General features: G+C 46.1%; 197 protein-coding genes (2 of these 197 only partly in view). 128 read left to right on the top strand and 69 right to left on the bottom strand.

Annotated elements, in window-relative coordinates; all coding sequences use genetic code 11:
* The 3 genes from GO755_RS22095 to GO755_RS22085 form a co-directional block, all read right to left on the bottom strand.
* Positions 1-517, bottom strand: the beginning of a protein-coding gene (locus tag GO755_RS22095; RefSeq protein ID WP_157587460.1) for an ethanolamine ammonia-lyase subunit EutB. 863 nt of this gene lie to the left of the window's left edge; the window shows 517 of its 1,380 coding nt (coding positions 1-517); its start codon is at positions 515-517; its stop codon lies off the left edge, out of view.
* A gap of 124 nt (positions 518-641) precedes the next feature.
* A complete protein-coding gene (eat, locus tag GO755_RS22090) occupies positions 642-1,973 on the bottom strand; it encodes an ethanolamine permease (RefSeq protein ID WP_157587459.1) in 1,332 nt (443 codons plus the stop codon).
* 96 nt (positions 1,974-2,069) lie between these two features.
* The gene (locus GO755_RS22085) at positions 2,070-4,577 is read right to left on the bottom strand and encodes a phosphocholine-specific phospholipase C (protein ID WP_157587458.1); all 2,508 of its coding nucleotides are present in this window, start codon (positions 4,575-4,577) and stop codon (positions 2,070-2,072) included.
* A gap of 218 nt (positions 4,578-4,795) precedes the next feature.
* Between GO755_RS22085 and GO755_RS22080 the strand changes: the two genes are divergently transcribed.
* Complete coding sequence (locus tag GO755_RS22080; protein ID WP_157587457.1) at positions 4,796-5,218, top strand: EamA family transporter; 423 nt, start codon at positions 4,796-4,798, stop codon at positions 5,216-5,218.
* 81 nt (positions 5,219-5,299) lie between these two features.
* Positions 5,300-7,774 (top strand): helix-turn-helix domain-containing protein, encoded by a 2,475-nt coding sequence (locus GO755_RS22075; protein WP_157587456.1) that lies wholly within the window; start codon positions 5,300-5,302, stop codon positions 7,772-7,774.
* 6 nt (positions 7,775-7,780) lie between these two features.
* Here the strand turns inward: GO755_RS22075 and GO755_RS22070 are convergent, their stop codons facing one another.
* From GO755_RS22070 to fabG, 4 genes are all read right to left on the bottom strand, one after another.
* Complete coding sequence (locus tag GO755_RS22070; RefSeq protein WP_157587455.1) at positions 7,781-8,281, bottom strand: DUF6169 family protein; 501 nt, start codon at positions 8,279-8,281, stop codon at positions 7,781-7,783.
* The gene (locus tag GO755_RS40975) at positions 8,256-8,426 is read right to left on the bottom strand and encodes a hypothetical protein (protein WP_198174895.1); all 171 of its coding nucleotides are present in this window, start codon (positions 8,424-8,426) and stop codon (positions 8,256-8,258) included. The genes GO755_RS22070 and GO755_RS40975 overlap by 26 nt, the downstream gene beginning before the upstream one ends.
* Before the next feature lie 111 nt (positions 8,427-8,537).
* A complete protein-coding gene (locus tag GO755_RS22065; RefSeq protein ID WP_157587454.1) occupies positions 8,538-10,661 on the bottom strand; it encodes a vWA domain-containing protein in 2,124 nt (707 codons plus the stop codon).
* Positions 10,662-10,747: 86 nt separating this feature from the next.
* On the bottom strand, positions 10,748-11,494 hold the full coding sequence (gene fabG, locus GO755_RS22060) for a 3-oxoacyl-[acyl-carrier-protein] reductase (protein WP_157587453.1): 747 nt from the start codon (positions 11,492-11,494) through the stop codon (positions 10,748-10,750).
* A 189-nt stretch (positions 11,495-11,683) separates the two neighbouring features.
* Here fabG and GO755_RS22055 point away from each other — a divergent pair, with 189 nt between their 5' ends.
* Positions 11,684-12,433: a phosphatidylinositol-specific phospholipase C/glycerophosphodiester phosphodiesterase family protein gene (locus GO755_RS22055; RefSeq protein ID WP_157587452.1), complete on the top strand. Its 750-nt coding sequence runs from the start codon at positions 11,684-11,686 to the stop codon at positions 12,431-12,433.
* A gap of 126 nt (positions 12,434-12,559) precedes the next feature.
* Positions 12,560-14,314 (top strand): GMC oxidoreductase, encoded by a 1,755-nt coding sequence (locus GO755_RS22050; protein WP_157587451.1) that lies wholly within the window; start codon positions 12,560-12,562, stop codon positions 14,312-14,314.
* Between the two features lie 100 nt (positions 14,315-14,414).
* Here the strand turns inward: GO755_RS22050 and GO755_RS22045 are convergent, their stop codons facing one another.
* Together GO755_RS22045 and GO755_RS22040 are read right to left on the bottom strand one after the other, a co-directional pair.
* On the bottom strand, positions 14,415-16,943 hold the full coding sequence (locus tag GO755_RS22045; RefSeq protein ID WP_157587450.1) for an ATP-dependent Clp protease ATP-binding subunit: 2,529 nt from the start codon (positions 16,941-16,943) through the stop codon (positions 14,415-14,417).
* Between the two features lie 63 nt (positions 16,944-17,006).
* Positions 17,007-17,669 carry a WbqC family protein gene (locus GO755_RS22040; RefSeq protein ID WP_317165937.1) on the bottom strand — a complete coding sequence of 221 codons (663 nt, stop codon included), beginning with the start codon at positions 17,667-17,669 and terminating at the stop codon, positions 17,007-17,009.
* A 113-nt stretch (positions 17,670-17,782) separates the two neighbouring features.
* Here GO755_RS22040 and GO755_RS22035 point away from each other — a divergent pair, with 113 nt between their 5' ends.
* The gene (locus GO755_RS22035) at positions 17,783-18,655 is read left to right on the top strand and encodes a lysophospholipid acyltransferase family protein (RefSeq protein WP_157587449.1); all 873 of its coding nucleotides are present in this window, start codon (positions 17,783-17,785) and stop codon (positions 18,653-18,655) included.
* 152 nt (positions 18,656-18,807) lie between these two features.
* A complete protein-coding gene (locus GO755_RS22030) occupies positions 18,808-19,680 on the top strand; it encodes a lysophospholipid acyltransferase family protein (protein ID WP_157587448.1) in 873 nt (290 codons plus the stop codon).
* Positions 19,681-19,776: 96 nt separating this feature from the next.
* Here GO755_RS22030 and GO755_RS22025 read toward each other — a convergent pair whose 3' ends face one another.
* A complete protein-coding gene (locus GO755_RS22025; RefSeq protein ID WP_157587447.1) occupies positions 19,777-20,151 on the bottom strand; it encodes a hypothetical protein in 375 nt (124 codons plus the stop codon).
* 75 nt (positions 20,152-20,226) lie between these two features.
* Between GO755_RS22025 and GO755_RS22020 the strand changes: the two genes are divergently transcribed.
* The 7 genes from GO755_RS22020 to GO755_RS21990 all read left to right on the top strand — a co-directional run bounded on the left by GO755_RS22020 (position 20,227) and on the right by GO755_RS21990 (position 29,523).
* The gene (locus GO755_RS22020; RefSeq protein WP_157587446.1) at positions 20,227-21,795 is read left to right on the top strand and encodes a toll/interleukin-1 receptor domain-containing protein; all 1,569 of its coding nucleotides are present in this window, start codon (positions 20,227-20,229) and stop codon (positions 21,793-21,795) included.
* A 15-nt stretch (positions 21,796-21,810) separates the two neighbouring features.
* Positions 21,811-23,610, top strand: coding sequence for an nSTAND1 domain-containing NTPase (locus tag GO755_RS22015; RefSeq protein WP_157587445.1), 1,800 nt, complete (start codon positions 21,811-21,813; stop codon positions 23,608-23,610).
* A complete protein-coding gene (locus GO755_RS22010; RefSeq protein ID WP_157587444.1) occupies positions 23,607-26,171 on the top strand; it encodes an eIF2A-related protein in 2,565 nt (854 codons plus the stop codon). Before GO755_RS22015 ends, GO755_RS22010 begins: the two co-directional genes overlap by 4 nt.
* A 115-nt stretch (positions 26,172-26,286) precedes the next feature.
* Entirely contained in the window at positions 26,287-28,302 is a 2,016-nt protein-coding gene (ispG, locus tag GO755_RS22005) for a (E)-4-hydroxy-3-methylbut-2-enyl-diphosphate synthase (protein ID WP_157587443.1), read from the top strand.
* Positions 28,303-28,368: 66 nt separating this feature from the next.
* The gene (locus GO755_RS22000) at positions 28,369-28,557 is read left to right on the top strand and encodes a DUF6728 family protein (protein WP_227687054.1); all 189 of its coding nucleotides are present in this window, start codon (positions 28,369-28,371) and stop codon (positions 28,555-28,557) included.
* Complete coding sequence (locus GO755_RS21995) at positions 28,554-28,904, top strand: MmcQ/YjbR family DNA-binding protein (RefSeq protein WP_157587441.1); 351 nt, start codon at positions 28,554-28,556, stop codon at positions 28,902-28,904. The genes GO755_RS22000 and GO755_RS21995 overlap by 4 nt, the downstream gene beginning before the upstream one ends.
* A gap of 67 nt (positions 28,905-28,971) precedes the next feature.
* Positions 28,972-29,523 (top strand): tetratricopeptide repeat protein, encoded by a 552-nt coding sequence (locus GO755_RS21990; RefSeq protein ID WP_157587440.1) that lies wholly within the window; start codon positions 28,972-28,974, stop codon positions 29,521-29,523.
* A gap of 175 nt (positions 29,524-29,698) precedes the next feature.
* Here GO755_RS21990 and GO755_RS21985 read toward each other — a convergent pair whose 3' ends face one another.
* The 4 genes from GO755_RS21985 to GO755_RS21970 form a co-directional block, all read right to left on the bottom strand.
* On the bottom strand, positions 29,699-30,883 hold the full coding sequence (locus GO755_RS21985; RefSeq protein ID WP_157587439.1) for a thioredoxin family protein: 1,185 nt from the start codon (positions 30,881-30,883) through the stop codon (positions 29,699-29,701).
* 66 nt (positions 30,884-30,949) lie between these two features.
* A complete protein-coding gene (gldC, locus tag GO755_RS21980) occupies positions 30,950-31,300 on the bottom strand; it encodes a gliding motility protein GldC (protein WP_111349042.1) in 351 nt (116 codons plus the stop codon).
* A gap of 77 nt (positions 31,301-31,377) precedes the next feature.
* Positions 31,378-32,103 (bottom strand): response regulator, encoded by a 726-nt coding sequence (locus GO755_RS21975; RefSeq protein ID WP_157587438.1) that lies wholly within the window; start codon positions 32,101-32,103, stop codon positions 31,378-31,380.
* A gap of 2 nt (positions 32,104-32,105) precedes the next feature.
* Complete coding sequence (locus GO755_RS21970) at positions 32,106-33,809, bottom strand: sensor histidine kinase (protein ID WP_198174894.1); 1,704 nt, start codon at positions 33,807-33,809, stop codon at positions 32,106-32,108.
* A 274-nt stretch (positions 33,810-34,083) separates the two neighbouring features.
* Between GO755_RS21970 and GO755_RS21965 the strand changes: the two genes are divergently transcribed.
* From GO755_RS21965 to GO755_RS21940, 6 genes are all read left to right on the top strand, one after another.
* Complete coding sequence (locus tag GO755_RS21965; protein ID WP_157587436.1) at positions 34,084-35,001, top strand: CsgG/HfaB family protein; 918 nt, start codon at positions 34,084-34,086, stop codon at positions 34,999-35,001.
* Positions 35,002-35,012: 11 nt separating this feature from the next.
* Positions 35,013-35,492 carry a hypothetical protein gene (locus tag GO755_RS21960; protein ID WP_157587435.1) on the top strand — a complete coding sequence of 160 codons (480 nt, stop codon included), beginning with the start codon at positions 35,013-35,015 and terminating at the stop codon, positions 35,490-35,492.
* A gap of 14 nt (positions 35,493-35,506) precedes the next feature.
* Positions 35,507-36,415, top strand: a complete 909-nt coding sequence (locus tag GO755_RS21955; RefSeq protein WP_157587434.1) for a DUF6175 family protein — start codon at positions 35,507-35,509, stop codon at positions 36,413-36,415.
* A gap of 25 nt (positions 36,416-36,440) precedes the next feature.
* Entirely contained in the window at positions 36,441-37,391 is a 951-nt protein-coding gene (locus GO755_RS21950; RefSeq protein ID WP_157587433.1) for a hypothetical protein, read from the top strand.
* Between the two features lie 83 nt (positions 37,392-37,474).
* Complete coding sequence (locus GO755_RS21945) at positions 37,475-37,822, top strand: ArsC family reductase (RefSeq protein WP_157587432.1); 348 nt, start codon at positions 37,475-37,477, stop codon at positions 37,820-37,822.
* A gap of 30 nt (positions 37,823-37,852) precedes the next feature.
* Positions 37,853-38,254, top strand: coding sequence for a group III truncated hemoglobin (locus GO755_RS21940; protein WP_157587431.1), 402 nt, complete (start codon positions 37,853-37,855; stop codon positions 38,252-38,254).
* Positions 38,255-38,286: 32 nt separating this feature from the next.
* Here the strand turns inward: GO755_RS21940 and GO755_RS21935 are convergent, their stop codons facing one another.
* Positions 38,287-39,048 (bottom strand): DUF4197 domain-containing protein, encoded by a 762-nt coding sequence (locus GO755_RS21935; RefSeq protein WP_157587430.1) that lies wholly within the window; start codon positions 39,046-39,048, stop codon positions 38,287-38,289.
* A gap of 147 nt (positions 39,049-39,195) precedes the next feature.
* On the opposite strand from GO755_RS21935, the gene GO755_RS21930 reads away from it, so the two are divergent.
* The 3 genes from GO755_RS21930 to GO755_RS21920 all read left to right on the top strand — a co-directional run bounded on the left by GO755_RS21930 (position 39,196) and on the right by GO755_RS21920 (position 42,560).
* Complete coding sequence (locus GO755_RS21930) at positions 39,196-40,449, top strand: competence/damage-inducible protein A (RefSeq protein WP_157587429.1); 1,254 nt, start codon at positions 39,196-39,198, stop codon at positions 40,447-40,449.
* 69 nt (positions 40,450-40,518) lie between these two features.
* On the top strand, positions 40,519-41,928 hold the full coding sequence (locus GO755_RS21925; RefSeq protein ID WP_157587428.1) for a dihydrolipoamide acetyltransferase family protein: 1,410 nt from the start codon (positions 40,519-40,521) through the stop codon (positions 41,926-41,928).
* Between the two features lie 104 nt (positions 41,929-42,032).
* Positions 42,033-42,560, top strand: coding sequence for a 5' nucleotidase, NT5C type (locus GO755_RS21920; RefSeq protein WP_157587427.1), 528 nt, complete (start codon positions 42,033-42,035; stop codon positions 42,558-42,560).
* Positions 42,561-42,655: 95 nt separating this feature from the next.
* Here the strand turns inward: GO755_RS21920 and GO755_RS21915 are convergent, their stop codons facing one another.
* From GO755_RS21915 to GO755_RS21905, 3 genes are all read right to left on the bottom strand, one after another.
* Positions 42,656-43,468 (bottom strand): acyl-CoA desaturase, encoded by an 813-nt coding sequence (locus tag GO755_RS21915; protein WP_317165936.1) that lies wholly within the window; start codon positions 43,466-43,468, stop codon positions 42,656-42,658.
* A gap of 106 nt (positions 43,469-43,574) precedes the next feature.
* Positions 43,575-44,234, bottom strand: a complete 660-nt coding sequence (locus tag GO755_RS21910; RefSeq protein WP_157587426.1) for a DUF4159 domain-containing protein — start codon at positions 44,232-44,234, stop codon at positions 43,575-43,577.
* On the bottom strand, positions 44,231-44,938 hold the full coding sequence (locus GO755_RS21905) for a 16S rRNA (uracil(1498)-N(3))-methyltransferase (RefSeq protein ID WP_157587425.1): 708 nt from the start codon (positions 44,936-44,938) through the stop codon (positions 44,231-44,233). Before GO755_RS21905 ends, GO755_RS21910 begins: the two co-directional genes overlap by 4 nt.
* Positions 44,939-45,022: 84 nt before the next feature.
* On the opposite strand from GO755_RS21905, the gene mtaB reads away from it, so the two are divergent.
* The 3 genes from mtaB to GO755_RS21890 all read left to right on the top strand — a co-directional run bounded on the left by mtaB (position 45,023) and on the right by GO755_RS21890 (position 47,212).
* Entirely contained in the window at positions 45,023-46,351 is a 1,329-nt protein-coding gene (gene mtaB, locus GO755_RS21900) for a tRNA (N(6)-L-threonylcarbamoyladenosine(37)-C(2))-methylthiotransferase MtaB (RefSeq protein ID WP_317165935.1), read from the top strand.
* A 71-nt stretch (positions 46,352-46,422) separates the two neighbouring features.
* A complete protein-coding gene (locus GO755_RS21895) occupies positions 46,423-46,785 on the top strand; it encodes a DUF1304 domain-containing protein (protein ID WP_157587424.1) in 363 nt (120 codons plus the stop codon).
* A 19-nt stretch (positions 46,786-46,804) separates the two neighbouring features.
* Positions 46,805-47,212, top strand: a complete 408-nt coding sequence (locus GO755_RS21890; protein WP_157587423.1) for a DUF6855 family protein — start codon at positions 46,805-46,807, stop codon at positions 47,210-47,212.
* A gap of 236 nt (positions 47,213-47,448) precedes the next feature.
* Here GO755_RS21890 and GO755_RS21885 read toward each other — a convergent pair whose 3' ends face one another.
* The 3 genes from GO755_RS21885 to GO755_RS21875 form a co-directional block, all read right to left on the bottom strand.
* Complete coding sequence (locus GO755_RS21885) at positions 47,449-48,783, bottom strand: ammonium transporter (protein WP_157587422.1); 1,335 nt, start codon at positions 48,781-48,783, stop codon at positions 47,449-47,451.
* Between the two features lie 71 nt (positions 48,784-48,854).
* A complete protein-coding gene (locus GO755_RS21880; RefSeq protein ID WP_157587421.1) occupies positions 48,855-50,024 on the bottom strand; it encodes a porin in 1,170 nt (389 codons plus the stop codon).
* A gap of 353 nt (positions 50,025-50,377) precedes the next feature.
* Positions 50,378-50,728 carry a 4Fe-4S dicluster domain-containing protein gene (locus tag GO755_RS21875; RefSeq protein ID WP_157587420.1) on the bottom strand — a complete coding sequence of 117 codons (351 nt, stop codon included), beginning with the start codon at positions 50,726-50,728 and terminating at the stop codon, positions 50,378-50,380.
* Positions 50,729-50,861: 133 nt separating this feature from the next.
* On the opposite strand from GO755_RS21875, the gene GO755_RS21870 reads away from it, so the two are divergent.
* Positions 50,862-51,896, top strand: a complete 1,035-nt coding sequence (locus GO755_RS21870) for an aldehyde dehydrogenase family protein (protein ID WP_157587419.1) — start codon at positions 50,862-50,864, stop codon at positions 51,894-51,896.
* Between the two features lie 26 nt (positions 51,897-51,922).
* On the opposite strand, the gene GO755_RS21865 is transcribed toward GO755_RS21870, so the two are convergent.
* Positions 51,923-53,635 carry a hypothetical protein gene (locus GO755_RS21865; protein WP_157587418.1) on the bottom strand — a complete coding sequence of 571 codons (1,713 nt, stop codon included), beginning with the start codon at positions 53,633-53,635 and terminating at the stop codon, positions 51,923-51,925.
* Between the two features lie 211 nt (positions 53,636-53,846).
* Here GO755_RS21865 and GO755_RS21860 point away from each other — a divergent pair, with 211 nt between their 5' ends.
* From GO755_RS21860 to GO755_RS21850, 3 genes are all read left to right on the top strand, one after another.
* Entirely contained in the window at positions 53,847-54,056 is a 210-nt protein-coding gene (locus GO755_RS21860; RefSeq protein WP_157587417.1) for a hypothetical protein, read from the top strand.
* A 41-nt stretch (positions 54,057-54,097) separates the two neighbouring features.
* A complete protein-coding gene (locus GO755_RS21855) occupies positions 54,098-55,009 on the top strand; it encodes a hypothetical protein (RefSeq protein ID WP_157587416.1) in 912 nt (303 codons plus the stop codon).
* Positions 55,010-55,089: 80 nt separating this feature from the next.
* Positions 55,090-55,998: a hypothetical protein gene (locus GO755_RS21850; RefSeq protein WP_157587415.1), complete on the top strand. Its 909-nt coding sequence runs from the start codon at positions 55,090-55,092 to the stop codon at positions 55,996-55,998.
* A gap of 97 nt (positions 55,999-56,095) precedes the next feature.
* Here GO755_RS21850 and GO755_RS21845 read toward each other — a convergent pair whose 3' ends face one another.
* Together GO755_RS21845 and GO755_RS21840 are read right to left on the bottom strand one after the other, a co-directional pair.
* On the bottom strand, positions 56,096-56,914 hold the full coding sequence (locus GO755_RS21845) for a glycoside hydrolase family 16 protein (RefSeq protein ID WP_157587414.1): 819 nt from the start codon (positions 56,912-56,914) through the stop codon (positions 56,096-56,098).
* A gap of 20 nt (positions 56,915-56,934) precedes the next feature.
* Positions 56,935-57,810 carry an alpha/beta hydrolase gene (locus GO755_RS21840; RefSeq protein WP_157587413.1) on the bottom strand — a complete coding sequence of 292 codons (876 nt, stop codon included), beginning with the start codon at positions 57,808-57,810 and terminating at the stop codon, positions 56,935-56,937.
* A 147-nt stretch (positions 57,811-57,957) separates the two neighbouring features.
* Between GO755_RS21840 and GO755_RS21835 the strand changes: the two genes are divergently transcribed.
* The 4 genes from GO755_RS21835 (at position 57,958) to GO755_RS21820 (ending at position 62,007) form a co-directional block, all read left to right on the top strand.
* Positions 57,958-58,662 carry an esterase family protein gene (locus tag GO755_RS21835; RefSeq protein WP_317165934.1) on the top strand — a complete coding sequence of 235 codons (705 nt, stop codon included), beginning with the start codon at positions 57,958-57,960 and terminating at the stop codon, positions 58,660-58,662.
* 126 nt (positions 58,663-58,788) lie between these two features.
* A complete protein-coding gene (locus tag GO755_RS21830; RefSeq protein WP_157587412.1) occupies positions 58,789-59,250 on the top strand; it encodes a DinB family protein in 462 nt (153 codons plus the stop codon).
* Positions 59,251-59,629: 379 nt separating this feature from the next.
* On the top strand, positions 59,630-60,715 hold the full coding sequence (locus GO755_RS21825; RefSeq protein WP_157587411.1) for an ATP-grasp domain-containing protein: 1,086 nt from the start codon (positions 59,630-59,632) through the stop codon (positions 60,713-60,715).
* Positions 60,716-60,984: 269 nt separating this feature from the next.
* Positions 60,985-62,007, top strand: a complete 1,023-nt coding sequence (locus tag GO755_RS21820) for a lipase family protein (RefSeq protein WP_227687043.1) — start codon at positions 60,985-60,987, stop codon at positions 62,005-62,007.
* A 6-nt stretch (positions 62,008-62,013) separates the two neighbouring features.
* Here GO755_RS21820 and GO755_RS41875 read toward each other — a convergent pair whose 3' ends face one another.
* Positions 62,014-62,136 (bottom strand): hypothetical protein, encoded by a 123-nt coding sequence (locus GO755_RS41875; RefSeq protein ID WP_262887027.1) that lies wholly within the window; start codon positions 62,134-62,136, stop codon positions 62,014-62,016.
* Positions 62,137-62,351: 215 nt separating this feature from the next.
* On the opposite strand from GO755_RS41875, the gene GO755_RS21815 reads away from it, so the two are divergent.
* From GO755_RS21815 to GO755_RS21725, 19 genes are all read left to right on the top strand, one after another.
* Positions 62,352-64,010 carry a TldD/PmbA family protein gene (locus GO755_RS21815; protein WP_157587409.1) on the top strand — a complete coding sequence of 553 codons (1,659 nt, stop codon included), beginning with the start codon at positions 62,352-62,354 and terminating at the stop codon, positions 64,008-64,010.
* Between the two features lie 89 nt (positions 64,011-64,099).
* On the top strand, positions 64,100-65,434 hold the full coding sequence (locus GO755_RS21810) for a TldD/PmbA family protein (protein ID WP_157587408.1): 1,335 nt from the start codon (positions 64,100-64,102) through the stop codon (positions 65,432-65,434).
* 8 nt (positions 65,435-65,442) lie between these two features.
* A complete protein-coding gene (locus tag GO755_RS21805) occupies positions 65,443-65,844 on the top strand; it encodes a GxxExxY protein (RefSeq protein ID WP_157587407.1) in 402 nt (133 codons plus the stop codon).
* Positions 65,845-65,890: 46 nt separating this feature from the next.
* Complete coding sequence (locus GO755_RS21800; protein WP_157587406.1) at positions 65,891-67,531, top strand: TldD/PmbA family protein; 1,641 nt, start codon at positions 65,891-65,893, stop codon at positions 67,529-67,531.
* 15 nt (positions 67,532-67,546) lie between these two features.
* Positions 67,547-68,908 (top strand): TldD/PmbA family protein, encoded by a 1,362-nt coding sequence (locus tag GO755_RS21795; RefSeq protein WP_157587405.1) that lies wholly within the window; start codon positions 67,547-67,549, stop codon positions 68,906-68,908.
* Between the two features lie 464 nt (positions 68,909-69,372).
* Positions 69,373-71,013, top strand: a complete 1,641-nt coding sequence (locus GO755_RS21790; RefSeq protein ID WP_157587404.1) for a TldD/PmbA family protein — start codon at positions 69,373-69,375, stop codon at positions 71,011-71,013.
* Positions 71,014-71,024: 11 nt separating this feature from the next.
* Complete coding sequence (locus GO755_RS21785) at positions 71,025-72,392, top strand: TldD/PmbA family protein (protein WP_157587403.1); 1,368 nt, start codon at positions 71,025-71,027, stop codon at positions 72,390-72,392.
* 267 nt (positions 72,393-72,659) lie between these two features.
* Entirely contained in the window at positions 72,660-74,300 is a 1,641-nt protein-coding gene (locus GO755_RS21780; RefSeq protein ID WP_157587402.1) for a TldD/PmbA family protein, read from the top strand.
* 76 nt (positions 74,301-74,376) lie between these two features.
* Positions 74,377-75,714: a TldD/PmbA family protein gene (locus GO755_RS21775; protein ID WP_157587401.1), complete on the top strand. Its 1,338-nt coding sequence runs from the start codon at positions 74,377-74,379 to the stop codon at positions 75,712-75,714.
* A gap of 116 nt (positions 75,715-75,830) precedes the next feature.
* Positions 75,831-76,031: a DUF4160 domain-containing protein gene (locus GO755_RS21770; RefSeq protein ID WP_227687051.1), complete on the top strand. Its 201-nt coding sequence runs from the start codon at positions 75,831-75,833 to the stop codon at positions 76,029-76,031.
* Between the two features lie 7 nt (positions 76,032-76,038).
* Positions 76,039-76,278, top strand: coding sequence for a DUF2442 domain-containing protein (locus GO755_RS21765; RefSeq protein ID WP_157587400.1), 240 nt, complete (start codon positions 76,039-76,041; stop codon positions 76,276-76,278).
* A 157-nt stretch (positions 76,279-76,435) separates the two neighbouring features.
* The gene (locus tag GO755_RS21760; protein WP_157587399.1) at positions 76,436-77,107 is read left to right on the top strand and encodes a Uma2 family endonuclease; all 672 of its coding nucleotides are present in this window, start codon (positions 76,436-76,438) and stop codon (positions 77,105-77,107) included.
* Positions 77,108-77,120: 13 nt separating this feature from the next.
* Positions 77,121-77,630 carry a GNAT family N-acetyltransferase gene (locus GO755_RS21755; protein WP_157587398.1) on the top strand — a complete coding sequence of 170 codons (510 nt, stop codon included), beginning with the start codon at positions 77,121-77,123 and terminating at the stop codon, positions 77,628-77,630.
* A gap of 178 nt (positions 77,631-77,808) precedes the next feature.
* Complete coding sequence (locus GO755_RS21750; protein WP_111349998.1) at positions 77,809-78,426, top strand: DUF4159 domain-containing protein; 618 nt, start codon at positions 77,809-77,811, stop codon at positions 78,424-78,426.
* A 108-nt stretch (positions 78,427-78,534) separates the two neighbouring features.
* A complete protein-coding gene (locus GO755_RS21745; protein ID WP_157587397.1) occupies positions 78,535-79,524 on the top strand; it encodes an AAA family ATPase in 990 nt (329 codons plus the stop codon).
* A 4-nt stretch (positions 79,525-79,528) separates the two neighbouring features.
* The gene (locus GO755_RS21740; protein ID WP_157587396.1) at positions 79,529-80,380 is read left to right on the top strand and encodes a DUF58 domain-containing protein; all 852 of its coding nucleotides are present in this window, start codon (positions 79,529-79,531) and stop codon (positions 80,378-80,380) included.
* A gap of 1 nt (position 80,381) precedes the next feature.
* Positions 80,382-81,575 (top strand): BatA domain-containing protein, encoded by a 1,194-nt coding sequence (locus GO755_RS21735; RefSeq protein ID WP_157587395.1) that lies wholly within the window; start codon positions 80,382-80,384, stop codon positions 81,573-81,575.
* Positions 81,572-83,812, top strand: coding sequence for a hypothetical protein (locus tag GO755_RS21730; protein WP_157587394.1), 2,241 nt, complete (start codon positions 81,572-81,574; stop codon positions 83,810-83,812). Before GO755_RS21735 ends, GO755_RS21730 begins: the two co-directional genes overlap by 4 nt.
* Positions 83,813-83,822: 10 nt before the next feature.
* Entirely contained in the window at positions 83,823-85,463 is a 1,641-nt protein-coding gene (locus GO755_RS21725; RefSeq protein WP_157587393.1) for a hypothetical protein, read from the top strand.
* A gap of 98 nt (positions 85,464-85,561) precedes the next feature.
* Here GO755_RS21725 and GO755_RS21720 read toward each other — a convergent pair whose 3' ends face one another.
* From GO755_RS21720 to GO755_RS21705, 4 genes are all read right to left on the bottom strand, one after another.
* On the bottom strand, positions 85,562-85,765 hold the full coding sequence (locus GO755_RS21720; protein WP_157587392.1) for a hypothetical protein: 204 nt from the start codon (positions 85,763-85,765) through the stop codon (positions 85,562-85,564).
* 13 nt (positions 85,766-85,778) lie between these two features.
* A complete protein-coding gene (locus GO755_RS21715; RefSeq protein ID WP_157587391.1) occupies positions 85,779-86,111 on the bottom strand; it encodes a hypothetical protein in 333 nt (110 codons plus the stop codon).
* A 191-nt stretch (positions 86,112-86,302) separates the two neighbouring features.
* Complete coding sequence (locus GO755_RS21710; protein ID WP_157587390.1) at positions 86,303-86,632, bottom strand: hypothetical protein; 330 nt, start codon at positions 86,630-86,632, stop codon at positions 86,303-86,305.
* 4 nt (positions 86,633-86,636) lie between these two features.
* Positions 86,637-87,188, bottom strand: a complete 552-nt coding sequence (locus GO755_RS21705) for an RNA polymerase sigma factor (protein ID WP_157587583.1) — start codon at positions 87,186-87,188, stop codon at positions 86,637-86,639.
* Positions 87,189-87,461: 273 nt separating this feature from the next.
* On the opposite strand from GO755_RS21705, the gene GO755_RS21700 reads away from it, so the two are divergent.
* The 5 genes from GO755_RS21700 (at position 87,462) to GO755_RS21680 (ending at position 92,173) form a co-directional block, all read left to right on the top strand.
* A complete protein-coding gene (locus GO755_RS21700) occupies positions 87,462-87,917 on the top strand; it encodes a hypothetical protein (protein ID WP_157587389.1) in 456 nt (151 codons plus the stop codon).
* A gap of 166 nt (positions 87,918-88,083) precedes the next feature.
* Positions 88,084-89,181, top strand: a complete 1,098-nt coding sequence (locus GO755_RS21695; RefSeq protein WP_157587388.1) for a carboxylate-amine ligase — start codon at positions 88,084-88,086, stop codon at positions 89,179-89,181.
* 48 nt (positions 89,182-89,229) lie between these two features.
* Entirely contained in the window at positions 89,230-90,066 is an 837-nt protein-coding gene (locus GO755_RS21690; RefSeq protein ID WP_157587387.1) for a type 1 glutamine amidotransferase, read from the top strand.
* Positions 90,067-90,084: 18 nt separating this feature from the next.
* Positions 90,085-91,281, top strand: coding sequence for a hypothetical protein (locus GO755_RS21685; RefSeq protein WP_157587386.1), 1,197 nt, complete (start codon positions 90,085-90,087; stop codon positions 91,279-91,281).
* A 103-nt stretch (positions 91,282-91,384) separates the two neighbouring features.
* Positions 91,385-92,173 carry an SDR family NAD(P)-dependent oxidoreductase gene (locus GO755_RS21680; protein ID WP_157587385.1) on the top strand — a complete coding sequence of 263 codons (789 nt, stop codon included), beginning with the start codon at positions 91,385-91,387 and terminating at the stop codon, positions 92,171-92,173.
* A gap of 97 nt (positions 92,174-92,270) precedes the next feature.
* Here the strand turns inward: GO755_RS21680 and GO755_RS21675 are convergent, their stop codons facing one another.
* Complete coding sequence (locus GO755_RS21675) at positions 92,271-93,038, bottom strand: hypothetical protein (protein WP_157587384.1); 768 nt, start codon at positions 93,036-93,038, stop codon at positions 92,271-92,273.
* Positions 93,039-93,145: 107 nt separating this feature from the next.
* Between GO755_RS21675 and GO755_RS21670 the strand changes: the two genes are divergently transcribed.
* Positions 93,146-93,661 carry a DinB family protein gene (locus tag GO755_RS21670; RefSeq protein ID WP_157587383.1) on the top strand — a complete coding sequence of 172 codons (516 nt, stop codon included), beginning with the start codon at positions 93,146-93,148 and terminating at the stop codon, positions 93,659-93,661.
* Positions 93,662-93,768: 107 nt separating this feature from the next.
* A complete protein-coding gene (locus tag GO755_RS21665; RefSeq protein WP_157587382.1) occupies positions 93,769-93,954 on the top strand; it encodes a hypothetical protein in 186 nt (61 codons plus the stop codon).
* 84 nt (positions 93,955-94,038) lie between these two features.
* Here the strand turns inward: GO755_RS21665 and GO755_RS21660 are convergent, their stop codons facing one another.
* Together GO755_RS21660 and tilS are read right to left on the bottom strand one after the other, a co-directional pair.
* Positions 94,039-96,321, bottom strand: a complete 2,283-nt coding sequence (locus tag GO755_RS21660) for an OmpA family protein (protein ID WP_157587381.1) — start codon at positions 96,319-96,321, stop codon at positions 94,039-94,041.
* Between the two features lie 133 nt (positions 96,322-96,454).
* Positions 96,455-97,819 (bottom strand): tRNA lysidine(34) synthetase TilS, encoded by a 1,365-nt coding sequence (tilS, locus tag GO755_RS21655; protein ID WP_157587380.1) that lies wholly within the window; start codon positions 97,817-97,819, stop codon positions 96,455-96,457.
* 32 nt (positions 97,820-97,851) lie between these two features.
* Between tilS and GO755_RS21650 the strand changes: the two genes are divergently transcribed.
* The 10 genes from GO755_RS21650 (at position 97,852) to GO755_RS21605 (ending at position 107,602) form a co-directional block, all read left to right on the top strand.
* On the top strand, positions 97,852-99,690 hold the full coding sequence (locus tag GO755_RS21650; protein ID WP_157587379.1) for an OstA-like protein: 1,839 nt from the start codon (positions 97,852-97,854) through the stop codon (positions 99,688-99,690).
* Positions 99,691-99,785: 95 nt separating this feature from the next.
* A complete protein-coding gene (locus tag GO755_RS21645; protein WP_157587378.1) occupies positions 99,786-100,448 on the top strand; it encodes a T9SS type A sorting domain-containing protein in 663 nt (220 codons plus the stop codon).
* 125 nt (positions 100,449-100,573) lie between these two features.
* Complete coding sequence (locus GO755_RS21640) at positions 100,574-101,467, top strand: outer membrane protein assembly factor BamD (RefSeq protein WP_157587377.1); 894 nt, start codon at positions 100,574-100,576, stop codon at positions 101,465-101,467.
* A gap of 87 nt (positions 101,468-101,554) precedes the next feature.
* The gene (locus GO755_RS21635) at positions 101,555-101,866 is read left to right on the top strand and encodes a DNA-directed RNA polymerase subunit omega (RefSeq protein ID WP_111340528.1); all 312 of its coding nucleotides are present in this window, start codon (positions 101,555-101,557) and stop codon (positions 101,864-101,866) included.
* Positions 101,867-101,996: 130 nt separating this feature from the next.
* On the top strand, positions 101,997-103,238 hold the full coding sequence (gene coaBC, locus GO755_RS21630) for a bifunctional phosphopantothenoylcysteine decarboxylase/phosphopantothenate--cysteine ligase CoaBC (protein WP_157587376.1): 1,242 nt from the start codon (positions 101,997-101,999) through the stop codon (positions 103,236-103,238).
* 80 nt (positions 103,239-103,318) lie between these two features.
* Complete coding sequence (gene porD, locus GO755_RS21625) at positions 103,319-104,221, top strand: type IX secretion system protein PorD (protein ID WP_157587375.1); 903 nt, start codon at positions 103,319-103,321, stop codon at positions 104,219-104,221.
* Positions 104,222-104,341: 120 nt separating this feature from the next.
* Complete coding sequence (gene recN / locus GO755_RS21620; RefSeq protein ID WP_157587374.1) at positions 104,342-106,009, top strand: DNA repair protein RecN; 1,668 nt, start codon at positions 104,342-104,344, stop codon at positions 106,007-106,009.
* 81 nt (positions 106,010-106,090) lie between these two features.
* A complete protein-coding gene (locus GO755_RS21615; RefSeq protein ID WP_157587373.1) occupies positions 106,091-106,549 on the top strand; it encodes a viral A-type inclusion protein in 459 nt (152 codons plus the stop codon).
* Positions 106,515-107,186, top strand: coding sequence for an SCO family protein (locus GO755_RS21610; protein ID WP_394351041.1), 672 nt, complete (start codon positions 106,515-106,517; stop codon positions 107,184-107,186). The genes GO755_RS21615 and GO755_RS21610 overlap by 35 nt, the downstream gene beginning before the upstream one ends.
* Positions 107,183-107,602 carry a c-type cytochrome gene (locus GO755_RS21605; protein ID WP_157587371.1) on the top strand — a complete coding sequence of 140 codons (420 nt, stop codon included), beginning with the start codon at positions 107,183-107,185 and terminating at the stop codon, positions 107,600-107,602. Before GO755_RS21610 ends, GO755_RS21605 begins: the two co-directional genes overlap by 4 nt.
* Positions 107,603-107,609: 7 nt before the next feature.
* Here GO755_RS21605 and lptC read toward each other — a convergent pair whose 3' ends face one another.
* The 3 genes from lptC to GO755_RS21590 form a co-directional block, all read right to left on the bottom strand.
* Entirely contained in the window at positions 107,610-108,071 is a 462-nt protein-coding gene (lptC, locus tag GO755_RS21600) for an LPS export ABC transporter periplasmic protein LptC (protein WP_317165933.1), read from the bottom strand.
* A gap of 152 nt (positions 108,072-108,223) precedes the next feature.
* Positions 108,224-109,537, bottom strand: a complete 1,314-nt coding sequence (locus GO755_RS21595) for an OmpP1/FadL family transporter (RefSeq protein ID WP_227687040.1) — start codon at positions 109,535-109,537, stop codon at positions 108,224-108,226.
* Positions 109,494-110,291, bottom strand: coding sequence for a type III pantothenate kinase (locus GO755_RS21590; RefSeq protein ID WP_157587369.1), 798 nt, complete (start codon positions 110,289-110,291; stop codon positions 109,494-109,496). Before GO755_RS21590 ends, GO755_RS21595 begins: the two co-directional genes overlap by 44 nt.
* Positions 110,292-110,958: 667 nt before the next feature.
* Between GO755_RS21590 and rho the strand changes: the two genes are divergently transcribed.
* From rho to GO755_RS21575, 3 genes are all read left to right on the top strand, one after another.
* Entirely contained in the window at positions 110,959-113,199 is a 2,241-nt protein-coding gene (gene rho / locus GO755_RS21585; RefSeq protein WP_157587368.1) for a transcription termination factor Rho, read from the top strand.
* Positions 113,200-113,342: 143 nt separating this feature from the next.
* Complete coding sequence (locus GO755_RS21580; RefSeq protein ID WP_157587367.1) at positions 113,343-114,224, top strand: sterol desaturase family protein; 882 nt, start codon at positions 113,343-113,345, stop codon at positions 114,222-114,224.
* A gap of 192 nt (positions 114,225-114,416) precedes the next feature.
* On the top strand, positions 114,417-114,722 hold the full coding sequence (locus GO755_RS21575) for a YXWGXW repeat-containing protein (protein ID WP_157587581.1): 306 nt from the start codon (positions 114,417-114,419) through the stop codon (positions 114,720-114,722).
* A gap of 56 nt (positions 114,723-114,778) precedes the next feature.
* On the opposite strand, the gene GO755_RS21570 is transcribed toward GO755_RS21575, so the two are convergent.
* Genes GO755_RS21570 through GO755_RS21560 form a run of 3 tightly spaced genes read right to left on the bottom strand, consistent with a single transcriptional unit; the run spans position 114,779 to position 120,420 of the window.
* Positions 114,779-117,925: an efflux RND transporter permease subunit gene (locus GO755_RS21570; RefSeq protein WP_157587366.1), complete on the bottom strand. Its 3,147-nt coding sequence runs from the start codon at positions 117,923-117,925 to the stop codon at positions 114,779-114,781.
* A gap of 47 nt (positions 117,926-117,972) precedes the next feature.
* Positions 117,973-119,076 carry an efflux RND transporter periplasmic adaptor subunit gene (locus tag GO755_RS21565; protein WP_157587365.1) on the bottom strand — a complete coding sequence of 368 codons (1,104 nt, stop codon included), beginning with the start codon at positions 119,074-119,076 and terminating at the stop codon, positions 117,973-117,975.
* Positions 119,077-119,079: 3 nt separating this feature from the next.
* The gene (locus GO755_RS21560) at positions 119,080-120,420 is read right to left on the bottom strand and encodes a TolC family protein (protein WP_157587364.1); all 1,341 of its coding nucleotides are present in this window, start codon (positions 120,418-120,420) and stop codon (positions 119,080-119,082) included.
* A 370-nt stretch (positions 120,421-120,790) separates the two neighbouring features.
* On the opposite strand from GO755_RS21560, the gene GO755_RS21555 reads away from it, so the two are divergent.
* From GO755_RS21555 to GO755_RS21545, 3 genes are all read left to right on the top strand, one after another.
* Positions 120,791-122,197 (top strand): carbohydrate porin, encoded by a 1,407-nt coding sequence (locus GO755_RS21555; RefSeq protein WP_157587363.1) that lies wholly within the window; start codon positions 120,791-120,793, stop codon positions 122,195-122,197.
* A gap of 120 nt (positions 122,198-122,317) precedes the next feature.
* The gene (locus GO755_RS21550; protein WP_157587362.1) at positions 122,318-123,019 is read left to right on the top strand and encodes a hypothetical protein; all 702 of its coding nucleotides are present in this window, start codon (positions 122,318-122,320) and stop codon (positions 123,017-123,019) included.
* On the top strand, positions 123,016-123,762 hold the full coding sequence (locus GO755_RS21545; RefSeq protein WP_157587361.1) for an ion transporter: 747 nt from the start codon (positions 123,016-123,018) through the stop codon (positions 123,760-123,762). Before GO755_RS21550 ends, GO755_RS21545 begins: the two co-directional genes overlap by 4 nt.
* Positions 123,763-123,765: 3 nt before the next feature.
* On the opposite strand, the gene GO755_RS21540 is transcribed toward GO755_RS21545, so the two are convergent.
* From GO755_RS21540 to GO755_RS21530, 3 genes are all read right to left on the bottom strand, one after another.
* Positions 123,766-124,959, bottom strand: coding sequence for an MFS transporter (locus GO755_RS21540; RefSeq protein ID WP_157587360.1), 1,194 nt, complete (start codon positions 124,957-124,959; stop codon positions 123,766-123,768).
* Between the two features lie 147 nt (positions 124,960-125,106).
* Entirely contained in the window at positions 125,107-126,063 is a 957-nt protein-coding gene (locus GO755_RS21535; RefSeq protein WP_157587359.1) for a polysaccharide deacetylase family protein, read from the bottom strand.
* A gap of 8 nt (positions 126,064-126,071) precedes the next feature.
* Entirely contained in the window at positions 126,072-126,383 is a 312-nt protein-coding gene (locus tag GO755_RS21530) for a GNAT family N-acetyltransferase (protein WP_157587358.1), read from the bottom strand.
* Between the two features lie 91 nt (positions 126,384-126,474).
* Between GO755_RS21530 and GO755_RS21525 the strand changes: the two genes are divergently transcribed.
* Both GO755_RS21525 and GO755_RS21520 read left to right on the top strand, forming a co-directional pair.
* The gene (locus GO755_RS21525) at positions 126,475-127,434 is read left to right on the top strand and encodes a helix-turn-helix transcriptional regulator (protein WP_157587357.1); all 960 of its coding nucleotides are present in this window, start codon (positions 126,475-126,477) and stop codon (positions 127,432-127,434) included.
* 65 nt (positions 127,435-127,499) lie between these two features.
* Positions 127,500-127,931 carry an SRPBCC family protein gene (locus tag GO755_RS21520; RefSeq protein ID WP_157587356.1) on the top strand — a complete coding sequence of 144 codons (432 nt, stop codon included), beginning with the start codon at positions 127,500-127,502 and terminating at the stop codon, positions 127,929-127,931.
* A gap of 149 nt (positions 127,932-128,080) precedes the next feature.
* On the opposite strand, the gene GO755_RS21515 is transcribed toward GO755_RS21520, so the two are convergent.
* Positions 128,081-129,289, bottom strand: coding sequence for an acyl-CoA dehydrogenase family protein (locus GO755_RS21515; protein ID WP_157587355.1), 1,209 nt, complete (start codon positions 129,287-129,289; stop codon positions 128,081-128,083).
* A gap of 123 nt (positions 129,290-129,412) precedes the next feature.
* Here GO755_RS21515 and GO755_RS21510 point away from each other — a divergent pair, with 123 nt between their 5' ends.
* Positions 129,413-129,958: a P-loop NTPase family protein gene (locus tag GO755_RS21510; RefSeq protein ID WP_157587354.1), complete on the top strand. Its 546-nt coding sequence runs from the start codon at positions 129,413-129,415 to the stop codon at positions 129,956-129,958.
* 32 nt (positions 129,959-129,990) lie between these two features.
* Entirely contained in the window at positions 129,991-131,703 is a 1,713-nt protein-coding gene (locus tag GO755_RS21505) for a GMC oxidoreductase (RefSeq protein ID WP_157587353.1), read from the top strand.
* A gap of 42 nt (positions 131,704-131,745) precedes the next feature.
* Here GO755_RS21505 and GO755_RS21500 read toward each other — a convergent pair whose 3' ends face one another.
* Entirely contained in the window at positions 131,746-133,731 is a 1,986-nt protein-coding gene (locus GO755_RS21500; protein ID WP_157587352.1) for a DUF4350 domain-containing protein, read from the bottom strand.
* A gap of 203 nt (positions 133,732-133,934) precedes the next feature.
* On the opposite strand from GO755_RS21500, the gene GO755_RS21495 reads away from it, so the two are divergent.
* Together GO755_RS21495 and GO755_RS21490 are read left to right on the top strand one after the other, a co-directional pair.
* Positions 133,935-135,527, top strand: a complete 1,593-nt coding sequence (locus GO755_RS21495; RefSeq protein ID WP_157587351.1) for an NAD(P)/FAD-dependent oxidoreductase — start codon at positions 133,935-133,937, stop codon at positions 135,525-135,527.
* Between the two features lie 82 nt (positions 135,528-135,609).
* Positions 135,610-136,239 carry an NUDIX hydrolase gene (locus tag GO755_RS21490; RefSeq protein WP_157587350.1) on the top strand — a complete coding sequence of 210 codons (630 nt, stop codon included), beginning with the start codon at positions 135,610-135,612 and terminating at the stop codon, positions 136,237-136,239.
* Here the strand turns inward: GO755_RS21490 and GO755_RS21485 are convergent, their stop codons facing one another.
* Positions 136,240-136,887, bottom strand: coding sequence for a Uma2 family endonuclease (locus tag GO755_RS21485; protein ID WP_157587349.1), 648 nt, complete (start codon positions 136,885-136,887; stop codon positions 136,240-136,242).
* 526 nt (positions 136,888-137,413) lie between these two features.
* On the opposite strand from GO755_RS21485, the gene GO755_RS21480 reads away from it, so the two are divergent.
* The 3 genes from GO755_RS21480 to GO755_RS21470 all read left to right on the top strand — a co-directional run bounded on the left by GO755_RS21480 (position 137,414) and on the right by GO755_RS21470 (position 143,069).
* Complete coding sequence (locus GO755_RS21480) at positions 137,414-138,559, top strand: efflux RND transporter periplasmic adaptor subunit (protein WP_317165932.1); 1,146 nt, start codon at positions 137,414-137,416, stop codon at positions 138,557-138,559.
* Between the two features lie 31 nt (positions 138,560-138,590).
* Positions 138,591-141,701, top strand: coding sequence for an efflux RND transporter permease subunit (locus GO755_RS21475; RefSeq protein ID WP_157587348.1), 3,111 nt, complete (start codon positions 138,591-138,593; stop codon positions 141,699-141,701).
* A 189-nt stretch (positions 141,702-141,890) separates the two neighbouring features.
* Complete coding sequence (locus GO755_RS21470) at positions 141,891-143,069, top strand: glycoside hydrolase family 88 protein (protein WP_157587347.1); 1,179 nt, start codon at positions 141,891-141,893, stop codon at positions 143,067-143,069.
* 67 nt (positions 143,070-143,136) lie between these two features.
* Here GO755_RS21470 and GO755_RS21465 read toward each other — a convergent pair whose 3' ends face one another.
* Positions 143,137-143,841 (bottom strand): SGNH/GDSL hydrolase family protein, encoded by a 705-nt coding sequence (locus tag GO755_RS21465; RefSeq protein WP_157587346.1) that lies wholly within the window; start codon positions 143,839-143,841, stop codon positions 143,137-143,139.
* Between the two features lie 176 nt (positions 143,842-144,017).
* Here GO755_RS21465 and GO755_RS21460 point away from each other — a divergent pair, with 176 nt between their 5' ends.
* Positions 144,018-144,626 carry an RNA polymerase sigma factor gene (locus GO755_RS21460; RefSeq protein ID WP_157587345.1) on the top strand — a complete coding sequence of 203 codons (609 nt, stop codon included), beginning with the start codon at positions 144,018-144,020 and terminating at the stop codon, positions 144,624-144,626.
* On the top strand, positions 144,616-146,370 hold the full coding sequence (locus GO755_RS21455) for a hypothetical protein (RefSeq protein WP_157587344.1): 1,755 nt from the start codon (positions 144,616-144,618) through the stop codon (positions 146,368-146,370). The genes GO755_RS21460 and GO755_RS21455 overlap by 11 nt, the downstream gene beginning before the upstream one ends.
* A 63-nt stretch (positions 146,371-146,433) precedes the next feature.
* Here the strand turns inward: GO755_RS21455 and GO755_RS21450 are convergent, their stop codons facing one another.
* The 4 genes from GO755_RS21450 to GO755_RS21435 all read right to left on the bottom strand — a co-directional run bounded on the left by GO755_RS21450 (position 146,434) and on the right by GO755_RS21435 (position 149,629).
* Positions 146,434-147,750 carry a PQQ-dependent sugar dehydrogenase gene (locus tag GO755_RS21450; RefSeq protein WP_157587343.1) on the bottom strand — a complete coding sequence of 439 codons (1,317 nt, stop codon included), beginning with the start codon at positions 147,748-147,750 and terminating at the stop codon, positions 146,434-146,436.
* Positions 147,751-147,797: 47 nt separating this feature from the next.
* Positions 147,798-148,166 (bottom strand): DUF3471 domain-containing protein, encoded by a 369-nt coding sequence (locus GO755_RS21445; protein ID WP_157587342.1) that lies wholly within the window; start codon positions 148,164-148,166, stop codon positions 147,798-147,800.
* 77 nt (positions 148,167-148,243) lie between these two features.
* Complete coding sequence (locus GO755_RS21440; protein WP_157587341.1) at positions 148,244-148,651, bottom strand: GNAT family N-acetyltransferase; 408 nt, start codon at positions 148,649-148,651, stop codon at positions 148,244-148,246.
* A 15-nt stretch (positions 148,652-148,666) separates the two neighbouring features.
* Positions 148,667-149,629: a threonine ammonia-lyase gene (locus tag GO755_RS21435; protein ID WP_157587340.1), complete on the bottom strand. Its 963-nt coding sequence runs from the start codon at positions 149,627-149,629 to the stop codon at positions 148,667-148,669.
* 120 nt (positions 149,630-149,749) lie between these two features.
* Between GO755_RS21435 and GO755_RS21430 the strand changes: the two genes are divergently transcribed.
* Positions 149,750-150,676, top strand: coding sequence for a sugar phosphate isomerase/epimerase family protein (locus tag GO755_RS21430; protein ID WP_157587339.1), 927 nt, complete (start codon positions 149,750-149,752; stop codon positions 150,674-150,676).
* A gap of 89 nt (positions 150,677-150,765) precedes the next feature.
* Here GO755_RS21430 and folE read toward each other — a convergent pair whose 3' ends face one another.
* Entirely contained in the window at positions 150,766-151,509 is a 744-nt protein-coding gene (gene folE, locus GO755_RS21425) for a GTP cyclohydrolase I FolE (protein WP_157587338.1), read from the bottom strand.
* Positions 151,472-151,933, bottom strand: coding sequence for a 6-pyruvoyl trahydropterin synthase family protein (locus tag GO755_RS21420; protein ID WP_157587337.1), 462 nt, complete (start codon positions 151,931-151,933; stop codon positions 151,472-151,474). Before GO755_RS21420 ends, folE begins: the two co-directional genes overlap by 38 nt.
* A 276-nt stretch (positions 151,934-152,209) precedes the next feature.
* On the opposite strand from GO755_RS21420, the gene GO755_RS21415 reads away from it, so the two are divergent.
* From GO755_RS21415 to GO755_RS21400, 4 genes are all read left to right on the top strand, one after another.
* A complete protein-coding gene (locus tag GO755_RS21415) occupies positions 152,210-153,316 on the top strand; it encodes an MBL fold metallo-hydrolase (protein ID WP_157587336.1) in 1,107 nt (368 codons plus the stop codon).
* Positions 153,317-153,410: 94 nt separating this feature from the next.
* Positions 153,411-154,772: a Gfo/Idh/MocA family protein gene (locus GO755_RS21410; RefSeq protein ID WP_157587335.1), complete on the top strand. Its 1,362-nt coding sequence runs from the start codon at positions 153,411-153,413 to the stop codon at positions 154,770-154,772.
* A gap of 92 nt (positions 154,773-154,864) precedes the next feature.
* The gene (locus GO755_RS21405) at positions 154,865-156,088 is read left to right on the top strand and encodes a sugar MFS transporter (protein ID WP_157587334.1); all 1,224 of its coding nucleotides are present in this window, start codon (positions 154,865-154,867) and stop codon (positions 156,086-156,088) included.
* A gap of 6 nt (positions 156,089-156,094) precedes the next feature.
* On the top strand, positions 156,095-157,165 hold the full coding sequence (locus tag GO755_RS21400; RefSeq protein WP_157587333.1) for a mevalonate kinase family protein: 1,071 nt from the start codon (positions 156,095-156,097) through the stop codon (positions 157,163-157,165).
* Between the two features lie 91 nt (positions 157,166-157,256).
* On the opposite strand, the gene GO755_RS21395 is transcribed toward GO755_RS21400, so the two are convergent.
* Both GO755_RS21395 and rbfA read right to left on the bottom strand, forming a co-directional pair.
* On the bottom strand, positions 157,257-158,468 hold the full coding sequence (locus GO755_RS21395; protein WP_157587332.1) for an ABC transporter permease: 1,212 nt from the start codon (positions 158,466-158,468) through the stop codon (positions 157,257-157,259).
* Between the two features lie 95 nt (positions 158,469-158,563).
* Positions 158,564-158,941 carry a 30S ribosome-binding factor RbfA gene (rbfA, locus tag GO755_RS21390; protein ID WP_157587331.1) on the bottom strand — a complete coding sequence of 126 codons (378 nt, stop codon included), beginning with the start codon at positions 158,939-158,941 and terminating at the stop codon, positions 158,564-158,566.
* 134 nt (positions 158,942-159,075) lie between these two features.
* Here rbfA and GO755_RS21385 point away from each other — a divergent pair, with 134 nt between their 5' ends.
* The 3 genes from GO755_RS21385 to GO755_RS21375 all read left to right on the top strand — a co-directional run bounded on the left by GO755_RS21385 (position 159,076) and on the right by GO755_RS21375 (position 163,314).
* Entirely contained in the window at positions 159,076-160,485 is a 1,410-nt protein-coding gene (locus GO755_RS21385) for a hypothetical protein (protein WP_157587330.1), read from the top strand.
* Between the two features lie 85 nt (positions 160,486-160,570).
* Positions 160,571-161,362 (top strand): queuosine precursor transporter, encoded by a 792-nt coding sequence (locus GO755_RS21380; RefSeq protein ID WP_157587329.1) that lies wholly within the window; start codon positions 160,571-160,573, stop codon positions 161,360-161,362.
* Positions 161,363-161,535: 173 nt separating this feature from the next.
* Complete coding sequence (locus GO755_RS21375; protein WP_157587328.1) at positions 161,536-163,314, top strand: purple acid phosphatase family protein; 1,779 nt, start codon at positions 161,536-161,538, stop codon at positions 163,312-163,314.
* Between the two features lie 106 nt (positions 163,315-163,420).
* On the opposite strand, the gene GO755_RS21370 is transcribed toward GO755_RS21375, so the two are convergent.
* On the bottom strand, positions 163,421-165,295 hold the full coding sequence (locus GO755_RS21370; protein ID WP_157587327.1) for a cytochrome-c peroxidase: 1,875 nt from the start codon (positions 165,293-165,295) through the stop codon (positions 163,421-163,423).
* A gap of 7 nt (positions 165,296-165,302) precedes the next feature.
* Positions 165,303-166,085 (bottom strand): TrmH family RNA methyltransferase, encoded by a 783-nt coding sequence (locus GO755_RS21365; protein ID WP_157587326.1) that lies wholly within the window; start codon positions 166,083-166,085, stop codon positions 165,303-165,305.
* Here GO755_RS21365 and tamL point away from each other — a divergent pair.
* The 7 genes from tamL to secG all read left to right on the top strand — a co-directional run bounded on the left by tamL (position 166,084) and on the right by secG (position 174,132).
* Positions 166,084-168,759, top strand: a complete 2,676-nt coding sequence (tamL, locus tag GO755_RS21360; RefSeq protein WP_317165931.1) for a translocation and assembly module lipoprotein TamL — start codon at positions 166,084-166,086, stop codon at positions 168,757-168,759. The two genes, GO755_RS21365 and tamL, sit on opposite strands and share 2 nt — an antisense overlap.
* 31 nt (positions 168,760-168,790) lie before the next feature.
* The gene (locus GO755_RS21355) at positions 168,791-169,024 is read left to right on the top strand and encodes a hypothetical protein (RefSeq protein WP_157587325.1); all 234 of its coding nucleotides are present in this window, start codon (positions 168,791-168,793) and stop codon (positions 169,022-169,024) included.
* A gap of 200 nt (positions 169,025-169,224) precedes the next feature.
* A complete protein-coding gene (gene miaB / locus GO755_RS21350; RefSeq protein WP_157587324.1) occupies positions 169,225-170,691 on the top strand; it encodes a tRNA (N6-isopentenyl adenosine(37)-C2)-methylthiotransferase MiaB in 1,467 nt (488 codons plus the stop codon).
* 96 nt (positions 170,692-170,787) lie between these two features.
* Positions 170,788-172,146, top strand: coding sequence for a sigma-54 interaction domain-containing protein (locus GO755_RS21345; RefSeq protein ID WP_157587323.1), 1,359 nt, complete (start codon positions 170,788-170,790; stop codon positions 172,144-172,146).
* On the top strand, positions 172,136-172,711 hold the full coding sequence (lptE, locus tag GO755_RS21340; RefSeq protein WP_157587322.1) for an LPS assembly lipoprotein LptE: 576 nt from the start codon (positions 172,136-172,138) through the stop codon (positions 172,709-172,711). The genes GO755_RS21345 and lptE overlap by 11 nt, the downstream gene beginning before the upstream one ends.
* 128 nt (positions 172,712-172,839) lie before the next feature.
* Positions 172,840-173,670, top strand: coding sequence for a J domain-containing protein (locus tag GO755_RS21335; RefSeq protein WP_157587321.1), 831 nt, complete (start codon positions 172,840-172,842; stop codon positions 173,668-173,670).
* Between the two features lie 57 nt (positions 173,671-173,727).
* A complete protein-coding gene (gene secG / locus GO755_RS21330) occupies positions 173,728-174,132 on the top strand; it encodes a preprotein translocase subunit SecG (protein ID WP_157587320.1) in 405 nt (134 codons plus the stop codon).
* A 75-nt stretch (positions 174,133-174,207) separates the two neighbouring features.
* Here the strand turns inward: secG and GO755_RS21325 are convergent, their stop codons facing one another.
* Positions 174,208-174,915, bottom strand: a complete 708-nt coding sequence (locus tag GO755_RS21325) for a hypothetical protein (protein ID WP_157587319.1) — start codon at positions 174,913-174,915, stop codon at positions 174,208-174,210.
* Between the two features lie 251 nt (positions 174,916-175,166).
* Here GO755_RS21325 and GO755_RS21320 point away from each other — a divergent pair, with 251 nt between their 5' ends.
* The 3 genes from GO755_RS21320 (at position 175,167) to GO755_RS21310 (ending at position 177,847) form a co-directional block, all read left to right on the top strand.
* On the top strand, positions 175,167-175,463 hold the full coding sequence (locus tag GO755_RS21320; RefSeq protein ID WP_012925587.1) for a co-chaperone GroES: 297 nt from the start codon (positions 175,167-175,169) through the stop codon (positions 175,461-175,463).
* 102 nt (positions 175,464-175,565) lie between these two features.
* A complete protein-coding gene (gene groL, locus GO755_RS21315; protein ID WP_157587318.1) occupies positions 175,566-177,203 on the top strand; it encodes a chaperonin GroEL in 1,638 nt (545 codons plus the stop codon).
* A 233-nt stretch (positions 177,204-177,436) separates the two neighbouring features.
* Entirely contained in the window at positions 177,437-177,847 is a 411-nt protein-coding gene (locus tag GO755_RS21310; RefSeq protein ID WP_157587317.1) for a DoxX family protein, read from the top strand.
* 352 nt (positions 177,848-178,199) lie between these two features.
* Here GO755_RS21310 and GO755_RS21305 read toward each other — a convergent pair whose 3' ends face one another.
* Together GO755_RS21305 and GO755_RS21300 are read right to left on the bottom strand one after the other, a co-directional pair.
* Positions 178,200-181,931 (bottom strand): RICIN domain-containing protein, encoded by a 3,732-nt coding sequence (locus tag GO755_RS21305; protein WP_157587316.1) that lies wholly within the window; start codon positions 181,929-181,931, stop codon positions 178,200-178,202.
* Positions 181,932-182,025: 94 nt separating this feature from the next.
* On the bottom strand, positions 182,026-182,688 hold the full coding sequence (locus GO755_RS21300; RefSeq protein ID WP_157587315.1) for an ABC transporter ATP-binding protein: 663 nt from the start codon (positions 182,686-182,688) through the stop codon (positions 182,026-182,028).
* A 158-nt stretch (positions 182,689-182,846) separates the two neighbouring features.
* Between GO755_RS21300 and sucC the strand changes: the two genes are divergently transcribed.
* Positions 182,847-184,064, top strand: a complete 1,218-nt coding sequence (gene sucC, locus GO755_RS21295; RefSeq protein ID WP_157587314.1) for an ADP-forming succinate--CoA ligase subunit beta — start codon at positions 182,847-182,849, stop codon at positions 184,062-184,064.
* An 83-nt stretch (positions 184,065-184,147) separates the two neighbouring features.
* Here sucC and GO755_RS21290 read toward each other — a convergent pair whose 3' ends face one another.
* Entirely contained in the window at positions 184,148-184,978 is an 831-nt protein-coding gene (locus GO755_RS21290) for a M48 family metallopeptidase (RefSeq protein WP_157587313.1), read from the bottom strand.
* A 201-nt stretch (positions 184,979-185,179) separates the two neighbouring features.
* Between GO755_RS21290 and GO755_RS21285 the strand changes: the two genes are divergently transcribed.
* The 10 genes from GO755_RS21285 (at position 185,180) to GO755_RS21240 (ending at position 193,547) form a co-directional block, all read left to right on the top strand.
* Positions 185,180-185,791 (top strand): fumarylacetoacetate hydrolase family protein, encoded by a 612-nt coding sequence (locus tag GO755_RS21285; protein WP_157587312.1) that lies wholly within the window; start codon positions 185,180-185,182, stop codon positions 185,789-185,791.
* A gap of 211 nt (positions 185,792-186,002) precedes the next feature.
* Positions 186,003-187,925, top strand: coding sequence for a M23 family metallopeptidase (locus tag GO755_RS21280; protein WP_227687050.1), 1,923 nt, complete (start codon positions 186,003-186,005; stop codon positions 187,923-187,925).
* A gap of 10 nt (positions 187,926-187,935) precedes the next feature.
* On the top strand, positions 187,936-188,385 hold the full coding sequence (bcp, locus tag GO755_RS21275; RefSeq protein ID WP_157587310.1) for a thioredoxin-dependent thiol peroxidase: 450 nt from the start codon (positions 187,936-187,938) through the stop codon (positions 188,383-188,385).
* A 58-nt stretch (positions 188,386-188,443) separates the two neighbouring features.
* Complete coding sequence (locus GO755_RS21270) at positions 188,444-189,301, top strand: transketolase (protein WP_157587309.1); 858 nt, start codon at positions 188,444-188,446, stop codon at positions 189,299-189,301.
* 55 nt (positions 189,302-189,356) lie between these two features.
* Positions 189,357-190,361, top strand: a complete 1,005-nt coding sequence (locus GO755_RS21265; RefSeq protein WP_157587308.1) for an AAA family ATPase — start codon at positions 189,357-189,359, stop codon at positions 190,359-190,361.
* The gene (locus tag GO755_RS21260; RefSeq protein WP_157587307.1) at positions 190,355-190,927 is read left to right on the top strand and encodes a hypothetical protein; all 573 of its coding nucleotides are present in this window, start codon (positions 190,355-190,357) and stop codon (positions 190,925-190,927) included. Before GO755_RS21265 ends, GO755_RS21260 begins: the two co-directional genes overlap by 7 nt.
* Positions 190,928-190,932: 5 nt before the next feature.
* On the top strand, positions 190,933-191,889 hold the full coding sequence (locus tag GO755_RS21255) for a transketolase family protein (RefSeq protein ID WP_157587306.1): 957 nt from the start codon (positions 190,933-190,935) through the stop codon (positions 191,887-191,889).
* Positions 191,890-191,976: 87 nt separating this feature from the next.
* Complete coding sequence (locus tag GO755_RS21250; protein WP_157587305.1) at positions 191,977-192,549, top strand: RNA polymerase sigma factor; 573 nt, start codon at positions 191,977-191,979, stop codon at positions 192,547-192,549.
* Positions 192,550-192,622: 73 nt separating this feature from the next.
* Complete coding sequence (locus GO755_RS21245) at positions 192,623-193,087, top strand: hypothetical protein (RefSeq protein ID WP_157587304.1); 465 nt, start codon at positions 192,623-192,625, stop codon at positions 193,085-193,087.
* Positions 193,088-193,094: 7 nt separating this feature from the next.
* On the top strand, positions 193,095-193,547 hold the full coding sequence (locus tag GO755_RS21240) for a Spy/CpxP family protein refolding chaperone (protein WP_157587303.1): 453 nt from the start codon (positions 193,095-193,097) through the stop codon (positions 193,545-193,547).
* A gap of 128 nt (positions 193,548-193,675) precedes the next feature.
* On the opposite strand, the gene GO755_RS21235 is transcribed toward GO755_RS21240, so the two are convergent.
* The 7 genes from GO755_RS21235 to GO755_RS21205 form a co-directional block, all read right to left on the bottom strand.
* Entirely contained in the window at positions 193,676-194,716 is a 1,041-nt protein-coding gene (locus GO755_RS21235) for a LiaI-LiaF-like domain-containing protein (RefSeq protein ID WP_157587302.1), read from the bottom strand.
* A gap of 95 nt (positions 194,717-194,811) precedes the next feature.
* Positions 194,812-195,282: a PspC domain-containing protein gene (locus GO755_RS21230; RefSeq protein ID WP_157587301.1), complete on the bottom strand. Its 471-nt coding sequence runs from the start codon at positions 195,280-195,282 to the stop codon at positions 194,812-194,814.
* Positions 195,283-195,522: 240 nt separating this feature from the next.
* Positions 195,523-196,152 (bottom strand): phosphoribosylanthranilate isomerase, encoded by a 630-nt coding sequence (gene trpF / locus GO755_RS21225; protein WP_157587300.1) that lies wholly within the window; start codon positions 196,150-196,152, stop codon positions 195,523-195,525.
* Between the two features lie 184 nt (positions 196,153-196,336).
* The gene (locus GO755_RS21220; protein WP_157587299.1) at positions 196,337-197,287 is read right to left on the bottom strand and encodes an ester cyclase; all 951 of its coding nucleotides are present in this window, start codon (positions 197,285-197,287) and stop codon (positions 196,337-196,339) included.
* A 24-nt stretch (positions 197,288-197,311) separates the two neighbouring features.
* Positions 197,312-197,707: a nuclear transport factor 2 family protein gene (locus tag GO755_RS21215; protein WP_198174893.1), complete on the bottom strand. Its 396-nt coding sequence runs from the start codon at positions 197,705-197,707 to the stop codon at positions 197,312-197,314.
* Between the two features lie 256 nt (positions 197,708-197,963).
* Complete coding sequence (locus GO755_RS21210) at positions 197,964-199,292, bottom strand: glycosyltransferase (RefSeq protein ID WP_157587297.1); 1,329 nt, start codon at positions 199,290-199,292, stop codon at positions 197,964-197,966.
* Positions 199,293-199,503: 211 nt separating this feature from the next.
* Positions 199,504-200,493: a c-type cytochrome gene (locus GO755_RS21205; RefSeq protein WP_157587296.1), complete on the bottom strand. Its 990-nt coding sequence runs from the start codon at positions 200,491-200,493 to the stop codon at positions 199,504-199,506.
* Positions 200,494-200,788: 295 nt separating this feature from the next.
* On the opposite strand from GO755_RS21205, the gene GO755_RS21200 reads away from it, so the two are divergent.
* The 8 genes from GO755_RS21200 to GO755_RS21165 all read left to right on the top strand — a co-directional run bounded on the left by GO755_RS21200 (position 200,789) and on the right by GO755_RS21165 (position 217,609).
* A complete protein-coding gene (locus tag GO755_RS21200; RefSeq protein ID WP_157587295.1) occupies positions 200,789-202,867 on the top strand; it encodes a tetratricopeptide repeat-containing sensor histidine kinase in 2,079 nt (692 codons plus the stop codon).
* A 17-nt stretch (positions 202,868-202,884) separates the two neighbouring features.
* The gene (locus GO755_RS21195) at positions 202,885-203,508 is read left to right on the top strand and encodes a response regulator (protein ID WP_157587294.1); all 624 of its coding nucleotides are present in this window, start codon (positions 202,885-202,887) and stop codon (positions 203,506-203,508) included.
* Positions 203,509-203,732: 224 nt separating this feature from the next.
* The gene (locus tag GO755_RS21190; RefSeq protein WP_157587293.1) at positions 203,733-204,071 is read left to right on the top strand and encodes a PadR family transcriptional regulator; all 339 of its coding nucleotides are present in this window, start codon (positions 203,733-203,735) and stop codon (positions 204,069-204,071) included.
* Complete coding sequence (locus GO755_RS21185; RefSeq protein ID WP_157587292.1) at positions 204,068-206,713, top strand: ABC transporter permease; 2,646 nt, start codon at positions 204,068-204,070, stop codon at positions 206,711-206,713. The genes GO755_RS21190 and GO755_RS21185 overlap by 4 nt, the downstream gene beginning before the upstream one ends.
* 82 nt (positions 206,714-206,795) lie before the next feature.
* On the top strand, positions 206,796-209,435 hold the full coding sequence (locus tag GO755_RS21180; protein WP_157587291.1) for an ABC transporter permease: 2,640 nt from the start codon (positions 206,796-206,798) through the stop codon (positions 209,433-209,435).
* A 47-nt stretch (positions 209,436-209,482) separates the two neighbouring features.
* Positions 209,483-212,137 carry an ABC transporter permease gene (locus GO755_RS21175; protein WP_157587290.1) on the top strand — a complete coding sequence of 885 codons (2,655 nt, stop codon included), beginning with the start codon at positions 209,483-209,485 and terminating at the stop codon, positions 212,135-212,137.
* 83 nt (positions 212,138-212,220) lie between these two features.
* Complete coding sequence (locus tag GO755_RS21170) at positions 212,221-214,869, top strand: ABC transporter permease (protein WP_227687038.1); 2,649 nt, start codon at positions 212,221-212,223, stop codon at positions 214,867-214,869.
* A gap of 70 nt (positions 214,870-214,939) precedes the next feature.
* Positions 214,940-217,609, top strand: coding sequence for an ABC transporter permease (locus GO755_RS21165; protein WP_157587289.1), 2,670 nt, complete (start codon positions 214,940-214,942; stop codon positions 217,607-217,609).
* A 66-nt stretch (positions 217,610-217,675) separates the two neighbouring features.
* Here GO755_RS21165 and GO755_RS21160 read toward each other — a convergent pair whose 3' ends face one another.
* The 3 genes from GO755_RS21160 to GO755_RS21150 form a co-directional block, all read right to left on the bottom strand.
* On the bottom strand, positions 217,676-218,530 hold the full coding sequence (locus tag GO755_RS21160) for a sugar phosphate isomerase/epimerase family protein (RefSeq protein ID WP_157587288.1): 855 nt from the start codon (positions 218,528-218,530) through the stop codon (positions 217,676-217,678).
* Between the two features lie 202 nt (positions 218,531-218,732).
* On the bottom strand, positions 218,733-219,707 hold the full coding sequence (locus tag GO755_RS21155) for a pentapeptide repeat-containing protein (protein ID WP_157587287.1): 975 nt from the start codon (positions 219,705-219,707) through the stop codon (positions 218,733-218,735).
* The gene (locus GO755_RS21150; protein ID WP_157587286.1) at positions 219,658-221,355 is read right to left on the bottom strand and encodes a C1 family peptidase; all 1,698 of its coding nucleotides are present in this window, start codon (positions 221,353-221,355) and stop codon (positions 219,658-219,660) included. Before GO755_RS21150 ends, GO755_RS21155 begins: the two co-directional genes overlap by 50 nt.
* Before the next feature lie 419 nt (positions 221,356-221,774).
* Between GO755_RS21150 and GO755_RS21145 the strand changes: the two genes are divergently transcribed.
* The 5 genes from GO755_RS21145 to GO755_RS21125 all read left to right on the top strand — a co-directional run.
* Entirely contained in the window at positions 221,775-222,113 is a 339-nt protein-coding gene (locus tag GO755_RS21145; protein WP_111350129.1) for a PadR family transcriptional regulator, read from the top strand.
* Positions 222,110-224,803, top strand: a complete 2,694-nt coding sequence (locus GO755_RS21140) for a permease prefix domain 2-containing transporter (protein ID WP_198174891.1) — start codon at positions 222,110-222,112, stop codon at positions 224,801-224,803. The genes GO755_RS21145 and GO755_RS21140 overlap by 4 nt, the downstream gene beginning before the upstream one ends.
* Positions 224,804-224,866: 63 nt before the next feature.
* Positions 224,867-227,518, top strand: a complete 2,652-nt coding sequence (locus tag GO755_RS21135; protein ID WP_157587285.1) for an ABC transporter permease — start codon at positions 224,867-224,869, stop codon at positions 227,516-227,518.
* Positions 227,519-227,596: 78 nt separating this feature from the next.
* Complete coding sequence (locus GO755_RS21130) at positions 227,597-230,227, top strand: ABC transporter permease (RefSeq protein WP_227687037.1); 2,631 nt, start codon at positions 227,597-227,599, stop codon at positions 230,225-230,227.
* A gap of 70 nt (positions 230,228-230,297) precedes the next feature.
* Positions 230,298-230,686, top strand: partial view of an ABC transporter permease gene (locus GO755_RS21125; RefSeq protein ID WP_227687036.1) — the start only. The gene runs 2,263 nt beyond the window's last position; only the first 389 of its 2,652 coding nucleotides appear in the window; it begins with the start codon at positions 230,298-230,300; the stop codon falls past the right edge of the window.

The raw sequence follows: 230,686 nt of genomic DNA, 5'->3' as shown, positions 1-230,686 counted from the left end.
CCCCTTTGGCGTCGTCGGTTGGATGATTGGGTTGAAGGCGCACGGATAGATGCCCACGTAAACCAATCGTATTTCTAAACCGGGTTACGACTTCGCATTTTTTAGCCACTAGAATCAAATCCTGATTCCGCATCAATTTCGATACGGCGGCCACCATTTCCGGGGTTAGTCCACGAGCAATTTGTTGAAGTGTGCTTGTATCGGCTTCGTCGCTTAATAGCCAGTCACGCAAGTCACCTATAGTAAAATGGCTGATCCGCGAAAAAGCAGCTTTATCATGTGTATCGATAATTAAGCGCGTAACATCATCGATTTCGTATGGAATAACAACCTCGCTCAGAAACGTAACCAGTGGCACATCGGCCAACGCCATTTGTGCCGCCACACGCTCTTCGTAGCTCTCAGCCGTCAATCCAGCCAACACATCACCCGACCGCAACGGACTTGCTTTAGCAAGCAGTTCTTTCAGATCGTTGAACCGATACGTGAAATTGCCGACGGTGCAGTGATAAGCCATGTTCGATGTTACTATTGATTTACCTCACCCCAACCCCTCTCCTGTTTTCAGGAGAGGGGCTAAATCGGTCGAAAAGCCAAGCGAGAACGGCATTCTCGGGAAAGGCTTCCCCCCTCTCCTGTTTTCAGGGGAGGGGGTGGGGTAAATCCCACTCTTGTTTTATTTTCTGATACCGACCCGATACGTAGAATAAACCCATAATGATCACCAAGCCTCCGAAAAACAATAAGCTTAACCAGCTATAAAAATAGATCATAGCGCCTAATGCCACGAGTGCCAGCAGGAGCGCAATAGCTGGAACGATTGGGTAAAACGGCGCTTTAAACGGTCGTGGCATCATTGGCTGGCTTTGTCGTAGTTTGAATAACGACAGCATACTGATGATATAAACGACCACAGCACCGATTGTTGACAGAACGACCAATTTACTCGTATCCAGTGCAATAAGCGCGACAATACCGAAGATAGCCCCTACGAGGAGTGCCCAATAAGGTACCTGTCTCGTCTTGCTTACTCCAGAAAGCGCATGAGGCAAGTAGCCACTACGTGCTAGCGCGAAAATCTGCCGGGAATAACTGATAATGATGCCATGAAACGACGCAATAAGCCCAAACAGCCCAACACTGGCAAAGAATTTAGTGAGTGGATTCTGCCGCCCGAGTACAATGGCAATCGCTTCGGGCATCGGATAATCGAGGTGATCCAGTTTTTTCCACTCCGTAATGCCGCCCACACTAATCATGACGGTCAAGGCCAGAAAGGCCAGCGTTAATACAGCCGAAATATATCCCTTAGCAATGGCATTGCTCCCCTCTTTCACCTCTTCGGCAACCATGGCAATGCCTTCCAGACAGACGAAAAGCCAAATGGCAAAAGGCAAAGCGGCAAACACACCCGGCCAGCCAAACGGCATAGGATTGTGCATGAACGTGTCTAAGCTGGTGTGCGGGTATACGATGCCGATGAAAAGCAGTAGTTCGCCAATGGCGATGAGGGTCATAATCAGCGAAAACCAGGCTGCTTCTTTTATACCCAATAAGTTGATTATCGTGAAAACTATAAACGAAGCAACTGAGCACCAAACCACCGGCACGGCAGGATACAGAAAGTGGACATAACTGCCCAAAGCCAGCCCAATAGCGGGTGTGGCGAACAGAAACTCAATCAAAGTTGCGTAACCTGCTACCAAAGCGCCTAAGGGTCCAAACGCCTGCAAGGCATAGGCAAATGGACCGCCCGCATTCGGAATAGCCGTAGTAAGTTCAGTAAAGCTGAAAATGAATGTAAAATAGAGTACCGTAATAATGAGCGTCGCAATCAACAGACCAACCGTTCCGGCTACACCCCAGCCATAATTCCAGCCAAAATATTCACCGGATATAACCAGCCCTACCCCTATGGCCCACAGGTGAATGGGTTTCAATGCCTTTTTTAATGCTGGAGGATTTTCTGTCATCTGTTAAACTTAAAGAGCGAGAGAGCGAGAGAGCGAAAGAGCAAAAGAGTGATTGGCATTGGCGCTCTTTCACTCATTCACACTTTCACTCTTTAATCAAACAATCGTCTGGCCCATTAGCGGGTCGCTATAGCCAATTTTACCTGTTTCTACACGTCCAGCGTATCGCTGCTCGAAGGTATCAACTCCGGCAATCTTCACACTGAAGTCATACCAGTTATGGCTATTTTTCAGGTTCATAGCGATGACCTGTTGGGCACCTTTTGTTCCCGATTTGTCCAGTGTTTTCTGCTCCCCTTTTGTATGATAAGCGTTGTCGGTAAGCTGAACAGAATAGGAACGCTGTTGGTCCATGTTTTTGAGCTTCACCAGCACATTGCCCGTGAACTGCTTTTTTGCATCCCGTTCGTACTCGCAGGAAATCTCAATGGCTGGATTAGCTGTCCCTCCTTTGAATTCGCGCAGGAACCCATTAGGACCATAAGCGCGCAAATGATAGGGGGCATTCAATGACCAGGAGTCGCTAAGCTGATCGCCAGCTACAACCGTGTAGGAGCGAATTTTTAAGTCAGTCGGTAAAATCTCATAAACCTGAAAGGGTGCTCCCAGCGCCCGTTTGCCAAAGACTTCGTTTTTAGCCGCTAACGTCAGCATAAATTGCTTACCGTCGGTACGACCGTCGACATACAGCTCGTACGGAAGCGCGTTGGCCAAACGCACACCTTTTTCCTGCGTAGGTATATGATCGGATGCAACCGGGTCCTGGTTGATTTCCCGAATTTCGTCGGCATTGAACGCTTTGTATCCGCTGGGAACCGGCTTGAACTGCGCCTTGTGAATGCTCTCGATAAACGCTTCTTTCGCGACAAACTCGGGTAGTTTTATTTTCTCACCCTGATAGGGTCGGAAAGCTGACGACAGGTCGCCACAAACGGTTCGACGCCAGGCACTAATATTAGGTTCTTCTACTTTCTTCCCCTTTTTATGGCTCAGGAAATTTTCCAGAAACTGAAGCGTAGAAGTATGATCAAACACTTCCGAGCAAACAAAACCTCCCCGGCTCCAGGGCGACGCAATCACCAACGGAACCCGAAAACCCAGCCCAATTGGACCATTTCGTCCTTTGTTGGGGCGTTTATCCTCTTGCTCCTGCGTGACAAATTCCAGGCGAGTATCAATGCTTTTACTAGTTAATCCTGTTGCGGGTTGATCAGGATGGGCTGGTGCAAATGGCGGAACATGGTCGAAGTAGCCATCATTTTCATCGTAAGCCAGAATAAAGATCGTCTTTTTCCAGATATCTGGATTCTGGGTCAGAATATCCATCACCTCCGAAATATACCAGGCTCCGTACCAGGGTGCACCGGGGTGATCAGAGAAATTTTCGGGGGCTACCAACCAGGAAACGGTAGGCAGCTTCTTGTTTTTTACATCCTCGCGGAACTGATGCAAGACATCGCCTTTGGGCACTTCCACCTTGCGTTCGGTGCCGCTATCCTGATACGTTTTTGTGGTCAGTGTGCGGTAATCAGCATCATTGACGTTGGTTGTGAATGCGTTCCTGTGCAAATTCTTTTCTCGCTGCGACAGTTTCTTGTAAGCTTCGGGGGTATAGTTCACCAGATCTGCCTTAATAATTTTCAGCCATTCCTGCTGATTGGCTAAGTCCCGTTTCGTATGTGCGTAATCTTTATCCGTTTCGGGGAGGGCTTTCAGTTTGGCTTCTAGTGCCTGAATGCGCTCGGGAAGAACCTTTTCCTCTTTCTGAATAAAGGGATAATAAGCGGGATGAAACCGAACCTTATACTGCGAAAACCATTCAATAGGGTTATCAGTAAAGTTACTCAGCCATTCATCCTGCTTTCCCTGAAGCCCACTCGGCAGACTGATTTCGTTCTGATAAATCCGCCAGGAAATACCCAGATCCTCTAACCGTTCCGGGAAGGTTGTCCAGCTCACTTCCGAATCATAATCCACATTTTCGTTACGCACGTTAGCCATCGCCTTCGGGTCGCGCGGATCGCGAATCGTACCCGTCCAGAAGTACAATCGGTTGGGCGTAGTACCCGTTAACGATGAACAGAAGTTCTGATCGCAGACAGTGAACGCATCCGCCAACGCATAATAAAACGGTAGATCTTCGCGGTTGTAATAACCCAGCGTTAAGGGCATTTTAGCGTATTCCTTATTTCCTGACTTCTTAGCCTCCAGCCATTTATCTAACTTCCCCCCATTGCGGGCATCGACTTGATTTTCCCAGGAATGCGGCAACGAACTCATCCAGGTAGCTTTCGTGTCTTTCAGGTTCAGTCGAAACGGAGCATACGTTTCATTTGCCTCGTTGGTTTGTAGCCAGACTTTGTTTTTGTTGGGCAAGTCAATAGCTCTGGGGTCGTTAAATCCCCGAACGCCCTGTAGCATTCCGTATGTATGATCGAAGGAGCGATTCTCCTGCATCAGAATCACCACGTGTTCGGCATCCAGATAGGTCGTACCCGGTTGTGGATCAATGGCAAATGCTTTCTGAATCGACTCGGGCAACATACCCGATAAGCCTGTTGAGAGTAAAGCTGCTTTTTTGAGAAAATCCCGTCTAGAATCCATACTAGTCAGTAACTGTTTATCAAGATACGGCTAAAGGTCCAAAAAGTACCCGTTTCCACGTATTCTTTATGTAGTTATTGATAATTTGTTAACAGCGAATTGGCCCTTTACTTGGTTACCGAAAGTACCCAATCCATTAACTCACTCCTTTTTTGTCAGATTATTAAATCATTTCCGCCTACTTGTTGCTTTATAGGCTATACATTATCGTCAACCGTATGTGGATTGTCTTTGCCTTATCAGCCGCTTTAGCAGCCGCTACTGTCGTTACGCTCTCAAAAGCAGGCGTCAAACACGTCGATTCCAGTCTGGCCTTTGCAATTCAGTCGGTACTGATTTTAGTGGTATCGTGGAGTGTTGTTATCACACAGGGGCATTTACCCGATGTAATGCGGATTGAACGACGTGTCTGGATTTATCTGGTAGTTGCGGGGGTTCTTACGTGTTTGTCCTCGCTTCTTTCCTTCCGTGCACTGAAATTAGGCAATGCATCTCAAGTATCGCCATTAACCAATTTTTCACTCGTATTTTCGATTATTCTGGCTTCTGTTTTCCTGAAAGAGAAGCTCAGTTGGCAGGTTATTGCAGGGGCTGTTCTGATGGCTGTCGGAGCGGTAACAATTGCTATGGCGCGAGGGTAAGCAGCATGAGCCAGATGACGTCTGGGATACGAATTCGTCTATAAAACGAGTATCTTTGTTAATTATCTCCTGCGCGTTTTTATGCCCACTCCTGTAAACGAAAAACTTGCCCTTGCCCACAACTTTGTCCTGCACACCAACCAAAATATATTTCTGACGGGAAAAGCCGGAACAGGAAAAACAACTTTTCTTCAACAGATTAAACAACTCAGTGCCAAGCGGCTGGCGGTAGTAGCGCCAACGGGTGTAGCAGCCATCAATGCAGGTGGCGTTACAATTCACTCGCTATTTCAGCTTCCTTTTGGCCCATTAACACCGGGTACCACTCAACGCGAAGGCAAGAAATTCAATAAGGAAAAAATCAATTTACTACGTACGCTTGACCTGCTGGTTATCGACGAAATCAGTATGGTGCGGGCCGATGTATTGGATGGTATTGACGAAGTATTACGGCGGTATCGGTCGAATTCCGGGCCATTTGGTGGCGTTCAGTTATTGCTCATTGGCGATATGCAACAATTGCCACCCGTAATTAAAGACGACGAGTGGGAGTTGCTACAACCGTATTACGATACCGGCTATTTTTTCAGCAGTCGAGCCCTCCGCCAAACGCCCTACGTCTCAATTGAGCTAACTCACATTTATCGGCAATCCGACCAGCGGTTTATTAGCTTACTTAACAGTATACGCGAAAAAACGGTCACTCAGGCCCAGTTGGCAGATCTGAATCAACGCTACGTTCCCGATTTCAACCCCAATGATACGGAAGGCTACATTACCTTGTCGACCCATAACACAACGGCTCAACAAATCAATAGCACGAAATTACAGAGCCTAAAAAAGCCTCTTCGCACCTTTACCGCTACAGTCGAAGGTGATTTCCCAGCTCACGCTTACCCGACTGAAGTTAGCCTTGATCTGAAAGTGGGCGCCCAGGTGATGTTTGTCAAGAATGATATTGCCCGCGAAAAACTCTATTACAATGGTAAAATAGGGCAAATCACGGACATAGACGAGGATGTCATTTATGTGAAGAGTCAGCAGGATGGTGAAGTAATTACGGTGTATCCGGCAGACTGGACCAATATCAAATATACGCTTGACCCAGCGACTAAAGAAATCAAAGGTGAGCCGATCGGTACATTCAAACAGTTTCCGCTCAAACTGGCCTGGGCCATTACGATTCACAAAAGCCAGGGACTAACGTTCGAGAAGGCAATTATCGATGCCTCGGCTGCCTTTGCACACGGGCAGGTGTATGTTGCCCTTAGCCGATGCAAAACCCTTGATGGACTGGTACTTCGATCACCGATTCCGTCGCATAGCATTAAAACCGAGCTTAAACTGGAAGATTTCCATGAGCAGGTTCAACAACAAACCCCGAACGAGCAACATTTATATCAGGCAAAACGAACGAACCAGCAAAACCTGCTTCAGGAATTATTTTCGTTTGAACGAGCCAATTCGCTACTCTACCGATGCCGTCGAACGGTTAATGAACACGCCAGTAGCTTAGATCCAGAGTGCAATCCAGTTATCACTCAACTCACTGATTTACTACGCGATAAAGCCCGCGATGTAACGCAACGTTTTCTGCAACAGCTACCAAGCTATTTTGCCAGCGAGCAGTTGCCCGAGGCTAATCCACAATTGCAGGAACGCGTCCGAAAGGCAGGCACCTATTTCCAGTCACTGCTCAGTACCGAATTACTCCCAATTCTGCACCGCTTCCCCACCGACTGCGACAATAAGAAAGTGCGCGATCTGATGCTGGAATCACTGGACGAATTAGAGAAGGAGCTATTCACTAAGCTACGTAGTTTTGAAACGTGTCGGGAGGGCTTCAATGCCTTAGCCTACCTGCAAGCTCGCAACCACGCCGAGTTGGATTTTCAGCCTGAACGTAAAAAACACGAGCCTCAGGTTGCGGAAAAGGCGACTTCCGAAGGTTCCTCACGTGGTGGACTTTACGGTGCCTTGATGAAGTGGCGGAATGATATGGCGGGTGAACACAACACCTCTGGCTTTATGGTGTTACCCCAGAAAACGATCGTAGAGTTGGCTCGTGTCCGCCCAACTACTGAGGCTGAGCTGTTAGCTGTCAAGGGGTTTGGCAAAACGAAAGTAAGGCAAATTGGCGCGGAGATACTACGCATCGTTCAGGAAAATCCAGTCGGGCGAGCAGCCAGTTCGGCAACACCGAAAGTGAAAGCACCAAAAGAGCCAAAACAACCTAAGGAGCCGAAGGAGTTATCGCCTGCCATCACACTAGCCTTTTTCCAATCTGGCAAGACCATTAGCGAAATCGCTGCTGAGCGTAGCCTGGCCGTTTCAACCGTCGAAAGCCATCTGGTAAAATACGTTGGCTCGGGCGACTTAGCGGTCGATGCATTATTACCCGCTAAAAAAATCGCCAGCATCCGATCGTACCTTGAGAACTATCCTTCCGAAACCCTAAGTGAAGTCCGGCAAGGTTTAGGCAATGACGTTTCCTTTAGTGAAATTCGGTTTGTTCAATACGCCATGCGGGCGGAAGCTGAAGCAAGTGGAGAGTGATAGATTCTATTTCTCAGCCTCTGACAAATTTTTAAATAGCTCAACAAATTGGCTGAAGTGTGGGTGTCTTGTACTTAGAATACCAGAAAGAATGGTATCCCGATCTCCATCCGGGAGATCGGCATCCATCTTGAACAGATCGTCTGGTTTTAAATTTCTGTAATACCAGCTGGTAAATTTTCGAAATCGAGCTTTCTCACGCCCATCCGAACTATCGCAGATATAGACAATCACGTGCTCCAACGAACGGAAGAAATTGTAGAAAATAGCCTTGATTGTATGTTCAGTAAGCGGATCTGATGGGATGCGATCACCCGGTTTGTCCGCCACTGCAATTACCATTTCAAAGGCGTTGACGTGCCCTTCTACGTAATCTATAAACAAGTAAGCAGATGGTACGAACTTAATTTGATAGATAATCTCCTGTCTGGTAGTGAAGAAATACGAATTTTGTTCAGCACCAAAAAATCTAAACTCGTAACTATTTACGGGAAAATCGTCGGGCATTTTTCTTTTTCAGTTCTTCAACAGCGGCCTGAATATCAGGATTACTCCGATAATTTTCCCGTGCTTCCCGCTGTACCTGTTCTTTCACTTCCACAAGTTTGCGGATCTTTTCACGGGCGGTCATTGGTTTTGCTGGTGTTTCCATCGTAGTCATTGTTTATGAGACGAACAAAAGAAGATTAAGTCTCTGCCTTGTGAGCAGAAAACAACGATTTTACCTAAAATAGTTTAGCAACATTTAGCGCGTCAGATAGGCTTAATACCCGCCATAAAACTTCCGCAAGCCCCATTCAATGGCAGCCAGCGTCAGAACTACGAAGAATAACCAGCGCCAGTTGATGAGCTCGTTCATTTCTTCGGTGCTTGTTAGCCGGGCTGGATGCGTTTGGGTAGTTAGCTTCCGAACGAGTTCGTCGGTTTGGTTTGCAGTGAAAAATTGTCCACCAGTTTGCTGGGCTAGTTGCCGAAGCATGCCATGGTCGGCGGTGGTGTTGAGGGCTTCAAGTTGCAAATCGCGTACCACAAACTGCCCCGACGATTGTTCGGCCTTACCATTGACTGTTACGCTAGCTTTGAATCGGTATGCACCTTCGGGCAGACGGCTAATTTCAAACCGACTATTGGCTGCGGTTGGAGTGTAATTGAACGAGCGAGTTATGCCCTTTTCGTCGCTAATTTCGAGCCGAACTGGCTTGTCGTATAGTCGTTCGTAGATATCATTATAGAGCTCCGTCTCGAAAATTACCTTTTCACCCGCTACAAATTCATTACGAATGGGATACACGCGAAGCTTCCGACGATCTTCTTTCACTGAAATCAATTGAATAACCTTCTGAATCAGCTCATCAACCACCTCCTGCTTATCGGTTAGGGCGTATTCTTCGAGTCGCCAGGCCCATAATCCCTCACCGGCCAGAACGGCCGTTTTGCGCGGACTCGTTACGTTCAATGCCAGTAGCGGCTTGGCAGTACGAATACTACCTACCTGCTGCCAAAGCACTACTTCACTACCGGGCTGCAATCGATATTCACCATAAGGCGTCAACAGCGGAGGCAGCTTAGACAGGATGTCGAGTTTGGACGGATCGAAGTTCAATTGTTTAAATTCCTGATTAAAAACACCCGTTACTTTATCGCTCTGGTTGGGCTGGGCCGAAACCTGCATTACCGAGTTTGAGTTGTTAAACGGCCCGAGCGAAGACTGATTACCAAGAATAAACAGCACAGGCGTATTTTTCGACAGGTATTTTTGCGCTAACGCATTGCCGACTCCGCCGTTGTCAGGAATTTGGTGCAAGATAATTAGGTCATACGTCTTTTCCGCTGGTGGAGTTGCCTCGGCGGGTGTTCCGGTCAGGATACGAATATCGAGTTCGTAGTTCTGATTTCGTTCCAGAATATTGCGAATCGCTTTTATATCCGGATGGGGAGCCAATGCCAGCAGAAGTACTTTTTCTTTGCCATCAATGACATCTAAATAGACGTCCTGACGGTTATTGAGTGTACTAAATTCACCCGATTGCGGCAATACTTCTACTACAAAATGTTGAACACCTTTTTGTGTTGCTGTAGCCTGAAATGTCAGTTGGTTGAAGGTATCATTCTTGCCGAAATTGACCGACTGGCGCCCTAATTCTTTTCCATTCTGACGTAGTACAACCGTTGCACTTCGGCCTTGAAATCCGTTACTCACAATTTCAGCCTGTACTGGAAACTGATTACCTAAGTAGGCAATTCGGTTCGCAACAATGCCTTTAAGCTGAATATCTTTTTTCGGAATCGTATCCCCTAAGCCAACTGTTTGTACGGCAAATGGATACTGACCAAACGTAGGCGACATGCCTTGGTTAAAAATCCCATCCGATACTAAAACGACATCTGTCAGATTGCGTCCTTCGTAGTCAGAGCGAATACTCGACAATAAGCCCGACAAGTCCGTTGTGCGCTGGGTAAACGGAATTTGAGTGAGGTCTGCATCGGTAACGCTATCTCCAAACGTTCGTATTGCTACGTCTAATCCCTTGTCGGTCAACTGTTGTCGAAGCGTTTGCAATCCGGTTAACGCCTTGTTGAGTGCTGGCCGACCCGCAGCCGCTACGGATTCTGAATTGTCGACGGTCAGAACCACTTTGGGCTTCTCTGTGAGTGTTCTGAGACTCCGGATAAGGGGGTTCAGGAGCAAAAAGCAGAGGAAACTCACGACAACAAATCGCAACGCAGCCAGCCCATATGTTGTTCGTTTATCGAAACCGCCAACTGTTGCCCCACTCCCAACCAGTCGGGGAAGGGGTTGGTACATGGCAAACGCATATGCTGCTCCAACGAGCAGGCAAACCAAAATCCACCAGGGCGAGGATTGAAAAATAACGTCTGAGCGCATGAAAAAAGGTTGTAAGTCAATAAGCTGTAAGTCGTAAGTATATTGCGTGAGCCATGTACGACTTACGACTTACTAACTTACAACGGTTAAGTTAACATTCCGCCATCTACCTGCAATACCTGGCCGGTAATATAGCGGGAAAGGTCGGAAGCTAAGAAAACAGCGCAATCAGCTACTTCATCGGGTTGGCCTCCACGCTTCATAGGAATCTGCTGTTTCCATTCGTCAAGTGCCTTCTCATTGATTTCGCCTGTCATTTCGGTTTCGATAAAGCCTGGTGCAATAGCATTGGAGCGAATGTTCCGCGAGCCCAACTCTAGCGCAATCGACTTGGTAAACCCAATGATACCTGCCTTTGATGCGGCATAATTCGACTGCCCTGCATTACCCCGAATACCGACTACGGATGTCAGGTTAATGATCGATCCAGACTTTGCCTTCATCATAGGCTTAGTGACTGCTTTCGTCAGGTTAAATACCGACTTTAAATTAACGGTAATAACGGTATCCCATTGTTCTTCGGTCATGCGCATGAGCAATCCGTCCTTTGTGATTCCGGCATTGTTGATGAGCACATCCAGTTTGCCAAAGTCAGCGATTACCTGACTTACGAGCTCCTCGGCAGCCTGATAATTCGACGCATCTGAGCGATAGCCTTTCACCTGTCCGCCAAATACCCGTAGCTCTTCTTCTAATGCCTGTCCTTTTTCAACACTCGACAAATAGGTGAAGGCAACAGCAGCACCTTCCTGCGCAAATTTCTGGGCCATGGCCCGCCCAATTCCGCGCGAAGCTCCGGTAATGAGGGCAACTTTTCCTTTCAGTAAATCCATTTTTAATCACTAATAAGAAATGGATAGTATATAATGAATGAGTTAACTTTTAAGTATCCATTGTTCACTATACATTATCCAATAATGTTTTTGTCAAAATTAGCGGTTTGGTCCGAAACGGCAAGGTAGCTCCTGGTTTTGGTTTAGCGATTAAGCTGCGTTACTTTACCTCAAATTAAGCCATTCATTATGCGCTCCTACATCCTACTCACCTTACTCTGGTTGACGGCCACCGTAACCTTTGCCCAGAAAATTCACGCTCACAATGATTATGCCCAGCCCCGGCCTTTTGTGGATGCGTACGAAAAACGTGCCGACTTTATTGAAGCTGATGTCTGGCTTCTAAATGGCAAACTGGTCGTATCACACGAGAAACCAACCGCCAGTTCTCCAACACTCGATTCGCTCTACCTAAAACCTATTGCTCGGTTGTTTCTACAGAATAAGGAGAAACCAAGCCCCGATCGGGATTATACATTTAGCCTGGTGATCGATGTGAAAGAGAATTTTGCCGAGGTACTTCCCTTGCTGACGACAATGCTTCAGGAAAATCTACCTGTCTTTAACCGGGCGGCAAATGCAAAAGCTGTTCAAGTGATCATCAGCGGTGAGCGCCCCAGAATCCAGAACTATTTCGACTATCCACTACTCCAGTTTGATGGTCGTCCAAGCGAGGTTTACGATGAAGAAACTCTCGGAAGAGTGGCCCTTATCAGTGATAATTTCCGGTCTTACTCCCGCTGGGATGGCACCGGCGACATTCCAGACGCCGACCGTGACAAGCTTAAACGTGTGATTAAACGTGCCCATAGCGATAATAAACCTATCCGGTTTTGGGCTATTCCTGATACGCCCAACGGCTGGAAACAGCTTAAGAAATTAGGCGTCGATATTATCAATACCGATAAAGTCGCGGAGTGCGTTCAAGCCATGCGATGATCCAGGTTAAGAGTTTGTGCAAAGAACAGTTATTACAATAGCCTTTCAGATTGCAAAGCAGTAAACTCAATGGCTTCCTTACTTTAACCAGTATTTAATAACGTTCCTAAGCACTCCCCTTTCTCAATGGACATCCCACAAATTAAAAAGCCCCCCATTACCTACGACGTTGCGATTGTTGGCTCTGGTGCGGGTGGCGGTATGGCCGCTTACATGCTGGCGAAAGCAGGCGCAAAAGTCATTCTCCTCGAAGCAGGCGGCTATTTCGACCCAGCCGATCCTAAGTATATTACGCAACTGAAATGGCCCTGGGAGTCTCCCCGACGTGGCGCAAGCACCGAATTCCGTTCGGGTGGCGATTTTGATGCGGCCTGGGGTGGTTGGGAAATTGATGGCGAGCCCTATTCAGCTAAAGAGGGCACCGAATTTGGCTGGTTCCGCTCCAGAATGCTTGGCGGACGTACCAATCACTGGGGGCGTATCTCCATGCGTTTCGGTCCCGATGATTTCCGGCGTCGTTCACTATCCGGCGTTGGCGACGACTGGCCAATTGGTTACGATGATCTCAAACCCTATTACGATAAAGTAGACCGTCTGATTGGTGTTTTTGGATCAGTTGAAAATTATCCGAATGAACCCGATGGTATTTTCCTACCTCCTCCCAAACCACGTCTCCATGAGTTGATGATTCGAAAAGGGGCCAGAAGCATCGGGATTCCGGTTATTCCATCACGACTGAGTATTCTGACCAAACCGATCAACAAAGACCGGGGTTCCTGTTTTTATTGTCGCCAGTGTAATCGGGGCTGCCAGGCTTATGCCGATTTTTCGGCCTCATCGGTACTCTGTATTCCAGCGGTTAAGACTGGGAATGTAACGCTTGTCAATGGAGCTATGGTTCGTGAAGTACTGACCGACCCACAAACGGGGCTGGCAACAGGCATCAGTTATGTAGATAAGGGTACCTTACAGGAAATAACCGTACGAGCTAAAGCAGTTATGCTCGGAGCCAGTACCTGCGAATCGGCCCGGATACTTCTCAATTCTAAATCCCCTCGATTCCCCAATGGCTTAGCCAATAGCAGTGGTGTAGTGGGAAAATACCTAAACGATTCAACTGGTGCCAGCCGATCAGGTTTTATACCTGCCTTAATGGATCGTAAACGCTACAACGAAGATGGTGTTGGCGGCATGCACGTGTTTACCCCTTGGTGGCTGGACAACAAGAAGTTAGACTTCCCCCGTGGGTACCATATTGAGTACGGTGGTGGTATGGGAATGCCTGGTGCTGGCTATGGCGGAGGAATAGAATCTCAAAACGGTTCGATTCCAGGTCGTGATGGAAAAATGAAACCCGCTGGTGGCTATGGCGCAGGCCTCAAAGACGATTACCGTCGATTCTACGGCGCTTACGTTAGCATGTCGGGACGAGGTGAGCCAGTCCCTCTCGAAAGTAACTATTGCGAAATCGATCCGAACAAAGTAGACAAGTACGGTATTCCGACCCTGCGTTTCCACTATAAATGGTCGGATTACGAAGTGAAGCAAGCTAAACATATGCAGGATACCTTCGAGGAAATCATTCATGCCATGGGTGGTACTCCACTAGGACAAAAACCAGGTCCCAACACAGCGCACGGATACGGGCTAGCTGCTCCCGGACGTATTATACACGAAGTGGGTACAGTCCGTATGGGCAACGACCCACAAAAATCAGCTCTGAACAAATTCCAGCAGGCTCATGATGTGAAAAATCTATTCGTGGTTGACGCTGCTCCATTCGTTTCGCAAGGTGACAAAAATGTAACCTGGACCATTCTGGCAAGTGCCATGCGTACATCTGAGTACCTGATTGATCAGGTAAAGCAGAAGAATATTTAAGTAGCGTGGACAAACTCCTGGTACGCCACCAGTATTACAAATAAGAAAGCGGCCTGACGTTTGAACGTCAGGCCGCTTTCTATTATAAATCAGTTATCTCTTACTCAACCACTGCTTCGGGCTTCTTCACCGTAATTGTCAGTGTTTCACCTTCACCGCTATAGTCAGCCAGAATTACGTCACCTTCTTTTAGTTCTCCTTTCAGGATTTCTTCCGCAACGGGATCTTCGAGGTAACGCTGGATGGCACGGCTCAACGGGCGAGCACCGTATTGAGGATCGTATCCTTTTTCGGCCAGAAAGTCTTTCGCTTTCTCCGTCAGTTCGACTGTATAGCCAAGGTTCGTAACACGACCCAGCAGTTTACCCAACATCAGGTCAATGATTTTGTGGATGTCTTCGCGTTGGAGCGAGTTAAATACAATCACATCATCCAGACGATTCAGGAACTCAGGTGAGAAGGCTTTCCGTAACGCACTTTGAATCGTGCTCTTCATCAGGTCATCCTGCGTTTCAGCATTCTTCTTGGTGGCAAAACCGATACCAGCACCAAAATCTTTCAGATCACGAACCCCAATGTTAGAGGTCATAATGATGATCGTGTTCCGGAAATCTACCCGGCGACCCAGACCATCAGTCAGAATACCATCATCAAGAACCTGTAACAGAATGTTGAACACATCTGGGTGAGCTTTTTCGATTTCATCCAACAGCACGACACTATAAGGCTTCCGGCGAATTTTCTCGGTCAACTGACCGCCTTCTTCGTAACCTACGTAGCCTGGAGGTGCACCAACCAAACGGCTTACACTGAATTTCTCCATGTATTCCGACATATCGATACGAACCAGTGCATCGTCTTTATCGAACAGGTAAGTAGCCAATACTTTAGCAAGTTCGGTTTTACCTACACCTGTTGGGCCGAGGAAGATGAACGAACCGATTGGTTTCTTAGGATCTTTCAGACCAACACGAGTCCGCTGAATGGCTTTCACCAGCTTGTCGATGGCTGACTGCTGACCGATTACGCGGCCTTTCAGTTCATCGCCCATGTTGACAAGTTTCTTGCCTTCATCGTTCGATACGCTCGTAACAGGAATACCTGTCATCATGGCCACAACTTCGGCCACGTTTTCTTCCGTAACCTTGTAACGACGTTTCTTGGTGTCTTCTTCCCAGAGTTGTTTTGCCCGCTCAAGTTGATCGATCAGGCGTTTTTCTTTATCGCGAAGCTGAGCAGCTTCTTCGTATTTCTGGCTTTTAACAACCTGATTTTTCTCTTTCTTAATATTCTCGATTTGCTCTTCGAGTTTGAGAATATCTTCAGGAACGGTGATGTTCGAAATGTGTACGCGAGCACCCACTTCGTCCATAACATCAATCGCTTTATCAGGCAGGAATCGATCCGAGATATACCGTTCCGACAACTTCACCGCAGCCTCAATAGCTTCTTTGGTGTAGTCGACATGGTGGTGATCTTCGTACTTATCCTTGATGTTGTTCAGAATTTCGATGGTTTCATCAATCGATGTAGCATCGACCATAACCATCTGGAAACGACGGGCGAGTGCGCCATCCTTCTCAATATACTGACGATACTCGTCGAGCGTTGTCGCACCAATACATTGAATGTCGCCCCGCGCCAATGCCGGCTTGAACATATTCGATGCATCGAGCGAACCTGACGCACCACCTGCACCCACAATTGTGTGCAACTCGTCAATGAAGAGGATTACTTCCGGCGACTTTTCAAGCTCGTTCATTACCGCTTTCATGCGCTCTTCGAACTGGCCACGGTACTTAGTACCCGCCACGAGCGATGCAAGATCGAGTGTAACTACGCGCTTACCGAACAACACCCGAGATACTTTCTTCTGCACAATGCGCAGAGCCAGTCCTTCAGCGATGGCGGTTTTACCAACCCCTGGCTCACCAATCAGGATTGGGTTGTTTTTCTTCCGGCGGCTCAGAATCTGGGCCACACGTTCAATTTCCTTTTCGCGACCAACAATGGGATCGAGTTTGCCAACTTCAGCTAGTTTAGTCAGGTCTCGGCCAAAGTTATCCAACACAGGTGTCCTTGATTTTTCGGAACCTTTTGGGTCTTTGCCTGAACCGGAACTGCTTCCGCCAAACATGCCACGGTCGTTGTCGTCATCGTCGGTTTCGGGTCCCATCACCGGGCGGGTTCCCGAAGATTGATATTCGAGCATCTCCTTAATGACTTCGTAATTAATATTGAATTTATTGAGAATCTGCGTGGCGACATTGTCTTCATCGCGCAGAATCGACAGTAAGAGGTGCTCCGTACCAATGAGCGGGCTCTTGAAAATCTTAGCTTCCAAATAGGTGATTTTCAACGTCTTTTCCGACTGACGGGTCAGAGGAATATTCGCTAAATTTTTCACGTTGTTGGTGGCCGTCCCTTTCGTGGCCTGTTCAATAGTGACCCGGAGTTCGTCGAGTGAGATACCGAGTTTCTTCAGTAAGCCCACCGCCACACCCTCACCCTCACGAATCATACCCAGCAAGAGGTGTTCTGTGCCGATATAATCGTGGCCTAAGCGTAAGGCTTCTTCCCGACTCAGCGTGATGACTTCCTTGACGCGGTTTGAGAATTTTGCTTCCATTCGTTTTAGGGTCTCCTTAGGTAAGCTACTATACTGGCCTAACGAAGAGTTTTAAGGATTTGTTCACTCCCGAAGGCCAGCCTTCAACACGTCTGAGGCAGACGGTCCCTGGCAGAACAACAGGTCTACAATACTAAGATTTGGTACAAAATCAACGCCAAAATTTTGTGGGTACGCCACAGGCTGATGGAATATATACGTTTCCGGCCCATTTCCCGGATTTAGCATCGAGCGAGCGTCAAATAGGCCGACCGATGCTAGTTTATCGTACCATTCTGTCAGGTTCAAGGCTATCCTCAACTGGAGCAATTTCAGACAAATTGTCAGCAGTTCAACGTTCAAATCGAATAAAAACGTCCATTTTTTTTGATAAATCGGTTCAAAATAGGGCGCGTAGTATTCGAAAAATGGAGCCTTCCCATAAGCAGCCTGTAGGCATCGCCAGTGATGCATCTGCCAGTTCTGGTCATTCGCCACACGAAGATCGCGAATAGGCTGATGGTGGGTTCCTTGCAGTACGGGCACTGTTAAGGCATCAACTTTGTTAGCTGTCCGAACATAGCACCGATTTCGATAACTTTGTTTCTGGTAATGCTCGCATGCTTCAATTTGTACTCCTCCAAACCGCATTAGCCCCGACATATAATCTAAACAGGGCAAATAGTGTAGTTCAACTAATAAACTGGTCGGATGAGACCCTAACGAATGCTTTTCCAATGACTCCACAAGTATCCGTTCACAAATAAAGCAAAAATTCAATACCACCAACTAGTTTTAGCATTTTTTTAATTTCCGACTACAGCAGCGGTTTCGACTTCTGTTCGCTCTACGTTACTTAAATGATCTTTTTTCGATTATTATCACGTTTGCCATTAAAAGTACTTTATGGCATTTCTGATGTATTGCAGTTTCTATTATTCTGGATAATCCGCTACCGAAGACGAGTTATTCTTGAAAATTTAAGACTCTCTTTCCCCGAGAAGTCACCCGCTGAGATTCGTCTGATTATGAAGGAATTTTACCGTAATCTGGCCGACTTATTTGTCGAAACAATCAAGCTACCTACCTTTTCTCCAGCTGAGCTAGAGCAGCATGTTCGGATTATAAATATAGAGTTAGTCCAGGCAAAAATACAGGCAGGCAAGACGGCCATTGCCATGACTTCTCATCAGGGAAACTGGGAATGGTTTCCAGGGCCTTTTGTATTAAAGGGCATCCCCGTCGATAGTGTGTATAAGCCGCTGACCAATCCATTTTTCAATAACCTGATGCATCAAATAAGGTCTAGCTTTGGAGCCATCCCAACCGATATGCATCTATTGCCTCGGCAAATGGTTGCCCGCAAGAATACTCCCCGACTAATTGGCCTCATGTCCGACCAAGTACCTGATGTTCCTGAGCAAGCCTACTGGACTGATTTCCTCCATCGCGATACGCCCTTTTATCCGGGCGCCGAACGGCTGGCCCGTAGCCGGAACCTGGCTGTATTTTATATGGAGCCAGTACGAGTGCGACGGGGCTATTACGAAATTTCGATTCAGTTGATTGCCGAGCCACCCTATACGGATTTACCAGCGGGTACGATTTTGGAGCGCTATCGCGACTGCATTGAGGCCACTATTCGAAAAAATCCCTCCAGCTGGCTCTGGTCGCACAAGCGATGGAAACACTGGCGTGGGAAATACGCCAAAGTAGGTGCGAAACTGGAATAACTCTTTTCAGATACTACGCGTTTTATGTGCTTTTTCGACTAGAAAGCACGCTGTTTCTCAGAATAACAATATGATTTTTGCTAACTAATTTAGTATTTTTTATATTTAGGCCAGTCAATAGTTTTATATCTCCTTCCGTACTGTACGCCTAAATGATATTTTTTCGGCTTTTGTCCCGTTTGCCTTTCAGTGTTCTATATAGCATTTCGGACATTTTATACTTTGTGATTGTCTATGTAGTTCGCTATCGACAACAGGTTGTTCTAGAGAACTTACGACTATCATTCCCAGAGAAATCATCTGCCGAAATCCGTCTGATTTCGAAGAATTTCTACCGTAACCTGACCGATATACTTGTCGAAACAATTAAGCTATCTTCAATTTCTGCCTGTGAATTAAAAAAACGGTTTAAGTATACGAATCCAGAGTTAATAAAGGATTTCCTGACTGTTGGGAAAACGGTAATCTGCACGGGCTCGCATCAGTGCAATTGGGAATGGGTTCCGTCAGCAGCGGTCATTATTGATATCCCAGTCGATAGTGTATATAAACCACTAACTAGTCCAGGCATGGAGAAGCTCATGCAGGAAGTTCGCGCCAGTCACGGGGCAGTACCTACACCAATGAACTTGTTGCCTCGTCAGATGGTCGTTCGGAAAGATATTCCCCGCGTAATTGCACTCGTGGCCGATCAGGTTCCCGATGTACCAGAGCAAGGCTACTGGATGGATTTTTTACACCGCGACACGCCTTTCTATCCCGGCAGCGAACGACTGGCCCGTAGTCGCAACTTACCCGTATTTTTTCTGGAATTGATTCGTACGCGAAGAGGCTATTACGAAGGCACCTTTAAGCTCATAGCCGAGCCTCCTTACACTGACTTGCCACAAGGAGCAATTCTCGAAATCTACAGAGATAAACTACAAGCCAGTATCTGCAAACACCCTTCAGACTGGCTCTGGTCGCATAAACGCTGGAAACACTGGCGGGGAAAGTATGCAAAGGTGTGTGCGAAACTTGAGTAAAAACTGTTCCAGGTTTAATGTTTCAGGTTCCAAGTTGACTCATACAAAAGATGATATGCGTTAACTTGGAACCTGAAACATTAAACCTGGAACATCTTACAGCGAATCCCGACGAGCTTTCTCGGCTCTTGTTGAATCTCGTTTATCTTTCAGTTTACGCGCTTCGGTCGAAATTGCATCCGAGGCATTATCTAATCCTCTATTAACTGCCCGGCCTGTTCGTTGAGCTGTGGTATCAATTGCCTCACCGGCTACTTTTGCTTTGCTCTTAATACCTTGCCCTACTTCCCTGGTCGTTTCACCAGCTGCCTGGCCAGTATTTTTAAGATCATCTTTCAGCCGGGCTTTCCGTTCGGCCTTTTCCTGCTTTCGCATTTCCTTCTTACTCATCGTGGCTGTACTGTCTTGCGCGTAGGCACCAACAGTAAGCATAAAAGCGAGTGCAAATGCACTGAATAGCTTGGTTTTCATAACGTTGTTGAGTTAGTTAACTAGGTTGTATACTGATTTTGACGACGAACCCAGGCAGACGCCAGTTTGAGCGTCATGCTGGTACGTTCAACAGCCTGCCGAGCGTTTTGTTTATTAAATTTGACGCAACGGCCTTATGATCAGCGCCAATGTTTCCGTAGCACAGGATCGTTTTCAAAATTTAGCTACATTACCTCTAAATTCCTGAACCACCGCGCCTTCATGAGTAATTGGGTTGACCAAATAGATTGGGATGAGCTTATAGCAGAAATCTGTCTTGAAAAATGTGTTCTTATTGTAGGCCCTGACCTGATTTCGTTTGAAAACGGTCAGACACTTTTTCAGGTGTTGCGTCAGCAATTAACACATGATGCAAATCTTAAGGATCATGTAGTGGAGAGTCCGCAGTATATTTTTGAGCACGAAGAATTGCTCCAACTTCAAGCAAATAAGAAACCTACCCGGCTATTCACGTTTTACCAGAATTTTTACAACGCCCTTACTGACTTTGATGAGCCGTTCGAAAAAATTGCCCAACTACCATTTCATCTGATTATTTCTTTATTGCCAGACAAACGCTTGCCAAACAAGTTCAAGGAAATGGAGAAGAGTCGGCCATATCAATTTGACTACTATACACCAACAGAGAAACGGGAAGTTCAAGAATTTAATAAGACCAAACCTCTGGTTTATAATATCCTTGGAACAATAGATGACCCTCCTACTTATATTATCACCTTTGATCACCTGTTCAACTACCTACAAGGCATCCTAGGCCCGCATACTCTACCATTAGAACTTGATAAAAGGCTCAAAAAAGCGACAACCTTTTTATTTCTAGGCGTGCATTTTGAAAAGTGGTACATGCAGGTACTTCTGCGGATTTTTACTCCTCAAGCGACAAAGACTAACCCAATTTCCAAGTATTCACTCTTACAGGCAGAACAGGCTAACGACGTCTGTACATTTATTGCCAACCGCCTGGAATTAGAATTTTTAGCCGTTAAGCCAATAGATTTTCTCAATAAACTTTACCAACGTTTTGAAAATCAGCAATCAACTGATGACAAATGTCGGTTGATTCAAAAGCCAGCAAAAGCTACTGTTTTTGTATCCTATAGCCATACTGACAACACTGATCTTAAAGTAGTAACTCAGCTAACTAACGCATTAAAACAGGCAAACATTAAAGTTGTCATAGACGATGAATCAATGCAACCGGGTACTCTCATTAGTCAGTTTATGGAGAGAGTCCAGGATGTTGACAAAGTGGTCGTCATTTTATCAGAAAACAGCTTACAGTCTCCCTATGTAGGTTTTGAGATCATGCACAGTCTCGAAAAGAAGATCAAATTGATACCTTGTTTCTTGGACAAACGATTTCTGGAAGCCGATTTTGTCATGCAGGTGAAAAGCGTGGTACGAATAAAAATTCAGGAAATTAGAGATCAGATTAAAGAAAGACAGGACGCAGATGATTTGGATGGGGCATATGACTTAATGCGACTATTACAACTCTGGCAGAACTTTGGGCGCAATCTGGATGAATTATTCGATGAACTTCAAGGCCGCAAATGCATTTCATTACTACCATCTGACTGGGAGACTGGTGTTCAGCAAGTTATAGCCGCCATTTTATCCTAACTAATGCCATTTGGAATGGAATCGTCAACCATTACGCCCCGCTACCGATACCCAGGTGTGAAACCGTTCACGACTGAGGAACAAGGTTTGTTTTTTGGGCGCGACAAAGACATTGACGATTTATTTAGCCTGATTTTCGTAAAGCAAGTCGTTGTACTAAACAGCAAAAGTGGTTATGGCAAAAGTTCGTTAATCAATGCGGGTATCATTCCTAAGCTGCAAGCGGAAACGCAATTTGTTTACTTCCCAATCCGATTTAACAATTACTCAGAGAAGGAAGATCCAACTGAAGAAGCTATTTCGCCGACAGATACTGTTCGTCTGCTGTTAAAAGCTGGCTCTCCAAGCGTAACTGAGACAGAACTATTTTCACCTTTAGATACGCTCATTAAAGATGAAAATTCATTCTGGTATTGGCTTAAAACGCGCCAGTGGAAAAGCCAGCAAACGCAGTTCATCCTATTTTTTGACCAGTTTGAAGAACTGTTTACTTACAAGAAACCCCAGATTGATGAGTTTTCAGAACAACTAGCCCAGTTGCTTTATCCCTCTATTCCCCTACAGTTCCAGCAGCGGATGGTTGAATTAGATAAGCTGAATTTGCTGGATGATCCCTTGCAGGATTTTTTGTACCAAAGCCCCGATGTCAAAGTTGTAATCTCGATGCGCTCTGACCGTTTATCACTTCTCAACGGTATCACTGATCGACATCCAGCAATTTTGCAAAATTGGTATGAACTTAAGGCACTTAGTCGAACACAGGCGGAAGAAGCTATTATCAAACCCGCCTTAAAAGAAGATATAAGCTACAGTTCTCCAACGTTCACGTATACTTCTGATGCAGTAGAAGCGATTCTGGATAATATAGCCGATCAACAGGACGGAAAAATCGACTCGGCGACCTTGCAAATTCTTTGCCGATATATCGAAAACGAATTGGTTGGCAAACAATCCGATGTGGAAATAAGCCCTAAAAAGTTAGGAGACATTAAGGATATTTTTCAGAAATATTACGAAGGAATTCTGAACCAGTTTACTGAAGATAACCGCTCTAAAGTTCAACGATTAATTGAGGATGAACTTATTGCTGTGGATAGCGACAGTCGAAATTCTCTTTCTGAAGGTTTTATCCATGATCGACTGAAAATTAACCCCGACTTGCTAACTCAACTTGAGGCAAGTTCCTTACTCCGGAAAGAACGTGATGCTAATGGACGATTGCTCTATGAGGTGAGCCATGACACGTTGGTAGGAGCCATAAAGCGAGTAGCAGCAACCCGTTGGGCTGTAGAAGACGAAACTCGAAAAAAGAAACTTGAGCAGGACTTAGCTGACGAACGAACAAGGACTGAAGAATTACAAAAGTTAACAAAGCGAGCGCAGGATAATGAGAAAAAAGCAAAGGCGCGTAGCCAAATAGCCATAGGCGCGGCTATAGTTGCTTTACTTGTAGCGGGTTTAGCCGTGTATTTTTGGCTCCAAGCCCAAAATGAACAGGAACGGGCTGAGCAGGCAGAAAAAACAGCTAATCAAAACGCTCAATCCCTCTCCATAGCCTTAGATCAGGTCAATTTGCAGAAGGTGAATGAATTGCAGGCAATAGGCCAACGCTATGAGGAATACGACGAATATGCCCTGGCGCTTCAGGTTTATCGTAAAGCAGACTCTTTAGTTAGCAACATCCAAAAACCAACGGCTGGTTTACAAATTAACACCCCAGCCGAAGCGATTTCGGACAGCGACTTAGCTGTTTTGAAAAATAGATTAGTTACACGTATCGATTCCTGTCAACAAAAACTTCAAAAGCAGCCATGACACGCTTCTCTGTACTACTCGCCTTTGCTTTTCTGGTGGTCTTATCTGCCGCAGGGCAGGGTTGCCCGTACTATAAGCATCTTATGGATCAGGGAACGCAGTTTCAAAAGGACAAACTGTACGAGAAAGCCTTAAAAAAATATAATGCAGCCAAACTCTGTGCACCGGAGCAGACGAAGTTGATCGACCAAAAGATTACTCAGCTTTTTAGCGATATTGAACAAGAGAAAATTGAGGCTGAAAAGCAGCGAAAAGCAGCCCAACTTGCCCAGAAGGAAACTAAAAAGCAGCAACTTCTCGCTGAAAAAGCAAAGAAAGAAGCAATTAGTCAAAGAGACTCAGCCAGATTAGCCCAATTGAAGGCAGAAAGACAACAAGGTATAGCAGAGAAAGCCACAATAGAAGCACAGCGACAAAGAGATACAGCGCAATCATTATTCTGGGTCTCCGAAAGTGATAAGTTTATTCTAGGCGGAGTGCTACGATCACTTGAAAAGGGTAGCAAATACGTTTTAAGTATTCCTATATACGAACGTATCGCCAGAATATTTAATAAAGGAGATAAGAATCTATTTATTTACAGTATACTGACGCATCAGAGTGCTGTAAATTCGGCCGTTTTCTCACCGGATGGTAACCATATTATGACTGCGTCGTATGATAAAACAGCCAAAGTATGGGACTTAAGGGGAAACAAACTGATCACACTGACACATCAAGACCCTGTCCACTCGGCCAAATTCTCCCCTGATGGCAACCGTATAATAACTGCATCTTATGATAAAACAGCTAAGGTCTGGGATCTGAAAGGAAACCTAGTAGCCACGCTACCGCATCAAGGCCCTGTCAGATCAGCCGCTTTCTCGCCTGATGGCAATCGTATTGTGACCACATCTGACGATGAGACAGTCAAAGTATGGGACTTGGCGGGAAACCTCCGAACCACGCTAACGCATCAAGGCTATGTATATTCGGCTGAATTCTCGCCTGATGGCAACCATATTGTGGTCGCTACACTTAAAACAGCCAAAGTATGGGACTTAAAGGAAAACAAACTGATCACACTGACACATCGAGGCTCTGTCAGTTCGGCCGTTTTCTCACCTGATGGCACCTATATTGTGGTCGCTACAGGTAAAACAGCCAAAGTATGGGACTTAAGGGGAAACAAACTGATCACACTGACACATCAAGACCCTGTCTACTCGGCCAAATTCTCCCCTGATGGCAACCGTATAATAACTGCATCTTATGATAAAACAGCTAAGGTCTGGGATCTGAAAGGGAATCTAATAACCACGCTACCGCATCAAGGCCCTGTCAGATCAGCCGCTTTCTCGCCTGATGGCAATCGTATTGTGACCACATCTGACGATGAAACAGCTCAAGTATGGGACTTGGCGGGAAACCTCCGAACCACGCTAACGCATCAAGGCTCTGTCAGTTCGGCCGTTTTCTCGCCTGATGGCAACCATATTGTAACTGCATCTTATGATAAAACAGCTAGAGTGTGGAACCTAAAGGAGAACCTAATACCTACGCTGACGCATCAAGGCTATGTATACTCGGCCGAATTCTCGCCTGATGGCAACCGTATTGTGACCGCGTCTTATGATAAAACAGCCAAAGTGTGGGACTTGAAGGGAAACTTACTGACTACCCTACCTCATCAGTTCCCTGTCTTCTCGGCCGAATTCTCACCTGATGGCAACCATATTGTGACTGCGTCTACTGATACTAAAATCTGGGATCTGAAAGGAAACCTACTAATCACATTAGCACATCAGAGCTCAGGTAGACATTCCACTTTTTCGCCTGATAGCAACCGTATCGTGACTGCGTCTTCTGATAATACAGCCAAAATCTGGAACCTGAAAGGAATTCTAATGGCTACGCTACCGCATCAAGGCCCAGTCAGATCAGCCGCTTTCTCGCTTGATAGCAACCGTGTTGTGACCACGTCTGACGATAATACAGTCAAAGTCTGGGACCTGAAGGGGAATCTATTAACCACGCTACTACATCTGGGCTATGTCACATCAGCCGCTTTCTCGCCTGATGGCAACCGTATTGTGGTCGCTACAGATAAAACAGCCAAAGCTTGGGATCTAAAGGGGAACTTAGTGATCACAATGACACATCTGGACTATGTCAGATCAGCCCAATTCTCTCCTGATGGCAACTATATTGCGGTCGCTACAGATAAAACAGCCAAAGTCTGGGACTTGAAAGGAAACCTAGTAGCCACGCTACCGCATCAAGGCCCAGTCAGATCAGCCGCTTTCTCGCCTGATGGCAACCGTATTGTAACCACGTCTGACGATAAAACGGCCAAAATCTGGGATCTGAAAGGAAACCTACTAATCACGCTGGCGCATCTGGCTTATGTCAGTTCGGCTGTTTTCTCGCCGGATGGTAACCGTATTGTGACCACGTCTTATGATAACACAGCCAAAATCTGGTACACTGCCGAAGGAGCCCTCAAATGGCTTAAAGAAAACAACGATAAAGTACCCCAACTCACAGAAGAAAATAAAAAGAAATATGGGGTGGAGGATTGAGGTAGTTAAGCGAACATTTATAGGAAACCCAACGTTTTCCAGCTAAACAGGCACGAAACCGGAAAACCGCTTTTTCCGTACCTTTGTGTTGTCAAACGGCTCTGCCGCTCTCTGTATGCTCGATTCGCTGCTTACTCCTTCTTCATCAGCCACATTGGTTGATTCACCCGTTCTCTACACGTCTTCGCTCACTGAGTATATCCGCAGGAAAACCATTACGATCAACATTGGTGATGTGCCGATGGGGTCTGATTATCCAATCCGGGTGCAGTCGATGACGACGATTGACACGATGGATACGCTGGGCTCAGTGGAGCAATCTATTCGGATGATTGAGGCTGGTTGTGAGTATGTTCGCATTACAGCGCCGAGCGTGAAAGAGGCCCAGAATCTGGAGAATATCCGCAAGGAATTACGGGCACGAGGCTACACGACACCCTTAGTAGCCGATATTCACTTTACGCCCAACGCAGCTGAGCTGGCGGCTCGGATCGTGGAAAAAGTCCGCATCAACCCTGGCAACTACGCCGACCGCAAACGCTTTGAATTTATTGACTATACCGATGCCGCCTACGCATCTGAATTGGAGCGAATTCGGGCAAAATTTTTGCCACTGGTTCGTATCTGTAAAGAATACGGTACGGCCATGCGGATCGGCACCAATCACGGTTCCCTCTCGGACCGAATTCTGAGTCGCTATGGCGATACGCCCGTTGGCATGGTGGAGTCGGCACTGGAGTTTTTGCGGATTTGCGAGGATGAGAATTATTATAATATCACTCTCTCCATGAAGTCGAGTAATCCACAGGTGATGGTGCAGGCTTACCGGCTGCTGGTGCAACGTATGGATGAAGAAGGGTTGAAACCCTATCCATTACACCTCGGCGTAACCGAAGCGGGCGAGGCCGAAGATGGGCGTATTAAATCGGCGCTGGGTATTGGTACGCTGCTCGAAGATGGCATTGGTGATACTGTTCGGGTGTCGCTGACGGAAGAGCCAGAACGCGAAGCACCCGTTGCGCAGGCTCTTATTGATCGTTATACCAATCGAGCAGCCGAGAGCAAGGCTATTACTGCGATTAAGTCATACCCAATCAATCCATTCCAATATACTCGCCGGGTTACTCATGAGGTTGTCAATTTCGGTGGTCAGAATGTACCGCGGGTTATTGCCGATTTTAGCCATACACCCGTCTCTGCGCATAACGCACTTCATCCAATTGGGCATTTTTACCTGCCTGAACCCGATAAGTGGCGGATGAATGATCTGGGTGCCGATTATATTTATACGGGCTCGCATCCTGCACAGTTCATGCTTCCCAATGGCCTGAAACAAATTCTGGATTATGCCGTCTGGCAAACCGTTTCAGACAAAGTCAATTCATTCCCTTTATTGACTGCCGATACGTATTTACAGACCCATCTGGAGAAAGGGTTGTTGCACGAACGCCTGAACCTTGTTCAATTAACATTGACAGAGCTTTCTGATGAACTGCTCAATGCGCTTCGACATGATCATACCGTTGTGCTGCTTATCAGCACCGAGAATGCGCATGCCATGCCGGAGTTGCGCAGATTGTTCGTTGAGCTTATCAATCAAAGACTCACAACACCTGTTGTGGTGCAACGCACGTATGCAAACATTCCAACTGAAGATGTTCCACTTTATGCAGCTACCGATGTAGGTGGCTTGCTGATCGATGGTTTAGGCGATGGAATTATGCTGTCCGCATCTGGGCAACCCGAAGCTAGTACTTTGAAGTCCCTCAACAGTCTTTCGTTTGGCATTTTACAGGCGGCACGAACACGGATTACCAAAACGGAATATATCTCGTGTCCGTCGTGTGGTCGGACCCTGTTCGATTTGCAGGAAACGACGGCCCATATCCGCCAACGCACCGATCACCTGAAAGGTGTTAAAATCGGTATCATGGGTTGTATCGTAAATGGTCCTGGCGAAATGGCCGATGCTGACTACGGATACGTAGGTATCGGGCGAGACAAAATAGCCCTGTACCGAGGTCAGCAGGTGATCAAAAAATCGGTTCCTGCCAATCGTGCCGTTGATGAATTGATCGAACTGATTCGTGAAGATGACCGCTGGATTGAGCCAAGTTTAGTGAATGAATAACATAAGACATATTTTTTGTTATCCTTCCTTTCGTCGGAATGACAAAAAGTCCTGAAACATACTCTCGTGAACAAATTCATTGATTACCTGAAGATTGGGCCTGTTTTCGCCTATTTCCTACGCGTATTCCGCAAACCTGATCCAAATCAGCCAACCAGTGTAAACCTCCGCATGATGCATGGCATCAATCGGATTTCGATCATTATGTTTTTGTTTGCGATTATTGTCTATAGCGTTCGTCACTGCGGCCGATGAATACAGAAACCATACGAGACTATTGCATTGCTAAATCAGGCGTTACCGAATCGTTTCCCTTCGGTGGCGATGCACTGGTATTTAAAGTGGGGGGAAAGATGTTTGCTCTACTGTCTACCGAGAGTCGACCAACGACCATTAATTTAAAGTGCGACCCGGAACGGGCTGTTCAACTGCGGGAAGAGCATTCTGCTGTAACACCCGGTTATCACATGAACAAGACGCATTGGAATACGATTACGATTGATGGAAGTGTTCGCACAACAGAGCTTCAGGAATGGATTGACCATTCGTATGAACTGGTCCGAAAAAGTTTACCAAAGGCAATACAAATGGGGTTAAACTAAGTTTTTCAGTTGTTCAAACGCCCTGGAACGCTTAAATTCGCAAAGGTTAGGAAAACCATACGGGGATATGGAAGTTGTAGGATTAGGTCTGCTTTTTGGAATTTATCTGACTATCCGGTATTTCATAGTCGATCATGATACCATTGCCGATAAAGACCGGAAACGATTTAGAAAAGGCATTGATCTGGTTCAAAAACGAAACATTGCCGAAGCTTATCCTTATTTCGACGATGCCGTTCGGCAATTCCCAAAATCGGCCGTTGCTTATGCGTATCGGGGTAAATGCCAGCTTATCCAGGAGAATTATTATTCTGCGATTTACGACTTAACCGAAGCCATTAGTCGGGACAATACCTTAGCCGAATGTTATTTAGATCGCGGCATTGCCCTTTATTATACCAATGAATTTCAACAGGCATTCCGGGAGTTTGATAAAGCCGTCTGGCATTTCCGGGATGAACAGCCCGATGCTTATCGCTGGCGAGCTTTAGCCCGGATTCAACTTCGGCAACTCCCCCAAGCTGAAAATGATCTCCGTCGGGCCGTCTCACTTGGTGACGAAAATTCGTTTCACCTTCTTCTTCAGCCTCCTTTTACAAGACCGATCTTTCAAAAGTAATTTTGGTGCAGGTATCTCCTATTTATCTTCACCAAGATTCATTTACCTATAAAACCTTGCTGACTTACAGCATATTGTGGATGGTCGATATGTCAGTAACGTTATTTTATCAATCAAAAAAGGGGCGTTTCTTGGAAAGAAACGCCCCTTTTTTGATTGATTCTGTCTGCTAATCCTACTTTAATTTCCCAATTTGCTCGGCATTCTTACGTGTGTCAATATGACTTGCCTGGGCCAATTCCATTGATTTTTGTGCTGCCTTCTGGGCATCAGTAATTTTACCACCACGCCGGTAGGCTTCGGCCAATTCATAATATAAATCAGCCTGCTCCTGGGGGCTGGGTTTCAGGGCTAGTCCTTTGTTAAGCCACTTTATCACTGTTGGTACATCACTAGCATCGGGACTGCTTCGATTAAAAAGCCGCGAAATGTATTGGTATTCCAGAACCGTTAATTGATTGGAATTGACTTGATTTTCCATGCGTTCAACAGCCTTAGCAGTCTGATGAGCGCGGAAATACGCATTCACTTCGGGTAGCAACGTTCGATTGGCCACTATTTTAGGATCAAATCCAACTTTAACCAAATCCTCCCGAATCTGTAGAATTCTCGAAATCGGGAACTGTGCTCCCCTCCCACTATAAAGAGAAGACATCAGGATATTTTCAGCAACCATCTGTGCTTCTTTAGCACCATAAGCCTTTCGATAGGTATCCATGTGCGCCAGCATATACTGAAACATAGGATTCTCCGAATCAAGTACAAGTTTTTGTAGAGCCAACCAGTTAGTCTGATTTGCATACGTCGCGGCCGATTGCTGCCTGGCATAGTCATTCATAGCTGCTATGTTCGAAACCGTATCCCTTGTCACACGACTATACATGGCAAAGTCGATCAGAAAATTGGCCGATCGCTCGCCTTGTTGGTAACGCGATTTCATCGTCTGACTACGCGTTTTTGGATCAAGAGCAGTAGTTCCATGACGAATTACCTCATCCGTTGAGTTATTACTCATGGCAAAGTGAACCAGATTCTGCTGCGGATCGAAATACAAAAACAACGGCAGCGAAGGCACAAACAACCGGCGGCTATTTAAAAAAGCCTGCGTAGCTGGCTGATTAACATCTAGCTGTGTGTTGATGAACTTGTCGTTATAAAATTTGCCAACCCGTGCATCGGCTAGTGTAGGCTTAAAACTTTCGCAAACATGGCAGGTAGGCGAGAAAATTTCGATAAATACGGGTTTACCTGACCGCCGTGCCTCTTGGAAGGTTTTCTCAACCGGCGCCGGCTTAAATTGAATACCCGTTTGCGCCAGGGTACTCGTTGCCACAAAAAGCAGCAGCAGAATCTTTTTCATGAATCGTAAAATCATTGATAAACAGGCATCAGCAAATTAACGGCCAATGTGCTGGCTTGGTGTTTATTATTGCTGCTTTTGTTGCTCTTTAATTTCCTCTTCAAGCCGTTTACTGAGCACTCGGCAGGTATTTTCGATATCAGTCGCCATGCGTTTATCACCTGTAGCATTGATGGCCGTATCGGCAATACCGCTCATCATTTCAATCAGGAATCGTTTCATGTCAATAACCTCCATCTCCTTTGTCCAGAGGTCAATTTTGAGAGTACTGTTATGGTAGTGATCCCATAAGGCAATGGCAATGGCACGAGTGTCACTAAGGCCTTCGTTCGGATTGTCGGTAGCTTCCCAGTATATTTTTTCGGGGATATTCTGGTTGTCCAGCTCAACAGAAAAGTGAATGTCTGATTTTTTCATAAGACAAAAATACGTAGTACGGTTGGAAACCCGCATGATTAAGCAACGCAAATCAGCTTAATGAGATTCCGTCAGGTTTATCGAGTTCGTACAACGGCTAGCTTCTTCATCAAATCGCCACGATTTCCTTCTGGAATGTTAATAGGAATTGTATAGTTATGCATAAATAATTGGCTACGTTCCAGACGAGATACATGATCCAGATTAATTAGTAGCGACCGCGATAATCGGTGAAAATTGGCAGTAGAAAAGTATTGCGCCAGATAGCCCAAGTTCATAGCGAGCAGATATGGTTTTTCTTCGCCAGCCATATAAACCTTTACATAAGCGCCTTCAGCCAGCAGGTAGATTACTTTATCTTTATGTATTTTCTCGTACCCTTTATTGATCGGCAATAATAGTGTTTCTGAGGTCTGTAGATTTTTGGTATGCTGATTCATATACGCTAACTCTACCTGAAAAGCGAGTTCGTGCTGACGAAACGGTTTGAGCAAATAAGCAGCGGGCATCGTTTCTCGTGCGCGCTGAAACGTTTGCGCTTCGGAATGGGCCGTCAAGTAGATGATTGGCATCCGGTGATGACTGAGTAATTCACGGGCCGTATCGATTCCATCGGCGGAGGATCTCTCCAGTGAGATGTCAATCATGGCCAGATCTGGCAAATATTTTTTTACAGCGGCAACAGCTTCCTGCGTATTTCGGGCAATGGTTATGATACTGTGACCCGCTTTTTCCAGTGTTTCCTGAATATCGGCAGCCGTTATGGTCTCATCTTCAACAATCAGGATATTCAATGAATTCATAGCTATAATCGATTGAATTTTAGTGTGAATAGTGTACCACCACTATTGGTGAACTGATATGAGCCCCGCAATTGCTCAACCTGCATCTGAATTAGTCGCATTCCAAATGACAGCTGTGATTTAGATGATAAGTCCGTCAGTAACGGTGGGGCAAAGCCAGCGCCGTTATCTGCTACACACAGCTTAATTTGGTTGTTTTTGTGTTGACAGGATATTCGAAAAACAGGATCTGAATGCGAGGGAAAAGCATATTTACAGGCATTTGTGGTTAATTCATTGAGTAACAAACCGAGTGCTAGAGCCCTGTCGGCAGATAACTCAATAAGTTCAATATCATATAGTGGCTGAATATGTATGTTGCCATACGTTTGCAGGACAATATCAACCAGTTCAGGTATGTATTCCTGCAAGTTCACCTGGGCTAACGCATCGCTATCATAAAGTCGTCGGTGTAAAATAGCCATGGTTTCGACTCGCATCTGGCTCTCTCCTACAGCTGTTCTGGCGGTTTCATCATCCAGGCGGTTAGATTGTAAACTGAGCAGACTAGATACTACCTGTAAGTTATTTTTAACCCGGTGATTTTGCTCTTTAACCAATTCAGCATTCTGGCGACTAATCCGCTGATTTTTTCGGTAGAGCCGAAAGAAAACTACGCTCATAGCAGCAGTAACTAGCAACAGAGCAGACATAGCTAACATAGAGCGTTTCTGTGCTAATAGGTTTTCAGCTCGTAATGCCAGTTCTTTTTGCTGGGCTTTCAGCTGAGCTTCTTTCTTTTCAGTCTCATATTCAAGCCCAAGGCGAGTTACAGCCCCATCCCGATCTGTGATATAGTTATTACGTTCCAGCTCGTGTATCTTCTCTGTATGTTCATAAGCCCGCTGCCAGTCACCTATTTGTAGGTAATAGTCTCTATAGCCCTTTTCAAGCCAATCCTGATCAGTCTGCGAGTTCGCAAACGGGCTTTGAGCAAGGAATTGGTCGGTTCTACGAAGCCACTGCCATGCTGGCTTAGGTTTATTCATACTTAAATACATTCCTGCCATCTCGCGCATGATCCGAAACTGCCAGGTTGGCTCCTTTTCTTTTTCCGCCAGATCCAGGGCTTTTTGCAAATAAGAAATACCGTTAGGATCACTCTTTTCGTACCAAAGCCTGTTAGCAATGAGTGACAAACGATTCAACTGAACCAGAAAGTCCTTATGGTCATTTTCGATTAAAGCCTCATCTGCTTTCTGATAATAGTGAGCACTATCAAGTTTAGACTTGGGCCAGCCTAACTTTTTACCACCGTTCGACCAATCGATTACATAAAAATCGGCCATAGCCGAGTAGGCTCGACCAAGTGCCTGAGTAGATCGAATCCTTCTAGCAACCGCTAATGATAACTGAGCATAATGACGCGTTTCCAAATAATGTCTCTGTCGGCTTTCATTCCTACTAAGTCGGAAATAGAGACGGCTCAGATTAAAGGAATCACCACGAGGTTCGAGAATTGCCAACGATTTGAGAAACCAGCGTTGCGATGTTAGGAGGTCGCCAGCAGCCTCATAGGTCTTACCATACAAATAATAGGCTTCTGCTAACATAAGAGAATCTTTACTAGCTACCGCTTTGCGGTGTACAGTATCAGCATAGAGCAATTTATGCTGCTGCAGGGGAAGAATTATGGGCTTCTGCGCAAAGGTCCAACCTGCTACCATATGTGCGACAACAAGTGCAAGTACAATACTTCTAAAGCACTGGACATGTGGACTAAGCATGATGAAAAAGAGGGATTTAGTTGCCTAAAGTAATGGGAAATCAGACCTGTTACAAGCAAAAAAATATCGTCATGATAAACAGGGGTTTCATAAAGAAAAGACCCGGTTTGGTAAAGTTCCTATATCACCCTTTTCAGAAATTATGCAGCTTTAAAATGACTTCTTAGTTTCCGTAACCTACTTTTTCTAATCACACATACATATTGACTTTACTATGAAACTTTTTACAAATCTCGTTTGGCTACTTGTGCTGGCTTTCTACCCAGTTAGTGTAATTCTAGCTCAAGACAATCCCGAAGATCGGCTTGCAGTGGCTGTACTTCCTTTTACCTCTTCTAAAATTGTGAAAGCTGAAGATGTCGAAACTATTTATGGGCAGGTTACTGAAGCATTTGTAAATACCCGCCGATTTACTGTTATAGAGCGCAAAAACCATGCGGCTGTTTTTGCTGAACTGGAACAACAAAAACAGGAAATCTATATGAACAGCACCAATCTTGCTAAACAAGGTATGCAGTTGGGAGCCAACTATTTAGTACTTGGCGATGTGGGCGCAGGTGGCTCTAACAGTGCGGTAGCAATTACACTAAAATTAGTGGATGTAGAAACCAGTGAGATAGTGGCTTCCAAGAACATTTCGAGTGATAACTCTGGTACCAAAAAACTTCTTAGTACGGGTCTAGATGTATTCTCAATTACGAGTGCGTCGAAAAAGGGGTATTACAATAATACAGATGTGGCAGTCAATTCAGCAGGAAAGACAATGGTCAACAATCTGTCAATTAATACACTTGATATTGGCAAGCGTGTTAAAGACTTTATCGTTGAATACTTTCCCCTTAACTCCAAAATCATCAGTATCGAACAACAGAAAGGGGATGAAGCAGAGAAGGTCCTGGTTGCTGTGGGTGAAGGTATGAGCCTCAGAAAAGGGCAAACACTCTATGTTTATGAGCAAACAATGCTCGAAGCTGGTGGCCGAAAGCTGCGCCGAAAAACCGAATTAGGCAAAATTCGCATTGAGTCCATCGAAGGTGCGGTAAGTGTCTGTAAAGTAAGTGACGGAGGCACTGCCATCCTGAAAAAATACGCAGGAAACGGCGTCTATGTCAGCACAAACAAGAGTAAATAATTACCACAATCATGAAAAATGTAATAATTGGCTGCATCCTTCTTGCTGCCGCCATGCTGGCAGGCTGTGCCCGTACACCCGTTAGCAACCAGATTGCATACCTTGGACAGGATACACGCGGCACACTGAAAATGCGTGTAACGGGCTTTGGTAGTAAACAAATTGAAATAGAGCATAATGCCCAGGTGAAGGCATTCGAGCAATTACTTTACGTAGGCTTACCCGATGCTACCAGCGCCGAAATCAAGAATACCGATTTCCGATTGCCAATGGTAGAAAACAAGGCTACCGTTCAAGGAATGCCCTTTCTTCGAAATTTCTTTGAGAATAAAGACTATCGTCGATTCGTAACAGAATTAACGATGCTGGACGACAAGAAACTACGGGCCAGCAATTCCGAACGCACCCTTCCTTTTGCTATTGGCATCAACTACGACGCATTCCGCCGGTTCATGGAACAGAACCAGGTGATCCGAAAATTTGGCTATTAATTCTATCCACACCAATGAAACAATTCTTTCTGCTAATGACTGGTTTGTTACCGCTAGGCGTATTTGCCCAGCAGGTAACGACCAGTAAAGAAACCCCGGCCGAAACCCGACAATTGGTTACCCGGCCCACTATTATGGTGTTCCCTTTCTTTAAAGAGGGTGAAGACATTCGTAAACTTGTGGAATCAGATGTAAACAATCGGGTAGTCATTACGAAAGTGAAAGAAGCCTTCGATAGTCGAGGTTACTCGACGGTTGATTTTTTATCGAAAGTGCGAAACCTTCAAACCAATGATGCCCTAACCAGTGATAAACAGACTGATGTCAAAACGGCTATTATTCAATCGTCGAACACAGATATATGCGTAGAAGTTGAGTATGATTTTGAGAAAGGCTCGTCAGGCAATCGGCTCAAAGTAATCCTGACAGCCTACGAAAGCTCGGCTTCGGCCTCACTAGCCAACAAAATTGGGTTTAGTCGTCGGATGTATTCTGAGGATGTAAGTAAACTAGCCTCCGACGCTGTCGAGACTGTTGTTGCTGACTTTCTAAATGTAATGCAGGAAAAATTCAACGACATTGTCGAAAATGGCAAGTATATGGCGCTGGAATTCAACCTCAATTCTGACTCAGGCGTGAACATGAGTAGCGAAGCGGGAAAAGACAACCTACCCTTATCTGATGTACTGGAAGAGTGGGTTGGTAACAATTCCAAAAGTTACCATATCCAGGGCGTTACAGATGCGAAAGTGTTATTCGACGTAGTGCGGGTTCCGCGCATGGACGCACAAGGCAAGTCATTGACGTCTACCCGCTACGGTCTAGAAATCTTGAAATTCTGCAATAGCCTGGCAGTTGGCAGTAAAAAGTTGAAAGTCGAACGACTGATTAAAGGCAATACCATTTACGTCTCGTTTAAATAACCGGTCAACTTTACGCCTAACTCCAATGATACGTATTGTTTTATTGTTGACGGTGCTATCGGGGCCGTTAACCACAACTTTTGCCCAAACTGAGGGAACGGATACGTTTGGGAAGCTGGCTATATCGGTAGTCACTCCCGATGAACAGCAAGGGTTTAGCTCAGAAAACCTTTCGATGCTCAGCAGCAAACTGCTCGCTCTACTAACCACCAATGATATTGCTTCAAGTAGTATCGAGGATGCCATTATACTGTACCCAGTTGTCAAGATATATAATGAGCGGGAGATTCAGCCAGGTCTACAAAAACTGACTGTGATTGATGGTGAAATGAGCCTGTTTATCATGCAAACGAGCGGCCGGGTTGTCTTTGCCAATATGACGAAGAAAGTACAAGGTAGTGGGCGATCGCACGCACTGGCAATCAATAACATTATTAGTACGATCAAAACCGACGACCCGACTTTCGACGCATTTATCAAAAAAGCTCGCTCTAAGGCAATTTCGTACTACACGCAACGATGTTCGTCGATTCTTGCCCAAGCTGATCAACTGGCTTCGACTGGTAAACAAGAGCAGGCGCTCAGCTTAATTACCAGTATTCCAGCCGAAGTACCCTGTTTTGATCAGGCAAAAAGTAAAGCTATTGCTATTTTCCTAACGTATCAGGCACGTCATTGTAAGGAAGTTATCATGGCCGCAAAAGCCAGATTTGGAACCAATGCCTATCGCGAAGGTTTCGATCAATTAAAAACCGTTGATCCTACTTCTCCCTGTTTCAACGAAGCCACACAGCTCTTTAATCAGAATAGTAAAGAAGTCGACGAGAATACAAAGCGTGAGTGGGAATTGCTCAATAGTATTTATAAAAATGCTTTTGAGCTAGAGAAATATCGCTATAAGGCCATCTCTGAATTGGCAGTACTCTATCTGGCATCAAATCCCCGACACAGTAGCTATGATGTCCTGATCAGATAAGTGATAAATACATGGCAGGCATTTTCGACCAAACAAGAATCAGCGTAAAAGCGGTACTTTCGCCCTCAAAAGCGACCTACTATATGTACACTCTATACGCCATCTCCAACTGCGATACCGTAAAAAAAGCCCGCGCCTGGCTAGCCGAACACGGCGTTGAGTATCAGTTTCATGATTATAAAAAGCAGGGGATTGATCGAAAAACGATTGAGCACTGGCTCACGCAAAAATCGTGGGAGGAATTGGTAAATCGGGCCGGTATGACCTGGAAGCAGTTACCCGAGACTCAAAAGCCAACCAATTCTGAGGAAGCGATTACGTTGATGATTGAAAAACCCTCTGTTATTCGTCGCCCACTGATTGAGGCAAACGGCCAGATTGTCGCATTGGGTTTTAAAGCCGATGCTTACACTGAAACGTTTTCTAACTGACTTGGGGTTCTTCCTGTAAATACTACTGAAATGGTAAGGAGAACACTGGATTCACCGGAAGATATCAAATTTCTGGTGGATTCGTTTTACGAGAAGGTCCAGGCAGATTCCCTCATTGGTCCTATTTTTACCGATGTCGCTCAAGTGGATTGGTCGAAACACTTACCCAAAATGTATGCGTTCTGGGAATCGATCATTCTAGGCAACAATGCTTACGATGGACATCCGTTTCGTCCACACCTGATCGTCAATCAAAAGCATACGCTCACAATCGATCACTTTGAGCGTTGGCTACAGCTATTTTCGGCAACACTTACCGAAAATTTCACTGGTGAGACCGCCGAACAAGTCCGGCAACGCGCTACTCAAATCGCGCTTGTGTGGAATAACAAGCTGGAGTATATTAACAACGACTCCTATATGGAGGACTAACAAGTAGGGCGGGCTTCCACCCGCCCTACATATTACTGCTTCGAGAACACTTTCTTCAACAAATCTGTAACCCGAGCGGCTGGGTTTTCACGAATTTTTTCTTCCTCCTGTGCCACTAAAATAAATAATCCATCTACGGCTTTGCCTGTCGCGTACTCCGTCAGGTTTGGGTTAGCCTTTTGTACAAATGGGATTTTGTTGTAAGTATTTACTAAATCGCTGTAGTATTTGGTTGCGTTATTTTTCTTCAGGGTGCTATCAATGATAGGGGTAAATTCGGTGACCAACTGCTGGCCCGATGTCCGGCGGAGGTATTGTGTAGCGGCATCTTTTTGTCCCTGCAAAATTCCTACTGCATCCTGAATACTCATTGATGTAATGGCCTTAACAAACACAGGCGCGGCTTTCTTAGCCGCATCTTCGGCAGCCCGGTTCATCGATAACTCAAATTGATCAACCTGCTTACCAAGCCCTATCTGCCGCAGTTTAGTGGCTACATTCTGCGCTTCGGGTGGAAATGCGATCTTCAATAACGGGTTCTTAAAATAACCATCCAGTGCCGACGCCTGAGCAGAGCCATTCGTTACACCAACGCGTAGGGCTTCTTTCAAACCAGATGCTATATCGGTGTTTGTCAGACTACCAGACGCGCCCGAAGGCTGGCTAACGGCGTTGATAATTTTACCAAAAATACCACCACCCGTTGACTTCTGACGGGTTGAATCCTGAGCATAGCCAGCTTGGGTTAAGGTTAGGGCCAGCAATGCGGCTGCAAGAACAGTTTTTTTCATCATTGAATTTATCAGGTTACCATTTTATAACGGTCAATCGCGCTAAATCGTTTTTTCGTACTTTTGACCGCTAGCCGAAACGAAGGTTTAACATAAGTCGTTACTCGTTCTAGCTACTTAAGACTGGGTTTTACGATCCACGTAACGCGAATGACCAACATGATCCGTGCCGAAATCATTACCATCGGCGACGAAATTCTTTTCGGGCAAATTACCGACACAAATACGCAGTGGATTGGTACCGAACTCACCAACATTGGCATACGCCCTGTCCGCAAGTCGTCGGTAGGTGATCAAGCCGATGCTATTTTGCAAATTCTGAATGAAGCGCATCAACGTGCTGATGTGATTATCATTACTGGCGGCCTTGGCCCTACCAAAGACGATATTACCAAAAAAACGCTCTGCACGTATTTTGGTGTCGGAATGGTTCGTAACGAAACGGCGTTGGCACTGGTGACAAGCTTTTTCGAGAAGCGAGGTCGTGCTATGACTGACCTCAACCGCGCTCAGGCCGATCTGCCTGCCAACGCCGTTTACATTCAGAACGATTGGGGAACAGCCCCAGGCATGTGGTTCGAGCACGAAGGTCGGGTATACATCTCATTACCGGGTGTGCCGTTTGAGATGAAGCACCTCATGTCCAACCGGTTCCTACCCAAATTGACTGAACATTTTCAAACCCCAATCATCAAACACAAGATGATTCGGACGGTGGGCATTGGGGAGTCATTTCTGGCCGAACGTATCGAAGCCTGGGAAGATGCTCTCCCTGATCATATTAAACTGGCTTACTTGCCTAGTTTCGGCGGTGTAAAACTGCGCCTAACCGCCACTGGCGATGACAATGATTTACTTGATTGGGAGCTAGCCGAGCAAGTACAGAAAGTAATGCCGCTGATTGAAAAAAGTGTATTTGGTTTTGATAACGACGAGCTGGAAGATGTTGTCGGCACACTACTGAAAGAGCGAAATCTCACGCTGGGCGTGGCTGAAAGCTGCACAGGTGGTTATGTTTCTGCTCAGATCACAAAGGTGCCAGGCGCATCAGCTTACTTTTGGGGAAGTATCGTCAGTTATAGTAATGCAGTCAAAGTGACCCAATTAGGCGTTCAACCTGAAACGCTGGATCAGTACGGCGCCGTAAGCGAAGAAACGATTCGCCAAATGGCAGAGGGTGCTCGAAAGGCATTAGGCACGAACGTTGGTATTGCCACAAGCGGCATTGCTGGTCCAGACGGCGGCACGCCCGATAAACCCGTCGGTACCATCTGGATTGCCTGCGCCACCGATCAGCGCACCGTTACCCGGCTTCTAAAACTTGGTCAGTACCGCGACCAGAATATTCAACTCACCACAACGTATTTGCTGAATATGCTGCGGGAAGAACTTTTAAATATATGATGTATGATATATGATGTATAATATCACCGTGTACATCATATATCATACATTATACTTCATACATCAGAAATGGCTCTCATCGATATGATCATGCCCAAAATGGGCGAAAGTATAATGGAATGTACGGTCATTACCTGGCTAAAAAAGCCCGGCGACCGCATTGAAGTTGATGAATCGGTACTGGAAGTGGCGACTGATAAAGTGGATACTGAAGTACCAGCTCCCTGCAATGGTATTCTGAAAGAGCTTCTGGTGAAAGATGGGGATGTAGTAGCCGTTGGCGCACCAATTGCCCGTATTGAAGCAGAGGAGGCAGTTACGAGTGAATCAAAACCCAGCGAAACTGATCCAGATAATGCCGATCAGACACCCAAAGGTATTGGTGATATTGCTAATGTTCCAGCCGAACCAGCACCCATTGAGGTCACCGAATCTGCCCGCGAACTAGAAGCCAGTATTTCGGCAATGAGTAGCCGACCTAGTTCCGTTCCGGTAGGAAGTGCGACTGCTTTTCCTGATCGCTTTTATTCACCTTTAGTATTGAATATCGCGAAAGAGGAAAACATTTCACGGAACGAACTCGACCGAATCCCCGGCTCTGGGGCAGACAATCGCGTCACTAAAAAAGACATTCTGGCTTACGTCATTGACAGGGCCGAAGGACGATTGCAGGGAGCAGGGAGTACGGAGCAGGGGATAAAGAGCACGGGCTCTCAGTCTATACTACCCCCAGCACCGAGCCCCGTGCTCCAGGCTCCTCGCTCTGTAAACGGCCAGGCTGATATTATTCAGATGGATCGAATGCGGAAAATGATTGCGCAACGAATGGTGGAATCAAAGCAGATTTCACCCCACGTTAGCTCATTTGTTGAAGCAGATTTGACACCTGTTGTCGAATGGCGTACGCAGATTAAAGACCGATTCAAGCAACAAACTGGCGAAAATCTGACCTATACGCCTATTCTGGTTGAAGCTATCGTGAAAGCTATTAAGGACTTCCCGATGATTAATATCTCGGTTGATGGTGACCAGATTTTAGTAAAAAAAGCAATTAACATCGGTATGGCAGTAGCCTTGCCAAGCGGCAATCTGATCGTACCAGTCATCCACAATGCCGATCAATACAACCTGACGGGATTGGCAAAAAAAGTAAACGATTTGACTAAGCGAGCACGAGAAAATAAACTCACAGCCGACGATTTGGCAGGTGGGACTTATACGTTCTCCAATATCGGTATGTTTGGCAATCTGATGGGTACGCCTATTATTGTGCAACCCCAGGTAGCCATTATGGCCTTTGGAGCCATTGTGAAAAAACCAGCCGTTATTGAAACGCCACAAGGAGATTTTATCGGTATTCGACAATTAATGTTCCTCTCTCACTCCTATGACCACCGTGTAGTTGATGGATCATTAGGCGGACAATTCGTTCGGCGCGTCGCCGATTACTTAGAACAATTTAAACCGGGATTTAGCTGATTTATGGATAAAACTGATTTTGCTAATGACGTATCCATTTTATTGAAATGCAAAAACAAAATCCAATAAATCCATAAATCAGCTAAATCCCGGTTCAGAAACATATGAAACAACGCATTGCTATTGACATGGACGATGTCATGGCCGACACACACGCCAAATTTATCCGGCTTTATCTGGAAGGCGAAATGCCTCGCTACACGCTTGAGGAATTAAAAGAAAAATCATTTCACGAACTGTTCGATGAGAATGAGTATGATGCCATCTCGAAGCGAGTCTATGAACCAGGTTTCTTTAGCGATATTCCTGTAATGGAAGGAGCGCAGGACGTGATTGCCGACCTTATGCAGAAATACGATATTTTCGTAGCATCAGCAGCCCAGGAATTCCCAAACTCATTACGCGAAAAATGGGATTGGCTACAGGAACATTTTCCGGCTATTTCGTGGCACAACTACATTTTTATGGGCGATAAGAGTGTCCTGAACACAGCCTACCTGATTGACGATATGCCCCGAAATCTTCGTACGTTCCAAGGCGAAGGTCTCCTTTTTGATGCCCTACATAACCGGGATGACAAGCAGTTTCAGCGCGTAAAGTCCTGGCAGGATGTAGCAAAGGTTTTGCTGTAGTTTCTTTTTCTGTCATTCCTCCTCGCGTCGGAATGACAGAAAAAGAAAAAGCTCCGATTATCGGAGCTTTTTTTATGGCTAGAACTAGACGTTGATTATGCCTCAATTTCCTTTTCAACTTCAACCCGGCGGTCGTGTCCAACTTCAAATTGCGCTTTTTTCGCTTCAGCTGATGGTCTTAATCGAACAATATGAAGTTTGTGCAGAATACCAATTAATGGGAAAGTTGGATCAAACTCGAACCATTTAGCTCCGAAATTTGCCGAATTAGGGCGTTTATGGTGGTTATTTTGAAATAACTCACCCATCATAACGACATCCAGAATCAATGAATTTTTCGATTTGTCCTGATTGTCGAAATTTGCGTAACCATACTTATGGCCGCTCCAGTTGATAATAGCACCGTGTACAGGCCCCATCACAAAGTGAACAGGAAGCAGAAAGAAAAATGCCCAGTGCATATCCAGGTAGATAAATGCAAAGACATAGAATATGGTGTACAAAACACCCCAACCAGCCCGCGATACCCACGAATCACCCAGCTTTTCAATAAAATTCCACTCGGGATAATTCCGGTCGAATTGTTTTTCGATGGCCTGCTTGCGGTGTAATACGGCGTTATAAATATCTTTTGTCTTCCACATCATCGTGAATACATTCTTGGTGTGATGCGGAGAGTGAGGGTCTTTTTCAGTATCACTAAAGGCGTGGTGCATCCGATGTAGCACAGCGTAGGCACGTGGGCTCAGGTAGGACGAACCTTGCGATACATAGGTCAATGCATAGAAAAAACGCTCCCAGAATTTGCTCATCGAGAACATTTTGTGGGCCGAATAACGGTGCAGAAAAAATGTTTGGCAGAACAGGGACAAATACCAGTGTCCAAGAAATGCGGCCAGTACAATCACAATCTTAATTAATTAAAAGGTGAACAAGACGAGTCACTAAGAATATTACTACAAAACTAACGAATTTTCGACCGATTTGGCTTTCCTTCCCCAAATAATACTTTAATTAATTTGTAGTCGTCGCATACTGTAACAGATTGGCACCCATACGCAAAGCCTGCTGACGAACAGGTTCAGGGTCGTTATAAACACTCTGATCTTCCCAGCCATTGCCTAAATCGCATTCATAGCTATAAAAACAGATCAACCTCCCCTGATAAATCAGCCCAAAGCCCTGCGGAGCCTTGCCATCGTGTTCGTGTACTTTTGGTAAACCACTCGCAAATTTGAACTTCTGTTGGTAAACCGGATGATTGAATGGAAGCTCGATAAAATTAAGTTCGGGAAAAACCTTCTTCATCTCCCGACGTATAAACTTATCCAAGCCATAGTTATCGTCGATGTGTAGAAAGCCACCAGACATCAGGTAACGACGCATATTCTGCACGTCGGCATCACTAAACGTAATGTTACCGTGGCCCGTCATGTGAACAAAGGGATAACCGAATATATCTGGACTACCAGGCTCAACAATGTCTTCTTCCGGAAAGATATTCATCCGAAGATTGGCATTAGCAAACTTGATGAGATTAGGTAATGAGGTTTTATTGGCATACCAATCACCCCCGCCATTGTATTTCAACTTGGCAATTTTATAGGCGTACTGACCTTTGGCAATGAAAATTGACGAATGGAAAATAAAGAATAAGATAAGAAGCTTTTTCATGCGTTTATAAAGTTCAATAGTTGGCAGGCCGTTAAAGCGGCTGTTTCGGTACGCAGCCGATTGGGACCAAGCGTTACCATCCTAAAACCAGCCGCAACTGCCTGCTGAATTTCCTTTTCTGAAAAATCGCCCTCGGGGCCAATTAACACCGCGTATTGCCCAGCTATAGTTGCCAACTTAGCCAAATGAACAGCAGGTTCATCATCAGGCAAATGAGCAATAAACCGTTGCTTTTCTGATATATTTTTCAGCAGTTCGCCAAATGGAACAGCTTCATCTAATATAGGCAAAAACGATTGTAATGACTGCTTCATGGCAGATACAGCAATCTTTTCTATACGTTCCAGTTTCAAAACCCGGCGTTCTGAATGCTGACCGAAAAAGAAACTTATTCGCTCTATACCCACCTCTACTGCTTTCTCCACAAACCATTCGATACGGTCCAAATTTTTTGTTGGTGCCACACAAATCCGGATTGAGAATGGGCGTGGGAGAGCTGTTTGCGTATTCGTTATCCGAAACAAACAACGTCGGGCATCAGCTTTTGTAATAACGGCTGTATATTGGTTTCCGTGTCCATCGGTAACTGCAATAATCTCACCAATACCCAAACGCAGGGTTTTGATGGCGTGGCGCGAATCATCTTCGCTTAAAAATTCAACAGGATTGGAGTAACCCAGACCGGGTTGATAGAACAAATGCATAGGTAACACAAAAGTAGGCGAATAGAACTATCGGAACCCTACCCGTTATTTTTTTGTAATTTTGCAGGATATTATAAGTTAGCTGTGAAAAAAGTTGCCTTCTATACACTCGGTTGTAAACTGAACTTCTCCGAAACCTCAACCCTGGCTCGCTTAATGGAGCAGCACGGTTATGAACGCGTGGAGTTCAACCAACAACCAGACATCTTCATCATAAACACCTGCTCTGTAACCGACAATGCCGACAAAAAATGCCGGAAAATTGTTCGCGAAGCACAGAAAATTAACCCCGATGGCTACGTGGCTATTCTGGGATGTTATGCCCAGTTGAAGCCCAAAGAGATTTCGGAAATTCCCGGAGTCGATGCCGTTTTGGGCGCTTCCGAGAAATTCCGGTTGCACGAACTCATGTCAACATTTGAGAAAGTGCCAACCGGCCAACCAGCGCAGGTATTCAATTCGCCCATTGAAGAAGCGATCGAATATCATGCTTCTTACTCGCTCAACGACCGGACACGCACGTTTTTGAAAGTTCAGGATGGTTGTGATTATCCTTGCGCCTATTGTACGATTCCGCTCGCACGTGGTAAAAGTCGCTCCGATACAGTCGCTAACGTAGTACGTGCTGCCCGCGAAATCGCAGAACGTGGTGTTAAAGAAATCGTCTTAACGGGTGTAAATATTGGCGATTTTGGGTTGATTGACGGCCAGCGTCAGGAAACATTTTTCGATCTGGTACGAGCATTAGATGAAGTTGAAGGTATCGAGCGGTTCCGGATTTCAAGTATTGAACCCAATTTGCTTACTAATGAGATTATCGAGTTTGTTTCTCAGTCGAAGCGATTTGTACCTCATTTTCATGTGCCTCTACAATCAGGGAGCAACCGGGTGTTGGGTCTGATGCGTCGTCGATATAAACGCGAACTTTATGTCGACCGGGTACAGAAAATCAAATCCTTAATGCCCCATGCCTGTATTGGTGTGGATGTAATTGTCGGGCATCCCGGCGAAACCGATACCGAATTCAAAGAAACCTATCTGTTTTTGAACGAACTACCGGTATCTTATCTGCACGTATTTACGTACTCTGAGCGCCAAAATACACCGGCAATAGGCATTAAGCCTAGTGTGCCAGGACATGTTCGTGCCGAGCGGTCGAAGATGTTACATATTCTGTCCGACAAAAAACGTCGGGCCTTTTACAATTCTCAGATTGGGCGGGATGCCACTGTGCTATTTGAAGAAGATATCGCCAACGGACAGATGCAGGGTTTTACCGAAAACTATGTTCGGGTGGTAGCCCAATACGATCCACTACTGATCAATGAGACGCTACCTGTTCGATTGACTCGTATAAATGCGGAAGGGCTCATGGAAGTTGAGGAGCTCGAAGTGGTGTTGGAGAAACACTAACTCTTTTGCAACTTGGGCCGGTAATGATTACCGGCCTTTTTTTATCTTTCTTATTCTTACCGCTTACTTACATGAAATTAATCGCTGAGATTCTAATTGGTGTTGTGGCAATCGAGCATATTTATATTTTATGGCTGGAGATGTTTGCCTGGACTACCCGAGGGCGCAAAACATTCCGATCACTTGCCCCGGAGCTATTTGAACCAACTAAGGCTCTGGCTGCCAATCAGGGGTTATACAATGGCTTTCTAGCAGCCGGTCTAATATGGTCACTACTGATTAACGATAGCGCCTGGCGTATAAACGTTGCTATATTTTTCCTGGGTTGTGTGATTGTTGCCGGTATATATGGCGCATTGACGGCTCAAAAATCCATCTTCTTTGTTCAGGCGCTGCCCGCCATTTTAGCCTTAGCGGTTACCTTACTGGCTTAAATCCTAAACCAAGCAAACCATGACACAAGGCGACGGAACAAAAGAGAATCCCTGGCAATTAAAAACTCCTCCTGGCACTGCCGATTACACGATGTACAAAGCAGAGAAAGATGGCAACGATATATTAATGTGTACCGTCGGAAAAACTGTTTTACAGTACGATTACCGTTGCCTTACCGATCTTCACACTATGCTCAAAGAGCATGGTGACTGGATGGAACTTGGTGCTGCTGACGAACAAAAGCCAGCCAAAGACGGAACTGTTGAAGCCTGGGGTAGATCGACAGAAAACCCAGTTGGTGGATGGTATGGATTAAAAAAAGGCCTTCGTGGACGTTTTGGGATGTATGTTCCGCCTTTGATGGAAGCACTCGGTCTGGCCGAAGTGGAGCATAATCCCAAAAACAATCGCATGCGGGCGATATAAAGTAAAGCCTATTATAAAATAGGAAACCGCTCCCAGGCGGGAACGGCTCCATGAGTACAACAAAACCACAGATAAAGCTGCCAGACATTAGGCCAGACAGGTGCCTGTGGCTCTGTCGCTGTATAACGTACTATGTATGATCTACTATTATAACTTCTATATATAGGCTATAAGATGTATGATATAGGATGTGTGAACGAAGCCATATACCCTATATCATACATGATACATATAATTTACGCTTCGATGAGGAATTCGTCATGCTGGCTGACATCCAGACCAGACTTCTCGTCTTCTTCTGTTACGCGCAGTGGTAGAATCAAATCCGTTACTTTCAACAAGGCATACGACAAAACGAAGGCGAAAACAGAAACGGCAACCAGAGCGATCATGTGGTTAACAAACAGAGTCGTTTGACCAAATGCCAGACCTTCGTCAACTACCGCTGAGTTAACACCTTTGCTTGCAAAAATACCTGTCATAACCATACCCACCATACCACCAACACCGTGGCAAGGGAATACGTCAAGCGTATCGTCAAGCGTAGATTTAGAGCGTAGGTGAGCAACGTAGTTCGAAATCATAGCACCAACCGTACCAATGAAAATGGCTGTTGGAATCGTTACAAAACCAGCCGCTGGCGTAATAGCTACTAAGCCAACCACAGCACCGATACAGAAACCCAGAGCAGATACTTTCTTGCCTTTAGCAGCATCGAATAGTACCCAAGCCAGACCAGCAGCGGCAGCAGCCGTGTTTGTTGTAGCGAAAGCCGAAGCAGCAAGTGGAGTTGCGCCAACTGCCGAACCAGCGTTGAATCCGAACCAGCCGAACCACAGTAGACCTGTACCTAACAATACAAATGGAATGTTAGCTGGTGGGAAGTAACTAGCTTCGAGGTGCGATTTCCGACGCTTCAGGTACAAAGCACCTGCCAGAGCAGCCCAACCAGCCGACATGTGAACAACTGTTCCACCAGCAAAGTCAAGCACACCTAGTTTGAACAGGATACCATCTGGGTGCCAGGTCATGTGTGCTAATGGTGCATATACGAACAGGCTGAACAGAATCATAAACAGAACGTACGACCGGAAGTTGATACGTTCTGCCATTGAACCCGTTACTAGAGCCGGTGTAATAACAGCAAACTTCAGTTGGAAGAAAGCAAATACAACCAGTGGGATTGAAGCCGCTAATGACCAGGGTTTGCCGTCCAGCACACCTTTGAACATGAAGTGGTCCATTGGGTTACCGATGAAACCGCCAATCGACGATCCAAATGCCAGGCTAAAGCCGACTACTACCCATAAAACACTAATAACGCCCATTGCAACGAAGCTTTGAAGCATCGTTGAGATCACGTTTTTGTTGTTAACCATTCCGCCATAGAAATACGCCAGACCAGGCGTCATTAATAAAACCAGGGCAGTAGCTACAAGCATCCAGGCAGTATCGCCAGAGTTGATGCCTTCCGTCACAATTTGTGTTGGAACGCCATTGAAACCGGGGATTACGCCGAGCACGGCGACAACTCCCAACAGAATAAGAGGAATGTAATTGGGCTTTTGCATGGTAATCGAGGTTTTTTGTTGTACTGAAATAGTTAAAAATTAAATTAGGTTAAGAAAACGAGGTACTTGTATTAGAATTTAAAGATGGCGGCCATACCAAGCGTAGCTTGTGAGGTTGTAAGCGAGCCGTCATTTTTCTCAAATTTGTTGGCCGAGTAGCTATCAATCCGCAATTCGGGTTTGAGCAGTACGTGACCGTCAGCAGCGGTGATATTACCTGTAACCGTAATCGAGTTAACACTGGCGCCATTACCAGCAGCATCTGTCAGTGCGCGAGCTCCATTCTTGTTATCGAACGTTTCGTAACGAACACCTAAGCCAAATTTATCAGTGAACGCGTAGTTAGCATAGCCAGCAACTCCACCCCAGCTCTTCGACGTTACTGGACCGCCTACCCCTTGATAATCACCCTTTTGCGAACCACTGGCTGCATTCAGACCCAGGAAAAACTTTGGTGTAATCTGATACGTTGTCGTCAGATCGAAGAGTTGGTAGTTTGCATCATCAGCCTTTACTGTTGTCGTTCCTGACGTAACATCCTGCGAAGCTTCGTTAGATACAATAGCGTTCAGGTAGACATTCCAGCCCGAAACAGGCGAGAAAAAGAACTGACCGATCAGGCCTTTCTTTTTATTGTTATCAACCAGGTTATCGACGTTGTTCACCAGGCCGACCATTAACGAAGCTTTGTCGCTAAACGCATATTGGGCTTTTAAACCAATGTGATAGAAGGGTCCGTTGTTGAACAGGTTGGAGAGCGAGTAATTGTAGTTAAGCGGAGCATCAATTACTTCGTAACCGATGTGAGTACCAAATTGACCGGCAGTGAACGATAATTTGTCGGTTGCTTTAAAAACGATGTAGGCCTGTTTGATGGCTAAAGCTGTCGAACCTGGCGTACCCAGCAAACCTACATTGTTACCATAGTTACCTAGGTCAGCAAACGTTCCGAACGTCAGATCCATAACAGCATCAACCTTGCTGGCTGAATAAACCGCCTTAGCCTGAATCAAGCCAATACCAAACTGACCGGCCTTTTGATCGAACGCCCGGGCATTACCAACGCCAGAACCATTCAAACCTAAGTTCGATTGGCTTTTTGGGTTGTTGAAGTTGCCGAAATAATAGGTGTCCATGTAACCGGAGAAAGTGAATTTTCCGGGAGTAGCACTAGTAGAATCCTGCGCTTGAGCAGCAAAACCAAGAAACAAACAGTTAATAAGTAAAATTGCTTTTTTCATACTAATAATTTGGCGGGGGAAAGATCCGTTGTATGTTGTATTTCTGAGCAAATGTTGTCATAGAAATTATCCTACGCAAGTTATAGTCCAAAAAAAATACCTGTTTTTGTGTTTTTTAGTCAATTTTATTGAAAATATGCTATTCATTCCATCATAAATACTGAAAATAGCCCAAAATAAAATTTTTTAATTTATTTGGCTTCAGAAGCAATTCGCCAAATATTATTCTTGTAGGAAGTTAACAGATTTCGGCCTCAAAATCGACTGGTTTAGGCCAATAAATGGTATAAAACAACAATGCCCGATCAGTTCACTGATCGGGCATTGCCAGATATTTTTAGTATACTATAGTTTTACGCTTCAGCGTGCAACCACGCCTTCTTCGCCAATAGAGTTTCTTCTTCTTCTACATGCTCAGGGTCGGGCACGCAACAATCTACTGGGCAAACAGCTGCACACTGGGGCTCTTCATGAAAGCCCATACACTCAGTACACTTATCCGATACAATATAATAAAACTCGTTTGAAACCGGGGATTGCGGAGCTTTACCACTCACAATTGTACCATCACCAAAATCGACTTCGGTTAATTCGGTTCCTCCACTCCAAGTCCATTCAACCCCGCCTTCGTAGATGGCCGTGTTAGGGCATTCGGGTTCGCAGGCACCACAGTTGATGCACTCGTCGGTGATCATGATTGCCATGAGCAGTCTGATTTATATATGCTAAAAATGTAACTTTCTAAATTGAACAACAAATATAACTATTTAAAGGTTGACCGCAAACTAATATTTCATTACATTAGTTGATGGTGTATTCCATTTGTTTATCTAATTCATGCTTCAATCAGAACGCTTGCAAACGTTCGTGGCTCTAGGCGACTTTATTCGCTCAGCCAGTGCGCAACCCGAACTTGACGAAATTGCTCAACGGGCTTATCATAAGAACAATTTTTTTACACCCAACAACTCACTGAACGCCTTACGAGCTATTGCGGACCAGTTTCTGCCGGAAGACAGACTTACAGCCTGGATAGGTCAATATCAGGCTATACTCGCTTCTCATCCACATGCTGAGCCCCGTAAAGTGGGCGTTGTTATGGCGGGCAATATCCCCGCTGTTGGATTTCACGATCTACTCTGTGTACTCATGAGTGGCCACAAGCTATTAGCTAAATTGAGCACACAAGATTTTGTACTAATCCACTATTTAATACAAAAATTAAAGGAGATTAATCCAACATTTGACGAGTGGATTGAAGAAGCTGAGCGGTTAAATGCGGCCGATGCTTACATTGCTACTGGCAGTAACAATACAGCTCGTTATTTTGAGTATTACTTTGCTAAAAAACCACATCTTATCCGCAAAAACCGGACATCAGTAGGACTATTGATGGGTGAAGAAAGTGAAGATGAGTTTCTGAAACTCGGCCATGATATTTCCGATTATTATGGTCTGGGATGCCGTAATGTATCGACTTTGCTTGTGCCGGAGGAGTACGACTTTATACCGCTCTTACGAACGCTGGAACCCCAGGCTTCCATTTATCTAAATAATCATAAGTACCAGAATAACTATGATTATAATAAATCCATTTACCTCATTAACGCCGTTCCTCACCTCGACAACGGCTATTTGCTGGTAACGGAAAACCCTGGCCTGGTCTCCCCCATCTCTGTTCTGTATTATCAAACTTACCAGACGCAAGCCGATGTATCAAGCTGGCTTTCTAACCACGCCAGTCAGATTCAGGTGGTAGCTTCAGCAAGAGGCTGGTACCCTGGAAGTGTTGCTTTTGGGCAAACCCAACGTCCTGGTTTAAGTGATTATGCCGATGGCGTAGATACGATGAAATTTCTGGCAACATTATAGAGACCGGCAACCGGTCTCTATAGACATTAATACCGCCAGCTTTTCAAATCGGCCCCTTTAGGAGCTGACTCTTCGATACGCTTCATAATTTTATCTACATACATCGTATTGTAGCGCAGGCGACTAATGTGATTCGGTTGTGTCGGATCGCCATTCCAGCAATGTTCGGCACGGTCGCCATAAGTTACTTCGCTACTGGCAGGAGGGTTTTTAACGCTTTTTAGAAAATCTTCCATTAGATAGACTGCGTTGTTAAGAAAATAATTATCCATATCTCCGCAGTAAATGTGAATCTTACCGGTCACTTTTGGGCCAAGCGTTTTCCAGTCACGCTTCAGAATGTGCATCAGGTCGTAGTGTTCACGCCAATAAGCCGCAACGGTTGGATCAATTTCGCCAGTTAGCTTATTCCAGACACGTTTTGGATACCCATCGGCTCCTACGGGCGAAAAAACAGCCTCCCAAATGTCGAATTGATCCCCGGATCGATTATGTGTGCCAACGACCAATTCGCGATGGTTCGTTTCCTCAACTGTCCATTGCATTTGTCCTAAATAGTTGCGCTGACCAGGCCGGGGTGTGCGTCGAAACGGTCCTTCAGAATAGTACGCGTTTTTGTCTTTGTAGAGATTAAATACAGTGTACGCATCAAAGGCAATTGGATCTGGGCAAGCCGCAAAACAGCCGTTAAATTCGTCAGGATAAAACACCTGTGCAGCCAAAGCCTCCCAGCCACCTGTCGATCCTCCGTAAGTAAATCGCGCCCATCCCTGACCAATCCCCCGAAATCGTTTTTCAATTTCAGGCAATAGTTCATGCATAATCGCATCACCATAAGGACCTAGGTTTTCGGAGTTGACAGCGTACGAATCGTCGTAGTATGGGTTAGCATGCTGTATCTCAATAATGAGCATTCGGGGAAAGTCCTTGCTTGTCCACTTCTTGTAAAAATCATAGGCCTCCTGCGCCACAATTTTCTTATACCCATAAATATGAAACCGCTTGCTATAATCGGTTGTATCCATATTGGCAGGAGGAGGTGTTTCGCTGAAACCCGAAAAATCGGAGGGGAAGTGGCCGTGAAAAATGCAGAGCGGATAACGCGCTTCGGGATGCTCGTCGAATCCGGCCGGAATGAGTACATGGGCTCCCAGAAACATGGGGCGTCCCCAAAACTCAGTCAGAAGCTTACTCTGAATTTTAATATGCTTCACATATTTCGTGTCTTTTGGTTCTGGTATCGGCGGGATTGCCTGATCCATGATCACAGTAATCCCTTGTTTTACTTTAGCTTTTATGCTGATTTTCTGTGGCTTACTAAAAAGATTGCCGGGAGCGATTCGCCAATTTTGGCCTTCTCCTCTATCCATCGCCAACTTTACCGTATGCCCATCTTTACGCTTGAACGTTTCGTATTTGTGTAAAACGGCCTGCACATAATAATCACCCGGAGCCAGATCGTTCAAACTCCGTTTCGGGTAACCAAATACACTGGCATCGATTATAGCAGGTTGACTGGGTTTCAACGCATTCACATCAATGCCAAATAATTGTGCCGTTTCGACGCCGTCACTTACCTGAAAACGAGGTTCAGATTTATTGGTTTTGGCCAGAATGAGCAGTACTCGCCCATCAAGAGCAACCTTACTCTGGGCATCTGGAAAAGAGATGGAGAACGTCGTTTGGGCGTGCGCAATTGCAGCAAACAGCCCAAATAAAAGGAGTAGACAGTATTTCATCAGGAAGTTCAGGTTGATTTACAGATGGTAAGATACTGAATTTGACAATGATCAACGAAAGCTCTACTGGATTTAGAACAAACAAAACTAGCGCCCAGCCACAAACGGCAGGTGCAAATGCTGGCAAATACATCGCCGTTCAATCAAAGGATAAACCTTTGTATCGAACGACGGGTTAATTTACCGCCGTTGTTTTGAAGTTGCACAGACCATGAAAAACTCCATCAGTATACTGTTATTGCTGGGTGTGGTGCTGTCCTGCAAGAAACGTAAACCAGAGTCTACCCCCTTTTCTATTCAGAGTTTCGACCGTATACAGGAGGTAGTTGGCACTATCGTCATGATTCAGGGAATAAGCTTTGGCCTGATCCTCCTAAAACTGTCGTCAAGTTTGAGGTGGAATGGCAATCATGCGGATTAGACTAAAAGTACAGCCCTTTACCTAAGCAAATCTTGATTACTATGAATCGATATGTTCTTGTACTCATTGGCCTACTACTACGGATTTCAGCAACTCAGGCTCAACCGATCGCTGTCTTAAACACGGCCGACCGTTCAGACGAATCTACGACGACAGAGACAGTTCCCCGCACTACTAAAGCCACTGAGGCTCCCTTTTTCCTAAAAGCGTATGGGTTTTACAGCCTGCTGACACCAGGGACAGAGATCAATTACAGTGGGTCGCAAAGTCAAATCAATTTACCCACCACTTACAAGCCAGTCAATACGCATCTGGGGGCTGGTCCACGCGCTGGTATCGGAGTTGGTCTCATAGTCAGTGATTTCATCAACGTTGGAATTGATGCCGATATCCTTTTCGGAACAGCGCTCAAGGTTGACAACAATGTCTTTATAGGCAGCAATAGTTCAGCTAGCTTCTATAATATTTCGACAACCACAACGCTGAAGGTCTTGTCCATTATGCCCAACATCACCTTCAAAGCCCTCTCGCGACCAGCCTACTACATCTACAATCGACTCGGTTTAATAGGAGGAGTTGTGTTGGATTACAAGACTACTAGTAATTTTCTTGAAACCCCTTCTAAAGGAGCAGTCACTACATCTGTAGGCAACACTACTTACTCAAAAAACTCCCTGGCATTGGGATATCAAGCTGCCCTGGGGATTCAGTTTCGGTTGAGTCAATCTATCCGGGGCTTTGCCGAAGTGGTGGCTTACAATCAATCCTTCAAACCCCGAGAACTTCAGGCTTCCACTACCAGTACAAAAAGTGGAGTAACTACTGTTCAGAGTTCCACTACCGAATTTAAAGATCTGGGCGACTATAATAAATCCAACCCATACGAGCAGCCAAGTTTTAATGTAGCGATCAACAGTGTAGGCGTAGGGGCTGGGCTTGTATTCCGGTTTTAGTTACAGCCCAATTAGTCACTCTAATTCTCATTGCCCGTGATAGGTTGTAAATCTTAGATAAACCGTCAAATCTGCCAACCATGAATCGATTCATTATGCTTCTCATCGGCTTGCTTATGCATGCTGTAACGATACAAGCCCAGTCCACCCTTGCGTCAAATTCTCTGAACCAGTCGGACAGATCCGCTGCACCAGAGGGTGCTCCACGCAAGACCAAAGCTGCCGAGTCTCCTTTGTATGTAAAAGTGTATGGATTGTATGGCTTATTAACGCCAGGGGTGCAGATCAATTACAGTCAGTCGCAAAGTCAGACTGGTATTGCATTTCCATTTAAAACAACGAATAAAGGGTTGGGAGCTGGTCCACGCGCTGGTGTTGGAGTTGGCCTGATCGCCAGCGACTTCATCAATGTGGGCATTGATGCCGATATCCTGTTTGGGTCACCGGTAAAGATCACGAACAGTTATAGTGATGGTTCCTATACGTACACAAACTCATCGAGCACAACACTTCAGGTCTTGTCCATTATACCCAACATTACCTTCAAAGCTCTCTCCCGACCAGCCTACTATATTTATAACCGGCTCGGTTTGGTAGGAGGAGTCGTAATGGATTATACAACGGTAGATAACTCGCTTGATCTTCCTAACAATGGGGTCAGCAGTACGTTTTCAACCACCAGTAAATACACAAAAAACTCCTTGGCACTGGGGTACCAAGCTGCCTTGGGGATTCAGTTTCGATTGAGTCAGGCCATTCGGGGTTTTGTCGAAGTGGTGGCTTACAATCAATCCTTCAAGCCAAAAAGACTTGAAGTTACCAGCAACAACGTAGTTGCGGGAAAACCTACCAACAGTGTTGTTATCACAGACTACAAGGATGATGGCACTATAGTAAATTCTACCACTTCCCAACCAAATCAAGCCTTAAGTTTTAACGTAGCCATGAACAGTGTGGCAGTCGGGGCAGGTCTGGTATTTCGGTTTTAATCGCCCTTGTACTATCGCTCCACTTAAAACTTTTCAACTGCGCCTAAACTTCATATTATGGATGCAGTCATTGGCCAGTGGACTCCTCCTTTTTATCTTACTGGTACACCCTTACATAATCGACTTCCATACGCTGCGGCCAGATACTTTCATCAACGCCCTTTTGACCACCCCAGTTGCCCCCAACGGCCATGTTCAGGATCAGGAAAAATGGTTGCTCAAAGGGCCATTGTGCTATTTCGTTGCCTAGAACTGACTTCTGCACAGTATAATATTTTTGGTTATCTACGAAGAAATCGATCTGGTCGGCAGTCCACTCGATTGCGTAGAGGTGAAAGGCACTCGTAACGTCTTTAATAATTATCTGCTGGCCTTTTTGCGTGCCTTTCACATGATTATAGGCTTCTGTATGCACCGTGCCATGAACAACACCTTCATCGAAACCGACGTGCTCCATAATGTCAATTTCACCGCCGAGAGGCCAGCCGGCCGTAGCAACCTTTTCGCCTAACATCCAGATGGCAGGCCACGTACCCCGCCCAGAAGGCAATTTGGCCAACGCTTCAATCCTGCCATGTTCCCACTTAGTTTTTGTCAGCAACCGGGCTGACGTGTAGTTTTTACCCTCATAAGTTTCTTTCCGAGCTTCAATAATGAGTTTACCGTTTTCGATCCGGGCGTTCTCAGGACGTCTTGCCGTATAATATTGTAACTCATTATTTCCCCACCCGTTTCCACCCACGTCGTAGGTCCATTTAGTTGAATCGGGCAAACCGTTTTTAGTAAACTCATCCGACCAGATCAGCCTAGGAGCTACCAGGCTGGCTGTTTTGCTGTCTGGCATGGCAACATCGGGGCTTTTACAGGCAAGCAAAATAGCAATGGCTATAGTTTTCAACAGCAACAGGTTCTTCATGGTGGTTTAGAAAGTAGAGGTTACTTGTTAGCTGGAAACGCCCATGTCAGAAAGTCCGGCATAATCGCACTCCAGGTTTCCTGATTATGTTTCCCGCCGTTGATTTCAACATATCGAATGTCGGATGAATGAGCGCCGTTGGGGTCACGATGATAGCCTTTTTTTACCAACTCATCAATCAGATCGGTCGTATCGTCGATGGAGTCGATAATCCCATTATTGTTACGATCGCTGGTTTCGTCTTCAGTACCCGTTTCAAACCAGAATTTGAGGTGTTTATTATACTTCCCTTTTCGAACCAGATCGTGCATAATTCGATCGGTTTCGTCTCGGTAACCATCTTCCGTACTTTTGCTACGCCACCAGAACGAACCCGAGAATATGCCTGCTTTGGAAAATTGCTCAGGATGATGAAAGACAATATCAAAAGCCGACAAACCGCCCAACGAAAACCCGGCAACTACCGATTGTGCAGGAGTAGCACTTATATGGTACTGTTTTTTGAGGTATGGCAGTAGTTCAGTCAATATAAAATCGGTGTACAAACCTGCCTTACTACCCCGATTCATATAGTCGGCCTGGGCTGCTGTACCGTACTCCTGAATGCGGTCGCCTGCGTGGATGGCAATAAGCACAAACGGCTGAATGACTCGTTTTTGGTAGAGCGAATCCAGAACAGACGTCATTTTCAATCGAGCTAAATCCTGTCCATCGTTGAGGTACAGAATCGGCAGGTGTTCTTGAAGATGCGTTCTGCTGGAAGCCTGATAACCAGGCGGCAATACGATGTCTAAATGAACGATTCGTTTGAGAGGAACGGAGTATAATGAATCATCGTGCCGGACCGTTACGGTGGGTGGTTCGGCGCAGGTTTGAGCTGGTATAAGGTCAGCCATAAGCGCAAGAAATAACAAAATGATAATCTTCACAAACGACAAAGTAGGCATTTTTTTCGATGCACGCCTTTACCTTTTTTGTCGGAGCCAGCTATTTGTTCTATTTTCAACCGAAATTTTCAACGTTCTCATCAACCAACTAGCATCGTGCAGCAAGATTATCGCAAATGGTATTCGCATCACTTGGGTCGTGATATTGAGATGTTGGTTTATGGCAACTGGGGATATCCAGTATTGCTATTTCCAACCTCTATGGGCCATTATTATGAATACAAAGACTTCGGCTTAACCGAAACTGCCCGCTGGTTTGTGGAGACGGGAAAGGTAAAATTGTATTGTATTGACAGCATTGATCGCGATAGCTGGTATGCCAAACACCTGCACCCCGGCACCCGCATCTGGAATCATGTTCTGTATGACCGTTTCCTGCACGAAGAACTGGTTCCGGGTATTCAGCGGGAGTGTAATGTCCAGAAAATAGGCGTCTCCGGTGCCTCGTTCGGAGGTTATCACGCACTGAATTTTGCGTTCCGGCACCCAGAGCAGGTTGGGCATTTGCTTACTATGGGCGCAGCGTTCAACATCCGGTCGTTTTTGAGTGGATATTACGATGATAACGTCTATTTCAACAACCCACCGGATTTCCTCCCCAATGCTCAGAATAATGAGTTCTATCACATGAACATTATACTGGGAACGTCGGAATACGACTTTTGTAAAGAGGATAATTATCAAATGTCGGGGATTCTGAGTCGTAAAGGAATCCGTCATCAATTGGATGTTAGTCCCTGGGGTAATCATGACTGGCCTGTCTGGAAAGACCAGTTTCCAAGGTATTTAAGCAAAATCTAAAATAAGAGTAAATTTTTAAGCATAGAGGCACAGGGAACGTAGAATTGTATTAATCTGACTAGTAGTCTTTTACAGCTCTTCTTTCCCTGTGCCTCTGTGGTTAAAAATTTACTTAAGCACATCAATATGCTTACCGACGCTCTTACTCGCCTTCGCAATCATATTGACGAAGTGCCCTCCCGGCTGGTTAATTTCTCTGAACCTGAATTAACAGATCATCTCCCAGGTAAATGGTCTCGGAAAGAGATACTGGGGCATTTGATTGATTCTGCTATTAATAATCTGAAGCGGTTTACAGATGCCCAGTCTGCTGAGGGTTCTTATCTAATTCAATCGTACAACCAGAACAAACTAGTTGTTGTCAATCAATATCAAAAGCTTCCTCTGGCTCATCTGTTAACACTTTGGAGTAGTCTGAACAGGCAAATTTTAGCTGTTGCCGAAGCCATTCCGACCGATACACTAAACCGATCAATTCAGATTTCACAGGCAATTCAGCCTGCTGATGTGCGGCAGTTGCATACATTAGGTTGGCTTATTGAAGACTATGTTATACACTTAGAGCACCATTTAAAAACATTATTATAAACTTTTATTCAATTTTATATTCTTTGTGTAATTAACTCATAGCAATGAAGTCGTTTACTAATAATCTCACCTTAAACTCAAAGTTATGTTATGCTAACATTTACACTTGTTCGTCCCAACTTCCGTTCCACCTCTAAAGGTTTACATATGTATGTTCAACGTCGTAATAACCAAGGCTTCATTCTGAGTAACTACGTATGTTCGGTATTGTACAATTGACTTTTTTCTGTTCCACAAAAAGCTCCGTAATTGAAAACGGAGCTTTTTGTTTTTCTGGCCTAACAACTGCAACTTGCTCCGGTTAATGAAATACAAACACTTTAAGTTGTGAATACGCAGTTTATCAACATTGCTTTACTCAGCACTTAACTAATTCATTATGAGCAAGAAATCAAAAATAGGAATTCTTTTTGGCCAGGAAAATACATTTCCACAGGCTTTTGTTGATCGAGTCAACGAGAAACAAAGCGCATTTCCGGCTGAATTTGTAAGCATTGACCAAGTGGAACAAAGCGTTCCAACCGATTACGCAGTAATTATCGATCGTATATCGCAGGATGTCCCATTCTACAAGGCATTTCTAAAAAATGCAGCTTTGACTGGTACAGCCGTTGTCAATAACCCGTTCTGGTGGAGTGCCGACGAGAAGTTTTTCAATAATGCACTGGCGGTTCAACTTGGTGTTCCGGTACCTAAAACCATTTTACTGCCTTCAAAAGAGCGTCCAGACGATACCAACCATAATTCGTTTCGCAACCTGAAACACATGGACTGGGATGGTATTTTTCAGCATATTGGCTTCCCTGCCTTTATGAAGCCTCATGCGGGCGGTGGCTGGAAAAGCGTCTATAAAGTCGACAATCCTGATCAGATGTTTAAGGCATATGACGAAACTGGTCAGCTTGTTATGCTATATCAGGAAGCCATCGACTTTACCGATTATTTCCGGTGTTACTGCATTGGCGGCAAAGACGTTCGTATTATGCCCTACGAGCCACGCAACCCGCATCACCTACGTTACGCGGCCCAAATGCAAACTACCGGCGATGCTGGCAAGAAGTTACTAGCCACAATGACCGACTACGTACTGAAATTAAATCACGGCCTCGGTTATGATTTCAATACGGTTGAGTTTGCAGTACGCGACGGTATCCCCATCGCCATTGATTTCTGCAACCCTGCTCCAGATGCTGATATCCATTCGGTTGGACAGGAGAATTTTGACTGGGTAGTCGAAGCTGCTGCCAACATGGCCATCGAACGGGCGAAAAAAGCGCAAAAAGGCAAAGACAACCTGACTTGGGGAACGTTTGTACGTGGATCTGTAATCAATCAGGAACCAGCAGCCACTCCAAAAGAGGCTAAGTCAACAAAAGGCCCTAAAACAGAAGAAGCGCCCAAAGCTGAAAAAGCACCAAAGGCCGAAAAAGTAAAAGAAGAGAAGCCTAAGAAAGCTAAGAAATAGAATTTTGTCACTAATTGGATCGTGCCGTGACTGGTGATGATCAGTCACGGCACGATCATTGGTAATGGGTATGTGCGAAAGATTCTTTCGTAAAACCCGAAATGAGAGTTATGAATAAACCAGTACAGTACCTAATTTATAGTTTGTTTCTATTTTTTTTAGCCTGCCAACCCATACCAGTAGTCAGAAAACCAGTATTAGTTAGTACAAATCAGATTGTTTTCTACGACAATAGCATTCTGAAAAGATTAAGTTCAAGTAATGACTCATTGATTTACCAACCAGCCGACTACCAGGTAAGTATTAATCGAATTTCGTATCAAACCACTCTCTACGATGGAACACCCATTACAGCCTCAGGCATAGTGTACTTGCCCAGTCAACTTACGGAAACAAAAAAAGCCTATCCTTTGCTCAGTTTCCAGCACCCTACTGCTTACTCCAATGCTGAAGCGCCATCGGGCACTAATTTTGCATCACCGAGCTTCTCCTATCCGCTTTACTTCGCTACACACGGGTACATTGTTGCCTGTCCCGACTACATTGGCTACGGAATTACGGACAAGATTCCCCACGATTATGAATACCGCCAGAGTCTAGCCAACGCAACCGTCGATATGCTTCTGGCAACAAAAGAGTTTTTGGCGCAAAAAAGCCTTACCTGGGCAGGTAAAGTTTTTTTAGCTGGTTACTCAGAAGGGGGCTACGCTACATTATCCGCCCAAAAGCTTCTGGAGAACACGTATAGCACCGAATTTCAATTGGCGGGCTCAAGTTGTGGAGCTGGGCCATATGCTATGCCTGCTTTTTTTGATTATCTGACTAAAAAGCAAACAAGCGGAGGGGTTGCCAACTATCTCTATATCTGGGAGGTGCTATCTTATGATCGTATTTACGCCCTCAATAAACCAATCAGCTACTATTTTAAATCGCCTTATGCTGAACAGATTACCCAGTCGATAGATAATGCTCGGTCAATTACAGCTAGCTTCGACCAACTATGTACAGACCAGTTCAAGGCTGATGTATTAAACCCATCCTCTTCGTTTCGAAAAGCACTGAATGACAATGACCTAACCAACTGGTCTACTCAAACGCCTACTCAACTGATTCATAGCCAACAGGATGAAATTATTCCTTTTTTGACTTCCCTACAAACCTATACCGCTATGAAACAGCAGGGTTCGTCAAAATTGAGTTTAGTTGCCCTAGCAACAGGATTTCACGTTCCTACTGAAGTGATATTTATGCGTCGATCGTTAAACTGGTTCGAGCAATTGAAGAATAAATAAGCCTTTCTAAATGCGGTTTGGCGTTTCGGTCTGCGAACGTTTCTTCTCCTCCAGGTCACGAATACTTGCGTGAATTGAAATTAATACGTCCTGAAAAAACTCCTCAAACTGCTGAGTATAAATAGCCATAGTTAAGGTTAAATTTCTTTGTTTCTGCTTTAAACGAATAAACTGCATATGAGCAATTTTACCGAATATTATTGGGAATATTTGTCCTCAATGGGTTCACCATTCGTCACAAAATAAAACTTCTATATTAATCGGTTCGCGTTTTTTAGCCATATTCGTGCTTTTTCTGAGAGTATAGTAAACTCTATCATCAACGACCATCTTCTTTCTTGTACATGCAAAGACGAGATTTTATCCAGTTGTCTGGCTTAGGCATTGGTGGCCTGCTAACAGCTGGTGTGCCCGTATTTGGCAATCCAGTATCGGCCGAATACCTGCTTGAAGCCAGCGGCCGGGGTGTGGGCATCGATAATGCCGCCAAGAAACGCTTAGCCGACATTGCCCTCAATGCAGCCAAAAGTAAGGGCGCAACCTACACCGACGTTCGTATTGGACGGTATCTGCAACAATTCGTTTTTACTCGCGAAACTAAAGTACAGAACATTACCAGCGCCGAATCGTTTGGCGTAGGTATCCGGGTTATTGCGAATGGAACCTGGGGCTTTGCCGCTACTAGCAACGTAACGCCCGACGCCATTGCCAAGTGTGCCGAAACAGCCGTAGCCATTGCTAAAGCGAATGCCAAACTTCAGACAGAACCGGTTGTACTGGCTCCACAGAAGGGAGTTGGTGAAGTAACCTGGAAGACTCCAATCAAGAAAAATGCGTTCGAAATTCCTGTTCAGCAGAAGATTGATTTGCTGATGAATGTGAATGGAGAAGCCATGAAAAACGGGGCTGCTTTCGTTACATCGAACCTATTTTTTATTAACGAGCAAAAGTACTTTGCCTCGACCGATGGCTCCTACATTGATCAGGATGTGCATCGTATCTGGCCGACGTTCACGATCTCGGCCGTCGACCGGGCTGCCGGAAAGTTCAAAACCCGCGATGCGCTCAGCTCTCCCATGGGTATGGGCTACGAGTATTTAGACGGTTTAGATTCCGAAAAAATAAAGGCGCCCAATGGTCTGGTTGGCTACCGAAATTCATACGACATGCTTGAGGACGCGATTCTGGGCGCGAAACAAGCCAAAGAAAAATTAACGGCCAAAACCGTTCAGCCGGGCAAATACGATCTTGTACTAGATCCCAATCACCTCGGCCTAACCATCCACGAATCGGTCGGCCACCCCACCGAACTCGACCGCGTATTGGGCTATGAAGCCAACTACGCCGGAACCAGTTTCGCTACGCTGGATAAATGGAAATCCAAGACGTTCAACTACGGTAGTAAGCTAGTCAACATTGTGGCCGACAAACTGCAAGTAGGTTCGTTGGGGGCCGTTGGTTACGACGACGAAGGTGTTCCCTGCAAGAAGTGGGATTTGATCAAAGACGGCATTCTGGTCAACTATCAGGCCATCCGCGATCAGGCGGCTATTCTGGGCGAGAAAGAATCGAACGGTTGCTGCTATGCCGACAACTGGGATTCAGTACAGTTTCAACGGATGCCGAACGTATCATTACAGCCGGGCTCTGAAAAGCGCTCTGTTTTCGATATGATCAAAGGCGTTGACAAAGGCATTTACATCATCGGTCGAGGCTCGTATTCTATTGACCAACAACGATATAACTTCCAGTTTGGGGGTCAACTCTTTTACGAAATCAAGAACGGTGAAATAGCTGGCATGCTCGACGACGTGGCTTACCAGTCCAACACTCAGGAGTTCTGGAATTCCTGCGCCCAGCTTTGCGACAAAGACGACTACCGTACGTTCGGCTCGTTCTTCGATGGCAAAGGTCAGCCCTCACAGGTTAGTGCCGTTTCGCACGGTAGTGCTACCACTCGCTTCAACGGCGTCAACGTAATCAATACAGGACGGAAAATATAAGTTTTAGCCGATAGTCATTAGCCCCGCCGTTGCGATCAGTAACGACCTATTAACTAATGACTATCGACTGATAACTATCGACTAAAATCATGGCCATCATCTTAACCAAAGAAGAAGCAAAAAAGATAATAGACAAGGTACTCTCCTACTCGAAATCCGACGAGATGAGTGTCAACCTGTCGGGAGGACGCACGGGAAATATTCGGTATGCCCGTAATGCCGTTTCGACCAGCGGAGAGAGTACGAACCTGTCTTTAGGGGTAACATCGGTTTATGGCAAACGCTCAGGTACAGCCACCATCAATGAATTTGATGATGCCTCGCTGGAAAAGACCGTTCGTCGGGCCGAAGAAATTGCCAAACTGGCCCCCGAAAATCCAGAGTACATGCCCATGCTAGGGCCTCAGACGTATCTGAATACGGACCCATACTCCGAAAATACCGCCAAAATGAACCCGGATTACCGGGCGCAGGCTACCTTCGAAAGTCTTGATCCGTGTCGGAAAAAGAACCTGACTGCAGCCGGATACATGGAGGATTCCACCCGGTTCAATGCCATCGGGAATACCAAAGGGTTGTTCGCGTATAATCGGGAGACATCAGTCGAATTTTCGATCACCGTGCGCACAGCCGACGGTTTGGGTTCAGGATACGCGACTCAGGACGTAACCGACGTATCGAAGCTCAGCACGAAAAACATGACCGAAATAGCCATGCAGAAAGCAATGGCATCGTCGAGCGCACGGGCATTGGAGCCAGGCAAATACACGGTTATTCTGGAACCCGCAGCGCTTGTATCGAACGTCGATGCGTCGCTGATGGTCGCGTTAGTTCGGTCGATGGATGCCCGTAATGCCGATGAAGGCAGGAGCTTCCTAAGTAAAAAAGGGGGCGGTACTCGTCTAGGCGAAAAACTCTTCGATGAACGCGTCACCATTTACTCCGATCCGACCAACATGGAAGTACCGAGCGGTGCTTTCAGTGGCGATGGTCGTCCGCAGGAAAAGATAACCTGGATCGAAAAAGGCGTCGTAAAAAACATGCCTTATTCCCGTTACTGGGCTGAAAAGAAAGGCGTTAAGGCAATTCCTCCCGGAGGCAACTTTATTATGGAAGGCGGCACACAATCGCTGGCTGACATGATTAAGAGTACGGAGAAAGGCATTCTCGTTACTCGGCTATGGTACATCCGTCCTGTTGATCCGCAAACGCTGCTCTATACCGGGCTGACCCGCGACGGTACGTTCTATATTGAAAACGGCCAGATCAAGTTTCCGGTCAAGAACTTCCGCTTCAACGAAAGTCCGGTCATCATGCTCAATAACCTCGAAGCCATGGGAAAACCGGTTCGTATTGGAGGCAATTTAGTACCGCCACTGAAAATCAGAGACTTCACCTTCACAAGCTTGTCAGACGCGGTTTAACCACAAAGATGCACGGAGACACCCTAAGATCCACAGAAGATCATTTAGCAACTGTTACAATTGGGAAAGCAATTGAGGTACATCGGGCTTTAGGGCCAGGTTTACTTGAATCGGCTTATCAGGAGTGTCTATGCTATGAACTTCAAGCCTCTGGGCTTTACGTCGAATGGGAAAAACCGATGCCAATTGTGTATAAAGACATTGTATTGGAACATGGCTATCGACTTGACTTATTAGTTGAAGATCAACCCGTTACCGAACTTAAAACTGTAGAAGCATTGAATGACCTTCATGTGGCGCAGCTTCTAACCTATCTTAAATTTGGCAATCACCGTTTAGGCTTACTTATCAATTTTCGCGTCAAGATGCTGCGAGATGGGATCAAACGACTCACAAATTTTTCTCTGTGAATCTTTGTGTCTTCTCTGTGTATCTCTGTGACCAAAATAAAACAACATGAATCGAAGAGATTTTAACCAACTACTAAGCATGGGAGCTGCGGGTATTATGATACCCTCCCTACCCGCTTTTTCCCGTTCAGTTTCTCCCGAAGCCCTGCTGGAACCTGGCCTGGATGTGGCCGTGAAGAAACGCTTAGCCGATGCAGCTCTGAACGCAGCCAAATCAATGGGCGCTACTTATGCCGATGTGCGGATTGGTCGCTATCTAAATCAGTTTGTCCTGACGCGTGAAAACAAAGTACAGGGCATTATCAATTCCGAATCATTTGGCGTTGGTATTCGTGTCATTGTCAACGGTTGCTGGGGTTTTGCTTCTGTAGGCGATGCCCGAAATGAATCCGTTGTCGCGCAGGCAGCCAAAACGGCAGTATCTATTGCGAAAGCAAATGCCCGACTGTTAACTGAACCGGTGCAGTTAGCCCCACAAAAAGGGTACGGTGAAGTAAGCTGGAAAGCCCCCATCAAGCGAAATGCCTTTGAAGTACCCGTTAAGGAAAAAGTCGATTTGTTGCTTTCCTGCAATGCTGCGGCTATGCAGAACGGTGCCAACTTCGTGAATAACGTGTTGTTCCAGGTAAACGAGCAAAAGTATTTTGCCTCAACCGACGGCACCTATGCCGATCAGGACATTCACCGGATTGGGCCGAGTTTCACCGTAACGGCTGTTGATCCTCAGAACGGAAAATTCTCGACCCGCAACTCGTTGAGTTCACCAATGGGTATGGGTTACGACTACCTTCAGGTTAATCCAAGTGACAAGCAAACCGGCGTTACGACCCGATACAATAAGGGCTACGATATGCTGGAAGATATTACTTTAGCCGCGAAACAGGCCAAAGAAAAATTGTCGGCGAAGTCGGTAGAAGCGGGCAAATATGACCTCGTTCTCGATCCTTCACACCTGTGGCTTACGATCCATGAATCGGTTGGTCACCCCCTCGAACTAGACCGGGTACTGGGCTACGAAGCCAATTATGCCGGAACCAGTTTCGCTACCCTGGACAAATGGGAATCAAAAAACTTCAACTACGGCAGTAAAGAAGTAAATCTGGTGGCCGATAAAACGCAGCAATATTCGCTGGGTGCGGTTGGCTGGGATGATGAGGGTGTAAAAACCAAGAAATGGGACCTGGTTAAGGATGGTATTCTGGTAAATTATCAGGCTATCCGTGATCAGGTGCATATCATCGGCGAGAAAGAATCGCAGGGGTGCTGCTATGCCGATAACTGGAGTTCGGTGCAGTTCCAGCGGATGGCCAACGTATCGCTGGAAGCAGGCAAAACACCTTTGTCGGTCGAGAACATGATCAAGGATGTCAAAAAGGGCATTTACATCATCGGTGATGGCTCCTTCTCGATTGATCAGCAACGGTATAACTTCCAGTTCGGCGGTCAGTTGTTCTATGAAATCAAAGATGGTCAGATTGTCGGGATGTTAAAAGATGTCGCCTATCAGGCTAATACACGGGAGTTCTGGAATTCGTGCGTGGCCGTTTGCGACCAGAGCGATTACCGACTAGGCGGTGCGTTCAACGATGGGAAAGGACAACCTTCGCAATCAAGTGCCGTTTCGCACGGCAGTGCAACAGCCCGTTTCAACGGTGTTAATGTGATCAATACAGCCCGAAAAATCTAGTCAGCAACTAAAAAGATGGCCATCTTAACGAAGGAAGAAGCAAAAAAAATAGTCGATAAAGTGCTGGCTTATTCGAAAGCCGACGAAATGAGTGTTAGCCTGAATGGGAATCGTACGGGCAACATTCGGTACGCACGCAACTCGGTTTCGACCAGTGGCGAATCGGACAACCTGTCTCTGGCGGTAACAGCCGTTTATGGTAAGCGTTCTGGAACGGCTACCATAAACGAGTTTGACGATGCCTCGCTGGAAAAGACCGTTCGTCGGGCCGAAGAAATCGCCAAACTTGCTCCCGAAAACCCAGAGTATATGCCCATGTTAGGGCCTCAAACCTATTTGGAGACGGGAACGTATTCAGAAAGTACAGCCAAAATTGATCCGGAATTCCGTGCCAAAGCCGCTTTCGATAGTATCGATCCCTGCAAAAAGAAGAACCTGACGGCAGCTGGATACATGGAAGACACAACTGGCTTTGCATGTATTGGCAACAGCAAGGGCTTATTCGGTTATAATCGGTCTACTGGAGTTGATTTCTCGATTACGGTTCGGACGGCCGATGGTTTGGGTTCAGGCTATGCTAACCCAGATGTAAACGACGTCAGCAAACTCAATACCAAGGCAACTACCGAAATAGCCATGCAAAAAGCGTTGGCATCGGCAAGTGCGCGGGCGCTGGAGCCAGGCAAATACACGGTTATTCTGGAACCAACCGCTTCGGTCGAGTTGCTTCAGAACATGATGCGTAGCATGGATGCCCGTAATGCCGACGAAGGCCGGAGCTTCCTGAGCAAGAAAGGGGGCGGCACCCGTCTCGGCGAAAAACTCTTTGACGAGCGCGTTACGTTCATTTCCGATCCTATGAACGCCGAGTTACCACTCTCGCCATTCGGCGGAGGAGGTGGTGGCGGTGGTCAGGGCCGTTTCGGTGGTGGCGGTGGTGATGGGCTGCCTCAGGAAAAACGGACATGGATCGAGAATGGTGTTGTCAAAAACATGTATTATTCTCGCTACTGGGCTGACAAAAAGGGAGTTAAACCCATCCCTGCTCCGGGTGGTTTTATCATGCTGGGTGGCACCCAATCGCTGGCAGATCTAATCAAAAGCACGGACAAAGGCATTCTGGTGACGCGCTTCTGGTACATCCGGGCCGTTGATCCACAAACACAACTATACACCGGCCTGACTCGTGACGGTACGTTCTACATCGAAAACGGCCAGATCAAATTCCCGATCAAGAATTTCCGTTTCAACGAAAGTCCGGTCATCATGCTAAACAACGTAGAAGCGTTGGGCAAACCAGTTCGGGCGGGTGGCAATTTGATTCCACCGATGAAGATTCGGGACTTTACGTTCACGAGTTTGTCGGATGCCGTATAGGTTTAGCCGATTCAATTGATATAAAAACAAAGGCCGCTATCGAAAGATAACGGCCTTTGTTTTTGGTGTTTTTCTCGGTTGCATCCTCGGTCTGTGTCCTCACAGAACGCTTTGAATAAGACTGTCAAACAGGCGTTTTGTAAGGACACAGACCGAGGATACAACCACAATAAGTAATTATCTATTTATAAATAAGTTACGTCTATTATTACCCTGGAAAACTCCTTAGAATTCGAATCAATACAAATATGTTACATTAATTTTTCGCATTTTATCAATAAACAAATAATTAGTTGACTATATACATTAACTCAAAATTAATTATAAGTTATTCATTTTTTATAGATATTTAATTTCATAATTTAAGTCGATTTTAGAATATACCACAATCTTTCCTCACCTCCATTTAGACTAAAGCTGACTACTCATTTTCGCTTAATTTAACCATATAGGAGGAATACAACTTGAATCGTCGAGACTTTACTCAAACCCTTGGGTTGGGCGCTGCTGGTCTTTTTATGCCCAAAATACCAGCCCTTGCCCGAACTGTCACCGCTGAAGAATTATTGGAGCCCGGCCTTGACATCGCCATTAAGAAACGACTGGCCGATGTCGCCCTGAATGCAGCAACCGCCAAAGGAGCAACCTACGCCGATGTCCGAATTGCCCGCTATCTGAATCAGTACGTCATGACCCGTGAGGACAAGGTGCAGAACATCATCAACACGGAGTCGTTTGGCGTGGGTGTGCGTGTCATTGCCAATGGCTGTTGGGGATTTGCCGCTATGGGCGAAACGCAAAGTGAAGACGACGTGGCCAGAACCGCCGAAAAAGCGGTTGCTTTTGCCAAAGCCCATTCCAGGCTAATGAAAAAACCTGTACAACTTGCCCCACAGAAAGGCTTTGGCGAAGTTTCCTGGAAGACGAAAGTCGAGAAACATTCATTTGAGATACCGGTCAAAGAGAAAACGGATTTGCTCTTGGCTGTTAATGGAGCAGCCATGAGCAATGGTGCCGATTTTGTGAATTCGACCCTGTTCATGATCAATGAACAGAAGTATTTTGCCTCAACCGATGGCTCGTATATCGATCAGGATGTACACCGAATTTGGCCAAACTTCACCGTTACGGCTGTTGATAAATCGAGTGGTCTGATGGCAACCCGAGAGTCTCTGAGTGCGCCGATGGGTCGAAGTTACGACTACCTGCAAACCAATCCCACAGACAAACTAACAGGCGTGACAACCCGGTATAACCAGGGGTACGACATGCTCGAAGACGCGACAGCAGCCGCTAAACAAGCTCGCCTTAAGCTGAAAGCCAAGTCGGTAGAACCAGGCAAATGGGATTTAATACTGGACCCTTCGCACACCTATTTAACGATTCATGAATCGGTAGGGCACGCTACGGAGTTGGATCGGGTATTAGGTTATGAGGCCAATTTGGCCGGTACTTCGTTTGCAACATTCGACAAATGGAAGTCAAAAAACTTCAACTATGGCAGCAAGGAAGTCAACTTCTTCGCTGACAAAACGCAGCCGGGATCGCTGGGCGATGTTGGTTGGGACGACGAAGGCGTGAAAACCAAGAAATGGGATATTATCAAAGACGGCATTCTGGTCAACTATCAGGCCATCCGCGATCAGGTACACATGTTAGGCGAAACCGAGTCGCAGGGATGTTGCTATGCCGATAGCTGGAGTACCGTTCAGTTTCAGCGGATGGCGAATATTTCGTTAGCGCCGGGCAAAGAGCGGCTCACGGTCGATGAGATGATCAAGGATGTTAAGAAAGGGATTTATATTATTGGCGATGGTTCGTATTCCATTGACCAACAGCGGTATAATTTCCAGTTTGGCGGTCAGTTGTTCTACGAAATCAAAGATGGTCAGATTGCCGGTATGCTTCGGGATGTGGCTTATCAGTCCAATACGCAGGAATTCTGGAACTCGTGCGTGAAAGTGTGTGATGAACGTGACTATCGTATGGGGGGCACCTTCTTCGACGGCAAAGGTCAGCCTGCTCAAATCAACTCGGTTTCCCACGGTAGCTCAACAGCTCGGTTTAATGGTGTCAACGTACTCAACACTGGACGAAAAATTTAACCCTCCTCGACATGTCCATCATATCTAAAGAAGAAGCAAAGAAAATTCTGGAAAAAGCGCTGTCTTATTCCAAAGCCGACGAAATGAGTGTTAGTCTGGGCGGAGGCCGTACGAGTAACATTCGGTATGCGCTCAATAGCGTTTCCTCCGGCGGTGAATCAGACAATATGTCGTTGTTGGTTACGGCTGGTATCGGCAAACGGATGGGTTCGGCGACGATCAATGAGTTTAACGATAAGGCGCTTGAACGAACCGTTCGGCGCGCTGAAGAAATTGCCAGACTAGCTCCTGAAAACCCAGAATACATGCCCATGATTGGGCCACAGACGTATCTCGAAACGCCAATGTATTCGGAAAATACGGCCAAGATGGATTCGGAATTTAGGGCTCAGGTTGCTTTCGACAGTGTTGACGCCTGCGAACAAAAGAACCTCAGCGCAGCTGGTTTTATGCAGGATACAACTGGTTTCTCGGCTATCGCCAACAGTAAAGGTCTATTTGGGTACAACAAAGCAACGTCGGTCGATTTCTCAGTTACAGTTCGGACAGCCGATGCAACTGGTTCAGGCTATGTTACCCGCGACTTCAATGACATATCGAAATTGAAAACTCGTTCGGTGACCGGCATTGCTATGCAGAAAGCACTGGCGTCTACTAACGCTCGGGCATTAGAGCCTGGCAAGTACACGGTCATTCTGGAACCCACCGCAATGGGTACGTTATTGCAGAGCATGATGTCGGGTATGGATACTCGTCTGGCTGACGAAGGCCGGAGTTTTCTAAGTAAAAAAGGGGGAGGAACCCGCCTGGGCGAAAAGCTCATTGACGAACGGGTAACCATCTATTCAGACCCAATGAATCTGGAAGCCCCAAGCGAACCCTTTGCTGGTGAAGGCCGAAACCGCACGGGCTCGTTTCTCGGCGGAGGAGGAGCCGTTGGCGACGGTCGTCCGCAAGAGAAAATAACGTGGTTCGAGAATGGCGTCGTGAAAAATATGAGCTATTCCCGTTTCTGGGCCGATAAGAAAGGAGTAAAAGCAACGCCATCACCTACTGGTTTCATCATGGCGGGGGGCAGTCAATCGCTGGCCGATCTGATCAAAAGCACAGATAAGGGCATTTTAGTCACCCGTCTTTGGTACGTTCGTATGGTCGATCCAAAAACGTTGCTGCAAACGGGCCTGACCCGCGATGGAACATTTTACATTGAAAATGGCCAGATCAAGTTTCCCATCAAGAACTTCCGGTTCAACGAAAGTGCAGTCATTGTCCTGAACAACGTTGAAGCATTAGGTACACCGATGCGGGTGGGAGGCAATCTGATTCCGCCAGTAAAAGCCAGGGATTTTACCTTTACGAGCTTATCGGACGCGGTTTAAATTTAAAAGAACGCTAGATTAAAAGGGAGTCATACGAGCAGTATGGCTCCCTTATCGTTTAATTCGGAACGCCGTTTAAATTAGTCTTTTACCTTCCAAAATTTAACGCAAGCTTTTTTTAATGATTTGGCTTTTATTCGCAATTGGTCAACAAACATTGGCTAACAAGTCGATTCCTGTCTTTAAATTCTAAATTTCAGGTATCAACCTGTATATTGGCCTTGCTTTGTTTACGCTTCACTAATCAATAAATAGGAGAACCAAACCTTGAATCGTCGAGATTTCAATCAACTTATGGGCATGGGAGCCGCTGGTATCCTGCTGCCTAACCTTCCTGCCTTCTCGCGTCCTGTCAGTCCTGAAGCCTTACTGGAACCTGGCCTGGATGTGGCCGTGAAGAAACGCCTGGCCGATGCGGCCATGAACGCGGCCAAAAGTAAAGGCGCGAGCTACACCGATGTCCGCATCGGGCGTTACCTGAACCAGTTCGTGATCACCCGCGAAGACAAGGTGCAGAACATTGTGAACACCGAATCCTATGGGGTTGGGGTTCGTGTCATTGCCGACGGTTGCTGGGGATTTGCTGCCGTTGTCGATGCCAAAAGTGAGGCCGACACAGCCCAGGCTGCCGAAAAAGCCGTGGCCATTGCGAAAGCAAATGCCAAACTCATGAAGCAACCCGTTCAACTCGCTGCTCAAAAAGGCTATGGCGAAGTAAGCTGGAAAGCCCCCATTAAGCGAAATGCCTTCGAAGTGCCCATCAAAGAAAAGGTTGATTTACTGTTGTCTGTCAATGATGCCGCGCTGAAAAACGGAGCCAATTACGTAAACTCAGTTCTGTTCATGGTCAACGAACAGAAGTACTTTGCGTCAAGCGATGGCACCTACGCCGACCAGGATATTCATCGGATCTGGCCCATTTTTAACGTTACAGCAATTGATCCAAAATCAGGCAAATTCGAAACCCGGAATGCTCTGAGTGCGCCTATGGGCATGGGCTACGAGTACCTGCAAGCAAATCCTGCCGACAAGGTAACGGGCATAACCACTCGCTACAACAAGGGGTATGACATGCTCGAAGACGTGACCGCAGCCGCTAAACAGGCCCGCGCCAAACACACGGCAAAGTCAGTCGAAGCAGGAAAGTATGATCTTGTACTTGATCCGTCGCATCTCTGGCTCACCATTCACGAATCCGTCGGTCACCCTCTTGAACTTGATCGGGTACTGGGCTACGAAGCCAACTTTGCCGGAACCAGTTTTGCGACGCTGGATAAATGGCAATCGAAAAACTTCAACTATGGTAGCAAGCAGGTAAATCTCATTGCCGACAAAACTCAGGTCGGTTCATTGGGTGCGGTTGGCTATGACGACGAAGGTGTTGCCACCAAAAAATGGGACTTAGTGAAAGATGGTACACTGGTCAACTACCAGGCCATTCGGGATCAGGTGCATATCATAGGCGAGAAAGAATCGCAGGGGTGTTGCTATGCCGATAGTTGGAGTTCGGTGCAGTTTCAGCGCATGGCCAACGTATCACTGGCAGCCGGAAAGACGCCTTTGTCGGTTCAGGATATGATTAAGGATGTCAAAAAAGGCATTTACATTATTGGCGATGGTTCCTTCTCGATTGACCAGCAACGGTATAACTTCCAGTTTGGAGGCCAGTTGTTCTACGAAATCAAGGACGGACAGATTGCAGGCATGCTCAAAGATGTAGCCTATCAATCGAACACGCAGGAATTCTGGAATTCGTGCGTGGCCGTATGTGACGAGAATGATTACCGACTTGGTGGTTCGTTCTTCGATGGCAAAGGTCAGCCCCCGCAATCGAGTGCCGTATCGCACGGTAGCAGCACCGCCCGCTTCAATGGTGTCAATGTGATCAATACAGCACGGAAAATATAGTTCAACGTTTCAGGTTCAAGGTTCCAACTGGATAGTTCCTTTTAACCTTGAATTTGGAACCCGAAACAACATTTTAATGGCAATCATCCTAACCGAAGCAGAAGCGAAAGCACTGCTCACCAAAGTTCTCAGCTACTCGAAAGCCGACGAGTGCGAAGTGAACCTCCTGGGCGAAGAACGGGGCAATCTCCGGTACGCCCGCAACGAAGTCTCGACCAGCGGCTCGCTCATCAATAAAAATTTAGCCGTACAATCGGCTTTCGGCAAGCGAGTTGGTACAGCAACCATCGATGAATTTGACGATGCGTCGCTTGAAAAAGTAGTCCGCCGATCTGAAGAATTAGCAAAACTAGCTCCCGAAAATCCGGAATATGTAGGTATTCTGGGACCACAGCAATACGTAAAATCGAGTGGTTTCTTTGACTCTACGGCTAAAATCACACCCGACACACGGGCTACTGCCGTTGATAAAAGTCTGCAACTCTCGCGGGAGAAAAACTTAACGGCTGCTGGTTTCTTGCAGGATAATTATGGCTATACTGCCATGATGAACTCAAAGGGCCTGTTTGCCTACTACCCCAGCACAAGTGTCAACTTTTCGTTAACCGTCCGCACGCCCGATGGGAAAGGTTCGGGCTACGTGGCGCGTGGGTATAGCGACTTCACCAAATTGGATACAGCGGCTGCCACGCGCATCGCCATCCAAAAAGCGCAAGGTTCTGCCGAAGCGCGAGCCATTGAGCCAGGAAAATACACGGTTATTCTGGAGCCAACAGCCGCCGTCGTGCTGCTCGAAAACATCTACTTCAACATGGATGCACGCTCGGCCGATGAAGGTCGGTCGTATTTCAGCAAGTCAGGTGGTAAATCGCGAATCGGGGACAAGATTGTTGATGAGCGCATCACGATTTACTCCGATCCGACCAACGCCGAACTGCCTGCTTCGCCCTGGTCAGGGGATGGCCGTCCACAGGAAAAAATGATGTGGATTGAAAAAGGAGTGGTAAAAAACCTCTCTTACGAACGTTTTTGGGCGCAGAAGCAGGGCAAAAAAGCCATTCCGTTTCCCAATAACATGATCATGATGGGTGGCAACTCGTCACTAGAAGACATGATCAAGAGTACCCAACGCGGCATTCTCGTCACGAAACTCTGGTACATTCGGGAAGTTGACCCGCAGACGATCCTGCTCACAGGCCTCACCCGCGATGGGACATTCTACATCGAAAACGGTAAGATAAAGCATCCGATCAAGAACTTCCGGTTCAACGAGAGTCCGATCATCATGCTCAATAACCTCGAATCATTAGGCAAACCAGAGCGTGTAGTCAGTACCGAAACAGATCGCAACTACTTGGTGCCCCCGATGAAAATTCGGGAGTTTACGTTTACGAGTTTGTCGGACGCGGTGTAAATTGACACCCCAAGGATTCATTACTTCTGATTTTACGTTATTTTTCCATGCCAGTTATATCCATGTTTTACGGGCTGATTGTCAGTCTCTATTATCTTGACAACAAATAGCATCATCTGCCCCACATTCATGTTCGATATAGTGAAATGGAAGCCGTTTTTGCCATTGAAAGTGGCGAGTTATTAGAAGGGAAATTACCAAAGGGAAAAATTAAGTTAGTCGAAGCTTGGATCGAAATTCATAGGGAAAGTCTCATGGCCGACTGGCAGTTAGCTATCAGCGGTCAGCGGATTTTCCCAATTGATCCATTAAAATAGATTGGTTATGAATCCTCGTGTTACGGGAGTAAGACCTCTTGATGATTACTGCATTGAGTTGCTGTTCGCCAATCAGGAACGTAGACTGTTTGATGTAAAGCCATATCTATCAATTGGTATTTTTCAAGAACTTCAGGATACTGCGTTATTTAATGGGATTAGGGCATTCAATGGAAGTATCGTTTGGCCTAACGATCTTGACTTAGATCCTGATACATTGTATCTGGACAGTCATCCCGTTGATTAATTTAAGGCACTACCGATGAAAATTCGGGAGTTTACGTTTACGAGTTTGTCGGACGAGGTGTAAAACAAGTTCACTATTAATCCAGTGATGGCAGATTAAAGGCCCTTCATCACTGGTTTTTTTTGTAACTTCATAGCTGAATTAGCTTATTGAAAAGATGCTCGAATCCCGCGTTGCCGATCTCTTGGAAGCCCCAGATGCAAAACTGGTTATTGAACGTGCTCAAGCAATCTTGGCGGATGAAGCCCAGCGTCGTCGGGCGTTTCGAGAATGGCTTCGTGATGATATTAAAGCCGAATTCATTAATGGTGAAGTCATTATGCACTCGCCCGTCAAGCGTCGGCATTTGGATGCGACACAAAATCTAACGACTCTACTACGCGTATATGTACATGTGAATGACTTGGGTGCTGTAGATTCCGAGAAGGCACTTATTGGACTTACTCGCAACGATTACGAACCAGACATTTGCTACTGGAACAGCGAAACGGCGAACTCATTTGAGGATGACCAGATGGAGCATCCAGCACCCGATTTAATAGTCGAAATTCTTTCAAAAAGCACAACTGGCCGCGACCGAGGAGTTAAATTTGAAGACTATGCTGCTCATGGGGTCCACGAATATTGGATTATTGACCCTGTTCGGAAGTCTGTCGAGCAATATCAGCTAGACGAACCAACGATGGCTTTTTCTTCCGTTGCCACCTTATATATCAACGACACCCTTACTGCGCTTACAGTGTCTGGGTTCCAGATCCCAGTTCAGGCTATTTTCGACAAGCAAATTAATCTGGAAACCTTACGGATTTTAATGACAAAGTCCTCCTGATTAATTCTCTCCAATGATTTCAATTACCCAAGCCACCGAACAAGATTTACCCCTCATTCGCGACATCGCTTACCAGACCTGGCCCAACACATTCGGAGAGATTTTGTCGCCGAATCAGATTAGCTACATGCTGGAAATGATGTATAGTCTCGGCTCTCTCAACGCGCAGATTAACGAGAAAAAACATGTTTTCCTGCTTGCTAAGGACACCGATAGCGACGAGTACCTCGGTTACGTTTCGTATGAGTTAGATTATACAGGTCAGTCACTCACCAAAATTCACAAGATCTATTTACTTCCCGCCAGCCAGGGAAAAGGCGTTGGTCGTTTATTGATTGATCAGGTTGCGAGCATTGCGATTCGTAACAATAATACCCGGCTTGGCTTAAATGTTAATCGCTACAACAAGGCAATTCAATTCTACGAACGGATGGGATTTTTAGTTGTCGGGAAAGAAGATATTGATATTGGCGATGGCTTCCTTATGGAAGATTTTGTGATGGAAAAACCGCTAAATCCTTAGTTATTTAACGGCAAAACACGTATTTTTAAGCATAAAATGTAGGTTTTGAGCTGTTTATCCACGTTTTACAAACAGCCCCTAAAATGAATATAATATTAACTGCTAATAGTAATATCGACAGATCAGTTAATACCTGACGGTATTTAGGTTAGCCTACTTTCATCATCAACAAACGCGCTTGAAACCTTTTTTTTTCACACGAATCCAATACACCTCGGGCGACTGGGAAACTGATCAGCGAATGCCATCGAACCTGATGCACTCGCTGGTAGAGTACACGACGTTGCCGGTTGATCAGAAAGAAAAAGTGGTGCAATTGAGTAGCCCTGACCTATTCAAAAGCCCGTTTTGCTACCTCAGTGGACACAAGCTGGTTGAATTTTCAGCACAGGAACGCGACCACTTCAAACGCTACGTTCAGAATGGCGGATTTGTCTTTGTAGACGACTGCAATCACGACGTTGATGGCTTATTTGCCAAGTCATTTGAGCAGGAAATGGCCCGTACATTTGGGCCAAAAGCCTTGCAGAAAATACCTAATTCACACCCCATCTATACCTGCTTTTTTAAGTTTCCCGAAGGCCCACCCACAACCTCGTTCGAACTGAATGGCTGGGGCGACGACCTGGTGCACGACTACCTGAAAGCCATTATGATCAACGGACGAATTGGGGTTTTGTACAGCAACAAAGATTACGGCTGCGAGTGGGATTACGACTTCCGAAACAAACGTTTTCTGGCCGAAGACAATACCAAATTTGGCGTCAACATTGTGACGTATGCATTGACAGCCTGAGTTTATATATGATATAGGATGTATTATTTATGATGTACTGGAAATAGAGTCATACATCCTATATACTACATCATACATCTTTTCATACAACCTGATACACATAGCAAGTTGGAATCAACAGACTTAACTCACTACAAAGCGCTGGTGGCAAAACTGCCCCAGTTACGAAAAGAAATTGGAAAGGTCATTGTCGGACAACAGGATGCAATTAGCGAAGTATTGATTTCGCTTCTGGCGGGTGGTCACTGTCTACTCGAAGGCGTTCCTGGCCTGGCCAAGACGCTGATGGTCAAGACAATGTCTGATGCGTTGGCCATGCGTTTTAAACGTATTCAGTTTACACCCGACCTGATGCCCGGCGACATCGTTGGGACAGAAATTCTGGAAGACGATCTCGAATCGGGTCGTAAAGTATTCGTCTTCAACCGAGGCCCGATCTTCGCCAATGTTGTACTGGCCGACGAAATTAACCGGACTCCGCCTAAAACGCAGGCGGCTATGCTCGAAGCAATGCAGGAGTATAAGGTTACCTATGGTGGTACCGATTACCCACTGCCTAAACCATTCCTGATTATCGCCACACAAAACCCGATTGAGCAGGCTGGTACCTACCCTTTACCCGAAGCCCAGTTAGACCGATTCCTGCTCTACATTAAACTCAGCTATCCGTCTGAGCAGGAAGAGTTAAACGTACTAAAAAGTACCACAGGCACTTCGCGCCCTGAACTGAAAACGGTTCTCTCCGATGAAGACATTATTCAGTTGCAAAAACTCACTCGGGAGGTACACATCAGCGAGGAACTGATTTCTTACATTAACAAATTGGTGCGAGCCACACGTCCAGACAGTACGCCATCGTCTTTTGTCAAACAGTGGAGTGAGTGGGGAGCTGGGCCACGGGCTGGACAAGCTCTGGTTTTGTGTTCGAAAGCGCGCGCTGTACTGAACGAGCGGTTCTCAGTCATTCCGGAAGATATTCAGTCGTTGGCCTATCCTATTCTGCGTCACCGCATTGCGCTCAACTTCCGGGCCGAAGCAGAAGGGATCACGACAGATATGGTTATCAAGCAATTGTTAACCGAACTCCGTCTGGCTTAATACCATGCTCATCACCGAACTTATCAAACTCAACAACCTGCAACTGGCCGGAAAACTGGTCAGTGATGAGGTTATGCTGGGTATTCAGACCAGTCGACGGTCGGGTATCGGAACGGAGTTTGAGCAGTACCGGCACTACGCTCCCGGCGACGACCCCAAACGTATCGACTGGAAGATTTTTGCCAAAACGAGTCATTATTTAGTACGCGAATCGGCTACGGAAAGTAACCAGCAAATTAGGTTTCTACTCGATTTGTCGGGCTCAATGAACTATACCGAAGCGGGTGTTAGTCGGTTGCAATACGCAAAGATTCTGCTGGCTTCGCTGGCGTATCTGGCTAATCGGCAAGGCGATCAATTGAGTTTATATTCACTCGACAATGGCACGGTGCGAACACGGGTTCCAGCGGGCAAACAGGCTTTCCAGAAGATTGTCGCCACGCTTGAACTAGCTAAAGCGTCGGGAGCTTGGGAAAACCAAACGGCATCGGTGCCGGAGTTTAGCCGTAAGCAGGCCGAAATGCTTGTGATCGCATCAGACTTCCTGCAAGTTGACGACGAATGGGTAAAGCTGATTCAGCAAGTAGCTGGCCCTCGTCGGGAGATTGTGCTTTTTCAGCTATTGGGTGATCAGGAAGTCGATTTCTCGATTAGTGGTTTTTACCGGTTTCAGGATTTGGAATCAGGTAAAGAAATTGAACTGCAAGCCGACGCCATTCGGGATACCGTTCGCCAACGTGCGACAGAGTACCTGGCGAACCTGGAAGTCAACTTACGGATTCCGCATGTCCGGCTCATCCGTGTTCGCTTAAGTGACCCAATTGCGCTTATTCTAAAACAGTTTTTAACCAGTTAATATGCCCTTTGTTGAGCCACTTTTCTTGTGGGGTGCGCTGGCCGTTATCATTCCGGTCGCCATTCACTTCTGGCACCAGAAGCATGGGAAACCACTGCCCTGGGCGGCTACTCAGTGGCTTGTCGAGAAGCAACAGCAACAAAGCAGAGGTCTCCAGCTCGATAATATTTTACTACTGATTATTCGGTGTTTACTATTGGTTTTGCTGGCTATTTTACTCGCCCAGCCGCTTCTGAACTGGTTCACTAAATCGCCACAAGTTCAGAAGATTCATTTAGTCCAACCCAGTTCTGCTGTTGCTGATAACTTCAAGTTTGAATTAACAGAAGCGATCAAGAAAGGCGAAAAAGTTGTCTGGGCAGATGAACGTCTGGAGAAAATGGATGATAAACCGTATAGTTTTCAAAACTCAGCGCGATTTGATCCATTACAATTGCAAACAGCCATTCATCAACTGGATGCTCAACATAATGAGCTGCATCTGTATATCAGCAATAATCAGGCGTTGGCCAATATCCCGGCCATCACAGTTCCAGCTCATTTTCAGTTGCACACCATAGCCGATTCAGCAAGCCAGCCACGTGCTTATCTGACCTTAAAAGACAGTAAAAAGCTGTTTGTGAACCAAGCGGGTAAACTGACAAGTGGAGCTGCGTTAGATCCATCGTTGAAATTTCAGTCAGAGCCTACGCATTTGGGGCCAATTAAAACGCTGGTTACGTATCGGAACGAGCGGGAACGACAGACCGTTAAAGCCGCTCTTGCAGCCTTGACCGATGTATATGGACTGGATTTGGTGATTGATGAGAAACAAACTCCGAATCAGGTATACGATTGGGTGCTCACCGACCAGTTGCCGACAAAACCATCACCGCAAACGTTGTTTATTGCTTCAGGGGTTATGCAACCTAGTGCACTTTCCAACGTCATTTTTACGAATGAGACACTGACTCCCCAAACATCCGAACGCGTCGAAAATGGGCAATTACCGGAATGGCTGGGCGAGCAATTGTTACGACATTATAACGTAATGATGACCGTACAACCACTGAGTCAAAGCGATCTCAAGACCGTATTTATACCCTCAACCAAACCAACAACAGAGCAACATGCGAGTCTTCAAAACGCACTTCTTCTGTTGTTTATCGTTTTAGTAGTACTCGAACGCTGGCTTGCCTTGACAAAAAACGCATGAACGAACTGAAACGCCTTATCTCGTCGGTCACGTACCAGCTTTATGCCAACGCCCTGTTGCGTTGTCTATTGCTGGCCGCTTCGACCTATTTGCTGACAGTCACGTTTACGGGGCCGTCTAGTTGGCCTATTGTAGCGGGCCTGGTTGGGTTTTGTGCGGGTGCTATCCTCAACAAATTGTATCAGGACAAAAAACCACTCGCCATTCGGCTTATTCACCAGACCGTTGGTGATACAGAATACAGCCTGCCCCTATTGACCAAACCCCAGCTCAATCTGGCCGAACAACTTCAACTCGACCGGCTGAATCAACAAATTCAGCACGTGCAGATACCTGTTGTTGTGCTCTCGAAAGCAGGCATGTATGGTTTGTTTTTGCTAGGAGCACTGGCCGTCTATGTGGGTTTTCCAATGTTGAAAAATGGCCCTAAAGCGGATCCTAAAAAGAGTGGTTTTCTGGCCGCCATTATGCCTGAAAGCAAGCCCGCTCCGCCTTCATTTGAATCGGCAACCCTGCACATTCAGCCGCCTGCTTATACCCGACTTCCAGAAACGAATTCGACCAATTTAAACGCATCGTCTATTGTTGGTTCAAATCTGACATGGCGAGTGGAGTTCAGCCATACACAACAGGTATCGGTGAAGCTAGTCGGTAGTCGTGGACAGGAATTAGCCTTCAAACAGTCAGGAGCTGCGTTTACGTATCAGGATCGACTCATTAGTTCAGGCTTGTATGCCATCAAAGCTTATTGGAAAACTGCCGACAAGCGAGATTCGGTGATTTATCAATCTGATTTTTACCGACTTGAGGCAAAACCTGACCTCGCTCCCAAAATCGAACCAGATTCAAAAGTACTCTACCAGTTCCATTACCTCAAAGACCCGAAAACAATGAATATCGGAGCCAAAATCTCCGACGATTTCAGTATTTCGCAGGCGTTTATTGTGGCCACTGTAGCGCGGGGTTCTGGCGAAAATGTGAAGTTCCGGGAGATGAAATTCCCCCTCAGCCCGACCAACTTTAAGGAGGCTCGGATGACGAAAGCCATTGATCTGAAAGCGCTCAATTTCGCCCCTGGCGATGAACTCTATTATTACTGGGCTGCTTTCGATAATCGGCAACCCGAGCCCAATTTCACGAAGTCGGACACGTATTTCGTCGTCTATAAAGACACAACGAAGGTAGAAGAAAGTGAACTGGCTACCATGGCCGTGAACATTATGCCCGAGTATTTCCGGAGCCAACGGCAGATTATCATTGACACTGAAAAACTGATTGCCACCCGCAAGAAAATAGCCGACAAATCGAATCCGACCCACGCGTTCAAAAGTCAGTCGAACGAGATTGGATTCGATCAAAAAGCCTTACGGTTGCGCTATGGCCAGTTTTTAGGTGAAGAATTTGAGAAATCTATTGGCGGAGGTGAGCCTGCACACAGCGATGCGGCTCCGGTTTCGGGAATGGCGGCCATCGATGCGTACATGCACAAGCACGATGAGGGCGAAGGCGATCACGGAGGGCCAGCTCAGGCGCATCATGACGAAGATGAACACGATCACGGCCATAGTCACGGTGGAGCCGCAGATGATAGCAAAGACCCACTAGCGGCTTTAATGGAACAGTATGTGCACAACCATGACGATGCCGAAACGAACACCTTCCACCAGCAATCGACACGGGCATTGTTGAAAACGGCTCTGGAAAATATGTGGCAGTCGGAGTTGCATTTGCGCTTATACGAACCGGAGAAAGCACTCCCTTATGAACAGGAGGCTCTTAAATTCCTGAAACTGTCGCAGCAAAAAGCCCGGTCGTACGTAAAGAAAACGGGTTTCGATCCTCCGCAAACGAAAGAAAAAGAAACCCGACTCACAGGTGAGTTTAAGAACGTGACAGACGCCTTCAAGCAGGAACGCAGCTACAGTCAGCAACGAATTGAATCACTGGTTGCCAGCGTTCTCGGCTATCTGGATTTACCCAAGCTTGATAACCAACAGCGGCAAACGACTCAGCAACTAAGCAATGCCCTCACCGATCCAGCCGTGAACGGTGGTTTACAAAACTGGTCGGTGCTGGCTACGTTAAAAAAACTGGTTGGTGGCAAGTCGATTTCTGATGTAGAGAAAACGGGACTAAAAACAAAGTTGTATGCGCTAACCGGCGCATCGGAGCGCACGGGCGCGTCGTATGTAAGCGACCGCAAACTGCAACAAGCCTTCTGGCGACATCTTAAGTAGGTTAATACGAATGCACACTACTATCAACTGGACTACCCCAATTTCCTGGCTTATTGCACTAGCCTTGCTGGCATTACTTGTTGTTCAGCTTTGGTTTATTGTACGTAGTGAATCCCTTTCCAGTAGCCGAAAATGGATTCGGGCGGGACTGAATGGCTTGTTATGGGTAGTTTTGGCAGCGTATTTTCTACAAATCCAATGGCCCATTTCCCGACCGACAACACACGCGCTATTGGTTGGTGATGATGTTCCTTCATCAGTTGCCCGTCACCTGAAAGACAGTTTGCATATTCAGGAGAGTTTTACCAGCCGAAACCTCAAAGCGGCCTACGATTCAGTCACGCTGGTTGGGCAACAGTTTCCGACTGAAACATTGACTCAGCTTAGCAACGCCGAATTGCAGTGGATTCCGTACAATCAACCCGATCAACTCGAAGCTATTCACTGGAAAGGAATTGTAAGACAAGGTGAAATGCAGTCGGTAAAGGGTCAGCTTCAATCGTCAAAAAAGCAATCGCTCCGGGTTCGATTTGGCAATAAAACATTAGATAGTGTGGGCGTGCACGAAGGTGTCAACGTATTTGCACTCCAATTTCCAGCATTTGCAAAAGGACACAGTCAGGCAGAATTAGTACTGGGTACGACCACGCTGGATACGCTTCATTTTTTCACCCGGCCAACCGACCCGCTAAAGGTCCAGATTCTGCTCAATAGTCCTGACTTTGAGAGCAAGACGTTAGCCGATTGGCTGGGCAAACAAGGCTACACGGTCACAGTATCAGCCACGCTCTCGAAAGATATCAGCAGCCAGATCAGCATTAACAAATCGGGAAAATCAGCAGCAAAGGCAGTACCAGACCTTATCATTACCGAACCTGTGAATGCGGCTAATACAGTTGTCAAAAAAGCCATTGCCGACGGGAATTCAGTACTGTTCATCAACCTGACAAACCCAGAAACCGATTGCCGAACGATTAATCAGGCATTAGGCAGTCACTGGCAGGTTCGTAAAGTTAACAACGAACCGCTGATTCCGCTTGGTAACGGGTTGAATGCACTCCCCTATCGGTTCGCAGATAGTCCGAATCAGTTTTCTGTTGTAGGTTATCCGATTGCCACTCAACAAACAACCGGACGCGTGGGCGTTAGCCTCCTCAGTGAAACCTACCCCTTGTCACTAAGTGGTGATAGCGTAACATATAACCGGGTGTGGACGGCCGTGCTGGCTCGCTTATCCGAATCAGACAACAATACGGTTCAGATCGATGCACCTGTGTACAGTGCTATTCGGCACTCAATTTCAATTAACAATCCAACCAATCGATTGACTAGTCTTCGTGTAGGACAGGAAACACTCCGCTTAAGCTATTCGCCAGTCAACGACCGCTCGGCGATGGGCACATCCTCATTTAGCAAAGCAGGTTGGCAGCCAGTACAGGATTCACTTGCCTTGTACGTCAATCCTATGAAAAGTAGCGATCCTATCGCTGATCGGGCATTGGTGAGTCGGTTTATGTTAGCTCATTCGTTATCCTCATCCATTGAGGGCAACGCAAATCGAACGACCACCGCTCAACTCCCAAACTGGGCCTGGTTGGTACTTTTACTAATCTGTTTCACAGCCCTTTGGGTAGAGCCAAAACTAGGTTGATATCAACTATATTTTTTTACGCCCCCAATAGAGTCAAGTGTTTATAGAGGTCACTTTGACTATAAACACTTGACCCATCGGGAGCGTAATTACCCTCCTTATCGGGTTTGGCTGGAATCAACTTTATCGGTTGGTTTATCGGCATGTCGACCATCGCAGCCATGATGACTATAGCGAAAGTGGTGGCCATGATAGCCCCAGCCATGTTGTCCATACGAGCGAGGACCGACGAAAGCCATTAGGCTACCGAAGGTGAGGGCTGCCGTGAGGATCACAGCCCAGGGATTTAAGCGTTGTCTCATTAGTTTCGGTTGTTTATACGTTTGTAGACGTTTCATTCGTCGGATTCTCCGCTGCTTTCTGGCTAGTGTAGTCACCGCAACGACCACCCCGCTCGAAACGCTGTTTGAATTGATTATACTCTTCGTCACTCATGTGGCGAATCCGGTCGGCAAAGGCAGGCATATAGCCATATCCTCTTCCTGACCCCCATCCGCTCCTTCTGAAACGTCTACCTCCAAAGAGCCGGAACAAAGCACCGACGATCAGGAAGAAAACCACCAACCGAATCAGGAAGAACGGCATGATGAATAAAGCTAGCCCCAGCAGCAAACCGGCGGCAATTGATCTTACAAGGTTATTGTTCATTGTAGTTGTCTAGTTGATTGTTGTTCTACTAAGGATGACGGATGAGCGGAGAAATTACTTTAATGAAGGTGAAGATTATTTATTTATGACCGCACGTTCTCACTCGGCAAAGCCGAGCGAAAACCTATGCACATAAAAAAACCTCATCAGATAATTTTGATGAGGTTTCTAAATAGATATACTTGAAATAATTACGACCGGTCTTCACCACGCCGTCGCCATTCATTTTTGAATTTTGCTCGATCTTCGTCACTCATCTGGCGCCACTTTTCGCGCCAGGCCGGTCCACCACCATCAAACGAGCGGTTACCAGGTGGGCCCGCTTTAAAGCCTCCCAGCAAGATCCGGCTTAAAATCAATAACCCCATTGCCTGCCAATAAGTCACGGCTTTCACGGGCACAACCGCGACCAATACCCTATTCCAAAGCCAGTACACAACAAACGAAAAGGCAAACAAGGCCATCAGAATGAATAAAGGAAAGAAGAATCGTATCCGCCTTCGGCCAGCGTAATTTCTCATTGTCTTACAGGTTATCGAGTTCGTTGTAAAGGGATTGCAGTCGCTTGCGCAAATGCTGCACAGCATACCGTTTCCGCGAAATTATGGTTTTCAGGTTTTCGCCAGTGTCATCAGCAATTTCCTGCAAGGTGCGATCTTCCAGCTCATTTTGTACAAACACGCTCCGCTGATTTTCGGGTAATTCATCCAAGGCTCGCATCAGTTCATCCCAGAAAATATCCTTAAAAAACTGATCTTCGGGTGTTTGCGCATCGGCCAGTAAAATTTCTCGAAAGCTAACATCGCCCTCCTCGTCTTCAATCATCAAATCAGACAAGGGGTCTTCTTTTTTCTTCCGATACGTATCAGTTATGCGATTACGGGCCACCTGAAACAACCAGCCGCTAATGCTTTCGATTCCATCGAGATCGACCACTTTGCTGAGTTGATACCAGACGTCCTGCAAAATATCTTCCGCATCTTCGTCAGATTTCACCTGCCCACGAATAAAGCGCGACAGTCGATTTCCGTACTGTTTAACTGTCTCAATGATATTTCGCTTAGGCGGGTTAGCCATCCTGATACTCTTGGACTCGCTGTGAGTTGGTGAAAAGGTTGCCATGTAGTCAAAACCGATTGGCATCGCCAGTGAAACCCAGACCAATCCTAATAAGTGCAAAACCACTGGCCCTGATGGGCACTAAATTAATAGAAGGTCGTCAGAATAGATGACCGGTTTTTATTCGAGGTTTTAAAACACCATTACCTTTTCGGTTTGGTAGCTTAATTCCAGAAACAAAGAAGTAATTTGCCTGACCTGCGGCTAGTTTCGCAGTCTAAAATATCGACTATGAAATACATTTCTCTTATCTGTTTTCTTTTTTTAGTGTTTGCCTGCGCTCCTGGCAAAGAGAAGATTTGCGGTAAAATTGACGACAGCATTCGCCATTATCTTGAAAAGTCAAACAAAGATCTGGATATCCATGAGTTAAAAACAACCGACTTCGTTATGGTTGGCGCTGGTCGATTGGACACGCTTAGTAAGGAAAATTACAACCAGAAGATCGCCTATTTTTCAAAGCGATACGCTGCTTCCGGTAATGTGGCAAAAGCTGACCTGGACTCGATGAACTATTACGCTAAATTAGATTCGCTGACGGCCCTACAGATTACAACCCGATGGCAGGACCCTCAAGTTTATTATTACTCAAAAACCTATCTAAGCACAACGATGGGTACTGTAAAGAAGAGCGATACGGTGCACTATGCACTTGACCGAACCTTTAAACTCATTCCTATACTCTAATATTGGACCTGTGCCATTGTATTGCACACATTATCTGCTGATCATTACTGTTCATCGTTGATTAACAAAAAAGCTGCTGCTCATAGTGAGCCAATCGAAAAACTATTATCTTACCTCTTCGTTTCTCAACTTATACGAAACTGCATTTTTCTAACCCACGACACTAATGCCCGTATTCACCCTCGGAATCGAAGAAGAGTTTCAGACAATTGACCCCAATACCGGCGAGTTGCGTTCGCACATGTCGAAGATTGTCGATGGCGGCCAAATAGTTCTCCAGGAACGCGTAAAGGCAGAAATGCACCAGGCGGTGGTTGAGGTAGGTACCAACATCTGCACCAATATTCAGGAGGCACGTCAGGAGGTAACGTACCTCCGTAAGATGATTATTGAGCTGGCCGAAAAGCAAAATCTAAAAATTGCCGCTGCCGGGACCCACCCGTTTTCGGACTGGCAGGAACAGCTCATTACGCCCAACGAACGCTACGACCGGCTCATTGAAGAAATGCGCGATGTCGCCCGCTCGAACCTTATTTTTGGTCTGCACGTCCACGTGGGTATCGAAAGTCGGAATGAGGGCATCCAGATCATGAACGCTGTTCGGTATTTTTTGCCCCATATTTACGCACTCTCCACCAACTCACCCTTCTGGCGGGGGCGTAATACAGGATTCAAATCGTACCGTTCAAAAGTATTCGACAAATTCCCACGTACCGGAATTCCTGATTTCTTCTCCTCGGCCGCTGAATATGATGAGTACATCAACCTGTTGATAAAAACTGGTTGTATCGACAACGGCAAGAAAATCTGGTGGGATATTCGCCTGCATCCCTTCTTCGATACGATTGAGTTCCGCATCTGCGACGTACCGATGCGTATCGATGAAACCATTTGTCTGGCGGCTATTATGCAGGCACTGGTTGCCAAAATCTATAAGTTGCACAAACAAAATCTGAACTTCCGTCCCTACCGGCGCATCCTGATCAACGAAAACAAATGGCGGGCGGCTCGCTATGGTATTGAAGGGAAACTTATTGACTTTGGCAAGCAGGAGGAAGTTCCAACCCACCAGCTCATTCAAGAATTATTAAGTTTTATCGACGATGTTGTCGATGAACTTGGCAGCCGCGAAGAATGCAACTATGTGCTCAAAATCCTCGAAATGGGTACTGGAGCTGACCGCCAACTAGCTGTATTCCAAGAGACCAACGACTTCAAGCGCGTCATGGATTACATCATCGAAGAAACTTCTTTGGGCATCTGACAGTTATTTTTGAACGACTATCATCAACATTAGCCGTAACTACAACCTATGAATCAAGTGAAAATCGCCGTTCTGGACATGAATAACAACCACGCCAATGAGGGTATGCGTTGTATTCTGCAACAGATTCGGAACATGCAGGGGAACACCCAAGATGAACTCAGTTATGACGTATTCGACGTTCGATCAAAAAACGAAATTCCTGATTTAGACTATGACATTTACATTTCATCGGGTGGCCCAGGAAGCCCGTTAGCGTCATCGGACGAATGGGAAGCTCGTTTTTTCGACCTGATCGACCAGATTATCGACTGGAATAAACAGAACGACCGCAAGAAATTTGTCTTTCTTATTTGTCACTCGTTTCAATTGGTGGTACGCCATCTTGACTTAGGTTTATTAAGTCGGCGTCGGTCAACTTCGTTCGGTATTTTCCCAGTCCATAAAACCGACGAAGGCGCAGAAGAGCCTTTGTTTGAGGGATTACCTGATCCATTTTATGCCGTTGATTCGCGGGATTACCAGATCACTGAACCAAATGCTGAACGTTTGGACGAAATGGGAGCTACTATTTTGTGTCTGGAAAAAATTCGCCCCCATGTTCTACTTGATCGGGCGGTGATGGCGATTCGGTTTTCACCCGAAATGATTGGTACTCAATTCCATCCTGAAGCAGATAATCAGGGCATGTTGCGCTATTTCCTACAGGACGAGAAACGTAATCACATTATCTCGAATTTCGGTCAGGAGAAATACAATGACATGGTAGCATATCTGCAAGATCCAGATAAAATCGCACTCACGGAGTCAGTTATTCTACCCGGCTTTTTGACTCAGTCCATTCAGGCATTAGACCTGTCCGAACAGTTTATAGAACAGAATTAACCCTGTCCTAGGAAATTTATGATACAGTCCGTTCGTGAAACTTACAACCAAGCTTTTAGCCCGGAACGATACCGGGCTTTTTTGGATAAAATAAACGCTGATCTACCCGATCAACTCGATTTTCGCGTGGCAGAAACACCCGTTTTTGTCCCGAAAGTACTGACAGACAATATTCTGCAAGCCTGCGACGATATTGTCAGCGTGATTACCCGCGACGATTTCAAGAAGCTGACGGAGAAGGCAATTCCAGCGGGGCAGAACGTACCGAATGAAGATGAGCACACGCAATTTATGGCGGTAGACTTTGCTATCTGCATGGATGAGAAGGGTGAGCTTACACCACAACTCATTGAATTACAAGGATTCCCGTCACTCTACGGGTTTCAGCCATATGTTGCCAATCTGTTCCGTTCGACTTATCCAATTCCCGACAATCTCTCGCATTTATTCAACGTCGAAACGAATGCTGAGTATTTGGAACGGCTTCGGCATATGATTGTAGGAGATTGCCTGCCCGAAGAAGTCATTTTGCTGGAAATCTATCCTGAAAAGCAGAAAACACGCATTGACTTTGTCCTGACAGAGCAAGCATTGGGTGTTGCTCCCGTTTGTTTGACCAAAATTAAAAAGGAAGGTCGGGCGTTGTTCTACGAAAAAGATGGACGACAAACTCGAATTAAGCGCATCTACAACCGACTGATTTTCGACGATTTACAAAATTTCCCTGATCTAAAAAGTGGTTTTCACCTTACCGACGACGTAGATGTGGAGTGGGTGGGTCATCCAAACTGGTTTTTCCGCATCAGCAAATACACGCTTCCCCTGTTAAAAAGCCCATACATCCCCGCTAGTTATTATCTGTCGGATTTGAGCGAGTATCCTGCTGACCTGGAAAACTACGTATTGAAACCATTATTCTCTTTTGCAGGCAGTGGCGTTAAATTACACATTACCACCGCCGATCTCGATGCTATTCCCGCCGATCAACGTGATGGCTATTTGCTCCAGCGGAAAGTCAAATATGAACCGGTTATTCAGTCGCCGGATGGGTTGGTCAAATGCGAGATCCGTATGCTCTTTATCTGGCCCAAAGAAGACGCAGCCCCCACCCTGCTTACAAACCTCAGTCGTCTGAGTCGGGGCGAAATGATTGGGGTTAACTTCAACAAAAATAAAGACTGGGTCGGCGGCTCAGTCTGCTTCTTTGAGAAATAAACGTTTATAGTTAAACACGGAGAAACGGAGGAGTCACGGAGTTCACAGAATTTTTGTTCTCCGTGACTCCTCCGTTTCTCCGTGTTTAAGAATCCTTTTCTACATGGAAACCCAACCGATTACCACTACCGAAAAATCCTTTTTTGACCTTACTGGAAAAGTAGCCATTATCACCGGAGCCAGCAAAGGCATTGGCGAAGATATGGCGCGTGTATTTGCCCGTTTTGGGGCCAAGGTTGTGATTAGCAGCCGTAAGCAGGATGCCTGCGATACCCTTGCTAATGACATTAAGGCACAAGGGGGAGAGGCCACAGGCATTGCCGCCCACGTAGGCGATATGGGCCAACTTCAGCAGCTAGTCGACAAGACTATAGCGACCTACGGTGGCATTGATATTCTGGTCAATAACGCGGCATCAAACCCCGTTTTCGGCCCGTCTCTCGACTGCGACGGCGCGGCTTTCGACAAGATTATGCAGGCCAACGTGAAAGCTCCTTTTGAGTTGAGTAAGCTCTGCTATCCCAGCATGAAAGCCCGTGGAGGTGGTAGCATCATTATGATCAGCAGTATCGCCGGACACACTCCTGACCCTGGTTTAGGTATGTACAGTGTGAGTAAAGCCTCATTGAATATGCTTACCAAAGTGCTGGCTAAAGAGTGGGGTGTTGATGGTATACGTGTAAATGCGATTTGTCCTGGCTTGATCAAAACCAAATTTAGTCAGGCGCTCTGGCAGGATGAAAAAACACTGGCTCGCTTCACTAAACATATTCCCATTGCTCGAATGGGTACAACTGACGAAATCAGCCCACTAGCACTTTTTCTAGCTTCTGATGCGTCGTCCTATAGCACAGGAAGTTTGTTTTACGCCGATGGTGGAACAGTGATTTAAGTAAGACAGGGTACCTTTCTTATAGTACGAATTGGGTCTGAAAAGTCGGCACATGCTCAACCTATTCAGACCCAATTATGCTTTTAAAAGCTGAAACTTAGTAGGCTTCGTATTCATACTCAGTCGTCGCTGTGGTTGTAACGACCTTCGTCAGCAAACCATTTGAGTCATACATATATTGTTTATCACTTGTAACGGCATTATTCATACTGAACATACGGATATCAGGTTCGCCAGTAATTAACCCATAATAAGGATTGGGCTTATCGTCGTATTGAAAAGTTGTCGTGACATTCGCAGATTGGTTTTCGCTTTTTTCTACTTTAACAATGTTGCCTCCGTTATAGGTGTATTGTTCTACCGACTGGCCCAATTTGAATCCGCTACTGTCCCAAAAATCACTTGTTACTTTAACAGGAAACTTAGTGTCCCCATACGCTAGTTGAAACTCTTTAACTAGTGATGGAGAAGTCGGCAGAACGTTAATGAAGTATTCTTTTATTACGCTGATATTACCACTCATATCATACTCATAGGTATAACTTACAATAGGCCTCCATACACTACGATAAGCATACCAAGATTCATGTAAGATTCCCTGTATTCTCCCTTGTGTGTCATAGCTAATGATTGTGGAATCACTAGGTAGCGAAGAATTTCCATAGTAACCTACATAGTTGGCTAAACGGCCATTACCATCATAGTTATACGTATTTGCAGTTCCAGTGGCGTTGGCATCTGCGTATGTTGTTCTAATTTTCTTAATCCGAAAACGTTGGGTTGCTGGAATTTGGTAATCTTTACAGGACGTGAGTGTTACAAAGAATGCCAAAACACTAAACCAAATGCTAAAGTTGAGTCGCATAGGTGTTTAACAAGTGAAACTATTAGACGTTGTTCAGCTATATAGACCGAAGTACGGAAAGGAAAGTCGAAGTAAATAAAATTTGGGTCCTACTTAAACAAGCGCCTATGCAAACCCCAATTGAAACACGTGAAGTCTGGCTACGTGGCCCATTATCTGATGTCCCAGCTCTCGTTCAACCTATAGCGCATGCGCTTTTGCAGGCTCGTGAAGAAGTTAACGCACTGATGCTTGATTTTCCAGAACAGTTACTATGGGAACGGCCAGCCAACGTAGCTTCCGTTGGTTTTCATTTGCAGCACTTGACAGGCGTACTGGATCGTCTCTTCACCTACGCACGACAGGAAGCACTTTCACCTGACCAGTTAGCGGCATTGGCGGCCGAAGGGAAACCTAATGAAACGGTCTCCTCTGTTCAGGAGTTAGTGAATTCGTTTCATGAACAGGTGGAGAAAGCAATTGGTCAGCTTCGAACCACCGACGAACAAACACTGACTGAAGTACGAGGAGTTGGGCGCGCACAGTTACCTTCAACTGTAATTGGCTTGCTCACTCACGCAGCTGAACATACCATGCGCCATGTAGGACAGTTGTCGGTAACAGTGCGCGTGATAACAGTTTAACTGGCTTTTAAGTTATCATTCATCGGCACTTCATACGATGAGTCGACCTTTCATTTAGGAAGCTCGCCAGTCGAGCGAGCTTTTTTACTAAAACCAGTCTTAATCCCATGAAAAAATCACTATTGGCAGCCCTTGCGGTAGCCGCACTTTGCGTAAATATCTCGTTTGCCAGCGCACCTTCACAAGACAAACCAGTTTCTAAGACAACGACCGTGAAGAAAACCACCACCCCAACAACGAAGTCCAAGACCACGACTTCGTCGGTTCATAAGAAGCATGTTAAACAATCATAAGTGGTAAGTTATAAAATAGTAAGTGGCTGACGCGAGAGTATTATGCGTCAGCCACTTACCACTTACTACTTTATAACTTACCACCTACTGCACAGCTAATACCTTAAACTCGGTTCGGCGGTTTTGCTGGTGTTCGCTTTCAGTACAATTCACGCCGTCTACACAGCCGTTCAAAATCTCCGATTCGCCATAGCCTCGTGCTACTAACCGCTTTGCTGGAATACCTCGTGCCACCAAATAGTCCATTGCGGCCCGTGCCCGACTCTCCGACAATCGAATATTATACGTATCAGTAGCGCGGGCATCGGTGTGTGAGCGCAACTCGATCTGCATTTGTGGATACTCTTTTAAAATTGCGAGTACGTGATCGAGTTCTTGTGCAGCATCGGCCCGGATAAAGAACTTGTTCAGGTCATAGTAAATATTCTTGAGCTGGAACACATCTCCTACACCATATAAACCCAGTGAGTCGGTAATGACCTTCGTTTTACGCTTGGTTTTACCATACTGGGCTTTTTTGGTAGCATAGCGATCTTTCTGAGCCGTAATTGTATAAGGTGCGTTCGGTTTCACATCGAATTCATAGCCACCATCAGGGCCGGTGGTTACAGTCTGCTCCGATTTGTCTTTCTCATTACGCAGAGTCACTTTCACACCAGTTGCAGGCTGCTGGTTTACCTCCGTTTTTATAACGCCTTTCACCAATGTGTTCTCCGATTTTTCAAGGTAAATCGACACGTTCATCACTGGTTTGGGCGATTGCGTCAATGTCGAAAAACGAACACTATTCATGGCATAGCCTTCTTTAATTGCTTTGAATTCGTATTCCGTATTGGAGTCGACACATAAATCGGTGCGGCCCTGAACGTTTGTTAAGCGAAGGTCCTGATTGAGGCCGTTCCGCAGAATACGCACATCCGCATTTTCGAGTGGTGTATTTGTTTTCGCATCATACACCAGAATATTCAGTTGCTTACAGGCCCGACGGAACGAGTAAATATCATCGTCGCTTACGCCTTTTTTACGATTACTACTGACGAAACCTGTCGTGCGGTTCTTATCGGTAATAAAACCAAAATCATCTTTTTCGGAGTTGATTGGTGCACCTACATTCTGAACGCCTTTGTACGCAATACCGTCTTTTAGCTCAGCAACGAAGACATCTAGACCTCCTAAACCCTCGTGACCGTCTGAGGAGAAGTATAGGTCATCACCTTCAGACGCATACGGGAACATCTCATTACCTTCAGTATTGATTTCCTTACCCATGTTTACGGGCGTTCCCCACTGGCCATTATTAAACTCGACTACGTAGATATCTGTACCTCCATAACCGCCAGGCATATCTGAGGCAAAATACATCTTCGTATTATCAGCCGAGAAAGCGGGGTGCCCCACGGAGTATTCGTTACTATTGAATGGCACTTCCTGAATATCGACCCATTTACCGTTCTTATTCACGGAAGAATACAATTTTAATTTTTTTACGCCATCTGAGCTTTTACCAGCTTTCCCCTTACTTGTGTTGTTCCGGGTAAAGACGATGAAGTTCTGATCTTTCGTGAAGGTCATTGGTCCTTCATGGTATTTCGTATTGAGCGTGCGACTAAAAATTTCCGCTTTCGACAAAGGTTGGGCATCGGCAGCGGCTTCAGTACCTGTTGTTTTTGCTTCGCTGCCACTACCCACTACCGCCGAATTGACCGAGCGGGCCAGATCTGCTCCAGGAACACGTAATTGGTTCGTATCAGGATGAAAATAGAGATCCAGGAACGGGGTCTGATTCCAATTGAACACCCGTTTTACTACACCAGATTCATCACGGGCCGATACGAAAACAATCCCACCTTTATAGTACATCGGGCTAAAATCGGCTTGCCGTGAGTTAATGGGCAGGTTATATAATCGGTATGAAGACGAATCTTGATAGAATCGACTCATATCCATGTACGAAACCGTAAATCGGCGTCCACGCAAGTCCTGGCCCTGTTTTTCGCCATATTGGCTATACATTTTCTGCGACTCCCGGTATTTACCATTAGCCGCCAAGGACTGTGCATAGTAGAGATAGACTTCACTGTCTAAATCAGTATACGATTTTACCAGTTCGCCATATACCCGCTCAGCATTGCGAGTATCCTGCAACTTTCGGTAGCTATAGCCGAGTTTAATCATAGCGTCGCGGGTTTCGGCGGGATCTTTCTTTTTATCAGCCCGCAGAAACTCCTCATACGCCCGTACTGCGCTTACATAGCTAAGATTATCAAATTGCTTATTTGCCGCTCGTAGCCGTGCACTTTGTGCCTGGGCATTCAGACTCCATAAGGCAAGTCCTGTCAGCAATAGGACCCGTACAATTCGGTTCATGGTATTAGTGAGTTAGTCAAAACTATGGGCTCGACAAAAACCTTACAAATAGAGTGCCAACTTTATAAGGTCGTGTTTATGATAAACCCAAAAGCTATATTTTCACGTTTTATCACCTTAAAAATACAATTTTTCAACTTCTGTTTGGAGGAAAATCCATTGTTGAAGTCAACGAAAATCGCCCAATTCTCTTTGTTTCTGCCTTTACTCGGAAACGATGATCAATTCTCCGACCAATAACCCAGGCAATTTGACCGCCGGAAAGAAGTACAGCCGTTTGCTCCCGCTCAGTCCGGCTTACTTTCAAATCATTCAATAAATCGCTAACCAGTTTATGTCCATTAAGACCTAGTGGCCGGAAACGATCACCCTGCCGCCACGGGCGAATAGTGAGCGGAAACGTCAGCCTATCGGCATCCAGACAAGCAATACTGGAATCAGTTGGTAGGTTAAAATCGCCAGTTTTTTCTATTTCGTCAATAGCAAGTGCAAAAGCCCCTGCAACTGCCACCAATCCATTTGGCCAATCGACCAGCGTAATCTCGTAATCCATCGGTATTGGCAACGGTTCAAGCAATAGGCCTATGCGTTCATGGCTGATCCGATGTGTAGAAGATTCAAACACTTGGCCAACAGACTGATTCAATGATTCAATCATATGCTTTACTTGATCATCGGCAAATCCGAATGGTTTAAGCCATTCCGCCAATTGAAAGGTAAGCTCGGCTAAAGCCTGCAACTTATCGGCTGGTAGCGTTATCTGATTGCCATCCTGCAAAATCGTTTCCTTCCAGGATCGCTTAAGTTCGGCCTGCATGAGTACTTCTGCTGCCCGTAGGCGCTCAATAGTGCGAGGCAATGTTTGCCATAAACCACTATTCAACTCGGTCAATACAGGTACTATATGATGGCGAATTCGATTACGAGCATACTTATCATCACTATTAGAGCTGTCTTCCCGATAAAGCAGCTTCTGCTCTTCTGCATACATTGCCAGTTGAGAGCGGGTAGCAAACAAGAGCGGGCGCACGATACCGTTCTGCTTACTGGCAATGCCATGTAGTCCGGCCAGTCCAGTGCCACGAGTGAGGTTTAGTAACAGCGTTTCCAGCACGTCATTCAGATGATGAGCTGTTGCCACACAAGCGTATTTGTAGTCCTCAAGAAGCTGATCAAACCAGGTATATCGAAGTTCGCGAGCGGCCATTTGAATAGAAATTCCGCGCTCGGCAGCAATGGCAGTTGTATCGAAGTGTGTTAGATGAAACGGAACCCCATAGTGTTCAGCCTTGTTCTGAACAAAAAGGGCATCAGCTTCAGAATCTGCCCCTCGCAGGCCGAAGTTTACGTGGGCTATGGAAAATGGTTGATTAGTACGATAAAACAAGTCAGCCATTACCATTGAGTCAATGCCACCGCTAACAGCTAACAGTAAATGGTCACTGGTGCCGAACAGTTGATTGTCGTTAATAAATGCTAAAAAATTCTGCTCTAACATTCGGTGTCGGCTCAAAGCCGTAGTTTTGTCTCATGATTCGTTTGTTTGCCCGCTTTTTATTCGTTTTTGTCTGGCTTTGTTTATTGGTCACTTCTACCGATGTTCTGGCTCAGGTAGCAGGAACGCCCGTGGCTACAGGGACTGGCGATAAAGTCGAGTTGTTTCACGCTGATAGCTTGGTCGTCCTCAATATACCTGGCCAGGTAGTTCGAAAGTTGCATAACAACGTTCGACTACGACACAAAGGGGTACTTATGTACTGCAATCTCGCCATCCAGAACGTAACAACCAATGTAATCGAAGCGTATGGCAACGTGCGGCTGGTTCAGGGCGACACCATCAACGTACGGGGCGATACTATGTTCTATTATGGCAACACACGTCAGGCAAACATGCGCGGCCATGTTATCATGCACGACCGCAAAATGACCCTAACAACTGCTCAACTCGACTACGACATGTTGTCGGGTATTGCGCACTACCCAGTACCGGGTCGAATAGTTGATAAAGAAAATATACTGACCAGTCGGGAAGGCTATTATGATACCCACACTAAGCTCTTTACGTTTCGTCAGAATGTTCGTTTAGTGAATACCAAAGGTACACTCACTGCCGATTCATTGCTTTATAATTCGCTAACCCGACTGGCAACATTTCAGGGGCCAACGCGCATTAAGAATAAAGACGGGGTTCTGACAGCCATTGCCGGTCAATACAATACGACTACAGGCATTTCGAATTTTCAGCGTCGGGCTACTGTCGAGACGCCTAAATATCGACTCACCGGCGATTCTCTTTATTACGACAACCTATCTGAACTGGGTATTGCCAAAGGCAGTGTTATTATGGTCGCCAAAGATCGTAAAGCCGTCATTACCGGCGATCATGTCCGCTATAATGGTAAAGCGGGTATTTCTCGGGTTACGGGCCATGCTGTCGCTAAAAGTCTAGCAAATGAGGCTACACATGATACGCTCTACCTGCGGGCAGATACGCTCTTTTCGTTCGATAATAAACTAACGAATACGCGTCGTCTGTTAGGACAAAAAAATGTATTTATGTACAAATCGGATATGCAGAGTAAATGTGATTCGCTCATTTACGACATGGCCGATTCGACTATTTATTTTTATAAAAAACCAATTCTCTGGAGTCAGAATAAGTATCAGATGGAGGCTGATTCAATGAAAGTATTGCTCAAAAATAATCGGATTCATACGATGTTTTTAAAAGCAAAATCGTTCGTTATTTCACTTGATACACTTAAAAACTTCAATCAGGTTAAAGGGAGAACCATCACTGCTTTTTTCGCAACAAAGCTTGTCAATCCAGATACGATTTCACTGGCTTCCAATGAAGTACAACCCAGCAAAAAACTGGTTTCTCAACTGAAAAACAGCAGAAATACAGTGGCCTCTGCAACGAATACCCTACCTCCGAGCGTAACTGATAGAAAAAAAGGGACAATGCCATCCGATACAGTTCGGCTTCAGGAGCAAACCACACTTGATCGCGTTATTGTTGATGGAAACGGGCAAAGTATTTATTATGCCCTTAATGAAAAAAATAAAATGATTGGGCTGAATCACGTTGAATGTAGCCGGATGAACATCGAATTTACTAACAACAAAGTCGGTCGAATTCGCTTTTACGGGCATCCGGATTCAAAACTAATTCCGCCTAAAGAAATAACCGGTGAAACGCAGGAGCTGGACGGTTTTCGTTGGCGCGAGGCTGAAAAACCAACTAAAGGACAAGTTTTATGGCTCGAAACTCCTCCGGCAGAGAAGCCTGCAGTGAAAAAACCATTAAAAAATAAGGGCCAAATCAAACCTTTGGCTCAAAAATTGGTTCGAAAAGTTAATAATTAAGCCTTTTAACAATTTTTTAGACAATAGACAGTTGACTTTGTCTTTTAAGCTGAATAGGTTTGTGGTGAATAGGTGTGTACCTGAAGAGGACTTTCATGAAACAATTTATACTTATTGGTGTATTGACGGGCTTGCTAACGGCAACTATCCCGCTTAGAGCGCAGGTCGCTCTCCGGGATACGGATGTCCGGAAAGGAAGTCGACTCGAACTGGGCCGAACGTCGTCGCCACAGAAAACTAGTGCATCTCGTTTACCGTCGCAACGGTTTTCGATTATGCCTAACCCGACTTTATCGGGACTTGATCGGTCAATAACGCTCAATAAAAATTCGGCGATTAACGAACATTACCGGTCATTGTTATTGCCAAATGCGGGATCAAAATCTGCCGCCAAGGCTTCAACTGCGGAAACTTCCGCACCTGCGAGCGATCTTAAGTCTGTACCTCCTCAGGAAGGCAAGGGCGATAACCGTTTGTTTTCTAACGATAAGCTGTGGATTTCTAACGCCTACCCTAATCCAGCCGATGATGTGGCTGAGCTCGATTATCAGTTTACAGGGTCGGGTACAGAAGCAAAGCTAGTACTTTTGAATGTTTTGGGCACACCCGTACCCGGTTACGAGCAGATAGAGTTGGAACGTAATGATCGCAAGGTTCGCATTGTTACTCGCCCCTTGGATACTGGTTATTACCTGTATCAACTCTCAGTCGATGGTAAGAAAGTAGCAACGAAACGTTTGCTTGTTCGCCATCAGTGAGCTTTAGCGCCAATTGTTAAAATAACCTAAACAGCATTAAATTGCCGGTCATTTTCGGCACTACCACAGGCTGCGTCGTCGTTAAATCGGTGTAGCCTGTATTTTTTTTGTATCTTTGCAAACATATGCAACAACGTCATTTTGGTAAGATTCTGCTAGGGATTGGGGTAGTGTTTTTACTGGGTTCGTGTAGCCCTTTCTCTAAATTGCAGAAAAGTGGTAACGATGATGCTAAGTACAAAGGAGCCCTTGCGTATTATAAAAAGGGAGATTGGTATCGGGCAGGTCTCCTGTTCGAAGAACTTATCCCTGTTCTGAAAGGCAGTAATGAATCTGAACTGGCTCAGTTTTATTATGCCTATACGCAGTATCAACAGGCACAGTACTTGCTGAGTGCAACTTTATTCAAGAAGTTTTACGAAACCTTTGCCCGATCAGATTATGCTCAGGAGGCTATGTATATGTATGCCTACTCGCTTTACCGGGACACGCCCTCATTCAATCTTGATCAGTCAAACACATTAACGGCTACCTCTGCACTCCAGGATTTCATCAACGCCTATCCAGACAGCAAGTATCGCGACGATGCCACTAAACAGATTCTGGATCTACGTGGAAAACTGGAGCGCAAAGCCTATGAAAAAGCCAAGCTCTACTACAAAACCAGTGGTTTCAACATTGCTTCTTATAAATCGTCGGTAATCGCGATCAATAACTTTCAGAGAGAGTTTCCGGACTCTCAGTACAATGAAGAATTGGCATTCCTAAAAGTAGATGCTGAATTCAGTCTGGCGCAGAATAGTCTGGAAAACAAGCAAAAGGAACGTTATCAGGAAGCGATAAGTTATCATCAGGCATTTATTGACAAATTTCCTAATAGCAAGTTCCTTAAGCAGTCGGAGAAGATGTACGAAACCAGCCAGAAAGAAATCGAACGACTGGATAAGCAGGAACAGGAACGCGAAAAGGAAAAAGAAAAGCTTAAGAATCCCCCGGCAAAAGTGACAGCCGCAAATTAATACAGTTTACGGTTTGAGATTTTAGGTTGATCTACTTCAACAACACGACCACTGTAAACTATAACCAAATACCGAGAACAAATCATTATGGCAACAAATCAATCCATTATTACCCGTAATAACGATAAGATTGCGGCTCAAACAGGCAACCTATACGAATCGGTTTCGATTATCTCTAAACGTGCCCGGCAGATTGCAACCAAAAACAAAGAAGAGCTAAGCAACAAGCTTTCTGAGTTCGTTTCGGCAGTTGACAACCTCGAAGAGGTGTTTGAAAACCGTGAACAGATCGAGATCTCGAAATTTTATGAGCGCATGCCGAAACCAACTTCTATTGCAACAGATGAGTTTCTGGAAGGGAAAGTTTACTGGCGCTACAACGAAGAACCTCAGCAATAATGCTGCTTTATTCTCTATTCTTATAGCCGCGCGGTAGAATTGCCGTGCGGTTTTTGATGTTTTAATCTATTGGATTTCCCAGCCAATACATATCGGCATCAACCAAAATATGCTTCTATAGCGACTTTTCATGTCAGTTACGGGCAAACGAATTCTGTTGGGTGTAACGGGTAGTATTTCGGCTTATAAGTCGGCACTATTAGTGCGCCTGCTGGTGAAGGCAGGGGCCGAAGTGCGAGTAGTTATGACTGAGTCTGCTAAGGCATTTATTACTCCTCTTACGTTAGCTACTCTATCGAAAAATCCCGTTCTATCAACCTTAGTTACTACAGAATCAGGGCACATAGGCGATGGCAGTTGGAATAATCATGTAGAGCTTGGTTTGTGGGCCGATGCAGTCGTTGTCGCTCCGGCCTCAGCGCATACACTGGCCCGCTGTGCCACAGGTTTATGTACTGATTTATTGTCGGCGGTTTATCTATCAGCCCGTTGTCCGGTATTTTTTGCTCCAGCTATGGATGTCGACATGTACCACCATCCTACAACCGTCGAAAACCTCCGCCGACTTGAATCATTTGGCAACCATATTATTCGGGCTGAACACGGCGAATTAGCCAGCGGTTTAGTAGGTGAAGGGCGCTTGGCTGAACCCGAAACCATTGTGCACTTACTTGATGAGTTCTTTAAGCCGGGGGCTGGGAGCGTGAAGCAAGGAATTCTATCAGGAAAGCAGGTGCTGATAACAGCAGGACCTACGCAGGAACCCATTGACCCTGTTCGGTATATCAGCAATCATTCGACTGGCAAAATGGGCTATGCGATCGCTAATGCCTTTGCAAAGGCTGGGGCAACAGTCAATTTAGTCAGTGGTCCTACAGCTCTACCCCTCCCCGATCCCGCCATTCATCGAATTCAGGTGCGGTCAGCGCAGGAAATGTTCGTGGCTGCACAGGATGCTTTCAATGAAGCCGACATCATTGTATTGAGCGCAGCTGTTGCTGATTATACGCCTGCTCATCCTGCTGATCGAAAAATCAAGAAAAAAGAAGCTGTATTTTCCCTTGAACTCACTAAAACCACCGACATTGCGGCCACACTGGGAAGCCGCAAGCGACCAGACCAATGGATGATGGGTTTCGCGCTTGAAACGGACAATGAATATGAAAATGCAGTAAAGAAACTTCAAACAAAGAATTTAGACTGGATTGTCTTAAATTCACTACGCGATGAAGGGGCTGGTTTTGGGCACGATACGAATAAAATCACCGTTATTGACAAAGGCGGGCAAACACATAAATTTGAGCTAAAATCGAAGGATGAAGTAGCTCAAGATTTAGTGAATTTGATCAAAAAGAAGCTTATGTCTGTATAAATTTATGCCGATGAGCCAGCTTTTATCATTAGCTTATCACCCGCGAAAATCTGCCTAAAAAAGTCACGGCGTTATCAACCATGAAAGCGATATTTTTAGCCATTCTAAGCTGTCTCTGCGTCTTTGCACAGGCGCAGGAACTCAACTGCCAGGTGACCATCAACTCCGACCAGTTATTTGCCCAGCAAAAGACAGATTTTGCCTATGTAAGTCAATTGAAGGGTATCATCACCGAGTTTATGAATAATCGGCGCTGGAGCAATGAGCAATTTGCTGTAAACGAGCGGATTAATTGTTCCATGAATATCAATTTGGTGAAGTCGTTATCGCAAGGTGTTTTTGAAGCAACGGCTCAAATTGTTGTAACACGCCCGGTATATGGTACTAATTACGAGACAACTATTTTCAGTTATGTAGATCGAGCGTTTAACTTTGTCTATTTGCCAACAACGCCGGTTTATTTTCGAGAGAATCAGTTTTCAGACGATCTAACCTCATTATTGGCTTATTATGCCAATGTGATTCTGGCTGTCGATTACGATACATTCAGTAAAGAGGGTGGCAGCCAGTTCATACAGCGAGCCTATACAATTACTAATTTGGCTCAGCAAGGCTCAGCTAATGGAGCCTGGCAAGCTGGGGGTGACCGGCGCAACCGATACTGGCTTGTCGAAAATCTGCAAAATCAGCAACTGATTCCATTTCGAGATGGCCTCTATACATACCATCGCTTAGGATTAGACGTTTTTGCGGCCAATCCAGTACAGGTTCGCAAGCAAATTCTTGATTTATTGACCACCATTCGGACAATTGGCCTACAACTCCCGAATTCAGTATTACTCAATTCGTTTTTTGATGCTAAATCGAAAGAGCTTTACAATATTCTATTTGAAGGAACACCTGCAGAACGCCAAAAAGCCTTTGATTTACTCTCGTATTTAGACCCGGCCAAAACAGAAAATTACCGAAAATTAATCCAGTGAGCGAACAGTAGTAGCCAGCATTCCTATTACTTATAAACAGAGTAACTTTGTATTTAGTAGCTTCACATGGCACTTGTTCACTCGTAAAGGATTCCTGCTCACAGTTAACTGTTTCTGATTTTGCTATCGCATTTACTAATAAAAAACTATGCACTGATCGACGAACTCGAACTCATGCCCGACCGTGAGCTGAACATTATCACGGGCGAAACAGGAGCCGGTAAGTCAATCATGTTGGGGGCCATTGGGTTGCTATTAGGCAATCGGGCCGATACCCGCGTTTTATATAATCCTGAACAGAAATGTGTTATTGAAGGTACATTTGGTGTATCAGGTTATGCTATTGAGCGTATTTTTGACGAAGAAGAGTTAGATTATTCCAATACGTGCATTGTACGTCGCGAGATTAGCGTAAGTGGAAAATCACGAGCATTCGTTAATGATACACCCGTCAATCTGGAAACCCTTCGCCGGGTAACAAGCCAGATGATGGATATTCACTCACAACACGATTCAGTTTTGCTTGGCTCCAATGAATATCAATTGGAAATTGTCGACACCTATGCGCAGAATGATGCTCTTTTAAAAACATATAGATCTGATTATCAAACATATCGAACGAGTAAGGCGGCTTACGACCAATTACAGTCCGAAGCTTCTGCCATGCGTAAAGAGTTCGACTATAACAATTTTCTGTACGAGGAGCTTACCAAAGCACAATTACAACCCGATGAGCAGGAATCGCTCGAACAGGAGTTGACAATTCTGGAAAACGCCGAAGAAATTAAAGAGCGACTGCAATTAGCTTACGAATATTTAGACAATACAGAGCAATCCGTCATTGACTTTTTAAAAGGCGCTGTTAGTAATTTGTCCTATATTAGTAAACTGTCGGACCAATACGAGCAATTGCAGCAACGGGCACAAAGTAGCCTGATTGAATTACGTGATTTAGCCGACGAAATCAGCACCGAACAAGACCAGGTAGAGGTTGATGACATTCGTGCCGAAACCATCCGTGAGCGACTAAATCTACTCTATCAACTTCAGACGAAGCACCAAACAAAAGACGTACAAGGTCTGATTGCGCTTCGGAATGAATTAGGCCAAAAAGTGAGTAAAGTGCTAAATCTGGACGATGCACTTAGTGAGGCCAAAGCGCAGACCACAGCCGCTTATGCGCAACTTCAAACTAGCGCCGAAGCTCTATCGGTCTCCCGACAAACTGTGCTCGTTCCCATCGAGCATGAAATTGGAGCCTTGTTACACGATCTTGGTATGCCCAATGCATCGTTGAAGATTCAGGCAGAAACAGCTAAACCTACACCTACGGGCGTAGATACTATCGCGTTTCTGTTTAGTGCTAACAAAGGCATGAAACCCCAACAGTTGAAAAACGTAGCTTCGGGTGGTGAGTTCTCACGATTAATGATGGCAATAAAATATATTCTGGCTAACAAACGGTCGTTACCAACGATTATTTTCGATGAAATTGATACGGGTGTATCGGGTGAAATTGCCATTAAAATGGGAAATATGATGCGTGATATGGCGCACAGTCACCAGATTATTGCGATCACACATCTCCACCAGATAGCTGGGCAGGGGACTGCTCATTATTTTGTGTATAAGGATCACTCTTCCGATAAGACCGTTAGTCGTATTAAACGACTGACACTAGACGAGCGTATCAACGAGATTGCCCAGATGATTGGGGGTAAGAATCCGTCGGCCAGCGCTCTTAAAAACGCCCGGGAAATCCTGAAACAGCGTGCAACAGTAAAATAAAAATAGATGCATGATGTAGGATATATGATGTATTTGGGGAATCATGCATCATATATCCTACATCATACATAATTCAATCCTATGAACAAAACTACACGTATCATTGCCGTTTTAGTTGCATTTAGTGGGGCTTTCGGGGCTTGTAACTCAGGTGAAGAAGCCGTTAAGGAAGCAGAAAACGGAGTATTTGCTATTCATGACGAGATAATGCCCAAAGTAATGGGGGATCTCGTGAAATTGAAAAAAAAACTACAAAAGCGCATTACCTCTCTCGACAGTCTGAAGGCCAGCGGTTCTGCCGCTGCTACCCTACGAGTTGATGAGGAAAAAGCACAAGCTACTCGTCTAAATCAAGATCTACTCATTGCTGATAGCCTTATGAATGAGTGGATGGCACACTACAATGGAGATACACTTGCCAAACTCTCATCCGACAAAGCCCTAACTTATCTGGCCGCGCAAAAAGATCAAATTACTGATGTCAAGAAAAAAGTTAATACCAGCATTGAACAGGCCAAGCAGTTTTTGGGTAAAAACTAACCATGTGATATTCTTGTCTGGATTAGTTGCCTTCCTATATGGGTGCGGTACTTCTTCGAATGATAAGCTTCCCATTTTGGGGCAGCGGGAAGCTGTTACCAAAGTAGTGAATGGAAAATCGGTGACGGATACTGTCTATCAGTCAATTCCAGATTTCAAGTTTATTAGCCAGTATGGCGACACTGTAACGGCTCATACGCTCGACCATAAAATCTATGTAGCTGATTTCTTTTTTACAAGTTGCCCAACCATTTGCCCCAAAATGAAGGTGCAGTTGAAACGAGTTTACGAGAAATTTAAAGGAAATCCAGACGTGATGTTGTTATCGCACACCATCGATCCTGATCATGATTCGGTAGCGGTACTCAACGAATTTGCGCAAAACCTTGGAGTAACGGGGCGTCAATGGCTATTCGTGACTGGTGATCGCGATAAAATTTACGATCTAGGACAAACTAGCTATATGGTTACGGCACAGGCCGATAGTACTGCTCCCGGAGGTGTTATTCATAGTGGCGCATTTATTTTGGTAGACAAAGACAAACATATCCGGGGTATTTACGATGGCACTACTGAAGCAGGCGTTGACAAACTAATGACTGATATGACTCGACTTCTAGCCGAGAGTAAACCATGATCCGACCTGTCAGTATTTTAGGACCTATTGCGATTCTCATTGGTTTATTATCCTGCCAAAGCGAGGAAGAAATAAAACGACAACGATATATCACAGAGGGCATTCTGGTTTATAAAAACAATTGTGCCAATTGTCATCAACCCAAAGGCGAAGGGCTTGCCAACCTCTATCCACCTATTGCTCATTCAGATTATTTGGCAGATAAAAAAGGCGTCATTTGCTTAATTCGATACGGCCAACAGGGATCAATCCTGGTAAATGGTAAACCATATAATCGCCCTATGCCTCCGCAACCGCAGTTGAGCGACCTGGAAGTTGCCGAGTTAGCTACGTATATCTACAACGAGTGGGGGAACGAAACGAAATTGACGGATGTCAAATCGGTTAAACCTATTTTAGACGCCTGTAAGAAATAGTTACTTACTAAATTCCAGTCTGTACATTAAAAACGCCAGTTACTTTACGAATAGCGTATTTAGTGAAATCCTGATTAGCATCTAAGCCAAGTCCGTAGAGTTTCTCACCTGTGAGCTGACTTAATATTGTTACCTGTTTGTCGGTATATACTTTCTTAGTAACTGGGTTCCAGGTTAGCTCGGGCGTAAGGAGCTTTTCCTGTTTTTGCTTATTGATGACCACTACGTGGCCCATTACAACATATATATCCTTTGCTTTATCGTAGCGACCAGAATCGGAGCGGATGGTTGTAACTTCCTCTCCAGTAAGACCAAAAAACGAAATATTGACGGGCTCCGGGTAACGTCGATTATCGTTGATATACCGAAGCTGCTTCGCCGTTGTTAGTCTAACCTTCAGCAAAGCAGCTTCACTATATAGAAGTTTCACATCATTGATTTCTTCAATTGGCCCGCTATAAGGTTCCACTTTTTTAGCCTGCTTCGGCTCGCCACAGGCTAGAAGAAGGATTGAACAATGGAGAATGAAACATGTAAAATAAACCATCTTTATCGAAACAGTTCTTTTACTTCTTTCTCTGTATTCTACATTGTTCATTCTACATTGTTCATTAAAACACATCAGTCAACCGCTCTCTTAATGAACCACCAGTCATTCAACGAGAAGCCCAATCCTATTTGCACGTAGCGCTCTCGAATCTGGCTGGCAGTTAATACACCCCGCTGGCCAGCCACCAAAGACAATGTTACGTGGTTAACTAAATTGTAGCCTAAGGGCAATGAGATCCCCAAGCTTCCATTAATGTCGTTAATTGTCTGACCACCTATTTTATAAGGCATCTGATTATACTGGAATCCCGCCCGGTATGTGATCAGATCGCGGTAGCGGTTTGATGCGGGTTTGGGTGTATATTCAACACCTCCTGCAACATTCATTGCATCGACCAGGCCGCCCGGCTTATTATCTGCAGTGCGATATTCGCTCCACTTCTGCAATCCAACATCAACCCCTACCAGCAATCCATGATTCAGTTTCTCTAAACTAATACCAAAATGCATTTGCTGTGGTAAGGTTGCTTTGCTATTCGAGTTAAGTCGTAGCGTATCAGGAGCAGTTATCGCCAGGCCCGATAATGACGTTTGCTGATAGATATCTGTTTGCTGGGCTTTAATGCGGGTTTGCGGATCGTACGTAGCTCCCAGATTAAGTATCCATTTATCGTTTAGCTTAGGACGCCAGGCAGCGCCTAATTTAAAGACGATATCACTGTAATTAACACGATTTAAGTGAGTTACAAGCAAATCTGTGCTACCATTCGGATCAAGAATAGCTCTCGAATCAGCTGAATTTGTAACGTTTCCGAATAAAAAAGAGGCTTCGGCACCCACATAAAAATTTCGGGTGACAGTAATACCATTGGCAAATGTTGCTTTATTCAGCCCTCCGCGCCCCGTATAATTATAGACCGCTGTATAAGGTGTTCCAGGTACAGCAATATATTGCCGCGTATTGTAATTAACATACGTATACGGTTTTAGACTTAAAGACATATTCCAGCGGGAATTCGCAGGGAAAGCCAATGCCAGATACCCCAGATTTCCCGCAACATTACTCTGACTCTGTTCCGTATTGCTGATATTCTGACTAAGGCCTGTCGATTGACCAACCAAGCCTACTTCAAAGACGGTATAGCGTCTTCGCTGAGCCAGCAGTGCCGGATTTTGAAGATTCAGATAGAATCCGCTGGCATTACTGATACCCACACCGCCCATGCCCATATTGGTTACATTAGCTGGGCTATATAACTCTCCGATGCCCAGAGACGAATAGGGTGAATTACCTAATCCCTGCGCCAATACTATAGGCGATGTCGCGGCAACAGCCAGCAAACTATGCGTTAACGTCCGGCGTACTCGCTTGTAAATTCTCAACATTATAGCGTAAAATTCGATTCAATCCAGTCAGCACCAATTCGGGCACTGCAAATATCGGCGGTTTAAGACGACTTTCAAAGGCGATAGCATCACCTCCGCACAGGAGTACTGCAATACCCGGCCGTTCGCGACGATATAATTCGACAATTCCATTCAGTTCAAAGGCCATCCCGTTCATCACTCCGCTCTGCATAGCCGACTGTGTATTTTTAGCAGTCAAGTCAGGCCACTCAGGGGGCGTTTTAACAAGAGGCAACCGGGCAGTTTGTTCATGCATCGCCCGAAATCTCATATGTAATCCCGGCGAAATCAGTCCTCCCTGAAACACAGCCTGCTGATCAATTAAATCGGCGGTCAGGCAAGTTCCGAGGTCAAGAATCAGGCAATCCTGATTCGGAAACAACGTCATGGCGCCTACAGCAGCAGCTACCCGGTCGGCACCAAGGGTAGTAGGGGTATCGTATGCCTTACGTATAGGAACAGGAGTTTGGCTATCCAATACCCAGAAATTATTACTTATTCCCATTAACTCAACGCGAATCTCATCCGTTGGTCGACTAGTTGAAGAGACCAGCATATTCACTATTAAGTTACTCTCAAGATCAGCCAACAGCTCATTTAGCGAGGCATAGCGTTCCGTTTTCACTAACTGTGACTCGGCAAACCAGCCTGCTTTCAGGTTGGTATTTCCCCAGTCGATAACCAAATTGGTAGATGTTGTTCCGTAATGGTAATTCGTATCTGTTCGGCTCATGTATGAAAGTGCAACGCTCTTGTAGGGCACAAAATTTAGAATTTATAAAGGTTTTAAGGATTTTTAACGGCAACCTGCTACTGCCTACTTGTCTTAGATCTTTCCGCCTTATCAACAAATTCCTCACAGCGAACCATTTTTATAGAAAGCAACATCTAAACGTGCTAACTGACAAATTGATCGTCGATTAACTACGCTGAACTCATAGGCATTTCGATTAAAATCTTTTTTTATTTAAAAAATGGAAACATTTCCTGGGAAATAACGTTTTCTTGACAATACCGCAACAAGTTATTACCTTTGTTACCATCAGTCCGGTTGGCAGGTAGGGTTTTCAATAAAGAGATAGCCCATAACTACAGCAGATCATCGCAATAGCGAACCGTCATTTTCCAAACGCTTTAATAACCGCCACTTCTGGCCCCACCAGACGGTTATGTTTGGATCAGGCAATCACTCCAAGTTATATTTTTGATTTATTTTTCAATACGTAATTACTTGAATCTGTTGAGGTTAATTTGGTTTATCAATCAATAGCCCCACATTAGACCAGCATGGGTCTCTTAACACGCCTATCAAAACAGCGGTTTCTTAGTTTTAACAATCCTCAACTTACATCCTTACCGCTAAGGCGGTCCTTTCAAGGTTTATCGCTAACCTGACCTCTATGTTCAAGAAAGAAGAATTAGACATGAAGCTTCTCTCCGAGCTTCACCCAATTGCTGAGCAGTTTGGCATTCGTAATATCGCCAAATACACAAAAGAAAAACTGGTTTACGAAATCATAAAACAACAGTCGGAACGCCCAGGCCCTGAAGGGGCCGAAGAGGTGACCCAGGCTGAAGGCCCACCCAAACGCAATGGGCGAAAAAAGACGGTTGCCGTTACTTCAACTCCAACCCAAGAAAGTAAACCCGTTGAGGCTGTGCCTACACCGGCTAGTCCAAACAGCCCCCAGTCACGTCAGCGGATCAAACGCGAACGTACTAGTCCCGAACCGAAAACAAGTACAGCGGCTGAGGAGGCTGAGCCTACTCCGACCCCAATAGCGGATAGCGTTCTTACACCAACGCCTGAAATTAGTCTAGCGCCTACACCTGAACCTATACCTGTCGAAACTGCTGCTGTAGCAGAAACAGCGACACCAACAGACGCTCCTAACGTCCTTCCACAGCCTCGTGAGACCCGCGAATCTGGCCAACGTAACGGTCAATTTAATCAACCTGTTCGGAATCGTGTTGAGAATCGACGCGACAGCGACGAAGGGAACTCCTCTACTGAACGCCCCTTCCGACAAGGTGTTCCCCGAAATGATAGAGATCGTAATGGACGGACGGATCTGAATCAGCAACGGAATATACGTCCAGATGGGCAACGAGATGGCCGGCAACGCTTAGATAACAATCGGGATCGTAATGACAATAATCAGAACTCGAATGGACCACGGGAGCTTCGTGATAATAATCAGCGCCGAGATCAACGGCCACGTACTCAACGTGTTGTAACCGACGAAACAGCCCTGAATTATGGCGGCCAGACCGACGACGAATTTCTGACACCTACTGTTGTTTCGGATGACAATGCAGCCAATATGCAGTCGGTAGCAGAGCCAGTTGTTTCAATAGCAGATCCTGCCGTTGAAACGACGACACCTACAGAAACTCAAGCAGATCAACCAGCACCGACCGAAAATACTCAGGCTCCTCAACCACAACTTAACCAGCCCGCCCGCGAAGCACAGGAATATCAAAACCGAATCCGGCGGCAGTATAATCAACACATCCGGGAGTTCGATGGTATAATCGACAATGAGGGTGTGCTGGAGATTATGCAGGATGGTGGCTATGGTTTTCTGCGCTCAGCAGATTATAACTACCTCGCTAGTCCTGATGATATTTATGTATCGCCTTCACAGATTAAACTGTTTGGCTTGAAAACCGGCGATACAGTACGTGGTGCCATTCGCCCGCCTAAAGAAGGTGAAAAATATTTCGCACTACTACGCGTATCAACAGTGAATGGGAAAACAACGGAAGAAATTCGTGATCGGATTCCATTTGAGTATTTGACTCCTCTTTTCCCGGAAGAGCAACTTCATCTTAGCAACCGTCCCGACAACTATTCGTCGCGGGTGCTGGATTTATTCGCACCTATCGGTAAGGGTCAGCGCGGTATGATCGTCGCTCAACCCAAAACGGGTAAGACAGTACTACTGAAGGAAATCGCCAACGCCATCACGAGAAACCACCCAGAGGTATATCTGATCGTGCTTCTGATTGACGAACGTCCGGAAGAAGTAACTGATATGGCCCGTAGCGTAAATGCAGAGGTCATTTCATCAACCTTTGATGAGCAAGCCGATCGCCACGTAAAGGTGTCGAGTATGGTGCTCGAAAAAGCAAAACGGATGGTCGAATGTGGGCACGATGTAGTAATCCTGCTTGATTCGATTACTCGTCTGGCGCGGGCTTATAATACGGTTGTACCCTCGTCTGGTAAGATCCTGTCGGGTGGTGTTGATGCCAACGCACTCCACCGGCCCAAGCGATTCTTCGGCGCGGCCCGGAACGTAGAGAACGGGGGTTCGCTGACTATTATCGCTACGGCCCTGATCGACACTGGTTCAAAAATGGATGAGGTAATCTTTGAAGAATTCAAAGGAACCGGCAACATGGAACTCCAGCTGGACCGTAAATTAGCGAACAAGCGCGTTTACCCAGCTATCGACGTTATGGCTTCAGGTACACGCAGAGAAGATCTGCTATTGGACAAAGAGACCCTACAACGTGTCTGGATTCTACGTAAGCACATGGCTGATATGAATCCCATGGAAAGTATGGATTTCCTGCTTGGCCACATGAAAGGCACGCGGAATAACGAAGAATTTTTAACTTCAATGAACCGGTAGAACGCATCAATTAAGTTAAACACAGAGGCACAAAGGGCACAGAGTTTTTTAATTCTCTGTGCCCTTTGTGCCTCTGTGTTTAATCTAAGCCATATTGAAATCATATCAGGAATACCGTAACTTGCATAAAAGTCAGAAAAATTATGAGAGATCTGATTCAATATGCCATTCCGGGTTTTATTATTTTGCTAGTTGCCGAGGTTCTGATTACGGCTAAACAACAAAAAGATTATTACGATGCCAAAGACACTGCAAGCAGTTTGTCGATGGGTATTGGCAACGTTATTATTGGATTCGTAGGGAAAGCCATTGTATTTGGGGCTTATTCGCTGGTTTATCAGTTCCGGCTGTTTACCGTGGATATGACCCAGTGGTGGGCGTGGGTTATCCTTTTTTTTGCCGATGATTTTAGCTATTACTGGTTTCACCGGATTAGTCACAGCAGCCGATATTTCTGGGCTTCACACGTAGTACATCACTCGTCCATGAAATACAATCTTGGTACGGCTCTGCGTCAGACCTGGACGGGCAACATCTCAGGCGCATTCATTTTCTGGATTTGGCTCCCCCTGGTTGGTTTCTCGCCAATAGCGATTATGACCATGCAGTCCATTAGTCTGCTCTATCAGTTCTGGATTCATACCGAACTCATCGACAAGTTCCCCAAACCAATTGAATTCATCTTCAACACACCATCCCACCATCGAGTACACCATGGCTCTGATCTGGATTATTTAGACAAGAATCACGCGGGTATTCTGATCATCTGGGATCGAATGTTTGGTACATTTGAATTGGAACGCAACCGGCCAACCTATGGCCTGGTCACCAACGTGAACTCACATAATCCCGTCCGAATTGCTTTTCATGAATGGATAGCGATTGGGCAGGATGTTCGTCGGGCAGGATCGTTTCGGGCTGCGCTGGGCTATATTTTCGGACCTCCCGGTTGGAGCCATGACGGTTCACGGAAAACAACGAAGCAACTTCGGGCGAAGCCAGAAGAAGTTACTGAGCTTACGTAAGCTTTTTTGTTTTCACAAAGAGTCAGATAAGGACTCATCCATTAGTTAGGTTGCGCTCATCATTAAACTTATCGCCAAGTTTTAACTCTAATCTGCATTGTACAGTTATACACCTGTCAACGGCAGCTTGGCGATTTGTTATACGCTTAAGTTGGAGTCTGACAGTGGATTCTACCTTAATTCTAAATCGTTATGAAAACCATCTTAAAAAGTCTGCTTTTCTCCGGTTTATTTATCAGCTCAATTGCCTATACGAACGCGCAGGTTTACGTACGTGTTCGACCTACTCCACCCCGGCCACATGTAGTTATTGCCCGCCCACCCGCACCATCACCCCGCCATGTGTGGGTTGCTGAGCACTGGCAACCTCATCGCCAGAGTTATCGTTGGCAGGGTGGTTACTGGGCAGCTCCTCCCCGACCACGGGCGGTGTGGGTACCAGGACACTGGTCATTACGTCGTCGTGGATATGTCTGGATGCCTGGTTACTGGCGATAAACGAATTGTGTAAACAAAAAATAGGGATAGGTTTGAGTACCTGTCCCTATTTTTTATTAAGGATGATGCGGCATATCGACCGTTTTAGCTTCGTGCCGGGCTAACTCTTTTCGCGCGCGTCGACTGTGAATGAGTTCGTAGGTAACGGGCAGAATCAGTAGCGACAAAACCGTACAGGTCATTAGCCCCCCAATCATAACTGTAGCCAATGGTTTCTGCGTTTCGGAGCCAATGCCGGTTGAAAGTGCTGCGGGTAAAAGCCCTAATGAAGCCATGAGAGCCGTCATCACTACCGGTCGAACCCGCGTCAGTGCCCCTTCCCGAATGGCTTCGCTAATGGGTAGTTTATTATGCAGGTTTTCCTTAAATCGGTTGATCAGAATAACACCGTCCTGCACCGAGACGCCAAACAGGCAGATAAATCCTACACCCGCCGAAATACTAAAGTTGATACCTGTAATCCAAAGTGCCAGCATGCCTCCAATAAGCGCAAACGGTACATTCAGAATAATCAGTGTGGCATCGAGTGCGCTACCGAAGGTAAACAGCAGAATCAGGAAGATAATGGTAATACTGATCGGAACGACAATCGCCAACTGCCGCTCAGCTCGGGTTTGATTTTCAAACTCACCTGCCCAACGCATCTGAAAACCCTGTGGCAGTTTAATCTGCTGGGCAACGCGTTTCTGTGCATCGGCAATCGTGCTACCAAGATCTCGGTCACGAACCGAGAATTTAATAGCAATAAACCGGGCATTGTTTTCGCGATAGACAAACGCCGGTCCTGAGCGTGTGCCAATATCAGCCAGTTCCTTGAGGGGAATTTTACTACCCGAGCGAGTAGGTACCATTAAGTTTTCAACCAATTCAGGCGAATAGCGGAATCGCTCGTCATATCGTACTTTAATATCGAAATGGCGCTCACCTTCGTAAAACTGCGTTACGGTTTTACCCCCGATAGCCGTTTCAATAACCGACTGGGCTACATCGGTCGGGACGTTGTACAGGGCCAGTTTCTGTGGATCAAGTTGAATTCGAAACTCTGGCTGACCCAAATTCCGAAACACACCCAAATCGCTCACACCTGGCACTTTTTTCATAACATCGAACACTTTTGTCGCTTCTTTATCCAGTACGTCCAGGTCCTGACCAACGATTTTGATAGCCATTGAACCTTTAACGCCGGATACGGCTTCTTCTACGTTATCAGAAATAGGCTGTGAAAAGTTGAAGGAAACACCCTTAAAACGCGCTAGTTTTTGCTGCATTTGCTCAATCAACTCATCCTTCGAGATGTCGCGCTTCCACTCTTCTTTCGGGTACAAGTCAACGAAAAATTCGTTGTTGAAAAACCCCGTTGGGTCGGTACCATCGTTTGGGCGTCCAGTTTGTGAAATAACGCCCCTCACCTCAGGAAACTCCTCAAAAATTGCCCGAAACTTACGCGTATAAGCATAGCTTTCGTCCAAAGCAACCGAATAAGGCAAGCTAGCCCGCACGTAAATAGATCCTTCGTTCAGTTGCGGCAGGAACTCTGAACCAATGTGAAATAGGAACAGATAAAGTGAGAACCCCAATGCACCCAGGGCAATAACAATGATCGACAATGGCTGACGGATCGCCCAGTTCAAGGCAGGGACATAGGCTCGTTCCAGACCGCTGACGACTGGATTGTGTCGTTCGCGTACCTGCTTGTTCAGCAACAAACTACACAGCAACGGAATCAGGGTAAGGCTAACAATAAGCGAGCCGGTCAATGCAAAACCGATGGTCCAGGCCAGTGGGCTGAACAATTTCCCTTCTACTTTCTGGAATGTGAAAATTGGGAGTAAAGCGGTAATAATAATAATCTTCGAGGTGAAGATGGATTTGCCTAACTCCGTGGCATTTTGGGCAATCCAGCTTAGTTTCGAGCGACGATTAAACTTCATCATGCCCATTTGTTCAGCGCGGTGAGCGAGCATCACAAACAAGCCTTCGACCATTACAACAGCACCATCAATAATAATCCCAAAGTCCAACGCACCGATACTGAGCAAGTTAGCTGTCATACCTTTCAGACGAAGACAGATAAAGGCAAACAATAGTGCCAGCGGAATAACAATCGCCACAGTGAGTGTTGTACGCCAGTCGGCCAGGAAAATCAGCAGAATGAGCGTGACTAGGAAAATACCCGTCAGTACGTTTTCGCCAACCGTATGCAGGGTGTAATTATTCAGCGTTGTCCGATCGTAGAACGTCTTGATTTTGACGTCTTTGGGCAAAATACTGTTGTTCAGTTCATCGATCTTCGCCTTCAGTGCCGGAATCACGTCGTTCGGGTTTTCGCCCTTACGCATCACCACGATACATTCCACCACGTCATCCTGTTTGTCGCGACCAACGATACCCAATCGGGGCTGGAATCCTTCTTTGACCGTGGCTACATCACGCACTTTAATGGGCACTCCTTTTACGTTGTCGATAATGATACCGGCAACATCTTCGGGGTTAGTTAGCAAGCCAATTCCACGCACTACCAACGATTGATTACCCTGTTTAATAACATCGCCCCCCACGTTGATATTACTTGACTGAATAGCCTGATCGACATCGATTGCCGTGAAACCGTAGTTAGCCAGCAGAATCGGGTTCAGATCGACCTCAATGGTTTTAACCTTGCCACCAAAACTAACCACATCAGCAATACCGGGTACACTCTTAATTTGCCGCTCGATAACCCAATCCTGAATCGTTTTAAGCTCGGTAACATCCTTGGTTTTGCTCTCTAGTGTAAAGCGGTAAATCTCGCCTGTTGGGCCATAAGGCGGCTCGACCTCTGCACTTACGCCGTCGGGAAGGTCAACGCTGGTAATTCGATTAGCGACATTGGTCTGAGCCGTAAAATTGTCAACGCCATCTTCGAAAATCATGGTCACGACCGATAGCCCAAACAAGGATACCGACCGCAATGTACTCTTGCGCGGTACAGAGTTCAGTTCGGTTTCGAGTGGTAATGTGACAAACCGCTCGACTTCTTCGGCTGAACGACCGGGCCACTGCGTGATCACAATGACGTTCGTATTGGTCACATCAGGAAACGTTTCGACGGGTGTATTCAGGAAAGCGACCACGCCACCTACAATGATGATACCGATGCCAAAAAATACGGCAAAGCGATTCGTCAGGGCGAAGGTGATTATACTGCGGATGAATTTATTCATGGAGGTATAGATATGTAGAGACGCAATCCCTTGCGTCTCTATACAGACTAATCCGTTAAATCATTGTATAACAACAAACTACCTTCAGTCACGACTATATCTCCTGGCTTGAGATTCCCTCCTTCTATGAAGGCATAGCGAGTCGTATTTTTTAGCACTTTCACTTCCCGAACGTCGTATTTATCCTTACCTGTCTGCACAATAACATAATAGTGGTCGCGGTCGAAGACAACGGCCTTTTGCGATACGGCCAGCGATTTCGCGCCCTCGGTGGCACTCATATTCGGCAGGTGTACATGAATAGTGGCGAACATATCCGGCTTCAGCAAGCCGTCCTGATTGGGTAATACAATCCGGACTTTCAATACGCGAGCCTGCTCATCGAGCACACTACTAATGTTGCTAATGACGCCTTTGAATGTCTTATCGGGGTAGGCCAATACCTGAAGATCAACAGGTTGTCCTTGTTTAATCTCAGGAATATCCTGCTCGTACACATTGGCCAGCACCCAGATTTGCTGGAGGCTCGAAATGGTATAGAGTGGGTTCTGGTTATCGGATCGTAAGTCCTGACCTGTATTGACGTTTTTCTCAACAATATAACCTGCAATGGGGGCTTTGACGGCAAAATAAGGCTGACCGGTTCCAGACGTACTCCCGCCATAAACGCGCAGAATATTTGACGATTTGCTCAGTTCGTCTTCCGCTTTTTTAACATTGTTTTTGGCCGTCAAGAAATCTGTTTCTGAAGCAAATCCCGATTTATACTGCGCCGATACATTTTTGAGTTGCTGCTGAGCAACTTCCAAATCTGATTTATCAGCCTGGTAATCATTCGTATATGTCGATATATCACCCGACCGAATCAAAGCCAGGTCCTGCCCTTTTTGAACATAAGCCCCTAGCGAAGCCGTCGTTTTTTCAACGTTCCCACTCACCAATGGAAACACCCGCACAACATTATCCTGATCGAAGGTAACCGTGCCGTTTAGCGTCAGCTCATCTTCTGGATTCATCCGCCGAACCGAATCAGTCAAATAACTACTGCTCGAATCGGCACTTGATGTGGGGGCTTTTTCAGTTTCCGTACTTTTATGACCACATGCGGCCACGACCAGCCCGACGGCCACGGTATACAGCACCTTTTTCATAACCTAAAAGAAACGTGTGTTGGTGGTATAATTCAGTAACTGCTGGGTGTTGAACAGATTATTCAGCAGGTTAATGTTATTCAGTTGCGCTTGTTGGTAGGTTCGGATTTTATCCAGGTAATCCAGCAAACCAATTGTACGAGCGTTATAAGCCTTGGTCGCTTCTACTGAGATATTCTGAATCCGATCCAGATAACCATCTGGTCGTGCGGCTAACTCTGCGTAGTACGTGTTGAGCTTATCATAGGCGTTCAGCACATCACTTTGTACAACAACCTGCTGATTTTCCAGGCCGCTCGTCACACTTTTCAGCGTCGTTTCTGCTGATCGGATAGCCCCCTGATTGCGGTTACGAACGGGCAAATCCATTGATAATTGAAAGCCGGTAAAGTTGTTGTACGCATTCCCATATTTTTCAAAAAGCAATCCCGTCGTCAAATCCGGGGTTCGTCGCGCTTTTTCCAGCGCCAGGCTACGTTCGGCATTATTAATCTGCTCCTGCGACAGGCCAACGTCGGGTCGATTTGTCTGGGCAGAGTCAAGCGCTGTTGCCAACACCGGAAGCGTGGTTCTCAGCGGTGGTAACTCGGTGGGTAAAATAAACGATTTAGCCGACTGGCGTAACAACACACGTAGCGTTGCCTGATCATCCGCAATTTGCGTCTGGTAGTTTGCACTATTGGCCTGAAGGTCCCGAATTGCCACTTCCAGTCGGGTTACTTCATAGGGTGCCACTCCCCCCGATTGAAGCGCAATCCGATACGATTGGAGCAATCGTTGTTGTCGAGCTAACTCTTCAGTAAACAACTTCAGCCCCTGGAGGTCATAGTATAAATTAGCGTAGGTCGTATAGAGTTGATAATGAAGCGTTCGCATGATATCTCGAAAGGCCAGACGGGCCAGCGATTTATTGCTCTCGGCCAATGCTACCAACTTACTCCGTTTGCCAGCCAACAAAATCACCTGTTGCAATTGTACGGCATAGTAGCCACTATTATAGATGCCCGCATCTTTATCAGCCTGCGAGGGAGGGCCAAATGGCAGAACCTTATGGGTTTGCGGATTATATAAGTTTCCCTGAAACCACAGGTTTGGATTAGGACGCAGACCAGCCTGCGTAATGGCGGCATCGGCAATATCAATCTGATAGCGTTGCGCGAGCAGTTGAAAATTACGTTCCAGAAACAGCTGCTCGAGTTGTGGGAGACTTTGTCGGATTGTGTCAGCAACTGGCATCGCGCCCGATGTAGCAGTAGTTGATTGGGCCGACACAGAAGAGATTATACTTACTCCGCCAAAAAAAATACAGATACGCAAAAAGGCGATAAATCGAAAATGAGCCATAAGATATACGCGGGATATTAAATAAATCCGGCTAATTGGTCGGCAAGTAGCCACCCTACCGTTAAGGCGTTGTTAAAGCACTATTAATTCTGTCTTAAAAATAGTACAGTTCAGTCACGGCAATGTATTTATCAACTTATCGGTATTAATACTTAGAGAGTTAGCCGAAGTTTAAAGGAGACTCAATGCTCTTTAAAATCAATTTAAAGTTACGGCAACCCATGTAGTGCCAACATAAATTCGATGGGTTATTGTAGCCTGATAACTCTACTCATTCAAAACGATTAGGCACACCTCGATTTCTTCAATCGGATTTCAGTGCAAACCAGGCTTATAAAACACAAACTCTCTGATTTTGCTTATACCATTTATGCAACACAACTCCAAAACGCACTATTGGTTTGGCCTGTTTTTTCTCTTATTAACTGGCTCTGTTCAGGCGCAACAGGATAACAATAACAATTACCTCGACTCGCTTCAGAACTGGAGCCTGCATTTTCAATTTACGACCATTGCACAAGGCCATACGGGTTTTAAAGGTGCCGGATACGATGGCCGTAATACCTTGAGTGCTCAACCCGACACCGCCTTATCGGTTACAACAACTCTTTTTCTGGGCCGTCGTTTGTGGCGCGGAGCGGCTGTTTATCTCAATCCCGAACTTGCCGGTGGTCGGGGTGTTGGTCACCGCAATAGTCAGTCGCCTTATGATGAAAGCCTGTATGCGCCTGCCGTTGGTATAGCAGGTTTCCCAAACGGCGAAACGTTTCGGATCGGGAGCGCCCGCCCAGCTTTGTACATTGCCCGGTTTTATATTGAGCAGATTATTCGACTCGACAAGAGTCCTTCCAAAGAAGCTGAATCAGACGCCAATCAGGTAGAAGAGCCCATCCCGGCCTCCCGGCTGGTTATTACTGCGGGAAAGTTCTCGATTGCCGATATCTTCGATAACAATGCCTACGCCCATGACCCCAGAAGTCAGTTTTTCAATTGGGCGCTCATGAATATGGGTGCGTGGGATTATCCAGCCAATACGCGTGGATATACCTGGAGCCTGGCCACAGAGTATATTCGACCTACCTATGCGATTCGGGTAGCGGCTTCACTGATGCCAATCGTAGCTAATGGTAACGTTCTTGATTGGAACATTGGCAAATCCAATGCTCTTACCCTTGAACTTGAACACAAATTCAAGCTGCTACGTCGGGCAGGAACAGTCCGGTTGCTGGGATTTCGTAACGTCACCAAAGCACCAACCTATACTTCAGCCACGCAGTTGTTACAGGCTGGCACCTACCCCACCGATCCACCTTATATTCTTACCGGTACTAATTACGGCGGGGTAAAATACGGCTTGGGTCTGAATTTCGAGCAGCCGCTTGGCGATGTTGGTGGTATTTTCGGTCGAGCCAGTTGGAACAATGGACAGACAGCCACCTGGGCATTTACCGAAATAGATCGCAGTTTCTCACTGGGGGCCTATATTGGCGGAACGCGCTGGCATCGCCAGAATGATGTTGTGGGTATAGCCGTAGCTAAAAATGGTATCTCTGCCGAACATGCTGCTTTCCTGAATGCGGGCGGATCAGGTTTTATGCTGGGCGATGGCAGTTTACCTAATTACAAGCTCGAAAATAGTTTGGAAATGTTCTATAAAGCTCGTCTTGCCCATACACTCTATCTAACGTTAGACTATCAACTGGTTCAGAATCCGGGCTATAATGGCGATCGAGGGCCAGTTAATTTATTTGCTTTACGGACGCACGTTGAGTTTTGATCAAATTAGCCGCTATTGATTCTGATTGATTTTCTATACTCTAGAATCCGAAGAATCCACAGAATCAATAGAATCTAGTTTAAGTAACCCAAAGGCCATTTTTCAGGTTTCTAAAGCATCATGTTTGCTGCTTACTTACTCACCTTTTCGCTACTACTAACCCGGCCCGACTCACTGCCACTAATCGATTCGGTCCAATCGAAGCCTTTTGCCCTGAAGCCAGCGTTTAATCTTGACTTTCGGGACTCCTTTCTCGAACGTCAGCACGTTAACGTTCTGGGTGTCAATGCTGGATTTACTTACGGGCGCAAACGACATCAGCTCACCTTAGGTTATTACTGGATTAATTATGCTACCTATCTACGCCTGATCGACTGGCGACGCAATGCTGCCCAGCGCATCAATCTCAACTACTATACACGTACTGATATGTGGTTTATCAGTTCGATGTATTGGTGGAATATGGTCAATAATAAACGCTGGTTGGTCAGCCTGCCCGTTGAACTTGGTGGCGGAGTTGCGTATGCATTACCGCTAGACTTAACCCAGAATGTTCAGGTTGATCGATCTCGCCGGGACTTTTTCGTGCCACTCCAAATCGGGGCCTATGGGCAATGGCGAGCAACACGCTGGGTGGGCTTGAGCGCCCAGATCGGCTACCGGGTTTCGGTCTTTCAAACAGCTATCGATCAGAATTTCAATGGCAGTTATTATAGCATTGGCATATCAATTTATCCCGCCTTTCCTATGGATATCTGGCGATGGGTACGTAAAAAAGATCGAATTTCGCCTTTGCACCCACCCCAGCCGCGTAAACAATGAGTACCCATAAAAAGCCGGTTTCGCCCAGAATAACACTGCATGAGGTTATTATGCTAGTGTTATCGATTTATGTTGTCATTGCTCTGCTCATTCGGGAGTTGGTGCCTGTCCATGAGCAAACGCGGCAATTGTTGGATCAGATTGATACAGGTATCTGCATTTATTTTCTCTACGATTTCTTCCTTCGGCTTTATCAGGCTCCCGACAAATGGGCATTCCTGCAATGGGGCTGGATCGACCTACTGGCAAGCATCCCAGCCCTCGACTGGTTCCGACTTGGCCAGTTGGTGCGGGTATTCCGTATTCTGCGGATGGTCCGTTCGTTCCGTTCCATTCGCAGTTTCCTAACTTATCTCTTCCGCGACCGGGCCAATGGAACATTAGCGGTTGTGCTGCTCAGTTCTGTTTTACTCATGATTTTTGGCGCCGTCGCCATTCTCTACGCCGAACGTGTACCCGAAGCCAACATTAAAACACCATCCGATGCACTCTGGTGGGCCTTCGTCACGATCACCACCGTTGGCTATGGCGACAAGTTCCCCGTCACAACCTTCGGGCGGCTTATTGCTGCAGTTTTGATGATTGCTGGTGTCGGACTATTTGGCACGTTTACAGGCTATGTAGCCAACTTTTTTGTGGAAGACGATCAGGAACAGACCGGCAGCGACATAAAAATCCTTATCACCGAAGTACAGCAGCTGCGTAAGAAAATTGAAGAGATGGAAAAGCGATCGGGTGGATAGTAGTTAAGTAGCTTTCCCTTTTATGCTATAGCTCAACGCGACCAACAGCAACAACAAGGCCAGGAGGCCTAAAGCAGTAGATAGAGAAAATTGTTGAGCGATAAACCCCAGCAAAGCCGGGCCTGCCAATAGACCGGTATAACCGATAGTTGTTATGGTCGATATACTAACCGTTGGAGCAACACTGGGCAGCTTAGCAGCCGCGCTGAAAAATATCGGAACAATGTTTGCTGCCCCCAGGCCTACTAGCACAAAGCCAGCCAATGCCCCGTATACCCAGGGGCTTAAGATGGCGATCAATAGGCCGACTGCTCCAAGTAAACTGCCGCCCACCACGACCGTTTTGCTGTTCAGGCGTGCCACTAGTTTATCTCCCACTAAGCGCATTACTGCCATGGCAACGGAAAAAGCAGCATAGCCTGCTCCCGCAAACTCTGCATCGATTCCCTTTACGTCTCGCAGAAAGATGGCACTCCAGTCGAGGACAGCCCCCTCTGCCAGAAAAATGGCAAAGCACATCACACCCAAAAACAGGACACTGCCATTCAACCAACCGAAACGCTGATTACTCTCCGTTGGCCTCTCATCGGTGGTAGCGAAGCGGGCAATAATCTGGCGTTCTACATCAGCAGGGAATAAATACTTGTATTGGGTTAGCATAATGAGGATCATCAGTGCAGCAATACTGACAATAGCATAGAGCGGGTTGATTCCCAATTTAATCAGAAAGCCCAATCCTAAAGAACCCAATAAGCCTCCCACACTAAAGAGGCCATGCAAAGACGACATGATGGGTTTTCCATACAAATTCTGCACTTGTACACCATGAGCATTCATGGCTACGTCAATGGTACCAACTCCTGAGCCAAATATAAACAGCGTTATGGCCATGACACCGGTGGAGGGAAGGACAAGAAGCAGTGGTAAGGCAAGCGCCATGACCAGCACGGCGCAGGCCATAATGGTGCGGCTGCCAAAACGGCTCACCAACCAACCTGAGGTTGGCATCATCAGCATTGCCCCAGCGCCCAATAGTAACAGTAATAATCCCAGATTGGCATCGCTTAACGCTAACCGATCTTTAGCATAAGGAACCATCGGTGCCCAACTGGCCATACCCAGACCACAAACCAGAAAAATCAACTGGGTAGCCACGCGGGCCCTTGACACATGCACTGATGATATAGCTATGTCCATTACGAACTAGGTTAAATCTGGTTGTAAGTGCCAAATGTATAACTCCATCCTGGCTTTATATATGACAAGCACTACTTCAGTCGATATCTTATCAAAACCAATAAACTGGTCATATCGACCAAATTTGGGTTCTTTTCCCCCAGCCCATTACTTCTCCTTCGCTATACTGGTTGGCAAATCGTATAGTAACCAGGTCTTATTTTCTATAACGGGTGATTTCTGACGGATCAGGTTAATAAAATCTGTTATTCCTAGCGGTTCATTTCCATTGGCATGAATGAGTACCAGACTCCCCTGTTTGGGCTGCTGATTTTTGGCCAACCAGGCATCACTGCCTATAGGCAACAATCCGAAGGCAAGCACGCGATCAAATACCGCTTTATCCGACACGAGGCCGGGAAATCGGAAGAAAATAGAGGGCGTCAGGCCGTTTTTGAGCATGGCCTGTTCGTTCAGAAGCACTTCGTCGTTCAGGTTGGTGGCGGCTTCGAGCAGGAAATTCATGGGTAACGGCAAACGGGGGTTATACCGATGATGGTAGGAATGGTTGACCCACGTAATATCCAGATCACCCCGGCTAACCAAACTTTTCAGATACGCCAAATCCTGCTGATGGCTTTCCATCCAAAGACCTGTGATGGTAATTGTCACCGGAATCGGCTTCTCTTCTGGCTCAAATGCACGAATCAGTTGCTCAAATACGGAACGGGTTAGTGGCTTTGTGGACGGGCAAAGATCAATGGTCAGACTGAAGCCACGCTCGGTTGTATCGGCCCGTTCGATACCGGCGTCCTGCAAATTGTAGTCTCGTGTCTGTTCAAGTTGAAGTGTTCGTGCATAAGGTGTTTGCTCAATTTGCTCCATCAAACTCAACCAGGGCAACGCCCGAACACCAGTTGGTGGCAGATTTACAACAGACGTTTTAAGCGTGTACGGGTCGAGTATCAGGTAGCGAGTCTGTTTATTCTGCTGCCACTGGCGTAGCACAACTCGATACGGTTGCTGATTCGTCAGTCCAAAAAAGACACGATAGTCCGTTAGCTGTCCGAGCGCATTGAGGCTACCCAAAACGAACAGGCTTAAGGCATACAGAAAACGCTTCATTGTCAGATTCAGAACCCAGTAGTCGTGTAAGACGTGGAAACGACCCGACTCCAGTCGGGGTGGCGCTTGAGGTAGGCTGACACGAACGGGCAAAGCGGCACAATGGTCAGGTTATTATCCTCAATATAGTTCAATACCCCTTCAACTAACTTCGAGCCAACGCCGTGGCCTTCTAAACTCGGATCAACTTCAGTATGGACCAGTGCGAGTGTTTCGTCATTTACCTGCTGATATTCGACGAAAGATAGTTTACCGTCGGTTTCCAATTCGAAACGGTGTCGGTGGGTATTGTTGTGAATGGCGCTCATCTGTATACGCATTGGGTTTTGTTATATGACTCTACGCAAAAAAAGGTCTACTTGTTCAAATGAAGCGTTGTAATTTGCGACTGTCTTTAGTACAAATGTCGCTATGAACCGTCTTGACCGTCTGACTGCCATCCTGATTCATCTGCAAACCAAGCGCGTTGTCCGTGCCCAGGAATTAGCTAAACGCTTCAATATCAGTCTACGAACAGTGTACCGAGACGTCCGATCACTGGAAGAAGCCGGCGTTCCTATCGGGGCCGAAGCCGGTGTTGGTTATTTTCTAACCGACTATCATCTTCCGCCCGTCATGTTCACCAGTGCCGAAGCCAGTGCACTCCTGATGGGCGGCAAGTTAATTGAAAAATGGGCTGACGAATCGGTTCGAACCGAATTTGAATCGGCTTTATTTAAAATAAAATCAGTTCTTAAACGCACCGATCAGGAGCGTCTGGACGATCTTGATGCACATATTTCTGTGGCAAAACCCAGAAACCGCCAGCCTTATTCCGACGGATTACTAACACATATTCAGCACGCCATTGCCCAGAATCAAGTGCTTCTGCTTCAGTATCATTCACAATACAACGATGCTGAAACCGAGCGGGAAGTTGAGCCGGTTGGTCTTCATCATTACCGGATGTGCTGGCACTTGATCGCTTTTTGTCGAACTCGTCAGGATTACCGCGATTTTCGCGTGGACCGTATTCGTGAATTGACCAACACTGGGCAGCGCTTCTCTCGTCCAGAACGCTTATCCCTAAAGGAATACCTCAATCGAATGGGCGACGACTGGCCGTTGATCGACGCAGTCATTGTCTTTCCGAAATTAGCGTCTCGTTATCTTCAAGAGCAGAAATATGCCTATGGTTTTGTGAGCGAAGATGATCTTGGCGAGTTCATTCGGGTGAATTTTCAAACGCCTTATATAGAAGGGCTGGCACGCTGGTTGCTCATGTACGGCAAATCGGTAAATATTGAGCACCCCGAATCGTTACGAACGATGATGCAACAATTAGCCGATGAGATACAGACACATTATTCGGCTCACCCTGTCATTGGCTAAAATCTACTGACACACTGTTGTCAGTGAATTCGCGGACCTTTACCCTTAACTAGTATTCAACGATCATGCGCAACGACCTAATTGTATCCGAATCCGTCGACATTAACGCCAGTCCATCCAAAGTATGGGACGTGTTGACAACCCCTGACCTCATTAAGGAATACCTGTTTGGCACCGAAACTGTAACCGACTGGAAAATCGGCAGTGAAATTATTTTTCAGGGCGAATACGGCGACCAAACGTATCGGGATAAAGGCGTTATCCTCGAAAATGTACCAAACAAGCTCCTCAGTTATAGCTATTGGAGCGGATTTTCTGGCCTGGAAGACAAACCTGAAAATTATTCAACAGTGACCTATATTTTAAGAGCGGAGGACGACAACCAAACCGAATTTACCTGGACGCAACAGGGGTACGCCACGGAAGAAGGCTATAATCATTCCGTAAACGGTATGAGCGCGTTTTTAAAACAGATCAAGGAAATAGCGGAACGATAATTTTTAGTCAAGTGTGGTCAAGTACTTCTTTTGACATTACAGGCTATTTTTTGTCATCTCGACGTAAGGAGAGATCTCAAGCTGGAGATGTTGAGATCTCTCCTTACGTCGAGATGACAAAAAATGGATACCTGGCGATCTTGCTATGTTTATTTAAACGCCGGAATACCCGTAATTTCCGCGCCCAGAATTAGCAGTTGAATATCATGTGTGCCTTCATAGGTACTGACTGATTCAAGATTCATCAGGTGACGCATAATCGGATACTCGCCCGAAATTCCCATAGCCCCCAGGATCTGACGTGCTTCTCGGGCAGTCTTCAGGGCAATTTCAACGTTGTTACGTTTGGCTAATGAAATTTGCGCAACAGTCGCTCTATCTTCATTTTTGAGCGTACCCAATCGCCAGCAAAGCAGTTGCGCCTGAGTGATGTCGGTCAACATTTCGGCTAGTTTCTTCTGTACTAATTGAAAACTGGCAATTGGTTTATTAAACTGAATCCGTTCGAGAGCGTAACGTCGGGCTACTTCATAGCATTCCATTGCGGCCCCCAATGCCCCCCAGCAAATCCCATAACGGGCCTGTTCCAGGCATTTCAGCGCACTTTTCAGCCCATAGGCATCAGGCAGTATATTTTCCTTCGGAACCTGCACATCACGAAAAACCAGTTCACCTGTACTGCTTGCTCGTAGCGACCATTTGTTGCTGATTTCGGCAGTTGTAAACCCTTCCATACCCCGTTCCAGAATGAGCCCACGGACTTTTCCATGATCGTTTCTGGCCCAGACAATAGCAATATCGGCAATGTTGGCGTTGGTAATCCAGAGTTTCGAGCCGTTGAGCAGGTAGTAATCACTCCGTTCGATGAAGCTGGTTTCCATACCACCCGGATCGGAGCCATGATTAGGTTCTGTCAGACCGAAGCAGCCTAACAATTCACCTTTCGCCAGTTTAGGCAGGTATTTTCGTTTCTGTTTTTCCGAACCAAATGTCAGAATCGGGTACATAACCAGCGAATTTTGCACCGATACGCACGAACGCATACCTGAATCGCCCCGTTCAATTTCCTGCGTCATCAATCCATAGGAAATCTGATCAAGACCTCCCCCACCATATTCAAGAGGAACGGTAGCACCAAATGCGCCAATCTGCCCAAACTTCTTGACAATATGATCAGGAAATTCACCCCGTTGGGCGCACTCTTCGACAATGGGCGTAATCTCACGTTTCACAAACGTGCGTACAGCCGACCGAACTAATTTATGTTCAGCCGTGAGCAGGTCATCAATGCAGTAGAAATCCGGCGATTCAAACGAATCAACCTTATTTCGGGGCGGAGTTAGGGAGGGGGCTTGCATAGGGGTTTAACCCAGAAAAGGGCATCTTGTTGTAGGAATAGCTAGTTTTGTCAAGTCCAGGACGGATGGTACACCACTTCAGCCTGTCGTTTTCTCATCGAATGACGGCATAAATTAGCAAGTATGAAAGTCCATATTTTCGGCGCGTCAGGTTCAGGAGTAACTACTCTGGGCAATGCCTTATCCGATCAAACTCAACTGTCCTATTTTGATACGGATTATTTTTTCTGGGAACCCTCCGATCCGCCATTTACCGTCAAACGAGACCCTACAGAACGCAACAATCAGTTGCATAGCGAACTAGAAAAGCATAGTAGTTTCATTGTTGGCGGTTCGTTAGTAAGCTGGGGTGATGAGTGGTTATCTACTTTTGATTTAGCTGTTTTTCTCTGGATTCCAACCGATATACGGCTCGACAGATTACGGAAACGAGAATTTGCCCGGTACGGTAACGTGATTTATGAAAACGAACATCGAAACAGGTTATTCAAAGAATTTATAGACTGGGCATCGGGTTATGACGATCCTTCATCGAGCAGACGATCGTTGGTTGTACACGAAAACTGGATGAAAAAACTTACTTGCCCAATTCTTGAATTACGCGGAGATTATACAGTTCAGGAGCGCTTAGAGACTGTTATAAAGCAATTGACAGAATATGAGTCATAGTTAAAAAGCCGAGTCTCTACACTTTGTTATTTATGGCCAATCTGCTCATCGATAGTCTCAAAGCTCGCACGTACGATGCCATTGTAATTGGTTCGGGAATGAGTGGCGGTTGGGCCGCGAAAGAACTCACCGAACATGGACTTCGCACCTTACTATTGGAACGGGGACGGGAAGTCAAGCACGTAACTGACTACCCAACCGCTACTCTGAATCCCTGGGAGTTAGAACACCGGGGGCAGGTACCGCTTCACATTCGTCAGGCGTATTCAATTGCCAGTCGAAACTATGCTTTTCACGAAGATACCATGCATTTTTTCGCCAAAGACAGCGACCAACCGTATGTGCAGGAAAAACCATACGACTGGATGCATGGCTATCAGGTAGGCGGTCGCTCACTGACCTGGGGTCGGCAAACACAGCGGTGGAGCGATTTCGATTTTGAAGGCCCAGCTCGCGACGGGTTTGCTGTCGATTGGCCTATTCGCTATGCTGACATTGCGCCTTGGTACAGTCGTGTCGAGAAGTTTGTGGGTATCACTGGCAACAAGGATGGATTGGCAACCCTGCCAGATGGCGAGTTTTTGCCTCCGCATGAAATGTCATGTGTAGAAACCTACTTCAAGAAACAGGTAGCCCAAAATTACAAAGATCGGCATGTCATTATTGGCAGGGCGGCTCACCTGACAGCTCCCCAACCAATTCACTATCAACAAGGTCGCGCGAAGTGTCAGCACCGAACTTTATGTGAACGGGGTTGTCCATACGGAGGCTATTATAGTAGTAATGCATCCACCATTCCTTGGGCGTTCCGTACGGGTAAACTCACCCTCCAGCCTGATTCGGTCGTGCATTCGATTATCTACGACGAGAAGCTCGGGAAGGCAACTGGCGTGCGCGTCATTGATGCCAAAACTCGCCAGATGACAGAGTATTATGCCCGCATCATTTTCGTGAATGCGTCAGCTTTACATACCAACCTTATTCTGTTGAATTCGACGTCCAATCGATTTCCGAATGGGTTGGGGAACGATAATGGTTTGATGGGCACGCACATGGCGTTTCATAGTTATCGGGGACGGGTTACGGCAACCTACGATGGTAATCTTGACTCCACCACCGACGGTCGTCGACCGAACAGCAGTTATATTCCCCGGTTTCGGAATGTGTTTAAACAAGAAACCGATTTTCTGCGTGGCTATGCGGCTACGTTCTATTCGTCAAGAGCGGAGGTTCAGAATCAGGACGGCATTGGGACTTCGTTAAAACAGAACTTACTCAATCCCATCCTAGGCGATTGGCAGGTTGGCTCAGCTATGATGGCAGAAACCATCCCCAAAGCCAACAGCACTGTGCGGTTAGATTCGGTTTTGAAAGACAATTGGGAAATTCCTCAGTTGCGAGTATCGGTCGGTTATGACGAGAACGACGAGAAAATTCTTAAGGATTTCTTCGCCCAGCTCACCGAAATGTATACAAAGGCGGGTTTCAAAAACATCCGTACGCAGGATACGGGTCGATTACCGGGCAGTGAAAACCACGAAATGGGGGGAGTTCGAATGGGGCGAGATCCTAAAACGTCCTTACTCAACCGCTGGAATCAACTCCATCATTGCAAAAACGTTTTCGTGACCGATGGTGCCTGCATGACTTCAACCAGCACCCAAAATCCATCATTGACTTATATGGCTCTAACCGCTAGAGCGGCTAATTATGCCGTGAAGCAGATGAAGGCATTGGCATTGTAATATTGTTTCAGCCCACGGGTTAACCCGTGGGCTGATAATTAGCTACCGCTTACTCGTGGCAGAATTTGCGCCTGTTGAAGAACCCTGACTGAGCAACCAGGCTGCCAGATCTTTAGCTGCCTGAAAATTCTGATATATAGCCGGAATTTTACGCCCATCGACATATTCATTATAGAGCCAGGGATCGCCAACCGCGAAAACCGTTCCTTTGCCTACTTTGGCAACTCCCATGATCACATCCCCGGAATCGGTTACTGCTGCTTTAGCCGGAGCTTTTATATCGAGCGGAGATAACTCTTTAATATAAACCGTTCTGGTTTTCGGGAAAATCTGGTTTCCAGCCGGTATGCTGATTTTACCCTGCTCAAAATGATCCCCTTGTACCATGTTTCGGTTCTTGGGTAAGAATTGCATGCCGAATCGAGCCGCCAGTTGATTGAAATGTTTGTGTTCACAGTTCGATGTGTCGTTGGCCATAAGTACCAGCGTGCCACCGGCCTGCACCCAATTAGCTATGGCATTAATGTCGGCCTCGCTGACATAATTAGGCTTGGGCGTTTCTTTAGGTGTGTCGGGGTCAACAATGATGTACACATCTACTCCTTTCAACGAAGCTTCTGTGGGAGCACCCGTTATCGTAGCTGTTTTAGCACCTAGATCATGGAAAATGTTCCCCCACCAGAAAAATCCCGAATGCTGGCGATCATCCCAGGTATAGTGAAATGGCTCCTGCTCAACCGATCCGTCAGTATGCATATAACCTTTTCGGGACTCGTGGTTAAAGTAGTTATCGACAGCCACGATTTTGCCTTTACCCAGGTCATCTTCAGCCGCGATTTCCATTTCGACGCTGGCCATAATAAACGGCCCTACGCCCTTTAAATCATCCTGACGGATAGGTTCGCTCAGATAATATTCGTAGCTGCCATCACGATAAGGTGTGCCACCAAGTCCACCAACAACAACCGTTTTTTCTAAGTGTATCAAGCCCTTGGCATCCGTCGAAATAAAGGTTTTTAGCATGCCATCGTAGCCTTTGTGAGCTGCCGTCATTATCGAAGCCGGTAAATAACCCATTCGAACACCCTTCGCCAGCGCATACACAAACATGGCTGTGCCCGATGCTTCGAGGTAATTTCCCTTGTCGCCCATACGGTCAGTTACCTGATACCAACAGCCCGATTTGGGGTCCTGATACTTCACGAGAGCGGGCATAAATCGTTTTAGAATGGCAATCAGTTCACCCCGACGTGGATTCGACTGCGGAATATAATCCAGTACATCGACAAGCGCCATGGCATACCACCCCATTGCCCGACTCCAGAAATTAGGTGAGTTTCCTGTTTTAGGATTGGCCCATTTCTGCTCCCGGCTTTCGTCCCAACCATGATAGATTAAACCCGTCTTTTCGTCGCGGGCGTGTTTCTCCATCCACACAAATTCATTGATCACATCGTCATAATGCTTGTTACCCGAACCGTCGGACCCTCCATACAACGAGTTGTATTCAACGGCGAACGGCTCAGCCATATACAGGCCATCGAGCCACATTTGATACGGATATCGCTTTTTATGCCAATAACCACCCTCCTTTGTACGAGGTTGTTGCGTCAGTTGCTTATGCAGCAAGTCAGCAGCTTTACGATACTTTTCTTTAGTAGGCAACGATTGCTGAGCAAGCAACAGCAGCGATCGGCCTGGCGTAATGAAATCCAGATTGTAGTCATCCAGTCGGTAGGTACGAATATCGCCGTCAGCGGTTACGAACCGATCCATATTTTTCTGAATGTAATTGAAATATCGATCGTCGGCAGTGCGATACCAGACTTGTTTGACTCCTTCTAGCAGAACGCCCGTTTCATACTCCCAATGAGCAGTCCCTTTACTACCATCTTCTCGTTTATAGGATATGGAATCGGGATTGTTGGCCATGATAGAAGCAACCATACGCTGCGACCAGGGCGATTGGGCCAGCAATACCTGACTGGATATCAGCAGACTAGCTAAAAGACCTATTTTTTTTGTCATTTCTTTTTACTTGATACTTATGCTCAACAGATGAAATAGCTGCTTAAAGTAAGTCTATACTCTTTTTCCGATGAATAAATTTCCAAATAATCGCGAAGAACCCAAATCAGTCTATCCCTGTTAACAATTGGGTAACTTTAAGTAGTTTCGCCTATTGATCTGACGGCTAACCGTATCGACGGACTAAACCGGCTATTTACACCATGATTCATCAACTTTCGCTTGCCTTACCCCCCGAATTAGCTCTAGACGAATTGGCTTTCCGGGAGCAGGTATTAGCACAGCTTGGTTTGCCTAATACTGAGGATGTTGTCGTACGGAAACGTCGCCAATCTATTGATGCCCGAAACCGGCAGGTGCGCGTACAGGTAGAAGCCGATGTATTTGCCGGCGAAACTCCTCCTCAGCTTATTCGCTACAGCAAACCCCAGACGGATGTAAGTCAGGCTAAACAGGCTATTGTGGTGGGAGCTGGCCCGGCAGGCTTATTTGCAGCTCTTCGATTAATTGAGTTAGGTATTAAACCCATTGTACTCGAACGTGGTAGCGATGTTCGCGCCCGCCGACGTGACTTGGCGGCTATAAACAAAGACCATATCGTCAATCCAGAATCGAACTATTGCTTCGGCGAAGGAGGTGCAGGTACATACTCTGATGGTAAACTCTATACCCGCTCTACCAAACGGGGCGACGTGCGCAGGATTCTGGAAATCTTTGTTGCCCACGGAGCTACCGACCAGATTTTGGTGGATGCACACCCTCACATTGGCACGAATAAACTTCCAAATGTTGTCGCCGATCTCCGAGAAAGCATCCTGAATGCCGGAGGTGAAGTTCGATTTGACACCAAAGTAACCGATCTGATCTTATCAGAAAATGAACTGAAAGGCGTAGTGTTAGCGAACGGTGACGCCGTTATGGGAATTGGCGTTATCCTGGCAACGGGGCATTCGGCGCGAGATATTTTTCACTTACTGCACGACCGCAACGTTCGCATTGAAGCAAAGCCGTTTGCTATGGGCGTCCGCATTGAACATCAACAATCGTTAATCGATCAGTTTCAATACCATCGTCCTGACCGTGGCGATTATCTGCCAGCGGCTTCGTATAGTTTAGTCACGCAAACCCGTTTTAAAGGGGTAGAACGGGGCGTATTTTCGTTTTGTATGTGTCCGGGTGGATTTATCGTTCCGGCAGCGACTGCTCCCGGCGAGTTGGTTGTAAATGGCATGTCGCCCTCCCGTCGCGATTCGCAGTATGCCAATTCGGGGTTGGTGGTGGCCATTGCGGATGATGATTTACGGCCTTATGCCGACGAGGGACCATTGGCAGGGTTGGCACTTCAGCAAGATCTCGAACGCTGGGCTTGTAAAATGGGGAATCTATCAGCAACGGACCATTCCCAAACGGCTCCAGCACAACGCATTGCCGATTTTGTGGATGCCCGTGTTTCAAATGACCTATTGCCAACATCCTATCAGCCGGGATTGGCATCAGTCGATATGAGCGACGTACTACCCGACCATATTGCCCAACCATTGCGGCAGGGCCTGCGCGATTTCGGGCGAAAGATGCGTGGGTATTTAAGTAATGACGGGCAAGTGATTGGTGTCGAAAGTCGAACATCATCACCTGTTCGCATTCCACGTGATCGTGAAACCTGTGAACATGTGGGCGTTAAGCGGTTATTTCCGTGTGGAGAAGGTGCAGGCTATGCAGGTGGTATTGTATCGGCGGCCATGGATGGTGAACGTTGCGCAGAGGAATTAGTTAAGTTGTATAAAAAAGGTTTGTAGTTTATAGTTTGAGGTTTGTAGTTTCCTTGACAGTGGATAACTACAATTTTCAAGCATCAAATTACAAATCACAAACCCAATAATGATCGAAACTTCGTTTCATAGCTTTACCAAAGACCTAAAGAAACGGCTACAGAAGCCGCTTCCAGGCGAAGTGGCCCACCAGAAAATGGCGTCGACCTCTCGGTATAGGCAAGGTGTTAAGCCTAATGAGCGAACACGTCGATCGGCGGTACTGATTTGCTTTTATCCTTACCAAAATTCAGTTTATCTGCCTCTCATTCTGCGCCCTCAGTACGATGGGGTTCATGCCGGACAGATGGCTTTTCCGGGTGGGCGAATGGAACGCATCGACGAAAATCTGACACGTACTGCCCTCCGCGAGGCTCAGGAAGAAGTTGGTATTCGGGTATCTGATGTGAAAGTGCTGGGGTTACTAACGGAGTTGTTTATTCCGCCAAGTAATTTTTTTGTACAACCTGTAGTAGGCATCCTACCCTACCGGCCAGATTTTTACCCCGATCCACGCGAAGTCGAAGCCGTTGTAGAAGTAGATTTAGAGACACTTCTGGACGAAACTATCGTTGGTGATAGCCAGATCGAAGTTCGTGGGGCACTCGTAGATGCTCCATTTTATCAGATTCAAGGTTATCGAATTTGGGGCGCTACAGCTATGATGATCAGCGAGTTGCTTGTAATATTGGATTCCTGATTAGTCTCTCTGAGCTTCGGCGTATAGTTCACCTAAATTAAACGTTAAGCCTTCGGTAATCGTCACGTCGTGATTCCAACCGTCACGGATAATAATCGCATCGGCGGATTCCGACTCCCAGATGACGGGAATATTCTCCGTAAAAATCCAGATTACTTTCTTTACTCCAAATTCGTGTAACTCACGGGTCTTTTTGATAAAATAATCATGTTGATATTGGTACTTCGTTAAGTCGGCCTTGGTATCAACTTCAATTACGTAGTCAGGGGGGATGTCCATGTATTTATTCGTAAATACATAATTTTTTAGACGCTCTTTCTCATAAATAGCAATATCGCACGAACGCCATTCTTTCTTACGTATTTGAACGCCCACTTCGCTTGCCATTATGCGCAAACGCGTATTAAATGGATGAGTAAATAAAAATCGTTGAACAATTTCAACTAAAAAACTTTGCAATCCGCTTGACCCCATAATTTCTTCTGGCTCCTTAAGGCCACTCAATACGTCTCGATAACCTGCATAATATACAGGTTTTTCATCCTCCATTTCGTAGACGAGTTGGCCCAACAAAAGTTGCCGCTGACGACGCTGTTCAGGTGTCAATGCTGATTTCCCACGTTTGCTTTTCTCCTCAACCGGTACCATAGTGCTACTTGTTTGATGCAATATACAGATAAACCCAGGAACTGTTCATGGCACTGGCTTTAACCCTTTCCGCTTTGTAAGGAGCGGTCTTACAAACTATTACCCGACGATTCGGACGGCTTATGCTTTTTGAACACAAATTTCACCTTTGGTCTAACCCACGAAAAAGAGCATAGACACCAATACTTTTTTTTTAATCTATGAACATCAAGTAAACTAAGTACTTCCTGAATACTTACGTAAAGAATAGCTATTTAAGGCTTCCAGAGCCAAGCTCTCATCTTATTCATTATGATGACATAAAGCTTGTTTTCTATCAGAAAAACGAATAAATGACTACTAACTCAGTAAGGATTTTTACGGACAAATCAGATTAACGAAATCATTTCTACAATCTATTAAAAACAGCTCTCTTTCAGCTAGCTGCCGTTGATAAAGTCGTCAACATTAATAGCTTTGCAGTTTAAGAACATTCACGGACTTTTAACCGTTAAAAATTAAGTTTCCTCTTGCAAATTATTACCCTGTGAAAAGATGGATTGCTCTCATTCTCGTCGCTGCTGTACTCGGCGGGATCATTTACTACAATAAGGTTTTACACCCAGCTCCCGGAGCCACTGGAGGTGCCCAAGGCGGGGGCGGTAAAGGTGGTGGTGAAGGAAAAGGCGGAGGTGGCAAAGGTGGTCCCGGTGGGGGGGCGCCTGCCAGCGTCAATGGTTTTGTCGTTATATCCCAACAGCTTCGGGAAGATATTGTATCCGGTGGTTCGTTACTGGCTGCCGAACAAGTAGATATATATCCCGAAATTTCGGCGCGCATTACCCAACTTAACATTCAGGAAGGGCATTCGGTGGCCAAAGGTGCTCTATTAGTAAAGCTCTTTGATGCTGATCTGAAAGCTCAATTGTTAAAACTTCAGGCACAGGCCGACAATGCTCTGCGTACTGAAGAACGTAACAAACAACTGCTGTCACGAGGGGGTATAAGCCAACAGGAGTATGACATCGTAACGACCAATTTACGATCATCACTAGCTGATATTGAATTAGTTAAAGCCAACTTGCAACGAACTGAGATTCGGGCTCCGTTCTCGGGTGTAATCGGTTTGCGAAATGTAAGTAATGGCGCTGTCGTATCGCCGAGTACCCTTATTGCCCGATTGCAACAAATATCATCGCTCAAACTCGACTTTTCGATTCCTGAAAAATACGGTCAGGCCGTACACAATGGAAGCCAGATTTCGTTTGTAGTAGATGGCGTTTCAACACCAAGCCAGGGTGTAGTCTATGCAATTGAACCGGGGGTAGAAGAGCAAACGCGTAACCTCAAGATTCGGGCACGAGTTAATAATGCAAACGCGCAGTTTCGGCCTGGCGCATTTGCGAGAGTAACGTTAACGGTTCAGAATAATAATAGCTTGGTGGTACCAACTCAGGCAGTTATTCCCCAAACGCGCACGAATCAAGTAATCGTGGTGAAAAACGGCAAAGCAGTATTTAAAGATGTGAAAACAGGCCTCCGCACAGAAGGTGTCATTCAGATTCTGTCGGGCTTAAGCGTTGGAGACACGGTAGCCACAACGGGTTTGCTGTTCTTGAAACCAGATGCTCCTGTCAAGATTGGTAAAGTTATAACCGTGTCAGGTAACAGCCTTAAAATAGCGAGTAAGTAAATACGTTTACTGTGTCAAACTCAACAAGAAAATGAGTCTACCCGAATTAAGCTTAAACCGGCCCGTTTTCGCGATGGTAATGTCCATCGTAATCGTGCTATTCGGCGTCATCGGCTTTACGTTTCTCGGTGTACGTGAATATCCGGCAATTGACCCACCGGTCATTTCGGTCCGAACAAACTATACGGGAGCAAACCCCGAAATTATTGAGTCGCAGATTACGGAGCCTATTGAGAAATCACTGAACAGTATCGAAGGAATTCGAACGATTTCGTCGATTAGTGCTTTAGGAGCCAGCACGATTACCGTTGAGTTTAACCTCGATGCGAACCTGGAACAAGCTGCCAACGATGTGCGTGACAAGGTATCGCAGGCTCAGCGACAGCTTCCTCAGGACATTGATGCTCCACCGGTTGTTACCAAAGCGGATGCCAACTCGGAACCGATCATTTTCATGAACGTTCAGAGTACAACCCGTAGTGCAACGCAGTTGTCGGACTATGCCGAAAACGTACTTCAGGAGCGGCTACAAACCATTCCAGGTGTTAGCCAGGCCAATATCTATGGTCTCAAACGCCAGGCCATGCGTCTTTGGATTGATCCCATCAAAATGTCGGCCTACAGGCTGACTTCGCAGGACATTCAGAATGCGCTGACCTCACAAAACGTTGAATTACCTGGCGGTAAGGTCTATGGCAATACGACTGAACTAACCGTAAAAGCAGTTGGTCGATTAACAACTGAAGATGATTTCAATAACCTGATTCTTCGGCAGACGAGTAACCAGATCATCCGTTTCAAAGATGTTGGTTATGCGGTGTTAGGAGCAGAAAATGAGGAAACAAACTCCAAACAGAACGGAGCCGTGGGGGTTATTCTGGCGCTGATTCCTCAGCCGGGTGCCAACTACGTAAGTATCGCCGATGAGTTCTACAAACGGTTTGATCAGCTAAAGAAAGATCTTCCACCGGATATTATTGTCTTTGTTGGTACCGACCGAAGTATCTTCATCCGACGGGCTATTGAAGAAGTAGGCGAAACGCTGCTGATTTCATTTGTACTGGTTGTACTGGTCATTTATTTCTTCTTCCGCGACTGGCTGATTGCATTCCGTCCGCTGATTGATATTCCCGTATCACTGATCGGTGCCTTCTTTATCATGTACCTGGCCGACTTCAGTATTAACGTCTTAACGCTGTTGGGAATCGTACTGGCAACGGGGCTTGTGGTAGATGATGGTATCGTAGTCACGGAAAATATCTTCAAAAAGATTGAAGAGGGCATGGATACCGAAGAAGCGGCTAAAGAAGGCTCCAACGAAATCTTCTTTGCGGTTATTTCGACGTCGATCACGCTGGCAATTGTGTTCCTGCCGATTATCTTCCTGCAAGGTTTCGTTGGGCGTCTGTTCCGTGAATTTGGTATTGTGGTGGCTGGAGCCGTGTTGATTTCGGCTTTTGTATCTCTTACACTGACCCCCGTGTTAAGTGTTAAGCTAACTAGTAAAAATCACGGCCAGTCCTGGTTTTATCGAAAAACAGAACCATTTTTTGAGTGGCTGGACAATTCGTACCGCGATTCGCTCATGGGTTTCATGCGCAAGCGAGGTTGGGCTTTTGCCATGATTGTTGCCTGTTTATTGCTGATTTTTGGTCTGGGTTCGTTGCTCAAATCGGAGTTAGCTCCACTCGAAGATAGAGGCCGAACTCGTATCGCGATTACATCCCCAGAAGGAACCAGCTTTGAAGCCCAGTCTGCGCTAACCGACCGTGTCCTACAGTTTGTACTTGACTCCATTCCAGAAAACAAACTGGCTTTTAGCGTTGTAGCACCCGGTTTTTCAGGAGCAGGAGCGGTTAACTCATCCTTCGTAATGTTGAACATGGTTGATGCTGAAGATCGTAAACGGTCGCAGCAGGACATTGTGGATTACTTAACGAAGAATCTTAAAAAGTTTAGCGAAGCCCGCATGTTCGCCACACAGGATCAGACGATTCAGGTTGGACGTGGGGGTGGTTTGCCTGTTCAGTTTGTTATTCAGAACCTGAATTTTGAAAAGCTGCGAGAGAGGTTACCTGCTTTCCTGGATGAGGTACAGAAAGATCCGACGTTCCTAAACTCCGACGTTGATCTAAAATTCAATAAGCCAGAATTGAACATTACCATTGAGCGCGAGAAAGCGACCAATCTGGGAGTTTCGGTGCAGGATGTGGCCCAAACGCTACAGCTGGCACTCAGTAACCGCCGTCTGGCATATTTCCTGATGAATGGAAAGCAATATCAGGTAATAGGTCAGGTAGACCGGGCCGATCGCGATGCTCCCGTTGACCTAGCTTCGTTCTACGTTCGCTCAAATAATGGTCAGCTTATTCAGCTGGATAACCTGGTGAAATTTCAGGAAGTCAGTAGCCCACCGCAGGTGTATCACTTTAACCGCTTTAAATCAGCCACGGTGTCGGCAGGGCTAGCTCCTGGTAAAACAGTTGGCGATGGTGTCGATGCCATGCGTGCGATTGCTGCCCGAACACTCGACCAAACCTTTCAGACAGCGCTTTCAGGTCCTTCACGCGACTATGCCGAAAGTTCGTCGAATACGTTATTTGCATTCGGTCTGGCGCTGATTCTGGTTTACTTAGTGCTGGCGGCCCAGTTTGATTCGTTTGTAGATCCACTCATTATCATGATTACAGTACCGTTGGCGCTGGCTGGAGCAGTATTCTCGCTTTGGATGTTTAACCAGACACTGAACATTTTCAGTCAGATTGGTATCATCATGCTCGTGGGATTAGTTACCAAGAATGGTATCCTGATTGTGGAATTTGCTAACGAACAGCGACTAACAGGAAAAAATAAATTTGAGGCAGCCGCAGAATCGGCAGCGCTACGGTTACGCCCAATTCTGATGACAACGCTGGTAGCAGCCTTTGGGGCCTTGCCATTAGCTATGGCCTTAGGTTCGGCCTCTAAAAGTCGGGTACCACTCGGGATTGTAATCGTGGGTGGACTCATATTCTCACTCATTTTGACGCTCTATGTTGTACCTGTTATTTACACTTACATGAGTCGCCGGAAGGATGTAAAACCAGAAGAACCTCACCTAGACAATACGCCGAAGCCTGCGCCAGTAGCTGTGCCGGTGTAAGTGGATATATGTACCAATATTAAGTGGGGTGAATCTGAGTAATTCAGATTCGCCCTGCTTGCGTTTAGCGCCATTCGCTCTTGGTTCTCAACAAAAAATAGTTCTTGTATCGGTTATAAATAATAGTTTTCGTACTTATTTCCTTTTGGGCCATCTTTCACCAACCATTGGCCCTTCGCACGAATTCGCATGAAACGTTATTTCTATTTTTTTCTGCTATTACTTGGACCTGTCGCCTTTGCGCAAACACCTCTAAACGTCGATAAAGAATTTGCTTTTGCTGCTAAGCAGTATGAATTGATGCTAAAAAGCCACCCAGATACTACCAAATTTCCCCAGTCAACGAAGCCCGACGGCACGCCCGATGACCGAAAATCGGATTGGTGGTGCAGTGGCTTCTTTGGTGGTTCGCTCTGGCACATTTACGAACGGACCAAAGCGCCAGTATGGAAAGCGGCTGCCCACAAATGGACGATGGCAGTCGCTAAAGAGCAATACAATACTGGAACCCATGACTTAGGATTCATGCTTTATTGCCCTTTCGGTAATGGGTACCGACTCACCAAAAATCCAATATATCCCCCTATTTTACTGACCGGTGCCGAGTCATTATCTACCCGCTTCGATCCGAAGGTTGGGGTAATTAAATCATGGAATAAATTTCAGAGCTACACTTATCCGGTTATCATCGATAACATGATGAATCTGGAATTCTTATTCTGGGCTGCGCGGGTTTCGGGCAACAAGACCTTTTATAATCTCTCTGTTACGCACGCCGATAATACGATGAAAAACCATTATCGGCCCGATTATAGCAGCTATCACGTGGTTTGTTATAATCCAGATGGTACAGTGGCCGCTAAGAAAACAGCACAGGGTTATGCCGATAATTCAGCCTGGGCACGGGGACAAGCGTGGGGATTGTACGGATACACAGTCATGTATCGTGAAACGAAAGACAAAAAGTACCTGGATTTCGCTCGCCATATTGCCGATTTTTATCTGAATCACCCAAACCTACCCGCCGACAAGATTCCATATTGGGATTTCAATGCGCCTAACATTCCAAATGAAGAACGGGATGCCTCGGCAGGTGCTATTACGGCTTCGGCGCTATTGGAGCTCTGCACTTACGGCGGACCATCGGCAAAGACGTATTACCAATCTGCGGTGAAGATGTTGGAGAGCTTGTCTAGTCCAGCTTATAAGGCCAATTTGGGGGAGAATAACAATTTTATTCTGAAGCACAGCGTAGGGCATAAACCCCAAAAGAGTGAAGTAGATACGCCCATAATCTACGCTGACTACTACTATCTGGAAGCATTGTTACGTTACGACGCTCTTCAGAAAAAGCCCGGCTTTAAGTAATAGTTTCAGGTTCAAGGGTTCAGGTTTACGATTTGGAAACCTAAACCCTTGAACCTGAAACTATTACTTAAAAATACCGCCTGATAGCCTGAATTGTAACAATGGTTGGGGCTGATAAATAAAAATCGAATAACGAACGACCCACTAACTCATGGCTAACCGCACTTAGGTGTTCAGGGTCATTTGCCAAAAAATACTCCTCCTGCGGGCGAATAATTAAGTCAGTATCGAATACGCTGAATAATTGCTTGTTAGCTTCCTCCAACACTAAGTTCCGACTCCGTTGCCGAATCCATTGATTAACCCGATTCCGATACGGAAAGGGCGTCAACAATAATACATTGTGGCGGTAAGGACGTAATTGCTTCAGCAACACGGATAAGGCCATTTTATGACGCGGCCGAATTAACGAAAGCAGTAAATTCCCCAGCACTTTAAAAGGACTGGTCCGTTCTTTTAAAGTGGCTTCGCCTAGCAGGTCTAATGACTGAGGCAATGTTGGTGTAGCCAAACACGGCACATTCATCGAATCGAAGGTTATCGGCTGGCTGATTCGATCATCAAGTTGAAGAATAATTAAATCATATCGACTAAGAGGTAACTGTGCCAGGGTAGACGACATCTGTGCCATTGTCAGATGGGCATACGTATCAACCGACACAGCTTGTCTGGCGAGGCTGATCTGTTTAATGAAATGCCCTATATAACTTAAATTACCTCCCGGCAGGCCAAAGCCGTAGGTATGTTCATCGCCAATTACCAACACGTTCATCAGTCAACAAAAACGGGGCGAATAAACCCGTTTCTTTCCTTTACGTAACTCCTTGCCCAACTGTGGCAATAGATAGAGAAAAATAATTAGTAACCGAAACAATAATTGCAACGTTATTCGTTGGAAACGCGTAGGGTAAATAATGTCAGGGGTGTTTACGTAAATCCGATCGAACTTTGTTTTTCCGAAAATCGTCTCCGTTCGCCGATAATGATCTGCTAAGCGTCATACGGGCTTGCCGTGTCAACGACCCGCGAGCCCAGCGAACGCTGTTTAAGCAGTTTTTTGGCTATGCCAAAAGCATCTGCCTGCGCTACACGTCAAGTACTGAAGAAGCCGAGGATGTACTAAACGAAGGGTTTCTGAAAGCATTTCAGCATTTAGACAGTTATGATGAAACATTACCGTTTAAGGCCTGGTTACGCACAATTCTGGTTAACACAGCAATCAGCCATTACCGTAAAAACCACCGCTTTGAGCAACACACGTCGCTGGAAGCAGGTGAACAGGTTGCCTTTGACGAAAACATAGTCGATCATATTGCTGCCGAAGAGATTCTCGCACTGGTTCAGCAACTAACACCAACCTATCGGACAGTGTTTATGATGCACGTAGTCGATGGGTATAGTCTCCACGAAATTGCGGGCATATTGAGTCACAACGAAGCTACCGTACGCTCCAATTACGCCCGCGCCCGACAGAAATTACAGGTACTCATCAAACAGGCTTATCCATCTTACGAAAACTCAGGCTCTGGAGCCACTATTCCATATCATGAAAACTGACCGATTTTCCGATATTATCCGGCGAAAACTGGAAAGTATTCGGCCGGAGTTTACTGAAAAAGACTGGGCGCGGATGCAGGCCACGCTTCAGCAGGCTGGGCCACCTCAGCCTGGTTCGGCAGGCACAGGGCAACCGTTCGGTGGTAGTGTCTGGTCAGCTCATCCCTGGCTCATGGCCGCTGCCTCTGTCGGTACTGTTGCGTTAGTCTCATTCAGCATCTGGCAACGGAGTGAAATTAACCAGCTACGTCAAACAATTGGGCAATTGAAACAAAAGCCCGATTCAGCCCAAGTGGCTCCGATGTCGCCTGAACTGGCACGTCCAACATTATCTCAGACCGATGGTTCCAGCTCGTCTGCGTCTGCGCAAAATCATGAGTCAACGGTTGCTTCGACTCAACCACAAGGTTTTTCGGGTCAGCGTGACACGGTTTATATAACCCGTTATCTTCCAGAACCTTCCCGTTCTCGGCTCGAGTCTATAGACGAACGTACCAGTCATCGAACAGAAGCTCCGCCTGAACAACGCTATGCCGAAACGGGTCGTGCTCCTGTTTCGACGGGTTTATCGCGCCAACAAAATGACCTAAACAATAACCAGAAAACTGATTCATATGGCGTTTCCTCTACTCCCTTAACTAGTGAAAAGAATACCTCTGAGCTTGCTTCTTCTGCATTGACAGGTGCGACAAATAACCCCTCAAGCCGTGAAAAAAATAGCCCTTATTCATCAACCAGGGATGAAAAATTGACGAACCAACTTGCAGGAAACGCCAATGCAGATCGGAACAAAAAGGGCCGCAGTACACAACGTCATAACTTGTATGACGCTAATTCATATGGAGATAAGCGCATGGCGGATGAAGCTAAGAGCAATAATTTCACTACGAACGATAAGAATTCAGGTAGTGAAAGACCATCTGTACCAACTGAACAATCGGTTGCTGCAACAGGTACGTCAGCAACTTATGAGCTAGCTACCAGCCGTTCCTTGTCGACAAAGACGGTCAATTGGAGTGCTTTGATGGCTCAGCGATCAAAACGTATACGACAAGCGTGGACTCCAGCAGTTGTGGAGCAGGAATCATCAGCTCCCGCCAGCCAACCTGTACCACGTTTGGGCACCCAATTCCGGCTAGGTGTAGGAGGTGAACTAGCGGCAAGTTCACAAAATGTCGGTGCATTTACTGAAGTGCTGTTTGGTAAACATTGGTCTCTGGGAGTGGGATTTGTCCAGGCCACCTACACAAACAAGTTTACCACTGACGAAGATTTTCAGGATCGTACGCACCGCGATTTCAAAAAAGAATTTGGCCCTGGAATTGACCAGTTACGCGACATTCTGAATATTGATACACGCCAAATCCGTTATCAAATACCAGTCAGTCTTGGCTACCGCATCCCGCTCAATCAATCATTGACGTTGCTGTCAAGCGTTGGTACTTATTTGAATCTGAATAACTCAGAAAATGTAACGTTTTACTGCCGCCTGCCTTTGCCTCCTTTTCAGCAAGCTCAACGCACATTTGGCCAGGTTGATATTAATAAAAAACAGCCGATTGACTTAATAAGTAGTCTGACATTAGGTACTGGTATCGAATGGCACAGCAGGCATTGGGCCTTACAAGGCAGCCCCGTTATTAATATACCTATGCAGTCTGCTACGACTACAATGCAGCCCGATCAAAACTGGCAGCAAAAAACAACAGTTAGCTTACGAGCACGACTTTTGTATCAGTTCTGATCATAGGACAAAGAAAATGCCCGTGAAATTTCTTTCACGGGCATTTTCTTTGTCCTTTTACACTTACTTACTCGCTGATACCCGCCAAATGCGCCCAGCAGCATCATCAGCTACGAGCATTGCCCCATCGGGTAGCACAGTTACACCCACAGGTCGGCCATGTACATCTTTGTTATTGTCTTCTAGAAAGCCTGTTAGAAAATCCTCTGGTTTGCCCGGCTTACCATCCTGAAACGGCACAAAAACGACTTTATAGCCAGCCAGTTGCGAACGGTTCCAGGAACCATGTTGCCCGATAAATGCACCGTTTCGATATTTTTCCGGGAACTGCGTTTTATCGTAAAAAGCCAATCCCAGCGAAGCCGTATGTGATCCCAGTGGCACGTCGGGTACGATGGCTTTTTTAACCAGATCAGGGCGCTCACCTTTCCGACGCGGATCTTCATTTGGTCCATAATAAGAATAAGGCCATCCATAAAACGCCCCTTCTTTCACGCTTGTCAAATAATCCGGCACAAGATCATCTCCCAACTCATCGCGCTCGTTAACGGCGGTATAGAGTACTTTGGTTGTTGGCTGCCAGCCCATGCCGACAGGATTGCGTAACCCACTTGCATAAACATGCTCGCCAGTGCCGTCAGGATTAATTTCCAGAATATTCGCCCGACGTAGCTCGTTTTCAGGACCGTGTTCGCCTACATTACTACCCGAGCCGACTGTAATGAAAATCTTTTTCCCATCTGGGCCAGCCAATAAGTTCCGCGTCCAGTGGTTATTGTAACCGCCCACAGGTAAATCCAGGATTTTCTTGCCTGGTGTGGTTATTTTTGTTTGGCCAGGTTTGTAATCATAGCGCATTAACGCTCCCGTATTCGCTGCATAAAAACTGTTTCCCAGCACCAGCATCCCAAAAGGCCGGTCGAGGCCGGTTAAAAACACTTCACGCAGGTCAGGCTTACCATCGTTATTTGTATCACGAAACAGGGTAATCCGGTTGGCACTGGCTCCTTCCCGCTCCGATTTACTCCGGCCAGTTACGGCATTGATAACTTTATCCTTTGCACTGTTCCGCTCTGTATTGGCTTCGGCTACAAAGATGTCGCCATTAGGGGCCACGTATATCCATCGAGGACTATCCAGATCACGCGCAAATTCTGTTACGGCAAAGCCTGGAGGAGCCTGGGGTGTTTTTCCCTCCGGCCAACCAGTCACGTTACTAAAGTTTTTCGCCGATTTTGTTGCGAAAGGATCGGGCAAATTAATCGTTGTATCGACGGTAGTAACCGTCTCACCAGTCTGATTAGCGTCTTTTTTCTGATTACATGCCAGAAAAGAGACAGACATTGTAATGCCTGTAAGAAGAACTGTTGCTGTTTTCATTGTTGAGTAAATTTTACTTCTACTCAACTGAATGAACGGTCATTTGGTTACGGTTTGTCTTTTTTGGCAGTTAGCGTCGATCCTTGAATCGCCATCGTAAACCCAGTTACAGTCTTTTTCGCATCATCCCACACGAAGGTGATGATGGATCCATACGAACTGGTCGATTGATAGGTATCGGCTTTGGCTTGTTTAACCAGTTTATTTTTACCGAACGTGTCAGCCTCCCCAAACAAATCACTTTTGTCTGCCGTCATGGTAAATTTCTGGATCGGACTACCGCTCTCAAATGTGTACGAACCAACATAGGCTTTCAGGCTCGTAGAGTCGGTAGATGGTGTGGCATTTTGCGCATTCGCCTGAATAGCAAGCCCTAACAGGGCGGCTACTAACAGAAGATTCAGTATTAGTTTCATGGATCGATAAGAGTTTAGAGTTACCCTGACAAGAACCATGTCACGATTTATAAGGATGGCATAGCGTTTATCAGTTATCACAAGGTACGCGAAAATTTAGCATAGGCGATAGGCCCTTTGTAAAACACCTCACTCACTGCTTCCATACCAAACCGCCGATAAAAATCAGCCGCATCCAGCCGGGCATCACACCAGAGTGTAGTAGCTCCCAACTCTTTTGTTTTAGCCATAACGTGGTTTAATAGAAGCGTCCCGATACCCTGTCGCTGACGATCAGATCGGGCAGCAAATTTGCGAAAACGACTGTCTTGTCCATTGACAAACAGAGAGATTACGGCAACTAGCTCGTCGTCCAGAAACGCCCCAAAGTGGTATCCTTCATGATCATTTTCAACCTTGACATAATCGAATGGTTTGTCGGGCCAAAGTACCGAATGACGTAACGGGTACGTCTGGTCGGGTGTAATTGCGCGAATAGAAATCATGCCTCAATCGGGTAATTAAAATGGTAGTTTTCCCAGGTCTACATTCCCTCCCGTTATTATAATTCCTATTTTCTGTCCGGCAAACTGGTCTTTATGTTTCAACACGCCCGCTAAGGGAACTGCACTCGATGGCTCAATAACAATCTTCATTCGTTCCCAAACGAGCCGCATAGCGGCTATAATTTCAGCATCCGAAACAGTTAAAATATCCGAAACGTGTGACTGAATAATGGCTAGCGTTCGCTCACTAAGGGTTGTCATCAGTCCGTCTGCAATGGTATTAATGTAAGGGGCTTTTTCCACGCGTCCACTCTGAAAGGAAAGTACGGCATCCGCTGCGCCTTCGGGCTCTCCGGCAACAACACGCGTTTGGGGTGACAGGTAATGCGTCGTTAAAGCAGTTCCGCTAAGCAATCCTCCCCCACCGACGGGTGCCAGTATCGTATCGAATTTACGCTCCGTTCCATACTTTTCCATTCCAGCATCCTCAATCAGTTCTTTGGCAGCGGTAGCTTGCCCGGCAATTACTCGATCATCATCGAAAGGGTGTACTAATACTGCTCCCGTTCGTTTCATCACCTCAAGAACACCATTTTCACGGGCTTCGAGAGTTGGCTCACATTCAATTATTTCGGCCCCATAACCCCGAACAGCGTCTTTCTTCACTTGTGGGGCCGTACGGGGCATAATGATATAAGCGGGTAATCCAACCTGACGAGCTGCAAACGCAACGGCCTGGGCATGATTACCCGATGAATGAGTTGTGATAGCATTCCCTTCCTTATTCTGAACAACTTGTAGGATTGCGTTAAGACCACCCCTTGCTTTAAATGCCCCTATTTTCTGAAAGTTCTCACATTTGAAGAACAACTCTGCTCCGGCGCGGTCGTTGATCGTTTGATTAGTCAATACGGCGGTGCGATGGATATAAGGCCGAATACGGTCATGAGCCGCCTGTATGGTATCGAATGAAATCATGGATAAGTAGGGTATATTGTTTGTCTTTTATCGTTTATAGTATAACATGCTGATTCCATAGACTGGACTTCGGGCATCAAACTACCAACTTCAAACGCTAAACTACAAACGTTACGAGTTATGACTACCAACCGTCGTTCGTTTTTAAAACAAGCCGCTGGCTCACTGGCGGGCATGGCCATTATGCCAACCGTTTTTGCCGAAACGCCTATGAAAAAAATGTTCTTCGACATTTCGCTGGCCGAGTGGTCGTTACACAAAGCGTTGTTCGGTAAGAAGATCACGAATCTGGACTTCCCAGGCATTGCCCGAAAAGAATTTGATATTAGCATTGTTGAGTATGTCAATCAGTTCTTTAAAGACAAAGCACAGGATAAAACATACCTTAATGACCTGCTGACTCGCTGTAAAGACAACGGTATCACAAATCACCTGATTATGATTGATGGTGAAGGAAATCTGGGCGCTTCGGATGCCGCTGAACGTACAAAAGCGGTCGAAAACCACCACAAATGGGTCGAATGCGCCAAATACCTGGGTTGCAAAACCATCCGGGTTAATGCAGCCGGACAAGGTACCGCCGAAGAAGTTTCCAAAGCTGCCGTTGAGGGTTTAAGCAAACTAGGTGAATTTGCCAAAACCATGAATATCAACGTCATTGTCGAAAATCACGGCGGTTATTCATCAAACGGGCAGTGGCTGTCGGGGGTGATGAAGCAAGTTGGCATGAAAAACGTAGGTACTCTGCCTGATTTTGGCAACTTCTGTATTAAACACGGCCAAGGACACGCTTGTCTGGAAGAGTACGACCGCTATAAGGGCACGACCGAACTAATGCCTTATGCCAAAGGTGCATCGGCTAAATTCTATGACTTCGATGCAAATGGCAATTGTGTAGAAACCGACTACAATCGCATCATGAAAATTGTGAAAGATAGCGGCTTCAAAGGCACCATCGGTATCGAATATGAAGGCGATGGGTTAGAAGAATATGAAGGCATCCGTAAGGCTAAAGCAATACTCGAACGCGTCGGGCCAACGGTATAAATTTGTGCGTTATAAAGTTGTCAAGTTGTAAGTTATAAAGTAGCTGATGCTCGCAATAACTTACAACTTGACAACTTTATAACTACTTTTCAAAGTCCTACACTCGGCTGAGCTACATACCGAAGCAACTCCTGTCGGGTAGATTCCTGCTCAAATTTGCCGCTATAGGAAGAGGTAATCGTTGTGCTATTCAGATCACGAACACCGCGAGTCGAAACACATAAGTGTTTTGCATCGATAATTACGGCTACATCCTCGGTTTCCAGAACCCGTTTCAATTCATTGGCAATCTGTATAGTCAGACGCTCCTGCACTTGCGGGCGTTTACAGAAATAGTCTACAATCCGATTCAGCTTCGACAGCCCAATTACCTTTCCGCTGGATATATACGCTACGTGCGCTTTACCAATGATGGGCACAAAATGGTGCTCACAATATGTTTGAACGGTGATGTCTTTTTCGACCAGCATTTCATTGTACTGAAACTTATTGTCGAATAGCGTTGAAGCAGGCTTATTATCTGGATTCAGACCACTGAAAATCTCCTTCACATACATCTTAGCTACGCGACGGGGCGATCCTTTCAGACTGTCATCAGTCAGGTCAAGGCCCAGAATATTCATAATTTCTCGAAAATGTTCTTCGATAAGGTCAACTTTCAGGTCATCATCAAGATCAAAAGCATCCTCACGCATGGGTGTATCAATAGAAGTTGTCCCATGATCATCACCAAGTTCATCAACTAATTCGTCGTTATAATTCCCGTTCTTATGAATACCAGTAAAAGTCTGCCCATTAGACGGGGTACTCGACGAAGTTCCGTTCAGTTTCATACAGTCTGATTTTAAGATCTAAGCCCTCGCTTAGTTGAGTGCGTAAAATAGTATAGATAACGATGGCAATGTTTTCTGCCGACGGGTTCAAATCGGCGAATTCATCGGTATCAAGATTCAGGTTTTTGTGGTCGAAGCGTTCAATGACCTGTTTTTGCATCAGGTCGCCAAGGAGCTTCATATCAATGACGTAACCTGTTTCAGGGTCGATGGGGCCAACAACCTGCACAATTAGTTCGTAGTTGTGACCATGAAAATTAGGGTTGTTGCATTTACCATATACACGGGCGTTCTTTTCGTCTGACCAGTTTGGGTTGTTCAGACGATGTGCCGCATTGAAATGTTCTTTCCGAAACACTGCAACTCGTGGCGTATTAGCCCCGAGAGCATTTATTTGGGGAACATTCGCTCCAGAAGTATTCATAAAAATGAATTGAAAAAAAGTTCAATCAACCTGTCGTTACAAAGTTTGTGTACAACACAGGCAGACAGCAGAACGTGTAGCCAGGACGTTCTTTCGTATGCAATTGATAATCTATCAACCGGCTTTCTTTAACTTTTGTTCAACTTATTCACAAAAAGACTAAACAAATAGACTACCGATTCGGAAATATAACACCCGCTTATCTGCTAACGTTCCCACCCATAAAAACCTTTGGGTACTATGGAACCGGACAATCACAGTCCCCGTTTTGCCCCCATGAAACGATTACGAACCATTATGATAATTACCGTACTTGTATTGATTGGATTAGCGGCAGCAGTATTGCTTTTTATGCAGCAAAGCACATTTGGAAAAGACCCAGCCGAAGCCCGATTAGATCGTATTAAACATTCACCCAACTATAAGGATGGTGCCTTTCAGAATTTAGAACACACAGAGGTTATGCGCGAAAATGCATCCTATGCGGGTATGATGCGCGACTTCATCAAGAAAGACAAAGACAATATTCCACCCCTGCCAATACCTTCCGTTAAAACCGACCTGAAGGCTTTAGATGATACAAAACCTACTATTGTCTGGTTCGGCCATTCGTCTTACCTGATTAAATCAAAAGGTGTGACGCTGTTGGTCGATCCTGTTTTCAGCGGTCATGCATCGCCAGTATCGTTTTTCGGAAAGTCGTTTCCAGGAACAGATGTTTATGGCGTCGACGAGATGCCTGATATTGACTACCTGGTTCTATCTCACGATCACTATGACCACCTCGATTATGAGACCATCACGAAATTGATCCCGAAAGTCAAAAAATTCTATACGGCTTTAGGCGTAGGTGCCCACCTCGAACGCTGGGGTGTACCAGCCGACCGGATTGTCGAGTTCGATTGGTGGGAACATCAGCCTGTTGCACCCGGTATTGATCTGACTGCCACGCCCGCCCGCCATTTTTCAGGGCGTAGTTTCGCACGTGGTAAAACTCTCTGGACATCCTTTGTCCTCAATCTTCACGGCTATAAGTTGTTTCTGGGGGGCGACTCAGGTTATGGTAAGCATTTTCAGACAATTGGCGATAAGTATGGTCCATTTGATCTGGCCATTCTCGAATGTGGGCAGTATGGTAAAGATTGGCCAAATATTCATATGATGCCCGAAGAAGTCATTACAGCCGCTCAGGATTTACGGGCCAGAATTTTACTCCCCGTACACTGGGCTAAATTTTCTCTATCTTATCACGCCTGGAATGAACCCGTTCAACGGCTTCTCAAAAAAGCGGAGAAGGAAGGTTTCGACGTAACAACACCCAAAATTGGTGAACCCGTCGTGCTCAATGCGTCCTATCCACGAGCCGTGTGGTGGAACTTTTGATGTATAAAATTGGGTAAAGTGGCCTTGTCGTATGTTTTTTGACCTGAAATCTCGTTCTTTGACAGGTTAATCGTTCATACGCAAGGTCTCTTTTATGCAATCGCCCACTCGTCGTCAATTTATTCGAACAGCCGCCCTTACCGGTGCAGCAACCTCTGTTTTCCCAACTATTCTAACCAATGCCAAACCGGCTGATCCAAAAGTTCGCCTGGCATTTATCGGAGTAGGTGCACGGGGGCGTAGCCATGTAGATCAGGCGCTCTTCCGCGATGATGTTGAGATTACGGCCATTTGCGATCCTGACCCAGAGGCTATTAGTCGCACCAACGCGATGATCGAAAAGAAGGGGCGGAAACTTCCGGTAGCTTATGCAAAAGGTGATGAAGCTTTTCGGGACATGCTCAAACGCGACGACATCGACGGTGTGGTGATTGCTACTCCCTGGGAATGGCACGTGCCTATGGCTGTTGCGACCATGCAGGCAGGCAAATATGCTGGTGTTGAAGTATCGGCAACGGTAACGCTCAAAGAATCCTGGGATCTAGTCAATACGTTCGAGAAAACAGGTTCACATTGCATGATTCTGGAGAATGTCTGCTACCGACGTGATGTATTGTCGGTGTTGAACATGATTCGGAAAGGTATGTTTGGCGAGATGACTTACGCACATTGCGGTTATCAGCATGATTTACGGAACATTAAATTCAACGATGGCAAATCGATTGGTGGTGTAGGCGCGGAATTTGGTGCAAAAGGCTATTCGGAAGCCCACTGGCGAACCCAACATTCTGTCGACCGCAACGGCGACATTTACCCTACTCATGGCCTGGGTCCGGTTGCTCACTGGCTCGATATTAATCGGGGGAATCGGTTCATGTATCTGACCAGCATGGCCACTAAAAGCCGGGGACTACACAAATATGTAGTAGACAAAGGTGGTCCTGATCATCCAAATGCCAAGGTCAACTTCAAACTAGGTGATGTGGTGACAACCACGATTCAGTGCGCCAATGGCGAGAATATTGTCATCATTCACGATACCAACTCCCCTCGCCCCTACTCGCTTGGTTTCCGGGCACAAGGTACCAACGGTATCTGGATGGACGATAACGACATGATTTACCTGGAAGGTGTCAGTCCGAAAGCGCATAGCTGGGAACCCTTTGCGCCTTATCAGGAAAAATACGATCATCCACTCTGGAAGCGCCACGTTCAAACAGCAGAAAACGCAGGCCACGGCGGTATCGACTTTTTCGTGCTTCGGGCGTTCATTGAATCGATCAAAGCCAAAACAGCACCGCCAATCGATGTATATGATGCTGCTGTATGGAGCGCTATCAGCCCGCTATCTGAGCAAAGTATCGCTGGAGGCAGCAAGCCCATCGAAATTCCTGATTTCACACGCGGAAAATGGAAGACGAACAAGCCTATTTTCGGTCTGACGGATAACTATTAATTGGATAGTTGATTAATCATCAACTTCTCTTTCTAATTTGTAAAAATTTTAAAAACTCATTTTCCTTACCGGCTTAACCTACGAATCAGTCAATGACACCAACTACTGCCCCGCCTAAAACCCAGAGTTATCTAGGCCCACTGCTTATTATTGGCGCTCTTTTCTTCGTTTTTGGCTTCGTTACCTGGACGAATAGCGTATTGATGGCCTTTTTCAAGCAGGCATTTAATTTGAGCACGGTTGGCTCAAGCCTGGTGGCTTCTGCGTTTTTTATCTCCTATACGCTTATGGGCATTCCGTCTTCGGCATTACTGAAACGTACTGGTTTCAAGAATGGCATGTCATTAGGGTTGCTCATTATGGCGGTCGGTACACTGGTTTTTGTACCTGCCGCCCGTGCGTTTTCGTATCCGTTATTCCTGGTCGGTTTGTTCCTTATTGGCGTTGGCTTAACCGTACTACAAACAGCTTCCAATCCATACGCCACGATCTTGGGACCTCGTGAGAGTGCGGCCCAACGGATTAGCTTTATGGGCATTGCCAATAAAATGGCGGGTATTATCAGTCAGCGGGTGTTTGGCAGTTTATTTCTAACGGGTGCCAGCGTGGCTGTAGGTCCTCAGAGTTTAGAAAAAGTAGTTACACCCTATTTAGTTCTGACGGCCATACTGATCGTGCTGGCGGGCTTAGTCCGGTTATCAAATTTACCTGACGTATCTGAAGAGCAAGATGATGCCCCTTCTGACGTAACTGCTCACACGAGTGTCTGGCAATTCCCAAATCTGGTTCTGGGCGTGATAGCGTTGTTCTGCTACGTTGGGGCAGAGGTTATCTCGGGTGACACAATTATCAACTATGGTAAAGCCATCGGCTTTGGCAATGACGAAGCCAAGTACTTTACCGAATATACTCTTTATGGTCTGTTAGCTGGCTATCTGCTTGGTATTGTGGCTATTCCACGCTGGATTTCGCAGCAAAACTCCCTGCGTTTCGGTATGATTCTCGCGATTATTCTAACGATCGGAGCGTTGGTCACCGACGGGTTTACATCCATTCTTTGCATCGCACTACTCGGCTTTGCCATTGCACCTACCTGGCCAGCTATCTGGCCGCTGGCGTTGAATCGCCTGGGAAAATTCACAAAAATGGGCTCGGCCCTGCTCATCATGGCTATTGCAGGTGGTGCTGTTCTGCCTCCACTGCATGGCTATTTATTTGACCATATCAACCCTAAAATGGCGTACGGATTACTGCTGCCCTTGTTCAGTTTTATCCTTTATTACGCTACAGTAGGATACAAGAAAACGAGTTGGTAATTTTTTATGATAGTATCTACACCCGGACGAATTTGTCTATTTGGTGAACATCAGGATTATTTGGGTCTACCCGTCATTGCGGCAGCTATTTCGCGCCGAATTCAGATTGAAGCAACTCAAACTCTCAAAACCGGCTTCCGGTTGAATCTGCCAGATATTGGCCAATCAATTGATATATCATTTGACGGAACACCTCTTCCCTATCCCCAAATCCGGGATTATTTTCGCTCGGCGGTGAATGTACTTCTGCGTGAGGGATTCACATTTTCGCAAGGTATTGAAGGCGAAGTGCATGGCAATATCCCGATTAATTCCGGTACATCGAGCTCGTCGGCCCTGCTCGTTACCTGGCTCAATGTACTCACGCAATTAGCTGATACGCCCCGGCAACTTTCTCAGGAAAAGTTAGCCGAATTGGCCTATATAGCCGAAGTATTGGAGTTTGGCGAACCGGGCGGTATGATGGACCATTATTCTACCGCCGTTGGCCATGTTATTTATCTGGAATCACAACCGAAGATTCACTTAGAAAAACTCAATCCGGCGCTGGGCACATTCGTTCTTGGTGATTCGCAGGAACCCAAGGATACAATTGGGATTCTGAAGCGAGTGAAGTTCGGCATGCTCGATATAGTGGCAAGACTGAAAGCCATCAGCCCGACGTTTTCCTTGTTTGACTCCGAGATTACCGAAGTTGCCGAGTTCAAGGATATTTTGAGCAAAGACGATTACATTTTACTAAAAGGCAACATCGAAAATCGCGATATTCTTCGGGATGCACTAACTGTTTTACGCTCTCCTGCTAGTCTCGACCACGTTCGATTTGGCCAGTTATTGACTAATCATCAAACCAACCTCCGCGAAGCACAACGCATTAGTACACCTAAAATTGATCGTATGCTCGATGCAGCCTTGAATACGGGGGCACTCGGTGGAAAAATCAATGGCTCGGGTGGAGGTGGCTGTATGTTTGTCTACGCTCCAAACGAACCCGAAAAAGTAGCTGAAGCTATTGAGCGGGAAGGCGGAAAAGCATACGTTATTACGGCAGATGCCGGAACGACTATTGAATCCTAACTAGTTGTACTCATGGCTTTAGCCCATATATGAGTTAGCCATATACACAGGCTAAAGACCATGGGTACAATCAAGCCAATTTGTTGGATTACTACTGCTGGCTATTAGCCGCCCGTTGTGCTGGGAACCAGGATGTTAGTACAGTCATCAGTACAACAAGCACGCTAGTCAGGATAATGTCACGGGTATCCAGGCGTACTGGGTAGGCGTCAATTATTGAACTGACCGTTCCCATTCGAATGAAGCCATACTGCTCCTGCGCCAGGCAAATCAGGATGCCTAGCACAAGACCCGTAAATGCTCCAGTTAATGCGATAATTGCTCCTTCGGTCAGGAAAATTCGGCGGACCATATTCTTTGTTGCGCCTAAGGCAAACAAAATCTGAATATCTGCTTTCTTCTCAATCACCAGCATCGACAGCGAAAAGAAGATATTGATTGAAGCGACCAGGATAATAAATGAAAGCGTCAGGGCAACGAATAATTTTTCGACGTAAATGGCCCGGTAGAGATCGACGTTTAAGTCGTCACGGGTTTGTACGCTTAATTTATCGCCAACTACGGCCTGTAATGCCTGCTTAACTACCTGTTCCTTAACACCAGGCTGAAGTTGTATTTCGAGACTTGTTACCTCGTCAGGTTTATAACTAAATAAAGTACGGGCTACGGCCAATGGAGCCAACACAAAATTGTCGTAGCGTGATTCAATGAAAAATACACCTGCCACCGTTAATAACTCCCGATTAAACGCATCAGGATTGAGTACGCTGAAACTCTGCCCACTTTGAGGATACAGAATTTCCAGGGGCGTCAGAATATCAACCGGCGAAATACTCAGATCATTACGAACACCTTCGGCCACAATCGCATAATTAACCCCTTCGCGACGCAACAGAAGCTTACCTTCCAGTAAAGCCGAATCGAGTTGCTGCCGTTGAAGGTAGTTATCATCGACACCCTTGAGTTTCACAACGGTTGTTCCGGAGGCATATCGTCCCAGTGCATTATCCTGCGCAACGGCCGTCAACAGATGAACGCCTGGCGTCTTTTGCAGGCGCGTTAGTAAGGCAGGAGGAGCCAGAAACCGTTTGCCCATCTTCGGCGAAATAGTCATATCGGCCTCAAACGTCTTAAAAATCTCCCGATTCAGTTCATCCATGCCATTGAAGACAGACAGCACGACGACCAACGCCATTGTTCCGACACCCACACCAAGCATCGACAAAATAGACAGCCAGCTAATGAAGCTACGTTTCTTACGGGAGAAAAAATACCGACGGGCAATCCAGGCAGGAAGGTTCATGGAGAGTAAATAGTGGAGTGGGTGAAATAAGTGGAGTAGTTTGAGTAAGTGCAGTAAGTTTTATTCCCACTCCACTCACTCCACTATTTCACCAATTACTCATCTTCCTCTTCTGCAGGTGCGGGTGGGATTTCCAGACCGGCAAAGAGTTTATCCATTTTATCGGCGTATTCGGCCGTATCGTCCAAGTAGAAACTTAATTCAGGAACAATGCGGAGTTGATGCCGAACGCGTTCGCCCAAATGCTGCCTCAACACTTTACCTTTCTCCTGAATAGTTTCCAGTAACAACTGTCTATTCTTAGTTGCCAGAAAACTCAGATAAACCCGAGCTACGCTTAAATCGGGCGAAACGCGCACGCTGGTAACGGTGATAAAGGCTCCGTTGAACAAATGCGGCACATCACGCTGAAAAATTTCACTTAAATCGCGCTGCAACTGCCGGGCTACTTTCTGCTGTCGTTTCGATTCCATACAAATTGGCACTTAATCTATTTTGCAAATATCCACCCATTTTTCCGTTCTGCCGAAATTGACAGTAATTTTACAGGTAATAGTCGTAGGGAGTAGTAACTGACTCCCTTACCACGTACTAACTTACTACTGTTTTGCTTCGTTTTTTTCAATCTTATTTTTCGTATCAATACGTCAGCCTACTGGGCCTGATGCTGGTGATTCGAGTACCACTCCTGCTGCATCCATTTCCATTGCTAATTCCGGAGTTGAACTGGATGATTGTCGGCGAACAGATTAGTCAGGGGAATTTGCTGTATCGCGACATTTGGGATAGTATCAGTCCGCTGTCGGCATTGGTTTATTGGGGCCTCGACAGTTTGTTTGGACGGTCGCCACTGGCACTGCACGGAGCGGCACTACTTGTATCGATATTTCAGGTCGTTTATTTTAATTACCTGGCCAACAATCGCGACCTTTATCCTGACCGATCATTCTGGCCAGGACTGATTTATATGCTTTTCATGCATATTTCATTCGACTGCCTGACCCTTTCGCCCGTGCTGATGTCGACTAGTTTTCTGTTGCTCGCCTTCGGAACACTTGTTCGGCAGATGGATCGTAGAGGAGCTACCGATGAAGTATTTGAAGTGGGGTTTTATATTGGCATTGCGGCCCTGTTCTATCTACCGTCTGCCTTGTTCATTATCTGGGCTGCGTTGTCGCTCCTTTTTTATACAGGTGCAACCTTCCGGCAGTATTCGTTATCGATATTCGGTTTTTTATTCCCATTTGCCGCTATCGTGCTATTTTACTACTTATACGATAGCCTTGACGATTTCAATCGCAATCTTCTATCGTCAGTATTTCGGGTTCGGCAATATTCATTATCCGATTTCCGGTCGCTGCTAGCCTCCCTTCTGATACCACTAGGGCTTGGTGTACTAGGTTTCCTAAGTCTGCTCAATAGAGGAGGCCGATATGTAAATTTTCAGCAACGGATACAGCAGATTATGGCCATCTGGTTTGTTATCGCCGTGTTAACCATTGGTCTAATGCCGTTTCTGGCGCCAATGGTTTTTCTGAGCTTTGTACCTCCGATGGCTTACTTTACCTATTATTATTTTGAGGGTATTCGTAGGGTTTGGCTAGCGGAAATGACATTCCTGATTACGTTTATACTGATTTTGTTACTTTTTTATCAGGGAGCGCTGGGCCTCATTCCAGGGGGAGAACTGGGTCGGTTGAGTAGTCTGCAGGTTCAGCCATCGCCCCTACCCAATGATATCAAGGATCAGCACGTACTGATTATTGGCGAAGATTTGAGTGCTTACCGCCAAAATCGGTTGGCTACCCCTTATCTTAACTGGGATCTGGCGAAGTACGATCTAAAAAATTTAGATAACTACGAAGCCGTCATCAACGTATTCGATCACTTTCGCAAGGACCCACCCGACTACATTGTAGACCGGGAAAATGTAGTTGGCAAATTGTTTCAACGCGCGCCAGGCTTAGCGAATCGCTATGAGAAAACAGCAATAGTCGACGTGTACAAGCGAAAATGAAGTACGAATTACGGTTTGCGGTTTACGATTTATTGCTGACGCCCAAAAAAAATCGTAACTCGTAAACCGTAATTCGTAAATCGCTATGCCTTCCTATACATTTACCAATAAACGTACGAATCTGTACATCTTCCTAAGCGCGGTATTTCTGACCAACGCGCTCATCGCCGAAATCATTGGCGTTAAAATCTTTTCTGTCGAAGCGCTGCTTGGCACTAAACCCGCCCAAATTCATCTTCTGGGGGACTTTGTCCTCGATTTTAATCTTACGGCGGGGGCTGTTATCTGGCCATTCGTGTTTATCACGTCCGATATCATCAATGAATACTTTGGCAAAGCGGGTGTTCGACGTATATCCTTTCTGACAGCCGGGTTTGTAGGCTACAGCTTCCTGATTATTTATGCAGTTACAACGCTTCCCCCAGCCCAGTTCTGGCTCGATGTAAATGCTAAAGACACGGTGGGTAATGCGATTAATATCAATAATGCCTTTCAGATGATCTTTCGGCAGGGGCTGGGTATTATCATTGGCTCACTAACTGCCTTCCTCATTGGCCAAATCCTGGATGTATATGTATTTCATTCGCTCCGAAAAATTACAGGAAGTCAGAAAATATGGCTCCGGGCAACAGGCTCTACGCTGGTATCACAACTGGTCGATTCGTTTGTGGTGCTAGGAATTGCTTTTTATATTTTTGGTAACTGGTCGCTGAGTCAGGTCCTCGCGGTGGGTATTATTAATTATATCTACAAAGCCACATCAGCGGTGGTTTTGACACCGCTACTTTATGTAGCCCACTATTTTATTGACCGTTATTTAGGCAAAGAACACGCCGAAGAGTTGGCCAACGAGTCGGCGATGAGTTCATTTATGTGAGTTTCTCCTACTCACCAGGGGTATATCCGTATCCTCAGCACATTAAAAAATCGCGTTGCCAACTACAAAATGGCATCAAGTTCGCGCTATGTAGTATATTAGATGTTCACTATTCATCCCCACCCTAAACATAAATTATATAAAACATTCCTCTGCCGTCAAACTATTACCTTTTGAGAACATTTCTCTTATTCGGTTACTTTGGGGCTATTTGTACAACAACCATAGCACAAACGATTACGCGGGGTCCTTACCTGCAAATGGGTACCCAAACAGCCGTCAGCATACGCTGGCGTACTGATATACCTACTGTAGGTAAGATAAGCTACGGATTGTCGGCGGATAATTTATCAGCAAGTGTCAGCGAAGCGGCTAGTACAACAGAGCATGAAGTTCGAGTTACGGGCTTGACTTCGGATAGTCAATACTTCTACAGCGTTGGTACCACAACGCAGGTATTGCAGCAAGGATCTGACAACTACTTTTTGACAGCACCATCTGCTACGACCAAACGTAAGATCCGCGTTGCCTCATTTGGTGATTGTGGAATAAATCCCATCAATAATCAGACAAATGTTCGGGACGCATTCCTGAACTTTAGAGGCAACACACCTACTGACCTCTGGATGCTTATCGGCGACAATTCGTATGATGGCGATGATCCGGCCTTTCAGGTAAATTTCTTTGAGCCGTATCAGACCAATCTGATGAAGAATTCGATGCTATTTGCGGTACCAGGCAATCACGATTACAGCAATAATACGACCTTGGCCGATAATCATAATATACCTTATTTCTCAATTTTTAGCTTTCCAACCAATGCAGAAGCTGGTGGTGTAGCTTCGGGTACGAAGGAATGGTATTCGTTCGATTATGGGCCAATCCACTTTGTTATGCTCGATGGATTTGGAACGCGTCCAGTCAATGGATCAGCCGCCAGATTCTACGCTGACACGGTCAATCACCCACAAGTAATCTGGTTAAAGCAGGACCTGGCGGCAACGACAAAGAAATGGAAAATTGTCTATATGCACTTTCCACCCTATAGCCAGGGGGCGCATAATTCAGAAAGTGAGCCAGAATTAGTCGCTATCCGCCAGCAAATTAATCCTATTCTCGAACGCTTTGGTGTCGATATGGTTATGCTCGGCCATAGTCATAGCTATGAACGTTCTTACCCAATTCATGACCAGTATGGTTCTATGAGTGATTTTACGGCGAATCCTTCGCTCTACCGATTTCCAGAAGATAATGGCACAGGGCGTTATGACGGGTCAGATAATTCCTGTGCCTACAAGAGTACGTCCGAAAAGAAAAAACAGGGAACTGTTTACGTTGTTGCAGGCTCAGCGGGCGCCTTAGGATATAATCCTGCTTTAGGCCCTCATCCGGTAATGGTTTCTACACAGCGACAGGCAGGCGGTTCCTTTTACTTTGACGTTGAGGATAATCGACTAGATGCCAAGTTTATACAATATAACACGCCCTCCGATTACGCCATTACTGATCAATTTACAGTGATGAAAGATGTTGGGTTAACCCAAACGCTAACCGTTCCCGCTGGGCAGTCAATCACGCTTACAGCATCATATATTAGCGACTACCAATGGAGCAGCCCCACCAATGGAGGTTTTTCGGCATCTACTCGTTCGGTAGTTATCAACCCACCGGTTGGCAGCACCAGTACCTACGTAGTGCGCGATAGTAAAAATTGTGTACAGGATGTATTCACCGTAATTGGTTCAGGCCCAATGTTCACGCTCAAGGCAGGCAACTGGAACGATCCAACTGTATGGTCAGGGAATCGGATTCCAACGAGCACGGATGAATTGCAATTGAAACACATCGTGAGTGTACCTGACAATACGCAAGTTCATGCACTAAAGGTCAGTTACGACCCAGGCATTAAGCTACAACTTGGTACACAGGCCAAGTTATCATTAGCTAACTAATACTAAATTTACCTCACCCCTAGCCCCTATTTTGCTTTCAGGAGAGAGGTAAGTGCGGAATATCTAACAATATACTATATCTATACCCATTGGATCTCTGCTTTACTCAATAACGACCACCAAGTTTTCGCCGGTTCAAAGCTGAACTTCCCTCAACAATAGGTAATTGGGCAGGTCGGCTTGTAAGGCCAGTCGTATCGGTCAGTGAATTCAGAAAAGCGACTAATGCTTTCTGTTCTCCCTGGTCCAAATCAAGTGGTTTTGCGGATAGTGTTTGACCATCGAGTTGAATTCCGATTCCTTTTCCACCACCCCGGTTGTAAAAATCGACCACCTGGTCTAGTGTTCGATAAACCCCGTTGTGCATATACGGAGCTGTAAGGGCTACGTTGCGTACTGTTGGTGTTTTAAAGGCAAACCGATGAAGCTCTTTCTGGTACGTCATAAACTTCCCAGGATCTGAATCTATACGAGCGTTTTGGATTTTCCGGCGGCTGGGTACTCCAATAATTTCACTTTCGGTTTTCTCGAAATGGGGTGGAATAAATCCATTATAAATCGGGAAGAAATGACAGGTTGCGCAACGGGCTTTGCCCAGAAACAGGTTGAATCCCAGGCGCTCATCGGCTGTTAGAGATACCTCTTCTCCGCGTAGGTAGCGGTCAGATCGTGTGTTTAGGCTCGTCAAACTACGGATGTAACACGCCAGTGCATTACGAACATTAGGGGCGGTCAATCCACCAGAAAAAGCGACCGAAAACCATTTTTTGTACTGACTGCTTCCTGCTAATTTACGCACAACTTCGTCGGGTGAGGTGCGCATCTCATGAGCGTTTTTGAGCACATCGTGGGCCTGATCCTCAAGATAAAACACTCTCGAATCGTAAAACTGAACATTTTGCAAACCGGCATTCAGTAATGTAGGTGCATTCCGTAAGACTGACTTTCGGCCACGAAAGGCCCGGCTTTTAATTCGTCCATCGGTAAAGGCTCGCTCTGGCTGGTGGCAGGAAGCACAGCTCCGAGCGTTATTGCCCGACAATAAAGGGTCAAAAAAAAGCACTTTCCCTAATGCTACTTTTTGAGATGTGCTCTTAAAATCGCCAAAGTTGATTAAATAATCAGGTCGAAAAGCGCCCGAATCGGATAGCGTTGCCACTAAAGGCGACAGGAATCGCCCACTAGCTGCTACGTCGATACCAAGTGCCTGACGAGCCTGTTGCAATGCCTTACACAGGGGATAAAGCTGCTGTCGAATAAACGTAACCCGGTCGAAATGATTAAAATCGGATGCCTGCTCTACCGTCTGAATAGCGACCGTCCAGCGATTTTTCAGCTGAGTGGCTAACTGCTCAGGAAGTCGATTAGCATAAGGGTGGAACGTTTCGTGAAGGATAGTAAGGGTAGCGGCCGCTTCGGGTAATCCGGTCTGGACTTCTGGCGTATCGTAGCCCGTAATTCCCAAGGTTAGCAATCGGAACAGCTCCTGTCGAATGGCGTCCAGTATGTCGGTATCCGATAACTTGCTGGCAGGTATCCCCTGCTCCAACCGAGCCGAATAAGCCAGCAGCACCTTCAACTCACGAGTTAAGCTATCTTTTTGGTTATGATCGTACGTCGGAAATAAGTAAGGCTCTATAACTTGTAAACCACGGGGCATCATAAGAATCTGCCCCGGTTCGTCTTCTTCAACTTCGACCATTGGTGGCCCATTGACGCGACTTGCCAGAACCGGCTGATAGTATTCCAGAAGCCATTCAATACGCTTGTAAGCCAACCGACTTTGTTTGAAAGCGGCCTGAAGTGAATCAAGGGGAGCATCTCTTTGTACGTAGGCTGACAGTCGCTGCACTTGTAGATGAAACCGGTTTTTATCAGCCAGAAACTGGGAATACACCCGCTGCCCTTCAGGAGGTGCTTCCTGAGGGAGGAATGCAGCAGTAGCCACCACCATAAAAAGGAGACCCAGTAACCGATACATAGATTCTTTAGTTGGCTGTTTGTTGCCCAGAATTTACCCGCCGAATGTTATCCAGTAAAACAGCCGTAGCAATTCCAACGTTTAATGACTCAGCATCACCATAGCGCGGAATCGTTACCCGCTGCGTTATGTACTGCGCAAGTTCAGAACGAATCCCGTTCGATTCATTGCCCATCACCAAATAACCCGACTTACCAAATGCCAGTGTATGTACATCCTCACCGTCCAGAAATGCACCATAAACTGCGGATAGGCCGCCCGTTTGCTTATCGCTTTGGCTCAATACCTGAATTACATCGCCATACCACCATTGCACCCGGGTGAAGGAGCCTTTACTTGCCGAAATAACTTTAGGGTTATATACATCGGCAGTGGTTTCGGAGCAGAGAATTTTCCGAACACCGTACCAGTCGGCTATTCTAAGGATTGTACCGAGGTTACCAGGGTCTCGAATATCGTCCAGAATTAACGCAATCTCGTCTGGTTCAGCCAATAGCGGGCGGTTCTCTTTCGTTTTGACCACAGCGAGAGCCGCGTTATTACTTTCGAGTGTACCAGCCCGTTCGAGGTCACCCACCGATGCAATTTCGACAGGTGTTCGTTGGTGGTCTGTTAAGTGAGCGTTTTCTTTGTAGAATGCTTCGGTCGCTACAACGAGCTCGATTTGAAAATCGGACTGTAGAACTTCCTGAACGCTCTTAGCTCCTTCAACCAAAAATGCACCGTATTGCTGCCGGTATTTTTTCTGGTGTAGCGACTGAATATATTTAAGCTGATTTTTAGAAAGCATGAAAAAAACGTATGATACAGGATGTATGATGTATGAGAGGCTACCTAGCGATATATCCTGCATCCTATATCATACATCACGCCTAGGCTTATTTTTACTAATCGTCTCCCTGTCTGGTTGTCTGAGTTCAAAGAAACTGCGTACAAACTCGTACATCCTGACGGCGCAAACGGTGCGTGGAAATCATGCCATTTCCAGTGAAGCTCTGGAAAGCCTGATCCCCCAAAAACCGAACCGCCGAATTCTTGCCTTACCCATTACACCTCCACTTTGGTTCTATCAATTGGGTTTAAGTCGGTACAACCGCGAGAAGGCTTTACAGGAGTTACAGGCCAAAACTAATGAATTTGAAGAGCAAAGCCAGCAATTGGCCGATCAGCCGCAAGCGCTAAAAAAGTTGAATCGTCAATATGGTCGAAAACTGAAACATCTACGTGTAAAAGCCGAAGAAGGAAACTGGTTCATGCGGAGCCTCGGTGAGCCTCCTTCTTATTTTTCAGAAAGCGATGCGAAAGCCAATTCAGCTAAAATGCAGAAGTATTTAGTTGACAAGGGCTTTTTCAATGCCAAAACGGCTTATTCGCTCGATACACTACGCCGACGACAGATTCGGGTGAATTACCTGATTACTGAAAACGAAGGGTTTTACCTGCGCAACATTACCTATACAATTGCTGATCCGCGAGTCGATTCTATTGTTCGGCAATCGTTCGACAAGTCAAAACTTCAAACTGGCGAACGCTTCGACTTTGATAATATGGCGGGTGAGCGCGTTCGCATTGAGACGCTATTGCGCGATCAGGGCTATTATACTTTTTCGCGCCAGTATATTCGGGCTACTGATATTGATACCATACGCAGGGGAAACGATCGGCGCTTTTATGATAAACTCGAACCCGGTGATTCGACTCGGCGAAATGTAGACGTAGCCATTCAAATTATAAATCCGTCTGGTAAGTCGGCACATCCGATTTATCGAATTGGCGATGTAGAAGTGCGGATTAGCCCCGACATAGATGCATCGGGTACTTCTGCCCCAACAGCCTTGCCAAGTAATTTGGACACCGTTCGTCGGAATGGTATTACCTATCTGCTGGGTGGTCGGGATATCTCGACACGACTCCTGGACTCAAAAATTCTGATCCGGCCAGGGCAATTATATAATCAGACTAATTACCGCGATACGCAACGCCAACTGTTTCTACTGAATCAGTTCAAATACATTAACCTCAATTTTATCGATACAACCAATCGGCGACTGCGCACGCTCATTACTGCGGCTCCACTAGATAAATATGAGGCCACTGCCGAAGGAGGGATTACAGGTCTTCTCTATCAGGGACAAGGTTTTCCGGGTGGTTTTGGTAGTCTGATTTTCCGGGTACGCAATATGTTTGGCGGACTGGAGACCTTTGAAACGTCGGTGCGTTATGGCTTGGAAGCACAAACAGGATTTGTACCCGATCCTAATAATCCAAAAAAGGTTGTTTATACATCGCAGGAATTAGGTATAAGTAGTTCGCTTATCTTTCCGCAAATCTTGTTTCCAAGTCGATTTCGTTTCCGCTTTACCCCTTACGCTCCCCGCACACAAATCAGTTTAAGTTTCAATAACACCTTCCGGCCCGATTTCCGACGATCATTGTTGCGAGCTACAATGGCTTATAATTGGCAAACGACACCTGCCAGTCAGTTTAGCTTTCTGATCGCTGATATTAACCTGATCAATGCTGGAGAAGGTAGTGAGAAAGTGATTAGTGATGCGTTTCAGGCCCAACTTGATGAATTAGCAAAGCAGGGAAGTACAGTTAAACTGAGTTTTCGGCGCTCGCTTAGTTCCAGTTTTAGTTTTGCCTATACCTATAATACGAATACGCCAGGGCAAAATCGACGGGCTAATTTTCTGCGTACGGTAGTTGAATCAGGCGGTACTACACTCAACTTTGTTTCAGATCAGACCATTGCCCGATGGAGTGATACGGCTGTTGGGGTAGGCCTTCAGTTTTATAAGTTCCTAAGAGCCAGCGTCGATTATCGTCACTATATTCCGCTGCGCCCAAAAACAACGCTTGCTTTTCGCTTCAATACAGGGGTCGCCTATGGCTATGGACCTGGCAGCGGACCGGTCCCATATGAAAAATTATTTTTTGCAGGAGGCAGCAACAGCGTTCGAGCCTGGTTACCAAGGCGCTTAGGACCAGGCTCAGCATTTCCTTATGAGGCTAGTGATCCAACTAAGCCAGCCATAAATGATGCCGGTCAATTCATCTATTTATTTGAGCAACCCGGCAACGTACTCATCGAAGGCTCTGCCGAGTTACGGGGCCGATTATTTCACCTGGGAGCCGATATCAACGGGGCTATTTTTGTTGATGCCGGAAATGTCTGGTCATTTAGCAACAACTCCACTCGCTCCGGCTCGGTCTTTCAGTTCAATAGCTTTATACCCCAAATTGCCGTCGGTACAGGCGTGGGCTTACGAATCGATTTCTCATTTTTCGTAATTCGTTTCGACGGAGGCATTAAAGTCTGGGACCCCGCCCGGCAATACTTCGACCAGACAGAGGGGAAGATAGTTGACCACCGATTCATTCTGCCCAAATTCTCCTTGAGCCAACTATCGAGCGGCCCAAATCCATTGGTCATCAATTTCGGAGTTGGTTATCCTTTCTAAGCATTACCCATAATAACCCATAAATAGACTCATGATTGCTACGTATTTCAAAGATGACGACCCTCAGGATGAGCGGCTCGTGTACTATGGTGTCTCAGAATCCAAACCAGCTACCCTTGACGCCGATAGTCCTATAGGCCGCTGGGATGGAAATTTTGGAGTGATCGTTACCGCTCATCTTCATATTAATGATTACATAGGCATATCTAATGCCTGCTGGGCGTACGCAGATAAAGTAACGATGATTCCCGCTTTATTTGCTTAGAAGATTTTTCTGAGTATGCCTGTTTATCCCACGAATGTTTAAGAGAAATTAACGGCATATCCTGCCAAAATGACAGCATAATCGGGGCTTTCTTCGTAATTTTGCAAAACTAGTCGTCAGTTAATAGTTGTTCATTGCTAGTCATAGCGTAATTGGTAGCTATTAACTGACGGCTGTTGACTATCAACTGACGACGAACAATGACGCTCATCCCCGAACTTACCATACTACAACCGGCTGATAAGGAACAGATTGATCTGCCACGAACCTCGGAAGACGAGTTGGCAGTAGGTAAAAAACGGCTATATATTGAAAGTTATGGTTGCCAGATGAATTTCGCCGATAGCGAAATTGTGGCGGCTGTAATGCGTAATGCAGGTTTTGCCACAACCTCATCGGCCGAAGATGCCGATGTTATTTTTTTGAACACCTGCGCTATTCGTGATAATGCCGAGCAGAAAGTTCGCAATCGGCTCAAGCACCTTACTGGCCTCAAACGGCAGAAACCCGAACTCCTGGTTGGCATGCTGGGCTGTATGGCCGAGCGTCTGAAAACCAAGCTTTTGGAGGAAGAAAAAGTGGTCGATATCGTGGCTGGCCCTGATGCATACCGTGATATTCCAAAATTAGTAGAAGAAGCCGAATCAGGTCAGAAAGCCGTAAATGTATTTCTGTCACGCGAAGAAACCTATGCTGATATTTCACCCATCCGACTGAATTCGAACGGTGTAACAGCTTTTGTTTCGATCATGCGTGGTTGCGACAACATGTGCAGTTTCTGTGTAGTGCCGTTCACCCGTGGTCGTGAACGAAGCCGTGACCCGTACAGTATTGTTCGCGAAGCGCAGGATCTCTTCGATCGAGGCTATCGCGAGGTGACGCTATTGGGTCAGAACGTGGATAGTTATAAGTGGAAGGGAGCTGAAGGTACGGATCAGGATTTACAAGAATCCCTGCCCCACGCTCCGAGCACCACGCAACTAACCACCTTCGCTAACCTCCTCGAAATGGTGGCGCTCATCCACCCCGATTTACGTGTGCGGTTCTCAACATCACATCCAAAAGATATTACGGATGATGTGTTGCACACAATGGCTCGGTACGATAACATCTGTAACTACATCCATCTGCCCGCCCAAAGCGGTAACAGTCGCGTATTGAAACTGATGAACCGTACGTACGATCGAACCTGGTATATCGGCAAAATTGATCGAATCCGGGAAATTCTGGGTGAGGACTGCGGTATCTCGACTGATATGATTTCAGGCTTTTGCACTGAAACCGAAGACGAGCATCAGGAATCGCTGTCACTTATGGATTACGTCCGATACGATTACGCATATATGTTTGCCTATTCGGAGCGTCCCGGTACCCTGGCAGCAAAAAAATACGCCGATGACATTCCAGAAGACGTAAAAAAACGGCGCTTGAATGAGATCATTGCAAAGCAGCTATCACACTCTTCCGAACGGAATCAACGGCATATCGGGCAGGTACAGCGAGTCCTGATCGAGGGCACGTCCAAGCGTTCTGACGACTTTTTATGTGGTCGGAATGATCAGAACAAAATGGTCGTTTTTCCAAAAGGAAACCATCAAAAAGGCCAGTATGTCAACGTGCTGGTAACTGAATGTACCTCAGCAACACTGCGGGGCGAAGTTGTTTAATCGCTCCAGGTTTCAGGTTCAACGTTGGCTGACGCGTCAACTGCTCGTTCGTCAGCCAACGTTGAACCTAAAACCTGGAACTCGGAACAAAGACGAATGAATCAACAGGAAATTCAAAGCGTTAAACAACGCTTCGGTATAATTGGTAACGCACCTGCGCTTAACTACGCGATCAACGTAGCTATGCAGGTGGCCGCTACCGACCTGACGGTGCTTATTACAGGCGAAAGCGGCAGTGGGAAGGAATCATTTTCCAAAATCATCCATAGCCTAAGCGCACGTAAACATGGTCAGTTTATTGCGATCAACTGCGGAGCTATTCCTGAAGGTACTATCGACTCCGAATTGTTTGGGCACGAAAAAGGCTCATTTACAGGCGCAGTTGACTCACGTAAAGGCTATTTTGAGACCACCAATGGTGGCACTATCTTTTTAGATGAAATCGGCGAAATGCCACTCGGTACACAGGCCCGACTATTGCGTGTACTCGAAAATGGTGAGTTTATCCGGGTTGGTTCCTCAAAGACCCAGAAAACCGATGTTCGGGTTGTAGCAGCAACCAATGTCAACCTGATGGATGCGGTGGAGAAGGGCAAGTTTCGGGAAGACCTCTATTATCGCCTGAATACCGTACCCATTTTTGTGCCTCCCCTACGCGAGCGAGGTACGGACATTGAATTACTATTCCGTAAGTTCACAACCGACTTTGCCGAACGTTACCGAATCAATCCCTTGCAGTTGACAGATAGCGCCAAGCAAACGTTGATGGCCTATCCGTTTCCGGGCAATATTCGGCAATTGAAAAACATTGCAGAGCAAATATCTATTCTTGAATCGGAACAAAATAAGCCTATTGACGGCGAAACACTGGCAAAATACCTGCCTCTTTCTCAGCAACCTAACCGAACGCTGGCTCTGTTTCCACAAGCTCAGGGCGCAAATGCTGAAAACTTTTCGGAACGCGAACTGCTCTACAAAGTGCTGTTTGATATGCGTCGGGATGTGAATGATCTTAAAAAACTCGTTCGTGATGTACTTGGCAATGAACAAGATGGTCGCCAGATTCTGCACAATCATAAAGATCTGTTCGATTCCATTACACCTGAAAGCGACTTACGTCCGGCAGCTGATTTAGGTGTAACGCGCTTTCTGCCGGCAACAAACGGATCAATTCGTCCAGAGTCCCCACCGCCTTCAGAAACGTACGGTAACCACCCACCCGTCCAGATTTTTAATGATGTCGACGGCGACATTAATGAGGTGACCGAAGTAGAAGACGTAACTCATGAAACAGAAGAAGATGATTCGCTTTCACTCGAGAGACAGGAGAAAGAAATGATCCTAAAAGCACTTCGACGCAATAACAACAAGCGTAAATACGCAGCACAGGCACTTGGCATATCCGAGCGGACGTTATACAGGAAAATTAAGCAGTATGAGATTGATGAAGAATAGGTTTTTAAGACTAAATGATGAATTAAGAATGATCCGGGCCGCCGGACGGAATGATAAGCTAAAGCGACTCTTTTTATCATTTATCATTCTTAATTCATCATTCATCATTCAGTCTTGCGGTGTATATTCCTTTACAGGAACAACTCTCTCGCCCAACATAAAAACCGTTACGGTAAACAACTTTGTGCTGGCAACGGCTGGTGGCCCAGCCAATCTACCACTGACTTTTAATGAAAAGTTAAAGGAATATTACCAGCGCTATACCAATCTTAAAGTAGTACCTGCCAATGGCGATATGGTACTCGAAGGTAATATTACGGGTTATGATCTCCTGGCGGTAGCCCCCACGGCACAGGATCAGGCAGGTGTTAACCGCTTACAGATCACAGTCTTAACCCGATTTTACAATAATAAAGACGAGAGTAAGAATTTTGAGCAGGCATTTTCATTTTACCAGGATTTCCCCCAAGGGCAGACCCTCAGTCAAAATGAAAGTCGCTTAGTTCCAAAAATTTTAGATCAGATCGTTTTGGATATATTTAATAAAACGGCCGCCGATTGGTAAAATGAATGATGAATGATGAATGATGAATGATGAATGATGAATGATGAATGATGAATGATGAATGATGAATTGTAAGATTTTTTTTCATTTTCCATTCATCATTCATCATTCATCATTACTTTCGACCTATGCTTGCCCTCGATAAAGAAACATTTTCATACTGGGTCACCCATCCCGACGATTTAACAGCTACCGACTTCACTCAGTTGCAGGAAAGTCTATCTGCTTATCCATATTGTCAATCACTATATATCCTGACGGCTAAGGCTGCCTCAGTCCATCAACGTAGTCAGGCTATATCGTTTGTACGCCAGGCAGCAGCTCATGCTCTGAGCCGTAACTCCCTACGTAAGCTGGTTGAGAACGAGTTTCAGTGGTCGGAGAACTTGCTGACGAAACTGAATGAGTTATCAGCTAAACATGTCCCTATTCCCGAGGATTATCAACAGGAGAGCTACGCGCTTTTCAAGTCAAAGGCAGGACTAAGTAATGGATTCCCCAAATTGTCTCTCCTTCGACTCCCTGTTCCAGGAACAATTGAACGGACCGAAACGATACCGACTCCCGAAGACCCTACACTATCTGAAACTAACCTACAACATGAGTTGGCGCAAATAGCCGAACCAGTTATTGTTCAGCCTGAGCTCTCCCCTGTCGATCTTGAACGGCAACGGCAACTAGATCTGATCGATAGCTTTATAAAGAACGAACCTCGCATTTCGCCCGTACGGACTAAGCTTGATACACCTTTGGAACAGGAAGACTTAACCAAACGGGCGAAGCCTGTGGGTGGTGGTTTGGTGACCGAAAGTTTCGCTAAAATTCTGGAGAAGCAGGGGAAATTAGAGAAGGCTCGGGAAATCTACAAGCAATTAATGCTAAAAAATCCCGAAAAAAAGACGTACTTTGCGGCAAAAATCAGCGAATTAGAGAACACTAAGAATTCGGCAGAGGACTAAGTTTTATTTTTCTCTAAATCTGACAACGCATTAATTAAAAATTTAGCAACTTTTTTCATGGTAACGGCAACTATTGTCATCATTTGTATTATTACAGTTCTGCTAATTCTTATTGTATTAATTCAGAACTCAAAAGGCGGTGGGCTGGCCGGTGAATTTGGCGGGCTGGGTTCAAACCAACTTATGGGCGTTAAGAAAACCACTGACTTGCTTGAACAAATTACTTGGGGACTTGGCATTGCTATGATGGTTCTATCGATGGCCTCTTATATTATGGTCGACCGCAATCAAACAGCGGGTATTAACAGTGCAAACGTAGATCGGGCACAAACCCAAACACTACCTGGTGCCGCTGCTCCAACACCTGTGCCTAGCGCAGCAAACGGCGCAGCTCCAAGCCAGGCTGTTCCAGGTGCTCAATCTCCAGGTGCATCGACTTCGGCTCTGACACCCCAGAAGTAAAATTTCTCAGCCATAAAAAAGCCACGCCTTTTCGAAAAGGCGTGGCTTTTTTATGGCTGGAATTTATAACTGAAATCAGGCTACTGCCTGTGCCAGCAATTGCCGGGCAATAGGCAGCAGCGTTTCCTGAACAGGATAGGTTCGCTTACTCTCAAGCATATACGTAGCCGGATTAGGCAAGTAACGATGTCGCCGAATCAGATCGAGTTTAATATTTTCAAACGTATTGACCAGACTCTTCTGGATAGCTTCTATAAAGCGTAACTGCACTAGTCGCCCACCCGGCTCCTGTTCAGAGTAAAGCCTTATGGAGAAGTAATAAACCTGCGTTTCGGTCTGGTTAGTTGCATGAATGAGCAAATAACCTTCCTCTGGTCGCAAGGGAAGCAAACCTACTGGTGCCAGTGTGAGCGATTGGGCAATATCCACCCAACGCTGGTGACCTTCAGACAATAAGGCTTGAAAACGAGGCAGGGCAAATTCCATAATCGCGTCAACCTCAGTCATAAAATCGGGGTCCGTTACCTCAGATTTGTATTCGATTCGAGGTGGTGGTCCACTAACTCGACTAACTCGCTTGGGGAACGCAGCATTTAACGTACCTTTGCCCCTCGAAAAACGAATACCAGCATCGTAGTGACTGCGTAGTTCGGGTAAATCGGGGCAGAGTTTGTATTCCGTAAAGTTCTGCTGAACAGCCTGCAAGTATGCCATCACGACATATTTCTGATATTCGGCGTCAAGCCAATTTTGTGTAAACCAGTCAGGTTGTAATTTTTTCATAAACCGGAAAAAGTGATTTTGTGGGTGTATGATTTGGTTAATCTAAACAATCATTATCAAACAACCAAATTCTATTCGCCAAGAGTACATAACCTGCCAAAGGAAGTTTAGCCAATGTAGCGAATGGCAGTATGTCAGTCAAAAACCTGAAAAATTGGCAGTTTAACGTATTGGCACAGTAATTGGCGATCAAGAACCGTCGTGTACGTATCAATACACAAATAGTTAATAACCTTAATCAACTCATTATCATGGTAGCAGAAACGGAAAGCGTGAAAGTGAACGTGAAACCGCTGGCCGACCGGGTGCTGGTAGAAGCCGCACCGGCTGAAGAAAAAACCTCGTTTGGAATTATCATTCCAGATACGGCAAAAGAAAAACCCCAGCGTGGTACGGTCGTTGCCGTTGGCGCAGGTAAGAAAGATGAGCCGCTGACGGTTCAGGTGGGCGACACGGTACTGTATGGCAAATATGCTGGTACAGAAATCACCGTTGATGGCAAAGAGTACCTCATCATGCGTGAATCAGACATTTTCGCAATCCTTTAAATCAAGTGAAGAATGTAGAGTGAAAAATGAAGAATAGTTGTTCTTCACAGCACTCACTCAATATTCTTAACTCTTCATTTTTAATTCTTCATTCCAAGAGAAATGGCTAAGAAAATATTTTTCGATACTGAAGCCCGCGAGCGCATTAAGAAGGGTGTTGATACCCTGGCCGACGCGGTAAAAGTTACGCTCGGTCCTAAAGGCCGTAACGTTATTCTTGACAAGAAATTCGGCTCACCAACGATCACCAAAGATGGTGTGACGGTAGCCAAAGAAATTGAACTGAAAGACGCCATGGAAAACATGGGCGCTCAGTTAGTTAAAGAAGTAGCATCGAAAACAGCTGATTCGGCTGGTGATGGTACAACCACAGCAACAGTTCTGGCGCAGGCGATCTACTCGATCGGTGCGAAAAACGTAGCTGCTGGTGCAAACCCAATGGATTTGAAGCGTGGTATCGAGAAGGCAGTTCTGGCTGTTGTAAAGAACCTTGCTGATCAGGCTCAAACCATCGGTGACGACTTCGGTAAAATCGAACAGGTTGCTACGATCTCGGCTAACCACGACGAGGAAATCGGTAAAATGATCGCCGAAGCTATGAAGAAAGTAGGCAAAGAAGGTGTTATCACGGTTGAAGAAGCTCGCGGTACCGAAACGGAAGTTAAAACCGTAGAAGGTATGCAGTTTGACCGCGGTTACCTGTCTCCTTATTTCGTGACGAACACCGAAAAAATGGAAGTTGAACTGGAACGTCCGTTCATCCTGATTTCGGAGAAGAAAGTATCGTCGATGAAAGAATTGCTGCCTGTTCTGGAGCAAGTTGCTCAAACTGGCCGTCCCTTGTTGATCATTGCTGAAGATGTTGATGGTGAAGCTCTGGCTACGCTGGTTGTCAACAAAATCCGGGGTGCCCTGAAAGTAGCTGCTGTTAAAGCTCCAGGCTTTGGCGATCGTCGGAAAGCTATGCTGGAAGATATCGCTATCCTGACAGGTGGCCAGGTTATCAGCGAAGAACGCGGTTTCAAACTCGAAAATGCTACGATCGATTACTTAGGTCAAGCAGAAAAAATCCTGATCGACAAAGACAACACAACTGTTGTTAACGGTGTTGGTCACAAAGACGATATTACGGGCCGCGTAAACCAAATCAAAGCCCAAATCGAAAACACCACATCAGACTACGACCGCGAGAAATTGCAGGAGCGTCTGGCCAAATTGTCAGGTGGTGTGGCTATCCTCTACATCGGTGCTGCTACCGAAGTAGAAATGAAAGAAAAGAAAGACCGTGTTGACGATGCGCTGCACGCAACTCGTGCTGCTGTTGAAGAAGGTATCGTAACGGGTGGTGGTATCGCCCTGATCCGTGCCATCTCTTCGCTTGACGGTATCACAACAATCAATGAAGACGAAAAAACCGGTGTTAACATCATCCGTGTTGCCCTTGAATCACCTCTTCGTACGATCGTAGCTAACGCCGGTGGCGAAGGTTCGGTGATCGTGAACAAAGTGAAAGATGGTGAAGGTGGATTTGGCTACAACGCGAAAAACGATACGTTCGAAGATCTGTTCGCGGCCGGTGTTATCGATCCTAAGAAAGTAACACGTCTGGCTCTGGAAAACGCAGCATCGATTGCTGGTCTGTTGCTAACGACCGAATGTGTTATTGCTGACGAGCCAGAAGAAGCTCCAGCCGGTGGCGGTCATGGTCACCCAGGCGGTGGCATGGGCGGCATGATGTAATATCTCTGAACTGCTCCGGCGGTCTGGCAGGATTCTCTTGATTTTATCGATTATCCTGATTTTTATAGAAACGCCTTCAATCTCACGATTGAAGGCGTTTTGTTTTTCTAACTTGCAGACTATGGAATTCTCTTCTTAGCATAGAAAACTCTAAATAGAGATTTCTTGTAGTTTTGGCAGATTCTCAAAGAGATAACCACCCAGATCACTTCCTAATAGCCAACTTTACGTTCATGAAGAAATTCTTTTCCACAGAAGGCATTCTACAAGCCGGAGGCCTGACTTTCATCCGAATTATTGTGGGCTTATTCTTAGTGTACCATGGCTGGGAAGTGTTTGATGCGGCTAAAATGAAAGAATATGCAGCCTGGGATGTTTTCAAACAGGACTTCTCTCCTACGTTTATGGTTTATCTTGGCAAAGGTTCTGAATTGTTGGCTGGCCTGCTGCTTACCGCAGGCTTGTTCACAAGATTGGCTTGCCTACTTATTATGGGAACCATGCTTTACATTACGTTTTTTGTTGGCCATGGGAAATTTTGGTATGAAGACCAGCATCCCTTTTTATTCGCCCTGCTTGGCTTAGTTTTCTTCTTTACCGGGCCAGGGACATGGAGTGTAGATGCTTTATTGGAGCGGGGGTAGCTAGACAAGCTAACAAGCTATGGGCATCCAAGACAGATAGTCTATACTTACAAAAACGTATCTGTATTTATCCAATTGACGAGATTCAGTAAGTGTCTATTATTGAGCATATTGCTTACCTATGGGCAAACAAAAAAGCCAAGCGAGATACTCTCTTGGCTTTCTGATTTACTCAACGTTATGAAAAACTTTTCTTTTCGACACAATTATAAAACAAAAATAATAAAAAAAATATCCCTTTCTTAAAAAAAAAATAACCCTAATAGTTAATACATTGACTATCAATATATTAACAATATAACTAGGTATAAATAACGAAGTAGTTTTATCAACAAAACTACTGGTTATTCAGTTACCGGATAATTAGTAGTCGTTGGGTTAGGTTCCACTGCCCTTCGGCTCGTGCCCTGATCAGATACAGGCCCGTTGGCAAGTCAATCACGGATAGACGATGCGTAACGGGACCTTCCAGTGTAAGAACTTCCGAACGAATCAATTGCCCAACGGATGTAAGTAAGTCGAGTTGGACGATTGCATTCTTCGTATCAGGCAAGTCTACATTCACATACTCTCGGGCCGGATTCGGGAACACCTTTAGCTCTTGTTCGTACTCCGCACTGAGCCGACCACCAGATGTTGTACAGCCTACGGTTTCAATTTTCCAGTACTGGACATACGACCCACTAGCTGCATACTGAATGACCTGGCCTCCCTCATTCTGATTTGCGATATCCAGCAACAGGTTGGAATGAACTGCTTTTAGCGTTGAGTAACCATCACTACCGGTCTGAATAACCCATTTCTGATTAGTAGCATTGGTATTCGTCGATTGTACAACATTCGCCCAACCTTGCGTCGAAGCGCCTTGTACAGCCAGTACTTTCCCACTATGAATTGCTGCAAGTTGATAGGTGTTTGTCGCGCCTGTTGGCTGAAGCGCCCATTTTTGCCAGAGTTGATTGCCAAAGGTTTGTTGTTTAACCAAGGCTCCATCAGAGGTTAGCGCCCCCTCCACACCTAACACCTTACCACTAACGCGGTTGGTAATTTTGTAGCAGACAGTGGCCGATACTGGGGGCGTAGATGTGGTACTCGTGCATCCTGTGGTTTCAATTTTCCAGTACTGGACATACGACCCGCTAGCTGCATACTGAATGACCTGACTTCCTTCATCCTGACTCGAGATATCCAGCAATAGGTTGGAATGAACTGCTTTTAGCGTCGAGTAGCCGTCACTACCCGTCTGAATAACCCACTTCTGATTAGTAGCGTTGGTATTCGTCGATTGGATAACATTCGCCCAACCTTGCGTCGAAGCACCCTGTACAGCCAGTACTTTCCCGCTATGGGTTGCTGTGAGTTGATAGCTGTTTGATCCCAGTGACTGAAACTTCCATTTTTGCCAGGGTTGATCGACGAAGGTACGCTGCTTAACTGAGGCATCATCGGTCATTAAGGCCCCTTCCACGCCTAATACCTTATTGCTGACTCGGTTCGTTATCTTATAGCACAGCGCGGGATCAAACTGGCCCGGCGTTGACACAGTACCCATGGTCAAACTAACCTCCACCCCACCCGACCAGGCATTACCCGCTCGCGTGTAGACGCGGAAATAATACGTTGTTTGCGGGCTTAAATTACTGACTGTCATCGCAGTGGCTACTCCTCTATAAACTACTTTCCCTCCTTCTATAGCTGATCCATTACCCTGAAAATCAGCATTGGCGGTATAGTTGGTACCCGTTGGACGATCCAAAAAACTACTACCCGCCCGAACTGCGACGAGGACTTCATCAAATGGTGCTGTTGGGTAGTTCCAGGTTAGATTTGTGTTTGTTGCACCCGATAAAACTGCCTTCAAATTCTGCACGGCCAGGTTAAGTGACGCACAATCTGGGTAAATTTTAACGGAGTCCATAGCTGTTAGCCCACCATTGTCCGTAACCCGTACCGTAATCAGGTAATAATAGGTATTGCCATCACATCCCACGGGCGAGATGTTCACGCTGGGCGATACAGCCGATATGGCCGGTTCAACATGCTGGTGATTATTATGCCGGAGGGTCACCTGCCAGCTATAGCTCAAACTGCTTACCGACTCGTCGGTAACGTCGGCTTTAAGTTGATAGATACTTTCGCGGTCCAATGGGTACAGACCTCCATTAACAGGATTGGTAATTTTAACCGTCGGGGCTGCGTTGTTTAGCGAAATAACGATCTGCTGGCTGGCCGTTAATCCCTTCGTATCGGTCACCGTTAGTTGCACGGTGAATCCCTGAGTATTCGTCCCCGAGAATATATGGCTTGGATTCGCCGTTGTGGCTTTAGTGCCATCGCCAAAATCCCAGGCGTACGTGAGTGCATCCCCATCAGGATCACTGGACCCGTCCCCCTTAAACTGTACCGTCAATGGACTGGGCCCCTTCGTCTTATCGGCCGACAGAACCGCTATCGGTGGTTGGTTAGTACCATAACTGATTTTCCTGATCTCACCATTATTGATGTTGGTATAATAGATGGCGCCATCCAGCGGATTAAATTCTATATCGACCACTCCATTCGTACCACCAGCCGGAACAAATTCTTTTACATCGGTGATGGTCCCATTACTACCCAACGTAGCCGCTTTGATCCAGTTAGCTCCATAATCACCAAAGTAGTATAGGTTACGATAGGCTGCCGGAAAATTTGTTCCCGAATAATAGGCACCGCCCGTCGAGCAGTTGCCATTGAAAGGCGTACCCGTCACCGGAGAACCGGCAGCACCAATTAAGACAGCAGTTGTCGTTGTGGCAGTCAGTTGTGGGGCCCTGGCCGTACTGGCCGAGTGATTCCAGTCTAAGGCGGGCACGCTATGCACATACCGCCGTTGCAAACCCGGCAAAGGTTGGCTATTGTTACAGGGATTTGTTACGGTTGTTGTTGTACTGGAGGCTTGCCTAAGTAGGTTGGCAAACGTAAAGTAGGGTTTGTTACATGTATTATTTGGATTAGGCTCATCCTTATTTTCGAGTGTCTGAGCCACCGCGTTATACGAACTATTCTCCAGAATGCCTTCAAAAATAGGCCAGCCTGCGTTTTCGCCCCCCTGCCGAATCAGGTGCATATCTTCCCAGGTATCCCAGCCTACATCACCAACAAGCAAGGTGCCTGGATTTGCATTCGCAGGGTTTGTACTGCCTGTACCTGGCTGAATCCCCATCCGATACGGATTTCGGAAACCCATCGCCCACACTCGTGAAGCTGGGGAGCGCGGATTCGTGGAATCGTAGAAAGGATTACTGGCTACGCCATTACCCGTCGCAGGGTCCAGCCGGAGAATTTTGCCGCAATGTGAGTTAACCATCTGAGCCCGAAACGCGCCTACATTCTCATTTGTCCGCAGAATACCATCATTAATAGCCGTTTGCCAATAGGTTTCGCTGGCACTGCCTTTATCGGTACTGCTATAACTGGCGTTATCGCCTGTTGATACTAATAGTGTACCGTCAGTGCCGAACAAAAGAGTGCCTCCTGCGTGCGATTCATGCGTTAACGGCACGCCTGTCGATTTGGTTTCGCCAAGTAACACTTTGCGGCTATTCAGATCCGTCGATAGTACATTATTAGTAGTGGTAACTTTATAACGAGTTACCCGGCTTATGCTGGCATTGTAATACTCATCTTTCGTAGCACTATACGAGGCCGTACCAAAATAGAGAAGATGATGGCGGTCGACCATGTAAAATAGATAAATCAGACCGTTAGTGGCAAAATTCGGGTCAAGACATAGACTAGCCAGCCCAAAATCGCGCCAGTTGCCTACCTCCTCGCTAATATCCAAAACAGGTGCAGCCTGTTTACTATATTGAGTGCCATTCCAGGTAGATACCCAAACGCGACCAGCTTTATCCCAAACAAAAAGCTGCTTTCCATCAGCGGAAAAGACGGTACCCATAGGGGTGGTGTAGCCATTCTGTACTAAACTGTTGTTAAAACCTGTTGGCAGCGACTGGGCTAATGTCGGCAAGTTTAGTAAGCTCAATAACATGACCAGCAAAAAACTAAATCGCATGGTCGGATGATTCATAGAATAATTCTTCATGAACACTTTTTAGTTATGGGTTAGGAAAAGGAAATAAAATGCCCTTACCCTATATACATAAGGTATAGACAAATCAAAAATAGAAATAAGTGGATCAATTAAACAATAGCCCGTCACGGATGGTAACCGTGCGGTCGGCGAGAGCAGCTAAAGCTTCGTTGTGTGTTACAATAATGAACGTTTGCCCAAGTTCGTCGCGGAGCTGAAAAAATAGCTGATGCAGTTCTTCTGCATTCCGTGAATCGAGATTACCGCTGGGTTCATCGGCAAATACAATGGCGGGCTGATTGATCAGGGCGCGTGCAACGGCTACCCGTTGTTGCTCTCCACCCGACAACTGAGAAGGTAGATTTGCGAGTCGATTACCTAAGCCAAGTTTTTCTAGTAACTCTTTAGCTCGTTGCCGAACCTCATCTTCATCTTTACCCGCAATAAACCCGGGCAGGCACACATTTTCGAGGGCTGTAAATTCGGGAAGAAGATTATTGAATTGAAAGACAAAGCCAATTTTTTCATTCCGAAATTGAGCTAACTGACGATCATTTAACGCAAAGACATTTTGTCCGGCAATCTGCAACTCTCCTGAATCTGGTCGATCGAGCGTACCGAGAATTTGCAACAGGGTAGTTTTTCCGGCCCCGGAGGCACCTACAATAGAGACAACTTCGCCCGGTTCAATGTTCAGGTTAATCCCTTTTAGAACGGGTAGCTTGCCATAGTTCCGGCGTATATCAGTAGTTTGAAGTAGCGAATTCATAAAAATGATGAATGAGGAATAAGGAATGATCTACAGAGAACACAACGCCATAATTGATTTTAGTCGATTACGTTCATCATTCCTCATTCATCATTCATCATTTCCTGTTAACTTGCCGCACAAAAATACGATTTCCAATCCTCCTTGTTGCAGTTGTCATGAATATACACGAGTATCAGGGTAAAGAAATTCTCAAAAAGTATGGTGTCCGCATTCAGGAGGGCATTGTAGCTGAGTCGCCCGAAAAAGCCGTTGAAGCCGCTAAACAGATCATCGCCCAATCGGGCCAGAAGTTTGTCGTGGTTAAATCCCAAATCCATGCTGGCGGACGCGGAAAAGGCCAGATCGTAGGTTCTGAGCAACGTGGTGTAGCTTTAGCCAAATCAGTCGATGCTGTGCGCGACATCGCCAAAAATCTAATTGGTAATGTACTGGTTACTCACCAGACAGGTCCAGAAGGAAAGCGGGTTAATAAAGTTCTTATCGCTGAGGACGTCTATTATCCAGGTGCATCTTCGCCAAAAGAGATGTACATCGGCATTCTTCTCGACCGTAGCAAAGCCTGCAATGTAATCATGGCCAGCACCGAAGGTGGCATGGACATTGAAGAAGTAGCAGAGCATTCGCCCGAAAAAATCGTGAAGGAGTGGATCGACCCAGCCGTTGGTTTACAACCCTTTCAGGCTCGTAAGGTGGCTTTCGGTCTCGGATTGGAGGGTGATGCCTTCAAAGAGATGGTGAAGTTCGTTACATCGCTGTACAAAGCGTATGTTGATACAGACGCATCGATGTTCGAAATTAACCCGGTTCTGAAAACGTCGGACAATAAAATTCTGGCCGTTGACGCCAAAGTTAATTTAGACGACAACGCCCTATATCGTCATCCCGATTTGAAAGCGATGCGTGATCTGGCCGAAGAAGATCCTCTCGAAGTAGAAGCGTCTGCCAGTGACCTGAACTATGTGAAGCTTGACGGCAACGTGGGCTGCATGGTAAACGGCGCAGGGCTGGCTATGGCAACGATGGACATCATTAAACTGTCGGGTGGTGAACCAGCCAACTTCCTTGATGTTGGGGGTGGAGCCAATGCTAAAACAGTAGAAGCTGGTTTCCGTATCATCCTGAAAGATCCGAATGTAAAAGCGATTCTGATCAACATCTTTGGTGGTATCGTTCGTTGCGACCGTGTTGCTACCGGCGTTGTAGAAGCATACAAAGCCATTGGCGATATTCCAGTGCCGATCATTGTTCGCTTACAGGGAACGAACGCAGCAGAAGGCGCGAAAATCATTGATGATTCAGGGCTGAAAGTGCAATCGGCCGTTGAGCTGAAAGAAGCTGCCGAAAAAGTACGGCAGGTTGTAGCCGCACTGTAATGTACTGGTAGCAAGATGACTATCGGAGACACAAAAAAAGCCAGGACATAAATCCTGGCTTTTTCATTTTATGACTTTATTAACTAACGGCGGCTAGCATAATACTTTTGCGCTTCAGGCAATAATTTCTGTAAATCGGCAATACGACGTTCATCAGATGGGTGATCCGATAGGAATTCAGCAGGGGCTTTACCACCACTGGCTTTTGCCATACGCGTCCAAAAGGTGATAGCTTCCCTAGGGTCATACCCAGCCATCGACATAAAAATCAGCCCTAAATGATCAGCTTCTGATTCCTGACCACGGCTATGCGGAAGCCCAACACCATACTGATAGGCTAATGGCCCAACTACGCCAAACGCCTGCTGAAACAATGCCTGAGTTTGCGGACTTCGCGCTGATGTAGCAATACCTGTTGCTACTTGGCCCGCTTGCAACAGCCCATTAGCCACCAAGCCTTCGCTCATACGTTCATTCCCATGTTCGGCAATGGCATGAGAGACTTCATGGCCCAGTACAGTTGCCAGACCAGCTTCGTTCTGCGTGTAGGGTAATATACCCGAATACACAACAATTTTTCCTCCAGGCATACACCAGGCGTTAACTTGGTTGCTCTGTACCAGGTGATATTCCCACTTGAAACCTTCCAAACGTTTGGAATACCCATTGCTGTTCATATAACTTTCAACAGCTTGACGAATTCGATTTCCAACACGATTAACCATCTCAGCATCTGCATTGCTAGTACTAATTACTTTGCTGGTATCTAAAAATGCTTTGTACTGAGTAAAACTCATCGAAAGCATATCATTGTTAGGCACTAAAATTAGCTGTCGGCGTCCGGTAAGGGGGACTTTCTCGCAGGCAGTGATGGCAAAAGCCAACGAAAACATGATAATTAAGGATTTTTTCATTTGTGTGTCTTTATTACTGGTAGATGGTGTTCTGACGTTATATGACCCGTAAGGTACCAGAATTGTTCAAATTTTTCCAACCCGATGCGGTCAGGCCCTCTTTAGTCCTTAGATTTGTGACAGTCTAAATAGTTTAGTAACGCGGATATCCTGTCCGCTTTTTACCTACTAAGAGCGGACAGGATGTCCGCGTTACTCTATATGAAAATCATTTGCGTTGGTCGAAACTATGCCGACCATGTTAAAGAACTTAATAACGAACAGCCTGAAGATCCGGTTATCTTCATGAAACCAGAAACGGCTATTCCTCTCAAAAACGAGCCTTTTTTCTACCCTGACTTTTCCAGCGATGTTCATCATGAAGTTGAAATTCTGGTAAAAATTAACCGTGTAGGAAAGAATATCGACGAAAAGTTTGCTCATAAATATTATGACGAAATCGGTGTTGGTATTGACTTCACAGCTCGTGATTTACAGAGCAAGCTAAAAGCAAAAGGATTGCCCTGGGAATTAGCGAAAGGCTTTAACGGCTCTGCACCTATTTCGTCTTTCGTCCCAAAAACCGATTTCCCCGATCTGCAAAATTTAAACTTCCATTTAAACATCAATGGCGAAACCCGGCAAACTGGCAACACCAATCTGATGATGTTTAAAATTGATTACCTGATTTCGTTTGTCTCGCGCTATTTCATGTTGCAGCAGGGCGATATATTATTTACAGGCACGCCAAAAGGAGTTGGACCTGTACAGATCGGTGATCGACTAACGGCATACATTGAGGATAAACCCATGTTGACGTTTGACGTGAAGTAATTCAATTTTGTCAGATCGAAACCATAGTACGGTCTGACAAAAACCATTTACAACCTTGCTTTTGATACGTTTCCTTTTTTATATATTCATTACCGTTCTGAGCTGTACAAAACTGGCTGTCGGACAATCGGCTAAACCAGTTTCATCGACCCAGTCAGGGCAACCCCAAACGGGCTATATTCAACCGGGTACGCTTGTCGATGGCTATTTTATGTTTCCCATTCAGCCGGGTGCTGCCAATTCACTATCAGGCGGCATGGGCGATTTACGACCAAATCACTTCCACGCGGGCTTAGATATACGAACCGGTGGTCGCGAAGGGCTGGACGTTCACGCAGCTGCGGATGGTTATGTTTCCCGCATTGCGGTATTCACGGGTGGGTACGGCAATGTTATTTTCATAAAACATCCCAATGGTCTTACAACCGTTTATGGCCACCTAAAAGCCCTGAAAGACACTCTTGGCCGATTTCTTCGAGAACAACAATACGAGAAAAAAACCTTTGAAATTGACCTTCGTCCTCAACCAGGCCAGTTTCCGGTCAAACAGGGTGATATCGTTGCTGCATCGGGTAATACGGGCGGATCTGGTGGACCACACTTGCACTTCGAGATTCGGGATAATAAAGACAACCTGATTAACCCGTTGCTCTATAATTTCTCCGAAATTCAGGACAATATCCCTCCCTATTTCGAGCGCGTTGCCCTGAAAACAATGACACCTACGTCGCGCATTAACGGCGAATACCAACGTGTAAGCTACGCACCTGTTCGTCGGTCCGATGGCACATATACGATCGTACAGCCTATTACGGCTTCAGGTCTGGTTGGCATGGAAGTGCTAGCTTACGACAAAACCAGCGGTTCGCCTTATCGCAATGGCATTAGTTGCCTGGAAATTCGTCTCGATGGGCGTGAAATGTTTGCTTACAACATGAATAGTTTCCCGAACGAGCAAACTCGGTTCATGAATGTTCATGAGAATTATGAGGTTGAACAGACGAGTGGCCAGCGTTATCATAGGGGCTATATTGCCGATGGTAATATTCTGAATATCTATAAATTACAAAGTAATGCAACTTATCGCGGACGACTACCCCTGCTGGATGGACAGCCGCATGAAGTTACATTGACCCTTTACGATGCCTCCGATCACTCTACGCAATTAACATTTACGATTCAGCCGGAATCTGCTCCGACCAATCCAAACCGGCCAGATTCACTGAGCATTCCACCACCCAACTTCAGAGGTGAATCGTTGAGTGGTGAACCGATAACGACTATCACTACGGATGAAAATGTATTGAAGCTAACCATAAAAAATAGTACGGTTTCAAATCCGCCGTTGGCTAAGTTGTTCACAGGCCGTAACGTAACTGAGCAGCCTGTCAGCTATATACGTAACAACCAAGCAGTTTATCTTATAGATTTGCGTCAGACTTTGCCAGATTCAGTCCAGTTTGGCCGCGGTATCGTGCGAACGAATTTTAAGAAACGCATTATACCCGGTCGAAGTGAAGTAATTGTCGATGGTAGTGCCCGACTGGAATTCAGTCCAAGAACGCTTTTCGACACGCTGCATCTAGCCATGCGGGCGATACCGGGTGGTGGTTTGGAAATCAACCAGTCTACTATTCCGCTCAACGATTATCTAACGATTCAATACACACCCAATTACCCGATTGCTATTGACACGGCGCGAACCAAAATGTATTGGACCAGTGGAGGTAATGAAAGTTTTCTGGGAGGTACATGGACTAAAGGACGAATTGAATTCAAAACTCGAACGCTTGGGCGATTTCAGCTAATGACGGACATAAATCCGCCCAGAGTTGAGATTCTGTCGGCAACACCAAAAGGTATCACCGCTCGGATTCGGGATGATTTGTCAGGCATTGCTGAGTTTCGGGCGTTGGTCAATGGCGAGTGGGTGCTGATGCAGTATGATTACAAGCGGGCTTTACTCTGGTCAGATAAACTAAATCCAGACGAACCATTCGAGGATGGTGCCGAAGTATTGGTACAGGTAAAAGATCGGTCGGGTAATATTGGCTCCGATAGTACGACTATAGACGTACCCAGAGCACCGGTTCGACGAAAAGCAGCCTCGAAAGGCAAAAAGAGAAGACGATAAATTATATCTTATGAGCCTATCCATCGGTGATCCAGCTCCCGACTTTACAAGTACTGACCAGAATGGCCAGCCTATTAAGCTGTCTGATTATCGGGGTAAAAAAGTAGTGCTCTACTTCTACCCCAAAGATGACACACCCGGTTGCACGGCCCAGGCTTGTAGCCTCCGCGATAACTATGCCGATCTACGAGCAGCTGGTTATGAGGTATTGGGAGTAAGTGTAGATGATCAGAAAGCACACCAGAAGTTTATCAAGAAATACGACCTGCCGTTTACACTCATCGCGGATACTGACAACCAACTTGTAGAGGCCTACGATGTATGGAAAGAGAAATCCATTTATGGCCGGAAGTTTATGGGTACCGTTCGAACCACATTCCTGATTGACGAGAATGGAATTATTACGGACATCATTGGTAAAATAGATACACAAAATCACGCCAAACAAATTTTAACCTAATGCGGGCAATAGTCCGTCATTTTTGATTGAAAAAGCGGGTTCCCACTCGCACTACTTTATGGAAATCGAACAACTCAAAAGCACGGCTACGGCCGTTCGGCGCGATATTCTTCGTATGGTTGCCGCTGTTAATTCGGGCCATCCCGGCGGATCGTTAGGCTGCACTGATTTTTTTGTCGCCCTCTATTTCGAGGTAATGAACCGGAAAAAAGATGCCGATGGCAACCCTATTTTTGATATGGATGGCCGTGATGAAGATATCTTCTTCCTCTCGAACGGACATATTTCGCCTGTGTTTTATTCAGTACTAGCACGGGCGGGTTATTTCCCCGTTGCCGAATTAGCCACCTTCCGCAAATTAGACAGTCGTTTACAGGGTCACCCTACCACTGCTGAACACCTGCCAGGTATTCGTATTGCATCGGGTTCGCTGGGTCAGGGATTATCGGTAGCCAGCGGTGCCGCTTATTCCAAAAAGCTCAACGGCGACAAGAGCCATGTGTATGTACTGATGGGCGACGGCGAGCAACAGGAAGGCCAGATTTGGGAAGCAGCTCAGTTTGCCCCCAACAAAAAGCTCGGCAACCTGACTGCTGTTATTGACCTCAACCATGCTCAAATTGACGGCACGACCGACAACGTAAACAGCAACCGTGATCTGGCCGCAAAATATCGAGCCTTTGGCTGGTATGTTGAAGAGATGGAAGGTAATGACATCGCCGATGTGATTCATACCCTGAAAAAATCACAGGAAGACCCTGATGTTCCGACGATGATTCTGATGCACACCGAAATGGGCTTCGGCGTCGAATACATGGTGGGCAACTATAAATGGCACGGAACGGCTCCTAATGCTGAACAGTTAACCCAAGCGTTGAATGGATTGCCGCTATCGGTTGGTGTAACGGATTATTGATTCCCCTAAACAGCAAGCCGGCCGACCGGTGCCATGCTGTCTAGAAGATAGCCTTATGAAAATCAAACGCTTGGTCATCGAAAATTTCAAGTCCATTGAACGGATTGAGCTTATTGAGCCCAATCCGTTTACGGTCTTTGTAGGCCCTAACGGGTCGGGCAAGTCGAATATTTTCGAGGCTTTGGAATTTGCTGAAATATATGACCAAATTCCCAGTATTGCAGTAAGCTTATTTGGCGGCATTGAAGCGCTTCAAAAAAGAAATGGATTAGGCGAAGTATTTCAATTGCATATTGATTTCCAAACTTCTAAAGAGAACACCCTTCCCTATGAAGTAGTATTCAATTTTGACACCTATAAGCAAGAAAAGGAATCAAAAATCAATGATTCATCAGAAGATCAGATAGAAGTTTGGATACCTAGTTCCCAATGGGAAAATTCAGAGTTTCAACAATTTCACGAAAGATATAGTCGATTATTCATAAAAAATGATCGACTAGTAAAACTGCCTTTAGACGACAATAAGCGACTTTCATTATCAGCAAAAAATTTAGAAAAAGTATTAAAGAGATTACTCAGTGATAATGCTCTAAAAATCGAATTATTCGAGTGGTTAGAGTTATTTGTTCCGAGTTTTAAAAATGTTGAGGTTGATTATCGAAATGAACTGCATTGGTTTGAGGAGTTTATGCCAAGTTATTTTACTAAAGACTTAATCTCTGACGGCACCTACAACATTCTGGCAATTCTCACTGCTATCTACCAAAGCGATGAACCGCAATTCCTCTGTATCGAAGAGCCAGAAAATGGGCTTAACCCTAAGGTTGTAAAAGAACTAGTCAACCTTTGTCGATATGCCTGTGAAGAGTTTGGGCATTATATCTGGCTCAATACACACTCTCAAACGCTAGTTGCACAGTTGACTCCTGATGAAATTATTTTAGTCGATAAGAATGAAGGGGCAACGCAGACCAAGCAAATTAAGGGAATGAATTTACATGATTTACCAATGGATGAAGCCTGGCTTTCTAACGCTCTGGGAGGTGGGCTGCCGTGGTAAAACTAGGTATCATTTGCGAGGGTGAAACAGAGCCTATTATTCTGGACACACCTGAATTTAGAATCTTTGTAGCTCAGTATGATATTGAATTAGTTGCTGTAACCCAAGTAGGAGGCAAAAAAGAGTATGGTGTCGAGCGAATTGATAAGCATAGAAAGATTCTTCTGGATAAAGGTGTAGAACGCATCATTGTATTAATTGATTTGGATAATGACAGTTGCATAACTTTTACGAAACAAGAGCTTATTCAATACCCGGATCAAATTGTTGTTGTAGCTGTAAAAGAGTTTGAAAACTGGTATCTGGCAGATTCTCTTGCACTAAGTCAATTTGTAGGCGTCCCAGTAAACATACCTGATCCTGAAATGGATCAAGATCCTATAACGACAATTATCAATTTGGGATTAGAAGCCAGACGGTTCAAGCGATATAGAAAAAGTAAAGTCTTATTAGCAAAGGACATGCATCGTCACGGCTTCACCATCGAAAAAGCAGCTCAACACCCAAATTGCCCTAGTGCCCACTATTTTCTAACTAAATTGCAAACCCTCGCTTCGGCGAATTAATAGACATGAAAAAATACGAGTACACAGAGAAAAAAGACACGCGGTCGGGTTTCGGCGCGGGTATATCTGAACTGGGCCGAACGAATCCTAATGTCATCGCCCTCACAGCCGATTTAGCGGGTTCGCTCAAGTTGGAGACGTTCATTAAAGAAAACCCAGAGCGCTTCGTTCAGTGCGGTATTGCCGAAGCCAACATGATAGGTGTGTCAGCTGGTTTGACTATTGGTGGGCATATTCCATTTGCCACGACCTTTGCGAACTTCGCTACGGGTCGTGTGTATGACCAGATTCGTCAATCGGTGGCATATTCCAATAAGAACGTTAAAATCTGTGCTTCACACGCTGGTCTAACGCTGGGCGAAGATGGGGCCACTCACCAGATTCTGGAAGATTTGGGCATGATGAAAATGCTGCCCAACATGACCGTTATCAATCCCTGTGATTACAATCAGACCAAAGCCGCAACCATTGCCATTGCTGAACACGTTGGCCCTGTTTATCTGCGCTTTGGTCGCCCTGTAATTCCTGTGTTTACGCCTGCCGACCAAAAGTTTGAGATTGGCAAGGCATGGACGGTGAACGAAGGTAAAGACGTATCTATTTTCTGCACAGGGCACCTGGTTTGGGAAGCTATAAAAGCTGGCGAAATTCTGTCGGAACAGGGAATTGAAGCTGATATTATCAATATTCACACGATTAAGCCGTTAGATGTAGAGGCCATTCTGGCATCGGTTAAGAAAACCGGCTGTGCTGTATCGGCAGAAGAACACATGCTTAACGGTGGTTTGGGTGATAGCGTTGCGCAGGTACTGGCCCAAAACTTCCCCGCTCCACTCGAATACATTGGTGTTCACGATACGTTCGGTGAAAGTGGCACACCAGATCAGCTAATGCAGAAATATGGCCTCACCGCCGACAAAATTGTTGAGCAGGTGAAAAAAGCAATGGCCCGCAAAGTTTAGTTGTTTCATGTTCAAGGTTCCACGTTTTCTAAGCGCTTATCGTAATTAGCAACATGGAACCTTGAACGTGAAACTTGAAACAATAGAATGACTGACGCAGAAATCCTCGCCAAATACCGCGACCCGTCGAGCCGGAATTATGCCTTTAATCTATTGGTACGACAATACCAGCAGAAAATATATTGGCATATCCGTAAAATGGTCATTGACCACGATGATGCCGATGATCTGGTGCAGGAAACGTTCATAAAAGTGTGGAACAGCCTGGAACAGTTTCGGGGTGATAGTCAGTTATATACCTGGATATACCGCATTGCCACCAATGAATGCCTCAACTTTCTGAATAAGAAACGCCGACGTTTTTTTCTGCCTATTGGCGACGTGGAAGGCGAATTGATGCAGAAGCTGGAAAGTAATAGCGATTATGTTACATCAGGCAACGAACCGAGTGGCGAAGACGTACAGTTAAAGCTGCAAAAAGCGCTACTAAAATTACCCGATAAACAACGCTTGGTATTTAACATGAAGTACTTCGATGATATGAAGTATGAGGAAATTGCAGACATTACCGGTACATCAGTAGGGGCCTTAAAAGCATCGTATCACCTGGCAGTCAAAAAAATTGAAGATTATCTGACTAAAACTGATACAACCGATTAAACCCCAGCCGCTTTAGACTGTCCAATCCGTATAACACAGGAATGTAATTGTGTATTTGATACACACCACTGTAATGAATGACAAAAACGAATTTCGACTTGACGAACTGCCACCAGAACATCCCATGCGGCAGTTGCCGTTTGTGACTCCAGAGGGTTATTTTGACACGTTGCCATCACGTGTGCAGGCTCGCGTGATTCGTAAGTCAAAACCAGCATTTACGATTACCTGGTCATGGCAGCGCTCGGTAGCTTCCCTGGCGGGTGCTAGTCTGATTGCTATACTGGTTTGGCAAACCTTACCACAGCGGCAGGAATCGTTGGGTAGTGAAGCCCTTGCCGGTGTAAGTAATGATGTAATTGCAGCCTACCTCGATGAACAGGGTGTAGATGCCAGCGAATTGGCCGATGCTCAGCAAATTCATTCGTCATTAGGCAGCGACACGACAGCGATTCAGTTTCTTAATGTGCAACCGAAGGACATTCAGCAGCATATTAAAGAACAAACTGTGCTGGAAAGCCCGGATCTCGGTTCCTGATTTTTGAATGGTTAACTTTACCACAATGAGACACGTATGGATTGGTTGGCTGGTTGGTCTAGTGTTTATGGCTCAAGTGGCCAATGCACAGGACGACGGCAGCGGACGGCAAAAAATTGAAGCGGCTAAGATCGGGCTGATTACAAATCGGCTCAATTTAACGACAGATCAGGCTCCGCAATTCTGGGCGATTTACAATGAATATAACGCCAAGAAACAGGAACTGAACCGGCGAGTTCGGCAATTGAATAATGCGCCGGCACGCACTAGCCTTAATGACGAGCAATTAGTAAATGGGCTTCGCGAAGTGAATTCCACCAAACAAAAACTCGCCGACTTAGACGACGAGTATATGGGGCGCTTCCTGAAAGTGATTACGCCAGCTCAATTGGCTGAGCTATATAAGACTGAGCAGATGTTCAATAAAATGCTGCTCAATAAGTTGAATCAAGGCAACTGAACCGCACGGGCGGCCCCGCGGGATTTAGCTGATTTAGGGATTTACAGGATTTTGCCTTGCGCTTCTTCGAAGCGAATCACAAAACAAAATCCTGTAAATCCCTAAATCAGCTAAATCCCGGTTCAGACTTAATACCGCACCACCTTAAACCTTGAGATGCCTCCATCAAAACGGATGGTCATTTTCTTTTTGGTGGCGTCGTAGCCAGGACTAATAAACTCCCCACCACCAACACTGGTGAAATCATCCAACTGTTCCAGGTTAAGGGCGCCGTCTTTTTTGATTCGGCAACCTACTTCCTTTGGCACATGTACAGTTACTGAAGCCGCTCCCACGTCCAGCTTTACTTCCGACACGTCGGCTTTGGCACCGAGTTTTAAATCAAGATCAGCAGCACCAGCACCAATTTTCAGGCTTTTGACCGCGTAAGCGCTTAAGTCCAGATCGCCCTGACCTGCTCCTAAAGCAACATCCATCGTCCAAACGGGAGTGGCATTCAGATGCACATCAACTCGATTCTCAAAATTGCCATCCTTAAAATCAACGTGCTGATCCTCTTCAGTAGGCTTTAGCTCAATGGTCGGGATGTGTGTGGTTTCATCACGATCAACCGACATGGAATAACTACCCGTTGTTTGTTTGGTATCTGCTTTGATGAGCTCAGAACTCGGCTCGCTGATGATAAACCGACCAGCACCACCCGATAATTTCAGGACAGCTTCGCGCGTGTCGGCATCCATTGTTTCAGTAAAGGTATTTGTCTGAACTTTGGTATTCTCTGAATCCCGACGATCGCGCTCTGACTGATAGTCACCATCATTGTTATCATCGTCATTATTGTCGTTATCGTTGTTAGAATTTCCGTGATCATTATCATCGTCATCATTATCATCCCAGCGCATGTTAAACTCATCACGATCTCGATGATGCGATAGGAATCCAAATAATGTGGTGGGTACGGCTACAGCTAACATTACTGTTGTGATAAATGCAGCTGGGTTACCACGCCGTTCCAAAATCAGGTTGACACCTGCCAGAATTAGCAATACTGGCCATAAATTCACTAATGAATGCCAGTCTATATCGAGCATACCTGCTCGCCGGGCCAGAAACAGTACACCCAGCGTTAGTAGGAAAATGCCCCAGAACAATCCATTTTTTCGTTGCATGACAAATTTTGTTTCAAGTTTCAAGTTTGATGTTCCAGGTTTAATCGAAGCAATTAACCTGGAACATCAAACTTGAAACCTTATAAATCAACAGTTTAAAGCGTTCCGTTAGGGTCGTTGTTCGTGTTTGTCGTGTCGTAAGGAGGTTTGATCCGATCCTTAAAAATCAGCCACAAACCAATCGCGATCAGAACAAACGGCCACAGATCACCAAAGTCAATGTCGAAATAACGGTCCAGTAAAAACAGGATACCGAGGATAATCAAAATGGCCCCGCCAATAATACTACGGTCGGGTGATGCAGGTTTGTTCGGATTATAGGGATTCATGGCAAAATAAGGATTAGAAAAAGCGGTTGATTGGGACACAGAACCACTGAAACGGCGTTCGGGTAGTGCGATCCACAAGATAATGTAAATGATGATAGCCGGAAAGTGTGGCAGGAAAATTCCGATCACAAATAGTACGCGTACCAAGGCACGATCAATGCCAAAATAATCGGCCAAACCAGCACACACGCCCCCAATCTGGGCCTGGTCGGCAATACGTTCTAATCGCTTGTTCATGGCTCTGTCCGGAACGCCGGATCGTTGTTTAAATCCGATGTAAACCTACTAGATGGCTGTTTTTCGCGAAAGTAGAATTGGAAGAATGGACGCGGTTATGGATAGAAGTATGTTTTCAATGATAGTAGGTAATGCCTAGTAGTGAAATTTATTAAACTAAGTTACGAAGTGGTAAGTGGTTGACGCGAAAGCAATATACATGTGTCAACCACTTACCACTTCGTAACTTAGCACTTACAACTAATCTTCTTCAATCGCTTCCAGAATGTCCATCAACTCGCCAAACTCTTTATTCCCAGGCCGTTCTTCATCGCCACCACTAAGGGCAATACCCTGAACGGACAGATCATCCAGTAGCTCATGGACGTTCTCAGCTGATACACCGATTCCTAAAAGTATAGGATAACGAGAGGCTAATCGCTGGAATGTAGCTTTCAGTTCGTCGTCGAGATAAAGTGGGCTATTACTTTCAAGTAGAATATAGTCTGCATCAGTTGCGCCCGTCTGAAACAGCGTGTCGAGTTGATCAAGCGTTAATTGCGCTAAATCGACATGTAGAATAAATCGCAGTTCACCGCTAGACTTCGTACTCAGATAGGGCAATAGCGCCGATTCGTTAACCTGCAATATGTCAGGCTTGTACGTATCAAGGAGTTGCTCAATAACTTCGGGGTCAGAAGACGTTGTTTCGCCAACGATTTGCACACCGGCAACCCATCCCCTGATTTCGGCAAATTTTTTCGGCTCAACATAATCTGGCGAGTCTGCATCCATTGAAAAGCCAAGCATATCGACACCCATACCCGCACAATAACGGGCATCGCTGAGATTTGTAACGTTGGAGATTTTAACGAGCGTTTTGAGTGCCATACTTTCAATGAATAGTTATCGATAACCAGCGAACAGTTGCCAGAACGTAATCGCAAAGTTACAGACAGTCTACTCAACTATAAATATATAATCGCCACAAGATCAGATTAACAATAACACCTAAAATCACTTCCAGACATAGCCCGAAGTGATTTTAGGTGTGGAAGAAGGATGTAAAACGCGCTTATTTCGCTGGCGTCGGAATGGCCCCAATTTGTTGTAGCACAGACAGATCGTCGCCAATCTGTATCCGCTCAGCGATCTTACCGTCCTTATAGCGGTCAATAACAAAGCCCTGCGTATTCATTTTTCTGTTAGAAGCGGGAATACCCATCAATTCGCCAGTATGGGTGCCAGAAAAAAGACAATACGAAGCCACTTTATCACCTTCGGCAATCTGAATAACAGGCGTCCATGTCACATCAGGGAACGCTTTCAGGTACGTCTCCCCTATCATTTTGTACGTGCCCGCTCCATGAGCCACCGACTCACTATTCCACCAGAGTTTGAAATCGGGAGCGAGCAGTGTTAAATCCTTGTCAATATTATGACTTGAATAGGCAGCGAAGAATGCTGCCGACATCATTTTATTCTGTTCAGGTGTGGTTTTCATGCCTTTTCCAGTAGCGAATGCTGGCGAAGGAAGGTCAGGTAGAGGTTGGGCTAGCGGGGCTACACCTAGCTGCTGCATCATGGCCAGATTGTCGTCTTGCCCCCAATGTTCGATACCCTTTCCCATTTTATCGAATTTAGCTAAATCCATCGATTTAATTTTCACGGATTTCCCAGTTGCTGCCATACCCATAAAGGCGCCTTTATTGGTACCTGAAAATTCGGTATAGGCAACGACGTAATCGCCTTCAGCAACCATATCCAGTACCGTAATCATGCCATCTGGATAAGCCTCCTTAAAGGCAGTGAACATGGCTTTACTTCCTTCTAGACCCGACGGCATACCTGCCACTAAAGCATGATCAACGGAGTTCTTGCTGATGAGGTTATCCAGATCAGCGAAGTTTCCGGTATTAAAAGCCGTGTAAATCTTCCGTAATGTCTGTTTATTTTTTTCGGGAGTTTGAGCCAAAACGACTCCGCCCAGCAGAAGGGCAATGATCGAGAAAATGAGCTTTTTCATCGGTAGAAAAGGTAGAAGGTTCGTTTATTGATAAATTTTTTCGGCAGAGGCTGTGTCGTAATACGATCGACCACTTACGGGTACACCATTTTCAAATCGCCAAACCATCGTCCACTCGAAGGTGAGTGGCTTGCCCGTTTTCTTCGCCTGTACGCCATGTTGCCCAGTGGCTATAACAAGGTTATCGGCTGTGGCATAATCGCTTACGTTAAATGACAACGTAGCGGTATCAGCATCCAATTGCTGGAAGAAGTTCAGGAATTCGCGTCGCCCACTATAACTACCCCCATGCGGAACGATAGCCGGATCGTTTGGGTCTTGCCAGGTAAAGTTTTCGGCAACGTTTTCGAGAATGAATGGTACGTTTCCCTGAGAGAAAGCAGCATAAAGGCCTTCTACAATTTGTTGATTTGTTTCCATGATTGTGTAGGGTTTATCGGTTTTGATGTCGATGAACATGACAAAGTTCGCACCTTAACTACTTGTTAATCAATCCTATAAAAACAGGAATTTTATCTCCCCGAAAAAGGGGAGGTTGACCAACGTATCAACTTGTATAGATTGCCATCAATAAAAAAACCTTCCGACTAGTAGCTGGTTTGCCACTAAATCAGGAAGGTTTGCTGTCAGTCTTTTGCGTTACGCTACCGTCAAAGCAGCTGGTTTCTATCGACCATCAGGCAGCTACCGAAGTCAGTGCCTGGGCCACGTAACCAGCAAATAAGTCGTTTACTGGGTAGGCCCTAAATTCGTCGGCCAGCCCCTGAACGTTGTTCTTATACGTTGGGATTGCTTCGAGCTTCGTTATAGCCTTACGAAGTTGTTCGGGCTTAGGGGTTTCCGTATTCAGGTTGATGCCATAGTTGAAATAACCAACCCGGGCAGCTATTTCGTTTTTACCTTCGTGAATGCCCGCTACCACCATTGGCAGTCCATACTGCACGGCCTGCAATACGCCACCGAAACCGCCATTCGTGATGAACAAATCGGTGTGTGGCATAATGTCGTCAAATGCAATGAAGTCTTCGATAATCAGGTTTGCGTAAGGATAACGAGCTCGTAAAGACTCGGTCTGCGATCCGCCCGTTGTAACCACCACCAGCGTATCAGTCTGTTTGAAGGCCTCAAGCGTAGGAACCAGCAACTTATCGACGTCCTTCTCTACAGTACCCTGCGTTACCAGAATCACCTTCCGGTAGTGGTCAAGTCGGTCGTCGTGCCAGGTGGTTCGGTCGGAATCAGGAGAGCGGTAAGGAAGAAGGGGACCAAGAAAGCGGATATTCTTTCCTAAATCACTTCGCTTATACTCAAAACCGGGTGTGCCTGTTTGTAAAAAAATAGTTGATGAGTTTACCAGCACATCAAACATATTCGATTCTGTATGCGGAATATTCCGTTGATCCAGCAATGAAAACAGCAGTTGGTTAGGCTTTTTGAAGAGTACCCTGTTGGCCATTGTTTTCATAAAATCCTGTTTTAATTTGCCCAACCAACTATCCGACGGTTCTAAACCTAGTCCGGGAGGAGCCAGATCTTTCGAGGTTTGAATGAGTGGCAAAACACCAACTGAGATAAGGGGTATATGCAATAGAGGCCGAATAAAGGGGATGGCACTGAACACACAATCAGCCACTATCGCGTCGATGGGCCACTGCTGATGAATAGCCTGAATATCGGCGAAGTATTCGGTCGAGCGCAGAATGAAATAGTTAATCATATCGAAGTTCAGTTTCTTAATCTGTCCTTTGATGGCTTTGCGTTCGGGGAATATCTCGTCAACTTTCTCGGATGGAACATCCAGCGCTTTTATAAATGGATAATGCCGGACAGCCAGCTTTTTCAGCTTTTCGGCGTAATGGGCTGAGGTATACCAGCGCACATCGCAACCGAGCGTCTGGAGATGTTTGGCCAGGCTTGTAAGTGGATTGAAATGTCCATCACCGGGTACGCAGGCAAACAGAATCCGTTTACCGTGTAGCGTTTCCTGGTTAACTAACGTTGGCATTGATACGTGTAGTAAGGTTTCCATGTCGATAAAGTCTGAGGTCAGATCAGCAGGGGATTCTCTCCTACTGACCCTGCAAAGTTCACCTCATAAACCCCTGTAAATCAATCCTATAAAAATAGGAATTTCATCTCCCCGAAAAAGGGGATACCTAGCGAGATAATCACTTAGAGAGGTTGATTGTCGGCTTGATTACAAAACCGCACCTGGGCTAGCGAATGGCTACATGAGGCTTAAATTTCTCAGCCACCTTGTTTGAGATAGGTTTCAGCGACATGAGATAGGTATAAATCGCACCCAGATCCTGTTCTTTCATACCGCCATACATAATCCAGGGCATCAACGTTTGGAAATCCTTCGGCCCGAGTGCCTGTGGTTTGTAGCTACTGTCGGCATACGCTTTGAATCTGGCAATAAATGCCTCTTTTTTCCAGCTACCAATACCTGTCTCTTTATCGGGAGTGATGTTAGGTGTGTAAAGCGTTCCTGATGGCAGGTTGAAATCTCGCCCACCCGCAAACGATTTTTCCTTAATAATCTGGCCTTTGTCAACTTGCGTATGACACTCTACACAACCAGCTATCATAACCAGATACTTACCTGTAGCCAGTTCATCGTTGGGGTCAGGTAGTGGCATTGGCTCAGCTTTCTGGGGAATGGTGTTCAGGATAAAATTGAACGGGAAATCAGCTTTTGAGTCAGCAGGTTTGTTTTCGATAGGCTTGAGCGTACGCAGGTAGGCAATAATACTCTGGACATCTTCTTCGCCCATTTTGCCATAATAAGGATAGGGCATGACTGGAAAGAAGGCATGTCCATCGCGACTGACGCCCGTTGTAATAGCTCGGTAGAGTTCACCATCGGTCCAGCTTCCGATGCCGAAAGGCGTAATGTTTTTAGCTGTAAATGAACCGGGGAAACCCGCTTTCTGATCGAATAGTTCTCCCCCCTGTCCCATCGTCCCAGGCTTCAAGGGTCCCGAAAAAAAGGTATAATCGCGGATGCTGTGGCAGTCAATGCAGACCGTCACATGATTCGCCAGATAGGCTCCCCGTTCAATGCGTTGCGGAGTGGCATCTACTTTAAGAACTGGTGCATCGCCTACATTCGGCAGGGCAAGCTTAACGTATGCCAGCAAACCGATAACGCCCAGGGCAAGCACGCCAATTACAATTCCGATAACTTTAACTATTTTTTTCATGAGCAATCGCGTAAAAAAGAGGTTATGAGAGGAATATCAAAACAGTTGTTTTTGAAGTAATGTATTGATAAACAGGCATTCATAACAACTAAACCACACGATATTTTTAGTAAACGGCAATTATTTTTCATTAAAACTACCGTTCCACGAAATAACCTCTTTGGTAGAATTTCTTTCTTCAGCTATGCTCCTGTTTAATCAAGCCTGTTCAGGAAGACGTCGAGCTATACATACTCGACTTTTTTATGTACAATCATACTTTCTTGCGATAACCATCTAATAATCAATCCCATAAATGCAGGTAATTTTTATCCCCGAAAAAGGGGGTTTTGCGAAAGAGGCTTGCGTAGAATTAAAAAAAGTAGAGAACTTGCCTAAAAAACACTCCGACCACCACATGCGCTCGTTCTCCATCTGGTTGCTGTTGCTCGTGCATCTTGGTGTGAGGGGGAGCTTTGCCCAAACCAGCCCAAAGCAAGATAGTTTACTGGCTATTTTGGCGAAAACTCCCTCCGATTCTGCCAAAGTGCAGCTCTTGCTCGACATTGCCAAGCTGTACCATACAGCCCCGGAAGCCCGGCCCTGGATTGATAAAGCTATGGCCCTGAGCCGAACGGCCAACTATCAGCTCGGCATAGCCAACTGCCTTACCAACTACAATAATTATCTGTACATAGAGGGCAAATATGACGAAGTGCTGAAAAACTGCGCGATAGGCATACGCATTGCCAGGCCACTCAAGGCTCATAAAACACTGGGCGTACTGTACAACTACATCGCCAATATTCATAATGCCAAAGGCGAGCAACGGCAAGCGTTGGCCGCTTATCAAAATGCCTTAAACGAGATCAATCAGGCCGTCGTGCCAGCCTTCTTCCCTATTACCATTGAAGGCAACATTGTAAAACTCTACATTGACCTTCGGGAGTATAAAAAAGCCCTTACCTATGGGCTTCAGGCCATTGAACAAGCCGAAAAAACGGGCTCTACCGATGCGGCCGGTTATATTAGCCAGCACGTTGGTACAGCCTATCTGGTGCTAAAGCAAATTCCCAGGAGCCGATTCTATTTTGAAAAAAGCCTAAAAATTGCTCACCAAACCAACGACCCTCATTTAATCGCTTCTGTATTATCAAACTTAGGAGAAATTTATAGCCAAGAAGGAAACGCCCCCAAAGCGCTTGCCTATTATGACCAATCGCTTCGAATTGCGCGGGCCAATCAGGATTCAGAAATTGAAATGTGGAATCTACACGGCATTGCTCAGGAGCATTACTGGAAAAAAGAATGGCAACAAGCCTATGATGTAACCCAACAAGCCCGGCAAATCGCCGAAAAAAATCAGTACAAAGAGTACCTCACCAATTTCTATCTGCTGCTCTCCGATATTGAAATCGGGCGGGGACGATTAAGAGAAGGCGACGCCTGGCGACAGAAATGGCACGACCTCCGGACAAGCATCAGCAATGAGACCGTTTTACGCGCCACCCAGGAACTCGAAACCCGTTACCAAACCGCAAAAAAAATTGCACAAATCAACGTATTACAGCAAGAGCAACAAATTCAGCAACTTTCGCTACGACAAAAAAATCTGCTCATTTATAGCTTAGCTGTCTTGCTTGTGCTAGCGGGCGTTTTAGGGTTTTTGTATTACCGATACGCCCGTCAGAAACAACGGCTGGCGCAGCAGGAAAACCAGTTGAATGAGCAGAAAATCATACAATTAGAACAGGAAAAACAACTCTCGGCTGTAGATGGTATGCTGCGCGGACAAGAGGAAGAACGTAGCCGATTGGCACGTGATCTTCACGACGGCCTCGGTGGCATGTTATCCGGCATAAAATCGTCACTTACAGGTATGAGCGGAAACCAGATCATTCCAGAAGAATCGGCCTTAGCTTTCGGGCGGGTGATCGATACCCTGGATTCGTCAATTCAGGAACTGCGCCGGGTAGCACGGAATATGATGCCCGAAGCGCTTGTCCGGTTCGGGTTAAAAGACGCCTTGCAGGACTACGTCGATTACCTAAACCGATCTGGCGGACAGGCAATTGATTACCAGACGTTTGGTCTTGATGAGCGCCTACCTCAGGCTACCGAAATCATTATTTTTCGGATTGTTCAGGAGCTGCTTAACAATGTGCAGAAACACGCCAATGCCACTCAAACGCTCGTACAGCTAATCCGGGATGGAAGCCGTTTTAACCTGACTGTTGAAGATAACGGCAAGGGGTTCGATACCAGCCAATTAGCCAACGAACAAGGCATCGGTTGGCTCAACATTCAGTCTCGGGTAGATTATCTCAATGGCACGCTTGACGTAACATCAGCCCCTGGAAAAGGAACGTCAGTAACGATTGAATTTATCGTTTAACTATTCAGCAGTAAGCTATGGAATCGATCAGTGTTCTCATCGTAGATGATCATCCGATGGTTATCGAAGGCGTCAAATCTTTGCTTCATACAGCCAGTAGCATTCAGATTGCAGGCAGCGTGAACGATGCTTTTTCAGCGTTGGATTTTCTAAAAAATCAACCAGTCGATGTGGTTCTCCTCGACATTAATCTCCCCGATCTGAACGGGATTGATCTATGCGGAAAACTGAAAAAGGAATTTCCTAAACTCAAAATCCTGGCGATGAGCACGTTCAAAGAGCGAAGCTACATCACGCGTATGATTGAGCAGGGAGCATCGGGCTACGTACTGAAAAGCGTTTCGCAGCAAGAACTCGTTGACGCGATTCATCAGGCACAGGCCGGGCGAATGTATCTGAGTATGGAGGTGTCACAAGTATTGGTGTCAAGCCCGGCGCCAAAGGCAATTCCTCTATTGACCGCCCGAGAGAAAGAAGTGCTAGCCTGCATTGCCGAAGGATTGACTAACCACGAAACCGCCGAAAAGCTCTTCGTTAGTCCGCTTACGGTCGATAGCCACCGCAAGAATTTACTGGCTAAATTCCAGGTCAAAAACACAGCGGCTCTGATCAAATTTGCCGTCGAAAACCAGCTGGTTTAATCGTTTGTTTAGGCGATGAAGGCGTGCCACGGTTTGGAACCGTGGCACGCCTTCATCGCCTAAACAAACGATTATTGCTACACTTAATCCGTTCGGCACCGGACAACATGTGTACGATTTCGGACAACTTACGAAAAGCGCATAGGCTTAATTAAGCCATAAATCCACTTTTTACGAATTGGCAAAGCATTTGTTCTACAAAAGTTAATATTATCAGGTAAGTCATGAAACGAACGTACTTAGGCGAGTTTGAAGAAATCGTTTTACTAACGGTTGCCGTCCTGAACGACGCAGCTTATGGGGTCGCTATTACCGACGAACTGGATCGGCAAACAGGGCGCTCTGTAAGTATCAGCGCTGTTCATGCAGCCTTGCATCGGCTAGAAGAAAAAGGCATGCTTAGCTCGCATATGGGCGACGCCACTGCCGAGCGTGGTGGCCGACGCAAACGCCTGTTTACGGTTACGGCGCTAGGGAGTCGTGCACTGCATGACATTCGTGCCATGCGTGATCAGTTGTGGAATTCGATTTCTCCGAATGCCTTGCCAGCCATCAGCATATGAATACGCTGAAACGTCGGACCGGGCAGCCTCCCCGCTGGGCCGACCGACTACTGGAATGGTTCTGTGCTCCGCACTTGCTGGAAGAAGTACAGGGCGATTTGTATGAGCGATTTGAGCGGAACACAACCCGATTAGGGCCGAAACTAGCCCAAAGGCAGTATGCCTGGGAAGTCGTAAGCTTCCTCCGGCCCTTTGCCCTGAAACGTAAACAAAACGAATACTCGTCTCTTCCTTTATTCAGCATTGACATGTTCCAGAACTATCTCAAAATCGCGTTAAGAAATCTGGCTCGAAACAAGGCATACTCAGCCATTAACATCATTGGGTTAAGCATTGGTTTGGCAGCAGCCATGCTGATTATGCTGTACACCAAAGATGAAGTCAGTTATGATCGCTTTCACGCGAACAACCCGTCTATTTATCGAATTACCAGCAGAGACATAACACCCGCTGGTATTGTTGAACATCAACAACCGTACACGGGCCTTTTTCCTGGCCCAAAATTTCACGCGGGCGTTCCCGAGATCATGTCGTTTGTCCGATACCGGGAAAATCGAAAAGACCTGAAACTAGGTAACGAGGTAAAGAGTCAAACAGTCTTCTTTGCGGACACCAGTTTCTTCTCTGTGTTTACGTTCCCGTTGCTAAGTGGTAATCCTAAAATTGTATTACAAGCTCCGCATTCAGTTGTGATTTCGGAGGATATGGCCGAGAAGAGTTTTGGGACGACAAATGTGATTGGTAAAACGCTGCTTTTTAAAGAAGACGACAAATTTGAGCCTTATACTGTAACGGGTGTCGCAAAAAACTGCCCGCAAAATTCGTCCATCAAATTCGATGTATTGATGCCCATGGTGGTTAAGGGCGAGGACATGGCCAACAATGAAAATTGGTTCAGCGTGTTTATGAATACGTTCGTCATTCTTAGCCCCAACGCTAGCCCTAAAGTGGTAGAGGCCAAAATGAATCAAGTGTATTTGGCAGATGCACGGGAGAGTATTAAACTGATGGCCAAAAAGTTTGGTGTACAGGATAAGACTGAATATGCGCTCCAGCCATTTACCGATATGCACCTCAGCAAGGAGCTTCCGGCCAGTAATGGTCTCGTTGACGAAAGTAACCCTACCTTTTCCTACATTTTATCGGGTATTGCGTTATTTATCCTGTTGATTGCCTGCATCAATTTTGTTAATCTGACCGTAGCGCGCTCCCTAAAACGGGCCAAAGAAATAGGTGTTCGGAAAGTGGTTGGCGGAGCCAGAACGCAGCTTATTATTCAGTTTTTGGGCGAATCTTTTATCCTGTGTTTTGCGGCTTTTGCCTTTGCACTCATTTTGCTTGAATTAGCCTTGCCGACATTCAATCAGCTTGCCAACAAAGCACTGGCTCTATCCTATTTATTTGATACCCAATTAATTATTTACTACCTCACGCTTTTTATTGTAACAAGCCTGTTAGCTGGTTTCTACCCAGCCCTTGTCCTGTCTGGCTACAATCCCGTTCAAACGCTCTATAGCCGATTCAATCTTTCGGGCAAGAACTACCTGCAAAAGTCATTGGTCGTTCTACAATTTACACTGGCTTCTTTCCTGATCATCGCATCGCTGACCATTTATTCACAATTCAATTATTTAACCAGTAAAGATTTAGGGTACGATGACAAAAATCTGGTCGTCGTCGATAAATCAAATTTGAAACGTAGCGAGGTTAAATTATTGAAAGAGGAATTACTTAAGGATCAGAATATTATTGACGTAGCACCCAAAAATGGTGGTTTTTGGGGCACAGTCGCCAAAATAAATGGCGATACACAACTGAGCTTCGCGTATGAGACCGTTAATGAAACATTCCTGCCGCTCTTTAAAATTCCGGTTATGAAAGGGCGAAATTTCTCAAAATCGTTCCCATCCGATTCAACTCAATCCGTTCTGGTTAATGAAACATTTGTCAAGAAAGCGGGCTGGAAAAATCCTATCGGGCAGGTAGTTGATTTCTGGCTTGACAGCACAAAATACAACGTCATTGGTGTGGTGAGAGACTACCATTTTGCGTCGCTGAGCCAGGAAATAAAACCGGAATTATTCACGATGAAACCGGGTAACGCCTACGCCAAAGCGTTTATCAAAATCAAACCCAATACCGAAACGGCGAGCCTCCAGCATATCGAAACAGTCTTTAAAAAGTTATTCCCACTTAGCCCTTATTCGTACAAGTTTATGGATCAGGAAAACCTTAAACGGTATGAGTCCGAAGCCAAGTGGAAACAGATGATGCTCTTTGGTGCCATTTTAACCATATTCATTTCGTGCATTGGCCTCTTCGGCTTAGCAACGCTTTCGGCCGAACGACGCACCAAGGAAATTGGGATTCGGAAAGTACTGGGCGCTTCGATTACGGGTATTGTGCAATTGCTCTCAACCGATTTCCTGAAACTGGTTTCCCTCTCATTCATTTTTGCATTCCCTGCCGCCTGGTACGCTATGGATGAATGGCTTAAAAATTACCCCTACCGTATAAACCTGAGCGTGTGGGTATTTCTGCTAACCGCAGCCATTGCCATTTCTATTGCCTTTTTAACCGTTAGCTGGCAATCACTACGTGCCGCCATGATCAACCCGATTAAGAGTTTAAAAACGGAATAAATTGCAAAGAGCAGGGAGCACGGGGCAGGGTTTTGACCATAACGACGAACCGCCCTGCTCCTTGCACCACGCTCCAAAACCTATGGCACCAACTCCACCTCGTTTAGCTGACCGCCTGATCGAATGGTTCTGTGCTCCTCACTTACTGGAGGAAGTGCAGGGCGATTTGTACGAGCGCTACGTTCGGGATGTGGTGCAACAGAGCGTAGCCCAGGCCAACCGAAACTATTGGCGTAATGTGCTGGGCTTCCTGCGCCCGTTCGCACTGAAACGACAAGCTAACGAACATCCAAAACCTTCTTTCCTCAACCCTGTCATGCTACGGAATTATCTTAAAATCGCCTTTCGCAATCTGACTCGTCAGAAGGTTTATTCCTTTATTAACATTGGCGGGCTTGCTGCCGGCATGGCAACAGCCATGCTCATTGGCTTATGGATATGGGATGAGGTTACCTACGACCTCTCGTTTACCAATCACAAGCAGCTCGCACAGGTAATGACCACCAGCATTGGCGATGATGGAGCGATGAATACCGACCCGCGGGTTTGCCAGCCCATTGCTGGTGAACTGCGCAGCAAGTATGGAAGCGACTTTAAAAACATCTCCATGTCGAGGTGGAACGGGAGTGCCCTTGTGGTAGGTGACAAAACAATTTCAGGTATTGGCCTGTGGGTAGAAGATAAATTTCCAGCGATGTTTTCGCTTAGTATGCTGAAAGGCAACATCAATGCATTAACCGACCCCTCATCTATTCTTATTGATGCCACTATGGCTCAAGCATTGTTTGGTGATGCTGAACCCCTGGGCAAAATAATCAGGGTTGATAACAATGACAATTATAAAGTGGGGGGGGTGTTCCGGGATTTTCCCAATAAAAGCCCCATAACAGGAAATACATTTCCAAGCTTGCAGAATGCAAACTATTTCCTGCCCTGGAAAAAATATATCACTACAGAACAATGGGTGAAAGATGCTGCCACCAGTTGGAATAACCGTTCCTGGCAATGCTATGTGCAGTTGGCCGACAATGTGGATGTGGATAAGGAAACAGAGAAGATTAAGAACGTAGTGATGGCGCATAAAACAAAAGCCGAAGGCGTTGAAAGCGCTTATCTATATCCAATGGATAAGTGGCATTTGTACAGCGAGTTTAAGAATGGCAAACCCGTCGGAGGGCTTATCCAATTTGTGTGGCTGTTTTCGATCATTGGGGTATTTGTGCTGCTGCTGGCGTGTATCAACTTTATGAACCTTTCAACAGCCCGTAGCGAAAAGCGGGCCAAAGAAGTGGGTATACGCAAAGCCGTAGGCTCGTTACGCGGCCAACTTATACGCCAGTTTTTAAGTGAGAGTATACTGGTCGCTTTCGTATCATGTATAGTTTCTATTATCCTGGTTATTGTATTGCTGCCTTTGTTCAATTCCCTGGCCGCTAAAAATATACAACTGCCATGGAGTAGCCCAACATTCTGGCTTTGCACACTGGGATTTACCCTCATCACCAGCTTGCTGGCCGGCAGCTACCCTGCCTTGTATTTATCAAAGTTTGACGCCATAAACGTATTAAAAGGCACCTTTCGCGTGGGCAAATATGCATCGCTGCCACGCAAGGTTTTAGTGGTGACGCAATTCAGTTTTTCAATTGCCTTGATCATTGGGACCGTTGTTGTTTTTAAACAAATTCAGTTTGCCAAAAACAGGCCCATTAATTATAAGAAAGAAGGATTGATAACCGTCGGCGGAGTAACACAGGGGTTGCCCAGGTTCTATGATGCCGTACGAAACGACCTATTGGCAACCGGTGTGGTCGATAACATGTCTGGAGCATCTGACGCAACGACAAACCTGGGTGCATGGCGCACCGGCTTTAACTGGGAGGGCAAAAATCCCAATACATTACCAAGTTTTGGTTTTATGTATATGACAGAAGATTTTGGTAAAACAATCGGCTGGCAACTGAAAGCAGGAAGGGATTTTTCCAGAGATTTTGGAACAGACAGTTCTGCCATGGTATTGAATGAAGCGGCCGTGAAACAAATAGGAATGAAGAAGGCTATTGTGGGGGAGACTATCCAGTACGAAGGTAAAAATTATCGGGTGATTGGTGTGGTGAAGGATATCATCCAGGAGTCGCCTTACAAGTCGGTAACGCCTATGGTTTATTTGACCAGCCGTACCTGGATTGGTAGTGTAACGGTTGCTATAAAAACAGGCGTGCCGATAAAAGAGGCATTGGTTAAAATAGAAAAGGCGTTTAAAAAATACAATCCCTACTTGCCTTTTAATTATACGTTTATTGATGAAGAGTATGCGAAAAAGTTTGCGGATGAAGATCGTATCGGTAAGCTGGCAACCTTCTTTACCATTCTCGCCATCTTTATTTCCTGCCTGGGTTTATTTGGCCTTGCCTCATTCGTGGCCGAAGCCCGTACCAAAGAAATTGGAGTTCGTAAAGTATTAGGCGCATCCGTGACGAGCCTGTGGTCCTTACTCTCTAAAGACTTTGTGCTATTGGTCGTTATTTCGTTTGGCATCGCTACGCCAATTGCGTACTATTTCCTGGGCAACTGGCTCCAGAAATACCAATACCACACCGATCTATCCTGGTGGATTTTCGCCGTATCTGGTGTCGGAGCGTTAGTGATTACGTTGTTAACCGTCAGTTTTCAAAGCATCAAAGCCGCGCTGGTCAATCCGGTAAAATCGTTACGTTCCGAATAAATAGCAGGATAAGTCTTACAATCCCTGCCATCCCGTCAACCCTTGCCATGACCCCACCTCGCTTAGCTAACCGACTGCTGGAAATTTTCTGCAATCCTCTTTTGCTGGAAGAGGTGCAGGGCGACTTGTATGAGCGATTCAATCGACGAGTTGCTTCGGTTGGTCTGGCCGAAGCAAGGCGGCAGTTCAACAAGGAAGTATTGGGTTTTTTATGGCCCCGATCAGGGCAGTATTGGGCGGGATTACCAGCAGCCTTCAGGCATCAATTTGACTACCCTAAACCTTCATTCACCCTTATGTTCCGCAACTACCTAAATATCTCCTTACGAAACCTATGGCGGAATCGTCAGGTGAGCGCCATCAATACCTTCGGGTTAGCTGCCGGACTAGCCTGTGGCATTGTCATCTTCCTGCTGGTCAGCTATATGTTCAGCTTTGACCGCTACCACGCCAAAGCCGACCGTACGTTCTGGGTTGTAACCGACATTCGGCACGAGAACGTAGTGCCCACCGATGCCACTCCCCGACCGCTGGCCGACGTACTTCGACGAGAATACCCATTCGTAGAAAGTGCCGTCCGACTGGAAAATACGTTTGGGCGTGTTGTGGGCATACCAAACGGCAAAGGTGGCTTTGCGAAGAAGTTTGAGGAATCGCGAAATATCTGTTTTACCGAACCGCAATTCTTCGATGTATTCGATGTGCAGTGGCGTAGCGGTAACCCCAAAACGGCCTTAGCAGCTCCCAATACGGTTGTGTTATCAGAGCGCTACGCTCAGAAGTATTTTGATACACAAAACGTCATTGGTCGAACGATACGCTTTGATAATCAGACCAATCTGACCGTAACGGGCATCATTAAAAACCCACCTTCGAATACCAAACTACGGTACGATGTTCTCATCTCGTATAGCACAGTTCCAGCTATGATGGGCGAAAATGGGAAACAGGCGATGCAAAACTGGGAAGGCATTCATGCTATGTGTTTTGTGGCGTTGCGCGAGGGGACAGTACCTCAGCGCTTAGCCGATGCATTAGTTGCCACGGGCCATAAATACCTGAAGACCAAAGATGCCAAACTACTGGATTTTCACGCTCTGCCCCTCTCCGATCTGAACCACAATCCGCAATATGGTGGCACAGCGCCCCGGCCCATTTTATACGCACTGATTATTGTGGGTCTGTTTCTGGTCATAGCGGCCTGCATCAATTTCATCAATATCGCGACGGCTTATGCGCTCAAGCGGTCGAAGGAAGTGGGCGTCCGGAAGGCAATGGGCAGTACGCGTATGCAATTGATTGGGCAATTCCTTATCGAAACAACGCTCATAACGCTGACAGCTGTCCTTGTCGCGATCTTATTCGCCCAGCTGGCTTTACCCCTGCTGAACAACGCATTAGCCATTCTGGGAACTGACCTGTCTGTACTTGACCTTCTCAAACCTCAGTCACTTCTGTGGTTTGGTGCGCTGATTCTGGGCGTTATTCTGATAGCCGGTTTTTATCCATCGTTAGTGTTGTCCCGCTTTAATCCAGTAGCGGCCTTACGAGGTCGGTTAACGACGAAACAGGTGGGTAGTGTGTCCGTTCGGCGTGGACTAGTCGTCGTGCAATTCTTTATTACGCAGTTGTTTATTATCGGGCTCATCGTGATGATGGCTCAGGTACGATACATGCAGAAGAAAGACCTGGGCTTCTACAAAGATGCCGTTCTGACTGTTCCAGTCCCTACCGATGATCCCATCCGTCAGCAAACGCTGCGTGATCAATTACAGACTTTGCCAGGAGTTGAGCAAATTTCTTTGGGTGCCGAGCCACCCACATCGCGCCAAAGAGATCCGGTTTCGTTTACATTCGACACGCACACTCAGCCCGAAAAATTTCCGACCCGAGCCAAAATCGGCGACATGAATTATGTGCCACTCTTCGGCCTGAAATTGCTGGCTGGACGTAACTTCAGCACCAACGATACGACCAACAACGAAGCCCTTGTCAACGGAACGATGGTGAAGCAACTGGGCCTTCAATCACCCGGTGATGTGCTGGGAAAACAGCTTACTATATGGGGGCAACATCGAGTTATTGTCGGGGTAGTCAATGACTTCAATACCGACGAGCTATACTCGACCATTCCACCAACGACCCTCATCAACTATCACCCTGAGAATAACATGGCTGCGATTAAACTAAATCCGGCCGATTTGGCAGAAACGACCAAGGCAGTAGAAGCCCGATGGAACGAGTTATTTCCGGAGGCTGTCTACAAAGCCTCTTTTGTGGATGAAATGCTCGATCAGTTCTACCTGAAGGAGCGCGTTCTGCTAGGGTTGATACAGGTATTCTCACTGATCGCCATACTGATTGGTTGCCTGGGCCTGTATGCCTTAGTGTCGTTCATGAGCGAAGCAAAAACGAAGGAGATTGGCATTCGGAAAGTGATGGGTGCAACGGTGAATCAGGTGCTCTGGCTGTTTGGCAAGGAGTTTAGTAAGCTGATGCTCATTGGCTTTGTACTGGCCGCACCACTTGGCTGGTTCCTGATGCGGGGCTGGCTAAACGGATACGCCTATCACATCGATTTCAGCTGGTGGGTTTTCGCCCTAGCGCTGGGAATGATTGTGGTTATTACGTTGGCGACGGTATCGTATCAGTCACTAAAAGCAGCCATTACCAATCCAGCGAAGAGTTTGCGAACTGAGTAGTGCCGACCGTCCCGGTCGGATGTAAATCAGCTATAATCGACCGACCGGGACGGTCGTCGGGCCGCCGGAGCGGCACTACAACTATGAAACCACCACCCCGTTACGCTGACCGCCTACTCGAATGGTTCTGTGCTCCTCATTTGCTGGAGGAAGTACAGGGTGATTTGTACGAGCGGTTCGTTCGCGATGTGCGGGATGTAGGTAGCCAACGTGCGAACGAACGCTATTGGGTCAATGTGTTACGTTTTGTGCGTCCATTTGCCCTCAAACGTCAACCGATCGAGTATTCATCACCGTTTTCACTAAGTCCTGTTATGCTGAGTAATCATTTTAAAATCGCCTGGCGGAATCTCGTTAAAAACAAGGTGTATTCAGCCATCAACATTTTTGGATTAGCTGTGGGCCTGGCAACCTGTCTGCTGATTACCCTGTATGTTTTTGATGAACTTAGTTACGACAAGCATCACAAAGATGTTAACCGGCTCTATCGGGTAGCCACGGAAACAAAACAGGAGAATTGGGCCGCAACAGCAGCACCTACTGCTTTGGGTCTGAAAAACGACTTTCCGGAAGTCGAACAGGTTACGCGGCTATTGAAGGTTCCGAACATGGACAAAATGCTGTTGCGGTATACACATAACCACCAGCAAAAGCAGTTTTTTGAAACCAACGGTTATTATGTGGACTCCACCTTTTTCGAGTTGTTCACGTATCCATTTAAATATGGCAACCCACAAAAAGCCATCAATCAGCCGAATACGCTCGTTATTTCTGAAACCTTATCCAGCAAACTATTTGGTGAAGAAAACCCGGTTGGCAAGGTCATCAACGTTGGGCTTCCTTTTGGCGATTACAATTATACCGTTAGCGGGGTATTTCGCGACACGCATAAATCGCACATTGATGCCCATTTCTTCCTGTCAATGCAGAACGGCGATATAGGCAATTGGGTAAATCAGCAAAAAAACTGGGCGACCAATAATATCTTCTACACCTATATTAAATTGAAGGATGGGGTCAATGCACAGGCTTTTGAAGCAAAACTCCCCGCCTTTTTGAATCGGCATGGAGCGGCAGATTTAAAGGCCTTGGGGGTTTCTAAGGAGTTGGCTCTCCAGGCCGTGCCCGACATCTATCTGACGTCTAGTATGGACAATGAGATTTCGGCAAATGGGAGCATGACGTATCTGTATGTTTTTGGGTCAATAGCTGCCTTTTTACTGTTGATTGCCTGCATCAACTTCATGAACCTGAGCACGGCCCGCTCTGAAAAACGCGCCAAGGAGGTCGGTATCCGGAAAGCAATGGGGGCTATCCGGGCCTCGCTGGTGAGCCAGTTTTTGGGAGAGTCATTGCTCATGTCCTTGTTGGCTCTTTTTCTGTCACTAGGCTTTATCCAACTCCTGCTTCCTGTCTTTAATAGCCTTACGCAAAAGAACTTAGCGCTTTTCCAGAACCCTATCTTCGTTATCTGGATCGCGGCTATAACATTACTAACAGGTTTATTGTCTGGCTTGTACCCAGCGTTTTATCTCTCTTCGTTCAGGCCAATTACCGTACTGAAGGGAAAGCTCATCAATAGCATTTCGGCAACGGCGCTCCGAAAGGGTCTGGTGGTTTTTCAGTTTACGGTGTCCATTGTTCTGATTTTGGGCGCGATCGTTATCTGGCAGCAATTGTCTTTCGTTCAAAACCAGCATTTGGGTTTCAATAAAAGCCAAAAAATTGTCGTACCTCTCCAGAGTAATCAGGCAACTGGAAATTACACTGCCTTTAAGGATGAAGTCCTTAAGAACCCGAACGTGGTAGCGGCAGCGAGCGGTTCTACTTACCCCGGTATTCCGAGTGATAATGACCTTCTTTTTTATGCAGAAGGGAAAACTGTCCATGAGGCAGTGGATATAAATTTCGCAACCGTCGAGAACGACTACGTTGAAACACTGGGCTTTAAACTCCTGTATGGCCGGGCTTTCTCGAAAAACTTCACCGCCGACTCAACGAGTATAATCCTCAATGAGGTAGCTGTCAACCAATTAGGCTTTGACCCCAAAACGGCTGTTGGGAAGCATATCTATTTCGAGTGGCAGAATGTACGCCACCCTATGCAGATCGTCGGAGTGGTCAGGAATTATAATTACGAGAGTCTACATCAGGAAATCAAGCCGTATGGACTAACGACCACGATTGGCGATAAACACCGCTATTTTATCGCCAGTGTGCAGACGACAGCGTATGCTAAACTGCTGGCAGACATGGAGCAATCGTGGAAAAAGGTAAATCCAGATACGCCCTTTTCGTATTCATTCCTCGATCAGGATTTCCAACGGAATTACGAAAAAGAGCAGCGTACATCGAGTATCGTGCTCTATTTCACACTGATTGCCATTGTGATTGCCTGTTTAGGCTTGTTCGGCCTGGTTGCTTTTTCGGCGGAACAACGTACTAAAGAGATTGGCATTCGAAAGGTGCTGGGCGCATCGGTACCGAGTATTGTGGCCCTGCTTTCCAAAGAGTTTGTCCGGCTGGTAGTCGTCGCTAATCTGATTGCGGTGCCCATCGCCTGGTATGGCATGAACCAGTGGCTCCATGACTTTGCCTATAAGGTTACGATTGAGTGGTGGGTCTTTGCGCTGGCTGGTTTGCTGGCCCTAAGCACCGCCTTACTAACCGTGAGCTTCCAAAGCATCAAAGCCGCATTGATGAATCCAGTAAAAAGTTTACGATCTGAATAAAACGCCTGGAGCAAGGGGCACGGAGCCAGGATACTCCTGCACCGAGCACCTTGTTCCAGGCTCCAAGCCTATGAATCCTACCCCATCTCGTTACGCTGACCGACTACTCGAATGGTTCTGTGCTTCCCACCTGCTGGAGGAAGTGCAGGGCGATTTGTATGAACGATTCGTCCGCGATGTGCGGGCCGTAGGTATCCAGCGAGCAAACCAACGCTATTGGGTCAATGTGCTACGTTTCATACGTCCCTTTGCTCTTAAACATCAATCGACTGAGTATACATCACCAAGTCTAATGAACCCGCTTATGCTACGCAACTATTTCAAAACCTCGATTCGTAACCTGACGAAACACAAAGTCAGCACGCTGATTAATCTATTTGGTCTTACGTTAGGCGTAACGGCCTGTCTGGTGATTTACCTCATCACCAGTTTCGAACTAAGCTACGATACGTTTCACCCCGATGGCGAACGCATTTATCGACTTGTTGGCGACGTAAAGTATAACGCAACGGACGAAACACATCCGGTAGGTTTCCTGCCAGGTCCGGTTCCATTAGCCCTGCGGAAAGAAGTTGCGGGAATCGAAACCGTTGCCGCTTTTCACAATATTGACTCAGATGTATTGATCCCGAACGGAAAAGAAAAGCCGATACGATTTGAAAGCCGAAGACGGACAGGGGGCAATGCTGAAATAGTAGTTGTTGAACCGCAGTATTTCGATATTTTCAAGTACCAGTGGCTGGCAGGCAATCCGAAAACAGCGCTGAATGAACCATTTAAACTAGTCCTGTCTGAAGAAAAAGCCCATACCTATTTTGGGAATTTGCCGCTGACCGAAATCCTGGGTAAAGAGCTTATTTATCAGGATTCGGTTCGAGTTAGCGTAGCGGGTATTGTAAAGGATTGGGCGAAACCAACTGATTTTACCTTCACCGATTTTATTTCGTTTGCGACGATACGCGCCAGTCAGTTAAAACGGGACATAAATCTTGACGACTGGAACGACAACTGGTCTGCTTCTCAAGCTTTTGTGAAGCTGCCAACAGGCTCAACACCCGCTCAATTAGCAGCCCCATTTCAGCAGTTCTCGAAAAGACATTTTCAGAAGGAAATGAAATTCTGGCCGAGTTTACAACCCCTCTCCGACCTTCATTTTAACGACAATTACCGGGACAATTACTCTCGAAAAGCGCATTTACCAACGCTATACGGCCTGATGGCAATTGCTGGTTTCATCTTACTGATTGCAGCAATAAATTTCATCAATTTATCGACGGCTCAGTCTGTACAACGGGCTAAAGAGACAGGGATTCGTAAAGTAATGGGAAGCAGTCGGACGAATTTGGTACTCCAGTTCCTGAGTGAAACTGCCTTTTTAACTTTTCTGGCCGTGCTCATTTCGCTGGCACTCGTCAGTCCTATTCTTTCCGTTTTCCAGTCGCTCACTCCAAAAGGATTAACGTTCGATCTGTTCAGTTGGCAAACGCTGGTTTTCCTGGGAGTCGTTACCCTGATTACGTCGCTTCTGTCCGGTTTTTACCCATCCTGGGTATTGTCGTCGTATGTACCAGCGCTGACGCTCAAAGGCCAAACGGCTTTGACGGGTGGGCAGAAAGGGTATTTGCGAAAAGGGTTAATTGTGTTCCAGTTTACGGTTTCATTAGCCTTTATCATCGGTACGCTCATGGTTGGTCGCCAGCTCAACTATATGCGGAATAAAGACCTTGGATTTTCAACCGATGCCATTATTGAAGTTCATACTTTACGCGATGAAAAAAGCCTTGTCTTGGCCAATAAAATCAGGCAATTAGCTGGGGTTGAGATGGCTACGCTACAATGGTTTCCGCCTATGGGACAGGCCTATATGGTGACCAAACTGAAATATAGCGGCAAAAAGGACGTGGAGATGGATGTATCAGCGAAGGTGGGCGATGCAAATTTCATTCCGCTTTATAAACTCCGGTTACTGGCTGGTCGAAACTACCTGAAAAGCGACTCGCTCCGGGAGATAGTCATCAATGCTACGTATGCAAAAGCATTAGGCTTTAAAAAACCAGCCGATGCGGTCAATCAACTCATTCAATTCCAGGATAAACAGTATCCTATTGTTGGCGTAGTGGCCGATTTCCACGAGCAGTCATTTCATGAAAAAATTAGCCCCGTGTTTATCGGCTATATGCCTCGGCAGGCAAAAGATATTGGCGTTAAACTCGCAACGAAAGGCGGGCAACTCAGCGATTTAAAAGCAACGCTGGCAAGTATTGAGCAACAATGGAAAGCGGTCTATCCCGACAATAAGTTTGACTATGCGTTTCTGGACGAATCCATTGCCAACCTCTACGAAAAAGAGCAGAAAACGGGGCAGCTCGTCAACATGGCTACCGCTATTGCTATTCTGATTTCGTGCATGGGCCTGTTTGGGCTGGCGACCTTTACAGCGCAACAACGTACCAAAGAAATTGGCGTTCGCAAAGTGTTAGGGGCATCAGTGCCCAGTATTGTAGCCTTGCTCTCAAAGGATTTCCTTGTCTTAGTCGTCATCGCCTTAGTAATTGCCTCCCCTATTGCCTGGTGGGCCATGAGCCAATGGTTGAAGGACTTTGCCTACAAAGTAGACCTTGAATGGTGGGTATTCGCCCTGGCCGGTATTCTTGCCATTGTGATTGCTTTACTCACGGTCGGCTTCCAAAGCATCAAAGCCGCCCTGACGAATCCGGTAAAAAGCTTGCGATCAGAGTAAAATGCGTGGTGCGTGGAGCAGGGGATGCAATTACTAGCCCTGCTCCACGCACCATGTTCCATGCGTTTACTGCACCTTCACGCGATTATACATCTCGCGGAAGTTCTTCACGCTTTCGGCAATTTCGGGGCCGTTGTTTTCCCAGTGATATTCGTATTCCACATCGATTGGTCCTTTAAAATGCTGGCGTTTTAGCTCGGCAATAACCTGCTCTATTTTGCAATCGCCGGTTCCCCAAACGACATCGTGGTATTTGCCATCAGGTGTATCTTTTTTCACGTCTTTAAAGTGCATGCCCAATACGTGCCCATTCAGCTTTTTCAGACACTCGACCGGATCAAGTCCCGACCGAACCCAGTGACCAATATCGGAGCAGGAACCCACGTATTTGCTGTTACCGATAGCTGCCAATACCGTATCGGGGTGCCAGTAGCGCGATGGTTTGGGGTGATTATGAAGCGCGACGTTGATTTTATACTCATCGGCCAGTTTTCGTACCAGCGGCATTTGCGCAGGCGTAGGCTCTGAGTTGATGTTCAGAATACCCATGTCCTTTGCAAACGCAAACAGCGTCTTCCATTCATCATCCGTTTTGGGATTCACAACCCCATAGGCGGTAAGCGTCAGGCCCTTGTCTTTGATCAGTTTCTTAACCGCCTGACGAGTAGCGGCATCCATCGTAAAATCCATTTTCCCTTCTACGCCACCGCCGATGGTCTGTCCCGGAAAAGCCTCCACGTATTTCAGACCGCAACTATCAATTTTACGTAACGCTTCGGCAAAGGTGAACAACCGAAACGAATAGGCCTGCGAACCCAGTTTCCAGCCCGCTTTGTCTTCAGGCCCTTTCTGTGCCAGTACGGGGACGGCACTTACTGAAAGTATCAGCCCGAAAAGCAGGAATTTTGTCAAATGTTTCATAGTAGAGTTTCTCTTTGTTTTAAGCAAAAAGAGTAACCCTTGGTATGTTTACCCTAATCTCATAGGGGTTTTAGAAATTTGAACAAACAAACTCATTGTTCAGATTTTCTCCCTAAGTCCCTTTCAGGGCAGGACTATTAAGTCCTATTTTTTAGCCCCTCTCCCGTTTTGGGAGAGGGGTTGGGGTGAGGGTAAACGCCGTCTACTCAATCCGAACCGTACCAGACGCAGCCACCCGGGAACCTATCATGGTTAGCGTAGCGGGTTGTGGACTGCTGAACTCCAACGTTGGTTTTAGGGAAAGAAAAAACGCATTTTCGAAGGAAATTGACTCACTTTTGACGCTAACGAACGATGCTTTCGTGTCGAAGAATGCTTCCTGAAAGCTGGCTTCTTTCAGCGTTGTGCTATTAAAATCGACGGCATTTTTAAAGCGGCAATTATCGAAAATACTGCGCCCAGTAAACTTCGCATAGGTGAAATTGAGCAAGCCGTATGAGGTGCATAACGAGAAATCGAGGTTAGCTCTGAAATCAGCCAGATTGAATTGTGCATCGCCATTAAAAATAGCTCCCTGAAAATAGCTTGTCGCGGCCCAGGTTGATTTCCAGAAACTGGCCATCTTCCCAAAATAAGTGGTCTGAAAATGCGCTTCCTGAGCAAACAGTATATTGTCGAAATACGCTTCCGACCCAAAACGGGCACCTTCAAAAGAAGCGATTCGGTTAAACTGACTTTTGGAAAAACAACTGATCCCCGCTACCGAAACCGACTGAAAATTAGCCACATCATTGAATTTACAGTCCACGAAAGACAGGTTTTTCCGGAATTCGCACAAGGTAGTTTGTCTCTCTCGCTGACTGAATCCCAATACCTTACCTGTAAACACGCAGTTCTTGAAGAAGACAGGCGACTCGATCACCGCTTTACGAACCGTTTCCGTTTCGGGATAGGTCGCTAGTGTCGTAAAATCCAGATCGCCCTCAATCGTCCGGTTTTCCAGCAGAATCGGCTCCTGTTTTTTGAGCTTCTCCAGGATACTGGCAGCCGATACGTTTTTCGTGCTGGACGTTGCGGTTGCCGTGCAGGCTACGCAACTAAGGCCAATCAGTAAGATCGCCAGTAGCTTACTTACTAGTAGCTGGCCGGATCGATTGGGTTGCGCTTTGGCGATCATGTTCCCGAAGTTTTTGAGCAAAAGCACCGCTCTTTTTCTGTTGACGAATGAAGCTGAAGATTTCTTGTGGCGAGTACGCGTTCAGGTTATCTGTCTTAATAGCCGAATTAAATTGCCGGCGCGATTTCTCAGGACTTTTGACGGTCGTCTGATTTTTGAATGAAAAAGCTACACCTGTTTCGGCTCCATTGGCCATTCGAGCAGCATAGCCACTTTTGAATTTGATAGGCCGATCTGTCGTGTAGAAGAAATTATCATCCTCATCAGCTTCATTGAAGGCACCATCAGCATCCACGATCAACACCAGATAATACGAACCATTCAGCGAAGAGGGCACTGAATAACTCACCTGTACGCCTTCGTCGTTACCGAAAAGCTGCTCCGAGAGGCTACTACCAGCCGGTATAGGCAAATTCAGATTGCAGTTACCACCATCGCAGGTGTATTTGCCTGAAGCCAGATTTTTGGTTGTATATGTGTGGTGGAACAGGACGCCATAGTCGTTTGCATTACGAGCGTTATAGTAAATGTAGTAGGCTGTCCAGGGCGTTTGCGGCTTCGCGTCGGCATTCCCATCGTTATAAATATTAAAGTCCAGGGCGCGGGCAGTCGAAGAACCCGTACTTACATAATCCGAGAAATCCTCATTTACCCAGGCCACCAGATCGACGCCGTTTGTGGTTGGTGTAGGCTGTGGAGTTGGATTGGTATCATCCTGCGGCTTCGTGGCGCTTTCGCTCATCACCATCAGCGCTTTGTTGCCCAGACCATCATCGGTAACAAACGTATTGATCAGGAAATTGTAATCAACCCAGATGAAACCCTTGCTCCCCCAGCTTGCGCTCCAGGAATTGACAATTTTGAACGCACCATTGGCTCCTTTTTTATCGTCGTACCCAACAATTGACAAGCCGTGGTAAGCATCCTTACCAACCTGATTATAGGTTGTATTCGACGAAAGCACGTTATCACTGTTCCAGGACATAAAGTTGTCCGACAACTTTGCCAGAATCATAACCGGCAGTTTACTAGCTAGTTGCTGCTTGACACTCAAGACTGTAGGATCAATGATGCGGTAGCTTTTTATTTTATGTTTAGCGGCTTCGGTATCCCAACTGGCCGATGCGCTTGCCTTGCTACAATCGCCTAAATTGCTGTAAGGAACCACGCCCAGCGTAGCAGCTCCCCGCTGTTGCAGCACATCCAGATTTGCCGACAGGGTACTTCCATTACAGTTTTTCCCTTTTTGCGACCCCTCTGGAATGGCAGTAAATAAGTCACGGGGACTAATTTGATACGCAGCGTTTGTCAACTGCGAAGTCGTGTATCCTTTGGCAATCCCTTCAATGGCGGTTTTTGCGTAGTAGCCAACTGACCAGGACACGCAGGTGCCGTAACTACCCTGATCACCAACCGGCGGCAGATTAGGTGTTAAATCCACCGAAGTAGGCAGGTTATCGGCCGAAGCATACCCAAACTTAGTTGAAACGGGTACGTCCGCCAGGCTTTCATTACCGATACCACCGAGCGAGTACGGTAGCTGGCTGGGATTGCCCTGATCTGGGGCAGGCACTTTGTTTTCTTCGTTCTTACAGCCCAATAGCAGACTTGCTATACAAGCAGTAAGAATCATTCCTTTCATGTTCATTGTAGTTGTTGTGCTTTAGTAAAAAAAGAGGAACGTTTGACTATTGACACAACAAAGGTCTTCCCGCATCAACCGGCAGGAAAGGTGAGTAGTGCTTAACTGGTAAAAACAGCGCCTGAACTGTAGAATTGGGGATTGAAGTGATTATTTCCACTCACCCCAACCCCTCTCCCAAAACAGGAGAGGGGCTAAAAATAGTCGAGCATTCTCCCCTCTCCCAAGATGGGAGAGGGGTTGGGGGTGAGGGGAAATGGCCAATAGCCACTCTAGCACCCTTGTCCCAAACCGTACGCTCTCTGTCCGAAAGCGGACAACAAATCCTCACGCATCGCCTTAAAAAGTGCCCTTACAAAGCCAGAAAGGCTATTTCTCAATCTGGCAAAGCATTTGCTCAGCAAACATAGAACTAATTAATGGCCATGAAACGAAGCTATTTGGGCGAGTTCGAAGAGATCGTGCTGCTAACCGTTGCTGTGATGGAAGGGCAGGCGTATGGCGTAGCGCTCACGCACGAGATCATTGAGCAAACGGGACGCTCAGTTCGTCTGAACCAGATTCACGCGGCCTTGCAACGGCTGGAAGACAAAGGCATGGTAAAATCCGAAATGGGCGAGCCTACTGCCGAACGAGGAGGTCGCAGGAAGCGGCTGTTTACCGTAACTGCCTATGGCCGACGGACGTTGCAGGAAATTCAGGATGTGCGGGTGAATTTATGGACCCGGATGCCAGACCCATTCAATCCGGCCATTAGCTTATGAAATCGCCCGTCAGTCCACCCCGCTGGGCCGACCGCCTGCTAAAACTCGTCTGCGCTCCTCACCGACTGGAGGAAGTACAGGGAGATTTGCACGAGGAGTTTGCCTGGCAAGTGGAACGTATTGGCGAAAAGCGTGCACGCTGGCGATACTGGCGAGATGTACTGGGGTTCGTCAAGCCCTTGTCGATTAAGAGAAAACAAATGGCTGAAATGCCCTACTGGAGATCCACATACCATCACAATCAGTACGCCAATTCAATAAACCCGGCTATGCTACGAAACTATTTCAAAATCGCCTTTCGAAATCTGGTCAAGAATAAGGTTTACTCGTCTACCAACATTATTGGGTTGGCAGTGGGGACGTTGTGCTGCCTGTATATTGTCCTGTATGTTCAGGATCAGTATAGTTATGATAAGCAACATCTGGATGTAAACGACATTTATCGGATTACAACGCTATGGACGATTCAGGGCGATAAAGGGAATTGGGCTACGGTTACGGCACCTGTTGCGCCAGCGATGAAAAATGATTTTGCGGAAGTAGCCCAATATACGCGCATCGTGCCAGACCTTGGTATCGATCATCATTTGTTACGCTATCAGGATAAAGCACTCTATGAAAAAGACGCGGTTTTTGCCGACTCTACCTTGTTCGATCTATTCAATTTCCACTTCGAGTATGGTAATCCTAAAACAGCTTTGTCTGCTCCGTATACTGTAGTGCTGTTAAAATCTACTGCCGATAAATTGTTTGGGTTGGAAAATCCGCTGGGCAAAGTCATTACGATAGACAATACAAACGGCAAACACGATTTTACCGTATCAGGAGTTGTAGATGAAAGTCTGGGAAAATCGCACATCCAAGCCAACCTGTTTATGTCGATGAACAGCGGGGGTTTCGGTGATTTTGCCCTTCATAATAATTCCTGGTCCGGCGCCAACTTCGTTATTTCCTACGTAAAGCTTCAGCCGAAAACCAATGTGGCTGCTCTGGACAAAAAGCTACCTGCCTTTTTGAAAAAGTATGGAGACGAACAATTGAAAAGTCAGGGTATGACCAAAGACTTGCACCTGGAGCCAGTACGGTCTATTCATACGTCACCCGGCTATAAAGGCGTCGAATTGACCAAACCGGTTAGCCCATCGTTCCTGTACATTTTATTACTCATTGCTGGACTCATACAGGTTATAGCCTGTATCAACTTTATGAATCTCTCCACAGCGAGGGCGTCAAAAAGAGCCAAGGAAGTGGGCGTTCGAAAGGTTACCGGAGCCGAACGCACAGATCTCATTCGTCAATTTTTAGGCGAATCACTCCTGTTGTCATTTATCGGCGTATGCATCGCCTTGCCTTTGCTGATTATACTACTCCCCTATCTGAATCAACTTACCGCAGCCGACATAAGCTTAACCTTTTTAACCGATTACAGGCTCTGGGTGGTACTGGCCAGTCTGGTTATGATCACTGGCTTACTGGCTGGCAGCTATCCCGCTTTTTACCTCTCTGGATTCCAGGCGATAAAAGTTATCAAGGGAAATTTCACGAATCATATTTCCGCAGCAGGCATCCGCCGGTCGCTGGTTGTATTTCAGTTTGTCTTATCAATTGTGCTGATTACCGGCATCATTATTATTTACAGCCAGTTGAGTTTTATCAAAAATAAAGACCTGGGTTTCGACAAAGACCAGAAGCTTATTTTTTCCTTTCATACCGGCGAAGCAGTCGCTAAACTGCCGGGCTTTATGGCCGATATCCGCGCTTTAGCGGAGGTTAAAACGGTTAGTAGAGCAAATAATTCTCCTGGGCAAATGGTCCTTTACGATATGCACCTTTTCCGGGCTGGCGGAAATATGACCACTGCACCTGACGCCAGCTTCATAGAGGCCGATGAACAGTTCATGAACGCAACGGGTATTCGGCTGGCCAGTGGTCGGGATTTCAGACCGTCTGATTCAGGGAAAATAATTATCAATGAATCACTTGCCAAATCCTTAAACTTAACGGTAGCGTCTGCACCAGGCACACGGGTTTATTCTCAGAGAGGTGACGGTTCTCCCATGAACTTTGACATCATTGGGGTCATGAAAAATTATAACTTCAGCTCGCTACGTGATGAAGTAAAGCCCCTGTTCCTCACGTATTCGCCAGATACAGGTTCTAAACTCATTGTGAGTGCCGCCAGCAAAAACTATACTGCCTTACTGGATAAACTAGAAACCATCTGGCAAAAAGATTTTGTGAATACCCCGTTTGATTACGCCTTCATGGACGATGATGTGCAAAAGCAGTATGAAGCTGAAAGCACCCTCGGTCGCATTGTCAATTCATTTACACTTATGGCCATCCTGATCTCCTGCCTTGGTTTATTTGGACTGGCAGCCTTTGACGCCGAACAGCGAAGTAAGGAAATAGGCATACGTAAAGCGTTGGGTGCCAGCGTATCGGGAATCATACAGCTTTTATCGAAAGACTTTTTAAAATTAGTGATGGTCGCTTTTGTTATCGCAACACCTATTGCCTGGTGGTCTACGAACCAGTGGCTACAAGGGTTTGCGTATAGGGTGCCTGTAAGCTGGTGGATGTTTGCCATAGCTGGTCTACTTTCCCTTTTTATAGCCCTGTTCACGGTCAGTTTCCAAAGTGTGAAAGCAGCATTAATGAACCCAGTTACCTCACTACGTTCTGAATAGCATGGTGCAGGGCGGTTCCTACAACGTACTCTTTACCCTGCACCGCGCTCCAAGCTCAAGGCCATGAACCCACCCCGCTTAGCTGACCGCCTGCTAAAACTCGTTTGTGCTCCTCACCGGCTAGAGGAAGTACAGGGCGATTTACACGAGGAGTTTGCCTGGCAAGTGGAACGCATTGGCGAACGGCGGGCACGCTGGCGGTACTGGCGAGATGTTCTAGGATTCATAAAACCATTTGCAATGAAGCGCGAATCCGTAACTGGAAGCTTCAATAACTACCCTACCCCAACAAATACGGTTATGCTACGAAATTATCTCAAAATCGCCTTTCGAAACCTGGTCAAAAACAAGGCGTATTCCGTCATTAACATCGGTGGGCTGGCGGTCGGCATGGCCGTAGCGATGCTGATTGGGCTTTGGTTGTGGGATGAATTATCCTACGATAAATACCACAAAAATTACGACAACATCGCTCAGGTATGGAGTGGTGGAACAGACCCGCAAACGAGTAAAATTGGAGGGTCTGTTTCATTGCAATTTCCTATGGGAGCCATTCTTAGAACGAAATACAAACACTATTTCAAACACGTATTGATGGCCTGGTGGGTAAGCGGTTATACGTTAAAAGTTGGTGATAAGAATTTTCAGAAAACGGGGGAATTTATTGAAGCCGATGCGCCCGAAATGCTTTCGCTAAACATGCTAAAAGGAAGCTATTCGAGCTTAAGCGACATGCACTCCATCATTCTGTCAAAATCAACGGCCGAGGCTATTTTCGGTACCGATGACCCGATAAACAAATCCTTAAAAATTGACAATCGAATTGATGTAAAAGTAACGGGCGTTTATCAGGATATACCGAAGAATGCCCGGTTTGGCGAAGTGCAATTTTTCTCTCCCTGGCCTCTTTGGGTTGCCTCCAATGAGTGGATAAAACAGTGCGAAAATGAATGGAACAATCGCTCATTTAATATCTATGTCCAGTTGCAGCCAACGGTAACCATGGCGACCGCCGACGCAGGTATTAAGGATTTTCATTACAAAAATTTACCATCCAGTTTTTTAAAAGAAATGCAAAAATATAAACCATTTGTTCAGCTGGTTCCCATGAGCACCTGGCATTTATATTCAGAGTTTGTGGATGGTAAACCCGCTGCCGGTCGTATTACATTCGTTTGGCTATTCGGTATCATCGGCGTATTTGTGTTGCTGCTGGCGTGCATCAATTTCATGAATTTAAGCACGGCACGTAGTGAAAAACGAGCCAAAGAAGTTGGGATTCGGAAAGCCATTGGGTCCATAAAATGGCAGCTCGTCAACCAGTTTATGAGCGAATCATTTTTAGTGGTTGTCCTCGCATTTATTCTGTCTGTAATACTCGTTGTAACGTCGCTTTCCTGGTTCAATGAACTGGCAGACAAGGATATGTCCTTACCTTTTACTAATCCCGTCTTCTGGCTTATTTCTCTTGTATTCATTACGTTAACGGGTTTTCTGGCAGGCCTTTATCCAGCTTTTTATCTGTCGTCTTTCCAGCCCGTTAAAGTTTTAAAAGGAACGATTCGACTGGGTCGTTTTGCGGCACTGCCCCGCAAAATTCTGGTGGTCGTTCAGTTTACCGTTTCGGTGGTTCTGGTTATCGGCACCATTATCGTTTACCAACAAATCCAGCATGCCCGCAACCGCCCAATTGGGTATAATCGGGAAGGATTAATAAACCTCTCCATGAATGACCCCAATTATAAAGGGAAACATGAACTACTAAAAAGTGAATTAGTCAATACGGGAATGGTTACGGACGTAGCCTTCTCCTCCAATCCATTAACAGCCGTTTGGAGTAATTCGGGTGGTTACGACTGGCGAGGCAAAGACCCGGAAAAAGATTCTGATTTTGCCGTTTGCGAAGTCACGCATGATTTCGGAAAAACCGTTGGGTGGCAATTTATTGACGGTCGTGATTTTTCAAAAGCGTTTTCGACTGACTCATCAGGTTTGATTATCAATGAAACAGCGGCCAAATACATGCATCTAAAAGAGCCCGTTGGTGAATTTGTGAAAGGGGATGATAAAGTAAGTACCTGGAAAATAATCGGTGTTATTAAAGACCTGGTGATGCAATCGCCTTACGAACCCGTCAAGCAGACGTTCTTCTTTCTGGATAAAAATTATTCTCAGTCAAGTCAACTGACGATCAAGATTAATCCGACGGTAAGTGCTGCGGCTGCTATTCCTCAGATCGAAAATGTAATCAAAAAAATAGTCCCTTCGGCTTCCTTCGATTATAAGTTCGTGGATGAGCAATATGCCGCCAAATTTTCGGCAGAAGAGCGTATTGGCAAACTAGCTTCTGTTTTTGCAGTGCTTGCCATTCTCATAAGCTGTCTTGGTCTTTTCGGGTTAGCGTCGTTCGTAGCTGAACAACGTACCAAGGAAATTGGCGTTCGCAAAGTGCTGGGTGCGACAGTCACCAATTTGTGGGGATTGCTCTCCAAAGACTTTGTCTTTCTGGTGATTATCTCTTGCCTGATCGCCGTACCCATCGCCTGGTATTTCATGAATCAGTGGCTTCTGAAATACGACTACCACACCGACATTGAATGGTGGATTTTTGCAGCCGCCGGTATAGGTGCCCTGATCATCACCTTGCTAACCGTTAGTTTCCAGGCGATCAAAGCGGCCTTAATGAACCCGATTACGTCACTTCGTTCAGAATAGCGTGGAGCAGGGCGCACGGAGCTGGGATTACTCAGCAGTGTACTTTATGCCCCTGCTCCGCGCTCCAAGCCCCTTGCCATGAATCCACCCCGCTTAGCCGACCGCCTGCTCAAACTCGTTTGCGCTCCCCATCGCCTGGAGGAAGTGCAGGGGGATTTGCACGAAGAGTTCGCATATCAGGTCGGGCGGATTGGTGAGCGTCGGGCGCGGTGGCGCTACTGGTGGGATGTGTTGGGGTTTGTAAAACCCTTTGCGATGAAACGAAAACCGGTGGTAGCCATGCAGCATCACCGATATAGTACCGATACAACAACGTATTTAATGAACCCAGCTATGCTACAGAATTATGTCAAAATCGCATTTCGAAACCTTACCAAGAACAAGACGTTCTCGGCCATCAATATGCTCGGTCTTGCTTTGGGCATGGCCTGTAGTTTATTGATTATGCTATGGGTTCAGGATGAGCTGAATGTCGATGCGTTTCATGCTAACAAGCAGCAATTGTATCGAATTTATATGCGGGAGTTTTTCAGCGGAAAAGTACAGGGCGTCATCTGGACTCCCGGTCCGCTGGCCGATGAGTTAAAAAAATCGGTGCCCGAAATTCAGATGGCAACGCCTTATGAATGGGTAAGCAACCAAACATTCTCCGTCGGCGCTAAAGTGAACAAACAGGCGACCAACGCGGCTAATGCTGATTTCTTCAAGATGTTCAGTTACAAGCTCTTGCAGGGAACTCCCGAAGCTGCGTTGAGAGATCGCAATAGTCTGGCAATTTCCCGAACAATGGCCGAAACGTTTTTTGGTAGCCCCGAAAAAGCCATTGGCAAATCCATCCGGTTCGACAATCGTAAAGATTTGCTGGTAACCGCCGTCTTTGAAAACATAGGCCAAAACAGCACCTTACAATTCGATTGTTTGCGCAATTGGGATGAATATGTAGAGGATAATCAATGGGCCAAAGGTTGGGAAAGTACCGATCCACTCACCTTTTTTATGCTTCGCCCCGATGCTGATCCGGCAAAAGTAGAAGCGAAAATTAAGCATCTGCTCGACAAGTTTAATCGGGACGAAGGCAAGCCTTTTCACACCGAGCTGGCCATGCAGCCTTTCCACGAATACTACCTGAATAGTAATTTCAAGAATGATAAAATCGACGGTGGGCGTATCGAATATGTGCGATTGTTTACCATTGTCGCAGTGTTTATCCTGCTGATTGCCTGCGTCAATTTCATGAATCTGGCCACAGCCCGGTCGGCCAAACGGGCCAAAGAAGTGGGGGTTCGGAAGGTGATCGGAGCCGCTCGTTTTTTGTTGATCGGGCAATTTATTGGCGAAGCCCTGTTGCTCACAATCTTCTCTGTTTTACTGGCAGTCTTATTCGTGGCCTTGCTCCTGCCGGCGTTCAATAGTCTGACCGGCAAACAGATCGCTCTGCCCATAAATACGCTTTCGTCCTGGGAGATTCTGATTGGCCTGACTCTGACAACGGGTTTACTAGCCGGAAGTTATCCTGCCTTTTTCCTGTCTTCACTTAGTCCAGTTCGCGTGTTGAAAGGCGCGTTGAAGTTTGACACAAAGTCCACCTGGCTTCGGCAAGGGCTGGTTGTCTTTCAGTTTGCCCTGTCGATCATCCTGATTGTAGGCATGATTATCATCTACAAACAGGTGGAATATGTACAATCCAAAAATCTAGGCTATGACCGGGAGAATCTCATTTATTTTCCGCTGGAAGGTGATCTGAACAAGAACTATGACATTCTGAAAGAAGAGCTTTCGCAGATTCCGAGTATAAAGCAGGTATCGCACATGTCCGCAGAACCAGCGTCCAATGGGTCAGGAACCGAAGGCATCAGTTGGGCCGGGGCTGATCCGAATGACAAAGTTCGATTTACGCCCGTCGGTGTTGGCTATGATTTTGTCAAAGCAATGAACATCAAGGTAGTAGAAGGGCGGGATTTCTCAAAAGCGTTTCCAACAGACTCCACTGGTTTTCTGATCAATGAAGCGGCTCTAAAAGTTATCGGCTTCAAAAATCCGATCGGCAAAACGTTAACCTGGGGCAATGGCAAGGGAACGATCGTCGGTGTTTTGAAAGATTTCCATTTTCAATCCCTGCATACGGCTATACGACCACTAATTGCTACGTTAAATACAGGTAAGAGACGGCAGGGAGGCAATGTAATTGTCCGTATTGAAGCCGGTAAAACCACCGAAGCCCTTGCTCAGTTGGAGACCATCTGCAAAAAACTGAATCCGAAATTCCCCTTCACCTATTCGTTCACCGATCAGGCTTACGCCAGTCAGTACAAGAGCGAGCAGATTGTGAGCAAACTCTCAAATTACTTTGCGTTCCTGGCCATTTTCATTTCGTGTCTGGGTCTGTTTGGATTAGCTACGTTCACCGCCGAGCAGCGCACCAAAGAGATTGGTGTTCGCAAAGTGCTGGGTGCATCGGTGACCAGCATCGTCGGCCTCCTCTCGCAGGATTTTCTAAAACCGGTTGCCATCGCTATCCTGATTGCCTCGCCTTTAGCGTGGTGGGCCATGAATCAATGGCTTCAGGGATTCGCCTATAAGATTAATATCGAGTGGTGGATGTTCGTCATGGCAGGTATACTATCGGTTGTAATTGCCCTGGCAACGGTTAGTTTTCAAAGCATCAAAGCCGCCTTGATGAACCCGGTTAAATCATTGCGAAGTGAGTAGTGCCGACCGTTCCGGTCGGCCGTGAAATATTGGATTTATCCACCCGACCGGGACGGTCGGCGCTACAATTATGAAACCCCGAAACGTCGGTGGTGCGGCATTCCGACCGCCCCGCTTAGCTGACCGCCTGCTCAAACTCTTTTGCGCTCCCCATCGCCTGGAGGAAGTGCAGGGGGATTTGCATGAGGAATTCGCGTATCAAGTTGAGCGGATTGGTGAGCGTCGGGCACGCTGGTCTTATTGGCGGGATGTATTGGGATTTATTAAGCCATTTGCGATGAAACGAACACCATCAGTTCCGCTCCGACTTGCCGGACGCTTCGGTGTCGATTCATCTTCATCTTTTTTAAACAGTTATATGCTACGCAATTATTTTAGAACCGCCTGGCGCAATCTGGTAAAAAACCAGTTCTATTCGGTCATCAACATTACGGGTCTGACTGCCGGATTGGCCGTGGG

The organism is Spirosoma arboris (assembly GCF_009754945.1).
Classification (GTDB): domain Bacteria; phylum Bacteroidota; class Bacteroidia; order Cytophagales; family Spirosomataceae; genus Spirosoma; species Spirosoma arboris.
The sequence above is the reverse complement of the archived record's forward strand: the minus strand, read 5'-3'. Positions and strand labels throughout refer to the sequence as shown.

Bases quoted from the DNA above. Each gene is read 5' to 3' on its own strand.
- GO755_RS21160 (WP_157587288.1), bottom strand. From the start codon at position 218,530: ATGAAACATTTGACAAAATTCCTGCTTTTCGGGCTGATACTTTCAGTA.
- GO755_RS21140 (WP_198174891.1), top strand. From the start codon at position 222,110: ATGAAATCGCCCGTCAGTCCACCCCGCTGGGCCGACCGCCTGCTAAAA.
- GO755_RS21485 (WP_157587349.1), bottom strand. From the start codon at position 136,887: ATGGTACCGGTTGAGGAGAAAAGCAAACGTGGGAAATCAGCATTGACA.
- GO755_RS21320 (WP_012925587.1), top strand. From the start codon at position 175,167: ATGGTAGCAGAAACGGAAAGCGTGAAAGTGAACGTGAAACCGCTGGCC.
- GO755_RS21380 (WP_157587329.1), top strand. From the start codon at position 160,571: ATGCCTTCCTATACATTTACCAATAAACGTACGAATCTGTACATCTTC.
- GO755_RS21400 (WP_157587333.1), top strand. From the start codon at position 156,095: ATGATAGTATCTACACCCGGACGAATTTGTCTATTTGGTGAACATCAG.
- GO755_RS21165 (WP_157587289.1), top strand. From the start codon at position 214,940: ATGAATCCTACCCCATCTCGTTACGCTGACCGACTACTCGAATGGTTC.
- GO755_RS21190 (WP_157587293.1), top strand. From the start codon at position 203,733: ATGAAACGAACGTACTTAGGCGAGTTTGAAGAAATCGTTTTACTAACG.
- GO755_RS21765 (WP_157587400.1), top strand. From the start codon at position 76,039: ATGAATCCTCGTGTTACGGGAGTAAGACCTCTTGATGATTACTGCATT.
- GO755_RS21590 (WP_157587369.1), bottom strand. From the start codon at position 110,291: ATGAGCCGAACAGATACGAATTACCATTACGGAACAACATCTACCAAT.
- GO755_RS21895 (WP_157587424.1), top strand. From the start codon at position 46,423: ATGAAATTAATCGCTGAGATTCTAATTGGTGTTGTGGCAATCGAGCAT.
- GO755_RS21595 (WP_227687040.1), bottom strand. From the start codon at position 109,537: ATGTTGAGAATTTACAAGCGAGTACGCCGGACGTTAACGCATAGTTTG.
- GO755_RS21705 (WP_157587583.1), bottom strand. From the start codon at position 87,188: ATGGCTAACCCGCCTAAGCGAAATATCATTGAGACAGTTAAACAGTAC.
- rho (WP_157587368.1), top strand. From the start codon at position 110,959: ATGTTCAAGAAAGAAGAATTAGACATGAAGCTTCTCTCCGAGCTTCAC.
- GO755_RS21180 (WP_157587291.1), top strand. From the start codon at position 206,796: ATGGCACCAACTCCACCTCGTTTAGCTGACCGCCTGATCGAATGGTTC.
- GO755_RS21155 (WP_157587287.1), bottom strand. From the start codon at position 219,707: ATGATCGCCAAAGCGCAACCCAATCGATCCGGCCAGCTACTAGTAAGT.
- GO755_RS21130 (WP_227687037.1), top strand. From the start codon at position 227,597: ATGAATCCACCCCGCTTAGCCGACCGCCTGCTCAAACTCGTTTGCGCT.
- GO755_RS21830 (WP_157587412.1), top strand. From the start codon at position 58,789: ATGCTTACCGACGCTCTTACTCGCCTTCGCAATCATATTGACGAAGTG.
- GO755_RS22020 (WP_157587446.1), top strand. From the start codon at position 20,227: ATGCTGGTACGTTCAACAGCCTGCCGAGCGTTTTGTTTATTAAATTTG.
- GO755_RS22015 (WP_157587445.1), top strand. From the start codon at position 21,811: ATGGAATCGTCAACCATTACGCCCCGCTACCGATACCCAGGTGTGAAA.
- GO755_RS21445 (WP_157587342.1), bottom strand. From the start codon at position 148,166: ATGAAACTAATACTGAATCTTCTGTTAGTAGCCGCCCTGTTAGGGCTT.
- GO755_RS21510 (WP_157587354.1), top strand. From the start codon at position 129,413: ATGAAAGTCCATATTTTCGGCGCGTCAGGTTCAGGAGTAACTACTCTG.
- GO755_RS21670 (WP_157587383.1), top strand. From the start codon at position 93,146: ATGCAAACCCCAATTGAAACACGTGAAGTCTGGCTACGTGGCCCATTA.
- GO755_RS21345 (WP_157587323.1), top strand. From the start codon at position 170,788: ATGAATCAACAGGAAATTCAAAGCGTTAAACAACGCTTCGGTATAATT.
- GO755_RS21910 (WP_157587426.1), bottom strand. From the start codon at position 44,234: ATGAAAAAGCTTCTTATCTTATTCTTTATTTTCCATTCGTCAATTTTC.
- porD (WP_157587375.1), top strand. From the start codon at position 103,319: ATGAAAGCGATATTTTTAGCCATTCTAAGCTGTCTCTGCGTCTTTGCA.
- GO755_RS21150 (WP_157587286.1), bottom strand. From the start codon at position 221,355: ATGAACATGAAAGGAATGATTCTTACTGCTTGTATAGCAAGTCTGCTA.
- GO755_RS21710 (WP_157587390.1), bottom strand. From the start codon at position 86,632: ATGAGAAATTACGCTGGCCGAAGGCGGATACGATTCTTCTTTCCTTTA.
- GO755_RS21925 (WP_157587428.1), top strand. From the start codon at position 40,519: ATGGCTCTCATCGATATGATCATGCCCAAAATGGGCGAAAGTATAATG.
- GO755_RS21645 (WP_157587378.1), top strand. From the start codon at position 99,786: ATGAAACAATTTATACTTATTGGTGTATTGACGGGCTTGCTAACGGCA.
- GO755_RS21560 (WP_157587364.1), bottom strand. From the start codon at position 120,420: ATGGCTCATTTTCGATTTATCGCCTTTTTGCGTATCTGTATTTTTTTT.
- GO755_RS21875 (WP_157587420.1), bottom strand. From the start codon at position 50,728: ATGGCAATCATGATCACCGACGAGTGCATCAACTGTGGTGCCTGCGAA.
- GO755_RS21880 (WP_157587421.1), bottom strand. From the start codon at position 50,024: ATGAAAAAAGCAATTTTACTTATTAACTGTTTGTTTCTTGGTTTTGCT.
- rbfA (WP_157587331.1), bottom strand. From the start codon at position 158,941: ATGGAATCGAAACGACAGCAGAAAGTAGCCCGGCAGTTGCAGCGCGAT.
- GO755_RS22030 (WP_157587448.1), top strand. From the start codon at position 18,808: ATGATATTTTTTCGGCTTTTGTCCCGTTTGCCTTTCAGTGTTCTATAT.
- GO755_RS21735 (WP_157587395.1), top strand. From the start codon at position 80,382: ATGCCCTTTGTTGAGCCACTTTTCTTGTGGGGTGCGCTGGCCGTTATC.
- GO755_RS21185 (WP_157587292.1), top strand. From the start codon at position 204,068: ATGAATACGCTGAAACGTCGGACCGGGCAGCCTCCCCGCTGGGCCGAC.
- GO755_RS21760 (WP_157587399.1), top strand. From the start codon at position 76,436: ATGCTCGAATCCCGCGTTGCCGATCTCTTGGAAGCCCCAGATGCAAAA.
- GO755_RS21370 (WP_157587327.1), bottom strand. From the start codon at position 165,295: ATGTATCGGTTACTGGGTCTCCTTTTTATGGTGGTGGCTACTGCTGCA.
- GO755_RS21975 (WP_157587438.1), bottom strand. From the start codon at position 32,103: ATGAATTCATTGAATATCCTGATTGTTGAAGATGAGACCATAACGGCT.
- GO755_RS21415 (WP_157587336.1), top strand. From the start codon at position 152,210: ATGAAACGATTACGAACCATTATGATAATTACCGTACTTGTATTGATT.
- GO755_RS21535 (WP_157587359.1), bottom strand. From the start codon at position 126,063: ATGAAGCGTTTTCTGTATGCCTTAAGCCTGTTCGTTTTGGGTAGCCTC.
- GO755_RS21395 (WP_157587332.1), bottom strand. From the start codon at position 158,468: ATGAACCTTCCTGCCTGGATTGCCCGTCGGTATTTTTTCTCCCGTAAG.
- GO755_RS21695 (WP_157587388.1), top strand. From the start codon at position 88,084: ATGCCCGTATTCACCCTCGGAATCGAAGAAGAGTTTCAGACAATTGAC.
- GO755_RS21960 (WP_157587435.1), top strand. From the start codon at position 35,013: ATGAAAAATGTAATAATTGGCTGCATCCTTCTTGCTGCCGCCATGCTG.
- GO755_RS21545 (WP_157587361.1), top strand. From the start codon at position 123,016: ATGAGTACCCATAAAAAGCCGGTTTCGCCCAGAATAACACTGCATGAG.
- GO755_RS21475 (WP_157587348.1), top strand. From the start codon at position 138,591: ATGAGTCTACCCGAATTAAGCTTAAACCGGCCCGTTTTCGCGATGGTA.
- tamL (WP_317165931.1), top strand. From the start codon at position 166,084: ATGAAAAAAACGTATGATACAGGATGTATGATGTATGAGAGGCTACCT.
- gldC (WP_111349042.1), bottom strand. From the start codon at position 31,300: ATGAAAAAATCAGACATTCACTTTTCTGTTGAGCTGGACAACCAGAAT.
- GO755_RS21305 (WP_157587316.1), bottom strand. From the start codon at position 181,931: ATGAAGAATTATTCTATGAATCATCCGACCATGCGATTTAGTTTTTTG.
- GO755_RS21725 (WP_157587393.1), top strand. From the start codon at position 83,823: ATGCACACTACTATCAACTGGACTACCCCAATTTCCTGGCTTATTGCA.
- GO755_RS21300 (WP_157587315.1), bottom strand. From the start codon at position 182,688: ATGAATTCGCTACTTCAAACTACTGATATACGCCGGAACTATGGCAAG.
- GO755_RS22080 (WP_157587457.1), top strand. From the start codon at position 4,796: ATGTGGATTGTCTTTGCCTTATCAGCCGCTTTAGCAGCCGCTACTGTC.
- GO755_RS22025 (WP_157587447.1), bottom strand. From the start codon at position 20,151: ATGAAAACCAAGCTATTCAGTGCATTTGCACTCGCTTTTATGCTTACT.
- eat (WP_157587459.1), bottom strand. From the start codon at position 1,973: ATGACAGAAAATCCTCCAGCATTAAAAAAGGCATTGAAACCCATTCAC.
- GO755_RS21220 (WP_157587299.1), bottom strand. From the start codon at position 197,287: ATGAAAAAGCTCATTTTCTCGATCATTGCCCTTCTGCTGGGCGGAGTC.
- GO755_RS21335 (WP_157587321.1), top strand. From the start codon at position 172,840: ATGCTTGCCCTCGATAAAGAAACATTTTCATACTGGGTCACCCATCCC.
- GO755_RS21555 (WP_157587363.1), top strand. From the start codon at position 120,791: ATGCAACACAACTCCAAAACGCACTATTGGTTTGGCCTGTTTTTTCTC.
- GO755_RS21870 (WP_157587419.1), top strand. From the start codon at position 50,862: ATGCTTCAATCAGAACGCTTGCAAACGTTCGTGGCTCTAGGCGACTTT.
- tilS (WP_157587380.1), bottom strand. From the start codon at position 97,819: ATGTTAGAGCAGAATTTTTTAGCATTTATTAACGACAATCAACTGTTC.
- GO755_RS21940 (WP_157587431.1), top strand. From the start codon at position 37,853: ATGGTAAGGAGAACACTGGATTCACCGGAAGATATCAAATTTCTGGTG.
- GO755_RS21265 (WP_157587308.1), top strand. From the start codon at position 189,357: ATGAAAATCAAACGCTTGGTCATCGAAAATTTCAAGTCCATTGAACGG.
- GO755_RS21930 (WP_157587429.1), top strand. From the start codon at position 39,196: ATGACCAACATGATCCGTGCCGAAATCATTACCATCGGCGACGAAATT.
- GO755_RS21135 (WP_157587285.1), top strand. From the start codon at position 224,867: ATGAACCCACCCCGCTTAGCTGACCGCCTGCTAAAACTCGTTTGTGCT.
- GO755_RS21465 (WP_157587346.1), bottom strand. From the start codon at position 143,841: ATGAACGTGTTGGTAATTGGCGATGAACATACCTACGGCTTTGGCCTG.
- GO755_RS21775 (WP_157587401.1), top strand. From the start codon at position 74,377: ATGGCAATCATCCTAACCGAAGCAGAAGCGAAAGCACTGCTCACCAAA.
- secG (WP_157587320.1), top strand. From the start codon at position 173,728: ATGGTAACGGCAACTATTGTCATCATTTGTATTATTACAGTTCTGCTA.
- GO755_RS21635 (WP_111340528.1), top strand. From the start codon at position 101,555: ATGGCAACAAATCAATCCATTATTACCCGTAATAACGATAAGATTGCG.
- GO755_RS21430 (WP_157587339.1), top strand. From the start codon at position 149,750: ATGACTACCAACCGTCGTTCGTTTTTAAAACAAGCCGCTGGCTCACTG.
- GO755_RS21575 (WP_157587581.1), top strand. From the start codon at position 114,417: ATGAAAACCATCTTAAAAAGTCTGCTTTTCTCCGGTTTATTTATCAGC.
- GO755_RS21565 (WP_157587365.1), bottom strand. From the start codon at position 119,076: ATGAAAAAGGTGCTGTATACCGTGGCCGTCGGGCTGGTCGTGGCCGCA.
- GO755_RS21665 (WP_157587382.1), top strand. From the start codon at position 93,769: ATGAAAAAATCACTATTGGCAGCCCTTGCGGTAGCCGCACTTTGCGTA.
- GO755_RS21690 (WP_157587387.1), top strand. From the start codon at position 89,230: ATGAATCAAGTGAAAATCGCCGTTCTGGACATGAATAACAACCACGCC.
- GO755_RS21405 (WP_157587334.1), top strand. From the start codon at position 154,865: ATGACACCAACTACTGCCCCGCCTAAAACCCAGAGTTATCTAGGCCCA.
- GO755_RS21435 (WP_157587340.1), bottom strand. From the start codon at position 149,629: ATGATTTCATTCGATACCATACAGGCGGCTCATGACCGTATTCGGCCT.
- GO755_RS21245 (WP_157587304.1), top strand. From the start codon at position 192,623: ATGAATGACAAAAACGAATTTCGACTTGACGAACTGCCACCAGAACAT.
- GO755_RS21985 (WP_157587439.1), bottom strand. From the start codon at position 30,883: ATGAAAAAGATTCTGCTGCTGCTTTTTGTGGCAACGAGTACCCTGGCG.
- GO755_RS21240 (WP_157587303.1), top strand. From the start codon at position 193,095: ATGGTTAACTTTACCACAATGAGACACGTATGGATTGGTTGGCTGGTT.
- GO755_RS21995 (WP_157587441.1), top strand. From the start codon at position 28,554: ATGAATACAGAAACCATACGAGACTATTGCATTGCTAAATCAGGCGTT.
- GO755_RS21850 (WP_157587415.1), top strand. From the start codon at position 55,090: ATGAATCGATTCATTATGCTTCTCATCGGCTTGCTTATGCATGCTGTA.
- GO755_RS21195 (WP_157587294.1), top strand. From the start codon at position 202,885: ATGGAATCGATCAGTGTTCTCATCGTAGATGATCATCCGATGGTTATC.
- GO755_RS21455 (WP_157587344.1), top strand. From the start codon at position 144,616: ATGAAAACTGACCGATTTTCCGATATTATCCGGCGAAAACTGGAAAGT.
- GO755_RS21215 (WP_198174893.1), bottom strand. From the start codon at position 197,707: ATGGAAACAAATCAACAAATTGTAGAAGGCCTTTATGCTGCTTTCTCT.
- GO755_RS21255 (WP_157587306.1), top strand. From the start codon at position 190,933: ATGAAAAAATACGAGTACACAGAGAAAAAAGACACGCGGTCGGGTTTC.
- GO755_RS21605 (WP_157587371.1), top strand. From the start codon at position 107,183: ATGATCCGACCTGTCAGTATTTTAGGACCTATTGCGATTCTCATTGGT.
- GO755_RS21145 (WP_111350129.1), top strand. From the start codon at position 221,775: ATGAAACGAAGCTATTTGGGCGAGTTCGAAGAGATCGTGCTGCTAACC.
- GO755_RS21230 (WP_157587301.1), bottom strand. From the start codon at position 195,282: ATGAACAAGCGATTAGAACGTATTGCCGACCAGGCCCAGATTGGGGGC.
- GO755_RS21525 (WP_157587357.1), top strand. From the start codon at position 126,475: ATGAACCGTCTTGACCGTCTGACTGCCATCCTGATTCATCTGCAAACC.
- GO755_RS21210 (WP_157587297.1), bottom strand. From the start codon at position 199,292: ATGCCAACGTTAGTTAACCAGGAAACGCTACACGGTAAACGGATTCTG.
- GO755_RS21640 (WP_157587377.1), top strand. From the start codon at position 100,574: ATGCAACAACGTCATTTTGGTAAGATTCTGCTAGGGATTGGGGTAGTG.
- GO755_RS21970 (WP_198174894.1), bottom strand. From the start codon at position 33,809: ATGGTAGCAGGTTGGACCTTTGCGCAGAAGCCCATAATTCTTCCCCTG.
- GO755_RS21840 (WP_157587413.1), bottom strand. From the start codon at position 57,810: ATGGCTGACCTTATACCAGCTCAAACCTGCGCCGAACCACCCACCGTA.
- GO755_RS21945 (WP_157587432.1), top strand. From the start codon at position 37,475: ATGTACACTCTATACGCCATCTCCAACTGCGATACCGTAAAAAAAGCC.
- GO755_RS21800 (WP_157587406.1), top strand. From the start codon at position 65,891: ATGAATCGAAGAGATTTTAACCAACTACTAAGCATGGGAGCTGCGGGT.
- GO755_RS21740 (WP_157587396.1), top strand. From the start codon at position 79,529: ATGCTCATCACCGAACTTATCAAACTCAACAACCTGCAACTGGCCGGA.
- coaBC (WP_157587376.1), top strand. From the start codon at position 101,997: ATGTCAGTTACGGGCAAACGAATTCTGTTGGGTGTAACGGGTAGTATT.
- GO755_RS21580 (WP_157587367.1), top strand. From the start codon at position 113,343: ATGAGAGATCTGATTCAATATGCCATTCCGGGTTTTATTATTTTGCTA.
- GO755_RS21865 (WP_157587418.1), bottom strand. From the start codon at position 53,635: ATGAAATACTGTCTACTCCTTTTATTTGGGCTGTTTGCTGCAATTGCG.
- GO755_RS21955 (WP_157587434.1), top strand. From the start codon at position 35,507: ATGAAACAATTCTTTCTGCTAATGACTGGTTTGTTACCGCTAGGCGTA.
- GO755_RS21730 (WP_157587394.1), top strand. From the start codon at position 81,572: ATGAACGAACTGAAACGCCTTATCTCGTCGGTCACGTACCAGCTTTAT.
- GO755_RS22075 (WP_157587456.1), top strand. From the start codon at position 5,300: ATGCCCACTCCTGTAAACGAAAAACTTGCCCTTGCCCACAACTTTGTC.
- GO755_RS21280 (WP_227687050.1), top strand. From the start codon at position 186,003: ATGTTTCCCATTCAGCCGGGTGCTGCCAATTCACTATCAGGCGGCATG.
- GO755_RS21520 (WP_157587356.1), top strand. From the start codon at position 127,500: ATGCGCAACGACCTAATTGTATCCGAATCCGTCGACATTAACGCCAGT.
- GO755_RS21720 (WP_157587392.1), bottom strand. From the start codon at position 85,765: ATGAGACAACGCTTAAATCCCTGGGCTGTGATCCTCACGGCAGCCCTC.
- GO755_RS21700 (WP_157587389.1), top strand. From the start codon at position 87,462: ATGAAATACATTTCTCTTATCTGTTTTCTTTTTTTAGTGTTTGCCTGC.
- GO755_RS22045 (WP_157587450.1), bottom strand. From the start codon at position 16,943: ATGGAAGCAAAATTCTCAAACCGCGTCAAGGAAGTCATCACGCTGAGT.
- GO755_RS21675 (WP_157587384.1), bottom strand. From the start codon at position 93,038: ATGCGACTCAACTTTAGCATTTGGTTTAGTGTTTTGGCATTCTTTGTA.
- GO755_RS22065 (WP_157587454.1), bottom strand. From the start codon at position 10,661: ATGCGCTCAGACGTTATTTTTCAATCCTCGCCCTGGTGGATTTTGGTT.
- GO755_RS40975 (WP_198174895.1), bottom strand. From the start codon at position 8,426: ATGGAAACACCAGCAAAACCAATGACCGCCCGTGAAAAGATCCGCAAA.
- GO755_RS21325 (WP_157587319.1), bottom strand. From the start codon at position 174,915: ATGAAAAAATTACAACCTGACTGGTTTACACAAAATTGGCTTGACGCC.
- GO755_RS21810 (WP_157587408.1), top strand. From the start codon at position 64,100: ATGGCCATCATCTTAACCAAAGAAGAAGCAAAAAAGATAATAGACAAG.
- GO755_RS21685 (WP_157587386.1), top strand. From the start codon at position 90,085: ATGATACAGTCCGTTCGTGAAACTTACAACCAAGCTTTTAGCCCGGAA.
- GO755_RS21310 (WP_157587317.1), top strand. From the start codon at position 177,437: ATGAAGAAATTCTTTTCCACAGAAGGCATTCTACAAGCCGGAGGCCTG.
- GO755_RS21530 (WP_157587358.1), bottom strand. From the start codon at position 126,383: ATGCGTATACAGATGAGCGCCATTCACAACAATACCCACCGACACCGT.
- GO755_RS21200 (WP_157587295.1), top strand. From the start codon at position 200,789: ATGCAGGTAATTTTTATCCCCGAAAAAGGGGGTTTTGCGAAAGAGGCT.
- GO755_RS21420 (WP_157587337.1), bottom strand. From the start codon at position 151,933: ATGAATACTTCTGGAGCGAATGTTCCCCAAATAAATGCTCTCGGGGCT.
- GO755_RS21855 (WP_157587416.1), top strand. From the start codon at position 54,098: ATGAATCGATATGTTCTTGTACTCATTGGCCTACTACTACGGATTTCA.
- GO755_RS21175 (WP_157587290.1), top strand. From the start codon at position 209,483: ATGACCCCACCTCGCTTAGCTAACCGACTGCTGGAAATTTTCTGCAAT.
- GO755_RS21615 (WP_157587373.1), top strand. From the start codon at position 106,091: ATGAACAAAACTACACGTATCATTGCCGTTTTAGTTGCATTTAGTGGG.
- GO755_RS22050 (WP_157587451.1), top strand. From the start codon at position 12,560: ATGGACATCCCACAAATTAAAAAGCCCCCCATTACCTACGACGTTGCG.
- GO755_RS21410 (WP_157587335.1), top strand. From the start codon at position 153,411: ATGCAATCGCCCACTCGTCGTCAATTTATTCGAACAGCCGCCCTTACC.
- folE (WP_157587338.1), bottom strand. From the start codon at position 151,509: ATGAAACTGAACGGAACTTCGTCGAGTACCCCGTCTAATGGGCAGACT.
- GO755_RS21795 (WP_157587405.1), top strand. From the start codon at position 67,547: ATGGCCATCTTAACGAAGGAAGAAGCAAAAAAAATAGTCGATAAAGTG.
- bcp (WP_157587310.1), top strand. From the start codon at position 187,936: ATGAGCCTATCCATCGGTGATCCAGCTCCCGACTTTACAAGTACTGAC.
- GO755_RS21650 (WP_157587379.1), top strand. From the start codon at position 97,852: ATGATTCGTTTGTTTGCCCGCTTTTTATTCGTTTTTGTCTGGCTTTGT.
- GO755_RS21965 (WP_157587436.1), top strand. From the start codon at position 34,084: ATGAAACTTTTTACAAATCTCGTTTGGCTACTTGTGCTGGCTTTCTAC.
- GO755_RS21825 (WP_157587411.1), top strand. From the start codon at position 59,630: ATGAGCAAGAAATCAAAAATAGGAATTCTTTTTGGCCAGGAAAATACA.
- trpF (WP_157587300.1), bottom strand. From the start codon at position 196,152: ATGGCACTCAAAACGCTCGTTAAAATCTCCAACGTTACAAATCTCAGC.
- lptE (WP_157587322.1), top strand. From the start codon at position 172,136: ATGAAGAATAGGTTTTTAAGACTAAATGATGAATTAAGAATGATCCGG.
- GO755_RS21270 (WP_157587309.1), top strand. From the start codon at position 188,444: ATGGAAATCGAACAACTCAAAAGCACGGCTACGGCCGTTCGGCGCGAT.
- GO755_RS21805 (WP_157587407.1), top strand. From the start codon at position 65,443: ATGCACGGAGACACCCTAAGATCCACAGAAGATCATTTAGCAACTGTT.
- GO755_RS21920 (WP_157587427.1), top strand. From the start codon at position 42,033: ATGAAACAACGCATTGCTATTGACATGGACGATGTCATGGCCGACACA.
- GO755_RS21170 (WP_227687038.1), top strand. From the start codon at position 212,221: ATGAAACCACCACCCCGTTACGCTGACCGCCTACTCGAATGGTTCTGT.
- GO755_RS21815 (WP_157587409.1), top strand. From the start codon at position 62,352: ATGCAAAGACGAGATTTTATCCAGTTGTCTGGCTTAGGCATTGGTGGC.
- GO755_RS22070 (WP_157587455.1), bottom strand. From the start codon at position 8,281: ATGCCCGACGATTTTCCCGTAAATAGTTACGAGTTTAGATTTTTTGGT.
- GO755_RS21755 (WP_157587398.1), top strand. From the start codon at position 77,121: ATGATTTCAATTACCCAAGCCACCGAACAAGATTTACCCCTCATTCGC.
- GO755_RS21935 (WP_157587430.1), bottom strand. From the start codon at position 39,048: ATGATGAAAAAAACTGTTCTTGCAGCCGCATTGCTGGCCCTAACCTTA.
- GO755_RS21285 (WP_157587312.1), top strand. From the start codon at position 185,180: ATGAAAATCATTTGCGTTGGTCGAAACTATGCCGACCATGTTAAAGAA.
- GO755_RS21355 (WP_157587325.1), top strand. From the start codon at position 168,791: ATGATTGCTACGTATTTCAAAGATGACGACCCTCAGGATGAGCGGCTC.
- GO755_RS21440 (WP_157587341.1), bottom strand. From the start codon at position 148,651: ATGATTTCTATTCGCGCAATTACACCCGACCAGACGTACCCGTTACGT.
- GO755_RS21990 (WP_157587440.1), top strand. From the start codon at position 28,972: ATGGAAGTTGTAGGATTAGGTCTGCTTTTTGGAATTTATCTGACTATC.
- GO755_RS21845 (WP_157587414.1), bottom strand. From the start codon at position 56,914: ATGAAGAACCTGTTGCTGTTGAAAACTATAGCCATTGCTATTTTGCTT.
- GO755_RS21680 (WP_157587385.1), top strand. From the start codon at position 91,385: ATGGAAACCCAACCGATTACCACTACCGAAAAATCCTTTTTTGACCTT.
- GO755_RS21860 (WP_157587417.1), top strand. From the start codon at position 53,847: ATGAAAAACTCCATCAGTATACTGTTATTGCTGGGTGTGGTGCTGTCC.
- GO755_RS21905 (WP_157587425.1), bottom strand. From the start codon at position 44,938: ATGCATTTGTTCTATCAACCCGGTCTGGGTTACTCCAATCCTGTTGAA.
- GO755_RS21450 (WP_157587343.1), bottom strand. From the start codon at position 147,750: ATGAAAACAGCAACAGTTCTTCTTACAGGCATTACAATGTCTGTCTCT.
- GO755_RS21470 (WP_157587347.1), top strand. From the start codon at position 141,891: ATGAAACGTTATTTCTATTTTTTTCTGCTATTACTTGGACCTGTCGCC.
- GO755_RS41875 (WP_262887027.1), bottom strand. From the start codon at position 62,136: ATGGCTATTTATACTCAGCAGTTTGAGGAGTTTTTTCAGGACGTATTA.
- GO755_RS21550 (WP_157587362.1), top strand. From the start codon at position 122,318: ATGTTTGCTGCTTACTTACTCACCTTTTCGCTACTACTAACCCGGCCC.
- GO755_RS21570 (WP_157587366.1), bottom strand. From the start codon at position 117,925: ATGAATAAATTCATCCGCAGTATAATCACCTTCGCCCTGACGAATCGC.
- groL (WP_157587318.1), top strand. From the start codon at position 175,566: ATGGCTAAGAAAATATTTTTCGATACTGAAGCCCGCGAGCGCATTAAG.
- miaB (WP_157587324.1), top strand. From the start codon at position 169,225: ATGACGCTCATCCCCGAACTTACCATACTACAACCGGCTGATAAGGAA.
- GO755_RS21660 (WP_157587381.1), bottom strand. From the start codon at position 96,321: ATGAACCGAATTGTACGGGTCCTATTGCTGACAGGACTTGCCTTATGG.
- GO755_RS21515 (WP_157587355.1), bottom strand. From the start codon at position 129,289: ATGCAAGCCCCCTCCCTAACTCCGCCCCGAAATAAGGTTGATTCGTTT.
- GO755_RS21500 (WP_157587352.1), bottom strand. From the start codon at position 133,731: ATGACAAAAAAAATAGGTCTTTTAGCTAGTCTGCTGATATCCAGTCAG.
- GO755_RS21540 (WP_157587360.1), bottom strand. From the start codon at position 124,959: ATGGACATAGCTATATCATCAGTGCATGTGTCAAGGGCCCGCGTGGCT.
- GO755_RS22055 (WP_157587452.1), top strand. From the start codon at position 11,684: ATGCGCTCCTACATCCTACTCACCTTACTCTGGTTGACGGCCACCGTA.
- GO755_RS21365 (WP_157587326.1), bottom strand. From the start codon at position 166,085: ATGCTTTCTAAAAATCAGCTTAAATATATTCAGTCGCTACACCAGAAA.
- GO755_RS22085 (WP_157587458.1), bottom strand. From the start codon at position 4,577: ATGGATTCTAGACGGGATTTTCTCAAAAAAGCAGCTTTACTCTCAACA.
- GO755_RS21235 (WP_157587302.1), bottom strand. From the start codon at position 194,716: ATGCAACGAAAAAATGGATTGTTCTGGGGCATTTTCCTACTAACGCTG.
- GO755_RS21505 (WP_157587353.1), top strand. From the start codon at position 129,991: ATGGCCAATCTGCTCATCGATAGTCTCAAAGCTCGCACGTACGATGCC.
- GO755_RS21290 (WP_157587313.1), bottom strand. From the start codon at position 184,978: ATGAAAAAATCCTTAATTATCATGTTTTCGTTGGCTTTTGCCATCACT.
- GO755_RS21890 (WP_157587423.1), top strand. From the start codon at position 46,805: ATGACACAAGGCGACGGAACAAAAGAGAATCCCTGGCAATTAAAAACT.
- GO755_RS21885 (WP_157587422.1), bottom strand. From the start codon at position 48,783: ATGCAAAAGCCCAATTACATTCCTCTTATTCTGTTGGGAGTTGTCGCC.
- GO755_RS21715 (WP_157587391.1), bottom strand. From the start codon at position 86,111: ATGAACAATAACCTTGTAAGATCAATTGCCGCCGGTTTGCTGCTGGGG.
- GO755_RS22010 (WP_157587444.1), top strand. From the start codon at position 23,607: ATGACACGCTTCTCTGTACTACTCGCCTTTGCTTTTCTGGTGGTCTTA.
- ispG (WP_157587443.1), top strand. From the start codon at position 26,287: ATGCTCGATTCGCTGCTTACTCCTTCTTCATCAGCCACATTGGTTGAT.
- GO755_RS21250 (WP_157587305.1), top strand. From the start codon at position 191,977: ATGACTGACGCAGAAATCCTCGCCAAATACCGCGACCCGTCGAGCCGG.
- GO755_RS21205 (WP_157587296.1), bottom strand. From the start codon at position 200,493: ATGAAAAAAATAGTTAAAGTTATCGGAATTGTAATTGGCGTGCTTGCC.
- fabG (WP_157587453.1), bottom strand. From the start codon at position 11,494: ATGGATTTACTGAAAGGAAAAGTTGCCCTCATTACCGGAGCTTCGCGC.
- GO755_RS22035 (WP_157587449.1), top strand. From the start codon at position 17,783: ATGATCTTTTTTCGATTATTATCACGTTTGCCATTAAAAGTACTTTAT.
- GO755_RS21490 (WP_157587350.1), top strand. From the start codon at position 135,610: ATGATCGAAACTTCGTTTCATAGCTTTACCAAAGACCTAAAGAAACGG.
- GO755_RS21785 (WP_157587403.1), top strand. From the start codon at position 71,025: ATGTCCATCATATCTAAAGAAGAAGCAAAGAAAATTCTGGAAAAAGCG.
- GO755_RS21950 (WP_157587433.1), top strand. From the start codon at position 36,441: ATGATACGTATTGTTTTATTGTTGACGGTGCTATCGGGGCCGTTAACC.
- sucC (WP_157587314.1), top strand. From the start codon at position 182,847: ATGAATATACACGAGTATCAGGGTAAAGAAATTCTCAAAAAGTATGGT.
- GO755_RS21495 (WP_157587351.1), top strand. From the start codon at position 133,935: ATGATTCATCAACTTTCGCTTGCCTTACCCCCCGAATTAGCTCTAGAC.